212 protein-coding genes, 1 tRNA gene and 1 pseudogene (2 of these 214 only partly in view) are annotated in these 230686 nt (G+C 63.9%); 115 read left to right on the top strand and 99 right to left on the bottom strand.

The window, feature by feature from the left end; all coding sequences use genetic code 11:
• From J2X62_RS06065 to J2X62_RS06010, 14 genes are all read left to right on the top strand, one after another.
• Positions 1-270: the 3' portion of a lipase family protein gene (locus J2X62_RS06065; protein ID WP_310178620.1), read on the top strand. It extends 948 nt beyond the left edge of the window; only the last 270 of its 1218 coding nucleotides appear in the window; its start codon lies off the left edge, out of view; its stop codon occupies positions 268-270.
• A 9-nt stretch (positions 271-279) separates the two neighbouring features.
• Entirely contained in the window at positions 280-1131 is an 852-nt protein-coding gene (locus J2X62_RS06060) for a sialate O-acetylesterase (protein WP_310178617.1), read from the top strand.
• A 288-nt stretch (positions 1132-1419) separates the two neighbouring features.
• Positions 1420-2904: a sugar transferase gene (locus J2X62_RS06055; RefSeq protein ID WP_310179361.1), complete on the top strand. Its 1485-nt coding sequence runs from the start codon at positions 1420-1422 to the stop codon at positions 2902-2904.
• A gap of 55 nt (positions 2905-2959) precedes the next feature.
• On the top strand, positions 2960-3259 hold the full coding sequence (locus J2X62_RS06050) for a hypothetical protein (RefSeq protein WP_032366987.1): 300 nt from the start codon (positions 2960-2962) through the stop codon (positions 3257-3259).
• A 200-nt stretch (positions 3260-3459) separates the two neighbouring features.
• Complete coding sequence (locus tag J2X62_RS06045; protein ID WP_310178613.1) at positions 3460-4779, top strand: UDP-glucose/GDP-mannose dehydrogenase family protein; 1320 nt, start codon at positions 3460-3462, stop codon at positions 4777-4779.
• A 492-nt stretch (positions 4780-5271) separates the two neighbouring features.
• On the top strand, positions 5272-6780 hold the full coding sequence (locus J2X62_RS06040) for a sugar transferase (RefSeq protein ID WP_052066815.1): 1509 nt from the start codon (positions 5272-5274) through the stop codon (positions 6778-6780).
• Positions 6781-7014: 234 nt separating this feature from the next.
• Positions 7015-7935: a polysaccharide pyruvyl transferase family protein gene (locus tag J2X62_RS25425; RefSeq protein ID WP_222057173.1), complete on the top strand. Its 921-nt coding sequence runs from the start codon at positions 7015-7017 to the stop codon at positions 7933-7935.
• Positions 7925-9040: a glycosyltransferase gene (locus J2X62_RS06035; protein ID WP_196248995.1), complete on the top strand. Its 1116-nt coding sequence runs from the start codon at positions 7925-7927 to the stop codon at positions 9038-9040. The genes J2X62_RS25425 and J2X62_RS06035 overlap by 11 nt, the downstream gene beginning before the upstream one ends.
• A gap of 5 nt (positions 9041-9045) precedes the next feature.
• A complete protein-coding gene (locus J2X62_RS06030) occupies positions 9046-9843 on the top strand; it encodes a WecB/TagA/CpsF family glycosyltransferase (RefSeq protein WP_230593094.1) in 798 nt (265 codons plus the stop codon).
• Complete coding sequence (locus J2X62_RS06025; protein WP_080729402.1) at positions 9840-10931, top strand: glycosyltransferase family 4 protein; 1092 nt, start codon at positions 9840-9842, stop codon at positions 10929-10931. The genes J2X62_RS06030 and J2X62_RS06025 overlap by 4 nt, the downstream gene beginning before the upstream one ends.
• Before the next feature lie 385 nt (positions 10932-11316).
• Positions 11317-12489 carry an O-antigen ligase family protein gene (locus J2X62_RS06020; protein WP_310178608.1) on the top strand — a complete coding sequence of 391 codons (1173 nt, stop codon included), beginning with the start codon at positions 11317-11319 and terminating at the stop codon, positions 12487-12489.
• Entirely contained in the window at positions 12486-13481 is a 996-nt protein-coding gene (locus J2X62_RS25420) for a glycosyltransferase (RefSeq protein WP_155288524.1), read from the top strand. Before J2X62_RS06020 ends, J2X62_RS25420 begins: the two co-directional genes overlap by 4 nt.
• Complete coding sequence (locus J2X62_RS06015) at positions 13478-14998, top strand: oligosaccharide flippase family protein (RefSeq protein WP_310178605.1); 1521 nt, start codon at positions 13478-13480, stop codon at positions 14996-14998. The genes J2X62_RS25420 and J2X62_RS06015 overlap by 4 nt, the downstream gene beginning before the upstream one ends.
• A 31-nt stretch (positions 14999-15029) precedes the next feature.
• Complete coding sequence (locus tag J2X62_RS06010) at positions 15030-15476, top strand: hypothetical protein (protein WP_080729403.1); 447 nt, start codon at positions 15030-15032, stop codon at positions 15474-15476.
• A 712-nt stretch (positions 15477-16188) separates the two neighbouring features.
• On the opposite strand, the gene J2X62_RS06005 is transcribed toward J2X62_RS06010, so the two are convergent.
• The 8 genes from J2X62_RS06005 to J2X62_RS05970 form a co-directional block, all read right to left on the bottom strand.
• Positions 16189-16878: an SGNH/GDSL hydrolase family protein gene (locus J2X62_RS06005; RefSeq protein WP_310178599.1), complete on the bottom strand. Its 690-nt coding sequence runs from the start codon at positions 16876-16878 to the stop codon at positions 16189-16191.
• Between the two features lie 22 nt (positions 16879-16900).
• Positions 16901-17995, bottom strand: coding sequence for a glycosyltransferase family 1 protein (locus J2X62_RS06000; protein WP_310178596.1), 1095 nt, complete (start codon positions 17993-17995; stop codon positions 16901-16903).
• On the bottom strand, positions 17992-19224 hold the full coding sequence (locus J2X62_RS05995) for a hypothetical protein (RefSeq protein ID WP_310178594.1): 1233 nt from the start codon (positions 19222-19224) through the stop codon (positions 17992-17994). Before J2X62_RS05995 ends, J2X62_RS06000 begins: the two co-directional genes overlap by 4 nt.
• Entirely contained in the window at positions 19221-20417 is a 1197-nt protein-coding gene (locus J2X62_RS05990; protein ID WP_310178592.1) for a glycosyltransferase family 4 protein, read from the bottom strand. Before J2X62_RS05990 ends, J2X62_RS05995 begins: the two co-directional genes overlap by 4 nt.
• A gap of 65 nt (positions 20418-20482) precedes the next feature.
• Positions 20483-21814 carry an O-antigen ligase family protein gene (locus J2X62_RS05985; protein WP_310178590.1) on the bottom strand — a complete coding sequence of 444 codons (1332 nt, stop codon included), beginning with the start codon at positions 21812-21814 and terminating at the stop codon, positions 20483-20485.
• A 55-nt stretch (positions 21815-21869) separates the two neighbouring features.
• Positions 21870-23270 (bottom strand): polysaccharide biosynthesis tyrosine autokinase, encoded by a 1401-nt coding sequence (locus J2X62_RS05980; RefSeq protein WP_310178587.1) that lies wholly within the window; start codon positions 23268-23270, stop codon positions 21870-21872.
• 56 nt (positions 23271-23326) lie between these two features.
• Positions 23327-24190: a TylF/MycF/NovP-related O-methyltransferase gene (locus tag J2X62_RS05975; RefSeq protein WP_310178584.1), complete on the bottom strand. Its 864-nt coding sequence runs from the start codon at positions 24188-24190 to the stop codon at positions 23327-23329.
• Between the two features lie 66 nt (positions 24191-24256).
• A complete protein-coding gene (locus J2X62_RS05970; protein WP_310178581.1) occupies positions 24257-26398 on the bottom strand; it encodes an acyltransferase family protein in 2142 nt (713 codons plus the stop codon).
• Positions 26399-26674: 276 nt separating this feature from the next.
• On the opposite strand from J2X62_RS05970, the gene J2X62_RS05965 reads away from it, so the two are divergent.
• Complete coding sequence (locus tag J2X62_RS05965; protein ID WP_310178579.1) at positions 26675-27427, top strand: acyltransferase; 753 nt, start codon at positions 26675-26677, stop codon at positions 27425-27427.
• Positions 27424-28404 carry a glycosyltransferase family 2 protein gene (locus tag J2X62_RS05960; protein ID WP_310178576.1) on the top strand — a complete coding sequence of 327 codons (981 nt, stop codon included), beginning with the start codon at positions 27424-27426 and terminating at the stop codon, positions 28402-28404. The genes J2X62_RS05965 and J2X62_RS05960 overlap by 4 nt, the downstream gene beginning before the upstream one ends.
• Here the strand turns inward: J2X62_RS05960 and J2X62_RS05955 are convergent.
• On the bottom strand, positions 28332-29468 hold the full coding sequence (locus J2X62_RS05955; protein WP_167329054.1) for a glycosyltransferase: 1137 nt from the start codon (positions 29466-29468) through the stop codon (positions 28332-28334). The genes J2X62_RS05960 and J2X62_RS05955 overlap by 73 nt on opposite strands.
• 781 nt (positions 29469-30249) lie before the next feature.
• Between J2X62_RS05955 and J2X62_RS05950 the strand changes: the two genes are divergently transcribed.
• Entirely contained in the window at positions 30250-31866 is a 1617-nt protein-coding gene (locus tag J2X62_RS05950; RefSeq protein WP_310178569.1) for a polysaccharide biosynthesis tyrosine autokinase, read from the top strand.
• A 353-nt stretch (positions 31867-32219) separates the two neighbouring features.
• Here the strand turns inward: J2X62_RS05950 and J2X62_RS05945 are convergent, their stop codons facing one another.
• Positions 32220-34016: a DUF4012 domain-containing protein gene (locus J2X62_RS05945; protein ID WP_310178566.1), complete on the bottom strand. Its 1797-nt coding sequence runs from the start codon at positions 34014-34016 to the stop codon at positions 32220-32222.
• Between the two features lie 186 nt (positions 34017-34202).
• On the opposite strand from J2X62_RS05945, the gene J2X62_RS05940 reads away from it, so the two are divergent.
• Both J2X62_RS05940 and J2X62_RS05935 read left to right on the top strand, forming a co-directional pair.
• Positions 34203-44063, top strand: a complete 9861-nt coding sequence (locus tag J2X62_RS05940; RefSeq protein ID WP_310178563.1) for a non-ribosomal peptide synthetase — start codon at positions 34203-34205, stop codon at positions 44061-44063.
• Positions 44063-44938, top strand: coding sequence for a cyclopropane mycolic acid synthase family methyltransferase (locus J2X62_RS05935; RefSeq protein ID WP_057473501.1), 876 nt, complete (start codon positions 44063-44065; stop codon positions 44936-44938). Before J2X62_RS05940 ends, J2X62_RS05935 begins: the two co-directional genes overlap by 1 nt.
• 27 nt (positions 44939-44965) lie before the next feature.
• On the opposite strand, the gene J2X62_RS05930 is transcribed toward J2X62_RS05935, so the two are convergent.
• Positions 44966-45760, bottom strand: a complete 795-nt coding sequence (locus J2X62_RS05930; RefSeq protein ID WP_027495505.1) for an endonuclease/exonuclease/phosphatase family protein — start codon at positions 45758-45760, stop codon at positions 44966-44968.
• A gap of 162 nt (positions 45761-45922) precedes the next feature.
• Between J2X62_RS05930 and J2X62_RS05925 the strand changes: the two genes are divergently transcribed.
• Together J2X62_RS05925 and J2X62_RS05920 are read left to right on the top strand one after the other, a co-directional pair.
• Positions 45923-46111: a hypothetical protein gene (locus tag J2X62_RS05925; protein ID WP_139278405.1), complete on the top strand. Its 189-nt coding sequence runs from the start codon at positions 45923-45925 to the stop codon at positions 46109-46111.
• 682 nt (positions 46112-46793) lie between these two features.
• Entirely contained in the window at positions 46794-47462 is a 669-nt protein-coding gene (locus J2X62_RS05920; protein WP_310178553.1) for a hypothetical protein, read from the top strand.
• A gap of 9 nt (positions 47463-47471) precedes the next feature.
• Here J2X62_RS05920 and J2X62_RS05915 read toward each other — a convergent pair whose 3' ends face one another.
• The 4 genes from J2X62_RS05915 to J2X62_RS05900 all read right to left on the bottom strand — a co-directional run bounded on the left by J2X62_RS05915 (position 47472) and on the right by J2X62_RS05900 (position 53202).
• Positions 47472-47963: a hypothetical protein gene (locus J2X62_RS05915; protein ID WP_179274463.1), complete on the bottom strand. Its 492-nt coding sequence runs from the start codon at positions 47961-47963 to the stop codon at positions 47472-47474.
• A gap of 166 nt (positions 47964-48129) precedes the next feature.
• On the bottom strand, positions 48130-50067 hold the full coding sequence (locus J2X62_RS05910; protein WP_094621435.1) for a primary-amine oxidase: 1938 nt from the start codon (positions 50065-50067) through the stop codon (positions 48130-48132).
• Entirely contained in the window at positions 50064-51524 is a 1461-nt protein-coding gene (locus J2X62_RS05905) for an APC family permease (protein WP_310178547.1), read from the bottom strand. Before J2X62_RS05905 ends, J2X62_RS05910 begins: the two co-directional genes overlap by 4 nt.
• Before the next feature lie 172 nt (positions 51525-51696).
• Positions 51697-53202, bottom strand: a complete 1506-nt coding sequence (locus J2X62_RS05900; protein ID WP_310178545.1) for an aldehyde dehydrogenase family protein — start codon at positions 53200-53202, stop codon at positions 51697-51699.
• A gap of 385 nt (positions 53203-53587) precedes the next feature.
• On the opposite strand from J2X62_RS05900, the gene J2X62_RS05895 reads away from it, so the two are divergent.
• The 4 genes from J2X62_RS05895 to J2X62_RS05880 all read left to right on the top strand — a co-directional run bounded on the left by J2X62_RS05895 (position 53588) and on the right by J2X62_RS05880 (position 58317).
• A complete protein-coding gene (locus J2X62_RS05895; RefSeq protein ID WP_310179355.1) occupies positions 53588-55033 on the top strand; it encodes an APC family permease in 1446 nt (481 codons plus the stop codon).
• On the top strand, positions 55030-55785 hold the full coding sequence (locus J2X62_RS05890) for an IclR family transcriptional regulator C-terminal domain-containing protein (RefSeq protein WP_310178541.1): 756 nt from the start codon (positions 55030-55032) through the stop codon (positions 55783-55785). Before J2X62_RS05895 ends, J2X62_RS05890 begins: the two co-directional genes overlap by 4 nt.
• A 215-nt stretch (positions 55786-56000) precedes the next feature.
• The gene (locus J2X62_RS05885) at positions 56001-56708 is read left to right on the top strand and encodes a GAF domain-containing protein (RefSeq protein WP_032383068.1); all 708 of its coding nucleotides are present in this window, start codon (positions 56001-56003) and stop codon (positions 56706-56708) included.
• Positions 56709-56874: 166 nt separating this feature from the next.
• Positions 56875-58317, top strand: coding sequence for a sugar transferase (locus tag J2X62_RS05880; RefSeq protein ID WP_204846761.1), 1443 nt, complete (start codon positions 56875-56877; stop codon positions 58315-58317).
• 16 nt (positions 58318-58333) lie between these two features.
• Here J2X62_RS05880 and J2X62_RS05875 read toward each other — a convergent pair whose 3' ends face one another.
• From J2X62_RS05875 to J2X62_RS05855, 5 genes are read right to left on the bottom strand one after another with little or no spacing between them, the layout of a single operon-like run.
• Positions 58334-59398, bottom strand: coding sequence for a 2-oxoglutarate and iron-dependent oxygenase domain-containing protein (locus J2X62_RS05875; RefSeq protein WP_310178532.1), 1065 nt, complete (start codon positions 59396-59398; stop codon positions 58334-58336).
• A 50-nt stretch (positions 59399-59448) separates the two neighbouring features.
• Entirely contained in the window at positions 59449-59898 is a 450-nt protein-coding gene (locus tag J2X62_RS05870) for a twin-arginine translocase TatA/TatE family subunit (protein ID WP_310178529.1), read from the bottom strand.
• Positions 59886-60665, bottom strand: a complete 780-nt coding sequence (tatC, locus tag J2X62_RS05865) for a twin-arginine translocase subunit TatC (protein WP_094714671.1) — start codon at positions 60663-60665, stop codon at positions 59886-59888. The genes J2X62_RS05870 and tatC overlap by 13 nt, the downstream gene beginning before the upstream one ends.
• A complete protein-coding gene (gene tatA, locus J2X62_RS05860) occupies positions 60662-60868 on the bottom strand; it encodes a twin-arginine translocase TatA/TatE family subunit (RefSeq protein ID WP_032366957.1) in 207 nt (68 codons plus the stop codon). Before tatA ends, tatC begins: the two co-directional genes overlap by 4 nt.
• A gap of 33 nt (positions 60869-60901) precedes the next feature.
• Positions 60902-61906 (bottom strand): 3,4-dioxygenase subunit beta, encoded by a 1005-nt coding sequence (locus tag J2X62_RS05855; RefSeq protein ID WP_310178523.1) that lies wholly within the window; start codon positions 61904-61906, stop codon positions 60902-60904.
• 170 nt (positions 61907-62076) lie between these two features.
• Here J2X62_RS05855 and J2X62_RS05850 point away from each other — a divergent pair, with 170 nt between their 5' ends.
• Positions 62077-63099 carry an ABC transporter substrate-binding protein gene (locus tag J2X62_RS05850; RefSeq protein WP_310178520.1) on the top strand — a complete coding sequence of 341 codons (1023 nt, stop codon included), beginning with the start codon at positions 62077-62079 and terminating at the stop codon, positions 63097-63099.
• 65 nt (positions 63100-63164) lie between these two features.
• Here the strand turns inward: J2X62_RS05850 and J2X62_RS05845 are convergent, their stop codons facing one another.
• The gene (locus tag J2X62_RS05845) at positions 63165-64139 is read right to left on the bottom strand and encodes a GGDEF domain-containing protein (protein ID WP_310178517.1); all 975 of its coding nucleotides are present in this window, start codon (positions 64137-64139) and stop codon (positions 63165-63167) included.
• A gap of 252 nt (positions 64140-64391) precedes the next feature.
• On the opposite strand from J2X62_RS05845, the gene J2X62_RS05840 reads away from it, so the two are divergent.
• Positions 64392-65315: a GGDEF domain-containing protein gene (locus tag J2X62_RS05840; RefSeq protein WP_052053526.1), complete on the top strand. Its 924-nt coding sequence runs from the start codon at positions 64392-64394 to the stop codon at positions 65313-65315.
• Positions 65316-65325: 10 nt separating this feature from the next.
• On the opposite strand, the gene J2X62_RS05835 is transcribed toward J2X62_RS05840, so the two are convergent.
• The gene (locus J2X62_RS05835; RefSeq protein WP_222059515.1) at positions 65326-66120 is read right to left on the bottom strand and encodes an SDR family NAD(P)-dependent oxidoreductase; all 795 of its coding nucleotides are present in this window, start codon (positions 66118-66120) and stop codon (positions 65326-65328) included.
• Between the two features lie 155 nt (positions 66121-66275).
• Here J2X62_RS05835 and J2X62_RS05830 point away from each other — a divergent pair, with 155 nt between their 5' ends.
• Positions 66276-66599, top strand: coding sequence for a hypothetical protein (locus J2X62_RS05830; protein WP_141215110.1), 324 nt, complete (start codon positions 66276-66278; stop codon positions 66597-66599).
• 163 nt (positions 66600-66762) lie between these two features.
• Positions 66763-67731 (top strand): diiron oxygenase, encoded by a 969-nt coding sequence (locus J2X62_RS05825; RefSeq protein ID WP_032366953.1) that lies wholly within the window; start codon positions 66763-66765, stop codon positions 67729-67731.
• Here J2X62_RS05825 and J2X62_RS05820 read toward each other — a convergent pair.
• The 3 genes from J2X62_RS05820 to J2X62_RS05810 are packed head-to-tail and all read right to left on the bottom strand — an operon-like array spanning position 67704 to position 70087.
• Complete coding sequence (locus tag J2X62_RS05820; RefSeq protein WP_052060415.1) at positions 67704-68441, bottom strand: TetR/AcrR family transcriptional regulator; 738 nt, start codon at positions 68439-68441, stop codon at positions 67704-67706. The two genes, J2X62_RS05825 and J2X62_RS05820, sit on opposite strands and share 28 nt — an antisense overlap.
• Before the next feature lie 53 nt (positions 68442-68494).
• Positions 68495-68851 (bottom strand): metalloregulator ArsR/SmtB family transcription factor, encoded by a 357-nt coding sequence (locus tag J2X62_RS05815; RefSeq protein WP_032366952.1) that lies wholly within the window; start codon positions 68849-68851, stop codon positions 68495-68497.
• A 30-nt stretch (positions 68852-68881) separates the two neighbouring features.
• Positions 68882-70087 carry an MFS transporter gene (locus J2X62_RS05810; RefSeq protein WP_310178495.1) on the bottom strand — a complete coding sequence of 402 codons (1206 nt, stop codon included), beginning with the start codon at positions 70085-70087 and terminating at the stop codon, positions 68882-68884.
• A 135-nt stretch (positions 70088-70222) separates the two neighbouring features.
• On the opposite strand from J2X62_RS05810, the gene J2X62_RS05805 reads away from it, so the two are divergent.
• Positions 70223-71449, top strand: a complete 1227-nt coding sequence (locus J2X62_RS05805) for a PAS domain S-box protein (protein WP_310178492.1) — start codon at positions 70223-70225, stop codon at positions 71447-71449.
• Positions 71450-71455: 6 nt separating this feature from the next.
• Here the strand turns inward: J2X62_RS05805 and J2X62_RS05800 are convergent, their stop codons facing one another.
• The 5 genes from J2X62_RS05800 to J2X62_RS05780 form a co-directional block, all read right to left on the bottom strand.
• On the bottom strand, positions 71456-72439 hold the full coding sequence (locus tag J2X62_RS05800; RefSeq protein WP_310178490.1) for an ornithine cyclodeaminase family protein: 984 nt from the start codon (positions 72437-72439) through the stop codon (positions 71456-71458).
• Between the two features lie 2 nt (positions 72440-72441).
• Positions 72442-73362, bottom strand: a complete 921-nt coding sequence (locus tag J2X62_RS05795; RefSeq protein ID WP_094718317.1) for an ABC transporter substrate-binding protein — start codon at positions 73360-73362, stop codon at positions 72442-72444.
• A gap of 33 nt (positions 73363-73395) precedes the next feature.
• Positions 73396-74871, bottom strand: coding sequence for an MFS transporter (locus J2X62_RS05790; RefSeq protein ID WP_200937312.1), 1476 nt, complete (start codon positions 74869-74871; stop codon positions 73396-73398).
• Positions 74872-75049: 178 nt separating this feature from the next.
• A complete protein-coding gene (locus tag J2X62_RS05785) occupies positions 75050-75676 on the bottom strand; it encodes a GntR family transcriptional regulator (protein ID WP_310178479.1) in 627 nt (208 codons plus the stop codon).
• A gap of 75 nt (positions 75677-75751) precedes the next feature.
• A complete protein-coding gene (locus tag J2X62_RS05780; RefSeq protein ID WP_230073042.1) occupies positions 75752-76045 on the bottom strand; it encodes a hypothetical protein in 294 nt (97 codons plus the stop codon).
• A gap of 76 nt (positions 76046-76121) precedes the next feature.
• On the opposite strand from J2X62_RS05780, the gene J2X62_RS05775 reads away from it, so the two are divergent.
• Positions 76122-76388: a hypothetical protein gene (locus tag J2X62_RS05775; RefSeq protein ID WP_230073041.1), complete on the top strand. Its 267-nt coding sequence runs from the start codon at positions 76122-76124 to the stop codon at positions 76386-76388.
• Positions 76389-76547: 159 nt separating this feature from the next.
• Positions 76548-76961, top strand: coding sequence for a hypothetical protein (locus J2X62_RS05770; RefSeq protein ID WP_310178476.1), 414 nt, complete (start codon positions 76548-76550; stop codon positions 76959-76961).
• Between the two features lie 50 nt (positions 76962-77011).
• On the opposite strand, the gene J2X62_RS05765 is transcribed toward J2X62_RS05770, so the two are convergent.
• Together J2X62_RS05765 and J2X62_RS05760 are read right to left on the bottom strand one after the other, a co-directional pair.
• On the bottom strand, positions 77012-77497 hold the full coding sequence (locus J2X62_RS05765) for a hypothetical protein (RefSeq protein WP_310178475.1): 486 nt from the start codon (positions 77495-77497) through the stop codon (positions 77012-77014).
• A 46-nt stretch (positions 77498-77543) separates the two neighbouring features.
• The gene (locus J2X62_RS05760; RefSeq protein WP_310178474.1) at positions 77544-77876 is read right to left on the bottom strand and encodes a hypothetical protein; all 333 of its coding nucleotides are present in this window, start codon (positions 77874-77876) and stop codon (positions 77544-77546) included.
• Between the two features lie 41 nt (positions 77877-77917).
• Here J2X62_RS05760 and lepB point away from each other — a divergent pair, with 41 nt between their 5' ends.
• The gene (gene lepB / locus J2X62_RS05755) at positions 77918-78658 is read left to right on the top strand and encodes a signal peptidase I (protein WP_310178471.1); all 741 of its coding nucleotides are present in this window, start codon (positions 77918-77920) and stop codon (positions 78656-78658) included.
• 40 nt (positions 78659-78698) lie between these two features.
• Here the strand turns inward: lepB and J2X62_RS05750 are convergent, their stop codons facing one another.
• The 3 genes from J2X62_RS05750 to J2X62_RS05740 form a co-directional block, all read right to left on the bottom strand.
• Entirely contained in the window at positions 78699-79073 is a 375-nt protein-coding gene (locus tag J2X62_RS05750) for a PLD nuclease N-terminal domain-containing protein (RefSeq protein ID WP_027495537.1), read from the bottom strand.
• A gap of 617 nt (positions 79074-79690) precedes the next feature.
• Positions 79691-81019, bottom strand: coding sequence for a glycosyltransferase 87 family protein (locus J2X62_RS05745; RefSeq protein ID WP_310178468.1), 1329 nt, complete (start codon positions 81017-81019; stop codon positions 79691-79693).
• A 65-nt stretch (positions 81020-81084) separates the two neighbouring features.
• Entirely contained in the window at positions 81085-82119 is a 1035-nt protein-coding gene (locus J2X62_RS05740) for a LacI family DNA-binding transcriptional regulator (RefSeq protein WP_045841226.1), read from the bottom strand.
• A gap of 245 nt (positions 82120-82364) precedes the next feature.
• On the opposite strand from J2X62_RS05740, the gene J2X62_RS05735 reads away from it, so the two are divergent.
• The 6 genes from J2X62_RS05735 to J2X62_RS05710 all read left to right on the top strand — a co-directional run bounded on the left by J2X62_RS05735 (position 82365) and on the right by J2X62_RS05710 (position 87149).
• Positions 82365-83306, top strand: coding sequence for a dihydrodipicolinate synthase family protein (locus tag J2X62_RS05735; RefSeq protein ID WP_222096349.1), 942 nt, complete (start codon positions 82365-82367; stop codon positions 83304-83306).
• Between the two features lie 353 nt (positions 83307-83659).
• On the top strand, positions 83660-84838 hold the full coding sequence (locus J2X62_RS05730) for an Nramp family divalent metal transporter (RefSeq protein ID WP_310179353.1): 1179 nt from the start codon (positions 83660-83662) through the stop codon (positions 84836-84838).
• A gap of 200 nt (positions 84839-85038) precedes the next feature.
• Entirely contained in the window at positions 85039-85512 is a 474-nt protein-coding gene (locus tag J2X62_RS05725; protein ID WP_048318093.1) for a DIP1984 family protein, read from the top strand.
• Positions 85513-85770: 258 nt separating this feature from the next.
• Positions 85771-86340 carry a cysteine hydrolase family protein gene (locus J2X62_RS05720; RefSeq protein ID WP_310178453.1) on the top strand — a complete coding sequence of 190 codons (570 nt, stop codon included), beginning with the start codon at positions 85771-85773 and terminating at the stop codon, positions 86338-86340.
• A 26-nt stretch (positions 86341-86366) separates the two neighbouring features.
• Complete coding sequence (locus tag J2X62_RS05715) at positions 86367-86810, top strand: hypothetical protein (RefSeq protein ID WP_310178451.1); 444 nt, start codon at positions 86367-86369, stop codon at positions 86808-86810.
• Positions 86811-86813: 3 nt separating this feature from the next.
• Positions 86814-87149 (top strand): hypothetical protein, encoded by a 336-nt coding sequence (locus J2X62_RS05710; protein WP_310178448.1) that lies wholly within the window; start codon positions 86814-86816, stop codon positions 87147-87149.
• 32 nt (positions 87150-87181) lie between these two features.
• On the opposite strand, the gene J2X62_RS05705 is transcribed toward J2X62_RS05710, so the two are convergent.
• Entirely contained in the window at positions 87182-88309 is a 1128-nt protein-coding gene (locus J2X62_RS05705; protein ID WP_230073034.1) for a citrate/2-methylcitrate synthase, read from the bottom strand.
• A gap of 88 nt (positions 88310-88397) precedes the next feature.
• Between J2X62_RS05705 and J2X62_RS05700 the strand changes: the two genes are divergently transcribed.
• Complete coding sequence (locus J2X62_RS05700; RefSeq protein WP_230073033.1) at positions 88398-89630, top strand: citrate/2-methylcitrate synthase; 1233 nt, start codon at positions 88398-88400, stop codon at positions 89628-89630.
• Here the strand turns inward: J2X62_RS05700 and J2X62_RS05695 are convergent.
• Entirely contained in the window at positions 89617-90237 is a 621-nt protein-coding gene (locus J2X62_RS05695; RefSeq protein ID WP_048317605.1) for a TetR/AcrR family transcriptional regulator, read from the bottom strand. The genes J2X62_RS05700 and J2X62_RS05695 overlap by 14 nt on opposite strands.
• 225 nt (positions 90238-90462) lie before the next feature.
• On the opposite strand from J2X62_RS05695, the gene J2X62_RS05690 reads away from it, so the two are divergent.
• Genes J2X62_RS05690 through J2X62_RS05680 form a run of 3 tightly spaced genes read left to right on the top strand, consistent with a single transcriptional unit; the run spans position 90463 to position 93910 of the window.
• Positions 90463-91587, top strand: coding sequence for a DUF5938 domain-containing protein (locus J2X62_RS05690; RefSeq protein ID WP_027495546.1), 1125 nt, complete (start codon positions 90463-90465; stop codon positions 91585-91587).
• A gap of 11 nt (positions 91588-91598) precedes the next feature.
• Positions 91599-93158 carry an AMP-binding protein gene (locus J2X62_RS05685; RefSeq protein WP_032392224.1) on the top strand — a complete coding sequence of 520 codons (1560 nt, stop codon included), beginning with the start codon at positions 91599-91601 and terminating at the stop codon, positions 93156-93158.
• The gene (locus J2X62_RS05680) at positions 93155-93910 is read left to right on the top strand and encodes an SDR family NAD(P)-dependent oxidoreductase (RefSeq protein WP_310178443.1); all 756 of its coding nucleotides are present in this window, start codon (positions 93155-93157) and stop codon (positions 93908-93910) included. Before J2X62_RS05685 ends, J2X62_RS05680 begins: the two co-directional genes overlap by 4 nt.
• Before the next feature lie 16 nt (positions 93911-93926).
• On the opposite strand, the gene J2X62_RS05675 is transcribed toward J2X62_RS05680, so the two are convergent.
• Both J2X62_RS05675 and J2X62_RS05670 read right to left on the bottom strand, forming a co-directional pair.
• Positions 93927-94859 carry a TIGR01777 family oxidoreductase gene (locus tag J2X62_RS05675; protein ID WP_094650997.1) on the bottom strand — a complete coding sequence of 311 codons (933 nt, stop codon included), beginning with the start codon at positions 94857-94859 and terminating at the stop codon, positions 93927-93929.
• On the bottom strand, positions 94856-95527 hold the full coding sequence (locus tag J2X62_RS05670) for a TetR/AcrR family transcriptional regulator (protein ID WP_027495550.1): 672 nt from the start codon (positions 95525-95527) through the stop codon (positions 94856-94858). The genes J2X62_RS05675 and J2X62_RS05670 overlap by 4 nt, the downstream gene beginning before the upstream one ends.
• A gap of 100 nt (positions 95528-95627) precedes the next feature.
• Between J2X62_RS05670 and J2X62_RS05665 the strand changes: the two genes are divergently transcribed.
• Positions 95628-96302 carry a class I SAM-dependent methyltransferase gene (locus J2X62_RS05665; protein WP_032392228.1) on the top strand — a complete coding sequence of 225 codons (675 nt, stop codon included), beginning with the start codon at positions 95628-95630 and terminating at the stop codon, positions 96300-96302.
• A gap of 66 nt (positions 96303-96368) precedes the next feature.
• On the top strand, positions 96369-96671 hold the full coding sequence (locus tag J2X62_RS05660) for a helix-turn-helix domain-containing protein (protein ID WP_032392229.1): 303 nt from the start codon (positions 96369-96371) through the stop codon (positions 96669-96671).
• On the opposite strand, the gene J2X62_RS05655 is transcribed toward J2X62_RS05660, so the two are convergent.
• A complete protein-coding gene (locus J2X62_RS05655) occupies positions 96629-97258 on the bottom strand; it encodes a ClpP family protease (protein ID WP_032392230.1) in 630 nt (209 codons plus the stop codon). The genes J2X62_RS05660 and J2X62_RS05655 overlap by 43 nt on opposite strands.
• Positions 97255-97863 carry a ClpP family protease gene (locus J2X62_RS05650; RefSeq protein ID WP_032383042.1) on the bottom strand — a complete coding sequence of 203 codons (609 nt, stop codon included), beginning with the start codon at positions 97861-97863 and terminating at the stop codon, positions 97255-97257. Before J2X62_RS05650 ends, J2X62_RS05655 begins: the two co-directional genes overlap by 4 nt.
• A gap of 98 nt (positions 97864-97961) precedes the next feature.
• On the opposite strand from J2X62_RS05650, the gene J2X62_RS05645 reads away from it, so the two are divergent.
• Together J2X62_RS05645 and J2X62_RS05640 are read left to right on the top strand one after the other, a co-directional pair.
• Positions 97962-98429: an SRPBCC family protein gene (locus J2X62_RS05645; protein ID WP_027495554.1), complete on the top strand. Its 468-nt coding sequence runs from the start codon at positions 97962-97964 to the stop codon at positions 98427-98429.
• Between the two features lie 105 nt (positions 98430-98534).
• Positions 98535-98984 carry a YdeI/OmpD-associated family protein gene (locus J2X62_RS05640; protein ID WP_310178431.1) on the top strand — a complete coding sequence of 150 codons (450 nt, stop codon included), beginning with the start codon at positions 98535-98537 and terminating at the stop codon, positions 98982-98984.
• 38 nt (positions 98985-99022) lie between these two features.
• Here J2X62_RS05640 and J2X62_RS05635 read toward each other — a convergent pair whose 3' ends face one another.
• On the bottom strand, positions 99023-100486 hold the full coding sequence (locus tag J2X62_RS05635; RefSeq protein ID WP_310178429.1) for a PLP-dependent aminotransferase family protein: 1464 nt from the start codon (positions 100484-100486) through the stop codon (positions 99023-99025).
• 315 nt (positions 100487-100801) lie between these two features.
• Between J2X62_RS05635 and J2X62_RS05630 the strand changes: the two genes are divergently transcribed.
• The 4 genes from J2X62_RS05630 to J2X62_RS05615 all read left to right on the top strand — a co-directional run bounded on the left by J2X62_RS05630 (position 100802) and on the right by J2X62_RS05615 (position 105645).
• Complete coding sequence (locus J2X62_RS05630; protein ID WP_310178427.1) at positions 100802-101749, top strand: helix-turn-helix domain-containing protein; 948 nt, start codon at positions 100802-100804, stop codon at positions 101747-101749.
• A 130-nt stretch (positions 101750-101879) separates the two neighbouring features.
• Positions 101880-103667, top strand: a complete 1788-nt coding sequence (locus tag J2X62_RS05625) for an FAD-dependent monooxygenase (protein WP_310178425.1) — start codon at positions 101880-101882, stop codon at positions 103665-103667.
• Complete coding sequence (locus tag J2X62_RS05620; RefSeq protein WP_094643395.1) at positions 103664-104740, top strand: maleylacetate reductase; 1077 nt, start codon at positions 103664-103666, stop codon at positions 104738-104740. Before J2X62_RS05625 ends, J2X62_RS05620 begins: the two co-directional genes overlap by 4 nt.
• Before the next feature lie 8 nt (positions 104741-104748).
• A complete protein-coding gene (locus J2X62_RS05615) occupies positions 104749-105645 on the top strand; it encodes a dioxygenase (protein ID WP_094643396.1) in 897 nt (298 codons plus the stop codon).
• 4 nt (positions 105646-105649) lie between these two features.
• On the opposite strand, the gene J2X62_RS05610 is transcribed toward J2X62_RS05615, so the two are convergent.
• From J2X62_RS05610 to J2X62_RS05590, 5 genes are read right to left on the bottom strand one after another with little or no spacing between them, the layout of a single operon-like run.
• Positions 105650-106282, bottom strand: a complete 633-nt coding sequence (locus tag J2X62_RS05610) for a TetR/AcrR family transcriptional regulator (RefSeq protein WP_032367367.1) — start codon at positions 106280-106282, stop codon at positions 105650-105652.
• Between the two features lie 10 nt (positions 106283-106292).
• On the bottom strand, positions 106293-107507 hold the full coding sequence (locus J2X62_RS05605; protein WP_310178417.1) for an FAD-dependent oxidoreductase: 1215 nt from the start codon (positions 107505-107507) through the stop codon (positions 106293-106295).
• Positions 107504-107677, bottom strand: a complete 174-nt coding sequence (locus J2X62_RS05600; RefSeq protein ID WP_027495558.1) for a rubredoxin — start codon at positions 107675-107677, stop codon at positions 107504-107506. The genes J2X62_RS05605 and J2X62_RS05600 overlap by 4 nt, the downstream gene beginning before the upstream one ends.
• Positions 107674-107838 (bottom strand): rubredoxin, encoded by a 165-nt coding sequence (locus J2X62_RS05595; RefSeq protein WP_094621469.1) that lies wholly within the window; start codon positions 107836-107838, stop codon positions 107674-107676. The genes J2X62_RS05600 and J2X62_RS05595 overlap by 4 nt, the downstream gene beginning before the upstream one ends.
• Positions 107838-109061, bottom strand: a complete 1224-nt coding sequence (locus J2X62_RS05590; RefSeq protein ID WP_310178387.1) for an alkane 1-monooxygenase — start codon at positions 109059-109061, stop codon at positions 107838-107840. The genes J2X62_RS05595 and J2X62_RS05590 overlap by 1 nt, the downstream gene beginning before the upstream one ends.
• Before the next feature lie 772 nt (positions 109062-109833).
• Between J2X62_RS05590 and J2X62_RS05585 the strand changes: the two genes are divergently transcribed.
• Together J2X62_RS05585 and J2X62_RS05580 are read left to right on the top strand one after the other, a co-directional pair.
• The gene (locus J2X62_RS05585) at positions 109834-110052 is read left to right on the top strand and encodes a hypothetical protein (protein WP_094621470.1); all 219 of its coding nucleotides are present in this window, start codon (positions 109834-109836) and stop codon (positions 110050-110052) included.
• A gap of 98 nt (positions 110053-110150) precedes the next feature.
• Positions 110151-111260 (top strand): GGDEF domain-containing protein, encoded by a 1110-nt coding sequence (locus J2X62_RS05580; RefSeq protein ID WP_310178384.1) that lies wholly within the window; start codon positions 110151-110153, stop codon positions 111258-111260.
• Between the two features lie 69 nt (positions 111261-111329).
• Here the strand turns inward: J2X62_RS05580 and J2X62_RS05575 are convergent, their stop codons facing one another.
• A complete protein-coding gene (locus J2X62_RS05575) occupies positions 111330-112052 on the bottom strand; it encodes a hypothetical protein (RefSeq protein WP_032371837.1) in 723 nt (240 codons plus the stop codon).
• A gap of 44 nt (positions 112053-112096) precedes the next feature.
• Positions 112097-112606, bottom strand: coding sequence for an alkane oxidation protein activator PraA (praA, locus tag J2X62_RS05570; RefSeq protein ID WP_032366927.1), 510 nt, complete (start codon positions 112604-112606; stop codon positions 112097-112099).
• 423 nt (positions 112607-113029) lie between these two features.
• Between praA and J2X62_RS05565 the strand changes: the two genes are divergently transcribed.
• On the top strand, positions 113030-114259 hold the full coding sequence (locus J2X62_RS05565) for an EAL domain-containing protein (RefSeq protein WP_310178378.1): 1230 nt from the start codon (positions 113030-113032) through the stop codon (positions 114257-114259).
• A gap of 144 nt (positions 114260-114403) precedes the next feature.
• Here the strand turns inward: J2X62_RS05565 and J2X62_RS05560 are convergent, their stop codons facing one another.
• From J2X62_RS05560 to J2X62_RS05540, 5 genes are all read right to left on the bottom strand, one after another.
• Positions 114404-114625, bottom strand: a complete 222-nt coding sequence (locus tag J2X62_RS05560; protein ID WP_230591697.1) for an ANTAR domain-containing protein — start codon at positions 114623-114625, stop codon at positions 114404-114406.
• 119 nt (positions 114626-114744) lie between these two features.
• On the bottom strand, positions 114745-115053 hold the full coding sequence (locus J2X62_RS05555; protein WP_135043299.1) for a WhiB family transcriptional regulator: 309 nt from the start codon (positions 115051-115053) through the stop codon (positions 114745-114747).
• A gap of 130 nt (positions 115054-115183) precedes the next feature.
• On the bottom strand, positions 115184-116311 hold the full coding sequence (locus J2X62_RS05550) for a cation:proton antiporter (RefSeq protein WP_310178368.1): 1128 nt from the start codon (positions 116309-116311) through the stop codon (positions 115184-115186).
• A 15-nt stretch (positions 116312-116326) separates the two neighbouring features.
• Positions 116327-116527 carry a hypothetical protein gene (locus J2X62_RS05545; RefSeq protein WP_027495568.1) on the bottom strand — a complete coding sequence of 67 codons (201 nt, stop codon included), beginning with the start codon at positions 116525-116527 and terminating at the stop codon, positions 116327-116329.
• A gap of 36 nt (positions 116528-116563) precedes the next feature.
• Positions 116564-117160 (bottom strand): hypothetical protein, encoded by a 597-nt coding sequence (locus J2X62_RS05540; RefSeq protein WP_032371841.1) that lies wholly within the window; start codon positions 117158-117160, stop codon positions 116564-116566.
• A 194-nt stretch (positions 117161-117354) separates the two neighbouring features.
• On the opposite strand from J2X62_RS05540, the gene J2X62_RS05535 reads away from it, so the two are divergent.
• Positions 117355-117786 carry a hypothetical protein gene (locus J2X62_RS05535; RefSeq protein ID WP_310178362.1) on the top strand — a complete coding sequence of 144 codons (432 nt, stop codon included), beginning with the start codon at positions 117355-117357 and terminating at the stop codon, positions 117784-117786.
• Positions 117783-118283, top strand: coding sequence for a flavodoxin domain-containing protein (locus J2X62_RS05530; protein ID WP_032371843.1), 501 nt, complete (start codon positions 117783-117785; stop codon positions 118281-118283). The genes J2X62_RS05535 and J2X62_RS05530 overlap by 4 nt, the downstream gene beginning before the upstream one ends.
• Here J2X62_RS05530 and J2X62_RS05525 read toward each other — a convergent pair.
• On the bottom strand, positions 118258-118710 hold the full coding sequence (locus tag J2X62_RS05525) for a DUF1003 domain-containing protein (RefSeq protein ID WP_027495572.1): 453 nt from the start codon (positions 118708-118710) through the stop codon (positions 118258-118260). The two genes, J2X62_RS05530 and J2X62_RS05525, sit on opposite strands and share 26 nt — an antisense overlap.
• A gap of 90 nt (positions 118711-118800) precedes the next feature.
• Between J2X62_RS05525 and J2X62_RS05520 the strand changes: the two genes are divergently transcribed.
• Both J2X62_RS05520 and adhP read left to right on the top strand, forming a co-directional pair.
• The gene (locus J2X62_RS05520; protein WP_155290474.1) at positions 118801-118947 is read left to right on the top strand and encodes a hypothetical protein; all 147 of its coding nucleotides are present in this window, start codon (positions 118801-118803) and stop codon (positions 118945-118947) included.
• Positions 118948-118965: 18 nt separating this feature from the next.
• Positions 118966-119976: an alcohol dehydrogenase AdhP gene (adhP, locus tag J2X62_RS05515; protein ID WP_310178356.1), complete on the top strand. Its 1011-nt coding sequence runs from the start codon at positions 118966-118968 to the stop codon at positions 119974-119976.
• 91 nt (positions 119977-120067) lie between these two features.
• On the opposite strand, the gene J2X62_RS05510 is transcribed toward adhP, so the two are convergent.
• Positions 120068-120514, bottom strand: coding sequence for an ATP-binding cassette domain-containing protein (locus J2X62_RS05510; protein ID WP_310178354.1), 447 nt, complete (start codon positions 120512-120514; stop codon positions 120068-120070).
• Between the two features lie 87 nt (positions 120515-120601).
• The gene (locus J2X62_RS05505; RefSeq protein ID WP_310178351.1) at positions 120602-121513 is read right to left on the bottom strand and encodes a universal stress protein; all 912 of its coding nucleotides are present in this window, start codon (positions 121511-121513) and stop codon (positions 120602-120604) included.
• 195 nt (positions 121514-121708) lie between these two features.
• Here J2X62_RS05505 and J2X62_RS05500 point away from each other — a divergent pair, with 195 nt between their 5' ends.
• The 4 genes from J2X62_RS05500 (at position 121709) to J2X62_RS05485 (ending at position 125922) form a co-directional block, all read left to right on the top strand.
• On the top strand, positions 121709-122380 hold the full coding sequence (locus tag J2X62_RS05500) for a response regulator transcription factor (RefSeq protein ID WP_027495581.1): 672 nt from the start codon (positions 121709-121711) through the stop codon (positions 122378-122380).
• Positions 122373-124079: a GAF domain-containing sensor histidine kinase gene (locus J2X62_RS05495; protein ID WP_310178348.1), complete on the top strand. Its 1707-nt coding sequence runs from the start codon at positions 122373-122375 to the stop codon at positions 124077-124079. Before J2X62_RS05500 ends, J2X62_RS05495 begins: the two co-directional genes overlap by 8 nt.
• A 119-nt stretch (positions 124080-124198) precedes the next feature.
• Positions 124199-125041 carry a universal stress protein gene (locus tag J2X62_RS05490; RefSeq protein ID WP_143544851.1) on the top strand — a complete coding sequence of 281 codons (843 nt, stop codon included), beginning with the start codon at positions 124199-124201 and terminating at the stop codon, positions 125039-125041.
• On the top strand, positions 125038-125922 hold the full coding sequence (locus tag J2X62_RS05485) for a universal stress protein (RefSeq protein WP_310178341.1): 885 nt from the start codon (positions 125038-125040) through the stop codon (positions 125920-125922). Before J2X62_RS05490 ends, J2X62_RS05485 begins: the two co-directional genes overlap by 4 nt.
• Positions 125923-125933: 11 nt before the next feature.
• Here J2X62_RS05485 and J2X62_RS05480 read toward each other — a convergent pair whose 3' ends face one another.
• Both J2X62_RS05480 and J2X62_RS05475 read right to left on the bottom strand, forming a co-directional pair.
• Positions 125934-128324 (bottom strand): phosphoketolase family protein, encoded by a 2391-nt coding sequence (locus J2X62_RS05480; RefSeq protein WP_310178339.1) that lies wholly within the window; start codon positions 128322-128324, stop codon positions 125934-125936.
• Complete coding sequence (locus J2X62_RS05475) at positions 128321-129199, bottom strand: universal stress protein (protein ID WP_310178336.1); 879 nt, start codon at positions 129197-129199, stop codon at positions 128321-128323. The genes J2X62_RS05480 and J2X62_RS05475 overlap by 4 nt, the downstream gene beginning before the upstream one ends.
• A gap of 150 nt (positions 129200-129349) precedes the next feature.
• Between J2X62_RS05475 and J2X62_RS05470 the strand changes: the two genes are divergently transcribed.
• The 3 genes and pseudogenes from J2X62_RS05470 (at position 129350) to J2X62_RS05460 (ending at position 131894) form a co-directional block, all read left to right on the top strand.
• Positions 129350-129745: a DUF6153 family protein gene (locus J2X62_RS05470; RefSeq protein WP_310178334.1), complete on the top strand. Its 396-nt coding sequence runs from the start codon at positions 129350-129352 to the stop codon at positions 129743-129745.
• An 82-nt stretch (positions 129746-129827) separates the two neighbouring features.
• Positions 129828-130445 (top strand): annotated as a pseudogene (locus J2X62_RS05465) (DUF305 domain-containing protein).
• A gap of 141 nt (positions 130446-130586) precedes the next feature.
• The gene (locus J2X62_RS05460; RefSeq protein ID WP_204857612.1) at positions 130587-131894 is read left to right on the top strand and encodes an NAD(P)/FAD-dependent oxidoreductase; all 1308 of its coding nucleotides are present in this window, start codon (positions 130587-130589) and stop codon (positions 131892-131894) included.
• A gap of 93 nt (positions 131895-131987) precedes the next feature.
• Here the strand turns inward: J2X62_RS05460 and J2X62_RS05455 are convergent, their stop codons facing one another.
• On the bottom strand, positions 131988-132386 hold the full coding sequence (locus tag J2X62_RS05455; RefSeq protein ID WP_032400384.1) for a hypothetical protein: 399 nt from the start codon (positions 132384-132386) through the stop codon (positions 131988-131990).
• Between the two features lie 77 nt (positions 132387-132463).
• On the opposite strand from J2X62_RS05455, the gene J2X62_RS05450 reads away from it, so the two are divergent.
• The 3 genes from J2X62_RS05450 (at position 132464) to J2X62_RS05440 (ending at position 135287) form a co-directional block, all read left to right on the top strand.
• Positions 132464-133744 (top strand): hypothetical protein, encoded by a 1281-nt coding sequence (locus J2X62_RS05450; protein WP_310178329.1) that lies wholly within the window; start codon positions 132464-132466, stop codon positions 133742-133744.
• 177 nt (positions 133745-133921) lie between these two features.
• Positions 133922-134887: an alpha/beta hydrolase family protein gene (locus tag J2X62_RS05445; RefSeq protein ID WP_205914390.1), complete on the top strand. Its 966-nt coding sequence runs from the start codon at positions 133922-133924 to the stop codon at positions 134885-134887.
• Between the two features lie 103 nt (positions 134888-134990).
• Positions 134991-135287 carry a hypothetical protein gene (locus J2X62_RS05440; protein WP_027495602.1) on the top strand — a complete coding sequence of 99 codons (297 nt, stop codon included), beginning with the start codon at positions 134991-134993 and terminating at the stop codon, positions 135285-135287.
• Positions 135288-135340: 53 nt separating this feature from the next.
• Here J2X62_RS05440 and J2X62_RS25415 read toward each other — a convergent pair whose 3' ends face one another.
• Together J2X62_RS25415 and J2X62_RS05430 are read right to left on the bottom strand one after the other, a co-directional pair.
• The gene (locus J2X62_RS25415; RefSeq protein WP_063216602.1) at positions 135341-135931 is read right to left on the bottom strand and encodes a CsbD family protein; all 591 of its coding nucleotides are present in this window, start codon (positions 135929-135931) and stop codon (positions 135341-135343) included.
• A 167-nt stretch (positions 135932-136098) separates the two neighbouring features.
• Positions 136099-136260 (bottom strand): hypothetical protein, encoded by a 162-nt coding sequence (locus J2X62_RS05430; RefSeq protein WP_155291285.1) that lies wholly within the window; start codon positions 136258-136260, stop codon positions 136099-136101.
• Between the two features lie 196 nt (positions 136261-136456).
• Between J2X62_RS05430 and J2X62_RS05425 the strand changes: the two genes are divergently transcribed.
• From J2X62_RS05425 to J2X62_RS05415, 3 genes are read left to right on the top strand one after another with little or no spacing between them, the layout of a single operon-like run.
• Positions 136457-138013, top strand: coding sequence for an NAD(P)/FAD-dependent oxidoreductase (locus J2X62_RS05425; RefSeq protein ID WP_310178324.1), 1557 nt, complete (start codon positions 136457-136459; stop codon positions 138011-138013).
• Positions 138010-138831: an alpha/beta fold hydrolase gene (locus J2X62_RS05420; protein ID WP_371832697.1), complete on the top strand. Its 822-nt coding sequence runs from the start codon at positions 138010-138012 to the stop codon at positions 138829-138831. The genes J2X62_RS05425 and J2X62_RS05420 overlap by 4 nt, the downstream gene beginning before the upstream one ends.
• The gene (locus J2X62_RS05415; protein ID WP_310178322.1) at positions 138828-139505 is read left to right on the top strand and encodes a TetR/AcrR family transcriptional regulator; all 678 of its coding nucleotides are present in this window, start codon (positions 138828-138830) and stop codon (positions 139503-139505) included. Before J2X62_RS05420 ends, J2X62_RS05415 begins: the two co-directional genes overlap by 4 nt.
• A 16-nt stretch (positions 139506-139521) precedes the next feature.
• Here the strand turns inward: J2X62_RS05415 and J2X62_RS05410 are convergent, their stop codons facing one another.
• The gene (locus J2X62_RS05410) at positions 139522-140610 is read right to left on the bottom strand and encodes a ferredoxin--NADP reductase (protein WP_310179345.1); all 1089 of its coding nucleotides are present in this window, start codon (positions 140608-140610) and stop codon (positions 139522-139524) included.
• Positions 140611-140722: 112 nt separating this feature from the next.
• Between J2X62_RS05410 and J2X62_RS05405 the strand changes: the two genes are divergently transcribed.
• From J2X62_RS05405 to J2X62_RS05375, 7 genes are all read left to right on the top strand, one after another.
• Positions 140723-141730 carry an alpha/beta hydrolase gene (locus tag J2X62_RS05405; RefSeq protein ID WP_269431367.1) on the top strand — a complete coding sequence of 336 codons (1008 nt, stop codon included), beginning with the start codon at positions 140723-140725 and terminating at the stop codon, positions 141728-141730.
• On the top strand, positions 141727-142605 hold the full coding sequence (locus J2X62_RS05400) for an SDR family NAD(P)-dependent oxidoreductase (protein ID WP_310178319.1): 879 nt from the start codon (positions 141727-141729) through the stop codon (positions 142603-142605). Before J2X62_RS05405 ends, J2X62_RS05400 begins: the two co-directional genes overlap by 4 nt.
• Position 142606: 1 nt before the next feature.
• The gene (locus tag J2X62_RS05395) at positions 142607-143527 is read left to right on the top strand and encodes a hypothetical protein (RefSeq protein WP_032366903.1); all 921 of its coding nucleotides are present in this window, start codon (positions 142607-142609) and stop codon (positions 143525-143527) included.
• Positions 143524-145047, top strand: coding sequence for an NAD(P)/FAD-dependent oxidoreductase (locus J2X62_RS05390; protein ID WP_310178315.1), 1524 nt, complete (start codon positions 143524-143526; stop codon positions 145045-145047). The genes J2X62_RS05395 and J2X62_RS05390 overlap by 4 nt, the downstream gene beginning before the upstream one ends.
• 112 nt (positions 145048-145159) lie before the next feature.
• Positions 145160-145891, top strand: a complete 732-nt coding sequence (locus tag J2X62_RS05385; RefSeq protein WP_027495610.1) for a MerR family transcriptional regulator — start codon at positions 145160-145162, stop codon at positions 145889-145891.
• 79 nt (positions 145892-145970) lie between these two features.
• Complete coding sequence (locus tag J2X62_RS05380; protein WP_027495611.1) at positions 145971-146177, top strand: hypothetical protein; 207 nt, start codon at positions 145971-145973, stop codon at positions 146175-146177.
• Positions 146178-146227: 50 nt separating this feature from the next.
• Complete coding sequence (locus tag J2X62_RS05375) at positions 146228-146803, top strand: YdcF family protein (RefSeq protein WP_310178308.1); 576 nt, start codon at positions 146228-146230, stop codon at positions 146801-146803.
• A gap of 10 nt (positions 146804-146813) precedes the next feature.
• On the opposite strand, the gene J2X62_RS05370 is transcribed toward J2X62_RS05375, so the two are convergent.
• A complete protein-coding gene (locus J2X62_RS05370; RefSeq protein ID WP_032366900.1) occupies positions 146814-147179 on the bottom strand; it encodes a CrcB family protein in 366 nt (121 codons plus the stop codon).
• Positions 147176-147595, bottom strand: coding sequence for a CrcB family protein (locus J2X62_RS05365; protein ID WP_310178305.1), 420 nt, complete (start codon positions 147593-147595; stop codon positions 147176-147178). Before J2X62_RS05365 ends, J2X62_RS05370 begins: the two co-directional genes overlap by 4 nt.
• A gap of 266 nt (positions 147596-147861) precedes the next feature.
• Here J2X62_RS05365 and J2X62_RS05360 point away from each other — a divergent pair, with 266 nt between their 5' ends.
• From J2X62_RS05360 to J2X62_RS05350, 3 genes are read left to right on the top strand one after another with little or no spacing between them, the layout of a single operon-like run.
• A complete protein-coding gene (locus J2X62_RS05360) occupies positions 147862-148197 on the top strand; it encodes an STAS domain-containing protein (RefSeq protein ID WP_027495615.1) in 336 nt (111 codons plus the stop codon).
• Positions 148198-148218: 21 nt separating this feature from the next.
• Entirely contained in the window at positions 148219-148683 is a 465-nt protein-coding gene (locus tag J2X62_RS05355; protein WP_027495616.1) for an ATP-binding protein, read from the top strand.
• A gap of 21 nt (positions 148684-148704) precedes the next feature.
• Positions 148705-150501, top strand: a complete 1797-nt coding sequence (locus tag J2X62_RS05350) for an ABC transporter ATP-binding protein (RefSeq protein ID WP_310178301.1) — start codon at positions 148705-148707, stop codon at positions 150499-150501.
• A gap of 3 nt (positions 150502-150504) precedes the next feature.
• On the opposite strand, the gene J2X62_RS05345 is transcribed toward J2X62_RS05350, so the two are convergent.
• Both J2X62_RS05345 and J2X62_RS05340 read right to left on the bottom strand, forming a co-directional pair.
• A complete protein-coding gene (locus tag J2X62_RS05345; protein WP_048317517.1) occupies positions 150505-150891 on the bottom strand; it encodes a hypothetical protein in 387 nt (128 codons plus the stop codon).
• A 90-nt stretch (positions 150892-150981) separates the two neighbouring features.
• A complete protein-coding gene (locus J2X62_RS05340) occupies positions 150982-151491 on the bottom strand; it encodes a protein-tyrosine-phosphatase (protein WP_032366897.1) in 510 nt (169 codons plus the stop codon).
• A gap of 164 nt (positions 151492-151655) precedes the next feature.
• Here J2X62_RS05340 and J2X62_RS05335 point away from each other — a divergent pair, with 164 nt between their 5' ends.
• Positions 151656-153038 (top strand): Hsp70 family protein, encoded by a 1383-nt coding sequence (locus J2X62_RS05335; protein WP_310178296.1) that lies wholly within the window; start codon positions 151656-151658, stop codon positions 153036-153038.
• Between the two features lie 10 nt (positions 153039-153048).
• Here J2X62_RS05335 and J2X62_RS05330 read toward each other — a convergent pair whose 3' ends face one another.
• Positions 153049-153987 carry an endonuclease/exonuclease/phosphatase family protein gene (locus J2X62_RS05330; RefSeq protein WP_310178294.1) on the bottom strand — a complete coding sequence of 313 codons (939 nt, stop codon included), beginning with the start codon at positions 153985-153987 and terminating at the stop codon, positions 153049-153051.
• Between the two features lie 358 nt (positions 153988-154345).
• On the opposite strand from J2X62_RS05330, the gene J2X62_RS05325 reads away from it, so the two are divergent.
• Both J2X62_RS05325 and J2X62_RS05320 read left to right on the top strand, forming a co-directional pair.
• On the top strand, positions 154346-155350 hold the full coding sequence (locus J2X62_RS05325; RefSeq protein WP_310178292.1) for a DUF1839 family protein: 1005 nt from the start codon (positions 154346-154348) through the stop codon (positions 155348-155350).
• Positions 155347-157764, top strand: coding sequence for a glycosyl hydrolase 2 galactose-binding domain-containing protein (locus J2X62_RS05320; RefSeq protein WP_310178290.1), 2418 nt, complete (start codon positions 155347-155349; stop codon positions 157762-157764). Before J2X62_RS05325 ends, J2X62_RS05320 begins: the two co-directional genes overlap by 4 nt.
• A gap of 28 nt (positions 157765-157792) precedes the next feature.
• On the opposite strand, the gene J2X62_RS05315 is transcribed toward J2X62_RS05320, so the two are convergent.
• The 7 genes from J2X62_RS05315 to J2X62_RS05285 form a co-directional block, all read right to left on the bottom strand.
• A complete protein-coding gene (locus J2X62_RS05315) occupies positions 157793-158755 on the bottom strand; it encodes a glycosyltransferase family 2 protein (RefSeq protein WP_032386498.1) in 963 nt (320 codons plus the stop codon).
• Entirely contained in the window at positions 158752-159609 is an 858-nt protein-coding gene (locus J2X62_RS05310; protein ID WP_310178286.1) for a glycosyltransferase family 2 protein, read from the bottom strand. The genes J2X62_RS05315 and J2X62_RS05310 overlap by 4 nt, the downstream gene beginning before the upstream one ends.
• 232 nt (positions 159610-159841) lie before the next feature.
• Positions 159842-161416 carry a lipopolysaccharide biosynthesis protein gene (locus J2X62_RS05305; protein WP_052053541.1) on the bottom strand — a complete coding sequence of 525 codons (1575 nt, stop codon included), beginning with the start codon at positions 161414-161416 and terminating at the stop codon, positions 159842-159844.
• A complete protein-coding gene (locus J2X62_RS05300) occupies positions 161413-163221 on the bottom strand; it encodes an alpha/beta hydrolase (protein ID WP_052054614.1) in 1809 nt (602 codons plus the stop codon). Before J2X62_RS05300 ends, J2X62_RS05305 begins: the two co-directional genes overlap by 4 nt.
• A gap of 46 nt (positions 163222-163267) precedes the next feature.
• Positions 163268-164206, bottom strand: a complete 939-nt coding sequence (locus J2X62_RS05295; RefSeq protein ID WP_371831968.1) for an amino acid--[acyl-carrier-protein] ligase — start codon at positions 164204-164206, stop codon at positions 163268-163270.
• Entirely contained in the window at positions 164203-165360 is a 1158-nt protein-coding gene (locus tag J2X62_RS05290) for an acyl-CoA dehydrogenase family protein (protein WP_027495628.1), read from the bottom strand. The genes J2X62_RS05295 and J2X62_RS05290 overlap by 4 nt, the downstream gene beginning before the upstream one ends.
• Positions 165361-165365: 5 nt before the next feature.
• Complete coding sequence (locus tag J2X62_RS05285; protein WP_027495629.1) at positions 165366-165623, bottom strand: acyl carrier protein; 258 nt, start codon at positions 165621-165623, stop codon at positions 165366-165368.
• A gap of 276 nt (positions 165624-165899) precedes the next feature.
• Between J2X62_RS05285 and J2X62_RS05280 the strand changes: the two genes are divergently transcribed.
• Both J2X62_RS05280 and J2X62_RS05275 read left to right on the top strand, forming a co-directional pair.
• Positions 165900-167255: a hypothetical protein gene (locus tag J2X62_RS05280; protein WP_310178279.1), complete on the top strand. Its 1356-nt coding sequence runs from the start codon at positions 165900-165902 to the stop codon at positions 167253-167255.
• Positions 167256-167354: 99 nt separating this feature from the next.
• Complete coding sequence (locus tag J2X62_RS05275; protein ID WP_048318066.1) at positions 167355-169232, top strand: Hsp70 family protein; 1878 nt, start codon at positions 167355-167357, stop codon at positions 169230-169232.
• A gap of 6 nt (positions 169233-169238) precedes the next feature.
• On the opposite strand, the gene J2X62_RS05270 is transcribed toward J2X62_RS05275, so the two are convergent.
• On the bottom strand, positions 169239-169763 hold the full coding sequence (locus tag J2X62_RS05270; RefSeq protein WP_027495632.1) for an Lrp/AsnC family transcriptional regulator: 525 nt from the start codon (positions 169761-169763) through the stop codon (positions 169239-169241).
• 112 nt (positions 169764-169875) lie between these two features.
• On the opposite strand from J2X62_RS05270, the gene ald reads away from it, so the two are divergent.
• A complete protein-coding gene (ald, locus tag J2X62_RS05265; protein WP_204846710.1) occupies positions 169876-170958 on the top strand; it encodes an alanine dehydrogenase in 1083 nt (360 codons plus the stop codon).
• A 75-nt stretch (positions 170959-171033) separates the two neighbouring features.
• Here ald and J2X62_RS05260 read toward each other — a convergent pair whose 3' ends face one another.
• Together J2X62_RS05260 and J2X62_RS05255 are read right to left on the bottom strand one after the other, a co-directional pair.
• Complete coding sequence (locus J2X62_RS05260; protein WP_283550937.1) at positions 171034-172323, bottom strand: YibE/F family protein; 1290 nt, start codon at positions 172321-172323, stop codon at positions 171034-171036.
• A gap of 302 nt (positions 172324-172625) precedes the next feature.
• Complete coding sequence (locus J2X62_RS05255; RefSeq protein WP_027495635.1) at positions 172626-173876, bottom strand: pyridoxal phosphate-dependent aminotransferase; 1251 nt, start codon at positions 173874-173876, stop codon at positions 172626-172628.
• Positions 173877-173981: 105 nt separating this feature from the next.
• Between J2X62_RS05255 and J2X62_RS05250 the strand changes: the two genes are divergently transcribed.
• Positions 173982-174686 carry an SOS response-associated peptidase gene (locus J2X62_RS05250; RefSeq protein ID WP_310178270.1) on the top strand — a complete coding sequence of 235 codons (705 nt, stop codon included), beginning with the start codon at positions 173982-173984 and terminating at the stop codon, positions 174684-174686.
• Here the strand turns inward: J2X62_RS05250 and J2X62_RS05245 are convergent.
• Positions 174683-174919, bottom strand: coding sequence for a DUF3263 domain-containing protein (locus J2X62_RS05245; protein ID WP_032392269.1), 237 nt, complete (start codon positions 174917-174919; stop codon positions 174683-174685). The two genes, J2X62_RS05250 and J2X62_RS05245, sit on opposite strands and share 4 nt — an antisense overlap.
• Positions 174920-175019: 100 nt before the next feature.
• Here J2X62_RS05245 and J2X62_RS05240 point away from each other — a divergent pair, with 100 nt between their 5' ends.
• On the top strand, positions 175020-176933 hold the full coding sequence (locus tag J2X62_RS05240; protein WP_222098471.1) for a prolyl oligopeptidase family serine peptidase: 1914 nt from the start codon (positions 175020-175022) through the stop codon (positions 176931-176933).
• On the opposite strand, the gene J2X62_RS05235 is transcribed toward J2X62_RS05240, so the two are convergent.
• Both J2X62_RS05235 and J2X62_RS05230 read right to left on the bottom strand, forming a co-directional pair.
• The gene (locus tag J2X62_RS05235) at positions 176926-177195 is read right to left on the bottom strand and encodes a hypothetical protein (protein WP_027495639.1); all 270 of its coding nucleotides are present in this window, start codon (positions 177193-177195) and stop codon (positions 176926-176928) included. The two genes, J2X62_RS05240 and J2X62_RS05235, sit on opposite strands and share 8 nt — an antisense overlap.
• Before the next feature lie 167 nt (positions 177196-177362).
• Entirely contained in the window at positions 177363-180767 is a 3405-nt protein-coding gene (locus J2X62_RS05230) for a heterodisulfide reductase-related iron-sulfur binding cluster (protein WP_310178258.1), read from the bottom strand.
• A 539-nt stretch (positions 180768-181306) separates the two neighbouring features.
• Here J2X62_RS05230 and J2X62_RS05225 point away from each other — a divergent pair.
• Complete coding sequence (locus J2X62_RS05225) at positions 181307-181984, top strand: ammonium transporter (RefSeq protein ID WP_222082358.1); 678 nt, start codon at positions 181307-181309, stop codon at positions 181982-181984.
• Between the two features lie 61 nt (positions 181985-182045).
• Here J2X62_RS05225 and J2X62_RS05220 read toward each other — a convergent pair whose 3' ends face one another.
• Positions 182046-183389 (bottom strand): hypothetical protein, encoded by a 1344-nt coding sequence (locus J2X62_RS05220; protein ID WP_310178254.1) that lies wholly within the window; start codon positions 183387-183389, stop codon positions 182046-182048.
• Positions 183390-183548: 159 nt separating this feature from the next.
• On the opposite strand from J2X62_RS05220, the gene J2X62_RS05215 reads away from it, so the two are divergent.
• The 5 genes from J2X62_RS05215 to J2X62_RS05195 all read left to right on the top strand — a co-directional run bounded on the left by J2X62_RS05215 (position 183549) and on the right by J2X62_RS05195 (position 189305).
• Positions 183549-184715 carry a glycosyltransferase family 4 protein gene (locus J2X62_RS05215; RefSeq protein ID WP_310178250.1) on the top strand — a complete coding sequence of 389 codons (1167 nt, stop codon included), beginning with the start codon at positions 183549-183551 and terminating at the stop codon, positions 184713-184715.
• A gap of 111 nt (positions 184716-184826) precedes the next feature.
• Positions 184827-185969: a glycosyltransferase gene (locus tag J2X62_RS05210; RefSeq protein ID WP_310178247.1), complete on the top strand. Its 1143-nt coding sequence runs from the start codon at positions 184827-184829 to the stop codon at positions 185967-185969.
• Positions 185966-188191 carry a serine/threonine protein kinase gene (locus tag J2X62_RS05205; protein ID WP_310178243.1) on the top strand — a complete coding sequence of 742 codons (2226 nt, stop codon included), beginning with the start codon at positions 185966-185968 and terminating at the stop codon, positions 188189-188191. Before J2X62_RS05210 ends, J2X62_RS05205 begins: the two co-directional genes overlap by 4 nt.
• Positions 188188-188415 carry a hypothetical protein gene (locus J2X62_RS05200; RefSeq protein ID WP_032371870.1) on the top strand — a complete coding sequence of 76 codons (228 nt, stop codon included), beginning with the start codon at positions 188188-188190 and terminating at the stop codon, positions 188413-188415. Before J2X62_RS05205 ends, J2X62_RS05200 begins: the two co-directional genes overlap by 4 nt.
• On the top strand, positions 188412-189305 hold the full coding sequence (locus J2X62_RS05195; protein WP_310178238.1) for a glycoside hydrolase family 16 protein: 894 nt from the start codon (positions 188412-188414) through the stop codon (positions 189303-189305). The genes J2X62_RS05200 and J2X62_RS05195 overlap by 4 nt, the downstream gene beginning before the upstream one ends.
• Positions 189306-189314: 9 nt before the next feature.
• On the opposite strand, the gene J2X62_RS05190 is transcribed toward J2X62_RS05195, so the two are convergent.
• The 6 genes from J2X62_RS05190 to J2X62_RS05165 all read right to left on the bottom strand — a co-directional run bounded on the left by J2X62_RS05190 (position 189315) and on the right by J2X62_RS05165 (position 199045).
• Positions 189315-190367 (bottom strand): S1 family peptidase, encoded by a 1053-nt coding sequence (locus tag J2X62_RS05190; protein ID WP_310178235.1) that lies wholly within the window; start codon positions 190365-190367, stop codon positions 189315-189317.
• Positions 190368-190506: 139 nt separating this feature from the next.
• The gene (locus J2X62_RS05185; RefSeq protein ID WP_310178232.1) at positions 190507-191805 is read right to left on the bottom strand and encodes a S1 family peptidase; all 1299 of its coding nucleotides are present in this window, start codon (positions 191803-191805) and stop codon (positions 190507-190509) included.
• 75 nt (positions 191806-191880) lie between these two features.
• A complete protein-coding gene (locus tag J2X62_RS05180; protein WP_310178229.1) occupies positions 191881-193536 on the bottom strand; it encodes an Hsp70 family protein in 1656 nt (551 codons plus the stop codon).
• The gene (locus J2X62_RS05175; RefSeq protein WP_310178226.1) at positions 193533-194699 is read right to left on the bottom strand and encodes a hypothetical protein; all 1167 of its coding nucleotides are present in this window, start codon (positions 194697-194699) and stop codon (positions 193533-193535) included. Before J2X62_RS05175 ends, J2X62_RS05180 begins: the two co-directional genes overlap by 4 nt.
• Positions 194700-194820: 121 nt before the next feature.
• On the bottom strand, positions 194821-197292 hold the full coding sequence (locus tag J2X62_RS05170; protein WP_310178225.1) for a helix-turn-helix transcriptional regulator: 2472 nt from the start codon (positions 197290-197292) through the stop codon (positions 194821-194823).
• 7 nt (positions 197293-197299) lie between these two features.
• Positions 197300-199045: an Hsp70 family protein gene (locus J2X62_RS05165; protein ID WP_310178222.1), complete on the bottom strand. Its 1746-nt coding sequence runs from the start codon at positions 199043-199045 to the stop codon at positions 197300-197302.
• 256 nt (positions 199046-199301) lie between these two features.
• Between J2X62_RS05165 and J2X62_RS05160 the strand changes: the two genes are divergently transcribed.
• From J2X62_RS05160 to J2X62_RS05150, 3 genes are all read left to right on the top strand, one after another.
• Positions 199302-201890, top strand: a complete 2589-nt coding sequence (locus J2X62_RS05160) for an IniB N-terminal domain-containing protein (protein ID WP_310178219.1) — start codon at positions 199302-199304, stop codon at positions 201888-201890.
• 152 nt (positions 201891-202042) lie between these two features.
• Positions 202043-203851, top strand: coding sequence for a dynamin family protein (locus J2X62_RS05155; RefSeq protein ID WP_310178216.1), 1809 nt, complete (start codon positions 202043-202045; stop codon positions 203849-203851).
• Positions 203848-205308 (top strand): dynamin family protein, encoded by a 1461-nt coding sequence (locus J2X62_RS05150; protein WP_027495651.1) that lies wholly within the window; start codon positions 203848-203850, stop codon positions 205306-205308. Before J2X62_RS05155 ends, J2X62_RS05150 begins: the two co-directional genes overlap by 4 nt.
• Here J2X62_RS05150 and J2X62_RS05145 read toward each other — a convergent pair.
• Complete coding sequence (locus J2X62_RS05145; RefSeq protein WP_027495652.1) at positions 205297-205860, bottom strand: hypothetical protein; 564 nt, start codon at positions 205858-205860, stop codon at positions 205297-205299. The two genes, J2X62_RS05150 and J2X62_RS05145, sit on opposite strands and share 12 nt — an antisense overlap.
• A 41-nt stretch (positions 205861-205901) precedes the next feature.
• Entirely contained in the window at positions 205902-208082 is a 2181-nt protein-coding gene (gene treS / locus J2X62_RS05140) for a maltose alpha-D-glucosyltransferase (RefSeq protein ID WP_027495653.1), read from the bottom strand.
• 316 nt (positions 208083-208398) lie between these two features.
• Between treS and J2X62_RS05135 the strand changes: the two genes are divergently transcribed.
• The 6 genes from J2X62_RS05135 (at position 208399) to J2X62_RS05110 (ending at position 214355) form a co-directional block, all read left to right on the top strand.
• Positions 208399-208899 (top strand): Pro-kumamolisin, activation domain family protein, encoded by a 501-nt coding sequence (locus J2X62_RS05135; RefSeq protein WP_310178207.1) that lies wholly within the window; start codon positions 208399-208401, stop codon positions 208897-208899.
• A 338-nt stretch (positions 208900-209237) separates the two neighbouring features.
• Positions 209238-211082, top strand: a complete 1845-nt coding sequence (dnaK, locus tag J2X62_RS05130) for a molecular chaperone DnaK (protein WP_027495655.1) — start codon at positions 209238-209240, stop codon at positions 211080-211082.
• Positions 211079-211738 (top strand): nucleotide exchange factor GrpE, encoded by a 660-nt coding sequence (gene grpE / locus J2X62_RS05125; RefSeq protein WP_027495656.1) that lies wholly within the window; start codon positions 211079-211081, stop codon positions 211736-211738. Before dnaK ends, grpE begins: the two co-directional genes overlap by 4 nt.
• Positions 211739-211769: 31 nt before the next feature.
• The gene (dnaJ, locus tag J2X62_RS05120) at positions 211770-212945 is read left to right on the top strand and encodes a molecular chaperone DnaJ (protein WP_027495657.1); all 1176 of its coding nucleotides are present in this window, start codon (positions 211770-211772) and stop codon (positions 212943-212945) included.
• The gene (locus J2X62_RS05115; protein ID WP_045841157.1) at positions 212945-213361 is read left to right on the top strand and encodes a heat shock protein transcriptional repressor HspR; all 417 of its coding nucleotides are present in this window, start codon (positions 212945-212947) and stop codon (positions 213359-213361) included. The genes dnaJ and J2X62_RS05115 overlap by 1 nt, the downstream gene beginning before the upstream one ends.
• 247 nt (positions 213362-213608) lie before the next feature.
• Positions 213609-214355, top strand: a complete 747-nt coding sequence (locus J2X62_RS05110) for an FAD-binding oxidoreductase (RefSeq protein ID WP_310178197.1) — start codon at positions 213609-213611, stop codon at positions 214353-214355.
• Between the two features lie 35 nt (positions 214356-214390).
• Here the strand turns inward: J2X62_RS05110 and J2X62_RS05105 are convergent, their stop codons facing one another.
• Both J2X62_RS05105 and J2X62_RS05100 read right to left on the bottom strand, forming a co-directional pair.
• Complete coding sequence (locus J2X62_RS05105) at positions 214391-214792, bottom strand: MarR family winged helix-turn-helix transcriptional regulator (RefSeq protein ID WP_167328374.1); 402 nt, start codon at positions 214790-214792, stop codon at positions 214391-214393.
• The gene (locus J2X62_RS05100) at positions 214789-216204 is read right to left on the bottom strand and encodes an MFS transporter (RefSeq protein ID WP_310178194.1); all 1416 of its coding nucleotides are present in this window, start codon (positions 216202-216204) and stop codon (positions 214789-214791) included. The genes J2X62_RS05105 and J2X62_RS05100 overlap by 4 nt, the downstream gene beginning before the upstream one ends.
• 157 nt (positions 216205-216361) lie before the next feature.
• Between J2X62_RS05100 and J2X62_RS05095 the strand changes: the two genes are divergently transcribed.
• Complete coding sequence (locus J2X62_RS05095) at positions 216362-216592, top strand: hypothetical protein (protein WP_094651190.1); 231 nt, start codon at positions 216362-216364, stop codon at positions 216590-216592.
• A 1-nt stretch (position 216593) separates the two neighbouring features.
• Here J2X62_RS05095 and rsgA read toward each other — a convergent pair whose 3' ends face one another.
• The 3 genes from rsgA to J2X62_RS05080 all read right to left on the bottom strand — a co-directional run bounded on the left by rsgA (position 216594) and on the right by J2X62_RS05080 (position 219435).
• On the bottom strand, positions 216594-217619 hold the full coding sequence (gene rsgA / locus J2X62_RS05090; protein WP_310178190.1) for a ribosome small subunit-dependent GTPase A: 1026 nt from the start codon (positions 217617-217619) through the stop codon (positions 216594-216596).
• A 141-nt stretch (positions 217620-217760) separates the two neighbouring features.
• A complete protein-coding gene (locus tag J2X62_RS05085) occupies positions 217761-219209 on the bottom strand; it encodes a trehalose-6-phosphate synthase (RefSeq protein WP_027495664.1) in 1449 nt (482 codons plus the stop codon).
• A 52-nt stretch (positions 219210-219261) separates the two neighbouring features.
• Positions 219262-219435, bottom strand: coding sequence for a hypothetical protein (locus J2X62_RS05080; RefSeq protein WP_008710019.1), 174 nt, complete (start codon positions 219433-219435; stop codon positions 219262-219264).
• Between the two features lie 105 nt (positions 219436-219540).
• On the opposite strand from J2X62_RS05080, the gene J2X62_RS05075 reads away from it, so the two are divergent.
• The 4 genes from J2X62_RS05075 (at position 219541) to J2X62_RS05060 (ending at position 224161) form a co-directional block, all read left to right on the top strand.
• Positions 219541-221289: an ABC transporter ATP-binding protein gene (locus tag J2X62_RS05075; RefSeq protein ID WP_222072831.1), complete on the top strand. Its 1749-nt coding sequence runs from the start codon at positions 219541-219543 to the stop codon at positions 221287-221289.
• The gene (locus J2X62_RS05070; RefSeq protein WP_310178173.1) at positions 221286-223034 is read left to right on the top strand and encodes an ABC transporter ATP-binding protein; all 1749 of its coding nucleotides are present in this window, start codon (positions 221286-221288) and stop codon (positions 223032-223034) included. The genes J2X62_RS05075 and J2X62_RS05070 overlap by 4 nt, the downstream gene beginning before the upstream one ends.
• A 69-nt stretch (positions 223035-223103) precedes the next feature.
• Positions 223104-223676 carry a TetR/AcrR family transcriptional regulator gene (locus J2X62_RS05065; protein ID WP_094651188.1) on the top strand — a complete coding sequence of 191 codons (573 nt, stop codon included), beginning with the start codon at positions 223104-223106 and terminating at the stop codon, positions 223674-223676.
• Positions 223673-224161 (top strand): FBP domain-containing protein, encoded by a 489-nt coding sequence (locus J2X62_RS05060; RefSeq protein ID WP_027495668.1) that lies wholly within the window; start codon positions 223673-223675, stop codon positions 224159-224161. Before J2X62_RS05065 ends, J2X62_RS05060 begins: the two co-directional genes overlap by 4 nt.
• Positions 224162-224630: 469 nt before the next feature.
• Here J2X62_RS05060 and J2X62_RS05055 read toward each other — a convergent pair whose 3' ends face one another.
• Entirely contained in the window at positions 224631-225284 is a 654-nt protein-coding gene (locus J2X62_RS05055; RefSeq protein WP_310178163.1) for a hypothetical protein, read from the bottom strand.
• A gap of 31 nt (positions 225285-225315) precedes the next feature.
• Complete coding sequence (locus J2X62_RS05050) at positions 225316-225843, bottom strand: general stress protein CsbD (protein ID WP_310178159.1); 528 nt, start codon at positions 225841-225843, stop codon at positions 225316-225318.
• 92 nt (positions 225844-225935) lie between these two features.
• Between J2X62_RS05050 and J2X62_RS05045 the strand changes: the two genes are divergently transcribed.
• Together J2X62_RS05045 and J2X62_RS05040 are read left to right on the top strand one after the other, a co-directional pair.
• On the top strand, positions 225936-226745 hold the full coding sequence (locus J2X62_RS05045) for an alpha/beta fold hydrolase (RefSeq protein ID WP_032375016.1): 810 nt from the start codon (positions 225936-225938) through the stop codon (positions 226743-226745).
• A gap of 90 nt (positions 226746-226835) precedes the next feature.
• Positions 226836-227096, top strand: a complete 261-nt coding sequence (locus J2X62_RS05040; protein ID WP_027495672.1) for an MbtH family protein — start codon at positions 226836-226838, stop codon at positions 227094-227096.
• A 10-nt stretch (positions 227097-227106) separates the two neighbouring features.
• On the opposite strand, the gene J2X62_RS05035 is transcribed toward J2X62_RS05040, so the two are convergent.
• A complete protein-coding gene (locus J2X62_RS05035; RefSeq protein WP_310178140.1) occupies positions 227107-228570 on the bottom strand; it encodes a threonine/serine exporter family protein in 1464 nt (487 codons plus the stop codon).
• A gap of 89 nt (positions 228571-228659) precedes the next feature.
• On the opposite strand from J2X62_RS05035, the gene J2X62_RS05030 reads away from it, so the two are divergent.
• The 4 genes from J2X62_RS05030 (at position 228660) to J2X62_RS05015 (ending at position 230243) form a co-directional block, all read left to right on the top strand.
• Positions 228660-228731 (top strand) — tRNA-Thr (locus tag J2X62_RS05030).
• Between the two features lie 385 nt (positions 228732-229116).
• Positions 229117-229512 (top strand): hypothetical protein, encoded by a 396-nt coding sequence (locus J2X62_RS05025; RefSeq protein ID WP_310178138.1) that lies wholly within the window; start codon positions 229117-229119, stop codon positions 229510-229512.
• 288 nt (positions 229513-229800) lie between these two features.
• Positions 229801-230019, top strand: a complete 219-nt coding sequence (locus tag J2X62_RS05020; RefSeq protein ID WP_310178135.1) for a nucleotidyl transferase AbiEii/AbiGii toxin family protein — start codon at positions 229801-229803, stop codon at positions 230017-230019.
• A gap of 77 nt (positions 230020-230096) precedes the next feature.
• On the top strand, positions 230097-230243 hold the full coding sequence (locus J2X62_RS05015; protein ID WP_310178131.1) for a hypothetical protein: 147 nt from the start codon (positions 230097-230099) through the stop codon (positions 230241-230243).
• A gap of 352 nt (positions 230244-230595) precedes the next feature.
• On the opposite strand, the gene J2X62_RS05010 is transcribed toward J2X62_RS05015, so the two are convergent.
• Positions 230596-230686: the 3' end of a DUF6924 domain-containing protein gene (locus J2X62_RS05010; RefSeq protein ID WP_310178128.1), read on the bottom strand. It continues 737 nt past the right edge of the window; only the last 91 of its 828 coding nucleotides appear in the window; its start codon lies off the right edge, out of view — the gene reads right to left on this strand; its stop codon occupies positions 230596-230598.

The following is a 230686-nucleotide window of genomic DNA, read 5'->3' as shown; positions in this document are numbered from 1 at the left end:
GCCGCCGCCACGCTGCGGGACGAGCTGGCGTCGATGGCTGTGCCCCAGGGACCGGCGTCGGCACCGATGTTGGTGGCCTATGGAGATTCCGACACCTACATCGACGCGGCGTGGACGGACGACGCACTGGCGCGCGCCTGTGCGTTGGGAGACGTGATCACCATCGACCGGCAGGCGGGGCGGGGACATGGAGATGTGAACGGCGACGCCGTCACTCAGTGGCTCGCCGATCGATTCGCCGGAACGTCGGCACACAACGATTGCGAGTGAGGGGGACTCATGGGGTTACGACAGGACCTGGTGGTTCGCGCGAAGGATGTCGTCAAGAGACGTCTCGGTCGTGGCATCCCGGTGGAGGTGTTCGACGAGCCGTATCTGGTGGTCGCGGTACTGGGGCAGTCCAATGCCCACGGGGCTGGGGTGGGGCTGGATCGCGACGGGCTCGACGCCCCGCATCCGCGGGTGCATCAGTGGGCGGCCTCGGGTAGGTCGAAGAACACCGTCGTCGCGGGAAGTAACCCGCTGTTCCACGAAGTGCCCTCCAAAGCAGTCGGATTCGGGCCAACCTTCGCAGGACATCTCGCCGATGCAACCGGCAGGCCGGTGTTGTTGGTGCCGTACGCGCGTGGTGATTCCGGGTTCGCTCGCATTCACGGTATCTCGTGGGATCCCTCGGACATCGGTGCCCGGGTCAATCTGTTCCGCGATGCGATGACGCGCATCCGGTCCGGTCTGAACATCGTGCCCGGCAACGAGCTGGCCGCGGTGCTGTGGCATCAGGGTGAGAGCGACGTGCCGCTGCTGACGGGGCCGACGTATGCGGAGAAGCTCGATCTGCTGATCGACACGGTACGGGCGCACTTCGGGGAGGTGCCGTTCGTCCTGGGTCAGATGGTGCCCGAGGAGATAGAGAGCGGGCACGCGAACTACCCCGTGATCGACGCGGTGCACGCCGATACCCCGCGGCGTCGGGCCTCGGTGGCCTACGTCCCCGGGCCGAGGAGTCTCTACAACAGTGAGACAGAAAAAATTCACTACAACGCGGCCGGTCAGCGGGAGTTGGGCCGGCGGATGTGGGACGCCTTTGCGGGCATGCGATCGAATGTCCGCCGTTCGACCGACACGGCTTGACACCGGCAACGAACGCCAGCACTAATGGTCCGAGGGGCGGGCTTTCACACCACATCGGGCGGCATCCGCAATGCCGTGGACGCGAGTACTTAATGCGAGGGAAACATGTAACGACCTGCGGATTCCGTTCGATCAACACACAGGATCAACATGGTTGTTACCAAGTGACACAGTAAGTATCCGACGATAGGCTTCTCAACGGGGTGGCACGGTGCAGTGTCGATCACGCAGGGGTTCGACAACGCAGAAGTACCAAGGGGAAGAAACGTGTCGATCAGCGATCTGGGAATGCAGAGTTCCGTCGTGTCGCGCCGTGATGCCAGACGGCTGCGCAAGGTGACGTCGCGTCGCGAGTGGGAAACGCAGTACACCGAAGGCCTTCGGGTTACCGACACTTTGGTTGTGCTCGGCGCGGTGACTGTCGCGCAGATCATTCGGTTCGGTGAGATCGACTTCGGTAGCCCGTGGTCGATCGCCGGCTACATCGGTGTCTCGGGTGTGCTGGCAATTCTGTGGCTGGCGTTTCTCGCCATCTTCCGTACTCGCTCGCCGCGAGTGATCGGCAACGGTTCCGAGGAATACCGTCGTATCGTCTCGGCCGCGTTCCGACTGTTCGGCACAGTCGCGATCCTGTCCTTGCTGTTCCGCTTCGATATCGCACGTCTCTATCTCGCCATCGCGTTCCCCGTCGGCTTGATCGGACTGCTGCTGAGCCGGTGGGCGTGGCGGAAAGTAGTGTCGCGTAGGCGTTCTCGTGGTGGCTATCAGACGTCGGTGCTCATCGTGGGTAGTCGCAGTTCTGCGCTGTCCATGGCGCAGTCGTTCGAGCGTTCACCCGAGTCCGGCTACAGCGTGGTGGGCGTCTGCTTACCCAACTTCGAGCCCGGCAACGACACCTCGTTCACCATCGACGGCGTCGAGATCCCGGTACTGGGCGACGAGCACAGCGTGGTCGAGGCCATCGAGATCTCCGGAGCAGACACCGTGGCGGTGACGGCCACCGAGCACATCGGCCATCACGGGCTGCGAAAGATGGTGTGGGACCTCGAGAAGAAAAAGGTGGACCTCGTCGTCTCGCCCGGTGTGGTCGATGTGGCCGGCCCCCGTCTGGTGATGCGTCCGGTGGCGAATTTCCCGCTGATCCACGTCGAGAAGCCGCAGTACAACGGAGCCAAGCGGTTCAGCAAGACGGCGTTCGACTTCCTGTTCGCCACCTCGGTCCTGCTGCTCATCTCGCCGATCCTGATCACGCTCGCCGTGATCATCAAGTTCACCAGCAAGGGCTCGATCTTCTACAAGTCCGAGCGAATGGGCATGGACGGTAAGCCATTCCAGATGATCAAGTTCCGCAGCATGGTTCAGGACGCAGACCAAAGGGTGCAGGAACTCGCTGCCCTCAACGAGGGTGCGGGCGGGGTGCTGTTCAAGATGCGCGACGACCCCCGCGTCACTCGCGTGGGCAAGGTGATGCGCAAGTTCAGCCTCGACGAGCTCCCGCAATTCGTCAACGTTCTCAGACGCGAGATGAGCGTGGTGGGTCCGCGGCCACCGTTGCGCAGCGAGGTCGAAACGTACGACGGCGAAGTACGGCGACGGCTGCTGGTCAAGCCGGGCATCACAGGACTGTGGCAGGTGAGCGGCCGATCGGACCTCTCGTGGGAAGAGAGCGTGCGTCTGGACCTCTCGTACGTCGAGAATTGGTCCATGACAGGCGATTTGCTCATCATCGCGAAGACGGCGGTGGCTGTGCTGGGCAGCGAAGGGGCGTACTGACCACACAGGCCGTATTCACCCTGCAGTGGGTCGGTTTTGTTCGTATCATTCGGCAATGACCACTGTTTCGGAGAACGGACGTGATGCAGCCATGGCGCAGAATTCATTTCACGATTTTCTGGCCGATCGCATCGACCGAATAGCGCGGGTTCATCTGAACAGGTCGACGTCATTGCATGCAGTGATCTCGGACAGTGTCGATGCCTACACCGCGGCGTTCGCCGAATATCACGGCACCGAGTCGCCGTTGGATCTACTGGACCCGGAGGTTCGCGCCGAGCTCAGCGATTTCATCCACCGCTGCGCCGAGGCCGTCGAGGAGCCGGAGAACCCGCAGTTCCCTGTCCGACGATAGTGCCTTCCCTCCGCTGCTGACGTAGTCTGGCCGGGCCTGGCGAGTCACTCAGTTTGGCTCCCCGACTCCCGGGTAACTCCTCAACGCTCATTTGTCATTCAGCCGGCATTGTCCGGAAGTTGTCTTTGGGCGCTCACAATGTCGACCCGATACTGCGGAACCGTCAGGGTTGCGTTCGAGACCGAGGAGATTGCCGACGTATGCGCATCACAGTGTTCGGAACCGGGTACCTGGGCGCTACCCACGCGGCGTGTATGGCAGAGCTGGGACACGACGTACTCGGAGTCGACGTCGACGAGTCCAAACTCCGCAAGCTGGAATCCGGTGAGGTGCCGTTCTGGGAGCCCGGGTTGACAGAGGTTCTGCAGCGCAACATCGCGGCGGGCCGTCTTCGCTTCACGTCGTCTTACGCGGAAGCTGCCGAGTTCGCCGAGGTGCACTTCCTGGGTGTGGGAACTCCTCAGCGAAGGGGCGAGTACGCCGCCGACATGAAGTACGTCGACTCAGTTATCGAGACGCTCGCACCGTTGCTCACCAAGCCCGCCGTGATCTTCGGCAAGTCCACCGTTCCCGTCGGCACCGCCCAGCGGCTCGGCAGCATGGCCCGCGAACTAGCGCCGGCAGGCGACGGCGTCGAGGTTGCCTGGAACCCCGAGTTCCTTCGCGAAGGCTATGCCGTCAAAGACACGCTCCGCCCTGACCGCCTGGTGCTGGGTGTCGATCGTGAGCGGCCGGGCAGGGCAGAGGAGCTGGCCCGCGAGGTCTACGCGCAGCTGCTCGAGGAGCAGATCCCTTTTCTGGTGACCGACTTGGCCACGGCCGAGCTGGTCAAGGCCTCGGCCAATGCGTTCCTGGCCACCAAGATCTCGTTCATCAACGCCATCGCAGAGGTGTGCGAGGCAGCCGGAGCGGATGTCACCGTCCTCGCCGACGCCATCGGCCACGACGAGCGAATCGGCCGCAAATTCCTGAACGCCGGTATCGGCTTCGGCGGTGGCTGCCTGCCCAAGGACATCCGGGCGTTCATGGCCAGGGCCGGAGAGCTCGGTGCCGATCAGGCGCTGACGTTCCTCCGCGAGGTCGACAACATCAACATGCGACGACGCACCCGCATGGTCGAGTTGGCGCGGGAAGCGTGCGGCTCGCTACTCGGTGCCCGGGTGGCTGTGCTCGGTGCGGCCTTCAAGCCCGACTCCGACGACGTTCGTGATTCACCGGCCCTCAACGTGGCCGGTCAGATCCAGCTCCAGGGTGCAACGGTCAACGTGTACGACCCGAAGGCGATGGAGAACTCCAGGGCGCTGTTCCCCACGCTGACCTACAACAACACCGCTCTCGAGGCCTGCGAGGGTGCAGACGTGGTGCTGGTGCTGACGGAGTGGAAAGAGTTCAAAGCTCTCGTTCCCAGCGACCTGGACGGAGTGGTGCGCAGCAAGAAGCTGATCGATGGCCGCAACTGCTTGGACCCGGAGCAGTGGCGGGCGGCAGGGTGGAACTACCGAGGCCTGGGTCGTCCCTGAGCGCGACCAGGCACATCGATCGCACAATTCATTCAATGGAATGAACTGTCGGCCCGTTGTGCTTGCAGGTATCTGTAATTCGCATTCACGCACACTGACATATGAGGCGAACGCCTCGCTTTGCACTCGTCGACAAGTGCTGATGTTTGTTAAAAGCGGTCGACACCGCGGTTGACGGGTAAATCACCCGATAAACAGCGGTGAACACTGTGAGTGGTCACTAAAGTGCGTCGATCGTGCTCGTGTGTAACGTTTTTGGACCCCGCGGCGGTTACACCTTGGAAGTCCCAGTCACCCGTTTCGCCTAGTCAGCGTATGTGTGGTAAACCGAACGGACGCTGTTATGTGTCTGTGATCTGCGCCGCTCGCGTGGTGCTTCCTATTGCAGCGTGGGACTATTCCAATTCGATACCAGTCGCATTCCGGATTGATTCGGATGTCAGACCAGCGTCCACCGAAGGTGGTCGCGGAAGCGCAGAAGGAGGGGAGCAGGTGGCATCTGTCGGGGCGGCACCACGCTCACTCTGGGGATCCTCGCGGTCCGGGGAGTTGAAGACTCGCAAGCTCACGTCGCGGCACGTGTGGGAGCGCCAGTACATCGCCCGCCTTCGGGTGACCGACGTACTGGCAGTCGTCCTGTCCGTTGCCCTCGCCCAGATCGTTCGCTTCGGAGGGGTCGAAACCACCGGTTTAACAAACTCGGCGATCTATACCGGCGTGTCGGTTGCAGTGGCTAGCGTTTGGATCGCGTTTCTCGCTATCTTCCGAACCCGGTCGACGCGGGTGATCGGCAACGGTGCCGAGGAGTACCGCCGCATCGTGTCGGCCACCTTCCGGCTCTTCGGTGTCATCGCCATCGTCTCCCTGCTTTTCCGTATCGACTTTGCACGGCTGTACCTGGCCATCGCGCTTCCCGTGGGATTGGTGGCGTTACTAGTCAGTCGCTGGCTGTGGCGCAAGGTGGTCACTCGACTCCGCAGCGAAGACAAGTACAAGACGTCGGTGCTGATCGTCGGAAGCCGATCGGCCGCGGTCTCGATGGCGCAGTCGTTCGAGCGTTCGCCCTCCTCAGGCTACGCAGTGGTGGGAATGTGCATGCCTGGCTACGAGGTGCCGAGTGATGGAATCGTTCACGTCGAGGGTGCAGATATTCCGGTACTCGGTAGTGAAAGAGACGTCCTCGCCGCAATCGACGAGTGCGGTGCCGATACGGTCGCGGTGACGGCCACCGAACATCTCGGGCACAAGGGCATTCGCAAGATGATCTGGGACTTGGAGAAGAAGAACGTCGACCTGGTGGTCGCGCCCGGCGTCGTTGATGTTGCCGGCCCTCGTTTGGTGATGCGGCCAGTCGCAGGGTTCCCTCTGATTCACGTCGAAAAGCCGCAGTACAACGGTGCGACGCGATTCAGCAAGGTCGCCTTCGACCTGACGTTCGCCGCGCTGGTGCTGGTGGTGATCTCGCCAATCCTGCTTGCGGTAGCGATTGCAGTCAAAGCTACGAGTCGCGGGCCGGTGTTCTACAAGTCGGAACGGATGGGCATCGACGGCAAACCGTTTTCGATGATCAAGTTCCGCAGCATGACCATCGATGCGGACAAGCAGGTTGCACATCTGCTCGACCGGAACGAGGGTGCCGGCGGGGTGCTGTTCAAGATGCGCGATGACCCGCGGGTAACGCCGGTCGGCAAGATCCTGCGGCGCTTCAGTCTCGATGAGCTCCCGCAGTTCATCAACGTCCTTAGGCGTGAGATGAGCGTCGTGGGGCCGAGACCACCACTGCGCCGCGAGGTAGAGACCTACAACGGTGAGGTTCGTCGGCGATTGTTGGTCAAGCCGGGAGTCACCGGCTTGTGGCAAGTCAGTGGGCGATCGGATCTTTCTTGGGAAGAGACCGTGCGCCTTGATCTTTCCTATGTAGAGAACTGGTCAATGGTGGGGGATCTACTCATTATCGCCAAGACCATGAAGGCAGTAGCTGGGAGCGACGGGGCTTACTAGGGGTGACCGTCCAAATAAGCCGACGACCAGTCATAAAACTGTTAAAGGCCAATCCACTCGGCAGAGAAGACCGCTTCTCTGCAATACATGTGCTGATCGGAGACAACGTTGAGGTCAGCTAATCAAGGCATCACCGACGGAGCATGGTTGGCCGAAATCCGGGCAGAAACGCGCTCACTCTTGACTCGACATATACCGACGGACGAAGTCGCGCTTCTCGACATACCGACGCACATGAACGTCGGAGACACGATGATCTGGGAGGGCGAGCTTCAATATCTTCGTAGCCTTAGAAAAAATGTAGTATACGAAGCAGATCAAGCGCGGTTCGACCCACAGACGCTCGAAGAGAGCGCGGCAGACGCGACGGTGCTGCTTCACGGAGGCGGGAATTTCGGGGATGTATGGGGTGGCTTCCAACAGTTTCGCGAAGAAGTCGTTGGCAAGTTTCCTCATCGTCGGATCGTTCAGCTTCCGCAGACGGTCAAATTCAGCGACGAATCAGGTCTGGTAAGAGCAAATGAGATATTTGGCAAGCACCCCAACTTCATATTGATGGTGCGAGACCTAGGCTCTCTAGACACAGTCAGGCGACACATGCCCGACGTGAACGTTGTTTATTGTCCAGACATGGCACTCGGCATCGAGAACTTCCGCGGTCGACAACGTAGTCGTGCCAAATACCGGTGCTTAGTTATCGCGCGTACTGACCACGAGAAAGCCGCAGACCTTTCTTTGGTGGATGCGCCGAGTGTAGATTGGGGATTGACTGGGCCAGCATACTTACAGTGGAAGCTGGCAAGAATACCCGGTGCTATGGTGCGCCGACTTCGCAGTCGGCGAATAGGCAGAGCTGTATATCCTCTACTCCGTATGGGGTATTCCTCTATGCGTCGACTCAATCTGGACTCTGGCGTATCAATGGTGAGCTCTGCGGATGTAATTGTCACAGACCGACTCCATGTCCACGTGCTATCGGGACTCTTGGGGCGAGAGCACATTGTGCTCGATAATAACTATGGCAAAGTAAAGTCAATATTTGACAATTACACCCATAACTTTCCAACGGCTCACTTCGCCCACGATGCGAGGGCGATTAAGTCGATTTTGGCAAATATTAGGCTTGAAAATGATGGTGATCCAAATGATAGGTAAACTCCTCTACCTCACGACCTACGAGCATGACAGGCAAGATCTCGGCGGAGCTTCGTGGGTGGACGCCAGAGTGCTGGACGAGCTAAGACGAAATTTCGACGTGTCTGTGTTCCCGATTGTGAATACTCTTGACGAGACACCTGTTCCGCTCGAAGTGCGGGGAAGTTTCACGGCGCTTCTTAAGACTGCCTGGCAAATGCTGACGCAACGTCAGTGCTATCAAGAAGCGAAATTTAAGTGGTCACCTGCATGGAACTCAAAGAAAAGTAAGTTAGTTGACGAACTTAATTGGTTCAAACCCGATGTGATAGTAACCAGTCAATGGCCCGCCTTACTTATGGCTGTTGACGCGAAACTACACGGTGTACTACATATAGCGCATAACGTCGACAGTGTACTGTCGGAACTGTACGACCCTACGCCACTCCGCGTTATTGGAAACTTTAGGCGAATGGCCGAACGGGAAAAAGAGCTCCTCCAACATTGCGTTGAGGTCCTTGCGATCTCTGCTACGGATACAGAACGAATACGCGGGTGGGGTCTGAATGCGAACCATCTAATCATCAAACCTCCTTCTGGTATGAGCAGGAGATCCGGTCGCTGGGCAATCGGCTTTATAGGGAAGGCATCTTGGCCGCCGAACAAGGACGCGATCACAAATCTTGTCCGGACTGTCATGCCGGCGGTTCGAGAGAAGATGCCAAGCAGGGCACCTTCACTAGTAATTGCGGGCCGGGGAAGCGAGCACTGGGATGGGAACGAGGGTGTTCGGGTGCTGGGTGCAATCGACGACGTCGAAGATTTCTACTCCCAGATCGACTTGGTTGTTGTCCCACGAACTTCACAGACCACCGGAGTCAGCATAAAGTTACTAGAAGCTGTAGAGCACGGGGTAACAGCTATATCGACGAGGGTAATGGCCGACGACGCGGGCCTCACTGACGGTTTTATCAGTGCGGACACCCTGGATGAGATTGTCCAAAAAGTAGTCGACTTCTATCAGCATGGCGGTGCCGCCATAGCTAAAATGAACGAGGACAATCACGAAAATAGCCACGCGGACTCTGTTTGCATCACCGATATCCTATCTAGAATAGCGCGGTGATCACGATGAGATATGGACAGTTTGTAGGCGAATTTTTCAATAAACACATCACGACTGACCAGGAGTTTCTGAACTTGGCACTCGAGCGAAAGCTCGGTCGTACTCAGACCGTCAATCTGCATCATGTCGCACTTTTGCGAAAAAATGCGGGCTTTCGGGCTGCGTTTTACGCTGCCAATCACCTGACCGCTGATGGCTGGCCGGTGGTACTCACGCTAAAATTGGCCGGAATTCGTGCCCAGAGGGTTACAGGTGCAGACTTCGTGGAGCACCTGGTGCGAAACGCTCGAACGCGGGGGCTGAAGGTCGGACTGCTTGGAGCGTCAGAATCCGCTGGCGACGCATTTACTACGCTCTTAACAAATCACGCATCTGAACTGGCCTTTCGCGAACACGGTCAAAGAAACGATTGGCAGATCGAGACCCTATCGGCGCGAATAGCCGCCCACGAATTGGACGTGTTGCTCATTGCGGTCTCTCCTCCCTGGGGGGATATCCTAGCTTCCGAGATCGCTGAGAGGAATGGTGGCAGTTGTATAGTCGCTGTCGGAGGCGCGATCGATATGGTTGTCGGGAACAAACGCCGAGCCCCAAATTTCATCGCTAAAGTTGGCCTTGAGTGGCTGTTCCGCGCATCACAAGACCCTAGGCATCTATTCCGACGGTACGTGGTCGACTGTGGGGGTACGTTTGCGATATACCTCCTTCCCCTGTGGCTACGGCTGATCGCGTCCCGGACTTTCCGTAGTTTTCCTATCGGGCGCGAAATTCAGTCCAATGCTTCGAAGGAGCAACTGCGATGATCCCGCTTGTTCTGCACACCCCGCCTGGTCACGGGACATCACAGTGGGAAGCCAGGCATTCGGCTGGTGAGGTTCCCGACCGCTGGCTGTACGGACTCGACTCGCTCGACGATGGGGCGCGGTTCCATGTGCAGTCAAGAGAGTTGCGTGAGCTCGGTCATCTCGGCCGGGTGCGGTCTTTTGGAAGATCGTTTGTCCCGAAGAAGTCAACGCGGCTTCCACCACCGAGTGGTCTTCACTTCACGTGGGACGAATTACGAGCAGTGCACATGCTGGACCAAAACCCGGACATAGAAGCGTGTGCATCCGGTGCAATATGGTGCATCGATGAGCAATTGCGGCAGCCGCTTAATCCGAAAAACCTGGTAGTTAGAAACGCCTTGAGGCGTATGTCACTTATTTGGTGTTTGGTTGACGCCCAAATCCCGCTGGTCAAGCAGTGGCTCGGAGAATCAGCAAACGTAAAGGGTTTAACATTCGGAATCGACACTTCTTTCTATAAGGAGGTTCCTTATCCGGACGGACCTTTGAGAGTTCTCTCATTGGGTTCTGATCGCGATAGAGACAGTGAGACTTTGGTCAAGTCAGTAGCCCAGGTCTTGTCCCGAGTACCGGGCGCATCCGCTAAAATCCAATGTCCGCCGGGGACGATTCTACCCACCGGAGCAGCGCGGTTGGAGAGAATGAACCACCGCGATGTGCGGGCCCAGATTGCACAAAGTCATGTAGTAGTCATTCCAACCAGGCCAAACACGCATTTTTCGGGGATGACTGTAGCACTAGAAGCGATGTCAATGGGCCGTCCCGTCATTGCGACCGCAACCTTGGGTGCCGAACAGTACATCACCCACGGTACGGACGGATTTCTTGTGGGCAGCGGCAATAGTGCTGAGTTCGCGAAGAGCATACTGGAAATCCTAAAAAATCCGGGAATGGCGCAAGAAGTCGGCAAGGCGGCTGCAGACGTTGTAAGAGCAAAGTTCGACTCTAAGTTGATGGTAGCCGCAATGAAGGAAAACTTCGGAGCTCTATACGAACCCCGGCCGAGTGCTTCGGTGCATGAATACGCGGAAACGTGTTGTGATTAGGCCGATGTCCATGAAGATAAAGAAGGTCGTACCAATGCGGACTCCTCAGCAAACGAAAAGTCCGCTCCTCGCAATGGGGCTCATGGCTTCCCTGGGGCTAGGCGCTGCAGCAACACATTCAACGATGGTGCTCCCTTTCGTTTTAGGCCTGGCTGTAGTAGTCGTGTTGGCAACGACTGATTCGTACACATCTTTGGCAATCATTGCCTCCGCATTGGTCGTTCTATTGTTGGCGCCGCTGCCATCTAGTGTGCCAACTGCAATATATTTTGCAGGCGGATCCTTGTATTTTGCGGATATAATCAGTGGTCTCGGTATCTTACTAATTTGCATGTTAGGTGCCACGAGCTCAAAACTTAGGGGTGGCATCTACATCTTTTGCTTGATGGCGGCTCTCTTTCTAGTCGTCGGATTGATAAGTGGAGCAACGCCTGGAGCCGCGTTCGCGGACGTCCGGGGGCCGTTGAGACTGGTTGCCGGTGCTGTCGTCGCCTATCAGCTGTTCGTGCTGAATCGCGTAAGGGCTACTCGACTGTTCGTTTGTTTGTCGGCGCTTATAACCGTTTGGACTGCGGTGGTAGTCGCGTCGATCGCTTTCCTCGGCGTTTCAGCGTTCGACATCCGAACGTCGAATGCCGCGGTCTACACCACTAGCAAAAGTATTGTCTATGACACTGCTCGTGTTACTCCCGATTCGGGACTCACTTGCGTGGTTATTGTTGGATGCCTCTTATCAATGCGCTTGATATGGAAGTACACGCCGATCGCCCAGCCGGCAATATGGCTAGTGGTGGTGGGGTCAGGACTGTTCGTGGGGCTGGTGTCGTATACGCGTGGCCATTTTCTTGTCCTCGCGCTAATCCTACTTCTGATGACGGTGGTGTCACGTTCGCGGCTACAGACATTCGTGCGTATTGGGACCGGAGCGTTAATTGTGACGCTATTTGCATGGCTAGCTTATGGTTTTTTGGATGCTGTCGATGCACAATATGCGAGATACTTTCTCCAACCATTGTCTGCCTTTCGGGGAAAAGTGTTGGACGGACTTCTTGTCGAAAATGTACAGGTGGATACTAGCGCCCTTTGGAGGGTACGGGAGAGCCAATTAGCGCTCGAATACTTCAGTAAAAACTGGATCTTCGGAAGTGGCTTCGGTGCGAGATATCGAACCTTTACGCGGGGCGAAATATTTGATGGTGTGCGTGGCTTAACCTACATCCACAATGGGTACCTCTGGATTCTGGTAAAAACCGGATTGATTGGCGCGATTGCTGTCCTACTGGCCGGTGCGCTGGCAATAAGAAGGGTCCTTACAGTTAGTCAATCGAGCGGGCTGCATCGCGCCACGGTTTTGGGGTTAGTTGTTTTAGCCGCTCTGGCAACGCAAATGATCACTTCACCCACGATCATCGAGAACGCGAACTCGTTACTGGTTGGGATCATAGTTGGTTCCGTAGGATATTCTCTTCGTCCGGAGGCGAAGCCCGATGATGCCGAGCCGGTTCGCGACATGAAACGGGTGTTGCCAGGAGCTCGTGTGGTGGAGGAGTCCCGATGAGGGTCGGATTGGTGGGGGGCTTACCCCCTTTCATGGGTGGTGGCGGTTTGGAAGTCCAGATCGACAAGACTGCGGAGGCCCTCCGAACACAGGGGGTCGATGTTTTTGTTTCACATACATCTAACGAGAGTGATAAGCCCCTAGACATCATTCATATGTTCGGGGCCGACCCGTCTAATTGGAACTACTTGCGAAATTGGACTATAAATAGGTGCCCGCTAGTCGTTTCTCCGGTTTTGGTCTTCGATTCCATGAGACAAGCGAGGTTTGAGCGTTATCTCTCCAGGCTGCGCATTGGCCCGACCACAACCAGCGGTATGAGGCGTGGTGTGGTTCTCGCAGCTGATCACGTCGTCGCTTTACACGACGGCGAGCGTGAGCAGGTGATTCGTTGGTACAGCGTTTCTAGTGAGTCGGTCTCCGTAGTGCCGAATGGCTCTTCCGCCATTCCTGCCGACGGGGACCGCGCGGGCCCCTTGTTCTTCGTCTGTGCGGGAACAATCAACGCGAGGAAGGGCCAGCTTGCTCTAATTCGTGATTGGCGTCCGGAATTCCCGGACCTTGTACTGGCCGGGCCACTTAGTTTGCAGGGTTCGGAAGCGCGAGAGTTCGAGGAAATACTTCGGTCTAAGCGAAATATCGTTTGGCGTGGGAGAGTCAGCCACATTGATTTGTGGTCGCTGCAAAGTCGGGCTTGTGCAACCGTATCGTACAGTCAGTCAGAAGGAGAAAGCTTGGTTGTCCTTGACAGCTTAGCTCTGAACACACCGGTGCTTGTACGGCAAAGCGCAGCAACCGAGCATTTGCGTAGACGTTATGGAAACGGCGTTTTACCATTCGACACGGTAGACGATTTCGTCTCGACCGTTAGTTCGTTAGTGGCCGGCTCATCACACACGTCAGAACGCACCTTCCCGATGCCACCGAGATGGTCCGAAGTTGGGAGCCGCCTTGTTAGCATTTACGAGCGTTTAAATGGGTGTTCGCTGTGACGTCGGAGGTTGCAGCAAAGCGGCGAACTGTCTTTGGGGCAGTAACGTCCAGTGCGTCATTGGGTATTTTTTCGCTGCTGGCTGGACTTCTGATGCTACCGCTGATTTTCAGCCGGGTAGGTGTGTCCGAATACGGTGTCTGGATCATTCTGACGACGATGACGACGTATCTCTACCAGTCAGATTTAGGTATGGGTAGCGCCGTCATTCGCTACGCCTCTGTTGCGCGCTCCAGAAATGATCGTGAAGGTCTGTCCAAAGTCTCTTGCTCCAGTCTGATGTGGATGACGATTGTTGGAGTTGTTGTAGCGCCCATAGCCGGGCTGTGTTTCTATTTCGGGTTGGGCTCGGTCTCTAGAGATGCGGGGATAGGACTCGAGGTGTTTGTGGCCGTGTGTGTATTTTCTTCGGTTACAATCTCACTTCTAGGCCTCAGATGTTTTTCTGCACTGATGCAGGGTTTAGGTTTTTGGTCGCTTGAAAAGAAGTTTCAAATGGTTGGGCTCTTAATCCGCGTTGTCGGCACTGTAACAGTCTGCCTATTTTATCCTCACATCTTGGTTCTGGCGCTTGTCGAGACTCTTGCGATTATAATTCCCGTCTTCTTATCGTCATTCTATGTGTTGCACATGAATGTATTCGATTTCGGAAGAGAATTTATTTCCTTTGCTCAAATTAAGCATCTGCTCTCGTACAGCCTCCGAGTGTTCGCAGTAGGTGCAGTAGGTACCGCAATAATACAGGCGGGAGTAATTATAGCCGGAGTAATAGTTTCGCCAGCGGTCGCGGCATATTACAGTGCCGTGCTTAGGCTTTACCTCGCGGTGCGGCAGGCCATTACCTGGGTCGTCGAACCGTTTGTGCCTGCGTTGGCACGACTTCATAGTTTGTGTCAGGATCGCGATCGCAAATTCTCGCTCGCTGTGATTTCTGTTTCCACTCTGGTTGGCGGGATCGGCAGCCTCGCGCTCTTAGTTTCATCGAAGGACATTCTACGACTATGGCTTGGCGAAGGCGTTCCAATCGCGACGTTGGATGTCTGTCTCATGCTGATGATGGCGGGTATGTTTGTAAATAGTCTTCATATTGGTTCCATCAGTGCGTTGAATGCGATGGAAAGGCCGGGTGCATACTTTACTCTACAGCTAGTATGGCTAGTTTCTACGGTTGCGCTATGCGTCGTGCTGGGTAAACAATTGGGAATTGTAGGAATATCTTTGGGTAATATGTTGCCGATAGTGTTCCTTGAGTTTTTCTACGTCAGAAAGTTCCTCCGGTTGCTGAATATTAAGTTCAGGAAGTGGTTTCTTGTGTGCCTTATGCCGCTTATTTTGCTGTGTTCGGTCGGTTTAGCTGTGGGGGCACTGTTTTCGTTAATTTCTCTTGCTCTTACTGACGATTTACCGCGTATGGCCGCCGGTTTCGGCTTTGCATTCGGAGTTGGAGCGATGTTATTTATTTCCAGAAGATCCGAATGGATTCGTTCTGTTCGGGATTCTCTAAGTCTAACTGTTTAGTTTTTTATGTGACCAGTAGAAAGAGGACGGTATGGACCCCGCAGCACTTTGGTTTCTGTCGTGCAAATTGCATCATCGCGGATGGAGGGTCGGTGCAAAGCTAATAAAGATGGTTAACTTCTTAGTTTTTCATGCTGTTCTTCCAGTTGAATGTGAGTTGAAGTCTAAAGTTACCCTCTGGCATCGTGGGTTAGGTACGGTTATTCACCCGAATTCGACAATAGGGTCTGGTGTTGTCATCGGTCATGGGGTGACCTTCGGTGCGTCTTCTAATGTTGCTGGATCTCCGTTGAGGGTTATTATCGAGGATAATGTTACGATCGGCGCGCACGCTTATATTGCAGGTTCGCGTGGCCGCGCGATTGTCATTGGCGAGGGTTCAATCATCGGTGCACACGCAGTCGTGACCGAGGACGTCCAATCGGGGGCCAGGATGGTCGGCCCCAAAGCGGTGGATATTGCTAGTCGACGCGCATAACACAATTGGTGGTCCATTTTCCCCTGGCGCGCAGGCCAACACGGTGTCCGTTAGTGAGCACGTATTACGCGCTGCGTTTTAATTAAGGCGTCAACGGCGGCGGGAGCTGGCGACGGCGTGTGTTCTGTCTATAGGGTTGCTCTACTACGGGTGGAGTCGTCAGCGCCAGGTTCCGCCCTGGTCCTGAAGTTTTCCGTCAGGTTTGTCGTGAAACTGGCATTCGGTTTATAAGCAGGGCGGCTTCTTCGCTGCGCTAGCGTTCCACAGACTTCGCGGCGGCGGAAACGCCCGACCAGCCGGAGCTTCGGTACTGTTCCTTGACGATCGTGCTGAGCGTCGCGGTTCTCCCTCTCGCTACGGACACGGGTCGACTGCTGGTGTACGCTCTTCAGGCCGTGATGGCGCTGTGCGCGGTCGCCCTGTCGGTTTTCGGGCAGAGTCCGCATCAGAGTCGGCGGCTTGTTCGCTATTGCTACGTTTGTCTCGGTCAATCCGTGTCGATTCATATTCCCGTTTGCGCCCGCGCCCGTTCGGGCACTTGGAGTCTTGGCACAGCGCCAGCACAGAACTTGTGCTGGTTCTGACGCTTCTGGCTGTGATTCAAGCTGTCGTTGCCAGCCATTGTTGGGCTGACTAATCCACATCGAGTGGATGCTCTTTTCCCGAGATTGGAACTTGCGCGTCCTACCGGAACAACTGTGCCGAGCAAGTCTCACAGCAACGCACTGACTACTGCGCTAGCGATAATTTGGTGACCCCCGTTGTTCGGATGTAGGCCGTCGGGGTCGATCATGTCGGGATGATCGGCCAGTGTCTCACCGATATCGAGATATCTGGCCTCTGCGCTTGCTGTGGCGGCCTTCACCCCGTCGATCAGGGTCGCGAAGTCCGCCGGCGGTTCGGTCGAATCCCAGATCGGGCTGGTGACTATAAGTTCCGTGTTCGGTGCCGCGGCCTCGATGGCCGAGAACAGTGACGATGCAACGGCACCGGTGACGCTCGCGGTACCGGCCTCGTAATCGTTGCGGCCACCGGACACAACGACGATGTCCGGCTGGGCCGCGGCAACCACATCCAGCTTGATCGCGTAATCGGTCTTCTGCCCGAGATAGGTCGTGGTGTACCCGGAGCCGCCCTCGGCAAGGTTGAGCTCCGACCACCCCATCGCCGCCGACACGAGCGTCGTCCAGCGCTGTCCATTCGAGGACGCACCGATGCCCTTGCTGTACGAGTCGCCCAGGAATGCGACCACGGGCACGGAATCCGGAATGGACACAGGTGTGGGTGTTGCTGCCTGGGGAGCCTCGGACCGTGACCCGATCTGCCATCCCACGATTCCGCTGAACGCCACGACCAACACCGAGACAGCGATCGAGATGAGCACCGTTCTGCGCCCCGTCATGATGCCCCCACTTGCCACCGCGTCACGAGATCGACCGCCGGCAGGACACGCCTTTCGGATGGGTCATCGCGACCCGCATCGTGTGGACCATGTGCTCCCACGACGGAAATTCGAAACCGGACGGCAGTGGGCGCGGACCGCTGGACAGGCTCATTGTCATGGCCTGCGCTACCGCGTCCATGTCGGTGGGATCGCAGTACCGCACCGACTCACCGAGCAATTCTCGAAAGATGGGGCGGTCGCTCACCAGCACCGGTGCCCCGAGGCGTAGCGCCTCGAGTGGAGGCAGACCGTAGCCCTCGTTCAGTGAGAGGTATACGAACAGTGCGGCATTTCTATACAGCCATGCCAGCTGCTCGGTCTCGACGAAACCGGTGTAGCGAATGGAGCCGTCGTCGATAGCAGCGAGTACCTCCTGTTCGAGCTGATCGGCCTTCCCGTTGGCCGGCCCCACGACCACGAACGGGCGGTTGGGTGAGATCGCCCCCGAACGCACTGCTGCGGAGAGTGTTGTTGCCAGATTCTTCCGGGTGTTCAATCGACCGACGGACAACACGAAGGAGCCGGGACGGAGGTCGAGTGCGGGAGGTGGTTGCGGATCGGCGTCGAGCAAGGATTGCGAGATGCCGAAGCCGGTGACCGCCGTGGGCGTCAGCCGAGGGTTGTGCTGAACGATGCGCGCCGCCTCGGTGTTGCTACTGACGAACAGCACGGTCGCGAAACGGGCGGCAATCATGATGGGCGAGAGGTAGATCCGCTCAATGCGGGTGAACCACTCCGGGTTGGATTGGAACAGCGCATCGTGCACGAAGACGGCCGATTTACCCAGCAGCGGAGAATAATTCGATCCCCACGCCATGTCATACGGGCCGAGGCGTACCCGAAGCGACAGCTCCACCATGTTCTTCAGCGGCTGCGTCGGCAGGTATGTGCGGATCCATCGCACCCCTCGCCGATCCAAGTCTGCCGCCTCCGCCGGTGTGGGACTGCGCCGCAGCGCGACGGTCAGCACATCGCCAGGAAACTCACGTCGCCACGCCGCGATCTTCTCGTGTGTGATGACTATGCCGGCGGGCGGACCGTCGAACCAGTAGTACCCGTCGAACAGGACCCTCATGTCGTCTCCGTTCTGTCGCGTCGGGGCAGTACGACGAGCATCGCCACCGACACCGCGATGCGTAGCGCGCTCAGGACTATCAACGTCCACACCAAACCTGCTGCATTGCCAACGAATACGCCGATCGCCTGGCTACCTACGTCGACGAGCACCGAGGCCAGTCGCGCTCGATGTGTGAATACAGGGCCGACGAAGAATCGGGTGGCCATCAGTGCCACCTCGAAGGTCTGCGCAGACAGGATCGCCATACCCACCGGAACCACGTACGGCAGCGCAGCGGCGGGACCGATGTCGGAGAACACCGTCGAAAGCGCCGTGTAACCCACCACCCCACACGCGCCGAGGCCGAGGGCCACCGCGATGTTCCAGCGCACCGAGACCGCGAGTACTGCACGGGTGCCCTGCGCACTGAGTGTGGCGAACTGTTTGAAGATCAACGGCTGGATGCTCTGGATGATCACGAACGCCGGCGCGAACACCAACAAATAGGCGAACCGGATCCCGGCAGTGGCAGTGTCGTCCTGAATCAGATATAGCAGCAGCGTGGCGATCTGGCTTCCGAATCCCAGGTAGACGGCCTCTGCGGTGATCCGCCACGCGATGGAGAAGTGCGAATCGGACTTACTGGTGGAGGTGGCTGTGCCGCAGAAGACGAGCCCGGCCGCGAGCACGATCAGCAGCGTGCAGAACCAGATCGGCAGCAGCGCTGTGTTGTCGACACCGAGTGCGATCGTTCCCGCGGCCAAGAGCGCGCCGACGGCATAGAGCCCCGCCAACAGTGCCGCACGCGAGTAGCTGCCACGGATGATGAGGACCTGACGCGGCAGATCGGAGATCACCATCGTCGCTGCCAGAGCTCCCACCGCGGCGGCATAGCCCCAATCGCCGCCGTGGCGTATCCACGCGAACGAAGCAACACCGACGACGGTCGCGAAGACAAGGGTTCCGCGCCAACTCGACCACCGGTCGATGGAATCCTCGGGGCGGATGCCAATTCGTGCTGCGTCGACGATGGGGGCGTAGATCCCCCACGCTCGTGAGGTCCCGACGGCGATGAAACCCAGTGCGGCACCGACCGACAGCGAAGCGAATTCGCCTACCGTCAGCGACACACCGGCCGTGACGTTGAAGACGAAGAAGCCGAGGGACCACAAGCCTTGGTCGAGAGTGCGGACCAGGATCCCGGCTCGGGTGACGGTCGAGTTCTCCACCGAGCGGCTCGCGGTCATCGTGGCCGACCTACCCGGCCGGGCATCGCTGTGCTGAACGCCAGGCCCTCGGCGTAGAGCTGCGCGGCGAGGTCGACGAACCGCTGCTTGGTCCACTGCGTCGTGCTGATGCGCGGCATGGTGGATGCCCGAACGACGGCCGCCGCCAACATGTCCCGGGTGGTCGTCGGGTCGGCAGCGAGCACGACCCCGGACGTTCCCGAATCCTCGAGCACCGAGCTGGCGCCGGTTCGCTCGAAGCACACCACCGGGAGCCCGCACGAGGCCGCCTCGCCCACCACGCCGCTCGCACCTTCCCGACCCGAGGGATGCATCAGCACATCCGAATGGACCATCATGTCCAATACCGCTGCGCGGTCCAGGGATCCGTGGAAGGTCACTCGATCGTGCACGCCCAGAATCTCTGCCCTTCTGTGCAGGTACGCGCCGTGGCTCGTGCTGTCGAAGCCCACGATGTGCAGGTGGGCGTTCTGCAGCATGGTCGACGCCAACGCCTCGATCGCCAGTTCCTGCCGCTTGCGCGTGATGAGGTGCCCGACGACGAGGATCTCGATTCCGTCGTGGTCGGCCCGAGACGGCCGTGCGGTGGGAAGATCAACCACGACGTTGGGAAACCGCCGGAACTCGGTATCAATTTGTCCGACAGTCGCTTCCATCGCTCCGTTCTGCGCGAGTACGAGATCGCATTGCCGCGCGATGCGCGTCGCCGGAATCGATGCCACACGGTCCCGAACCGTCTGCAGAATCCTCTGTCGACGTGATGCGGGCGAGGTGGGCGAAATGGCGAACACCGCGGCGACGCCGCCCGCCCCGACCGGCCCCCAGACTTTGTAGGTGTTCGGTGACATCCTCGTGATCGGTGTCGACAGTATCTCCGATGCGAACGTCACGTGATGCGCGTAGACCACGGAGTGTCTCCGCTCGATCTCGCGAATGTGTCTGACAGCCAGTCGAACCCATAATTCGTGCTCGAGCCGGGTGAACCGAGGATAGTGCCAACGAAAGAACGGCGGTGCCAGTGGAATCTCGACGGTGACGATCTCGAGGTGCTGCTCGAGCTCGGCAGGAACCCGCCCGGCGCAGGCTTGGGCAGAACGGCGCATCGTCACCAGGACCACCGTTGCATCCACGGTTCGAGCGTGCTCGAGGGTGGCGATCAAGAACTGCCAGCCGATCCCCGGTTCGCTGGGCATGTCCGGGTGAACCGTGAACGAGGACAACACGATTGCATGCGGTCGACCATCGGACGCCGTGAAGGTCATCGCGACCCCGCGAGGCGATGCCGTCTGCGCCGTCGGGGCGATCCGTGGGATGCCGGCGTCCGGGCATGCGTCTCTGCGTTCCGAATCGGTGTGGTCGCCGTCAGTGCGAGGAAGACCCAGGGGAATGCAAACCAGATCACGCTGGTCACGGATGTGCAGATCGCCAATCCCAGAAACAAGGGAAGGGCGTGCGCTTTGTCTCGGGCGGCCAGGAACAGTGCGACGGCGAAGACGGCGAAGAAGGCCGAGCCCACAAAGCCCACGTCGTACAGAAGTGACAGCCACATCGAGCTGAGATACGCGGGGCCGGTATTGGTCGGGTCGACGGGGTTGAACTGCGAGAACGTGTTCAGTCCGGTTCCGAACGACGACGCGCCCCAGCCGCGTGCGGCAATTTGATCGATCGCGTTGTTCCACAGTTGGACGCGGTAGGCACCGGTCCCGCTCTGTGTGTCGATCACGTGGACCACGCGCCACAGAAACGTGTCTTCGTCACCCACGCGGTAATACACGTCCTGCAGGTAGAAGGCGACGAGGGTGAACGCGGCCACCGCCGAGACTACGGCTGTGGGATAACGCTTGACGCAACGGAACAAGACGCAGACGGCGAGGAGCGCAAGGGCAATCCAGGCCGATCTGGTGGACGTCAGTATCAGTGCGATGGTGATCGGGATTGTCATCACCAGAACGTGTTTCGTCACGGCCGGTGTACCGGCGAAGTAGTAGACGATGCCCAGCCATCCGAAGCACAAGCAGCCCATGATGTTGTACTCGAAGGCCAGGCCGTCGATGCGGGTACTCGGATCGAGTACGAAGGCAGCGATGCTCACGACGCAGATGAACCCGAGAATGGTTGTGCCGGAACGGACGATGAACCTCAGGTCGAGGGCCGACGTGACCAGTGGAACCACCGCGACGAGCGCGACTAGCAGCTGGATGGCCATGCGCAGGCTCGCTCCGGGGTCGAGAGCGAAGACCATGCTCGACGCGAGTCCGACTGCGATGAGCCCGGCCCCGCCGAGGACGAGACCCGGACCGAGTGAGTTGCCGACGCTCGCGGACGGGTTCCGCCGTACATGGGCGTGCAGGGCGAGCAGGAACAACGGTGTTGCGAAGTATTCGGGACGAATGCTCAGCCCTGCGACCGTCACCTGAACACCGTTGGAGCACAACGCGAAGAAGAAGACGCACCATGCCCATTCCATGCTTCTCAAGGATCCGACAGCGAGGACAGCAGCAATGGCCGCTGCCAGCGCGATCGAGGCGATCGTAGGAACGGCCAGCGCCAGGTACACGACGACGGAGGCAGCGCAGAGGAGTCCTGTCATTTCTGCAGAGGATGGGCCTGCTCTGCGGCCTACTCGCCCGGTGAGGAACATCGGGTCAGTGCCGGTTGGTGCGCACGGGTGCGGATTGTGTCGGCGGTGTCGGCACTCGACCGGGCTCGAAGTCGTAGCCGTACTGATCTCGTCCGCGTCCCGTTGCCGGGACCATCGACATGACCACACCGAGCAACGAGGCACCCACGTTCTCGAGGTTGGCCGCAGCGCGCGTCAATTCCTCGCGGCGGGTGTATCCGTACCGCGTGACCAGGATGGTGCCATCGCATTGCGTGGCGAGAGTGGCGGCGTCGGTGACCGGCAACAGGGGAGGCGAATCCACCACCACGTAGTCGAAGGCCCGCCCCAGATCGCGCAGAAGTGATTGGGCGGTGGAGCTTCCCAGCAATTCGCTCGGATTGGGCGGGGCCGGGCCCGAACCCAGCGCCCACAGATCGGTGTGGCCGGTTGTCTGCACCACCTCGTCGAGACCGGCGTCGTGTGCGAGCACGGAACTGACACCTACCGAGCCGACGATGCCGAGGTAGTCGGCAATGTGTGGCCGTCGCAGGTCGGCATCGACGAGGACGACCCGGTTGCCGGATTCCGCGAGGGAGAGGGCAAGGTTGACGGCAGTGGTCGATTTACCCTCGCCCGCAATGCAACTGGTGACCAGCAGGATGCGGGGCGGATTGTCGACCGAAAGGAATTTGAGGTTCATCCGCAGTTGACGGAACGCCTCGGCGATGGGCGCGGTGGACGAACCGAAGTCGATGGGAGGGGTGTCACGGATCTTCTTGTCCAACGGGATTGACCCGATGAGCACGCTGTCGGTCAGCGCCTGGAGTTCGTCGGGTTCCTTGACGGTGTTGTCCATCCTGTCGCGAACCAGTGCGCCCGCGATGCCGACCAGAAGTCCGAGGACGAATCCGAGGGAGACGTTGCGGACCTTTTTGGGCGAGACCGGCGTGGTCGATGCCTCCGCGGTCTCGGCCACGGTCACCGCAGCGCTGGCCGTACCCCCGTCGACAGGCTTCTCCAGTTCGCCCACCAGCGTGGGGAACAGCTCGCCGATGGCGTTGGCGATGTCGCGGGCCTGAGCCGGAGACGAATCGACAACGGACGCGTCGAGTAGAACCGAATTGGGTTTGGCCGTGGCGGTGATGCAGTCGGTCAGTTCGTCCGGACTCATGGGCAGCCCGAGCTGGTCGACGACACGACGAGCCAACTCCCGGCCGGTGAGCAACTCGGTGTACGAGACGACTCGCTGCTGCGACGCCAAGTTGTTTTGGTACACGTCGCTGGACGACACCGCCGTCGTCGTGACGAAGAATTGCGTGGTCGATTGATACATCGGTGTGGACACGAGCGAGAACACGACAGCAATGAGGGTGCCGACGATGGTCGTGGCCACGATGACGAGCCACCTCGCGCGCAACGCGGCAGCGTACCGGCGAACTGTCATTCGCATCTCTCCCTCGAACTGCAGACCCTCGAACTTCGGTGTTGTGTGCCGAGCGATCAGGGAACGGTGCGTCGCCAGAATGCGCCGGAACCGTCGATGTCGATGATCTTGTCCTGAATCGAGTGAGCCCGGCGGTAGTCCCGGACAGCTTGTCCGGCCTGAGAGGAATGACTTCCATAGTCGTCCACGATGCAGAACCCGCCCGGTGAGAGCTTGGGGTACAACGACTCCAGAGCTTGAATCGTCGACTCGTACATGTCGCCGTCGAGTCGCATCAGCGCCAGCGCATCGATCGGTGCGGTCGGAAGCGTGTCCTTGAACCACCCCACGAGAAATTGCACTCGCTCGTCCAGAAGGCCGTATCGCTCGAAGTTGTGCTGCACCGTGCGGGGGCCCACCGCGAGGCCGCCGAGTTGATGGTTGCGATCGCCCGCGTCGGCGGGATACCGGGTGGCGTCTGGGGGCGGGAGTCCTTCGAACGAATCCGCAACCCATACGGTCCGACTCCGGTCACCCCAGGCGACCAAGTTCGCCTTCATGAAAATCGATGCGCCGCCCCGCCATACGCCGGTTTCGATCAGATCGCCGGGGACCCCGTCCGAGACGATCGTTGCGACGCACTCCTCGATGTTGGTCATCCGGCGCAGACCGATCATGGACTCCGCCCGGGACGGCCAGTCGAGGCCGGATTCTCGCTCGCGCTCGTTGTACGGTTTCTTGATCGCAATCTCGACACCGAATCGGCCGGCCGCATGGGCGAAGGAGCTCGCCAATCGTTTGGGTAGCGATGGATTTCCCTGCCAACGAACGCCGCCCAGCACCGAATCGTTGTCTTCCGCCAGAGCGCCCGTCAAGGCGCGTTTGACCGTGTTCAGATAAAGACCTCTGACCGAGTCGATATCGGTGACTTCCGTCGTCATTGGCAAACCATAGCAACGCATTACGTGACTCGTCGGGTGCAAGAACGATATTCGTGGCGGGACAATTCAGGTCGGTAGCAACGCTTCTTGCATTCTGGGAATCAGGTATTCGCCGTATTGTCGGGTGATGTGACCGGTATCCCAGCTGATTGCTATGCCGGATACGACCAATGGGCACGTGTTGCGATAGCAGAACCAGGAACGAGTGTCGATCAACGTGGCTCCCGTTTGTTGTGCGGCTGCCTCGTCGGCGCTGCGTTTGGTCAGCCAGTTCTCGGAAATGGTACTGACGCAATTGGATGGAACGGCCAGCCTGCCCGCGCATTCCGTGGCGGCCTTGCCGAGTGGGTTCGGGGTGAGGATCACGACGGCGGCATCGCTGGGCGCGATCCGCTCGATGATCGCGGTGCGCGCGGCTGTCCACGCCTGCGCCGAGCCCTTGTTGTCCACCATGGCCTGGATTCCGTATTCCATATCCACCATCACCACCATGCTGGGCCGGGCGGTATTGATCTGATCGACCATCTCGTCGCGGCTGGAGTTGCATCGATCGGTGGACTGCTCGTCCACGCCGATGGTCACGTCGGAGGCGACGAACGGGCAGTTGTTGAGTCCCATGCCGTGCACCCGAAAGCCGTTGGGAATCAACGCTCCGACGATGGCGGGCAGCCAGGAAGCCGAGAATGAGTCGCCGACGACGATCGCAGAACGAGGCGCGTCGGGAGGTCCGTAATTGCACACATCGAGGCTCAGTTCCGGGGGATCCAAGCACCCGGCCTCCGGGCTCATCTCGACCGGCTTACCGCTCTCGACGTCGTCGAGCGGGGGAGTTGTGACCGGAAAGGACGTGGCACCGAGCGACTCCACGATGGCGGCCTCGAGCGGGTCGCGGTCCTCTTCGACGGATGCTGCGGCGAGAACCGGGGCGGGCCCGCTCGCGGGTAGCACGACGGACGGCTGATTGAACAGGGCGACCAGGAGAAAGACCATGACTGCCCCCATCGCGGCTACGAACACGCGTTGACCGTCGTGGCTGTCGCTCGCAACGGAGCGGTGCCCGGGGCGTCTCGATCGGGGAGCCAGGAAGTCCGAGTCGAGGACGGCTTTCTCCACCAGGTGGTAGGACGCCACGGACAGCAGAACGGTGCACACGATGACGGTGACGTAGTACGTGATGCCCACATTCATGACGGTGAGGAGAAGTACGACGAGCGGCCAGTGCCACAGATACAACGAGTACGAGATGGCACCGATGTACACCACGGGTCGTAGCCGAAGCGGTTTCGTCACCGCCAGGCCGGTGGATCCGATACCCGCTGCGATCACCAGACACGTGGCCACGACGGGGACGACGCCGTAGGGCGCAGGGATGGTGTACGTGACCTCGAAGGTGAACTCGGAATAGAAGATTCCGACTAGGCCGGTGACCGCCATGGCGGACCGCAGCCACACGGGCAGCCGGTGGAAGACCGGCGCAATGGATGCGAGCAACGCCCCGGCTGCGAGTTGCCACACCCGGCTGAAAGTGGAGAAGTAGGCCGCGGTGGGGCTGGCGACGCTCTCGTCCATGGCCCAGAGGAACGACACCGCAATCGCGACCACAGCGAATCCGCCGACGAACGGCCGCAGCGGCAGGTTCTTTCGCCATCTCGTAGCGATGAAGAGCAGGCCGACCATGAGTAGAGGCCACACCACGTAGAACTGTTCCTCGACGGCGAGAGACCAGTAGTGCTGCAACGGAGAGTGCGGCAACGCCGTCTGAAAATAGTCCGTCCCGATCGAGATCAGATGCCAGTTCATCATGAACGCAGCCGACCACCACGTATCGACCACGATCGCCTCGAACCTGCTGGTGACAACCAGTACGTACGACGCGGTGAGAGTTGCGCCCAGGACCAGCAGTGCAAGGGGCAGGATCCGGCGGGCACGTCTGCGATAGAAGTTCGCTATGGACACCCGGCCGTAGCGCATTCCCTCTCGCAGTAGCAGGCTCGTGATGAGGAACCCGGAAATGACGAAGAACATGTCCACGCCGACGTATCCGCCTTCGGGCCAACGAACGACGTGATGCAAAATCGCGAACGTCACGGCGATCATCCGCAAGCCCTGAATGTCGAGCAGAAAACCGAAGTCGTTGGACTTGCCGGGATTACTCGGTGGCGTCGAAACAGCCGGCAGTCGGCCGGCTTTCCTTTCGTGCAGTGACATCTGCAGTCCTCGAGGCATGTGCGTGACTTCCGGAATACCCCGGTCGGTGAAGCGAATACTAGCCGGATTCGGGGCTTTGGTAAGCGAACACGGAAACCGGCAACGATCCGAACGGCGGTTAGAAGGCGGTATGCCTTCAGGGTGGTCCAGCGAATGGCCCGCTAACCTTCATGTTGGTTGTTTCTTACCGCCGACTGATGATGCCCATCTGGTTCATGTTGTGCGACAGAGTAGTTCGCCAAGCGCATAGCGTCCGAACAGGGTGCCGATCCTGGCGTGGACGGTTACCGTGAGCGCACCGAATTGCGTTCTAAGGAGTGCAAGATGCTGCACGCGTTGATCGACACCATCTACTGGAAGCTGCGTCGGAGGCGAATGCCCGACGACATTCCTTCCACGGCCTTGTTGACCTTCGTGGTCGATCGAGTCGGTCAGGCGCTAAGGGGGCAACTGCTGGGCCTGCCCTATCTGAGGGGACCGGCACTGCACTTTCGGGGCCGCGGCGTGAAGGTGCGCCACGCAGCCAAATTGCGCGTGGGCACCGCCGTGGTGTTCGGCGACGGCGTGGCCATCGACGCGCACTCGGCCCATGGAATCACGTTCGGCGACAGGACCACTGTGGGTCGTGGGTCGTCGATCAACGGATCGGGTGTCATCTCGGAACCCGGTGTCGGCGTCGTGATCGGCGAGGGTGTCGCGGTGGGGATGTACAACGTGATCTGGGGTCAGGGCGGGATCACCATCGGGGACAACGCCATGATCGGGCCCCATGTGTCGATCTTCAGTGAGGATCACGGTTTCGCCGACATGTCGGTGCCCATGAACAGGCAGGGCTACCTCCGGAGCCCGACGGTCATCGGAGCGGACACGTGGATCGGGGCGGGCTGCGTGATCACCCGCGGGGTCACTATAGGTGAAGGCGCTATCGTCGGCTCCGGTTCGGTGGTCACGAAAGACGTTGCGCCCTACACGATCGTAGGAGGCGTGCCGGCCCGTTTGATCAAGGCCCGCGAACACACCGCCACATGACTCGACCCGAGGTCTCGGTTCTGATCGTCACCTACAACAGTGCGCACGTAATCTCTGCATGCCTCGACGCGCTCGAAGCGGGGTACGGACGGGACGGCGAGCTGGAAATCATCGTGTACGACAACGCTTCGACGGATGAGACGGTGCCACTGATCAAGCGGAATTGGCCCGCCGTGCGCGTGATCGCGGGCGAGCGCAACCTCGGATTCGCCAAGGGTGTCAACAGAGCTGCGGAAGCAGCCACCGGCCGGAACATCATGCTGCTCAATCCCGATGCCGTCATCGCCGCCGCGGACGTACTGGTTTTGGCGAGGACGGTGCCGTCGACCCACGGCGGGATTGTAGCGCCCGTCATCCATACTGGCGGCGTGCGCGTGATGGCAGCCGGCCGAATGCCCACGATCTGGGCGATGGCCAGTCACTATTTCGGGATCTCCCGGCTCTCGCGGGGCCGGACGTGGTTGCAGGGGCACTATTTGCTGCCCTCGGACGTCGGGGAGGGCGTGGTCTCCACCGACTGGGTGACCGGTGCCTGTCTGATGGTCGATTCCGAAACGTGGTGGCGAGTAGACGGATTGACCGAGCGGTGGTTCATGTACGCCGAGGACATCGAATTCTGCTGGCGCGTAGCCCGCGCAGGGGGTGTGGTGTTGATCCAGCCGCTTGCGCATGCACAACATCTGGTGGGCAGCAGCAATGGTGCGCCGGAGGCAGGCACCAACTCCGCCTGGGTGCTCAATCTTTACGAGTTCTACTGCGCAGACCTTGCCGAGTCGCGCCTGCAGCGAATCGTGTGGGCGCTCGTGGTGGGATGTGGTCTACGGTTCCGGGCCGTCGTCTTCCTGTTGCAGTCTCTGTTGCATCGCTCGGCCGAATTGCATGGCGCAGCCGGAGATTTCACTCGTCACTCCAACGCGGTGTTCCGAGCACTGACGGCGTCCGCCGACGACAGGTGGTCGCGAAGCGCTCGATCGTAATCGGCACAGACTCGTTCCCAGGTGTAGTGGTCGTGAGCACGGCGGATCGATTCTGTGCTCAACTCCTGTTGTAGTTCGCTGTCGTCCAGCACGGTCTCGAGTCCGGCGCTGATGCACCGCGGATCCGGGTCGACGAACACCGCTCCGTCGCCGAGAACCTCACGGTTGTAGACGGTGTCCCGTGCGACTACCGGCGCACCGCAGGCCATGGCTTGAACCAACGCAGGGTTCGTTCCTCCCACGCTGTGCCCGTGGAAGTACGCACCGGCGTTCTCCCATAATGAGAACAGCATGTCGTCGTCACTGATGTGCCCGTACCACCGCACGTTGGTCTCTCGGGCGGCTATGTCGGCCACCCGCTCCTCCAGGGCACCGCCGTACCCTGACGAACCAACGATCACCACTTGCCAACGCTCGCACAGTGTTTCGATGGCGTCCAAGAACGGTCCGATGGTGTTCTCGGGAACAAAGCGAGCCACCATCAGAATGTACTTCCGGCGCGCTAGACCGTCGGGCGGATCGTCTCCGGTTCGAGGATCGCCGCCGTACGGAATGAATACACCAACCCGGCCCGAGAGTTCCTCCCATCGAACACCCAGCGCTCGGGAGTCGTAGATGAGAGTGGTCGCGTACCGCGCTGTCGCACGGCCGCCGATGGCGAAGATCGCCTTGGCTATGCGTCCCCACTTCTCCCGTTCCCACTCGATTCCGTCGACATTGACCAACGTGGGGATTTTGCGAAGCCGAAGCAACGGCAACCAGAAGCCGTTTGCCACGTTCATTACCAGTGCCGCATCGGGTTTCGTCGCCACCGCATGGATCGACGACGTGGCCCCGTACGTGATGGTGCTGGCCGACTTGCTGTCGATGCCAGGGGTCACCACGGAACGCACACGGGGATCCATGTCGATCGGGTTGGTGCTCAACGCCTTTTCACGGCCGTACACAACCACGTTCCAGCCGTGATCGGCCAGGTAGGGGGCCAGATGTCGGACCAAGGTTTCGAAACCGCCGTAGAAACTCGGGTATCCCCGTGTGCCGATGATGGCGACCGTACGAGTCATAGTGCTCCCACTGAGCGTCGACATACCAGTGCGCTCGTCGATTCCCTGACATTCGACATAGCAATTTTAAAGGGATGTTATACACGCGGCAACGCTTTTGTCCGTCCAACGCGTGAAAACGAAACATTGCGTGCACAAACCGATTTCGCGAACTTGGTGTCGGTTTTGAAAGATGCTCTTAACAGAATCGATTCTGTCTAGTGGGCAATTTGGCGAGCCCGGAAGTTTCTTTGTGGTTCTTTCGAGGGACCCGCGGTTTGTTCCAGCGTGCCGGGGTTCCTCGAAGGTGAAGGACGTCCGCCCTAGCTGTTCGCGCAGTAGCGCCGTGGTCTACGGGGCCTGGCGTCATCGCTCTGGCGGTTGCGGAGGCGGCCGCCGTGGCGATGGCAGATCTAGAGGCTTCAGAGAGCAGTCCAGGTGCGGCTCGCCGGGGTCCGGGCTGTCTCGCAGCTCGAACGAGAGGATGCGAGGACTCCAGTGTCGAGAATCACCCTGACTTGGGCCGGGTTTGCGAAGCATTTTATGGTTCCTGCTCTAGCTGGTCGAACGCTACCGGCACTCCACGCCCGTTCGTGAATTTTGAAAACGAAATTGGGGACACGGATTGTCGTGACACGTCACAACAGGGAATTCGCCGAGTAGGTCTTCGTGAATCGAACGAATGAGTGACTGGCTCCAGAGGCAATACTGATCCGGTGCACGGCGATCGAATACTTATGTAACGATTGAGCCACACAGTAGCCCGTTGCGGGGTTGTACGAACGGACGAGGAGCTCGAAGCATGGAGATACAGGATTATCTGAAAATCCTGAAGGCGAGATGGATCATCATTGCCGTAACCGTGGTCGTAGCGATCCTTGGTGCCCTGGGTGCGTCCTTACTGACGACTCCGCTCTACGAAGCCAGCGCCAGGATGTTCGTCTCCACCTCTGGTGGTGCGTCGGTGAGTGAGACCTATCAGGGCAACCTGACCTCGCAGCAGCTCGTGGCTTCGTACTCGGAGTTGGCGACCAGCGAGGCGCTGGCGGCTCGGGTTCTCAATGTCCTTCCGCTCGGAGGGATGAGCGCCTCACAGCTGGCGTCGAAGGTCAAGGCGTCGTCGACACCCGATACAGTTCTGTTCAATCTGACGGTCACTGATCCATCGCCTGAACGGGCTCGCGATATCGCCAATGCGATGGCGACCGAGCTGACCGAGCAAGTCCGAGAACTGGAGACGCCCGCCAATGGCGGTGACCCCGCAGCTGGCGTCAAGACGTTCCAACAGGCTGAGGCGTCGTCAACGCCTGTCAGCCCTAAGACCAAGCGCAATCTCGCCCTGGGTGCGGCTGTCGGCCTTCTGCTCGGAATTGCTCTCGCGGTCCTGCGCGACCGCCTCGACAACACGATCAAGGGTCGTCGCGAGATCGAAGCAATCTCCGGCAAGGCGCTCGTCGGCACGATTCCGTTCGACAAAGAACGTAAGGCGCATCCGGCCGTCGACTTTCAGGACCTCACTCAATCGGCTAGTGCCGAGGCGTTCCGCGAGCTGCGCACCAACTTGCAGTTCCTCGAGGTCGACCATCCACCACGTGTCATCGTCGTCACCAGTGCAATTCCCAGTGAAGGTAAGACGACCACCGCAGTGAATCTCGCTGTGGCCCTTGCCGAAGCAGGTCACCATGTGGCTCTCGTGGAAGGCGATCTGCGTCGTCCGCGGGTCTCGAAATACATGGGTCTCATCGGTTCGGTCGGACTGAGTACCGTTCTCGCCGGCCAAGCAACGGTAGAAGAGGTGCTGCAGCCCACCAAGTACGAGGGTCTGCAGGCCATGGCCTCGGGACCCATCCCGCCGAACCCGTCCGAGCTGTTGGGCTCGGAAGCCTCGCGTGCTCTGTTGGTCGAACTGCGTTCGAGGTTCGACTACGTGATCGTCGACGGTGCCCCGTTGCTGCCCGTCACCGACTCGGCTGTCCTCACCACCCATGCGGATGGTGCTCTGCTCGTCACCCGCTACGGACACACGAAGTCCAACGAACTCGCGCGAGCGATCGGCAATCTCGAAACCATCGGTGCCCGTGTCCTCGGCGTGGTGCTGGCGTTGACCCCGTCGAAGAAGGGGGACATGTACAGCTACTCGTACAACTACACCGCCGATACCAACCTGCCGCGTCAGGTGGTGCCCCCGGTGCCCGCACCGGCACCGCAAGGCCCGATCGAGCCATCTGGCCCGGTCGCTGCACCCACGCCGCCGCCGGCTGCATCGACATCCACCGGCTCGGCGCAGTCGGTGCCCTCGGGACCGACCGAGTCCGCACGCACGGCCGTCAGCGCGGCTCCATACGGACGAGCGCGCCGTCCTGAGGTGCATACCGACCCGTCGACGAACGGCACCGACAACCCCCGTTTCCGTAAATAATCGGTTCCACCGACAGAACTAGCGCGGCCGAGATTACTCACAGCCACAACCCGAAATGCCCCGCCACAATTGCTGTGGCGGGGCATTCTCGACTGTTGGAGGCTAGACGCGACCCTCGAATTCCGCGACCACGAACAGCACGATTAGTGCAAGCGTCAGGACTACCAACGCGATCCAAACAAATGGATGCGCATTTTCTGGTGGCCTGACTCGGTTCCTACGTCGTTTTCCGAACACGGACCGAACTGTAAGTCAGTCGAAGAACAACCGCAGCCCCGTCGCGCCCTCTGTGACGAAGACGCGCGGGGCTGGGGTCATCGGGGTCTCAACGCTGGGCTACCACCGTTGGACAATCAGCACTGCGGAACGTCGATGCTCACGGTTGGCTGATCGACCAACGGCTGCACAGGCACCGTCGCCTCACCCGGAGCCGAGGGCTCCTCGAGCTCCCAGGTGACCGTCTGTGACTTTCCCGGCGGGATGGTCAGATATGCGGCCTGCACGGGGTGGCCCAATTCGGTGCCGGCCTGGATGGAGAATCCGGAAACACCGTTCACCTTCATGGACGTGATTTTCGCGCCCTGAGTGCCGTACAGATAGACGATCGACTCGTTTGTGCCGTAAGGGACGTTAGGCTGGAACGTGCTCGCCACGTACGACGTCAGGCCGTCCGGATCCACATTGTTGGTCAGCGTCGCCGTCACTGTCGACTTACGGGTCCCGGCGGTGCAGGATTCGGCCGAATATTTGATATCCCGCGCGAGGTAGTAATCGAGCTTGTTGCCACCGGCATTGTTGACCACAACATTGGCGTAGGGAGCCGGGCTGTCCGGCAACACGTGACCCACCTTGGTACCGGCCAGAATTGCCTCCTCGGCCGGATCTGCGCTCCACACCGAAATGCGGCCTTCACTGCCGGCGCGGCCCACCGCGTCGAGCAAAGATCTGGTGGGGGCAGCGCCCGTGGTCATCTTCTGTACCACTGCAGACGCGATCTGCTGGAGATACGCCTTACGTGCCAACTGGTCGTCACCGAACCTCGAATAGGCTGTGCTGAGGGTGATTTCGACGACGTTGTCTGCGGTGATCTGCTCGCCGTCGGCCAGCGTGACCGGGCCGGTGGCTCCGAGGATGTAGCTCAACGCAATCGGATCGGTAGCGATGGCACCGTTGAGTACCTCACCGGTCTGCTCCGTCCACATCGACGACCAGATCTGGCCGGCATACGGAAAGTGCGGGCTGGCATTCGAGTTACGGAAGTCGGTCGTGGTGTTGCGCGGTGCCCACAGTGCATTGTACTCGGGGCCCAGGTCGATGGGCTGCTTCGCGAATTCGAGTTCGTTGTTGGCACCCAGAGTGTCGACACGGGCCGTACCGTTCTCGGCGCGAATGATGCCGTAGCCACCGAGCAGACCGCCGGTACCGCGGGCCTCCGCATTGGTCTGGAACGCGAGAAAGTAACTGCGCGGGCCGTTGTCGCCGAGCATCGACGGCAACAGTTGACTGGCGATGCGGGTGTTGGTGAGCAGGCCTGCGAGGTCGTGTGTTTGATCGATCAACGACGTACGTGCATCGCTGACGACGTCGAGGAATGCGGGCTCGTCCACCTGCTGGGCTTGGAGGCTCAATTCCGCGGCTGCGGCGGCGGTCTGCTCCAGTACGGGTTGTGCGTCCCGGAGAGCGGCGGTATCGACCTTGCCGCCACCTTCGACGAGGCTGCTCGGGTTCAGGCTTTCGCCCGCCGTCGATGCGGGAGTGAGGACGTCCACGGCCAAACCGTGCACCACATCGGTGATCTGAGCTACCGATTTCAGCGGACTACCAAGGTAAGGAACGGCTTTCGCTATCGAAAACGGGATGGACGTCGTTGCCGACACCGCGTCGTCCGCCGATTCCGAGGCCCGCGCGGCCGCGGCCTCGGCACCGGCCGCATCACCGTCGAGCAGAGCATCTTTCGCCTGCGTAGCGGAGGCGCGCGTCGCGTTCAGGCTGGACTGCGCGGTGTACGCCTCGTACCCCAGCCACACCAGAAACGCGACCAGGACGACCAGCAGCACCCCTACCGTAAGGAGAATCGGCCGCTTCTTACCGGATCGAGAACCACGAACATCGGTGGAACTGGTCGCCATTGTCGGTGGCCTCTCGGTCATAGGGAGTCGGTCGAGTGCTTAGCCTAAAGGGGAGCGGAGGTTCCGGCGTACCTGTCGTCCGATCCGGGTAGAGCATTCACAATGGGTCGACTAGGTTTGTCACGGGCGATGTAGATCGACGTTGCTGGGCGGCACGTCAGCCGAAAATTCACGCCGTCGGAGCATATGCGTTGAGGAGGTCATCGAGTGTCGCCAGAGGTTGGTGAGCTGTTCGAGGATGGCCGCTTCCCTTTGTCCGCTGCTCAGATGAATATCTATCTCGCCCAGCAGCTGGCACCGGACGTGCCGTTCACCATTGCTCAATACGTCGAAATTCGTGGCGATATCGATCCGGCCGTATTGATCAGAGCCACGGACATCGCCTGCAGGCAACTCGAATCGCCCGCAGTGCGGATCGGACTGCACGACGGTCATCCGTATCAGTGGCGAGACCTCCGGGTGCCGTACGCGATGATCTATCGCGATTTCCGAGACCGCGAGAATCCCGTCAAGGATGCTCAGCGCTACATGGACGAGCAGTACCGTCGCCCCGTCGATCTGGTTCGCGATCAGTTGATCGCCTCCGAGATCATTCAGGTGAATGAGGCGCACTACTACTGGTACAGCCGCGCCCACCACATCGTCATGGACGGACTCGGCGCGATCTCCGTCCAGGAACGCACCGCCGCGGTGTACACCGCGTTGACCAACGGCACCGAAATTCCCAAGACGCGCGCCATCGGCGTCCGCGAAATCTACGACTACGAGGCCGCGTACCCCAACTCCTCTCGCTACGACACCGACCGCCAGTACTGGCTCGGCCGACTCGACGGCCACCTCGACGCACCCCGACTGGCCGGCAACACGTACACGCGCGCGGCACCGAGCGGCGTGACGGTGAGTGTGGGTGCCGTGCTGGACGCAGACCTCACCGAAGCCGTGGCGGCCGTGGCACATCGGTACAACAGCTCCGATGTTCCCGTCGTGCTCGCCACGTTCGCGCTGTATCTCGCGCGCATGACCGACACCGACGACGTGATGCTCAGCCTGCCGGTATCGGGCCGAGCCACCACCAAACTGCGGGAATCCTCCGGAATGATGTCCAACGTCGTGCCCCTGCGCATCGGCGTCGAACAGGGCGTGACCGTCGAAGAACTCCTGCGACGCATCCAGGTGGAACTCACCGGCGCGCTGCGCCACCAGCGTTTCCGCGTCGAGGACATGCAGCGCGAGACCGGCGACGGCACCGGCAGCGCCGCCGCTGGACGCGGAGTGTTCGGCCCCACGGTCAACATCATGATGTACAACAGCACAATTCGGCTCGGCGACGTCATCGGCGAATACCGCGTGCTCTCCAGCGGACCCATCGACGACATGATGGTCAACGTCTACCCCGGCGTCGCAGGCACAAGCACCCGCGTCGACTTCCTCGGCAACCCGGCCCTCTACTCCACCGACGAACTCACAGCCCATCACCGCCGGTTCCTGGCTCTGCTGCGTGCTGTGGTCAATGCCCCTGAGGGCCTTGCGGTATCGGAACTGGATGTGCTCGACGCCCAGGCCGAATCCGCGTTGCTGACAGCACGTCCAGTAGACACGGTCACGCCAGCGCCGCTGTCGTCGCTGCTGCGACGCGGTGCGGTGGTGCGTGCCGCGGGTGTCGACCAGTCCAGTGAGGACTTCACCAGGGTCGCAGAACACATTGCTGCCCAGCTGGTCTCGCTCGGTGCGGGCATCGAGAAGCGCATCGCCGTGGCGATGGAACGCTCCTACGAATCCCTGCTTGCCTCGTGGTCGGTCTCTACGGCCGGGGCGTCGTTCGTTCCGGTCGACCCCACGGAGCCCACCGAGCGGCTGGCTACGGTGTTGGCGGGCGCAGGCATCGAATTCGGTATCACCACCAAGGATGTGCTGGAACAGCTTCCGAGCACCATCGAATGGTTCGACATCGAGGATCTGCTCGACGCGAACGAACGTGACCTCGCGCCGCCGGCGTTGCACGTCGACAATGAGGCCTACGTCATCCACACCTCGGGATCGACCGGAAAGCCCAAGGCCGTCAGCGTCACTCATCGCGGCCTGGCGCAACTCACCGAGAACGTCGTCGATCGGTATGCCGTTACCGCCGACTCACGAATGCTGCACCTGGCCTCGCCGGTGTTCGACGCCTCCATCCAGGAGGTTCTCGCTGCATTCGCGTCGGGTGCCACCCTGGTGATCGCCCCGGCCGATGTCTACGCCGGGCCTGCCCTCGCCGCGTTCCTGGCCAGCGAGAAGATCACGCACCTGATCACCTCTCCGACGGTGCTGGCGACCCTCGATCCGGAGGATCTGCACTCCATCGAAGTCTTCGACGTCGGCGGCGAAGAGTGCCCACCCACGTTGCGCGACCGGTTCGCCACTCCTGAACGAACGATGCTCGACGCCTACGGCCCCACCGAGACAACGGTATTGGCGACACTGTCTGCCCCGATGGTCGCCGGTGAGCGCATCACGATCGGTGCGCCCCTACCGGGTGTTCGTGCGCTAATACTGGATTCGCACCTGCGGCCCACACCCCACGGCGGCGTCGGCGAGCTGTATCTCGGCGGCGACGGACTCGCCCGCGGATACGACGGCCAGCCAGGTACGACTTCGGCGCGGTTCGTCGCAGACCCGGGCGTGGCCGGAGCGCGGCTCTACCGCACGGGTGACATCGTCCGGTGGTCGTTCGACGGGTCCTCGCTCGAATACCTGGGCCGTTCCGACCAGCAGATACAACTGCACGGGCGTCGGCTCGAACTCGGTGAGATCGAAGCCGCAGCAACCTCATTCGCTGGAGTGACCGCGGCCGTGGCCGTCATCCGCGACGACCGGCTGGCCTTGTACGTCACCGGTGCCTCCGGCGGGCTCGACGGTCACCTGCGGAACCGGCTGCCGGCGTGGATGATTCCCCGTCACATCGTGGTTCTGGACGCACTGCCGATGACGGCAGGCGGCAAGGTCGACCGCCGGGCACTACCGGCCCCCACCGCGCCGACGGACACCGAGTACGTGCCGCCGCAGACCGAGACCGAACGCGCTGTCGCCGCAGCCTTCGCTGACGTCCTCGGCGTCGAGGAGGTGGGGCGCGAGCACTCCTTCTTCGAGCTCGGCGGTGATTCGCTCAGCGCCACCCGAGTTCTCGCTCGCCTCGGCTCGGGAGTCTCGCTCACCGCGCTATTCGCCGATCCCACCGTCCGCGCCGTCGCGGCCGCCATCGATTCTTCGGCCGAACGTGCAGTGTCGCTCGACTTGCTCGATACCGTTCTGCCGGAACATGTCCCGCTGTCGTATGCGCAGCAGCGCCTGTGGTTTCTCAACCAGTTCGACCCCACATCGCCCGCCTACAACATGCCCATTGCCATCCGGGTCGCAGCGGGTAGCGATGCGTCACTGGTTCTGACGGCACTGCGCGACGTCGCCGAACGACACGAAGCGCTGCGCACCTACTACCCGGACGACGGCGACGGGCCACGGCAGGTGGTGCGGCCCACCGACACCGTCCTGCTCGACGTACCGGCCCGCACTGTGCCCGAGCATCACCTCGACGACGCCGTCGCGGCTATTGCCGGGCAGGGGTTCGACGTCGCTGCCGACGTGCCCATCCGGGCAGCGCTGCTGAGCGTGGAGGAGTCCGGCGACACGGTGGTCGTCGTGGCAGTGCACCACATCTCGATGGACGGATGGTCCCTCGACCCACTCGTACGCGACTTCGCTTTCGCCCACGCATCACGCACGGCCGGTCATGCACCGACGTGGCCGCGCCTACGCGCGCAGTACGGCCAGTACTCGGTGTGGAACCGCGCGACGGTGGATGCGGTTGCCGACGAACAACTCTCGTTCTGGACCTCGGTGCTGGGGGAGCGCGACACCGCGTTGGCGGAATTGCCATCCGACTTCCCCCGGCCTGCCGTGCAATCGATGACCACCGATGCGGTTCCGTTCGAGATCGGGCCGGACCTGCATGCGGGAATCCGTGAGCTGGCGCGGTCGAACAACGCCACCACCTTCATGGTGGTCCATGCCGCGGTGGCTGCGGCCCTGAGTCGATTCGGCACGTCGAACCGTGTGGTGGTCGGATCGCCGACGGCCGGGCGAGGCCACGAAGCCCTCGACGAGATGGTCGGAATGTTCGTCGGAACACTCCCTCTCGCAGTCACAGTGGACCCGGCCGGCAGTTTCGTCGACCTGCTGGATGCCGTCCGTTCCGCAGACCTCGACGCCTTCTCACACTCGGACGTGCCGTTCGAGCGCATCGTCGACGCCGTGACGACCGACCGATCCCTGGACCGGCACCCGCTGTTCCAGGTGATGCTGGCATTCGACAACGCACCGCACCGATCGGTCGACGACCTGCCGTTCTCGGTGCTGGAGATACCCACTCGTACCTCCGAGTTCGACCTCAATCTCGTGCTGGAGGAATCCTCCGCCGCACAGGCCGAATCGGCCGGTCTCGCCGGACAGATCGAATATGCGGTGGACCTGTATCAGCGGGCCACCGTCGAACAGTTCGCGTCGGCGGTGACGGCACTCCTGCATGCGGCGGTGTCGGACCCCGCGTTCGTCGTCGGCGACCTCGCTCTTGCCGACGCACCGACACAACCGGTCGAGTCCGACACTGGCACGCTCCTGGACGTGTTGATCGGTGGTACAGCAGATTCGGTAGCGATCGATGGCCTGGAATCGCTGACGTACTCCGAACTCGATCGACGATCCAACCGGATCGCGAGACTGTTGATCGCCCACGGCGTCGGACCGGAAACCCTCGTCGCGTTGTCGCTCGAGCGCTCGGCCGAGTACATCGTGGCGCTGTGGTCCGTGGTGAAGGCCGGCGGCGCATTCGTACCGGTGGATCCCCGCTACCCGGCGGCCCGTCGGGAGCAGATGCTGGGGCCCATCGAGATCGGCTTCGGCGGAACGGAACCAGGAGTGGGGTGGGTCGAGGAGAGCGACGCGCAGACGTTCAACGACGCGCCACTGACCGACGACGACCGGCTGGCGACGCTCGACCCTGCGCACCCGGCCTATGTAATCCACACGTCGGGTTCCACCGGTACGCCCAAGCCCGTCATCGTGACGCATCAGGGTGTGTATTCACTGGCACAGCAGGTCGTTTCGCGCTACGGAGTCGAAGCGACATCCAGGGTGCTGCACGGATACTCGGTGAACTTCGATGCCGCAGTGCTCGAGCTCGTGCTTGCGTTCGGGGCCCGAGCGACCATGGTGATCGCGCCACACGGCCTCCTCGGCGGGGAGGAGATGGCCGGGTTCCTCGCCGAGCAGCGAGTGACCCACTACCTGTCCACGCCCGCGGTACTCGCGACGGTGCCGACGGTGGACGGCATCGAGACCGTCGCGGTCGGCGGAGACGTGCTCGGTGCCGGGGTCGTCGACGCGTGGTCGGCCGGGCGCTCGATGCTCAACGCCTACGGACCCAGCGAAGCCACGGTGGTGGCCACCCTGGCCGAATCTCTGCGCGCCGGAGAGCCCGTCACGATCGGTCGACCGTTGGACCACGTCGGAGCCTTTGTGCTCGACGACCGGTTGCAGCCGGTGCCGCTCGGTGGCGTCGGAGAGCTGTATCTCGCGGGGTCCGGTGTGGCTCGCGGCTACCGAGCAGATCCGGCGTCGACTGCCGCGCGCTTCGTCGCAACCGACGGCGGTGCCCGGATGTACCGGACCGGCGATCTTGTTCGACGTGAACTCTCGGGACTGCTCGACTACCGCGGTCGGCGCGACGACCAGGTGCAGATCAACGGTGTGCGCATCGAACTCGGAGACATCGAGAGCGCACTGACGGCGCATCCCGACGTCAGTGCCGCGACAGCACTGGTGGTCGACAACAGAATTCACGCCTGGGTGGTGGGAACCAGCGAGTTCGAGGCGGGCCAGTGGCTCTTGGACCGGCTGCCGTTGGCGATGCAGCCGGCCGTCATCACGTCGATCGATCGTATTCCGTTGACCGGCAACGGAAAGGTGGACAAGGAGGCCTTGTTGCCGGCGATGTTGCCCGACTCCGAACCGGGGGCCGGTCGCACGTTGACGCAGGACGTCATTCTCGGAATCTTCGCCGACACGTTGGGGGTCGACGTGCCGGCCGTCGACAGCAATTTCTTCGTCCTCGGGGGCGACTCCCTCGCGGCCACCCGCGTCGCCACCCGCATCAGCGCGGTGCTCGGCGTTCGGGTTCCGGTGCGGACGGTATTCGAAGCCCCCACCGCGACGCAGCTCGCGTCGGCGATCGAGGTGCTGTCCGACAACTACACCGCGCTCCCCGCGCTGGTGCACCGCGCGGATGCGCGCTCCTACTCCGGCCTCGCGCCGGCCGAGCGACGCATCTGGCTGCAGAATCGATACGACCCGACATCGGCGGCATACAACATTGCCTTCGAGGTGACGCTTCCGGACGGCCTCGACCTCGAGGTGTTGCGCGCGGCGATTGCCGATGTGCTGGAACGGCATACGCCGCTCCGCACGGTGTACCCGTCGACGGGCGGCGGGCCCGTCACCGTTGTCCTCGATCCGCAGATCGTGCTCTCGACACTGGACGACGCCCATGCGGGCATCGGCGGGGTGGCACAGCAGGGCTTCGACCTGACCGTCGAGGCACCGCTACGACTGATGCTCGCGGAACGTCGCGGTGAGCGCGTGCTGACCGTCGTCGCCCACCACATCGCGGTCGACGGCCTGTCGCTACGCCCACTGAGCCGCGACATCGAGACGGCTCTGCTGGCTCGAACGGCCGGAGCTACACCGCCGTTCACTCCACTCGCCGTCGACTATGCGGACTACCGGGTGTGGCAACGCGACGTCCTGGACGCGGTGGCGTCCGAGCAGCTCGACTTCTGGCGTCGCACGCTGGCCGGCCTGCCGGAATTCCTCGACCTGCCCACCGGCACTCCTGACGCCGAGCAGGAGGCGTCGGGAGTCCAGTTTGCCGTCGATGCAGACACTCTCGCGAGTCTGCGGTCGCTCGCGCATCGCTTGGGCGCGACGGTCTTCGTAGTCGTCCATGCGGCGCTGGCGGCCGTACTTGCCGAGGCCAGCGGAACTCGGGACATCGCCATCGGAACCCCGGTGTCGGGTCGAGCAGACCCGGCGCTCGACCACCTCGTCGGCATGTTCGTCGGCACCGTCGTCCTGCGGACCGACGTCGATCCGGCGACGACGTTCGAGGACTTCGTGACCGAGGTACGCAACCGGGATCTCGATGCCTTCGCGAACTCGGACGTGCCGTTCGAGTGGGTAGTGGACGCGGTGCAACCCACCCGCGCCGTCGACACGCACCCACTGTTCCAGGTGCTTCTGGCATTCGGTGACATCATTACGCCCACAATCGAATTGGGTCCGAGCGCCGTCAATCCGCGTCGAGTGGACATCACGGCGACGCAATTCGATCTGGAGTTCGTCGTCGAAGAATCCGATGCCGGGCTGCTGGGCACTCTGGCGTATTCCGCCGACCGGTTCTCCCAGGCGGTCGTCACAGGACTGGCAGAACGTCTGACCACGGTGTTGAACACGGTCGCCGCGGCACCGGACCTTCGGCTCGGCAGTGCAGAATTCGGTCAGGGCGGATCGGCGGTCGTGTCCCGCCGAGACGGCACGGCCGATCAGTCCACACTGGCTCAAGTATTCGTGCGGGCGGCGAGTAGCTGGCCCGACAACATCGCGGTGATCGACGACTCGCGTTCGATGACCTACCGCGAGCTGGACAGGCAATCGAATGCACTGGCCGACAAGCTCATCCGGGCCGACGTCGAGCCGGGATCGTTGGTGGCGATCGCTGTGCCGCGGTCGGTCGAGTACCTCACCGCGATCTGGGCCGTGGCCAAGACCGGTGCCGGCTTCCTGCCGATCGACCCGTCTCAGCCCGCCGCGCGAGTACGGGAGATTCTCGATCGCGCAGCCCCCGTCACGGGAGTCGCTTCCGTGGACTTCCACTCGGCCGGAAACGACTGGCTCACGGCTGATGGTGACGAGCTCGACCAGTTCCAGGTACGCGCAGTCTCCGTCGACAGCACGGCGTACGTCGTCTACACCTCGGGATCCACCGGGGCACCCAAGGGTGTGCGGGTGACGCACCGCGGAATCGCGAATCTCGTTCAGAACCAACGAGACCTGTTCGACGTTCAGCCGGCATCACGGGTGCTGCAGTTCGCGTCACCGAGTTTCGATGCGTCGATCTTCGAGACACTGATGGCCGTCGGGGCCGGAGCGAGCCTGGTGATCGTGCCGCCCGAGGTGCATGGAGGGCGTGAGCTCGAAGCGCTCATCGAGCGGCACCAGGTGACCCACGCCTGCCTCACGCCGACCGTGCTGCAGGTGACCGACTCCGCGGCTCTGGCTTCTCTTCGTGTGGCCGTCATGGCCGGCGAGGCCGCCAATTCTGCACTGCTGCAGCGATGGTCGCAGGATCGCTCGGTGTTCAACGCGTACGGGCCCACCGAGGGAACCGTCATGAGCACCTGCACCACGCATCAGCGAGACTGGGCATCGGCTGCGGTGACCATCGGCGAACCGACCCTCGGATTCGACACGGTGGTTCTCGACGCCCGTCTGCGACCGGTGGGCACCGACGTCGTCGGGGAGCTGTACCTGGGCGGGGCCGGCCTGGCCGACGGGTACGTGGGCGACGCTGCGTTGACGGCGAGCAGCTTCGTCGCCAATCCCTTCGGCGACGGCAGGCTCTATCGCACCGGCGATCTGGTGCGGTGGGTGTCGCGCGAGACCGGACGCGAACTCGAATACCTGGGCCGGGTGGATTCACAGGTGAAGATCCGCGGCCATCGCGTCGAACTCGCCGAGGTCGAGGCGGCATTGCTGCGTCACCCCACTGTGCGTCAAGCCAGCGTGATCGGGCATGCGAACTCCTTAGCTGCCTACGTGGTGGGTGCGGTCGAACCGCGAGAGACTCGCGACTTCCTCGCGCGAACGGTGCCCGCCTACATGGTGCCCAGCACGGTGACCGTCGTGGATGCACTGCCGATGACGTTGTCGGGCAAGGTCGATACGAGCAGGCTGCCCGAACCCACAGTGATGTCGACCGAACGACGCGCGCCGGTCTCGTCCACCGAAGTACTCGTACACACCGTGTTCTCCGACGTGCTGCACATCGCCGGCGAGGACATCGGTATCGACGACAATTTCTTCGACCTCGGTGGGCATTCCCTCTCGGCGGTGCAGGTGATGGACGCCCTCGGCGACAAGCTGAGCCGTCGAATTCCGATCAGTGCACTGCTCGCGCATCCGACGATCACGGCACTGGCCGCGCACCTCGATACCGGCGATGACGACAACGCATCCAGCGGCGCGTTCGACGTGCTGTTGCCCCTGCGGACCGACGGCGTGGGCGCACCCCTGTTCTGTGTGCATCCGGCCATCGGAATTGCCTGGAGCTACTTGTCGTTGCTCGGGGAGACGGACCGCCCGGTGTACGGCCTGCAGGATCCGGGCATCTCGAACCGTGACGCTGCGCCGTCGTCGATCGAGGAGTTCGCTTTCGCTTACCTGCGTGAAATCCGAAAAGTCCAGGCACACGGGCCTTACCACCTGCTGGGGTGGTCGCTCGGCGGTGTGATCGCCCACGCGGTGGCCGTGCAGTTGCAGTCGGAAGGCGAGGACGTCGCGCTGCTGGCCCTCGTCGATGCGCAACTCGCGGCACCCGACGACGCCGAGGAATTCGGCGTCGACGATCTGGCTCGTCAGCTCGGGGTCGAGGCGACGTCCTTCGAGGACATCGTTGCGGAATTACGAAGTACGCGAACCGAACTGGCATTTCTCACCGAGGACGACCTGCGCGCCATGTATCGACCGGTCGTCTCGGCTCCCAGCTGGGCCGCGTCGTACGAGCCGGCGGTGTTCGTGGGCGATGTCCACTACTTCGCTGCCCGCGGCTCGGACGGCGCGAAGCACTGGACGGCTCTGGTCGACGGCCGGATCTCGGTGACAGAGGTCGATGTGGAACACGAAGACATGCTGGGCGAGCAGGGTGCCCGTGCACTAGGCCGAGTGATCGGCACCGATGCTGTGGGGAAGGGTGTGGCGTGATGAACCAACAACTGGAGCCGTTCGTCGATGATGTGCGAGCACATTACGACTTGTCGGACGATTTCTTCGCGCTATTCCTCGATCCGAGCATGACGTACAGCTGTGCCTACTTCGAGCGTGACGACATGACGCTGGAGGAAGCGCAGACGGCCAAGATCGACCTGGCGCTGGGCAAGCTCGATCTGAAGCCAGGCATGACACTGCTCGATATCGGTTGCGGCTGGGGTGCTCTCGTCAAACGGGCGGTGGAGAAGTACGACGTCAACGTCATCGGTCTGACGTTGAGCCGAAACCAGTACGACCGTGGCCGCGCGCTCGTCGCCGACCTCCCGACCGAACGCAACGTCGACATCCGGTTGCAGGGCTGGGAGGAATTCGACGAACCCGTCGATCGGATCGTCAGCATCGGCGCGTTCGAGCACTTCCGACGTCAGCGGTATTCGGCGTTCTTCGCGAAGTGCCGTTCGGTGTTGCAGCCGGGTGGGCGAATGTTGTTGCACACCATCGTCATTACCCCGCCCGACCCAGCCTCCGGGGGTGGACTCACGCGTGAGGATGCGCATTTCTCCCGCTTCATTCTGCGTGACATCTTCCCCGGTGGGCAGTTGACGTTGGTCAAGGTGGTGAAGGCGAAAGCGGCCGAGGCGGGATTCGAGTTGCTCCGCGAGCATGCACTGGGACCGCACTATGCACGGACACTCGACACGTGGGCCGAGAAGTTGATCGCGTCCAAGGACGAGGCCATCGCGCTGTCGTCGGAAGCGACCTACGACAAATACGTGCAATACCTCACCGGGTCGTCGGAGCGATTCAAGAACTCACGCATCAACGTTGTGCAGTTCACCCTCGAAGCCGGGGACACGCCTGCGGAGTGATGTTGAGACCGCGCTCGTACTCCCAGGTCAGATTTCCAGCATCAGTGCGCGGTGATCGGAAACCTCGGGCTCGGCCACGATCTCGAAATTACGCACAGCCGCGGTGGACGAGACCAGAACATAGCTGGCATGACGTACCGGTTTGGTGTAGCTCGATGCCCGGGTATCGGCGTTGCCGACGAGGTCGACCATCCCGTGTTCCCTCAGCACGTGGAACGTCGTGCTCGACGGAAGGAGATTAAGATCACCGCAGAGAACTGCGACATCACTTGTGCCACAGGCTTCTTCAACGATCACCGCTAGTCTGCGGGCCTGCTCGGCGCGGGCGGGGGTGTCCTGTTTACCCGCCGGATCTCGAAGGCCGTGCAGCTGGATTACGGAGACTGTCTTCCCACCGAGACGGTCTCGGACTGTCACTGTGAGTGCTGAGCGAGGTCGGTCCTCGACATCCCAGTCCGTGTAGTCGACGAACTGCGAGTGCACGAATCGGGCGTCGAGCCCGATAACGGGAATGTCGTCTCGAACCCATGTTGCGATGCCGAAGTCCTGTCGCAGCCGAACGCCTTCGTCGTCGGTCACCGGACCTGCGTCGTTAGCAACGAAATATGGGGTGTATCCGGGCAGTGCGGAGGACACGTCATCGAAGAGGTTCAACCGTTGCGGGAGCGTCCTCTCACCGTCTGCGAAGGTAGCCCATCCCGACCTCTGTGGAGTGCGCGTAACTTCTTGCAAGCAGACGATGTCTGCATCGACGGCGCGCAGCCAGGGTAAGAGCTCGTCGTACATCGCTCCACCCCAAGCGTTGACCGACACCACTCTCACAGACCAAAAGTACCCCAGCGGGTGGTCGAAGCGAACCGAAAATTTGCGCAGCAACTCTTGACTGCACTTTTCAACTATGTACTCTGGCTAACGACAATGGTCGTGTGCATCTCGTTTTCGTCGTCCGGTCCGAGTGAATCTGCTTCTGATGTCGGAGGATCCATGCAGACAGTTTTCTGGGCACCGCGTTTTGCGGCTGTGTATTTCCTCGCGGCTCTCGCGTCGCTGGTCCTGTTCACTACCATCGGCGCGAACATGGCGATAGCGGCACCGCTGATCCTGGCCCTCGTAGGGATGGGAATCGCTGTGTTGATTCGTAGTCGCACCGGTTCGTCCGTGACGCGTTCCTGAAGCCGGCTTGCAGAGCCGGGACTCACACCGCTGGATTACGCGGCGTCTTTTTCAGGTGGTGGTTCGTACGTTGTTCGGCCCGGTGACTCGTCGGCGGACTCCTCGACATCCGCTCGACGGATGCCACGACCGATCCACACGGCGGCGAGCGCGCCGATCAGCAACCACACGGCAACGAAGCCGAGAACCCACCACACGAGCCGCATTCGTTGCCGGGCACTGGTTGGATGGGTGCGAGTTTCGGCCGAAGTCGTAGCGCTCGCGGCAACGTTCACCCAAACCGCAGCTGCGCCATTCCGGCGGTCATCGGCTCCGCTGTTGGAATCATGGCGACCGAGGTCGCGACGACTCCATACGGCCAGACAGTGGGCTGAGGGTTTACGCTCGCTGACCCGAAAGAGGAACTAGACAAACGTTATGCGCCCGCAGTGGCACCAGTAAGTTCGAGGATCAATGCGCTGGTCCGGGTGGTCATCGGGCCGCCCCAGCTAGTGGAATGGCCATGACATTCCGGTTGACGGTTGGTGCATAACGCGAGAAATGCTCCTCCTCGTGTGGGCCCGCAGAGATGGGTTGGTCGTGTGCAAGGCTTTCGCAGCGCGCGTGCACGTGTCATCTGTGCCACGATCGAGCCGCGAAGAGGTGCCCCGCCCCAAATGTTCGTCGACGAGGAATGCCCACCATGAAGATTGCTCGACTCGGTGTTGTCAGTGGACTGCTCACCACCCTGGCTCTCGCGTTCACAGCGGCCACCACCGGCACCGCGGCCGCAGCGCCACTTCCCTTGGTTGGCCCCGGTAGTGGGTTCGTCACCACCGGTGGGCTCGACGATCTCACTGTCTGTTCCATCGCGGCCGTCGGGCACGACGACGCGGGCCGGCTGGTCGCCCTCACTGCCGGACACTGCATCCTTCGGCCGGGACTTCCCGTCACGCTCGTCGGCTCGCCCACGGCCCCGGTCGGCACCACCGCCGTCGGGCATTGGGGCCCTGATTACGGCGTCATCGTTCTCGACCCCACCAAAGTCGTACCCGTCAACAGTCTGGGCGGAATCACCGTCACCGACATCGGTACCGGATCGGTGGGGCAGCCCGTCTGCAAGACCGGGCTCGGCAGCGGAGTGACATGCGGCAGCATCGTCGACGCGCGCGGCAGCGACCTGATGTCCGACGCGCTCACTGTCTGGTCCGACTCCGGTGGACCTCTGGTCGTCGGCACCACCCTCGTCGGCATCACGAGCCACGCCTCCGGGGTGCCGCTGCTCAGTCCCACCGCGTACGCGTCGGCGGCGGAATCTGTTCGGCTGCTGAATCAATCAGGTGCGCCGGGGGCCGGCTTCCGTCCGGTGTGAGCCGGTGCGCTAATGCCCCGACGTCGTCCCGTGATGGAGATGGTCGAGCGAGATCTCGAATGCAGCATCCAGGCGCACGTGGTCGTTCGTCAGGAGTAGGTCCAGTTGCAGGCCGCGGATCTGAGCAAGAAACAGCGTTGCCCGCGGGATGGCTTGTTCCTCGGTCCATCCATCTGCTCGAAGTCGGTCGGCGATCAGTTCCACCCAGTTCCCGATCATGAACTCGGACAGGTCGTCGCCGGTCAGGAAGCTTGCGGCGGCGCAGTTGGGCGTGTGGTGGCGAACAGGGCCGCCGTAGCGAACACCACTTCGGTCGCCGCGAGAGCAAAAGCGGCCGTCGAGCCCGGCATAGCCGTAACGGGGTGCGCTGTCGCTAACGCTCCATGATGACCGAGGTGAGATCCCGTCGAGCTCATGTTCTGGTGGAGGGCAATCATTGCGATGTTCATGATCGCTGTCAGGGCCCATCCAGTGGGCGTCGGTCTCTTCCACAGATGCCATGCGCAGTAGATACACCCGAGAGCCATCACGGCAAGAAGTGACGTGTGCACGATGCCGTGGCCAGCTATGCCTCCCGTGTGCACTGCTGCAGAGGCGACGGCCAGGACGGACCCCGCCCGCCCCGCCCATACTCGGGCGGGGCGAACGGGGAGAAGCGTCTCCATGGTCACTCCTCGGAGCAGCAGTGCTTCGCCGTGGACGCCGGCGCATTCAAGGTGGGGTTGCGATCGAAGAATCCCACCGGCTTGAGCTTGAATCCGGCGTAGTCGACCGGCATGACCGGCCAGTCCTCGGGCCGCGGGAAGTGCGTCAGCCCGAAGGTGTGCCAGAGAACCAAGTCTTCACCCTCGACATTGCGATCGTGTACGACATAGGCGGGCAGGCCACTGTTTCCGGGGTGTTGGTTGACGAAATCACCTGCCGGATAACGTTCCTTCTTGTCGTACGGTGTGACCCACAGGTGCTTGGTCGCGAACGCTGCGCGGGAAGCGATGGAGCTGCTGGGATCGGCAAGCAAGACCGGTTGACCTTCGGGATGCAGCGCGTAACCGACGTCCTGGCCGAGTCTGTTCTGCTTCTCCGGATTGGTGATGTGCCAGACCCGGGCTTTTGAATTGTCGGCCAGACGCTGCCCGTCGGCCTCGCTGCGAATCGTGGTCTTCTTGGGACGAAACGCGTTGCCCCACGGATTGTCCGGGCCGATCGGCACCGGCACCGCGTCCACCTCGGTGACCGTGTTGGTCTGCCCGTCGACTTCCATGTCCAATCTGGCCGAGAACAGGTGCTGATGGAATGGTGCGCCCAGACCGGGGGCCATTTCGGTCGAGAAGCCGTCCTCGCCTCGGTAGGCCGAGGTGAACACGATTCCGGTGGCCTTGGCTTCGAGCTCGATGGTGCCGTCGAGGTAGAGGTACCAGTAGAAACCGTAGTCGTAGTTGCCGATGGTCAGGAAGAACGAGATGACCAGTCGGCGTGATCGTCTCGTCTCGGCCATACCGTTGAACAGGTCGGTGTGCTTCCAGAGGATTCCGTAGTCTTCCTCGTGCAGGCAGATCGCGTTCTTCATGACCTTGGGATGCCCGGATTCGTCGGCGACGGTGACGTCGAAGTACTGGATCTCACCGAGGCAGTCACACCCCAGTTCCAGGGCGTTGGTGTAGCGGCCGAACAGGTACTCACCCTGATCGAAATAGTTCTGCCAGTACCGCACGGGCGAGGGGTCGGCGTAGGGGACGACCATCTCGGCTATCGAGGCTCGGTAGATGACGGGTCGCTCGATGCCACCATCGTTGAACGAGAGCTGATGCAGCGTCAGTCCCTCTCGGACATCGAAACCGAACTTGAACTTCCAGTCGGCCCAGGTGATTTCGTTGCCATCGACGGAGAAACTTGCTCCGTCGGGTTGGGTGATCTCGATCGGCTTGAGGTCGGTACGGGTGGTGGAGGCGTGCGGTTCGGCGTTCCACTCGCCGCGTTCGGCCGGAACAGGCAGTACGACGTCGTCGACGACCTTGAGAATTTTGCGTCCGGTGAGGTCGACGTAGGCCACGACGCCGTCGATCGGGTGCGCCCAGGGCAGATCCGCCTCGTCTTCCTGGTAGAAAGCCAGCACTCGAACGATGCGGCGGCCCACCTCGTCCTCGTGCCCGAATACCCCGGCCGAGAGGGGAACTGCGCGCACTTTCGACGGGTCGAGCGAGCGGAGTTTCATGGCAGCAAGCCAGTCTGCACTCTCGAGCATGAACGATTCGATGTCGTCGAATTCGGCATCGAGAATGGGTACGTGCCCGTCGTTCGCGGTATCGATGATGGTCGATGTGACGACTTCCCCTGCGGTCACCGAGACGATGTTGTCGGTTCCGATTCCGGTGGCACCGTCCAGGAGTAGTGCCCGAACCCGTCGGTCGATGTCCAACCCGGGTTCGAAGGCGTGCACCACCGATTTTTCTGGTTCGTCGAGACCGACGTAGACGAACTGCGTCGACGTCGTCACGAGCCCGGCTTCGCTGAGAATTTCTCGTGCAGTGGTGATTTCGTCGGCAGTCAACGTACTCAGCGGGTGCGTGACGGTCCGTTGAGTGATGTCAGAGTCGAGCATTGTCATCGTGCGGGTTCCTTGTTCCGTGTGGAGTCGATGGATGCAGCGTGTGGACGAAGGACGGCGACGACGACGCCTCCGAGGAAAACTCCGACGAGGAGTACGGCGATGAGCGCCGCGAGAGTGGTCGAGCCGCCGACCAGCAGCGGCAGGTTGATGACTGTCATCACCAGTAGCGCGGCCAGTCCAACGAGCCCCAGTAGCGGTGCGACAACAGTGTTCCAAGGGCGCGAGATAACGTCGTTGCGCTGGAAATAGACGAGCACGGCCACCGAGGTGATGGTCATCAAGGCGACGATCCCCACCGAGGACACACCGGCGAACCACGCGAACACCTCGGTAACGGGGTCGAGCCCGGCGACTGCCGAAACCAGCACGAGGACCAACGCGGACACGGTCTGAACGACGGATGCAATGTAGGGGGAAGAGTGCTTGACGTGGGCACGTCCGCATCGAGCGGGCAGAGCGGAACTGTTCGCCAGGGAGAAGATGTAGCGTGCGAGCACGTTGTGAAAGGCGAGCAGAGCCGCGAAGAGACTCGAGATCAGCAGGATCTGAACCAGGTCGCCGGCGACCGCGCCGACGTAGCGGGTCGCGGTCTCGGTAATCATTCCTTCGGGATTGTCCGTGGCGATCGCGACGGCACCGTCATCGCCCCACGCGCTCACCATGGCCCAACTGGAGACAGCGTAGAACACGCCGATGATGATCAGGGCCAGGTAGGTGGCTCGCGGGATCGTACGTGCGGGGTCGCGAGCCTCGTCGCGGAAGACGGCAGTCGCCTCGAATCCGATGTAGCCTGCGATAGCGAAGATCAGCGCAATTCCCGGTGCGCCGGAAAAGAATTCGCCGGGGTTCAGCGCGGCGGTGGACAGTCCGGTCTCTCCGCCACCGTGAGCGATCACGGCGGCGTCGATGACCAGCACGACGCCGACTTCGCAGATCAACAGAACGCCGAGGATCTTGCCGGACAGGTCGATGTGGCGGTAGCCGAGTGTGGCGACCACTGCCATCACGGCGACGGCATATGCGTACCACGGTATTTCGGGCCCACCGTGGGTGGTGACGAAGTCGTTGATCGCGGCACCCATGTATCCGTATACCGCACCTTGCACGGCCGTGTACGACAGCAGTGCAAGGAACGCCGAACCGAGGCCGGCATGGCGGCCCAGACCACGTGTTATGTAAGTGTAGAAGGCACCGGCACCAGGTACGTGCTTGGCCATCGTCGTGAAGCCGACGGCAAAGAGCAGCAGAACGACCGTGCACACGACGTACGACGCGGGGTACGCTGCGCCGTTTCCGACGGCGATGCCCAACGGCACGGTGCCGGCGATGACGGTCAACGGGGCAGCGGCGGCCACGACCATGAAGACGATGGCACCTGGTCCGAGCGTGCCGCTCAACGTCGGCGGGCCCCCGTTCGGGGCGGCGCGACCCGCGGCGGAAGATGTTGTTGTCATGGTGTTCTCGTATCTTTCGAAAGAGTAGGAGGTTCGTGGACACAAGCGTGGTCGGCAGATTGGTCGAAGCAATTGCCGGCGCGTCACAGTTGCTCGACAGCGAACGGGAGCGGTGGGTGACGAATTCTCATTCGCATCGAGGCGGCCGTAACATCACCCACCCCGCACCGTCTCAGAGTGAGATATTCACCGACTTGCCCTGGGTGTATTCGCCGATGGCACCCTCGCCGAGTTCACGACCCCAACCGGACTGCTTGTAGCCCCCGAAGGGCAGGGCGGTGTCGAAAGCGTTGTGGCAGTTGATCCACACCGTCCCGGCCTTGATTTCTGCGGCGACATCGTGCGCCTTGGACACATCGCGCGTCCACACGCTGGCCGCCAACCCGTACGGAGTGTCGTTCGCTGCAGCCCGCACACCTTCGCTGGGTGAGAACGGGACTGCGACGGCAACGGGTCCGAAGATCTCTTCCTGATAGACGCTGAAATCGTTCCGCACGTCGACCAACAAGGTGGGCTCGACGTAGAAGCCATGCTCACCGTGGCGCTTTCCGCCTGCAAGTGCACGAGCGCCGTCGGCAATACCTGCGTCGATGTAACCGGTGACCTTGCCGAGCTGCTCTCCCGAGATGAGTGGGCCGATGTCGTTGGTCGGGTCCATGCCCGGCCCGATTTTCTGTGAACGTGCGAAATCGGCGATACCTTCGGTGAATTCGTCGAAGATTCGATCCTCGATCAACAAACGTGTTCCCGCGGTGCAGGCTTGCCCGTGGTTGAACAGGAAACCGCTGGCAACCCCAGGTATGGCCGATTCCATATCGGCGTCTGCGAAGATCACCTGAGGACTCTTGCCGCCGAGTTCGAGTGAGACCTTCTTCAAATTTCCCGAGGCGGCCTGCACGATCTTCTTGCCGACCTCGGTCGAACCGGTGAAGGCAACCTTGTCCACGTCCTGGTGGGACGACAGCGCGGCCCCGGCATCGCCGAAACCGGTGACGACATTGAAGACACCATCGGGAATACCGACGTCCGCGATGACTTCGGCGAGCAGTAGAGCCGTCAACGGCGTCTGCTCGGCCGGCTTGAGGACCAGGGTGTTGCCGCACGTCAGGCCAGGTGCGACCTTGAACGCGGCCATGACGAGGGGAAAGTTCCACGGAATGATCTGCGCGCACACACCGATCGGTTCGCGCAGTGTGTAGGCGTGGAATCGGCCACCCGGAGCCCACGGCACCGACACCGGAATCGTGCGTCCTTCGATCTTCGTGGCCCACCCGGCGTAGTAGAAGAAGATCTCGGCCGCCCACGTGACATCGACTGCCTGAGCGACAGCCACGGACTTACCGTTGTCGATCGACTCGAGCTGCGCGAACTGCTCGGCCCGAGCGAGGATGCCCTCCCCGATCTTCCACAACAAACGCTGGCGTTCCGCAGGCGTGACCCGCCGCCACTCGCCGGAATCGAACGCCCGGCGAGCCGCCGAGACCGCACGATCTACGTCCTCGGCCCGGCCATGTGGAACGGTGGTAATCGCCTCTCCCGTAGCAGGGTCGACCGTCTCGAACGTTTCTCCAGAGGCGGCGTCGACCCAACATCCGTCGATGAACATCTGTTTGGGCGTGGAGATGAAGTCTCGTACATCGGAACGAAGACCGGTTGGTGAGCTCGTTACTGCAGTCATGGATTTCCTTACAGTCGGATCGAAAGTTACTGAGGCAGAGTGTCGTTGGGCCTGAATAACCTGGCTCGTCAGGCGTCCCGAAACCGACAGTAGAACAATGCGTGCTCCAGGTCACCGCAAATTTCGAGTGAGTATGTGCCCCGAAGTAATTCTCATTCGACTGCAGGAAGCATTCTCATTTCGAGATGCGCACCGCGACCATGTCAGGGGCACTTCCGATGTGCCGACCGGCGGCATTCGCGTCCCGGGTGCGCTCGCATTCTCATTCGAGGCAACCAAGCGTTCACTGCTTTCGCAGATTCGTAACCAACGGACGGGCTATCGTGCAGCATCGACCGCCGCGTCGGATCGTGACCCAGAGAAGAGGTGCCCAGTGAACAAGAAAATGTCGATACGGACTCGTTCACCGGTCGCGGGACTCGGACGGGCACGACTGACGTTCGCGCAGGTGCTCGCTCAATCGGTGTCCGCCGTGGCTCCCTCTGCGGTGATGGTGACCCTCCCGGCGCTCGTGATTCCGGACGCCGGAAGAGCAACGATCGCGGTCTTCGCTGCTGCCGCCCTGTTGGTGACCTTGGTGGGCTACAGCGTCGGGGTGTTCGCCGAGCGCATGGTCTCGGTGAGCGGCCTGTACAGCTATGTTGCCAAGGGGCTCGGCGCAGTTCCCGGTTTCGCAGCCGGGTGGTCGTCGGTCATCGGTTATGCCGCAGCAGCTATGGCGAGCGTGCTCGGTGCAGCCAGTTATTCGACTGTTCTTCTCGGTCGACTGGGGGTGCAGACAGGAACGGCGACGGTGGCCTTCCTGTCGGTTGTCGTGGGCGCGGTGGCCCTGATCTTGATGATTCGAGGCATCCGCTTTTCCACTCGCATCACTCTTGCCGTCGAAGTATTCGCGATCGTGGTCGCGGCCGTAGTGCTGGCAGTCGTGTTCGTTCAGACCGTCGGCGGGGTTCCGGCAGGTCCGGATCCGCCGGCGGGGGAGGGCAGCCCGGCCGGCATCGGATTCGTTGTCCTGCTTGCCATCACGTCCTACGTAGGTTTCGAGAGCGCGGGAACGGTTGCGCGCGAGGCTCGCAACCCGCTCACGTCGGTGCCGCGTGCGATCAGGTGGACGCCGATCGTGCTCGGTGTGCTGTACGTGGGCGCGGCGGGCGCGCAGCTATCAGCTCCCGTGCACCAGAACGAGATGTTGGCCATGGTGTTGACTCTGCCGGATTCGTCCGGCGCAGCGGCCGGCGCGCTGTCGGTCATCATGGAACTCGGGATCACTGCCTCATGGTTCGCATGCGTGCTGGGATCGACGACAGCATTGTCGCGCATTCTGTTCGCGATGGGACGCGAAGGCGTCGCACCGACCGCCATGGGGCGCACACATCGACGGTTCGACACCCCGCATGTCGCTCTCGCCGTGGTGATGCCGGTGATCGTCGCAGTACCGGTGATCTACCAACTGTTCGCTGCATCGACCAGAGAGGTCCTGTTGGGATTGTTGACAGTCTCAGCGCACGGATATGTCGTTGCGTACATCTTGGTGTGTGTCGCTGCACCGAGCTTTCTGCGCAGAATCGGCGAGTTGACGATTGTCCCTTTGCTCGTTTCGGGAGGGGCAGCACTTCTGTTGGCCGCGGTGGTGGTGTGGGCAGCGGTGTCGCCGGCCTACACGTCGGGCGTGGGAACAGCTGTGTACTCGGCACTGATCGCCGCGGGTTTCGGAGTCCTTCTCGTTCGGTGGCGGGCCGAACGCGGGGTGTTGGAACGGGTGGGTGTGTACGACGAGACAATCGCCGACGACGTCGTATCTCGGTACCGTCCGTGGGAGGTGCGCAGTTGAGCGGCGGAGACAGCTCGTTCTCGGGCCGACAACCGAAGGCGGTCCAGAGTGCATTGAGAGTTCTCGAGGCCGTGGCCAGAGGCGGTACCGGTATCACGGCGAAAACCGTTGCTGCCGAGCTGGACCTGCCGTCGGCCACCACGTACCGACTACTGAACATCCTCGCTGGGGAGGGATATCTTGTACGTCTGCCGGACCTGTCCGGATTTGCGCTCGGTCACAAAGTCGGAGTGCTGATCGACGCAGCAGTAGCACCGACGGTGTGCACTGCAGCAAGGGAGCTGCTCGCCGAATTCAGACTCACCGTGCGGTTCGGCGTACATTTGGCCTACTTCACCAACTCGGGCATCCGGATCGCGGACGAAGACCCCGAATACCCACTGCAGCACGACGAATCGTTCCTCAATCGGAACCTGCACGCAGGCGCCCTCGGCAAGATGCTTCTCGCCGAGAAGGACGACCCCCTGTCGCTGCTATCGGCATCCGGATTGGCTGCGATCACGCGCGCGACCATAGTGACGCGTAGCGAACTGGCAGCATCGTTGACCACGGTCCGAGCGGAGGGGTTCTCACAACAGGTCAACGAAATTGCCTTCGGCACTGCATGTATCGCCGTGCCGCTGAGAACCTCATCCGGATCGCTGTTCGCCGGTCTCGCATTGTCCGGTAGTGCCCAGCACGAGCACGCGTTGCGGCGTTGTGTCCCGTCGATGGTCGAGACTGCAACGCGATTGGTGCCACTGCTCGTCTGAGGTTCCCAATCGGCAATGGACTACGAGACCGGCATCAAATGGCGGCCGAAGAAGTCAAGCGGTTCATCATAGGAATTGTCGATCAACGAAGAACCACCCATCCCCATTCGTGCTGAACCGGATCGAAACAAGAACACACGAGCCAGGCTCCAGTGAGCCGGGGTCGCCGTCCGATCGCTGCGCGCAACAGCGCGTAGTGAACTACCGTCCGATAGGTGGACTTGGGAAAAACCGGATTCGGAGATCGAATCAACAGGCTGTTGACGCACCATGCCGACAAGGCCGGCGAGTCCCTCAACACCTACGCACGTCGGGCAATCATCACTCGCCTCGTCACCGAACTCGAACGAGAGTCCTCACCGGAAGTGGCCGCCGTGCTCGCGGACGCCCGCAGCTTCGAGTACGAGAACATCGAGTTGTCCGACCCTGATTCGACGTCGCTTCCGCAGACGTACCTGCAGATCGGCGACGTCGACCGTCTCGCCGCGGTACGAGCTACGGGCATGATCGGCAGTTCTCGTGACGAGCAGTTCGACAAACTGGCCCGGATGACACTGCGAGCCATGGGAGCACAGGGTGCGTCGATCTCGTTCGTCGACGATCACACGCAATTCATCAAAGCCAGCGTCGGAACATCGGGAACGGCAGCGCAACCACAGACCGTAGCGGTGGAACGGTCGGCGTGCCGTGTCGTGGTGGAAACCGGCGAAACGCTGGTAGCGCAGGACATTCGAGAGCATGCGCTATTGAGGGATCATGCGACTGCGGATCTGATCGCCTATATGGCAGCGCCGATCAAGTCCGACGCGGGTTTCACCGTCGGAATGCTGGATGTGTGGGACTACCGGCCACGTAAATGGACGTCGGGCCACGTGAAGACCCTTGAAGACATCGCCTGGCTCATTCAACAGCGAATTCGTTGACAGCAGCGCTGTTTCGACAGTGACAATGCTTGCGTTGCACGCCGGGAGAACGTGAAGGGTGATATGTCTTCGCTGTACGAAATGTCGACTGCCGAACGGCGTCACCGCTCTGAGGACATGAAACGTGGAAGGACCGGATATCGAGTCGAACTCGCGCGGATCGACGATGACGATATCGACACCGCAGTCAGTGAAAGCCCGCTTCGGGAGGAACGTATCGGATCGAATACGGAGCAACTCTGTTCGTACGATCCTCACCGTTCTTTTCGACGCGCTCGCCGCCGCCATCGGCGTAGCCGAAGGCGTCCAGTGGCGCTCCGGTAGCGTCTCTGCATTGGGGTGGTACCCATGGTTGTTCGTGCCCACGGTCTTGGTGCTGCTCGCGTCGAGAAAGCTCTACCGACGTGGGCTTCGACGAAACTTCATCGATGAAATCGGCCCGGTGCAATCCGCCGTCGCTTTCGCGACCCTGATCACGCTCGCCCTGATTCTGGCCATCGAGACTCCCTATCGCCCAGGTGCGGTCATGGTCCGTGTGTGGCTGTGCGCAGCTGTTGCGCTCGCGATCGCGTGCCTGGCACGGGCGTGGGGGCAGCGCTGGCTTCGCGCGAAGCACCATGCGAGTGCACCGACTGTCATCGTCGGTAGTGGTCCCGTCACAGAGCAACTGGCGCGCAGAATGAAGCAGTCCTCCGAATATGGGATGGATCTCGTCGGGACAGTCGACTCCTCGCCCGACGTCGACCCCTCTGTGCATCAGGGGCTTTCGTATCTGGGACCGCTCACCGACCTGACTCGAATACTCCGAGCGCATCGGGTGGAAGAGGTGGTGATCGCGTTCGCGTCGGCTCCGCACGAACAAATAGTGGACGCGATCCGTGCGGCACAGCATGCCGGTGCCCGCGTCTGGCTCGTACCCCGCATGTTCGACACCGTCGGAATGCACGCGCGCATAGAGCATCTGGGCGGGCTGCCCCTGATGGTGTTGCGGCACGTCGACCCGAGGGGGTGGCAGTTCGTCCTCAAGGGCGCGCTGGACCGCGTCACTGCGGGACTGGCTCTGCTGCTGCTGTCGCCGGTGTTCCTTGTGCTCACCGTGCTGGTACGGGCGAGTTCCCCCGGGCCCATCTTTTTCGCGCAAGAACGAATCGGCCGAGACGGAGTTCCGTTCGACTGCTTGAAGTTCCGATCCATGCGGCCACCACGTGACTCCGATGCAGACTTCGTCCGGACCGAGGGAGCGGCACCCGGCGGTGTGGAAGGTGTGGATCGACGCACCCGGATCGGCAAGATCATGCGGCAGACCTCGCTCGACGAGCTGCCGCAGCTCATCAACGTGCTGCGCGGCGACATGAGCCTGGTCGGCCCGCGTCCCGAGCGGCCGGAGTACGTCGATCTGTTCGCAGCGCAGATCAGACGCTACGGCGAGCGGCATCGCGTCAAAGCAGGACTCACCGGATGGGCTCAGGTGAACGGATTGCGCGGTCAGACCCCCATCGCGGATCGTGCGGAATGGGACAACTACTACATCGAGAACTGGTCCCTCCGGCTCGATATCAAGATCGTCTTTCTGACGTGCATCGCCGTGCTCAAAAGGTCGGAAGACTGACCGACGCGTCCGTCTGTCATCGGCCTTCCGCCGCGCGTACGCGTGCAGCCTCGCGGACCGCGCCGACATTCGCCTTGCCCTGCCGCGATCCGGCGAGCTTGGCGGCGATGTGATCGCGTACCGACACCGGCTCGTAGGCCAGGCCGGAATCCGCGTCCAGGTGCGACGGCAAGGTGGAGATCACCGCGTCGACATTGCCGTCGTGGAAGAACGCTGCCGACCGCCGACGCACGATGGTGCCGTCGACGACGGGTGGCTTGACGCGATGCAGAGTGGACAGCCACCGGTCGTTGGTCAATCGCGCAGTGAGATCTCCCAGGTTCACCAACAGAGCGCCGTCGCGAGGAGCGACGTCGTGCCACACGCGGTCTGTACCCAGCACCTGAAGACCGGCCACCTGGTCGGCCCACAACACCGTCACGATCCCGAAATCGGTATGCTCGCCCATCCCGGTGAGGTCACCGTCGAGGGTGACCATGCCCTCGGGCAGGGCGTAGTTGTTCATCCGCAGCACGTCGATCGAGTGGTCGGTGAGCGTGTCGAAGAAGTCGACCGGTAGCTCGAGTGCCGCAGCGAAGATTCCGGTGAGAGTGCGGGCAACCCGAGACGCCTCGGCGAAATACCGTTCGACGTCGCGGCGGAAATCAGGCAGCTCGTCGGGCCACACGTTGATTCCGTAATCCGACTCGTCCAGATCGAGGGCGTCGAAGGATCGCGCTTCGACCCCGACGTTGAACGCCTCGAAAAAGTCGTTCATCCGCGACGCCGACTCGACTCCCACACTGAGACTCAATGATTCGCTCTTGGGCGGGCTGTATCCGCGATTCGCGTCGGGTATCCGGTACGCGTTCTTGGTCGCAAGCGGCAGCGCGAAGAACGAGTCGATGGACCGCGCCAGACCGTCGAGCACATCGTCTCCGATGCCGTGCCCGATGATCTGCATGAATCCGGAACGGGTGCAGGCATCGTCGATCTCGGCCACCACACGAGCTCGGGCTGCCGCATCGGCCGTACTGCCCGAGGCGAAGGGGCCGATGTCTATCGTGGGGATCTCGAACTCGTCTGCACGGTGATCGGACATCGGCGTTCACACTCCTGTAGTCCTGGCTGCTGAGCCGACAATTTACCGCCTCAGCATGCATTCTCGCGCGTCGATGCCTCGGCAGCGATCCGGCGTGGATCGTTCTCGGGCAGTGACTCGATGAGCACGCGACGCGGATGCGATGACGGTCCCGTGATCAGATACTTTTGACCGGGTCGCACTCGGGCGGCCTCTGCGACCAGTTCTGGATCGGTCGGTGTCCCCGCGTCGTTCTCTCGCAGAGCGTCGTTCTCTCGCAGTGCGTCGGCGACGATGCGGCGTGGGTCGTACTGCTTGAGGTCCAACGACTCCCACTCGCTGCGGCGCAGGGGGACGCCCATCTCGGCCTCCGCTGTGCTGCGGGTGCTGTCGACGAAGTGCCGCAGCGTGCGCACCGCACGTCCGAGTCGGTGGGCATAGCCGGGCAGTCGTTGCGGGCCGAGGACTAACCCCGCAATGATCGCGACGAGGAACAATTTCTCGAATGTCAGGCCGAACATGATGAATTCTCCTGTGCAGTAGCACGTCTGGACGATCGTCTGTCGTGTATCTCGGTGATCGCGAGAGCCGCGCCGAACAGCGTGACCATCGGCAGCGCGACGAGGAACATGGAGAGCACGTCTGCCGCGGGGGTGACCAGTGCGCTGAACAGGGCGATCGCCACCACGCTGACACGCCAACTGCTGCGCAGCCTGTCTGCGGAGACGATGCCGAGGCAGTTCAGCATCACCAACACTGCCGGCAGGACGAAGGCGATACCGGTTGCCAACACGATCTTCATGACGAAATCCACGTAGTACGACGCGTTGAGGATGGTGCTGTCCTCGTCGGAGGAGAAGCCCGCGAGCACGCTCACCATACGAGGGAAAATGGTGAACCCGAATGCGCAGCCGGCGACGAACAGTGGGGTAGCAGCCGCGGAGAATCCGAGAACATACTTTTTCTCGCGACGGGTCAATCCTGGAGTGAGATAAGCGAAGATCTCCCGCAACCACACCGGACTCGACACGATGACGCCGGTGAACAGTGCGATCCGCAGCTGGAGATCGAATGCGCCCGTGACGGTCTCGAAGTTGAGGCTGGCCTGGCGGGACAGCGCCAGTTCCTCGACGGGGCCGCGGAGGATGTCGAGAATCCGATCGGAGGTCGCGAAGCCGATCATGACGCCGACGAGCAGCGACACCGCCGCACGGATCGCACGGCGACGTGCCTCGCGCATGTGCCCGGCAAGGGGCATCGCACCCCGCACGGCGGTGGCTGCGGTCATGAGGCGTGTCGGTACGGAACCGGGACCGAGACGTCGTCGGGCGTCGCCGATGTCTTCGCTTTGTCCTCACGCACTTCGTCTTTGAGGATGCGCATCGACTGACCGACACCCTTGGCGAGCGAGGGGAGTTTGGTCGAACCGAACACGAGCAGAACGATGGCGAGAACGACGAGGGCGTGCCATCCAGTGAGGTTGTGCAACATGATGTTTCCTTCGGTGGGTAGTGTCGGGGAGGGTCAGTTGGTGGGAGCGGTTCCGGCAGGTCCGCCGGCCGGGGGTGTGCCGCCCATCGGCGGTTGTCCGCCCCCGCCGCCCGCACCGCCGCCGGAAGGCGCTGCGCTCATGGCGGGTTCGGTGGTGGTGTCGATCGCGACTGCCAGCGAGCCGACGTAGCCGCTCGTGGGGTCGCCGGTGAAGGTGCCCATCTCCAGGTCGTAGCCGTCACCGAATACGTTGTCGTTGTCGAGACTGCCGAGCTGGGCCAGGTTGGTCGAAGAGCCCGGATAGGTGTCGAGCTGGTAGATGTCGTTCAGGATCTCCTGGGGGAAGGCAACCTGCGACGTGGCAATTGCGTTCTCCGCGTTGGTTGCCGACGCTGCGTCGCGGTAGACCTCGAAATGCATGTGCGTCCAGCGGCCGGAGTAGCAGCCGGGCACGATCGTGTCGAAGGTGGCGCTCCCGCTCGCATCGGCCGTCTGCACACCGCGCAGGTACGTCTCGTCCTCGGCACCCTCGGAGTACATCGAGTACTTGCCGTTCGCGTCGCACTGCCACAGGTACACCGCTGCCCCCTCGAAGGGGCGGTTGTCGTTCGCCATGTCGGTGAGGGTGAACGTGAACGACAGTGGGACACCGCTGATCGTGGTGCCGCCGTCGAGGCTCGACGTCACGTCGCGACGAACGATTCCCGATTCTTCGAGAACGTTGACGCCGTTGGTGCCGTCGGCGGGATACGGGCCGTTGGTCTCCTGCGGAATCTCGCTCGTGGCCGAGGCGGTGGTCGCCGTCGTCGATGCAGCTGTGGTGGTGGTACTTCCGGCGTTCGACGTGCTCGAGCACGCCGCGAGGGCGAGTGCTCCGGCACCGGCACCGACGATGCTCAGAACGCGTCGGCGGGTCAACAGGGTGGTGATGTCGAACGCGGCACCCTGATCGACCACCTCCTCGTCGGGACGGTCGAGCAGTCGACCTTCGTACGCGGGTCCGTCGGGGGTGTTCGTGGGTTCGGGAATGCGAGGCATCGCGCTCTGTCTCCTTCGATGTGGCACTGGATGTTTCGGTAGTGCCCATACTCTGCGGAGATCTGGGGAGAACCCTGGGCTCCGGCTGGGAGGTTCCTGCGAGGGCGATTTCGCGGTTCAGGGAAGCTAAGGCTAACCTCTAGTCACTACCCCGACATACAGGACTTTTCATGACTCATCGTGTACTGACCAGCCTCGCTGCCGCGGTGCTCACCTCGCTCGCCCTGGTGAGCTGCAGCTCGTCCGACGCCGACGACGCTTCCGCCCCCGCCGCGTCGTCCACCGACTCGTTTCCGTTGACCGTGCAGCACATGTACGGCGAGACCACACTCGACGCCGTGCCCGAGCGGATTGCCACGTGGGGCTTCGGCACCACCGACGCCGTGCTCGCACTGGGTGTGGTGCCGGTGGCCATGCCGTCGGCCGAATACGGCGGCGGCGACGACCTGATCTATCCGTGGATCTCCGACGCCATCGACGCCAGCGGTGCCCCCGCTCCGACGTTGCTGGACAACGTGACAAACGCATTGACGGTCGAGAAGGTGCTCGCCGCCGACCCCGACGTTCTGCTCGCCCCGCATTCGGGTCTGACCCAGGCCGAGTACGACGCGGTGACCGACGCCGGAATTCCCGTCATCGCCCCGCCCGAAGAGCTGTGGTCTACGCCGTGGCGCGACGTCATCACCACCACGGGCGACGTGCTGGGCGTACCGGACCGGGCTCGCGATCTCGTGGCCGATCTGGACAAGCAGGTCACCGACGCAGGTTCGCAACACCCCGAGTTCGAGGGCCGCACAATCGCTTACGTGTCCGAGGCCGCAGATGTCTACTACCTGCTGCTGCCGTCCGACCCGCGGGTGGAGCTGCTCGAGAATCTCGGCTTCACCTCGGACCCGTCGGTGACGGCCCTGGCGAGCGGTGACTCGACGTTCTCGACCACTGTCTCGGCGGAGAACATCTCGAAAATCGACGCCGATGTGGTGTTCACTCAGGTCGACACCGACGCTGCACTGGCCGAATTCACGGGTTCACCGGTGACGCGGCAGATCCCGGCCGTCGCCGGGGGAGCAGTGGCAGGATTCGTCGGGCAGGAAGCCGGGGCCGCAGTAGGCCCGACGGCACTGTCGATTCCGTACTTCCTGCCGACCCTCGTCGACGGACTCGCTCGGGCTACCGAGGTAGCCGGGAACTGACGCGGCAGCGATGCGGGTAGGGATTTGCTTTGGCGACGTGGGGATTCCCCCATGACACCGACTCCTCAAGGGCGTTCTCGGCGAACATGTTTGACGCCGTACAGATTTTCGTCCGCGCGGGCGAGAATGTCCGAGACAGACTCCTGCGGATCCGTGGACTGAGCTGTTCCGACGCTGGCGTAGGGCAACGACTCGGCGGTGATCCGGGCGAACTCGTCGACCACGTCACGGCTGTGCCCTGTCAGGAGCGCCGCGAACTCGTCACCGCCCAGACGTGCGATCACGGCGTCGGAGGGAGCTGCGCGGGTCCAGGACTGCGCCAGATCGATCAGCAGTTCGTCACCAGCACGATGTCCGCCCGAATCGTTGACGGCCTTGAAATTGTCCACGTCGACGATCACCACCGCTACCGGAAGCTCCGCAGTCCTGTTGCCTGCCACCTCCGCCGCGGCCATCTCCCATCCCGCCCGGTTGAACACTCCGGTCAGAGGATCGGTGCACGACGCCACGATGAGAGCCTTGGTCACCACACCGAACGCCTCGCCTGCGGCAATCACCGCGACGCCGAAGATCAGGTACGAAATCGGATACATCGGAGCAGGAGAAGCCCACACCGCCGACAGCACACTCACCACGAGCACGCCGACCAGCACTCTGCCGGGTTGGTCCCGATGGAACGCACGGATGTACATCGCCAAAAACATCGCCGCGATCAGACACTGGCTCTGTGCCGCCGCGAGCCGATGGAACGCCATCACCGCGGGTGTCGCCACCATAGCCGCGGCCAGGGCAAGCCGAAGCGCCACCGCGGTACCGGGTCGAACCCACAGCAGCACGACGCCGGCCGCTCCCAGACCGACAGCCATGACACCACCGGTGACAACGGAGGTCACCCGGTCGCCGTGAGGCAGCAAGGTCAAGATCACCCCCACGGCATAGAGACCGGTTGTGGCCAGCAGAAAGTACATCAACAGCCGCGTCCGTAGACCCGCCGTACCGTGCACCGAACTCGGATGCGGAACGTGCGGGAACGAGGGCATGGCCAATACCCTGCCAGGGCGCACGGCACCTGTCTCGACCACGACCCCGCCGTTCCGTTGCCTGCGACGAATTTCGCATCGGACGAGCTCATCGGCGGCGGTGAATGCCGCCACAGCGTGCCCGCTTTTTCGGCTGATCGTGTTGCTGGTGCAGGAAAAGTACGGGGCGGTCCGGTAACGCCAGCGAGTAGGCGGCGATGATGAGCTGTGTCCCCACGGCGAAACAGGCAGCCGGCGAGCGCGGGGTCGGTGGTGATCGACTCGCGTCGCCGCGTTCTGTCGTCCCTTCTCGCTGTACAGCTGGTGCTCTATTCGGCCGCGTTCATCGCATCCTGGGCCGACACGAACGGTGCCGGGGCCATGGGTGAGATGTGGGCCGCAGTGGTCGCTGCGGTGGGATTCGTCGCGATCCTGTCTCGTCGACCAGGCCCGGTGCGGCAGGGGATCGCCATTGCGTGTGCGGCACTGGCTCCAGCGCTGACGATGCTGACCCATCAGAATCTCGCTGCCCAGGTGTGGGCGTTGATTCCCGCTATGTTTCTGGCGCTCTACCTGCGCGCGACGTATCCCGTCGTCGTGGCACGGGTCCTGTGCGTGGCGCTGGCTCTGCTGTCGGCCACGGCGCTGCTGCTCGCGCCCGCACCGGCACCGATGCTGTGGGGCGCGCTCTACGTCGTGTGCATTCTCGCTGCCGCCGAGGTGTTCGGCGCTCTCGGCGCCGCCCTGATCGCCGGCGCTCTCCGTGACCCGCTCACCGGGGTGTTCAACCGCGCCGGTGCCGTCGACGCGGCGACGAATCTCGCTGCCCGAGCGGCTCGTCGATCGGAGAACATCGCCGCGATCGTGTTCGATGTCGACCACTTCAAAGCCGTCAACGACAGGGACGGCCACGCTGCGGGCGACCGCATTCTCATCGGGCTCGCCGACACGCTGACCGAGAAAGCACCGGCCGGAAGTGTGATCGCCCGGCTCGGCGGCGACGAGTTCATCGTCCTCGTCGCCGGCCTCGACGCGGTGCAGATCGACGCTCTCGCGCAGGAACTCGTCGACGGGCATGTCGTCTCGGTCACGTACGGCATCGCCGTCGGTTCCCCCGGACCCGACGTACTCGAGGCGCTGACCCAGGTTGCCGACGCCGACATGTACCGCCGAAAGATGCTGCGCCGCAGGCGCTGACAGTGCTCGGTCAGGGCAGGATGGAATCGACGTAACCGCCGTCGACCCGCAGAGCGCCGCCGGTGGTGGCCGACGCCTGATCCGAGCTCAAGTAGACGATCATGTTGCCGACTTCCTCGGGCTCGATCAGTCTGCCTATCAACGAGTTCGGGCGATGGTTCTTCATGAATGTCGCCTGAGCCTCATCCCACGGGAGGTCGTCGCCGACGAGCTCGGCCACGAAATCCTCCACCCCGCCGGTATGGGTGGGGCCGACGATGACGGAATTGACCGTAACTCCGGTCCCGGCAGCAGCTTTGGCGAATCCGCGACTCACGGCCAGCAACGCGGTCTTGGTCATGCCGTAGTGGATCATCTCCTCGGGAATGACCACAGCGGAGTCGCTACAGATGTTCTGCACTCGGCCCCATCCGAATTCCATCATCCCGGGCAGGTAGGTACGGATCAGGCGGACGGCCGAGAGCACGTTGACCTCGAAGTAGCGACGCCATTCGTCGTCGTCGATCTCGAGGGCGGGCTTGGATCCGAAGATGCCGAGGTTGTTGACGAGGATGTCGACCGCGGGGACGCGCGCGGTGAGTTGCTCGACGCCCTCGGCGGTGGCGAGGTCGGCGGCGACGCCGATGACACGCGCGCCCGGAACGGTGTCGAGTATCTGCTGCTCGGCTTTGTCCACGGTGGCCTGCGAGCGCCCGTTGATCACCACGCGGGCACCCGACAGCGCAAGCGCCGTAGCGATCGCCAGCCCGATTCCCTGCGTGGAACCGGACACCAGGGCAGTACGTCCGTCGAGATCTATGTGCATGGAGCCTCCTCGTCATGTTTGTTGTGAGCCTACGCCGTTATAGCGCGTATGCAACTAATTTGGGATTAGCACTCTCGGACGTCGGGTGCCAAAATGGAGAGGCATACTTTCGTGCACCAAACCCCAGCTCAGCGAGCCTGAGGAAGGAGAGAACAGTGACAGTGACATCCCCCGATTTCGACGCTCACGACATGGATGACGTGCCGCCACGGTGGTGGAATCGACATATTCGGACTCGAACGCAGGTGACCGAGATTGCCGTGATGTTCGGCGCTCTGTCGATCGTGTCGTTCTGGGCCGCCGGTCTCGGCATCGCAGCCGGCCTGATCGCCATCGCGTCCGCGCTGTGGGCGGATCGAAGCCCGGATCTCTCCGGAGCGCGCGCCGAACGCAGCGATACCGCGCTCGCCATCGGCACCGGAGCGGTCGGCGTTCTCATCGGTCTCGGCTTCCTGTTGATGGTGCTGCCGCACTGGTGAGGTGAGGGTTCGTGGCGAGAGCCGGTCGACGACGCGTCGGCCGGCTCTCGTCGTCTTCGGCAACATTTCGGTAAGTATCTGCGACGGTCCGTTGCACTAACGGGATTTATATGTGACGCTCTGTAGCGTAAAGATTGTTCGGGACGCAGGCGGAAGGACCACCATGACTGCAGTCGACGACGCACGAACGCACTACCGAGACACCTTGCACTCCTTGTCGACGGCATCGGTGCATCAGCACTTCGACGCTTTCCTCGACATTCCCTGGGATGAGCCCGAATATGCGATCGTTCCCAACGATCCCCGGTGGGTACTCCCGGACGAGGATCCGCTCGGACACACGGACTGGTACAAGTCGCTTCCCCTGGATCGGCAGATCCACATCGGCATGTATCGCCAGGCCAGCATGGTCAAGGTGGGCCTGCAGTTCGAGCAGATACTCATCAGCGGCCTCATGCAGTACGCCCTGACGCTGCCCAACGACTCACCGGAATTCCGGTACTCGACGCACGAGGCCACCGAAGAGTGCCACCACACCCAGATGTTCCAGGAGCTGGTGAACCGCATCGGCATCGACGTGCCGGGTGGACCCGGATGGTTCCGCAAGATCGTGCCGATGCTCACGGTGTTCGCCAGCCGCTCGGCACCGTTCGGATTCTTCGTCGGCGTCCTCGCGGGCGAAGAGCCGATCGACCACATGCAGAAGGGCGTTCTGCGCGGAGGCTCAGTCGGCCACCCGTTGGTCCAGCGCGTTATGCAGATCCACATCGCCGAGGAAGCGCGCCACATCGGCTTCGCGCATCAGTACCTTCGGTACAAGGCACCTCGTCTCGGTCCCTTCGAGAAGGCGTCGATCTCGATCCTGACGCCCGTCATCATGCGGCTGCTGTGCGACGTCATCATGAAGCCGAGCAAGCAGATGCGACGCGAACTCGACATCCCCGACGAGGTGGTGGATGCCGTGTGGTGGAACAGCGAATCGTCACGAAAGGCATTGCGCGACACCTTCGGTGACGTCCGCATGCTCGCCGGCGAACTGGGACTGATGAACCGCGTCTCCAAGCGCGTGTGGCGCGCCCTCGGAATCGACGGACGACCGTCGCGCTACCGCAGTGAGCCCTCGTTCGGCTGAGCTGCCTGGGGGCCGGTGACAGATTCGAGAGGGACTTGGGGAATCGCGATTCCGCGTGATGCCCCAAGTCCTTTGACCTGCAGCCAGATGGTGTCGGCCAGGAACGTTGCGAAATGATCCAGGCCGGTGCGTGATTCGGTTTGCGCGCTCCAGCTGCGCACTGCGCCCATGCAGCCGGAGACCAGGCCCGCGACCCACGGGCGCACCAGCGACCAATCCTCCGGCGACAGATCCGCATTCACCAACGCGAGGAACGCCGCGACGCTGACCTCCAGCTGCTCGGCGAGCAGGGCATTGGTCTCCTCGAGCGGACTGGGCGACTCGGCACTGACATCCTGCTCGACGAAACGCGTCCACGCGGGATGCTCGGCGACCCAGCGGACATAGGTACTCACCACCCGATGCACCACATCGCGTGGAGTGCCGGTCAGCGCGAACGAGGCGACCAGCGCAGCGCTCAACTGCTTGCAGATGGCACGCTGAATCGCGGTGTCGAGATCGGTGCGATCGTTGAAATACCGGTAGAGGCCGGTGCGATGAACGCCCGCCTCGGCCGAGATCTGTGCAGTGGTCAGCCGCTCCCCGGGAGCGATGTCACGGGCCAGTACCGTCATCGCGGCCTCGATGATGTGGCGTCGACGATCGGTGTTGTGCTGTTCCCACCGCCGCTTGCGGCCATCGGCCTTCGGTCGTGCGCCACCGTCACTCATGCTGCATGGTCTCATGTTCGACGGGCTGCTGTGGGCGCGTTGGGGTTCGGAGGTCACTCGTGCGGGGGTTCACCGGTCACCTTGTGGTCGGCAAAATTGAGGCCCTCACGCACGAGCCGAGCGAGGTGCCCGTCGGCGAGGTTGTAGATGACGTTGCGACCGTCGCGGCGAGTCTCGACCAGACCGGTGAACCGGAGCTTGGCCAGATGTTGGCTGACGGCAGTGCGGGACGTGCCGGTGGCCGCGGTGAGCTCGCTGACGTCGGCGGGGCCGCGATCGAGTAGCCAGAGTATGTGCAGCCGAGTGGGATCGGACAGCATCCGGAACGTGTCGGTTGCCGTCGCCAGTCGCGCGGAGTCGGGCTGTGCCTCGTGATGGAGACTGATGCGCTGTTCCTTCTTCGGTGGCATCGAGGTGTCTCCTTTGTGGACGGCGTCTCCTCATGCGGAGGCGGCGACCGGGATTCGGGAGCGACTCCACAGGCGTGCTGCGGACAGTGCCGCAAGTGTAGCCAAGGCAGTGAGCACCGTCGCCGCGGCGAGCAGTCCGAATTGCGCCCCGACCCAACCGGCCAACGGATACGTGAGCAGAAACGCCGCGTGGGACAGGGAGAACTGAGCGGCGAAGATCGAGGTTCGGCTGTGTTCGTCCGACTCTCGGCGCAAGATCCTCGCCGACGGCGTGTTGATCAGCGAGGTGCCGATACCCAGGATCGACCACGTGATCGCCAGAGCGGTCCACGCGGTCGGCCCGCCGCCGAGGGTGGCGACGAGTGCTGCGGCTGCGGTGCCGACGACCGCGACGGCGGCACCGGCGAGCATGAGGCGATGGTCGGAGATCCGCTCGAGGGCTCTCGGAACGAGCAGCGCCGCCGCCATCGACCCCGCACCGAAACAGCCGAGGGCGACGGCCACTTGGGTGCTCGAACCGCCGAACAGATCACGCACGTACACAACGGTATTGACGAGTACGAGAGCCGTGGCTGCGGCGACTACGATGTTCAGCGCCAGCAGACCCTGGAGTTCCCGCTGCCGGACGAACGTCGCTATGCCGTCGAGCGGTTTCTTGTGTTGTGGTGCAACGTATCTGGGAAGGGCTGTGCCGACCACCATTGCTGCGGAGGCGACGAACCCCACCGCCGTCCCGACGAACAGGGTGTGGAAGGTGACGACCGTCAGCAGTGCGGCGGCGATCAGCGGGCTCACCAGGGACTCGAGGTCGTAGGCCAGGCGGGAGAGCGTGAGCGCGCGGGTGTACTGCTGTGCGTCCGGCACGACGGACGGGATGACGGCCTGAAAGGTGGGTGTGAACGTGGCCGACGCTGCCTGCAGCACGAATATCAGGACGTAGACCTGCCACACCTGATCGACGAAGGGGAGCGCCAGCGCGGTGAGCGCTCGGATGGCGTCAGCGATGACGAGGACGAGCTTGCGCGGCACTGTGCCGGTCAGTGACGAAACAACGGGCGCAACAACCACATACGAGATCATCTTGATCGCCAATGCGGTGCCGAGGACGGCTCCGGCGGCGCTGCCGGCGATGTCGTAGGCCAGGAGCCCGAGCGCCACCGTCAACAATCCGGTGCCTACGAGCGCGACCACCTGTGCGGTGAACAGGCGTCGGAAAATGTGATTGTGCCGAAGCATGCGTTCACTGTACATATGCGTGCGCACTTGCGCACTCGTTTGTTTTATTGAAGATGCACCGACGAACGCCCCACGATGGGGCTATTTTCTGTAGCGTTGTCTGTTGTCGGCTCAACGAATATCCAGGGGTGGTCAATGGCCGATCAGCGCACGTATCCAGTGGGGCAACTGGCACGCGCCATCGATCAGCTGCCGTCGATGATCGGCTACTGGGACAGCTCGGAGCGCAACGTCTTCGCCAACAAGGTCTATGCCGACTACTTCGGCATCGAGCCGGCGCGCCTGGTCGGTATGCACATCAGCGAGCTCCTCGGTGAGGGACTGTACGAACTGAACAAGCCCTACATCTCGGGGGCGCTCGCCGGCGAGCAGCAACAGTTCGACCGCACACTCATCGACGTCAACGGTGTCGTACGCGTCACCCAGGCCACCTACGTCCCCGATATCGTCGACGGCGGCGTCGTCGGATTCACGGAAATGGTCGTCGACGTCAGTGCCCGTGCCGAGGCAGAACGCGAACGCGACCGTGCCGTCCGCCTCTTCCAGATCGCCATGGAGTACGCACCCATCGGCAAAGCGCTACTGACGATCGACGGCCGCTGGCTGCAAGTGAACAAAGCACTGTGCGATCTCCTCGGATACACCTCGGAAGAACTGCTGCAGAAAACCTTTCGAGACCTGACGCATCCCGACGACATCGCGATGGCAGACGAACACCTCGCCGAATTGGCCGGCGGCACCCTCACCAGCGTGGCATCGGAAAAGCGATACATCCGCAAGGACGGAGCCACCATTTGGGTCCAGCGGAACGCCACCGTGGTTCGAGACAACGACGGCGACGACATCATCATCGCCCAGATCCAGGACATCACCGCCCGGAAGGGAGCCGAGGCGGCACTCGAGCGCCAACTGTTGATCGACGACCTGACCGGCCTGGCCAATCGCCGACGGTTGATGGCAGAACTTCAGGCCCTCAAGGAAGCCGCCGACGAAACCCCGGTCGGAATCCTGTTCGTCGACGTCGACTCCTTCAAGTCCGTCAACGATCGATACGGCCACGCAGTAGGCGACCGATTGCTCGCCGCCATCGGAGCCCGCATCCGCGCCAACCTCCGCGCCGGAGACATCGCCTGCCGCACCGGAGGCGACGAATTCGTCGCTCTGCTGCGTAGCTCCCGATCGGCCGACGGAGTCGAACGCCTCGCCGCACGAGTGCGGTTGCTACTGGCCGGCCCGTACCTCATCGACGGTGTTCCGGTACCCGCATCGGTCAGCGTCGGATGGAGCTGGGACAAACCCGTCAGCCCCGAAAAATTACTGCACATCGCCGACGAACGCATGTACTCGTCGAAACGACGCTGACCCCCGTCAGGACGACAGATCGACGCGAGTCCCGACTCCGGTCGCGAGAGCGCGTTCGATGACCAGTTCTGCGACCGCGAGATCCTCGAGCCCGATACCCGTGGAGTCGAACAGTGTGATGTCGGAGTCGGCCGTGCGCCCGACCTTGCGTCCGGTGATCACGTCCCCCAACTCGGTCTGGAAGTCGGATTCCTGCGCGGCTCCGTCGGCGATCGCCAGTAGGGCGTCACCCGACTTGGACAGCGCCGTCGCGGTGCTGTCGACCACCACCCGTGAACGCGCGATCGCCGTTCCGTCGACCTCACGCTCGTCGGGGCGCGGCGCTGCACCGACGACGTTCAGATGAGTGCCGTCCACCAGCCAGTCTCCGAACAGCACGGGATCGACCGACGGGGTGAGCGTGCACACGATGTTCGATTGGCGCGCAAGCTGTTCCACGGACACCGCGTGTTCGATCTTCAGGTCCAGGTCACTCAGAGCGTCTCGAAAACGTTCGACGGTATCGGCTGATCGCGACCAGACGAAGACACCATCGATGCCTCGGACGCTGTGGATGGCGCGGACATGTTCGACGGCGAGGTTTCCCGCGCCGACGATTCCCAGTATCGAACTGTCCGTCCGAGCGAGGTGCTGGGTGGCCACCGCACTGGCAGCGGCCGTGCGAATCGCAGTGATTGCACGGCCGTCCAGTACCGCGACACATTCTCCGGTGCGGGTGGACGTCACCAGCATGGTCGAACGCTGCCGAGGCAGAGCGCGGGAACGGTTCCCCGGTAGGTCCGACAACACCTTCACCACCGCGAGTTCGGAGGTGCCGGACTGCGCCACCATCGGAATGACTCGACCGTCCTCGGCAGCGTCCATCGACGACGGTGCCGGATTCTGAGCGATGCCTGCGGACAGGTCGGCCAACGCGCGCTCGACCGCCGCGAACATCGTCGTTCGGTCGAGCAGGGCGCTGATCTCCGAGTGACGCAGTACCAGGGCCATGGTCAGCCGACCGTCGTCAGTTCTGCTGCATCGACGACGCGGGAGGTGACCAGATCTGCGAACGGAGGTGCGGTGTGAACCATGCCCTCCTCCTGGAGGATTCGCATCCAACGATCGCTGGCGTCGGCATCGATACGCACGGTGTCCCACGTCCTGGACTGTTGTATCTTGGTGCACGCAGCAGACAGGGTCGGCAGTGCGATGTTCGGCCAATGCTCGACCAGGAGGGGCTGCAGTTCACTGACGGGTGTCGCCTTGACGGTCGCCATGGCTGCGTCCAGGCCGGATGCGAACTTCACCAGACGCTCTTCGAGTTCCTCGAAACGGTCTGTGCGGCAGTAATACACACTGTTCGGGCCTAGCCCACCCACCTCGGCGTATTCGACCACGATGTGGCCGGTCCCTCGATCCGACATGATCTGCGCAGTGGTGATGTCCAGAATGATCGCGTCGCCGAGCCCGTCCTCGAACAACTCCACGAACATCGGAGTCGACAGATCGCGGAGGAATGTGGTTCGTGAGGAGTCCACGCCGCTCTCCCGCATCATGCCTGCGGTGATTGCGTACGGAGCGCTTCCGCCGATACCGGGGGCGAGCACGGTCTTTCCGGTGAGCGCCGACCAGTCGAACGGGCCCTGAAGCTTCTCGCGCATGACCAGAGCTTTGGGGAACTGGTGGTTCAACTGTGCGAACACGGTGAGCTGACGCGATGTGCCCCAGTACATTCCGGGAACCCACAACCCGCCGAGAGCGATATCGGCTGCGCCGCTGGCAAGGTCGTCGAGCACGCCGGTCCAGGGGTCGCAGGCTTTGGCGTGGACCTCGAGGCCGTTGTCGGCGAAGAGTCCGGCGTGGTCGGCGTAGTACTCGGGAAGGTAGTTCAGGCCGTGTGCGGTGGCGGAGATGGACAGTGAATCGGTCATGATGTGTCTCTTTCTTTCGTATGAGGCTCTGGATTACGCTGCGACGAGTTCTTTTTCGGTCACCGCCTCGAGCGAGCGTCCGAAGGTCTCGGGGCCGAACTTCGCCGCGACGACGAGCAGGGCGTACATGCCGGCGATCATCAGGAACACTCCGGCCACACCGGCGATGTCGAAGAAGAACAGTGCAGCGAACGGCATCACCGCGCCGGCGACATTGCCGATTCCGTTGACGACCGAGGTGCCCATGCCGCGGATCGACGTGGGGAACAGCTCCGGCGTCCACACCGAGAGCATGGTGTTGAGCATCATCGTGAAGAACTGGAAGACAGCGCCGAGGACGAGGATGGTCGCAACGTTGTGGGCCAGCGTGGCGAAAGCGATGGCAGAGATGCATCCGAGCACGGCGGCGGTCATCACGGTCGGTCGGCGACGGACCCGGCCGGCCAAATAGCATGCAGCACAGGCACCGAAGAGACTGCCGATGTTCATGATCATCGTGAACAGGAGTGAATCGGTGAGGGAGTAGCCACGGGAGACCAACAGAATGGGCATGAGGAACAGCAACGTCACCTGAGCGCCGAACGACATCCACGAGGCAGCGCCGATGGCGGCAGTGCGGCGAAGATTCTGGCCTTTGAACACCTCTGCGTACGACGTCTTGCCGGTGGCGGGAAGGACATCCGCTGCGGTGACGAATTGCTTTGTCGGGCCCGGGTTTCGGAGGCCGGAGATCGATCCGCTGGCGAGTCGGGTGAGGCTGCGGTTCGCGTCGTCGATTCGGCCCTTGGACATGAGGAATCGGGGCGACTCCGGGAGATACCGCCGGAAGAACACCACGAGTACCGCAGGCACCGCCAGGATGACGTAGGTCCAGCGCCACGACGTGTCGTCGCCGCCGAGAACTCCACCGAGAGGGCCGAGTACGAGCATGAAGAAGCCGAACGACGCGATATTGCCGATGCCGCCGGACGAGATGTTGAGTGTGGCCAGCAGTGAACCGCGGTGCCTGGTTGCGACGAGTTCGGCGAGAATGGCCAAGCCGACGGTGAATTCGCCACCGAGGCCGATACCGACGATGAAGCGGCTCGCGAGCAACATCTCGTAGCTCACCGCGGCAGCGCTGATGAGACCGCCGAGCGTGTACACGAGTAGGTTGAGGCTCAACGCCATTCGGCGACCCCAGCGGTCTGCGATGTATCCACCGATGAGGCGACCGACCAGTCCGCCGATCACGGTGGCGGTGTTGATGAGGGTCAATTGTGCATTGCCGATTCCGAGTGATTCCTTGATGAGCGGGCCCATCGCTCCGGTCGAGTTCTGCTCGAGGCTGTCGAAGAACAGTCCGGCCATCAGCAGCAGGATCACCGCACCTTGGACTCGAGTGAAACCGATGCGATCGAGCGCATTGGTCAGTCCTGACGCAGGGGCAGGCGGCTGTGTGTCGGTCGGCTGGGAAGTGGTCGGATGAGGGTCGGTCGGATGGACGGATTCCGAGGTAGAGGCAGACATGGTGTGCTCCAGCGGGCTGGCAGGCACCGGCAACGGGTGTTTTCCGGTGAGTCGCCTCCGGTGACACTCTGAAACGACTGCTTAATTTGTATACAAACCATGTGTCGTCACCGTTATCTTCCGCTACGAACGTGTTAAGGACTCCATATATCGCTCGTAATTGTATACAAAGACGGCGCTATGACGGCCCCGGGGTTGCAGCGGACGCATCCTCGTCGCGCCGCAGGTGCTCATCCATCAGAAACCCGGCCTGCACAGGGGAGCCGTTCAGAATGGCTGCCGCGAGAGCAGCATGATCGTGAACGGATGCGCCCGGGTCGTCGCCGAGGCCCCACGCGACCCGGCGATTGACACCCGCCAGCATCTCGCGCAGCTGGTCGTTACCTGCCGCGGTCGCAACGAGATCGTGGAACGACGGCCCGTCGGTGGAGCCGGGAGTGTCCGATCGTGCTCCGTGGCGCGCCCGCTCCACCACCGACGCCAGTTCGGCGGCCACGGAACCGCCCCTGTTCTTGGCTGCCAACTGAGCAGCCAAGACCTCGAGACCATGACGAACCTCGAGAAGTTCCTTGTTCTCCTTGTGCAGGGTTGTGGACACCGTCGCACCCCGATAGCGAACGATGGTGACGAAACCCTCGGCCTGCAGCTGAGCCAGCGCCTCGCGGACCGGCACGCGAGACACGCCGAACGCCTTGGCAATCGACTCCTCGATCAGCCGCTCACCGCCGACGCGTCGACCCGACAGAATGTCGTCACGCAACGTCTGAGCAATCGTGTCGCCGGGTGATTCGTCGTCTGAATTCACGAAGTGGAGTCTAGTGCGGGCGATGTCCAGGAGGCGGGCCGCCGGATTGTGGCCTCACACGCAGGAGTCGGTGGCTCACAGTCGTGTCGGACGTGCTCCCAGTATCGGTGCGGGAGCAGGGTCCTGCTTCTTGCGCGCATCGACCCGATACGCCAGATAGAGATACAGGAATCCGGTGGCGGTGCCGCCGAGACATCCTGCTGCAATATCGAGGGCGGTGGATCCTGAGTTGATCGTGAAGTGGAGCAAGAAGAACCCTATTGCGACGGCCGGGACGAGTGCCAGGGCGTTGATGTAATCGGCGCGAGTTGCGCCGCACTTCTTGCTCAACGCGCCGGTCATGACCCACTCGCGAAATGGCTTCTGCATCTCAGGCTCCTCGTATGGGTCTGATTTGTCCCGTTCGGCCAGGATACCGGAGAGTTGGTTTAGGTAGGTTCGAGTTATGCGCGCCATTGTCTTTCTCGCTGTACTCGCGATCATCTACAAGTGGCCGGTGTTCGGAGACAGCCCCGGCCACTGGTCGGCCCTGAGTCAGGGAATCATGTTCGGCGCGATCATCTGCACCGTCGCTACTCCTGCGGGATGGAAGGCTATCCGCCGCATAGACGGACGGATGCGGTCTTGGGTTGATGCCCGTGGGGCGGCGTCGGGTCGGCGTGGCGGCGCAAACGCGAGCGCATTCGTCAGGTGCGCGCGGATTCGTCTCTGATTTCGACCGCCAGAGAGGGCCATTCGACAAAAGCGCGCGCGTTTGCGGCGGGGTTCAGTCCCGTTTCGTGACTCGGCCGGAGCAATTCGGCGTGGGCACCCGTTGCCTCCCAATCCACCCGATTCGAGGGTGGTGAGGCCATGTGTTTGGGTGAGTCCCATGAACTGGGTCGGCAGAGAGCTGAGCGTGGCCGCCGGGAGTGGGGCAGTCACGTCTGCGGTACTCATCGCACCGGTCATCGATGGCAAGTGGTTGGATCTGACTCTCCCAGCCGTACTCGGTGCAATCGGTGGACTGCTGGTGGGATTCGCGGCGGTGGTCGGCGGCAAGTACGCACTGAAGACTGCGGTGCCGTGGCCACCGAGCGGTCGCACACAATGGCGACACCGATTTGCCCTGTGCACTGCGGCAGTGGTGACACTGTTCGTTGCCGGGCTCTCTGCATGGGCCAGCGCTGCCTCGGGGATGGTCGCGTCGGACAGCGCGGAGCCGCCGATACAGCTGATGGTGACGATTGCGTTGACTGCAATCAGTTACGTGTTCGCGTACTTCCTTGCGCCCGAGGTCAACTGACTTCGGCTGGAGCGGTTCAGTCCGAACCGGTGAACGCGCCGAGGACACGCTCACCGACAGGCGTCAGGGCCGTCGAACGCGCCCACCAAGCGGCAGGCAACATCACGCGGGACTCTCCACTGATTGTCGTATCGCACGAATGACATCGGTCCGACGGGATAACCCTCCATGCTTCGGAAAGTTCCGACACCCATGGCCTCGACCGAATCGGGACCGGTCGAAGCGACGGTTGTGAATTCGATGTGTTGCGGATCCGGCTGAGCGCCCCAGGCGCGTGCGAGCCGCACGTTGTTCTCGGCCGGCCCGTCGAACAATCGAGCTCGATCTTCTTCGCGAATCGAGTAGTCCACGCTCGCTGCGAACAGAGCCGTCAACTGGGCTGCGGTCGGCACATCGTCGGTGATGGGCGGTGGCGGAGAGGCGAATTGCGTCGGGCTGATCGATGCGACCGGCGACTTCGGCACGTCCACTTCGACGGGGGAGCAGGCGCAGGCGAGCAACACCACAGCGACCGCGCTCACTCCAACAAGTTTCACCGGCCCAGTATGAACCGAAACAGCATGGTGGGTAGGTGAATCGGCGTCAGATACCCGACGTCGTCAGGCGCCGGTTGTGTTGGGCGGTGATCACCAATACCGGTATGGCGATCGGCAGGATCAAGGCCGCCGCTGGAAGAACGAGGGCAGCAGGAGCAGTCGTCAGGTTGTAGACCGCTACAGCCACTATCCATGCACCCACGGCCGCGATGGCCTGCGCACTCACTCGGAGGGCCGTCACTGTCCACGGTGAACGAACTGCGAATTTGCCTATGGTCATCGGCAGATAGTGGCCCTCGTTCACCTGTGACAGCTGCAGCGTCGCGACAGTCATCATGGCCGCGCTGATGGCGGCGATCACGAGGCCGAGAAACAACATGCTCAGTACGATACGCAAACTTGTGGCCCTAGGCTGCTGGTATGACTGCCGCTGCGAATTCCGATGCGACCCGTCGTCGGGTGCCGTCCTGGTTAGGAGAGTTGACGGTTCTGGTCGTGGTCGCATTGTTACTGAGTGTGCTGCTGCAAACTTTTGTCGGCCGTGTCTATCTCATCCCGTCGCAGTCCATGGAACCCACGCTGCACGGCTGTCCCGGTTGTACCGGCGATCGAATCGTGGTGGACAAGATGACGTTTCGATTCGGAGATCCGCAGCCGGGTGATGTGGTGGTGTTCAAGGCTCCGACGGAGTCGTGGAACAGGGGATACACGTCGAGCCGATCGAGCAACGCAGGAGTGAAGGCGTTGCAGGACGCGGGATCGTGGGCCGGACTCGTCGCGCCCGACGAGAACGACCTGGTGAAACGGGTGATTGCAACAGGCGGGCAAACCGTCCAGTGTTGCGATGTGCAAGGAAGAGTCGAGGTCGACGGGCAGCCGCTCGACGAGCCCTACATCGCGTTCGACTTCCCCTACGACGCGGACACACTCACCTGCGCAACAGTTCCGCAGTCCGGTCGCTGTTTCGGGCCGGTGACCGTACCGTCCGGCAATCTGTGGATGATGGGCGACAATCGAAGCGGCTCAGCAGATTCGAGGGCACACTCCCGTGACGAACTGGGCGGAACGGTCCCCATCGAGAATGTGATCGGCAAGGCCAGATTCATCGTGCTGCCACCGTCGAGATGGGGTGTCATCGACTCGCCTGCGATACAGCGCTGATCGACTACGCATTCCCACGATCCCGTCGAGTAGCAGCGTCTTAGAACCCAAGATCGCGCTTACGACGCTCGCGTTCGATGCGTCGCTGTTCCTCGGCGCGTTCGCGGCATTGCCGCAGGAATTCGGCGTCCGCATCCGGGTTCTGGGCGGCCTGACGGCCCGGCCGCGTCTCGTACTCGGGGTACGCGGAGTTGCTCGCGCGACCGTAACCGGAGCCGCCGGCACCTCCCCAGATCCCGGCACCGACGGGCCGGCCCGCCACCAGCCAGGCCAGCGACCCAGCGAACGGGAGGAAGACGATGAGCAGAATCCAGACGATCTTGGGCAGATAGCGGATGCCACCCTCGTCTGCGGTGATCGCGTCGATCAGACAGAACACCCACAGCAGCATGACCAGCAAACCGAAATACGGCATTGTGTCCCTCCATGTCCAAGACCGCTCGGTCCGTTGTATCGAAGATCGTAGCGCTGTCCTCGCGATTTCGACAGACGAGTCGGTTTGCAAATCTGGGTGGGGCTCGGGCACGGCCGGATGTCGCGTCAATGTCCTGGGCAGTAGATGTACAGAGATGATCGCTGACCATCCCTGGTGAGCAGGACGGTCACCACCTCTGTCGTGCTCTTCGGTCCGACAGAGGTGGTCAGCATCTCCGACTCACACGTGAAGTTCACCCCCGCCCAGCTTCCCGGGGGCACCGTCTGGCACGCGAAAGGCTGAAGCGGAGGATAAGACGGGTTGGCCGCCGATAGCGTGAGTCCGTCACCGAATTCGTCCGGTGCATCGAATCGAGCCGACCAGGCGGGCTGACCCGAGAACTCCGAATGCGTCGCACCCTGCGCGAACTCGAAGCCATCCGGAACTGTGAACGCTATGCGTTGCAGATTGTGCGTTACTTCATCGCTGTCCATGGACCTGGGCTTGCCGATCTCGCTGGCGCACGAGGCCGTGAGGAGAACAAGAATTGCCGACGCGCAGAGGAGTTTCCACGAATCGGTCATGGACGCAGCAACATCGGGCGGACGCGTGTGCGCCTATTGGCGAGCATCGTCATGGCCCGCAGTGGGCCTGATCCTCAGGCCGACGAAAACCACGACGAGGGTCGCCAGAAACACCGCGGGATAGGTGAATTGGACGGCGAACTCGAAGGCGGGGGAGCCCTCGAACATGAAGATACCGATGGCCTTGATGCCGCGGTAGTCGGTGAAGTACCACGCAATCATCGGCGTGGTCACGGCGATCGGGGCCAGCCAACTCCACCAGGTTCGGTGTCGGTTGGCGTAGTCGAGGGCGAGGACGGTCAGCGGAATGCACCACACCCAGTGATGGCCCCACGCGAAAGGCGAGACCATCGGCGTCGCCATTCCACATATCGTCAGGGCCAGCAACGTCTTTCCGGCTGCCTGTGCGCGTGCCGCCACCCACAGCGCCAGGGCGGCGACGACGAGGGCGAGCACCAGCCACACAGCAAATGGAGGTGTGTTGCCCGGCCACAGTCGAGCCAACACGCCATGAATCGACTGGTTGGCGGGTGAGGCAAGTGCGCCGATTCGTTCCGAGTCGATCATCGTCGACGTCCAGAATCTCCACGAATCTGCGGGAATGACGATCAGTCCTGCAAGCACGGTCACCGTGAACGCGGCGATCGCGGTGACGGCTGCTTGCCACTGTCTCTGTGCCAGTAGATGAAGCACGAAGAATGCGGGCGTCAATTTCAGTCCTGCAGCGATGCCGACCCCCACACCGCGGAGCCGACTGCCCTCGCCGCGGGTGAGATCGAGCAGAACGAAAACCAGTAGAAGCATATTGATCTGGCCGAGCCAGATGGTCATGCGGACGGGCTCGAGCCACGTCAGTGCCACTGCCAATCCGACACTGACGAGATACATTGTTGCGCTTCGATATCCGAGCGCACGCCAGCTCGCGACCACGGCCACGTAGATCAGCAACAGATTGATCGCCTGGACCACCGTCACAGCGCTCGTGACCGAGAGGAGGGCGAGCGGGGCGAAGGCCAACGCCGCGAAGGGCGGGTAGGTGAACGGTAGGCCAATGTCGAACAATGCGAACTCGTAGAGCGGCTCGCCATGCTGAACGACGTACGCACCGTGTCGATAGACGATGGTGTCGATTCCGTTGCCGAACAGACCGAAGGGGGTCGTCCATCCCAAGAAGTAGGCGTGCGCAACGACCGCGACGCACGCGGCGATGGCCGACGCGAGGAACCAGCGCCAACCGAGCCGGCCGACGCCCGTCGCGTGCACTTCCGGCTGCGTCTCCCGGATGGCCGTCTTCTGGGCGTTCCCTGCGCGCACGTCCGAGTCTGACCGCGCGTAGAGCGGCCGGAAACTGGACGTCGTCATGGCCTACACGATAGATCGTTGTATCTGATACAAGGAACTCGACACGGACAGACCGGTACGTTTTGTCAGCGGATTGCTCGGCTCGACGATTGCCTGGGTATCAGGGTGGGGAGCGCTTTGTGTACGGCCGCCGAGTCGTCGGTTCCGTTGATCAACAGATCCATCGCGGTGCCGGCGATCTGATCGAACGCGGTACGCACCGACGTCAACGGCACCGGCAGCAACTGGGCGAGGGGAATGTCGTTGTATCCGACGAGTGACAGGTCCACGCCGACGGCCAGATTGTGGCGGTGAGCTGCGGATAACACGCCGAGGGCCAGATTGTCGTTGGCCGCGAAGACCGCGGTGGGACGTTCTGTGGCGTCGAACAATTCGTGTCCTGCGCGCGCGCCCGCTTCGATTCCGTAACCGGTTTCGACAGTCCACTCCGACCTCGGTGACACGCCGGCCTCGTCGAGAGCACGTCGGGCACCCGCGAGCCGTCCGACGGCGCTGGAGGTGAACAGCGGGCCGGTCAGAACCGCGATGTCGGTGTGGCCCAGATCGATGAGGTGTCGAACTGCCAGGTACCCGCCTGTCTCGTCGTCGCCGATGGACGACGGACTCTTGCCGTCGGTTCGTAGGACGAGAACGTGCGGAATGCCGTTGTCGCGCAGGTGGCTGGGGAGAGGGTCGTCGGTTCGGCTGGTGGCGAGAACGACGCCGTCCACATTGCGTTCGAGCAGGGACTGCGCGGCGTTCCACTCGTCGGTGGGGTCGTCGCCACTGGTCGCGACGATGGCGTGATAGCCGTCCTTGCCCGCGGCCCGATCGACCGCCTCGAACATCAGGGCCATGACGGTGTCGGACAGGCGCGGAACCAGCACTCCGATGGTCGCCGTTGCACCGCGCCTGAGGTTGGACGCGAACGTGTTGCGCCGATAGCCCAGCTGCTCGGCGATCTCTCGCACCCGGACGGCCGTCGCGGTACGGGAGGGGGCGACGCGGTCGTCGAGCACGCGGCTGACCGTCGACACACTGACGCCCGCCGCCTTGGCGACGTCGCGGAGCGTGACGACGTCCGTCCGTTCCGCCGAGAGCCCGGTTCGAGTGGGACGCATCCACACCTCCTTGATCGATCGGCCTGATCGCACGACAGGAACGAACTTACCGATCCCCAGCTGATCGCACATGCAAACGTCCCAGGAACGTTTGCACGAAGTGTTGCATGTGGGTCGGTGGCGTCTGCGAGCCCTGTCACCTCCCGGCCGGAGAAGTGATGGTTGACACATCCGGGGTCGCGGGTTTAGCGTCATGCAAACGTTCCCGACAACGTTCCCAACCGCCTCTCGAAAAGGACGTCACCATGAATTCACTCGATCTCCGCGGACTCAGCCCGGCACCGATCACGCCCTTCACCCGCGACGGCGAGGTCGACTACGACGCGATCGCGCGCCTCGGGTCGTGGCTCGGCAGTGTCGACGGGGTCAAGAGCCTGGTCGTCCTCGGCCATGCAGGCGAGGGCACGTTCCTCACGCAGGCCGAGCAGGCCAAGGTCATCGGTGCGTTCCGCGATTCGGTGGACGGCAAGCTCCCGATCGTCGCCGGCATCACCGGTGAGGGCACAGCCGTATCGGTCGAGGAAGCCAAGCGTGCAGTCGACGCCGGTGCATCCGCCGGTCTGGTCTACCCGTCGCACGGATGGCTGCGTTTCGGATACCAGGACGGTGCGCCGCAGGACCGGTACAAGGCACTGTACGAAGGCTCGGGCTTGCCGCTCATCCTGTTCCAGTACCCCGACGTCACCAAGGCGACGTACAACCTCGACACCCAGCTCGAAATTGCCGCTCAGGAGGGCGTTTTCGCCACCAAGAACGGTGTCCGCAACATGCGTCGTTGGGATCGCGAGATTCCGGTGCTGCGCAAGGAGAACCCCGAACTGCAGATCCTCAGCTGCCACGACGAGTACCTGCTGCACACCATGTTCGACGTCGACGGCCTGCTGGTGGGGTACGGCGGCCTCGCACCCGAGCCGCTCGTCGAACTCATCGCGGCAGGCAAGGCCAAGGACTACCCGGCCGCGCGCGCCATTCACGACCGTCTGCTGCCCGTCACCGCGAACGTCTACCACCGCGGATCCCACATGGAAGGCACCGTCGCCCTCAAGGAAGGCCTCGTGCACCGCGGCATCCTCGAACACGCCACCGTGCGTTCACCACTGCTTCCGCTCGCTGCGGGTGCCCACGAGGAGATCGCAGCGGCACTCGATTCCGCGAACCTCGGCTCGGTAGTACCTGCGCTGGTCTGACCCGGTCGACGGTCACTCCCTACCCTCGGTGCCCTTCCGTAGTAGCCGCTACGGCCCGGAAGGGTACCGAGCACCACTTCTTTCGGCATGCATCACCGCACACGCGGACCGGGTCGAGTCCGTTCGGTTGGACTGCCGAGCTCTGCATCAGATCCACCCCACGTATTCGCCCCTTGCCACATCAGGCCGACAGCAGACGTGCGCCACGTCGCCGGCTCGAAAAGTGCTTCGAGAAAGGGCTCGCAATGAGTCAGCACCACGCAACACCGGTGGTACCGTCCGCAGCCGTGCGAACTTCGCAAACTCCCGCACCCCGCTCCGGCAAATGGAAAGCCTTCCTGAGCACCATCGCGATGGCCGGCCCCGCATTCATCGCCGGTGCATGGCAATTCGGCCCCGGCAACCTCGCCAGCGCCGTCGAAGCCGGCAGCAAGTACAGCTACAGCCTGATCTGGGTCATCGTGCTCTCGACGGTGTTCATGCTGGTGTACGCGGACATGAGTGTCCGGCTCGGCATTCGCACCCCGAAATCGATGATCAGCTCCGTCAAAGACGTCCTCGGCCAGAAGGTCGGTGTCGCTGCGGGATTCGGCGTCTTCATCATCACGCTGTGCTTCTCGGTGGGTAACGCCGTCGGCTCCGGCCTCGGGCTTTCGATGGTATTCGGCGGATCACCGCTGATCTGGTCGGCAGTGTGTACCGCATTCGTCGGCCTGATCCTGTTGTTCCGCAACGTCTATCGCACCGTCGAGCGCGTCCTGTTGGTCATCGTCGGACTCCTCGGTGCCACGTTCATCATCAGTGCCGTCATCTCCAAGCCCGATTGGTACGAAGCGGTCAGCGGTGTCGTCCCCAGCATCCCCCCGGGAGGAGCGCTCCTCGTCGTGGCCTTGGTGGGCACCAACTTCTCGCTCAACGCCGCCTTCTTCACCTCGTACGGCACCCACGAACGCGGCCGCACCCGCGCGCAGTACAAGCAGACGACCATCGCAGACACCATCCCCGGCATCATCGCTCCCGGAATCATGACGTCTCTGGTAATCATCGTCGCCGCGGCCGTGCTCGGTCGACAGAATGCAGAAGCGCAGACACTCGTCGGCCTCGCCAAGATTTTCGAGCCCATCGCCGGACCCGTCGGATCGACCATTTTTGCCCTCGGCCTGTCCGGTGCTGCCTTCTCGGCCATGGTCGCCAACGCAACCGCCGGCGGCACGATGCTCTCGGACGCACTCGGCAAGGGCCCGTCACCCAGCACAATGACCGCCAAACGCACCAGCGCGGCCATCCTTGCCTGGGGACTGGCCATCACGCTGATCTTCACCAAATCGCCTGTGCAGCTGATCATTATCGCGCAAGCATTGACCGTGCTGATCGCGCCGTTCCTCGGCTTCCTGCTCTACGTCATGAGCAACAATCGTGAGCTGATGGGCGATCTTCGAAACACCTGGTGGAAGAACATCATCGGCGGCCTCGGCTTCCTCTCCATCCTCTCGCTCTCCGGACTACTGATCTACGAACTCGCGACGCGATAATTCGACTGAAGTCCCGGGTGGATGCTCGACGAGCATCGACCCGGGGCGTTCCGATTTCCCAACCGGATCTTGAAAGCAGGCCTATCGCCGGCCACAGAACTGTGGTACTTCTTGAGTCATGAACACATTCGACACGTCGAAAGGCGCATGAGCGCCCGTAGCTATCCCACCTCCGGTTCCACTACACCGAGGTGCAGATCATGAAGCTTGCCGAGGCCCTCGCTGAACGAGGGGAACTGATCAAGCGCACCGAACATCTGAAGGTTCGGATTCTGGCGAACGCTCGCCATCAAGACGGTGAATCACCGGCTGAGGATGCAGCGATCTTGTTGTCCGAGTACAACTCTGCGCTCGATCGTCTCGAAGTTCTCATCCGTAGGATCAACCGAACCAACAGTGCTGCCGCGGTGCGGGATGGAACCATCACCGATGCGCTCGCGTCCCGCGACGTGCTGCGTATGCGACACAAGGCGATCTCTGCGGCCGCGGACGCAGCATCGGGACGCAACCAGGAGCACAGATACGGCCCACGTCAACTGAGGTCGGAATTGGTCTACGTCGCAGCTCTTCCGGTTGCCGAATTACGTTCTGCCGCAGATGATGTTGCCAAGCAGATTCGGTTGGTGGATTTGGAGATCCAACGCGTCAATTGGGAGTTCGACCTAGTCGAATAGCATGCCACATGCCGGGTAGTAGGTAGTTTTCGGTCGAGGCGAGCACGTACCGCGGGTCGGCGGTCTTCCGGCCCTTCTCCTGCGTGGTGAGCAGCGTTCCGAGCATTCACTCGGTCACAGTGCAGCTCAGTACAATTCACGCCGAACGGTGCACAGCATACCTTGCACTACCGTGTGCTGATCGAACGGAAACGAGGGTGGGTAAGGGGCCACCCAGCATGATGGTTTGCGCCTGTGTTCGCGACTAGTCTGGTCAGAATGACGGCTCTATCGATGTCCCTCAGCCGACCTGCACTTATCGTCGTCGATGTGCAGGCCGGTTTCGACGATTCGGAATTCTGGGGTCCGCGGGACAACCCGTCGTGCGAGGCCAATATTGCTCAGCTCGTTCAGTTCTGGCAATCCAGGGCTTGGCCGGTGGTATTCGTTCAGCACGATTCCGACAATCCACAGTCGCCGTTGTCGCCGACACAGGACGGGCATCGCTTCAAGGACATGCTCGACGGGACTCCGGATCTGCTCGTTCGCAAACGCGTCAATTCGAGCTTCTACGGAACTCCCGATCTGGACGCATGGCTACGCGGCGAGGACATCGACCAGGTGGTCATCTGCGGAATCACCACCAATCACTGTTGCGAGACCACCGCGAGGATGGCCGGGAATCTCGGCTACGACACCTACTTCGTCATAGACGCGACGCATACCTTCGATCGCGTCGCGCCCGACGGGACAGTCGTACCTGCCGCAACACTGTCTGCCATCACGGCCACCAACCTGCACGGCGAGTTCGCGACGGTGATCGAAACGAAAGACGTAACTTCCCACTGACGTCGCCCAATTTGATACCGTTCGGTATGGCCGATCGGGGAGCAGTAGCAGGGCTCGCGGGACCCATTGTGCTGCTGTATCTGGGGTACTTCCCGTCGGTGCCGACCCTCTCATCGCTGATCCACGGGATCTTCGACCCACGAATAGACTGGGCCGACACGGGTTTCGGTGAAGTGCTGCTGTTCTCGTTCCTGGTCGTGGGCGGTCTCGCTGCATGTGTTGCGGCAGTTCGCGGACTGGCCGACTCTCCGAGGTTCCCAGGAATCGTCGTCTCACCGGGGTCGTCGATCGGGCGGAAAGTCGACGCGGTGGTGGTGACACTCATTGCCTACGCCGTCGTTGTTCTGGTGTTCGTGACCGCTACCGGATCAGCCGGATTCCTGGTGCCGCTCATTGCGGCGTGGGCTTGCTCCAACACGATACGGAATTATCGCGAACTGATGAGTCGACGTCGAGCGTCCGCTACATAGCCCATGAACACAGTGCTGATACTGATGCTCATGCTGTGGTTCGTCGTGTTCGCGTACGCGGCATCCGTCGGATTCCGAGGCAGGGCAACGCATCCCGACTACTACGGTGCACGAGTGTCGGACACGGTGAAATCGACACCCCGACTGCGTGCACGAGCCAATCGATCGGTCGGAATCTGGTGCACGGTCAGTTCCGTGATGGCTGTGGTGCCAATCGTATGGATCGGCTCCGACTTTCATCGTGAAAGAACGACTTGGGAGCTGGCCGGTCTGGCTGCTTACGTCTTCGTCGTCGTGGTGGTCGGCGGTTACCCGTTGGAGAAGATCAAGAAGTCTTGAGTCCCTGCGGGACTCGAGGAAGTATGGCCGAATTACCGTTCCGGAACCTGCTCGGGGGCTGGGCCGTCGTAGCGAGCGATAGGACGGATGATTTTGGAGTCGTGTGACTGCTCAACTATGTTGGCGCACCACCCGACCATGCGACTGCAGGCGAAGGTCGGAGTGAACATCGAGCGCGGAATTCCGCACAGTTCCATGACAACGCCGGCGTAGTACTCGACATTCGCGTACAGCTTTCGATCCGGCTTCAGATCCGCGAGCGCGGCGGCGATGACCTTTTCGACCTGCACAGCCTTGTCGATGAGCTCCCCGCCCATCTCTTGCGCAGTCTCTCGCAGCATTACCGAACGAGGGTCATCGGTTCGATACACCGGATGGCCGAAGCCCATGATGCGTTTGCCTGCAGTTATTTTGGAGCGCGCCCATGCATCGGCGGAGTCGATGTCGGCAATCTCGTCCAACCCGTCGAGGGCGCGGTCGGGTGCGCCTCCGTGCAGTGGTCCGGCGAATGCTCCGATCGCCGCGCAGACGGCGGATGCGATGTCCGAACCTGTCGACGCAACCACCCGGGCTGTGAAGGTAGACGCGTTGAAACCGTGGTCGATCGTGGCCGTCAGGTATCGATCGACGGCACGGGCTCGAACGTCGTCCGGAACTTCCCCCGTGATCATGAACAGCCAATTCTGAGCCGTGGTCAGGTCTTCACGCGGAGGAATCGGTTCCAGTCCTGACCGAATTCGGTACACGGAAGCCAGGACGGTCGGTGTGACGGCGCACAGGCGAAGCGTCGTTCTGCGCTTCTCCGCCTCGGACGATTCGTACAGTGGTACGGCGTCTACCATCCCGGACAGCACAGTCCTCAAGGCCAGCAATGGTTGCGCTGGTCCCGAGCGCGCTACCGTCGCTACGGCCTCCGCGACGTCGTCGGGCAACGTTCGCAGAGGTGCGACAGTGCGCAGGAATTCAGCGCGCTCGGTACCGGTCGGGATTCGGCCCTCGACCATGAGGAACCAGGCGTCCTCGAAAGTCTTCGTCATCGCGAGGTCGATCGCCGAGTACTGGCGGTAGTGGTAGAAGCCTTCGTCTCCTCGAACGTCACCGATCGAGGTAGTGGTGACGACGACGTTGTGCAGCCCTTTAGGCGCTTCGAGAACAGTCATGGCGGACTCCTTTGTGCTGGTGAGTGCCTACGATCCGCGCTAATCTTGATTGTTGTCAATGTTGATCGAATCAATATGAAAGCTGAACATGACGCATGCCGACAGTCGAGGTGTCCTCACCACCGCTCAGGCCTCCGCCCGTCTCGGAGTGAAACCGGAAACGATTTACGCGTACGTCAGCCGAGGACTGCTGACCAGCAGTCGAGTACCCGGGGTGCGAGGAAGTGTGTTCGACATCGAAGAGGTCGAATTGCTGGCCGCACGTGATAATGCTCGACGCACCGATATCGGTGCGGTGGAGCGTATTCGGACGCGGACTACCCTGATCGAGGACGGATGCCTCTATTACCGTGGCCGGGACGCAGTCGAACTCAGTGCACGCCCATTCGAGTCGGTTGCGCACTTCGTGTGGACCGGCGAGTTGCTGGACAACGTTCAATTCGCGACCGATCCCGTTGTGGTGCAACGGTGTCGGGATACGATCGCGTTGATGTCACCGCGGTGCCGAGTAATGGATCAAATTCGTGTCGCCGTCGACATTGCAGCCAGCTATCGCCCGATGCGATTCGACACGGGCACGAAGGCCGTTGTTCGTGAGGCCGGTCAATTGCTTGCGACCGTCGCGGCTGCTCTCGGAGGTGAAGCCGTAACGGGCTCGATAGCCGAATCGGTCTGGTGCGCTACGAAGTCCGCATCGTCGGATCCAGGCGGGCTGAAGGTGCTGAACGCCGCTCTCGGGCTGACAGCCGACCACGGCCTTGCGGCGTCCACTCTCGGGGTACGTGTCGCAGCCAGCACTCGCGCGAATATCTACGCGGCCATCGCGGCAGGGCTCGGATGTATAGACGGGCCACTGCACGGCTCCGCCGCCGATCCCGTCTACAGATTCTTGATCACAGCGATAGATGACCCCATTGCCGCTCTCGCAACCCAATTGAGCTCCGGCGCGCGAGTGCCAGGTTTCGGTCACGTCGTGTACACGCACCGAGATCCCCGTGCGGAGGCGCTTCTGCGGTTGCTACGTGAACCGTCTCGAGGCGCAAATGCAGCTGTGATCGCTGCCGCGGATGTCATTGTCGACGAGGTCAGCGAACGGTTCGATACCTTCCCCAATCTGGATTTTGCGCTGGCTACGTTGGCGCACGCCTACGATCTCGATCCCGGGACGCCGGAGGCGGTATTCGCTCTCGCTCGCATCGTGGGCTGGACCGCCCACGCCTTGGAAGAATACGAAGAAGTACCCCTGCGCTTTCGAGTTCCTGGTATCTACACCGGGATTCGGCCGGGCACCACCGACGCGAGCCGTCCTACAACAGGGTGAACGCGGCCTTCAATTGCGCTCGGGCTGCGTCGACTTCGGATGTGTTGCCCGCCAGATGGTGCAGCAAGGCGCGTTGGAAGATCCCGTCGAGCAGGATGTAGGCGGAGGGGCGGTCGAGGGCGGATTCGGAGCCGCGTAGCTCGCAGTACTTCGTCACCACACGCCAGATCATGTCTTCGCGACGTTCCTCGATGTCCAGGACGTCGCCTCGAAAGGAACCGTCGAACAGGGCTTGGTTGCGGAGGTCGTACCAGAGTCGATGAATTCCGGCGTCCGCCACCAGGGTGGCGAAGTACTTCGTCTCGAAGTCCGCGTACAGGCCGGGGGCGTCGACGGCGTTGGCCACCACCTCGTCGTACCGGGTGACGCAGATGGCCTCGTACTGGCGAACTGCGTGGGTGATGAGGTCGAGCTTGTCGGTGAAGTAGTAGTGCAGAACGCCGTGCGAGTACTCGGAGTTCTGCGCGATCTCCCGCAACGAGGTGCGGGCGTACCCCAGCTCGGCCAGCGTGTGGAGCGTCGCCTCGGCCAGCTCGGTTCGCTTGGACTCGAACTTGTTGCGGGCGCGTTCTTCGATGCGCGCGCGCGGATCTACCGTCTGGGTCATGTTCGGTGTCCTTTCCGCGCGGCGTTTCGCTGATCAGTGTATGCCCGAGCCGTTGAAAACCGGATTTTGGGCAGTCGTCAAGAAAAACCTTGACGTGTGTACAAATTCTAACTTAGTGTGATCCGCAGCACACGTCAGAGGGGTGGATGCACACCTGCCTCCGGTGCTTCACGGCTCGATCAACCTCGGCCCGTCCGACGACGGCCGATCACGAGAGGACTCTTCATGCCAACCGACAAGCGCGTCGTCGTCTACGGGGCATCGGGATACACCGGGCGACTGATCTGCGAATACCTGCGCGAGTACAACATTCCCTTCCTGGCCGCCGGCCGCGACGAAAGCCGAGTCAAGGGCATCGTCGACGCCGTCCCAGGCGTCGAGACGGTCGAATACGATGTCGTCGAGGTCGAGCACACGGCTTCCGCACTGGCAGAAGCGTTTCGAGGAGCCGCGATCGTGCTCAACACGGTCGGTCCGTTCTCGCGGTTCGGACACGAGGTGGCGCAGGCATGCATCGAGATCGGTGCGCACTACACCGACACCACCGGTGAGCAGGACTGGATCATCGATGCCGAGAAGAAGTACGGCGCAGAATTCGCCGCCCGAAACATCGTTCTGACACCGGGTTTGGCGCAGATGTACAGCATCGGCGAGATCGCGGCCAACATCTGCCTCGAGACCCCGGGCCTCGACACCCTCGACATCGAGGTCTTCTGGAAGGGACATCCGACGGTCGCGTCGACCAACACCATCCTGACCAATGCCGCCTTCTCCAAGGCGTACTACCTCGAACAGAACGAGTACGTGGAATGGCCCGACGACGGGGTGTTCCAGGTGGTCGTGCCGGGCCAGCACGATCTGGGCTTGGCGCTGCCGTGGGGCGGTACGTCGCATCCGGTGTGGTTCAAGAACGATCCCCGAGTCGCGAACGCACGCGCCTACGGCGGGGTGATGAACAAGCCGCTCATGCTCGCCGTGCCTCAGATCATCGCCGGCGCAATGGCGCAGATGGAAGGCAAGACCGACGCCGAGAAGTACGACATCATCGATACGGTGTCGGCGTCGGTGCGCAGTGAGACACCGCCGCGGGAGAATCCCCGTATCAACACCTCCCTCGACTCGGTCTACGCATCGGGCCCACTCGGCCGCGTGCACACGGTGATTCACGGCAACTGCAACTACAAGCAGACCGCTCTGCTCAACGCATTCGCAGCGGCACACGTGTTGCAGGGGCCGCCCAAGAAGGTCGGATTCGCCTCGAGCTGCCAGGCGTTCGGACACCGCGAACTGCTCGGCGTGCTCCGCGCCTTCGGTCTGGTGCTCGACCCCGTCGTCACAGCACACAGCTGAGGACCCGGCCGATGCGGCTATCCGACTACCTCGACAAGGGCATGTCCCTGGGCCGAGATGCCCCCTGCCTCACCATGGCTGACACCACGAAGAGCTACGGCGAGGTGTACGACGACACGGTCTCCATCGCCGGAGCGTTGCAACACAACGGTATCGAGACCGGGGATCGTATTGCGGTGCTCTCCGGCAACGACCCTCTCGCCCTGACCTGCGTTTTCGCAATCTCCCGCGCAGGCGCAGTGTGGTGTCCGATCAATCCGCGAAACGAGGCCGACGAGAATCGACAACTGTTCGATCTGTTCGGGTGCCGACTCCTGTTCTTCCAGAAAGCATTCGCGGATCTGGTCGGCCGCATCAGAGACCAGCTGCCGCAACTGGAATGGCTGGTCTGCCTGGACGGCGACGTGCCGGGAGCACTGTCGTACGACCGATGGCTCGTCGAACACCGCTCGGACTCGGTCGTCGACAGGCGACCGGCCGACGGGCTCGCCATGATCGCCGGAACCGGCGGAACGACGGGAAAACCGAAGGGCGTCAGACTCACCGAAGAGAACATGATGACCTCGACGGCGACGGCACTGATGAGCTACCCGTTCGGGGACCGGCCCCGATACCTCGCACTGGCACCGTTGACCCATTCGGCGGGGGTACTGACATTCCCCATCCTGAGCCTGGGTGGCCACGTGGTCGTGATGCCGGCTCCGGACATCGGCCAGTTTCTCTCGCTCATCGAGCACCACCGGATCACGCACGCATTCTTGCCGCCGACGGTCGTCTACGGGGTACTCGACCACCCCGACCTCGACACGCGGGATCTGTTGTCGCTCCGATGCCTCTGGTACGGGGCTGCGCCGATGTCACCGACACGGTTGGAGGAGGCGCTGACCCGAATCGGGCCGGTGCTGGGGCAGCTCTTCGGGCAGACCGAGGCACCGAACATGATCGCGACGCTCGCACCGGCCGATCACTTCCGGAGTGACGGTTCCATCGCGGTCGAACGGTTGACCTCGGCGGGCAAGCCGACGCCACTGACGACGGTGGCGATCATGAACGAGGACGGCCGCCTGCTCGATCGCGAGGAGCGCGGCGAGATCGTGGTTCGAGGACCTCTCGTGATGCAGGGATATCACCAGAATCCCGACGCCACAGCCGAAGTCGGTGCGCATGGCTGGCACCACACCGGAGACATCGGGTATCTGGATCGGGCCGGTTACCTCTACGTCGTCGATCGTGCCAAGGACATGATCATCACCGGAGGATTCAACGTGTACTCGGCCGAGGTGGAACAGGCCCTGCTGTCGCATCCCTCGGTGAAGGAATGCGCAGTCGTCGGCCTTCCCGACGACAAGTGGGGTGAACGAGTCACGGCTGCAGTGCTTCTGCGCCCCGGTCGCGACGCGTCCCCCGAGGATCTGATCGCACACGTCAAGGCACGGATCGGGAGTGTCAAGGCTCCCAAAGAGATTCAGATATGGACCGATCTGCCCCGCTCGAAGGTGGGAAAGATCCTCAAGACCGAAGTACGCAGCACGATGTCTGCACCGTCACCAGCGAAGGGAAGCACAGTATGAGCGAGTTCGAGGGCAAACGAGTCTTCGTCACCGGGTCGGGTGCCGGAATCGGAAAAGCCATCTCCCGGATGTTCATCGAGCGGGGCGCGCGCGTCGTGGTCAGTGACATCGACGAAGGTGTCGCAGCGACGACGGCCCAGGAAATCGGTGCCGAAGGCACCGCCAACTGCGATGTCTCCGACGAGAGCCAGGTACAGGGAGCCGTCGCCGGCGCGGTCGAGATTCTGGGCGGACTGGACATCGTCGTCAACAACGCGGGCATCGAGGTCTCGTCTCCGTTGCTGCAGCAGTCCACCGAGAGTTTCGACAAGATCTACGCCGTCAATGTGCGCGGCACATTCCTGGTGATGAAAGCCGCGATCGGTGCGCTCGTCGAGTCGAAGGGCAACATCGTCAACATCGCATCGCTGGCCGGTGTCGGCGGCACGGCGCTGCTCGGGTCGTACTGCGCCACAAAGGCAGCCGTCATTCAGCTGACACGCGTCGCGGCCATCGAGATGCGTGCCGCAGGAGTACGCGTGAATGCGGTATGCCCCGGGTTCGCCGATACCGCCATGGTCGAACGACTCGTTCCGGACTTCGAAGCGGCAACTCAGATCCCGTTCGGTGATCTGGTCGCCGCCAAGCAGGGACGGCTGGGAACACCTGGGGACATCGCAGAAGTGACGCTGTTCCTGGCCTCGGACCGCGCAACATGGATCACGGGCAGTCACTACATTTTGGACGGCGGCCTCTCGGCGTCCCTGGTGTAGCGCTCGGTGCTCCCCGTCAGCCGAGTGCGACGGGGAGCAGGCCGGGTCGCGTCCGAGATGCGATGTCGGCCAACGCACCCTCCAACGTCGGGTATCGGAAGTCGAACCCGGTGTCGGTCAACACCTGCGGCTCGACCCACCGGCTCTTGAGGACCAGCTCGGGTTCGGTTCGGATCACCCGTGCGCCCAGCTTCAGCAGCCATGCCGGCGTCGCCAGTCCGTGATCGCGACCGAGAGCAGACCGAACCTGGTGCATCAGAACCTCGTTGGTCACCGGGAACGGTGTCGCCACGTTGACAGGTCCGACGATGTTCGAGGTGGCGTACAGATGGTCGAGAGTCCGAGCGACATCATCGACGTGAACCCAGCTGAACATCTGGCCACCATCACCCATGCGGCCACCCAACCCCACTCGAGCCAGATCGATGATCGGATTGATCGCCCCGCCGCCCGCGCCCAGCACGATCGACAACCGCAGTGCCACTCTGCGGATCGACACGTCGGCGTCGAACAGTTCGCGCTCCCACGACCTGGCCACCTCGACCGAGAAGCCCGATCCCAGTTCGCCGTTCCGTTCGCTCATCGACCTGTCGCGGGCATCGCGATAGATGGTTCCGGTGCTCGCGTTGACCCACAGCGCGGGCGGATTCTGTACTTGTGCCAAGGCAAGCCCGAGCTGGGCTGTGGTCTGAATTCGCGACGACATGATCGCGTCGGCGTTGGCCTTGTTGTAGCGACAGCTCACCGAGCGGCCGGCGAGGTTGACCACCAGATCGGACCCGTTCAGGACCTCGACGAGGCCGCGATGGTCGGACCATGGTGCATCGCTGGACGATCCGCGTCCGACCGTCCTGACGCCGATGCCGCGGTCCTCGTAGTAGCTGCGCAGATACCCGCCGATGTAGCCGGAGGCACCGCACAGGACGACGGTCGATGGTGAATCGGTCATTGGCTCAACCCTTCTGGAGAGGTCATTCGTTTCAGGAGACCGGCGACATCGGCTACCAGGCCGCGCGCAACCGGGAGTCGGGCGAGACGAACCGCCTTGGATACGACGGGCACGAGCCCGTCGACCAGAGTGCGGGTGCGAGCCTGGTTGTCGGACGAATCGGTGACCCAGTGCAGCGTGACGCCCATGTAGATCATCCAGAGCAGCAGCGGCAGTGCATCGTTCAGCGAAGCGGGTACCTTCTGCTTCGATGCATCCAACGTCGTGCGCATCAGATCGATGGCCATGGCTCTGGCGTCGGAGGATTCCTCGGAGAACGGACTGGAGCTGGACCTCGTCGGTAGCGCCAGCTGGAGGAACGCGCCGCCGAACGCGTGATACGGCGTCAGGACGTCCAAGCCGGAATGCAGAACCGCGGCCAGGTTCTCCGACAGCGACCCGCCCTGGGTGATGACCTGCTCCGCACGTTCGCGGTGATCGCGCTGGATCACCACGTACAACTCGTTGACCAGTTCGTCCTTGCCCGCGAAGTAGTAGTACGCATTGCCGAGCGACACGCCGGCCTCGTCGGCTATCCGGCGCATGGTGGTGGCCTGGAACCCCTCTTCGCGAAACAGCCGAAGAGCCACTTCGACCAGCTTGTCGCGCGTCTCGGATGTGCGGGCCATGCGGTCACCTCGTTTTCTGAACGTGTTCAAAAATGACGGTAGACCCATTTTTGAACATGTTCAAGCGCAATGGCCGGGGACCGACCTGGATACTCGACGCATGCTCAGACGAATGGGAACCTCGCTGATCGGAGGCAAGGGGGCTCAATGGGTACAAGCGCTGAACGCGCGGCATCCGTGGAGTCACAACGACTACTTCCACAGCTGGATTCTCGCCAACCTGCCGAGCCGACGACGCGAGGCACTCGACGTGGGTTGTGGCCGTGGCGGTCTCGTGCACTCTCTCGCACCGTATTTCGATCACGTCACCGGAGTCGACATCGACTCCGACATGCGCCGCCGCACAGGTCTTGCGTGCTCCGACGTCACCAATGTGGCCGTCACCGAACGCCAACTCGACTCGTGGGCGGACGAATCCGTCGATCTGATCACGATGATCGCCGTTCTCCACCACCTCGACATCGACGACACGCTTCGCCACGTCGAGCGTGTTCTCGCGCCGAACGGCCGGCTGCTCGTCGTGGGTATGGCTGCGCCACGAAGTCCCCGGGATCTGCTGTGGGACGCCGTATCCATCGTGACCAACCCGCTGATCGGCTTCGTCGGCCATCCCTGGCCGAGCCCAGCGGGAAAGCAGCCGGCACCCTTCCCGGTCAAGGACCCGGTGCTCAGTTTCGACGAAGTGAAGCGGTCGGTCGACGCGATACTGCCCGGGGCGACGATGCGACATCGCGTCGGATTCAGGCACACCATCGAATGGACGAAGCCTGGGTGATCGGAAGGTTCTCTGCTCTGAGCAGAATCGCCGACCCTCCATGGCATCGAGGCTTAGGCTCCGATCATGGGCGAGGTCATACGAATCGATGAGCGCCGAGCAGCACGCGCAGTGGAACCGCTGTGGCGTGAGGTGGTCGGCCGCCGGCTGCGCGAGCGCAGACACTCCCGCGGCGACACGCTCGCCGACACGGCGGCGCGCGCAGGGATTGCGCCGCAGTATCTTTCGGAGCTCGAACGCGGCCGCAAGGACCCGTCGAGTGAGATCCTTGCGGCTGTCGTCGGGGCACTCGGCACGTCGATGGCCGAAATTTCAGGTCTGGCGCATTACGACCTGTCCCGCGGCAATGCGACGTTGATGGCTGCCTGACGTCGTCCCTCGAGGACTTGGTCGACGAGGCCGTACTGCAGCGCCGACGGAGCCGTCAACACCAGGTCACGGTCGGTGTCGTGCCGAATCTTCGCGGCATCGCGTCCGGTGTGTTTCGCCAGAATCATCTCCATCTCGGCGCGTACCCGGACTATCTCGTCGGCAGCGAGAATGAGATCAGGAATGGTGCCTCGCCCTTGCCCCGCAGGCTGATGCAACACCACCCGGCTGTGCGTCAACGCCGAACGTCGACCCAGTGCACCTGCGGCGAGCAGCACCGCGCCGGCCGCCACTGCCTGCCCCACACATGTTGTGGCGACAGGGGATCCGATGAACTGCATCGTGTCGTAGATCGCCAACATGGCCGCAGTATCGCCGCCCTCGCAGTTGATGTACATCGAGATTTCCTGATCGGGCGAGTCGGCCTCGAGATGTAACAGCTGCGCGATCATCGCATTCGCAACACCGGCATCCAATGCGGTACCGAGGTACACGATGCGTTCGCTGAGCAGATGCGAATAGACGTCGACGACGCGTTCGCCGCGCGAATCACGGGTGACGACATTGGGAATGGTGTACGTACTCATCGGGCCATCTCCATCCCGAACGACACCCGACGCGCAGGCATGACCTGATCGAACGAACTGACGATGGCGTCGACGAACCCGTAGTCACGGGCGGCGTCTGCGGTGAACCAACGATCATGTAAGGAGTCGTCGAATATTTGCTCTCGTGTCTGCCCGGTGTCGTCGGCGATGAGGCCGAGCACCGTATCGCGGGTATGACGAAGATCGTTGGCCTGCACCTCCACTTCGACAGCAGAACCGCCGATGCCGGACGAGCCCTGGTGCATCAGAATCCGCGAATGCGGTAGCGCGTAGCGCTTTCCGTGTGTTCCCGACGACAGCAGGAATTGACCGGCGCTGCAGGCCAATCCGAGTGCCAACGTCGAGACGTCGCAGGGAATCAAATGCATCACGTCACGGATGGCGAGCATGGCAGGCACCGATCCGCCAGGGGAGTGAATCCACAGGGCGATATCGGCCGACGGATTCTCGGCCGCCATCGTCAACAGATGGGTGGTGAGGACGGTGCCGTTGTCGTCGTCGAGTGGGCCGTCGAGCACGAGGATTCGATGACGTAGGAGTCGGTCGCGCAGTTCGGGTGGGAACATTCGGGGTGTCTCGCTCATGGTTCGAGTGTGAACTCCAATAGCGCTGTGTGCCAACGATTCTGCTGTCGGCAGCGACGCTGCTCAGAGCTGCGCGACGCTCGAGGGACAATGGAGGCATGACCACACTCGAATTCTCCGATTCCGTCGTCGTCGCCGCATCGCCCGAGGATGTCTATGCCGTCGTATCCGACGTCACCCGAACAGGTGAATGGAGCCCGATCTGCCAGGAATGCTGGTGGAACGAACCCGACGGCGGCGGTGTGGGATCGACGTTCACCGGACGCAACGTCACTCCCGACCGCACCTGGGAAACGGTCTCGACCGTCGCAGCGGCCGAGCCCGGACGCGAATTCGCGTGGGTCGTCGGCGACAACTTCGTGCGCTGGGGATACACACTCGAACCGGTGGACGGCGGCACCCGACTGACCGAGAACTGGAACTTCCTGCCCGACGGCATCGCTCTCTTCCACCGCAAATTCGGAGACTCCGCGCAGGAGCAGATCGACACCCGCAGCAAGGCCGCGCTCGACGGCATTCCGCGCACCCTGGCGGCAATCAAGCGCATCATCGAATCGGAGTCCTGACAGGCAGGTGCGCTGGTTGTCCACTTTTCGCGTCGGCGCGCGGGATTCCCCCTGTCGACGCGAATTGTGGACACTCAGCCCTGTAGTCGCGCCTATTCTGTGCCGATGACGTCCACGGTTCTTCAACTGACCACGGTCCTCGAGCCTCGCGGCCCAGCGGCTGCGATCGTGCTGACCGACGCCCAGGTCGCGTCACTCGGCAGCACCAAGACGCCGCCGGTGCGGTTCACGATCGGTGGGCAGACGGTGGCAGGACGTATCGGGCGCATGGGCGGGGAGAACCTGCTGGGCCTGAACAAGAGTGTGCGCGCCGCGCTCGGAGTCGAGGCCGGCGACACCGTCGACGTGACCATCGAACTCGATGCCGAACCGCGCACCGTCGAGCTACCGGCCGAGCTCGCCACTGCCCTCGACGCCGACCCCGCGGTGCGCGCCGCATTCGACGCACTGTCTCCGTCGAAGAGAAAAGAACACGCACGATCGGTCGCCGACGCCAAGCGCGCCGACACCCGTGACCGTCGCATCGCGTCGATCGTCGAGGCTCTTCGGCACTGACGTACTACCCGGCTTGAGGGCGCGGGTGCCCGCGTCGATCAGACCACGGTCGCGGGCCTGTTCGATGCGACGACCTCCGTCGGCCTGCCCGTCGCAGACAGGCGCGCGAGAATATCTACAGCGGACGTGATGTCGGGAAGTGAACGAGTGAAGGGAATTCGTTGACGGTCGTCGAAGGCATATCCCGTCCCGAACCGTAGTCCGGGTGCCAACAGCACGCCGTGCGACTGAGCTTCGGCGACAAGGGCACTGGATCGAAGACCGTCGGGCAGGAAACACCACAATGCGAGCCCGCCGTCCGGAACGCGAAAGTGCCAATCGGGCAATCGATCTCGTATCAGAGCAACGGTGTGATCACGTGCGACTCTCGATATGTCGGCGCGCACTCGGCGTACCTCGTCGTATTTGCCCATCAACTCGACCGCAGCGAGTTGATCGAGAATGGACGTCGAGAGTTGGCGTCGCGCATAGGTGGCGGCAATTCTCGCCAGTAGCCCTGCCTCGGCGCGAACCCACCCGACTCGCAGCCCACCCCACACCGTCTTGCTCGTCGACCCGATCGTCACCGTCGCACTATCCGGCGTTGCTGCCCCGAAGGGTTCGATGTCGGGCGACCCGTCGAGGGACAGGTCCGCTGCTACCTCGTCGACGATGGTCAGTACTGCGTGGCGGTGCATCGTCGCGGACAGCTGTCGGCGGGTGCCGAGGGGGAGTCGAGCTCCCGATGGATTGGAGAAGTCGGGCATGAAATAGGCCAGGGTCGGTGCGCTTTGACGTGCGGCCCGGTCTGCGGCCGGCACGAACGCCTCGGTCTCGTCCGGGTCGATGGGCACCGGGATGCATCGGCCGCCGAGTGAGTGGACGAGTTCGACGACACCCGGATACGTCGGGTGCTCGACCAATACGCGGGCACCCGGCTCGGTGAATGTCGCCAACACCGCATGGATGGCGTCGGTGGCACCGGAGGTGACGAGGATGTTCTCGGCCGTGGTCGACACTCCGCGCCCCCGGTAGTAGGAGGCGATCGATTCGCGGAGCTCGAACAGCCCGAGTGGGGCATAGCCGCCGGACGCGAATCGGCCCTGAATCCTTTCGGCCGCGGTTCTGTACGCATCGGCCAGCAGGGGAGAAGCCGACGGTGACGCGTTGACCAATTCCACTGTCGCACTGTCACGGTCGCCGGCGAGGGAACTCCACGCCGGCATCGACCCCGTCGGGGAAACGTATGTGCCCGAGCCCCGTTGGGCGCTGATCCAGCCACCTTCACGGAGGTGGCGATAGGCCGACGCCACCGTGACCCGACTGACGTCCAGACTGATCGAGAGTGCCCGCTCGGCGGGTAGCCGCGTCTGAGCCGACACCTCGCCGTTCTCGATCAGCCGCCGCAACTCGTCGGCGATCTCGAGATAGAGCGGACCACCGGATCTGTTGCGCAGCGTCGACGGGCCGATACGTGCTGCCAACTCCGGGGCCGAGATCGCGGTGGCGTCGAACGAGTCCATGCAGTCCACTGTCGCACACTGGACTGAACTATTCACGGTAAAACCAGTCCATTGTTGTCGCATGATCGCAATTGGAGCTGTATTGGCCTTGTCTTTGGTCGGCGCGGGATGGACTGTGGTCGCCCTGCGGGAGGGAGGGAGAAGCGCGCCTGCTGGTCCGCCGCGAAGTCGTATCGATGTCGACTGAGCTCACCGCCCACTATTCGACTCCAACCACGGGATTCCGCCTTCGCCTTCGAATTGTGGACACTGAGCGCACCACCCTCGACCGCAAATCGCCGACGCAACCGTCGTACGCGGAGGACAATCGAGCCCATGCCCGTTCCCGTCGAGTTCTCCACCCTCGATCTTCCGCTCGAGGAGCGGATCGAGCGCTGGGAGGGACACAACGCGGACCTACTCATCGGGCTGCGGTGCCGCATGCTGGAGGTCGAGCAACTGGAGGCGACGGGTACCAATCTTCGACTCGATTCGGTCGACCTGGCTCGGGTCATCGGAACTTCGCACGTGGTCGAGCGCGACGCCGAACTGATCAGACAGCAGCCGTCGGATTCGGTGATGATGTACTTCAGCCTCGTCGGCGATGCGTTCTTCTACTCCGCGGACGGCATTCGCTCCGTCGGCCCGGGGCAAGGGCTGGTGTTCGACGCAGACCGGGCGTTCATGCGCGGCTTCTCGCACGGCCTCGAGGAGTTGGTGCTGAAGCTCCCGCGGTCGGTGTTCGCGGATGTAACGGGAGCGGCTGTGCCGTCGGAACCCACGGTGCTCGACTTCTCGCCGAACGGAAACGTGCACGCCGCAGCACTAGCCCGACAGGTAGGGCGGGCCACCAGTCGACGCGACCCGACACCGCCGGACGAGCGCGCGATCCTCGAACTCGTCTCGGTGCTGACCACCGGTGCTCGCGCAGACCTGAACTCGGCCCATCGAGCGGCGGCGCGATCGTTCATCGAACAGCGACTGTCCGACGCGTCGCTGTCCGCCGCGCAGGTGGCACGTGCGGTCGGAATCAGTGCCCGGCACCTGTCCCGGGTGTTCGCCGACGACGGCACCAGCGTGCCCAAGTACATCCTCGAACGTCGGCTCGAGCGGGCCCATGCGCAGCTCACCGGCAAGTTCGACGCATCAATGACGGTCGCCGATATCGCTCTTTCGTGCGGATTCACTTCGGCCACTTACTTTTCGCGGTCGTTCGTCGCGAGATTCGGCCGTCGCGCATCCGATGTCCGACGCGATGCCGTGATCACCAGGGCAGCCGGGTGAGACCCGAAAAAATGGCCATGTCTGTCGATTTGCGCCGACGTCGCCGGCATTCGGGTAATCCCGATACGTGATGCAGGACACTCGGTCGTAGGGCCCGAGACCAGAGTCGGGCACGACGAAGGGTGATCCGATGCCGGTGTTCGACGACGGTCAGAAGGCGACTGCACTGCCCGATTCCTCGGTGGTGGAGACCGACGTGCTCATCGTCGGATCGGGTCCGGCGGGCGGTTCCGCGGCCCTGCTGCTGTCCACTCTCGGCATTCCCAACATCATGATCACCAAGTACCGCTGGACGGCCAACACTCCACGCGCGCACATCACGAACCAACGGACGATGGAGATCTTCCGGGACGTGGGAATCGCCGAGCAGGTGCTCGCCGACGCGACCCCGCACGAACTCGTCGGCGACACGGTGTTCTGCACGTCCATCGCGGGCGAGGAGATCGGCCGAATCCGCACGTGGGGAACGGGTGCCGACCGCGAGGCGGACTACCAGCTCGCATCTCCGTGCTTGACCGTCGACATCCCGCAGACCTACCTCGAGCCGATTCTCGTGAAGAACGCGACGATGCGAGGAACGCAGACCCAGTTCTCGACCGAATACCTCTCCCATGTGCAGGACGACTCGGGAGTGAGTGTGTCCGTGATGGATCGGCTGACCGGCAATCGGTACACGATCCGAGCCAAGTACCTCATCGGTGCGGACGGAGCTCGGTCGAAGGTCGCAGCCGACATCGACCTGCCGTTCGAGGGCGCGATGGACATCGCCGGGTCGATGAACATCACGTTCAAGGCCGACATCGCCGAGTACGTCGGGCATCGACCGTCGGTGCTGTACTGGGTGATTCAGCCCGGATCGAATGTGGGCGGTATCGGTGCCGGCCTGGTGCGGATGGTTCGGCCCTGGAACGAGTGGCTCGTCGTCTGGGGATTCGACATCTCGGTGCCGCCGCCGGTGGTGGACGAGGACGCCGCCATCGCGATCGTCCGGAACCTGCTGGGCATGCCGGAGCTGGACGTCGAGATCACGGGAACCTCGTTGTGGGGCAACAACGAAGCCCACGCCACACATCTGCAGAAGGGGCGGGTGTTCTGTGCCGGTGACGCGATCCACCGACATCCGCCGAGCAACGGTCTGGGGTCCAACACCTCGATCCAGGATTCCTACAACTTGGCGTGGAAGCTCGCCGCGGTACTGAAGGGCCGTGCCGGTGAATCCTTGCTCGATACCTACAGTGCCGAGCGGGCCCCGGTGGCGAAGCGGATCGTCGAGCGGGCCAATCGTTCCAGTCGTGAATTCGCAGGCCTGTTCGACGCGCTGGGCGTCACCGACGCGAAAACCGAGGCCGAGATGATCGAACAGATCGAAGAGCGCAAGGCGAACACGCCTGCCGGCGCTGCCAAGCGAACGGCACTCGCCGCCGCGATGGAGACCAAGAACTACGAATTCAATGCGCACGGAGTGGAATTGGGGCAGTTCTACACGTCGTCGGCCATCGTATCGGAGGGGGCGCTGCCCGAACCTGCACGAGACCGCGACCTGTACTACCAGGTGTCCACCCTGCCCGGATCTCACCTTCCCCACGCCTGGGTGGGCGATCATCTGAACAAGCGCGCAATGCTCGACATTGCGCCTTACGAGCGCTTCACGCTCATCACCGGAGTTGCCGGATCGGCGTGGGAGGCGGCCGCGGCCGCAATCACCCAGGAACTCGGTGTGCCGCTCGAGGCCGTCGTCATCGGACCGGGACGCGAGGTGACCGATCTGTACTTCGACTGGGCTCGGCTTCGCGAGGTGTCCGAGAGCGGCGCGCTGCTCGCGCGTCCCGACAAGCACATCTGTTGGCGTGCAGAAGAACTCGTCGACGACCCCGAAGGTGCACTTCGGAAGGCTCTGACCTCGGTGCTGTCGCGATGATCGGCGACTTCGCCTACGAGGCCAACCCGATGCGAGTGCGATTCGGCTCCGGTTCGCTGGAGCGCCTGGCCGACGAACTCGATCACCTCGGACTCCGCCGGGTGTTGGTGCTGTGCTCTCCGAGCCAGCAGAGCGTCGCAGACCGGGTGGCATCCATCCTCGGGGATCGTTGTGTAGGAATACGTTCGGACGCCGTGATGCACGTCCCGGCCGACCTTGCCGCCCGAGCCAACGCGGAGGCCGTCTCACTCGGGGCCGACGGCTGCGTGACCGTCGGCGGCGGATCGGCAATCGGGCTCGGTAAGGCCATCGCACTCAAACACCGTGTGCCCATCGTCGCCGTGCCCACCACCTACGCCGGGTCGGAGATGACACCGGTGTGGGGCATGACGACCGACGGACGCAAGGAAACCGGCCGCGACACAGCGGTATTGCCGCGCAGCGTCCTCTACGACCCCGACCTGACGGCAGGTCTTCCGGTCGAGTTGTCGGTGACCAGCGGTATCAACGCCGTCGCCCATGCGGTGGAAGCGCTGTACGCACCCGACATCAGCCCGATCATCGCACTGATGGCCGAGGACGGGGTACGAGCACTCGCATCCGCGCTCCCGGTTGTCGTCGCCGATCCGTCCGACCCACAGGGGCGCAGCGACGCCCTCTACGGCGCATGGCTCTGCGGCGCGACGCTCGGCAGCACGACGATGTCGTTGCATCACAAGCTGTGTCATGCACTCGGGGGAACGCTGAATCTGCCGCACGCCCCGACTCATACGGTGGTGCTTCCGCACGTGTTGGCCTTCAACCAGTCGCACGCGCCGAAAGCGGTGGCAGCTCTGTCCCGGGCGCTACCGGGCACCGCAGACCCGGCCCGACGACTGTGGGACCTGTGCCGGACCCTCGGCGCGCCCCGATCACTGGCCGAACTGGGCATGCAGGAGAGCGACATCGACCGGATCGCCGAGGAAGCGACGAGCCGATCGTACGGAAACCCCCGCCCCGTCACCCGCGAGGCCGTCACCACAATTCTTCGAGCAGCATGGGCCGGCGAGCGGCCGATCGAGAGCGAACAGTGAGCGAGAGTATGACCGACGAAACCGTCTCCGAAGCCCAAACCACCGTCGAAGAACGACTGGTGGACAACGTCATCGGCTCGTTCGGTGAGTGCACCGATCCGCGACTGAAACAGGTGATGACGTCGCTGGTGCGGCATCTGCACGGATTCATTCGGGACGTGCGCTTGACCGAAGACGAGTGGAACACCGCTGTTTCGTTCCTGACCGAGGTCGGGCACATCACCGACGATCGTCGTCAGGAGTTCATTCTGCTGTCCGACGTACTCGGTGCGTCGATGCAGACCATCAACGTCAACAATCCTGCCCACGCGGGTGCGACCGAAGCGACGGTGTTCGGCCCATTCTTCGTCGACGACGCACCGCGCATCGAGAACGGTGGTGATGCGTCGGGAGGTGCTGCAGGACAACCGTGCTGGGTAGAAGGAACCGTACGGGACACCGACGGTAACCCGATTCCCGGTGCCCGGCTCGAGGTGTGGGAGGCCGACGAGGACGGCTTCTACGACGTTCAGTACGACGACGCCCGCGTCGGCGGTCGAGCTCATCTCTACAGCGACGACGACGGGCGCTATCGATTCTGGGCGCTGACACCGACTCCGTACCCCATTCCGCACGACGGTCCTGTCGGTCGAATGCTCGCGGCAACCGGCCGCTCGCCGATGCGGGCGTCGCACCTGCACTTCATGGTCACGTCACCGGGGATGCGAACGTTGGTGACGCACATCTTCGTTCGGGGTGACGAACTACTGGACAGCGACACGGTGTTCGGGGTCAAGGATTCGTTGATCAAGGACTTCGTGGAGCAGCCGGCGGGCACCCCGACACCGGACGGTCGAGACGTGGGCGACACGACATGGGCGCGGGCCGATTTCGACATCGTGCTCGTTCCTGCCGACAAATCCTGACGGGTCAGGACTCGGCTGGAGCACCACCGGCGATGGAGTCGATGAACGGCGTCAGCAGCAGGGCGAGATCGTCTGCGGCAGAGGCGACATCGTCGGGCGGCTCGGGAATGTAGCTCAGGGCCAGGCGCACGATGGACTTGCTGATGACGTCGGCTTGTCGTGGACTTGCGCCCACCCATCCACGCTGAAATGTCTCTGCCAGACGCTCGCCCGCACGGTCGATCAGCACCTCGCTGTCAGTGGTGATCAGGCGCAGAAGATCCTCCGGTGCGTCGCCGCTGTGCAGGGACCGGACGAGCGGATCCAGACCGCTGAGCTCGAAGAACGACGAAAAGCCCTGTCTCAGAGCGGCCGACGCATCGTTCTCGTGTTGGTACAGTGCGGTCTCGCACATCGCGACGAACGCGTCCGTCAATCTGATGGCATAACCCTGTGCGACACCGCGTCGCGAACCGAACTCATTGTACAGACTCTGCCTGCTCAACCCCGCGGCCTTGGCGATGTGGCTCATCGTGACGTTGCGCCAGTTGCGCTCGTGCAACAACTCGCGCAGCGCATCGAGCGCCACATCGCGCGCCAGAGTGGACGCGGCTTCACGGTATCGACCGGGAGTCGACGTCTGTTCGGCGGCGGGCATGAACACGACTCTATCGAACGACCGCATGTGGCCTGTCCAGCCAACCTTCTTCGAGACTGTTCCGATCGACGGGGCCCGCGCTCGCGATGAGGGTGCGGACCTGCCGGATGTCCTTGGGATGACCTACCCCGATTGCCCCGACGAGCCTGTCGCCGCGCACCGCGCAGGCCGTGAACCGACGGCTTTCGATGGAGCCGCGCACCACGAAATACTCGTCGTGTGCATCGGTCCACCCCGCGAATTGCAGGTTGACGCCGTGCTGCATGGACCATCCCCACGGAACATCGAGAGCACCGACATCGAGACCGAGGATGGATCGCGCCGCCCGGGTCGCCTGATCGACGGCTCCGTTCCAGTGCTCACTCCGATACGTCCCGCCGAGTACCGAGTTGGGAACTTCGGCGACGTCGCCCGCGGCAAAGACGTTCGGTCTCGACGTGCGCATCCCGGCGTCCACCAGGATTCCCGACGCGGTCTCGAGGCCCATGTCCGCCCCGAGCTCGGTGTTCGCGACCGAGCCGACAGACACCAGCACGGTGCCCGCGGACCATGAACGACCGTCCGCGGAGGTTGCGAGAACGGTGCCGTCGGCCAGCTTCTCCAGGCCGGTCACGGCGACGTCGGTGTGCATCGTGACGCCGTTGTCGGCATGCAGGTCCCGGTACATCTGCGAGATCGCGGCCGGTGCGATCCGGTTCAGCGGAGCCGATGCCGCCTCCACCACCGTGACCTCGGCACCGAGCGATCGTGCCGCTGCAGCCGCCTCGCACCCGATCAGGCCGCCGCCTATCACCAACAGTGATCTCGTTCGGGCGATGTCGGCCTGCAGCGGGGCGACATCGGCTGCGGTGCGAAGGGTGAACACGTGCGCGGCACCCGGTAGGTCGAGTTGCCGTGCACGAGAACCCGTTGCCAGCAGCACGGCGTCGTACGGGACCGGAGCACCCTCGTCCAGGTGCACCTCGGAATCGGTAACGGCGGTAGCCGTGACGCCTGCGCGAACGTCGACCCCGTCGATGGCTGCACCGAGCTGAACCTGATCGACCGATTTCGTACCCAGCAGCAGTTCCTTGGAGACAGCCGGTCGACGGTACGTGGTCTCCGGTTCGCTACCGACGATCGTGATGGATCCGGTGAAACCCTCGGCGCGAAGCTCTTTGGCGGCGGTGTACCCGGCGGCCCCGGTGCCGACGATCACGACGGTGCCGGGTTGGCGAGCGGTCACCCGCGCTCGACCTCGACCATCTCGAAATCGGCCTTGGCTGCACCGCAGTCGGGGCACGACCAGTCGTCGGGAATGTCGTCCCAGCGCGTGCCGGGTTCGATGCCGTCCTCGGGCCAGCCGAGCTCTTCGTCGTACTCGAATCCGCACTGCACACAGCGGTATAGCTTCATTTCTTGCTCCGGAAGTCGATTTTCTCTCGGACGCCGCAGTCGGGGCACGGCCACTCGTCGGGTACCGCGGACCACGGAGTTCCGGCCGGAAAGCCCTCGCGTGGTGCGCCCGTGGTCTCGTCGTAGACGAACTCGCAGACCGGGCACTCGTAGGCAGCCATCACTTCGCTCCGTATGCGGCGAGGATCTTCTCCCGCTTGGACGGCGCGATGTTGACGCGAGTGATGTCGCCGTCGTAGTGATCGAGAACGCGGTGATCCATCACCTTGCGCCACACGGGCGGGAAGTAGGCCAGCGAGATCATGCTTGCGTAACCGCTCGGCAGGTTGGGTGCTCCGTCCATGCTGCGCAGAGTCTGGTAGCGCCGGGTGGGGTTGGCATGGTGATCACTGTGTCGCTGAAGGTGATACAGGAAGATGTTGGTCACGATGTGATCGGAGTTCCAGCTGTGCTCGGGGGTGCATCGCTCGTAGCGGCCGTTGTCCTTCTTCTGGCGCTGCAGGCCGTAGTGCTCGAGGTAGTTGACCGTTTCGAGCAGCGAGAAGCCGTAGATTGCCTGAACTACCAGGAACGGCAGCACGATCGGGCCGAACGCTACGGCAAGGACGGTGTAGAGGACGACGGACATCAGCCACGCGTTGAGCACATCGTTGTGAATACTCCACGTGCTCTTGCCCAGTCGCTCCATGCGGGTCTTCTCGAGTTCCCAGGACGACCGCAGGCTTCCCCACACGCTGCGGGGGAGGAAGGCCCAGAAGCTCTCACCGAACTTCGAGCTCGCCGGATCCTCGGGAGTAGCGACACGTACATGGTGACCGCGGTTGTGTTCGATGTAGAAGTGGCCGTAGAACGTCTGTGCCAGTGTGATTTTCGACAGCCAGCGCTCGAGGTCATCCTTCTTGTGACCGAGCTCGTGCGCGGTGTTGATGCCCACGCCGCCCATGACACCGATGCTGATGGCCAGGCCGATCTTCGAGAGCAGCCCCAGACCGCCGTCGATGCCGAGCCACGAGAGGTTGTCAGCGGACCAGAGGTAGCAGGCGAACACCAGGCTGGCGAGCTGGAACGGAATGTAGGCGTACGTGCAGTAGCGGTAGTACTTGTCTTCCTCGAGCGCCTTCATCACCTCGTCGGGCGGGTTGTCGCCGTCCGGTCCGAAGAACCGATCGAGGATCGGGAGCAACCCGTAGACGAGCAGCGCGCCGATCCACCACCAGACCGGCGCCACGGCGTTCCAGCCGAGCTGGTTGAAAGCCCACACCAGGCCGGTTGCCAGAAACACCGCCGTCGGCGGGATCAGGCCCATGAGCCAGAGGTATCGCTTGCGGTCGTGCCACTCGTCGACGGGCGCCTGTGCCTGATCGTCGACATTCGATGCCGTCATCGTCACTCCTCGTGTAGGGCGGATCACTGTGCTGTGGACAATACGCGCAATTTGTATCCTGTGTGTACAAATCAAGATATTTGTACATCAGGCGGATGGATTGTTGCGGCAGTCACAGCGTCACCGTTTGGACGAATCGGCCTGCTACCTTCCGACTCGTTGTGATCGGTCACGAATGGTCACGGCACTCGCAGGTCCGTCTGTATCCCGTCGGGGGTACTTCACATCAGGAGTAGTTATGGACGCATTCATCGCCAAGATCATCGTCGACGTCATCCTCGGGCTCATCGGCAGCGGAAGTGCCGAGAGCGGCAGTACCGCAGTGAGCGCAATCCTCGGATCCTGACCCGAAACGGCTGCGTCGGCGAGAATGCCGGCGCAGCCCGCGGAGCGTCAGTGGCGAAGCGGTAGGAGTGAACGCGGGGCATCGCCGCACACGCTCGATGGCGAACGGCTAGAAGCGGCCCTCGGCGATGGCGAGTACGACAAGAGCGATCGCCGCGATAATGAGTATTGCTAAGAGTGCCAACTGGATTGGGCTGGTCGAGCCTGGCGGCCGAACGCCGTTCGGACCCCTTTTCTGGAGCATGGCACAGACTGTAGGTCACTTCTCGGGTTTGTGCACAAGTTGGATGGTACAAACCGGCGAATGTGCCGATATGATTCGCACACCTGTTCGATCAGGAGTAGAGTTCGAGTCGGTGGAGCGAGGAGGGAAGCCTTGCTCCACCGCTCCCACATATGACACCCGAGCGAGTGGACGGTGACGGCGATGGACGACGTGTTGCGCAAGGTAGCGGAGCTCAAAGCACTGGTCACCGAGCTCGAGGCGCTCGACCGTCAACGCGTCGGGATGGGTGACCGGCTGGTCGATCTCGAACATTACTTTCGCCGAGCTGGTTGCCCCGAGTTGTCGCAGCAGGCACTCGACGCGTTCGTCGGGACCTATGCCGGCCGAGTGCTCGAATTGGCGGACGGCATGCGCGGCTAGCACCTACCGGCGACATCTGCTGTTCGCGAACCAGCCGGTTTCTTCTGTGGTTCACTGGTTCATCCAAGTCGGGACACGAGGAAAGCCGCTCGAGATACGTGAACAGTTTGCGCGAATGGTGGGCCCTTCCAGTCGACTACGGATGGAATGTCGCCTTCGCGCGCTCGCAGCAGGCGCTCGAGATCACCAAAATACTCATCGGAATCTGGTGCTGGCTCTTCGGCGCGGCCGCGGCGATCGGATTGGTGGTACCAGGCCTCGCCGAGGGCAGTCTGGGTACGGCTGCACTCTGGGTCACCGTAGCCACGACAGTCCCGGTCGGAATTGCCTGGTGGATCGGTGGCTGGCCGAGCTGGCAGATGTCGATCGCGTTCGTCTTCTACGCCGACGTCGTTCTCGCCGCAGTGGTGCTCACCATCGGTGTTCCGACGACTGTTCTGCCGACAGCCGCCCTGTTCACCGTCATCGGTAGCTACGTCGTCGGTTTTCACGGTCCCAAGCTGCTCACTGCCCACTACGGCTTCGCCTTGACCACGACCGCAGTGCTGTACGGTTTCGCCTTCGTAGCCGAACCCGAACTGCGGTTACTGGCCACGGCCTACCTGGTGATCTTGATACTGGTGATGTTCTCGGCACCACTGATCGTGCACACGTTCATGATGATGTTGCGACGCGATGCCACCGGCGCGTTCTACGACCCCCTCACCGGGTTGCAGAACAGGCGGGGATTCGACGCGGCGATCGGCAACCTGCAGCTACGGCCGGGATCAGGAACCGGAGTGACGGCAGTGGTGATAGACATCGACAACTTCAAGGCCGTCAACGACCGATACGGTCACCTGCAAGGGGACGCCGTGATCCGGCTGGCGGCCTCCCGCATCCTCGACGTGTTTCCGACACCCGCCATCACGGTTCGGCTCGGCGGGGAAGAGTTCGCAATCATTGCCGTGGATGACCGCGATTCGGTCGCCGCTCGTGCGGAAATACTACGAATCCGACTGAGCAACGCAGCCGATCGCTCCCCACTGACCGCCTCGATAGGCGTCGCACATGCTGTTGTCGACGCGCGAGAGACGGGTACCGAAGTCGAAGAGTTGCTGGGTCGTGCGGACCGGGCGATGTACCGAGCCAAGGGGCTCGGCGGCGACCGCGTTGCCCTGTCCGAGGGCGAGCCTCGGTCGTCGCGTCCGGCCGGCGAGCCGCACTGACGAGCGACGGCGTCGACCGATCCCACTTCTGGAACCGGTCAACGCCGTCGGCGGAGTCGAAAGGTCTTGCTAGAGAGCAACCTTGGCTGCAATGGCCTGCTGTGTTCCGACGTCGAAGACCGGGTTGGTCAGGTGCACGTCGAGGGTGTTGTTGGGGCCGGCGATGAGACCGTTGAGCAACGAGGTGTACGTGCCGCAGTTCTGGAACTGAGGAATCGTGTACGTGCCCTTCACGTGCGTGTCGGCCTCGTTGTTCTGGATCAGATCGATCGCGTCGAGCGCACCGGTCAGATTGGCGGTGGTCTCGCTGGTGACGCAGTTGCTCCCCGGGGGAATCAGGTCGAGTGCCGCCGACCCGGACGATCCGGTGCCGCCGATGCCGAGGGGCTTGACGGAGTCGATGCGAATCTTGAAGCTCTGCGCGACATTCAGCTCCAGTTGCGGTGCCTCGGCGGGACCGCCGGCTGCAATGGTGCCGGAGACCGGAGTGGCGTCGACGATCGAGATGGTGAAGTTGGCGAGCGTTGCCGGGCCGAGCTTGAGATCGGCCGACGCCTGCGGCAAGGCAAGAGTGCCGGTCACCGTCCCGCCGACGAGGTCGACGTCGGTGGCCAGAGCGGTGGTCGGGAAGACCACCGGCTGGCCGGTCTTGGCGATCAAGGTCGTGGTGTCGGCCTGGAACGTGATGGGAAGGGTGTCGGCAGCGTTGGCCGGGCCGGCGACCAAGGTCGCCAGAGCGACACTCGACGCCAAGGCCGTCGCGGTGACGACGGCTTTGTTACGGATCTTCACGTGCTCTCCTGAATATTGTTGTTGTGCTGGAAAGGAATTGGCGATCAGGACAAGGTGAATGCCGGGTTCGGCTGCACCGACAGGCTGTTCACCGTGCAGTTGCCCGACATCGGCTGGTTGCTCGACGTCAGAGTGTTGGTCATGTTGTCGAACGAACCTGCGAGCGTTGCGGGCCCGCAGTTGTAGCCCAGAAGCGAGAAGCCGACGTTCGAGACCTCACCGGTGGTGGAGCTGGTGGGAGTGAGGGTCCAGGGCAGGTTCTTCAGCTGCGGCAGGCCGCAGAGGCGGTTCGATCCGCTGATCTTCGCGTCTGTGATCGACGCCGACGAGCCGTCCGCGCTGGTGGATCCGGACAGGGTGATCGAGCAGCTGACGGGAACCCCGAACGAGGCCGGTGTGGTGACGACGATCGTGCCGGGTGCGGTGAAGGCGGTATTCGCCGGTGAGATGGTGGCGGCAGCGGCACTTCCGGCACCGAGGGTGGCCCCGGCAATCGCGACTGCAGCAGCGACAGTGGTGAACGTTCGGGTACGGGACGGCAGGTTGAGCGTCATCGATCCTCCAAGTCCGAGCAGCTTCCGGCTCCCAGACGGGCATCCGGTGGCTCCGGTGCTCCGGCAGCCGAAACGAACATTAGGACGACGAAATGGATGTCGGATATGTTCTTTTGCAAGACAGTGACAAGTCACAATCCGGTCGGTATGTTTGTTGTAAGTCTTGGTATTGATTTCGGTCGGCACCTCGGAAGGTATGTGCTTCATGGGTTTTCGGCCCGTTTTTTCTGGGGGAGTCGGCATGATGGGCGCGTCGGACACCCATCTGTGGCGTTATCGAACCGTTATGGTTCGTTACCGAAACGAGACGCGCCGTATTGCTTCGGCGACACCTGAGTCGTTCAAGCTGGCGTCAGCGAGAAAAGACGACCCGAAGAGGTTTGAAACAGATAGCAACCCCTGCGTGACGGGGGTGGCTTTTTCATGTCAAACTGTGGTGTGACGTTCGCGCTGGCCGAAGTAGGTTCAACAGTCGACACGGACACGGGAGAGTTGACGGTGCAGCCGTATTTCGCCCCGGTCTGTCGACTGGACAACGGTGCGCTCGCGGCAATCGAAGTACAACTGCGCGGCCCGAAGGACGGTCCACTCGCCTCCGCCGATGCACTCAAGCGCGCCGCTCGCGCCATGGATGCCAAGCGTGAACTCGATGTTCTCGCGTGGGGAGTCGCCCGGCTCGAAAGCGCCGTTCGGCTACCGATGCTGGTCTCGATGGATGTCGACTCGCTCGCAGCACTCGACGAAGCCACCGAAGAACAGTTGCGTCGCGACATCGTCGTCGTCACCGAGGCGGCACTCGTGGACAGCCCGGCGCGCACTCTGGCCGCGATCGACAAGGCACGTCGCGACGGAAAAGTGGTTGCCGTCGACGACGTCGGTCGCCGACCGCAATCCCTGACGCTGCTGCCGCTCATCGAACCCGATGTCATCATTCTGTCTTCCTCCATGGTCTCCACCCGGCCCGATCTGGCCACCGCCCGTACGGCGCACGCGGTGTCGGCTCAGGTGGAGCGAACCGGTGCCGTGGTCGTGGCCAGCGGAGTCGACACCGCCGTGCACCGCAGCCGGGCACTCGGTCTCGGTGCCACCTACGGAGTGGGCGAGCTGTACCCGGCTGCTCAGACGACCGAAGAGTTGCCGGCCGACGCCGCGGAGATCATGCCGCCGTTCCCCACCTGGAGCACCCCCGCCACCGCGCTCGAGCCGCCGTACGCAATTGCCGCCGTAGGCAAGGTCGCGACGCGGAGCACCAAGCGTCTGTTGGTGGCCATGAGCACGTCTCTGGAGATGCAGGCGTCGGCGTCGGGCCCGGAAACATTGGTACTCGGCACCTTTCAGCGGGCCGAGCATTTCACACCGACCAGCCGTGCGCGGTGGGTGTCGATGGCGGAGCAGATCTCGTACGCCGGCGTCTACGGGGTGGGGATGGGCTACGTGCAAGAAGGCGGCATCGTGCACGCCCCGCTCGACCCGACGGACTCACTCGTCGAGGAGTGGAACGTGGTAGTTCTCGGCCCGCATTTCTGCGGAGTGCTCGCTGCCATCGACCTTCACCGAGGCGAAGCCGACGCGGATCGTGAATTCGACTATGTGATGTCGTACGACCGCGCCACCGTAGTCCGTTGCGCCCGTGCAATTCTCGCGCGCTTCTGAACCGTCGAGCCGGTGGTGTGCGTACTGGATGTTTCGGGCAGCCACGGCAGGGCATACGGCACAACAGGTGATGAAGTAGTCCGGACTGCCACATTGCTCAGACCCCGTACGTTGAAAACACAGCGTGCGGGGTCGACTTGTCGGTCAGGGCAACTCGGACATCTCGTGCACGAACTCCAGAGCGATGTCGTGCACTTTGCGATTGGCACGTTGCGACCTCTCGACCAACAAAGCGAACGCCTCGTCGGCAGTGATGCGGTGCACCGCCATCAGGATTCCCTTTGCCTGTTCGATAGGCGCGCGACGCGCCAACGCGTCCTGGAGATCGAGCGGGCCCTCGATCCTCGTCACGTGCGCTGTGCTCATGCAGACATTGTTGCGCACCTGACGTCCATGCAGGTCAGAGACCGAAAGACACGCGGTGAAAGCGACAGACCGTGCCGTAGCCGTTACCGGTGACGTAGCGTTCCGTAACCGCCTCGTTATCAGGCAGCCGGGTTGGCCAGAGGTCTCCCGATCAGAAGTTCGAGGGTGCGGTAGGCATCCGTTCGCCGACCGTTGCTGGCATTGTCGTGATACGCCGCGCCGGCGACGACCACGCCGACCGGAATTCGACCCGACTCGATATCGCGAGCCGTCTGCTCGGCGCAGTTCCGCAACACCGGGCAGTCGGCGCACAGCCGCCATGCCTTCTCTGCGCGTTTGCGTCCGTGCCGAGGAAGTTGTTGCGAGTCGTATGCATCCATGTCTTCGATGCACGCACCCTTGAGGCGCCAGACCTGGTCATCCGTCATCGTCGTGATCCGTTTCGCGTCGTGCCGATCGTTCCACAACGCTTATTCCCCATCCCTGGAGACTCGAAACAACCAAATGCCTTGCGGCGCCGAACACCCGCCGTTGGGCCCAGCAGTTCTGGCCCACCGCTCAGGCAGGACGACGAGCAGCAGACCGAGATATGACGGCCGCCGCCGCGATGGTCACCAGTGCGCCGAGCACGATGGCGGGGCCTTCACCGGGTGCCAGAACGCTGCTCTGCTCCCCGAGAGTCACGGCCGAAACCGGAACGCCCAGTTGGGCGGCCGCGAGTATCCCAAGCCCGACGGGCTGGCCTGTCGCGCGCATCGCGCCGTGCACCGCGATTGCACCCAGACCCAACACGAGCCCCAGCACGATCATGCTCGGGTGGCCACCCAGTGCACGCAGGTCGAGTGACGCGCCGAGCCAGACGAAGTACAGCGGACCCAGGAAACCTTCGGTGATGGCGAACAGCTGTTTCGCCAGACGTCGCGGTTCTCCGATCGCAGCGATGGCCAGTCCGAAGCCGAAGCCGGCCAGCATCACCGACGCATGAGTGTGGACCGCGAGGGCCGCGAGGCCGAACAGCAGAACCAGGTTGAGTCGCAATTCGAGAGCGAACTTACGCTGGGCAGACACATGGTGGATTCGACGGCGCAGTCCGGTGAGGTCGAAGTGTCGCAGTACGAAAAAGATCGCGGTGGCGGCAGCGATGACCGTGATGGATCCGAACGCGGCCGGAACAGCGCGCGGTGGATCGATCACCAGGGGTAGAGCGACGATACAGACTGCGTCGGCGATCGCGATCTGTGGCAGGAAGGACATCAGCCCGGATGTGGCCGTCTTGCTGGATTCGACTATCGGCATGATGACCGCGGCCGAGGACGATGTCATCAACACCGCGTAGAGACCGGGGTGCGGTGGATCGAACGCAGTGGAGACGGCCCAGCCGAGTGCGGTAGCCAGCAGCCCGACGGCCACAGCCCGCGCAGCGCCCACCCGGAGGCCGACCCGCAGTCGAGGATCGCGAATCGGTACCTGACTGCCCGCCACGAACATCACGAGCGCAAACCCGACCTGCGCCAGAAGACTCAGTGTCTGCTCACTCGGATCGATGACGCCGAAGCCTGTGTGACCGATGACAATTCCAGCGACGAGTTCTCCGATGACGACCGGTATCCGAAGCCCACGCGGAAGCGCCAGAAGTGGGCCGAACAAACCCACCGCGGCACACAGGGCGAGCGTCTCGAAGGTCATACGACCCCGCCGACGTCAGGCAGAGTTCAGCGTCGGGTGCATGTTCGGCGGCAGCGCCGACGCAACGAGATCACGAGGGTGCAGCACGCCTTGCTCGGCCATCATCAGTCTCATCAGCTGCTCGACAACACGCAGCTGCGCCGCCAGAGGGCTGCGCATGAGTTTGCGCTCGTAGTCGATGCGGGCGGACCGATATTCGGTGTCGAGATCGCTCATGTCATTGTCTCCTCGAACGGTGGATGCTCGACGGCTCTACCGCGAGGGGTGGTTTCGCGCCTGCAGGAAGTCTTTCCAGTCGCTGTCCCAACGCCGCATGCGAACTCGATCACCGGCCACGGTGGTGAGATAGACCAGGAATCCGACCAAGACCGCGCCGAGAACCCACACGAACACGGCTGTGGAGGCCCCGTTGATGACGGCACCGACTTCGCTGACGGGCGCACGCGCGAGGGTTCCGTTCGCGTCGCACCAAATCGGAGTGGTCTCACCGATGTGGACGTCCGAGGGAACCTCGGTCGATTCCGAGCGAATCGACCCGTCCGGTGCACTCCATTGCACCGTTGCGACACCGGTGGCGAGCGTGGTGCTGTCGCTGCCGGTACTCGTGGACTGCGCGGTGTCGATCACTCGGGCGTCGACCTGAACGTAGTGTGCCCGTTGCTGACGTGACCGCGTCGACAGGTCGCTGTAGGTCACCGAACCGATCGTCGCGGCGACGGGTATCAGCAACAGAAGGACCGCGACACCGACGACGTAGGCCGTTCGTTCGATCCTGTCGGGCAGTCGCATCAGCGGATTGGAACACCAAGGAGTTCGACGCCACCACCGGTGCGCGAGTTCTGCGAGCATGCGGTCACCTACCCCTCACCGCCGTGTGTTCGGCGTCGATTACGAGTCTCCGACGCCGTGCACTCGTAAGTAAGGGCACAAGGTCCCGATACGGCGGGGGCGGTGGACGGTTCAGTCACGAAGTGGAGAGAAGTCCTCGTGGCGGCGGACCTTGTGCCCTAGCTCCCGGATTGTTCGGCAGCCACGCTGAGCTCATGATGTCGACTACGCGAGCGCTCACCACGAAAGACCGACGATGGCCGTGGCTGGGCGCAGTGTGCGCCGCAATTTCCATCAACGCTTTCGGTGGCGCGATCGGTTTGGCCTCGGGCGCCATCGATCTGAGCACCGAGGCGCACGCACGCCTACCGCTGTCGAATACGGCGCTCGCCGGCCTCGCGTTGGTTCTGGTCGTCGGAGTGCCGATGGGACTGGCGGCGGCGTCGGCTCTGGCGGGTGGCGGCAAGACCGGCCCCATCGCCCACACGGCGGGCGTACTGCTCGCTGCCTGGATAGTGGTCCAACCGCTTGTGATCGGCGAAACGAGTTGGCTGCAGGGCATGTTCGGCGTACTGGGAGTTCTCGTCGCCCTCCGAGGGTGGCGGATCACGGCGTACACGAACCGCCTCGCACGTCGCATCGCATGAGAATCCTGGTCTCGACCGCCGGACGGCACGGAGCGACGAACTCGCTCGGGCAGGAGATGGCCCGTGTGTTCCGGCACGGGGGAGCCGAGGTCGACGTCTGCGCTCCGGATTCCGTCGTCGATATCAGTGGCTACGACGCCCTGGTCATCGGAAGTGCCGTCTATTCCGATCGGTGGGTCCCCACCGCCAAGCGGCTCGTCGAGCGGGTCTCCGGGTCTGCGCACCCACCCGTGTGGCTGTTCTCCTGCGGGCCATTGCATTCGAGCGACCGACCGGTCAACGACACCGCCGACGCCGCACGCGCGGTATCGATGTTGGATGCATCCTCGCATCGAACATTTCCCGGTCGGCTCGACGCGGAACGGCTCTCGGTGGGCGAACGTCAGATCTTCGACAACTCCGGCGCGGTTGCCGGAGACTTCCGGGACTGGGTTCATGTGTGCAATTGGGCCCGAGAGATCCTTGCCTGTCTCACGGCTGGGACACCGGGCTCGTGACCTTCGTGAACGTGCCTGCACCGACACGCCGAGCGGACGGGCAGACGTGCTCGTGAATCTCTGCCGCCAATTGTGCCACCGATTCGGTCAAGACGGTATTCGCTTCGATCATGTCCTGCAGCAGTGCGGTATTCGAAAGTGTATGTACGGCAACCTCACTGCTCACCGAGTCCGCGCGCTTGGCCGAGATCAGCAGAATGGCGCCCTGCAGTCCTGCGATCATCGACAGGAACAGGTTGAGCAGGATGAAAGGGTACGGATCGAACCCGTCGTTCTGGTTGTACGCGGCCCACAGCGCCATCACGCCCAGGAACAGGAATACGAACGGCCAGGAGCCCATTCCGTTTCGGACGTAATCCGCCGCACGCTCACCCGTGGTCAGTGCATCACCGGTTCGAACGCCCGGATGTCTTCTCCACAGGTTCATCGTTCGCAAGTCTTCGAATCGGAGGGTGCAGAAGTGTCCATGGTGCCTAGTGTGGCCCCTGATCGCCAGAGTCACCAGGGACGAAAGTCCATGACTGCTGTGCCTTTTGCCTCCCCACGCGCACCTCGGGAGACGTCCCGACCGGTCGATGACTTCCGGCCCTACGTGCCCGCCGCCGCAGCGCCGATCATCGACGGTGTGCATTGCTCGACGGTCGAGAACGGCACCGGTTTCTGATGTTGGAGGAAGTTCACGATGAAAGCAGCTGTTGTCACCGAGTTCGGCGGGCCCCTAATAGTCAAGGACATCCCGATACCGCAGCCCGCGCCCGAACAGGTGCTGGTGAAGATGGAGACGTGCGGTGTGTGTCACACCGATATCCATGCTGCGCAGGGGGATTGGCCGGCCAAGCCGACCTTGCCCTTCGTCCCCGGGCACGAGGGCATCGGAGTGATCGAGGCGGTCGGGTCGCAGGTGTCGAAGGACAGAATCGGTGAGCGAGTCGCCATCGCGTGGCTCGGTTCGGCATGTGGCGAATGCGATCACTGTGTCTCGGGTTGGGAGACGCTGTGCGAGACGCAACAGAACAGCGGCTACTCGATCGACGGTGCGTACGCCGAATACGCTGTCGCCCATGCGAAGTATGTCGTCCATGTTCCCGACGGGATCTCCTCGTTCGACGCTGCCCCACTGACCTGTGCCGGCGTGACCACGTACAAGGCTGTCAAGGTCGGTGGCGTCACCCCGGCGCAGCGCGTGGCCATCTTCGGTGTCGGCGGGCTCGGTCATATGGCGGTGCAGTACGCCAAGATCGCCGGCGGCTTCGTCACCGCGGTCGATATCGAGGACGAAAAACTCGACCTGGCACAAAAACTCGGCGCAGACCACACCGTCAACTCGGCGACGACCGATCCGGTGGAGGCAATTCAGGCGCTCGGTGGAGCCGATGTCGCAATCGTCCTGGCCGTCATCCCCAGTGTGTTCGATCAGGCCTTCCGGTCACTGCGCCGCGGCGGACGGCTGGTGTGCGTGTCGATGCCTGCGCACGGCGTGTTCCCGATCCCGATCTTCGAGACGGTGGTCGGCGGAATCTCGGTCCTCGGCTCGATTGTCGGCACCAGGAAAGATCTTCGTGAGGTGTTCGCATTGCACGAGGCCGGACGAACGACGGTATCGGCGGTGTCGCGCAAACTCGACGAGGTCAACGACTGCTTCGACGACCTGATGGCCGGACGCGTCACCGCTCGTCAGGTCTTGGAGTTCTGAGGGGCTCTCCGATCTCGATGAGTGTTCCCCTTCGGCTCGATTCGCCGTAGGGTTGCTCGAGGGCAGACACGCGCTGGACCAGCGCGTGTGCTCACAAGGAATCGAGCAGTGATGAATGCAGCGATTCAGGTGCAGAATGCGCGCCGCCACTGACGTCGCGTAGACCGACCAGCTCCAGTACGTCGATGATGCGTGTGACCGGGATACGTTGAGTCTGAGCCAGATACAACAAGTGGTCGTAAGCGGTCCGGCCCGGGTGGACGGCCTCGGAATCCAGCAAGGTGCCGACCGTGAGTAGTGGGCGGTGCAGCTGCGCGTACTCGACGCCCCCGATCAGTGCGGTGCCCGCGCTGGGGCGATCCAATCCGACGATCAATCGCATCGTGGTGGACTCACCCGATCCGTTGGGGCCGAGAAAGCCTGTGACGGTGCCGGGTTCGACGGCGAACGACAGGTCGTCGATAACTAGCTTCCCGCCGTAGCTCTTGCTCAGTGCGCGTACTTCGATCGCGTAGGCGGCGGTGTCCGGTCGGCTCATGAACACAGCGTGCTCGGCTCGGCTCGGCCGTCGTAGGGCATTAGGACCCTCGTAGGTCGACGAACGGCATTGTCCGGTCGGGGACAGTCACATGCTGGGCCGGTGGGTGACAGCGGCGAGGCGACCGGGCGACGGCACGACGGTGACCGGGCAGTGCGCTCGCGTCAGCACCGACCGGCTGGTCGAGCCGAGCATCATCTCCGCGTAGCCGCCGCGTCCGTGACTACCGATCACCACCAGCTGAGCACCTTGGGCGTGATCGAGAAGTGCCTGTACCGGTTTGTCCTTGACCACCACGGACCGCACCGACACCGTCGGATGGAGTCGAGTGTGCGGCTCGAGCAGCCGCGCCAAGTGATCTGCAGCCGCGCGTCGGTTGTCCGGCCACTCCATTCCTCGAATCGGGAAGCCGATCGACAGATCCGTGTCCGACCAGGAGTGCACCGCAGTCAGTGGTGCCGATCGAACATCCGCCTCCTCGAACGCCGACGTCATTGCGGCAGCGCTCGCCTTGGTGCCGTCCACGCCCACGACCACCGGTTGGATCGCGTGGTCGAGACCGCCGTCGGTCCAGCCACGCACCACGGTGACCGGGCAGCGAGCATGAGTGGTGACGGCGAACCCGATCGAGCCGAGTGACCGCTGCTCGGTGCCACCGAGCCCCCGCGTGGCAATGACCACCATGCGGGCCGTCTCGGACAGTTCGAGCAATGTGGACACCGCAGAGGCCTCGGACGAGACTGTATCGACGGTGACCATCGCCGTCCCACGAGTCGCAGTCTCCCGGGCCTCGTCGAGAATGCGGTCGGTTTCCGATCTGGCCTGGTGCACCACGGTATCGGGAAGGACGCCCAACCCGGTCAAGACCTTGGGCAGCGACATCGCCGAGACGACAAGGAGATCGGACAGGTGCAATCGTGCGTCGAGAGCGGCCCAGCGCACCGCGTCCAGAGCCGCCGCCGAACCGTCGACCCCGACGATGGTCGGAAGTGGGCCCATCGATTTCCTCCTCGGTCGTGGTGTCGAACATCCATCAGACGCCGCGCACAGCCTCGGGCGCGGCAGGACAACAACACCTGGACCGAGGACTTTGGTCCTCTGTTTCGGTGACGAAAGGTCGGACCACCGCCGACCGTCCCCCGTAGGCTCACAAGTCGAGGCGTTCGACATGGACGCAGGTAGAGGGGTGTCGACGTGGTCACGGTTTTCTTGGTGGACGATCACGAAATCGTGCGGCGCGGTCTGATCGACCTCATCGACTCCGATCCCGATCTCGAGGTCATCGGCGAGGCAGGCAGTTGCGCGCAGGCGCTGGCCCGAATTCCGGCCCTGCAGCCCGACGTCGCGGTGCTCGACGTGCGGCTACCCGACGGCAACGGCATCGAACTGTGCCGTGAGCTTCTCGATCGACTGCCGAACCTCAAGACCATGATGCTGACCTCGTTCACCGAGGACCAGGCCATGCTCGACGCGATACTCGCGGGCGCGAGCGGCTATGTCGTCAAGGACATCACCGGCATGGAACTGACCCGAGCGATCAAGGACGTCGGTTCCGGCCGGTCGCTGCTCGACAACCGTGCAGCCGCGGCGTTGATGGACAAATTGCGAGCCGGGACGGCGTCATCGGGCCCTATCGATCACCTCACGCCCCAGGAGCGCACCCTGCTGGATCTGCTGGGAGAGGGCCTGACCAACAGACAGATCGCGGCCAGGATGTTCCTGGCGGAGAAGACGGTGAAGAACTACGTGTCTCGGCTGCTCGCCAAGCTCGGGATGGAACGCCGCACCCAAGCTGCGGTGTATGCGTCGAAGCTCGCCGACGGCGATCCGCCTGCCCACCGGAAACCGGGGTCCCGGGATGGATGACCAGCACGGGGAAACCCGGTCTTCGCTACCGCAACTCCGGCTGGGGGAGCTGCTTGCCGAGGTGCAGGATCGTATCGGTCGCATCGCCGATGCGAGGATTCAAGCCGACGGTCTGCTCGACGCGATGCTCGTCATCACCTCGGGACTCGATCTGGAGGTGACGCTGCGTTCGATCGTGGAATCGGCCGTCAAGCTCGTCGACGCCCAGTACGGTGCGCTCGGCGTGCGCGGAGAAGGCCACGGATTGAGTGCGTTCATCAACTACGGCATGGACGAGGACACCCGGGTGGCCATCGGCCCGCTCCCCACCGGACGCGGGGTACTCGGACTGTTGATCGACCAACCGAAAGTGCTACGTCTGGACGATCTGACATCGCACCCGGAATCGGTGGGGTTCCCGCCCAACCATCCCCCGATGAAAACCTTTCTCGGAGTGCCGATTCGGGTTCGCGACGAGATCTTCGGCAATCTCTATCTCACCGAGAAGAAGGGCGGCAAGCAGTTCACCGAGGACGACGAAGTCGTCACCAAGGCGTTGGCGTCCGCCGCCGGCATCGCCATCGACAACTCGAGACTGTACGAGGACTCGCGGGTGCGTCAGGCGTGGATGGAGGCAACGCGGGACATCGGCACCGAGCTCCTTTCCGGGACGGACATCGACGAAGTACTGCAGATGGTGGCGCGTAAGTCGTTGCACCTGACCGGGTCCGATGCGGCGTTCATCGCGGTACCCGAGGACGCAGACCAAGCCTTCGGGGATGTCACGCAACTCGTCGTCACGGTCAGCGACGGGCTCGGGGCCGATCGAATGGTCGGGGCAGTCGTTCCGATCGAGGGCTCGAGCTCGGGAGTAGCCTTTCGGCGTCGAACAGCGTTGCGGAAGGAGCGACTCGACTACGGGGTCAAGGAACTGGGCTCTGCTTTCGGACCCGCAATGATTTCACCCTTCCGCGTGGCAGAGGGCGTCAGTGGAGTCCTGGTGGTTCTGCGCGCCGCGGGGCGGGGACCGTTCGACGAGACCCAACTCGAACTGGTCTCGAACTTCGCCAACCAGGCCGCGCTGGTGATGCAGATCGCGGACGCCAGTCGGCGGATGCATCAACTCGACGTGTTGTCCGACCGGGATCGTATTGCCCGTGACCTGCACGATCACGTGATTCAGAGGATCTTCGCTGCAGGATTGGCGCTGCAGAGCACCCTGCAGCGCACCGAGTCCCCGGACCTACGGCAGCGTCTGTCCAGAACGATCGACGACCTGCAGGACACGGTGCAGGACATCAGGACGACCATTTTCGACCTGCAGAGCACATCCCACTCCGCAACACGGCTGCGGCAACGTATCAACAGCGCGGTACTCGAACTCACCGAGAACGTCGATATCCGTGCCGTCGTGCGGATGTTCGGACCACTGTCGGTCGTCGACACCAAACTCGCCGATCATGCCGTTGCCGTTGTCCGCGAGACTGTCAGCAACGTCGTTCATCACGCCCAGGGCGACACTGTGACCGTTACTCTGTCGGTGGGGAACGAGCTCGAAATCGTGGTGTCCGACAACGGAATCGGTATGCCCGACAACACCACCACCAGTGGGTTGTCCAACCTGGGGGCCCGTGCGGCCGAGTGCGGCGGGACCATGACCGTTTGCCCCGGTGCTTCCGGCAGCGGCACCGATGTGACGTGGGCGGTACCGCTGCCCTGACGGCTCCAGTCGTTGGTCACCTCTTTCGATGACCTCCGGCCGTTACCGCGAGTGGCGATGAGCTCGTAGCGTTTTCGGTGACGGTGCCGATCCTGCGTCGCACCACCGAGAGGAACCCGATGAACATCTCACACACCACCGGACCCGTTCTGGTCGGAATCGACGGATCGACGGCCGCGCTCGATGCAGTGCGCTTCGCTGTGCGTGAGGCGCGAGGCCGAGGAACATCACTGCGACTGGTACATGTGATCGAACCCCAGATGCAGCGTGAAACGGTATACGGGGCACCCGACGTGGACGGTGACTATGCGCGCACCGTCTTGGACCAGGCCGCGATCATAGCGCGGGCGAGCGACCCGACCGTCATCGTGGAAGCTGTTGTTCTACAGGGTGTCCCGGAAACGGTGATGCTGTCCGAAGCAGCGTCTGCGTGCCTGATCGTATTGGGTGCCAAGACCGAGAATTCGATCGCTGCACGGGTTCTCGGATCCATGGTGCGCACGGTGGTCGAATGCTCACCGAACCCCGTGGCCGTTGTGCACACCTTCGATTCCGAGCGCGACGGCGCGGTCGTCGCCGCTCTGGGAGACGTGAAGGTTTCGGCATCGGATCTCGTTGTGGCGCAGGCATTCCACGAAGCGTCGATGCGCGGGGCCACCGTGTTGGCCGTGCACACCCAGACTGTCTCGACCATTCTGGCCAGCGCCATCGGCGGTCCGGTCGACCATCTGCACCCCGAGTCGGCAATGGACGTCCGGTTGGAACCCTTCAGTGCCGACTATCCTTCGGTGCGGGTGGCGTCGGTCTACGCCGAGGCCGATTCGGGATCGGAACTCGTCGCGGTGTCCGACACTGCACAGCTGCTGGTGGTGGGGCACGAGCGCGATCGCGTGCCGGGAAGCACGTTGACGAAAGTCCTGCGGCACGCCGAATGCCCCGTCCTCGTGGTGCCGCACGCATGAGTACCGTGAACGCGAGGGCGATCGTCGTCGGCGTCGACGGATCCGGTTCGTCACTCGACGCGGTCGGCTGGGCCGCACGCGAAGCCGAATTACGCGGAGCACCGTTGAAGCTGGTGTCCGCGTACCAAATCAGGGCCCTCTACACCAGTTTCGTCGCACTCCCGTCGCAACTCGGCTCCGAGGAGAATGCACGTGCGGATTCGATTCTGACGTCGGCATCCCTCGTCGCGCGGCGGGCGGTCGAGAAACCCGACGCGCTGACGATCATGATCGAACCGATTGTCGGACCGACTGTTCAGGCGCTGATCGACGAGTCCGCCACCGCGTCGATGATGGTGGTCGGCTCACGCGGCAACGGCGAGTACTTCGCCGAGCTGCTCGGCTCGGTGAGCACGGCGGTGGCTGTGCAGGCTCGCTGTCCGGTAGTCATCGTGCCGCGCAGCGTGGAGTTGCATTCGGCACGGGGACCGGTCGTGCTCGGAGTCGACGCCTCGGCGCACAACCAGGAGGCCGTCCGGCTGGCCTTCGAGGAGGCCTCGCTTCGGGGCACTGGCCTTGTTGCAGTCCACGTGTCGACGGATCGACTCGTCTCGTCACCCGACGCGTCGACGTCGGACAAGTCCGAGGCAATTGTGTCCAACGGCCGAACCGTGTTGGCCGAAAACCTGTCCGGGTGGAGCGAGCTGTATCCCGACGTGGTGGTGAAGCAGACAGTGCTGCGCGGCGACGTCGTCGAACGCATCCTCGGCGCGGCGGTGCGCGCAGAGGCCGTGGTGGTCGGTTCGAGCGGACGCACCGGTTTCAGTGGCCAGCTGCTCGGATCCACCGTTCGGTCTCTGGCCCACCGCGTCGACTGTCCGCTGATCATCGCTCGCGGTTAGCAACCGATCCGTCACGACCACCGCCATTCGCGAATCTCGGGTAGATCCTCGAAGTGTTTCCGGATGTAGGCGTCGTGCCGGGTCAGTTGGTCCCGGCAGTGCTGCCGCAGTTCCTCGGCACCGGCCGGCGCCGTGTGTGCTCGGTCGAGTGCTTCGATCGCCAGGTGGTAGCGACTGATCTTGTTGAGCACCACCATGTCGAACGGTGTTGTCGTGGTGCCTTGTTCGATGAAGCCGCGGACGTGGAATCTCTGCGCGTTCGGACGGCCGTGCAGCAGCTGGTGCACCGCCCGGGGGTAGCCGTGGAAAGCGAAGACGACATCGACCGAGTCGGTGAACAGATCGGCGAACTGATCCTCCGAGAACCCGTGTGGATGATCGGCGACGGGTAGCAGCGCCATCAGGTCGATGACGTTGACCACGCGCACCTTCAGCTCGGGTGTCCAGTTACGCAACAGGTTCGCTGCAGCGAGAGTCTCCTCGGTCGGAACGTCGCCGGCGCAGGCCAGGACTATCTCGGTGTCGCCTGGTTTGTCGGTGTTCTCGGTACCGGCCCAGTCCCACCGTGAGGCACCGGCTGCTGCGTGTGCGCGAGCCTCGGTGAGCGTCAGATACTGGGGATGGCTCTGTTTGTCGACCACCAGCACGTTGACGTGTCCGCGGCTCCCAAAGCAGTGGTCGGCAACGGCGAGAAGAGTATTGGAGTCCGGTGGCAGCCACACGCGCACCACATCCGGTGCCAGAGGGATCACCGCGTCGATCAGTCCGGGCCCCTGATGACTGAACCCGTTGTGGTCGTTGCGCCAGCACGTGCTGGTGAGCAGCACGTTCAACGAGGCGACGGGTGCTCGCCAGGCCAGAGTGGCCGCATGCTGCAGCCACTTGGTGTGCTGAATCAGCATCGACACGCTCACCATCGCGAAAGCCTCGTAGCTCGCAAACAATCCGTGTCGGCCCGACAACAGGTACGCCTCGAGCCAGCCCTCACACAGATGCTCACTGAGCACCTCCATGACGCGGCCGTCGGCGGCCAGGTTGTCGTCGAACTCGGTGGTCGGCAGCTGCCAGCATCGGTCGGTGGCCTCGAACACGGCCTGCAGACGGTTGCTGGCGGTCTCGTCGGGGCAGAACAGGCGGAACGTGCCACCGCCGTCGGGTCGTGCGTTGTCGAGGTAGATATCCCGCATCATCTCCCCGAGTACGGTGGTCGTCTCGTGTGAGACGCGTCCCGGGGAGTCGATCGTCAGAGCGTAGTTCTCGAGCTCACGAATGACCAAGGGCTGCAACAGCACACCGCCGTTGGCGTGGGGAGTGGCCCCGAGCCTCTTGTCTCCCGTCGGAGTGAGTTCACGGATGTGCGCCGCCGGTACGCCGTTGTCGTCGAAGAGTAATCCGGGATCGTAGGAGAGCAACCACTGCTCGAGCTGCGCCAGATGCGACGGATTCTCGCGGACGCCGGACAGCGGGACCTGGTGGGCCCAGTGCGTTCCCTCGATCAGCTTGCCGTCCACCTCGTGTGGCCCGGTCCAGCCCTTCGGGGTGCGCAAGACGATTGCAGGCCATGCACTTCCGTGGTGCGACTCGCCGCCGCGGGCCGCACGCTGGATTCTCCGAATATCGTCGTGGGCGCGGGTGAGAGCGAACTGCAAGGCCGGGAACACCTCTCGCGGATCGTCGCCCTCGACGAAGATCGGTGCCCAACCCTGACCGCCGAGATAGTCGGCAATCGCTTGATCGGTGCTGCGCCCGAGCACTGTCGGACCGGAGATCTTGGCGTCGTTGAGATGCAGAATGGGCAGCACTGCGCCGTCACGAACCGGATTCAGGAACGCCGGGATCTTCCACGAACCCGACAGCGGACCGGTTTCGGCCTCCCCGTCGCCGACGACACAGGCGACCACCAGATCGGGGTTGTCGAACGCCGCGCCCGCGGCGTGGATCAGGGCATACCCCAGCTCGCCACCCTCGTGGATACTTCCGGGGGTCTGCACGCTCACATGGCTCGGAATGCCGCCGGGAGTGGAGAATTGGCGACACAGACGACGCACACCGTCGCTGTCGAGCGAGATGTCGGGATAGATCTCGCTGTACGTGCCTTCGAGATAGGTGTTCGCGACCAATGCCGGGCCACCATGACCGGGGCCGGTGACATACAGCCAATCCGAGTTGGTTCGGCAGATCAGGCGATTGAGCAGTGTGTAGATCATCGACAGCCCGGGACTGGTGCCCCAGTGCCCGAGTAGCCGGGGCTTGATGTGTTCCACCGTCAGCGGTTGCCGTAGCAATACATTGTCCTGCAGATAGATCTGGGCGACCGTCAGGTAGTTCGCGGCAGCCCAGTAGCGCAGATCGGCGTCGAGTTCATCGGAGCTGTAGGTGGTCTCGGTGGTGGACGCGGTCATCGGTTCGTGGGTACGACAACGACGGGGACATCGACCGAATGCAGCACTGCGCGGGAGGTCGAACCGAGCAGCATCGAGGCGAAGCCGCCCCGGCCGCGGCTACCGACCACGATCAGCTGCGCGCTCTCGGAGGCGCGGACCAGTTCGCGAACGGGTCTGTCCTGAACCACTACCCGGCGGATGGTGACGTCGGGGTAGTCCTCCGACCACCCGGCCAGGCTCTCGGCCAGCGAAGTCTTCTCTGCCAGTTCGGAATCGGCCCACGGACCTTCTTCGTCGCGGGTCAGCACGCTCCCGAGCTCGAGGTCGCTCCACGCATGTACGGCAACGAGGTCGACACCTCGCATCGACGCCTCGCGCAACGCGAATCCGATGGCCGGCTGGCTGTTGGACGTGCAATCCACACCCACGACCACCGGCCCGTCGCTGACCGTGCTCGACTTGATCGCTACCACTGGGCACTTGGCGTGTGACACGACGGCGGTACTGACCGACCCGACCAATCCACCGGTGAACTCACCGAGGCCCCTCGAACCGACGACGATCAAGGCAGGCGCGACGTCGAAGTGCGTCAGATTGCGTGCAGCCGAGCCATGTTCGAGACGAGTGTCGAGAATCAGCGAATTGCCTGCCGCGGTCTTGTGCGCAACGTCGACCGCAGCGGTCAGGACCCGCTTGGCCTCGACGTCCGGATCTGCGAACGCGCCGATCCGGAGGCTGATGGCATCGCCGTAGGTTCCCGGCGCGAACAGTGACGACGTGACCAACTCGAGCGGGGCGTGGCGTCGAACAGCCTCGCGCGTTGCCCAACGGACCGCGTCGAGCGATGTGGCAGATCCGTCGACTCCGACGACGACCCGACTCGATGCATTCATGTTGTATTCCCGTTCGTTGACTGTCGTGTTCAGGTACACCTCGAGCATGGCCGGTTCGCTGGAGAGCAGACAGAGTCGGAAGTCCCTCGGCTCGAGCCGGAATGCCCTCACTGTTACCCCTGGGGGGTATGTCTTGCTATCGTCGGTGACATGCATTCAGTGATCCGACGCCGTCGCCCGGGCTTTGCCTCGGCGAGCGGATTGCTGATCGCGCTGACGATCCTCGGGGTACTGCTGATGCATTCGGTGACACCGACCACGTCGGCACAAAGCGAGCATGCGGCCATGTCGTCGGCGACCCACCACGAGGGCCCGGTTCAGGTGGCAGTCGGTGAGCACGACTGCCCGTCGGCACATCAGATGATGCATCCGTGCGCGGGAACCACCGTGTCGTGGGCTGCGCTGTCGGTCCCGATGACGAACGTCGATGGCATCCACTCGGTCATGTCGGAGGACGGGATCGGTGGGCGCGTCCATTCCATATCGGAGCGCGCGCCGCCGTGGACTCTGTGGGAGTTGGACAGATCGGTGACCTTGCGAGTGTGACAGGGAGCCCGGTGGACGCACGACCACCGGCGGATCGACATACCTAGATCCCTGTATTGCACACTCGTTCAAGGAGATTCACATGCGTACAACACTCGTCGCTTCGCTGGCTGCCGCCACGGTGAGCGCATTCCTCGTCGCCGGCTGCAGCAGTGACACCACGTCGGATTCGTCGACGTCGACTACCTCATCGGCTTCCGTTCAGGATTCGGCATCGGCATCGGCATCGGCGGAGTTCAACGACGCCGACGTCATGTTCGCGCGGATGATGTACCCGCACCACGCGCAGGCCGTCGACATGGCTGACATGGTCCGAGATCGCACCGACAATCCGGACGTCGTGACACTGGCGTCGGCGATCCAAGCCGCGCAGCAACCGGAAATGGACCGGATGACGGCCTGGCTCGTCTAATGGTGTCAGCCCGCACCCCCGTCGGACATGGGCGAGATGAGCGGAATGGACCACAGCTCGGGTATGGGCATGATGTCCCAGCAGGACATGGACGCCCTGACCGGTCTGTCGGGCCCGGAGTTCGACCGTCAGTGGCTGACGATGATGATCGAGCATCACGAGGGCGCGATCGAGATGGCGAACAACGAGATTGCGGACGGCTCGAACCCCGACGCGCAGGAGATGGCCCGCACGATCGTGGCCACGCAGCAGCAGGAAATCGACACGATGCAGCGGATGCTCGGTTGATCCGTTGTCGGTACGTTGCCGGGCCGCACCTCAGACCGGGGTGCGGCCCGGCGGGGGACGGCTGCACGCCGTTGCCCTCGAGTACGCTGTGACGCGCGAGGAATTGTGTTCTGCGGGTCGGATCGAGGGAGAGTATCGACGATGTCACGTCCACGGGTCCTGGTCCTCGGCGGCGGCTTCGGCGGGTTGTATGCAACCCGCCGGCTGCACGGTTCGGATGTCGACATCACCGTTCTCGAACGAGGCACCTCTCACGTCTTTCAGCCGCTGCTCTATCAGTGCGCAACCGGCCTTCTCTCCGAGGGCTCGATCGCCAGCCCGTTGCGTCACCTGTTGCGCAAGCAGAAGAACGTGAAGGTGGCTCTCGGTGAAGCGACCTCGGTGACAACCGTGGGCGATGGCGGAGTGGTGACGGCGAGCCGCTTCGACGGGTCGACGTTCGAGTTGCCGTACGACTATCTCGTGGTTGCCGTCGGAATGCAGCAGGCGTATCACGGCCACGACGAATACGTGCAGTGGGCACCGGGCATGAAGACCCTCGACGACGCCTTGGCGATCAGGCGAAAACTGATCTCGGCATTCGAGATGGCCGAGTCCCTGCCCACCCCCGAAGAGCGTCGCCCCTGGCTCACCTTCGCCGTCGCCGGTGGAGGGCCCACCGGAGTCGAATTGGCCGGGCAGATCAGGGAACTCGCCACCCGGGCGCTGGCGAAGGAATTCGATTCGATCCACCCGTCCGAAGCTAAGGTGCTCCTCTTTCACGGTGGCGACCGCGTACTCGAATCGTTCCCAGACTCCCTGACGAAGAAGGCCCAGCGCACCCTCGACACGGTCGGAGTCGAAACGCATCTCGGCGTTCACGTCACCGACGTTACGGCCACCGACGTCGAGGTGACGGCCAAGGCCGAACCGAAGACCGTCACACGCCACGACACTCGCACCGTGCTGTGGACCGCAGGCGTCGAAGCGGTTCCGTTCGTGAAGAATCTGGCCGACGCCCTGGGCGTCGAGCAGGACAGGTCCGGACGGATCGCCGTGCAACCCGACCTGTCCGTGCCGGGTCACCGCAACGTGTTCGTCGTCGGCGACATCATGGCGTTGAACGGTCTGGCCGGTGTCGCCGAAGTGGCGATGCAGGGTGGACGTGCAGCGGGCGCAGCAATCGCAGCAGATGTATCCGGTTCTGTGCGTGCGGATTTCAAGTATCGAGACCTGGGCACTGCCGCCTACATCGCCCGCGGCCACGCGCTGGTGCAGGCCGGGCCGCTGAAGATGTCGGGATTCCTGGGCTGGGTGTCGTGGGGCGTCATCCACATCGCATTCCTGGCCGGTAAACGCAACCGAGCTGGAACGCTGATCAACTGGGGCGCAACACTTCTCAGTGGAACGCGACGTGAACGGGCAATCACCTACGGCGACCCGGAAACGGCGCGCAAGCCGTACAACTGACCTGAGCGCCCACTATTGTCACCCTCGTACGAAATCCCGCTTACCAGGGCGAATTGTGGACACTCAGATCAGTTGCCGGCGGTGTCGACAGGGTCAGCCGATGCCGGGGATGTAGCCGGGATAGACGAAGTGCCGTGGACCGCCGCCGGGGAGCAAGTGGCCAGTCGAACCCGGGTAGTCCATACTCAGCGGAATGAGCTTGTGCGGGTTGCCGTTCGAGTCGGCCTGCCAGCACTCCAGCAGTACGCCATGGAATCCGGTGCACACGATGCGAGTGCTGTTGCCGTACGGGGACGTCAGTCGATTCTCGCTGACGAAGGGATTCCAGTAGTCCGGGTCCTGAGGGGTGAGGAACACTCCGGTGACGTCCTGCGGAGCAGTCGGGCTCGGGTACGGCGGCGCGACGGGCCATTCGTCGGCGTCGGCGGTACCGACTCCGAGTGCGGCGGCACCTGCGACGACAGCAACCGTGACGGCGATACGACGAAACATGGCGCACTCCTGACGTTGGGTTCGCGTCGAATAGACCACACATGGCCGTCGATTGGGAAGCCCTCTACATTGAACGCGTGATTGCAGCGGATCGCGTATTGCCCGTAGTGGCCACGGCCATCGGCGGATTCGTGGCCGGATATTCGATTCGTGAATCCCTCGGCCAGGATGTGTTCCACATCGAGTCGACGGGGAAGTGGTACGGAGCGTTCGTCACCGCGCAATGGGCTGGTTCTCTCACGGTTCTGATGGCGGTGCTCGTGCTCGTGGCGGTCCATCGCCGCCGGCCCCGGATATCGGCCGCCCTAGCAACAGTTCTCGGCTCGCTGCTGGTTGCGCTGCCGTCCTTCGTGCCGATCGCGGCCAACCAAGCGGTGACGACCAATGCGCTCGGTGCCGGCGCTCTGGTCGGCATCTGCGGATTCATCGCCGGTGGACGCAGGCTCCCGTCGGGCGGCCTTGCAGTAGGACTGCTGGGCTCCATGTTGTTCTACAGCGCGATATCCCGGCTACGCGGACCGCGTGAGGGTCGGTGGATGGACGGGCTGGGGCCGTATCTGGTGGAATCCACGGTCCCGCTACTCCTCCTTCTCGCAACCACTATCGTGCTGCTCGTGGCCGTCCGGCGGGCATCCGTGGGCCGATTCGAAACCTCCGACGCAGTAGCCGCTCTCGTGCTGGGATTCGTCTGTCTGGTGGTCTACATCTATCTGGGCAATACGACGTCGACGGCGAGCACGTGGATTTTCGCCGTCGCGATCGCCGTCTTGGTGGCATACGGTGTTGCGTTCGACCTCGGTGGCCTCGACGGCCGATACGTGATGTCGGGCTTGGCGATAGCGGCATCGGGAGTCAATGCGCTCGGGTGGGGCGACGCGTCGTGGTGGGTACTCGTCGTGGCCGCGGTGTTGTTCGTCGGAGCGGTGGGAGTGGGCCTGCGACGCGATCTCACCACCGCCGCGTGTGCACTGCTGACCGTTGTGACGGCCACCGGTCTTCTGCCCATCGGAGACGACTCGATCAATACCGTTGGGACTGTGTGCTATTGCGTGCTGCATCCCATCGCTGTCGGATTGCTCATCGGATCGGCACGAGTGACGCGCACGGTGGCGTCGACCATCGGTCCGCTCGTACCGTTCGCACTGACGCTGTTCTCGGTGTCGGCACCCGTGCCGCCGCGGGTGTTCGGTTGGGTGGACGGGACATCCGACGTCTATGTGCCGCCCATTGTCTGGTTGAATTCGCCACTTCCCGTCGGCGTTGTCGTGGCGGCGATCGTCATCCTGGTGTGTCTCGTCGTCGGTTCGAGGGTCGAGCGCGACCATCACGATCGCGTCTCGGATTCGTCCGGTCCATAACGCTCGGGACGTTTGCTCGAGGTAACGTCACCTCATCTTCGGCCGATGTAGAAACTCGACCGGTGTAACTCGACGAAAAGGTGAAACAGCGTGCCACGATCTCGACGACACGGCTTCCAGCGATTCGGTTCGGCTGCGGCCGTCGCCCTCGCAGTGGCGATTCTTCCGACCGCGCTGATGACGCCCGTCGCGTCCGCGGACGAACTACCCGCCGCAACGACTCAGTCGAGCAACGGCTCGCGAATCGAATCGGTGAACACCCTCGACGGCCGCCAGGTTCAGCTCCAGGTGTACTCCGCGTCGATGAACCGCACCATTCCGGTGACGGTGCAGCGCCCCGCCGACGAGAGCGTGTCGCGTCCGGTGCTGTACCTGCTCAACGGTGCAGGTGGCGGCGAGGATGCGGCATCGTGGCAGTCGCAGACCGACGCCGAGGCCTTCCTGTCGGACAAGAACGCCTACATCGTGACTCCGCAGAAGGGCAAGTGGTCCTACTACACCGACTGGCTGCAGGACGATCCGAAGCTCGGCAGCAACAAGTGGAGCACCTTCCTCGGTGAAGAACTGCCTCCGCTGATCGATGCGCAGTTCGACACCAACGGTCGCCAGTCTCTGGCAGCGTTGTCCATGACGGGCACGTCGGTTCTCAACATCGCAATCAAGTACCCCGGCAAGTTCACCGGTGTCGCGGCATACAGCGGTTGCGCGCAGACCTCGGACCCGATCGGTCAGCAGTTCGTCAAGCTCGTCGTCGAGACGTACGGCGGCGGAAACGTCGAGAACATGTGGGGCCCGCTCGACGGCCCCGTGTGGCGCGAGAACGATCCGCTGCTCAACGCAGAGAAGCTGCGCGGCACCCAGATCTACATGAGCACCGGCAGCGGACTGCCCGGCATCCCGAACGACACCTTCGCCAACCCGCGCCTGAAGAACGACCCGGCGACGCTCGCCAACCAGGTCATCGTCGGCGGCGGCATCGAGCTGGCCACCAACTTCTGCACGTCCAACCTGGCCAAGCGTCTCGACCAGCTGGGAATCCCGGCAACTGTCGACTTCCGTCCGGTCGGCAACCACTCCTGGGGCTACTGGCAGGACGACCTGCACAAGTCCTGGCCGTTCCTGGCAGGATCGCTCGGCATCTGATTCATCCTGATCGAAGACGGCCACCCACACCTCGTGTGCGGGTGGCCGTTTCTCGTTGCGGGGACAGGTATGACTGCGTCCGAATCGAACGTATGATCGAACGATGGCACGACGCGCTCAACCTCGACCCGCGTCTGCCGTGCGTCCGTTCAAGATGCTCAGACCACCACTCAAGGTGTGGATCGATCTGAACGTCCTCTACCCGCTACCGCCACATCACGCGTCGAAGTTCAATCCGGAAGGCTTCGATGTTCGACGCGTGGTCCCGGGGGATCTGGTCGAATGGTCCATCACCGTCGACGGCGATTGGTTGGGTCGCGTCACCTACGAACTGATGTCGCGAGACCGGAGTGAAACCGTCACACACTGGGTGCCCAGCCGGGCGCTGAAACCGCTGTAGAACGAGCGAAAGCCCCGCCTGAAAACGAGGCGGGGCTTTCCGGGTGATCACCTTCAGAAGCTGTGCTTACGCGCCTTCTTGGCGAGCTTGCGGGTGGTGCGCTTCGACGGAACGAACAAATGTGCAGCGCTGCGGCGACGGTTGCGTCGACGGATCAGCACGAATGCGACGGCACCGGCGGCGGCTGCGATGGCAGCGATGATCGGAGTGCCGACCTTCGCGGCCTCGGCCACATCCTCGCTGTCGATGTTGCGGACCGTGGTCTTCACGTCGTCGGCGACGGCGGAAGCCTTCTCGGCTGCCTTGTCGGCGACCTGGGAGGCCTTCTCCTTCACGTCGTCGACGTCGACGTTCTCGACCTTGTCCTGGACGGCGCTCTTGACGTCTGCGGCGGTGTCGGCTGCCTTGTCGGCAACGTCTGCAGCTGCGTGCTTGGCCTGCTTGGCAGCGCCGGCCGCGGAGTCGGCAACGCTCTCGGCGGCGTCGGAAACCTTGTCGGCAGCCTGCTGAGTGTTGGCCTTGGCCTGGTCGGTGGCCCCTTCGGCGCGAAGGCTGTCGTCACCGGTGGCCTCACCGGCCTTCTCCTTCGCAGTCCCGGCCAGTTCTTCTGCCTTGTGCTGAGCCTTGTCGATGAAGTCGGCCATCGGTATCCCTCTTTCGTGTAGGTCGTCTCCGGAAACCGGAGCGGTGACGTCGCGGACGACGCCGGTAAGTATGAGTCGAACTCGACGGTCCGAAACATACGTCCGACCACGGGTGTTTCGGGTCACTACGACGAGTAGTCGTAATTGTGCTGCTCGGCGTGCTGTGACTACTTCGTCGAACGCGGCCACCACGTTCGACGGCGTGCGCGCGTCGCACGTGCCGAGTAGGCCGTCGACAACGAGCGCCGGTCGAAGTCCAGTCCCGACCCTCTCGACGTGAGCAGGATCAGCGCGATGACTCCCGCAGCCCCGACCGCCACGGGAGTCATCGGCTACTGGTTCCGGTTGCGTTGGGTGTACACCCAACGAAGAGAAAGCGGTCCATGACAGCTCCTGTCTGTGTTGTCACGAAGGCTGCCATTGACACCGCCACCAGTCAATGGCACATTATGTGATGTTAGTCGCGGTGTCGCTGCTGGGTCGGCGTCCGGGCGATGGTGTTCGGTGAGACAGCGAGGCGCGTCGATGAATGCAGATACCTGGCCCGAGGTCGACGGTTCGACCCACGACAACTTCAGGGACGTGCTCATCATCGGTGCGGGAATCTCGGGAGTCGGAGCCGCGTATCGACTGCAGGAGATGGCACCGGAGCTCAGCTACGCGATCCTCGAAGGGCGCGAGCGAGCAGGCGGTACCTGGGACCTGTTCCGGTACCCGGGAATTCGTTCGGACAGCGACATCTTCACGTTCTCGTTTCCGCACACGCCGTGGCAGGGAAACACCCTGCTTGCCCATGGCGAAGACATTCGCAACTACATCGTCGATACCGCTCACACCAACGGCATAGACGAGCACACGCACTTCTCGACCTCCGTCGTTGCGGCGAACTGGGATTCGTCGACCGACCTGTGGACCGTCGACACGCTGTCCGACGGCGTTCCGCGGACGTATCGAAGTCGATTCGTGTTCTTGTGTACCGGCTACTTCGACTACTCGGGTGGGTACACCCCTGACCTTCCCGGGATGGAGAAGTTCACCGGGCAGGTGGTGCACCCCCAGCAGTGGCCGGAAGATCTCGACCACACCGGCAAGCGCGTCGTCGTGATCGGAAGTGGCGCGACCGCAATTACTTTGGTGCCTTCGCTTGCGGTCGATGCTGCGTCGGTGACGATGCTGCAGCGTTCACCCACGTACATTGCGTCCCTGCCGATGACCGATCCGTTCACCACGCTCACTCGGCGTGTACTGCCGGACACCCTCGCGCACACTGCACTGCGGTGGCGCAATGCGCTGTTGATGGTCGGCTCGTATCAGCTGTGTCGACGTGCGCCGAAGACGGCCCGCAGGGTGTTCCGAGCGATGACGAAGGCGCAGCTCCCGCGTGGATACGATGTCGACAAACACTTCAAGCCGACGTATGCCCCGTGGGACCAGCGGCTGTGCGTCGTGCCGGACGGCGATCTCTTCAAGGCCATTCGCTCCGGCCGAGCGACCGTGGTGACCGACCGGATAGCCGAGATCACCGCCGACGGGATCCGGTTGGAATCCGGTGACGAGATCCCCGCCGACATCATCGTCACCGCAACCGGATTGAAGCTCCAGGCGTTCGGGGGTATCGAATTGTCTCTGGACGGTGAGCGGCTCGAAGTGCACGACAAGTTCGTCTACAAGGGTCACATGCTCGAGGACGTACCCAACGTTGCATGGTCCATCGGGTACACGAATGCATCGTGGACGCTCAAGGCCGACATGACGGCGCAGGCAGTAGCAAAACTGTTGGTGTACATGCGGTCTCACGGCTACACCCATGCAATCCCGGACCGGCAGGGCAAGGCCGTCGACTCTCGTCCGGTCGTCGACCTCGCCTCCGGATACGTCACGCGTTCCCTGAACGAGCTACCCAAATCAGGGACCGAACGTCCCTGGTCGGTGCGGCAGAACTACATTCTCGACAGGATCGACGCACGATTCGACGATCTGACGGAATCGATGACATTCGGCCGAGCCGACAACGCACGTGTGGCGGGGGCGGATATCGCGCCCGTATACCGCATCTGGCCGAGAAAGGTCGGCACGCAGTGACTTCCGACATCGACGGTCTGACCCTTGCGCACACGATCCGGGGTGAGGGCCCTACATTGGTGCTCATTCACGGCATCGTGCACCGACAACATGCGTGGGACAGTGTCGTCGAGATATTGGCGCGGCACCGACGAGTGGTGACGGTGGACCTGCCCGGTCACGGCGCCTCACCGGACTTGCCCACCGAGGAATTCGATCTGGGGCCGTGGATCGTGGCCGAGTTGGAGCGATTCCTCGAGCACGTGGCGGTGGACGGCGAGAAGCCGCACGTGGCCGGAAATTCGCTGGGCGGTTACTTTGCGCTCGAACTGGCTGCCCGCGGGTCGGTCGCCTCGGCGACCGCCCTGTCACCGGCCGGATTCTTTCGCGGACACTGGGATCAGACCCGGGCGCTCCTCGTGTTCCGACTGTTGCGAGCGTTGTCTCGAGTGATCAGCCCGATCGCACCTACCGTCATGCGTTCGGTCGTCGGCCGCACGATCGCCAACGGCGTGTTCTACGCCAAGCCGTGGCGAGTTCCCGCAGCGACGGCCACGATCGACGCACTCAGCATCACCACCAACCGTGCGATCGACGCGGCCGGAAACGCAGTGCCGCGCTTCAGCGTTCCGGTCGACGAGTCCGTTCCTGTCACCGTCGCGTGGGGACGCCGGGACCTGGTGTTGCCGGTGTATCAGGCACCGCTGGTGCGTCGAACGTTTCCGCAGGCAGAAGTGACGACGTACCCGGGTCTCGGGCACGTTCCGATGTCGGACGATCCGGAGCTGGTGGCGTCGATTCTGCTGAGGGGATCACGAGCGGTACCGCAGTCGGCATGAGCGCGGTGGTCAAGGTGGACGGGCGGAGCGACCGGTGGCGCGACCACAGAATCACCCGGCGACGTGAACTGCTCGATCGAACACTGGCAGCGATTCGTGAGCATGGACACGACGTGGGTATGGATGCCATCGCCGCAGCGAACGGTGTCTCGAAAACCGTTCTGTACAAACACTTCGCGGACAAAAAGGGTCTCGCCGACGCTGCGATGGCTCGATACGTCGAGACTGCACTGGTGCCGCGGATCCAGGACGCGATGTCCGAGGACCTCGATGAGTATCACCTCACTCGCACAGTGATTTCCGCCTACGTCACGACGGTCGCCACCGATCCCGAGATCTACATCTACGTGCACGCGAACAATGCCGTCGGTGGCAATCAGGACATCGTCACCGCATCGGAAGAACTGATCGCAGAGTTGCTGGCGACCGTCATCGCCGACAGATTTCGAGAGCGGGAGTTCTCGACGGCGGGCTCGACGCCCTTCGCTTTCGCCATGATCGGTGCGGTCCGGTTGGCGTCGCACTGGTGGATGTTCGACCGGACCATGACGGTCGACGAACTCATCGACTACCTCACCATGATGGTCTGGGGCGGTATCGCGGGGATCGCACGAGCCTCCGGCTCCGCCGCGGCGTTCGCCTCGAAGCCGCATTCGTTGACGCTCGAGGGCTGAGCGCCCTCCTCCGGGATCAGCGGTCGAACACCGCACGAACGCTTGTGGAATCGGGCACGGACTGGCAGGCCAGTCGGACGCCGTGCTGCAGTTCGTGTTCGTCGAGCGTCTCGTTGGCGAGCATGTTCACCGTGCCCTCGGTGAGGGTGTAAGCACAACCGCCGCAGGTTCCTTCGCGGCATACGTACGGCGGGTCGAGACCCAACTCGAGAAGTCGGTCGAGCAGCTTGGTGTCTGCATTCCAAGCGAACTCGGTCTCCATTCCGTCGATCTCGACCTGAGCGGTGACGGAGTTCGCGCCCGGTTCGTCGGAAATCGTCGCCTCGCCGGGCCGAAACGGATTCGAGTCGAAGGAGGAGAACACCTCGCGATGGGTTCTGCGCGCCACCGTGCCGGTACGAGCGAGCCACTCCTCGGCGACGTTCATGTACTGCGCTGGGCCGCAGAGGAAGACCTCGCAATCGGCCGGAATGTTCGCACCCAGCGAAGCCAGTCCCGCAGCAGTGGGCAAGCCCGATTCCGAGGTGTACCAATGGTGAATGTTCAGTCGCTCGGGAAAGCGAGACCGCAGTTCGGTCAGTCGCTCTGCGAAGATGACCGAGTCGCGGTTCTGGTTGGCGTAGACGAGAGTGATCCGATTCTCGTGCTGCAACAGGGCGGTCTCGAGGATCGACATCATCGGGGTGATGCCACTGCCGGCGGCCAGCAGGACGAAATGGTCGTCCCAGCTCTCGGGTCCGAACATGCCCGACGGCTTCAATGCCTTGAGCCGCATCCCACGAACAGCGTTGTCGTGCAACCAATGTGATGCCTGACCGTCCCGAATTCGCTTGACAGTCACGGTGGGGACTGGGCTGCGCACCGGAGAGCTCGAGAAGGAGTAACAGCGGGCCACCGAGCCGCCGTCCGTGCAGGGAATCTCGAGGGTGAGGAATTGTCCCGGATCGTACCGAAAGTGCGCTTCTCGATGCTCGGGAACCACAAAGCCGAGGGAGATCGCATCTTCGGTCTCGCGAGTCACCTCGGCGATCTCCAACTCGAAGATCCTGTCCTCGGGACCGATGGCAGACGCATCCAGTTCCGCCGGTGGATTACTCCTGAACATCGTCACGTGTGCTCGCTCCCTTGCGCTTTCGGTGTTGGACGCCACTGTCGCACACTTCGCCACCAAATAATAGGCCATTGACAAATGGCGAATAGCGGGTGAGGGTGATGACGTGACTCCGACCACCGACGACGACTACCTGCCTCGCGGCGCTTTCAGGGCCGGGTCTCGGCGAACCCGTCTGGCTGCCTTGATGACTCGGCTGATTCTGCGTCCGATGACGAACCTGCTGCCGACCTCCCGCGGCGGCATCGAGTTCTCTCGACGCCTCGTCGCCACCTCGATGAACCTGTGCGGTCCGGTCCCGAAAGGAACGGCAGTGGACCTCGTGGCCGACGGCCCGGTTCGCGGTGAGTGGGTGCGAGCACCCGGCCTGTCGCCGGGGCCACGCGTGATCCTCTACATCCACGGCAGTGCATACGTCATCTGCTCGGCGCGGACGCACCGTGGTCTCACCGCACGCTTGTCCAGGGCGACGAGCCTGCCGGTGTTCACGATCGACTACCGGCTCGCCCCGGAACACCCGTTTCCCGCCGCAGCCGACGACCTCGAAGCCGCGTACCGCTGGCTGCTGGACCAGGGGTACGACGCATCGAACATCGTCATCGCCGGGGACTCCGCCGGCGGACACCTGGCCGCCGACCTGATCATCGAGAACGACCGAACCGGGACGCCGCAGCCGGGAGCATTGGTGTTGTTCTCGCCGTTGATCGATCTCGACTTCGAGCTATCGGCGCGCATGGAACGCACGCGCAAGGACCCGATGATTTCGGCGAAGGCAGCGCGAGGACTCGTGGCGCTGTATACCGACGGCCACGATGCGGATCTCCCGCGTCTCCGGCTCGATCTCGGACGTGTGCGAGAGCTGCCACCGACGCTGATCCAGGTGGGCGGAGCCGAGATGCTCAGGGGCGATGCGCGACACCTGCACTCCATGATCGACGCGGCCGGCGGAGAGGCCGAACTCGAGATCTGGCCCGATCAGATGCACGTGTTCCAAGCTCTCCCGAGGTTGATCCCCGAGGCCGACCGAGCACTAGAGCATGCAGCCGCTTTCATTGCTGATGCGCTCGAAAATCAAGCCCTACAACATGATTCGAAGGGACAGGTAAGTCGATGAGAAGCAAGACCGGAAGACCCTCGTACGGGTCGAGAGCGGTAGTGACCGGCGCAGGCAGCGGCATCGGCCGGGCGTTCGCACTGGAACTGGCTCGACGTGGAGGAGCCGTCATGTGCGCCGACATCTCGTTGCCGAGAGCGCAGGAGACCGTCGCGATGGTGAACGCCCTCGGCGGCACCGGATACGCCGTCGAGTGCGATGTGTCGATCCGCGAGAACGTCGAGGAACTGGCCCTGCGTGCCGGCATCGAGTTCGACGGACCCACCACAGTGCTCATCAACAACGCAGGCGTCGGAATCGGCGGAAAGCCCGTCGGCAACATCGGTTTCGAGGACTGGAACTGGGCCTTGGGAATCAACCTCTGGGGCGTGATCCACGGCTGCGAGGTGTTCACGCCTGGGCTTCGGGCTGCGGGTGAGGGCGGGATCATCAACGTCGCGTCCGCCGCCGGCTTTGCCGCTGCGCCGCTGATGGGTCCGTACAACGTCGGCAAGGCCGCAGTGATGAGCCTGTCGGAAACGATGGCGGCGGAATTCTCGGGTACCGGTGTGCGGGTGTCGGTTCTGTGTCCCACGTTCGTCAAGACCAACGTTGCCGTCGACGGCCGGATCACCGCGAGTTCGTCCCGGCTGGCCGAGTTTGCGATGCGCTGGACCGGACGGTCTCCCGACAAGATCGCTGCCCGAACGCTCGATGCATTCGACCGGGGCCGCCTCTACGTCGTACCGCAGTTCGATGCCAAAGCCGTATGGCGATTCAAGAGATTGCTGCCTGCCGTGTACGTGCGCTTTCTCGGATTGCTCAATCGTGTGCTGCCCGCCGAGCAGGAGCCGGCGAAGAACGAAACCCTTACCTCGACAACCACAGGAGCCTGACATGGCAATGGATTTCGAAGACATGCTGACCAAGATCAAGGACCGCCAGTGGGCTCTCGCCGACATCGACTGGGACGGCCCGGGAGCGGAGACCATCAGCCCGGAACTGCACGCCAAGCTCAAGCCGTTCATGTCCGATCTGATGTGGATCGAGAACGTGGGCGCTCGCGGTTTCGCGGCGATGGCGCTCAAGGCACCGAACGAGACTCTCGCGGAGATCTATCGCTACTTCCACGCGGAAGAGCAGAAGCACGCCAACGCCGAGCTCGCTCTCATGCGTCGTTGGGGCATGCTCGACGGTGACCGGATGCCCGAGCCGAACGTCAACGTCAAGCTCGTCATCGACTGGCTCGACAAGCATTCCGACGGGCTGTCTCTGACCGTGCTGGGCACCGTCATACCGATGCTCGAGGTGGCCCTGGACGGCGCGCTGGTGAAGTTCATCATGGACGAGATCGACGATCCGGTGTGTCAGGCCGTGTTCAAGAAGATCAACTCCGACGAATCTCGGCATCTGGCGGTCGATTTCGCGGTCATCGAATTGCTCGGGCATTCCCGGATGCGCAAGCTGGTGGTCGAGACCATCGGTGCTTGGATGAACCCGGCCCTCATCGTCGGATTGCTGCGCTACATCCCACTGCTGAACAAGATGCGCGACAACATCGTCGAGATGGGTGTCGACGAGGAGCGGCTCTACACCGCGATGAAGCGATTCCGCAGTGTCGGTGAGCGTAGCCCCGAGGCGCTCCGCGTGCCGATGTATCGATTCGTGCAGTGGCACAGCAGCATTGTCATCAACCGCAAGCATCCATACCACCGCGTTGCGGATGGCCTGGTGAAGCTCACTCGCCGGTACCCGACCAAGACTCTCAATTCCGAGCCCACCTGGGCCAAGGAACTGACCTACGAGCCCGTCGCATGAGCGATTTCGATGTGCGCGAAGGTGTACTCGACGCCGTGATCGTCGGTGCGGGATTCGCCGGAATCGGTACCGCTATCCGACTGCGCAACAATGGAATCGAGAATGTCGCGATCCTCGAACGCGGCAGCGCCGTCGGTGGAACTTGGCGCGACAACACTTACCCGGGCGCAGCCTGCGACATACCGTCGAGGCTGTATTCGTACAGTTTCGCGCCCAATCCCAACTGGTCGCACACCTATTCCGGTAGTGGTGAGATTCTCGATTACATCCACACAATGGTGCGTGAGTTCGACATCGGATCGCGTATTCGATTCGGACACAACGTAGTCGACATCATCTGGAACGAGGCGGCCGGGCATTGGCACGTGAGCATCGACGGGCACCCCGATGTTCGGGCGCGCACGGTGGTGATGGCGTCGGGGCCGCTCGCCAATGCCAGCCTGCCGAACATTCGAGGCATCGATACCTACGAGGGACACAAGATCCACAGTGCACGGTGGGATCACGACTACGACTTCGAGGGTAAGAAGGTCGCGGTCGTGGGAACCGGGGCGAGCGCGGTACAGATCGTGCCCGAACTGGTGAAGATCGCCGATACGGTCAAGGTGTTCCAACGCACCCCGGGTTGGACGCTGCCCAGGATCAATCGAAAGGTGCAGGCAGGCACCAAGCATCGATACGCCCGGTACCCGCAGACGCAGGCCCTGGCGCGGTCGCTGTGGTTCTGGGGGCACGAGTCCGTTGCCCTCGGTGTCGTGTGGAAGACCCCGTTGACGCGCATCGTCGAACTGGTCGGGCGCGCGCATCTGCGTCAGCAGGTTCGCGATCCGTGGCTGCGGCGACAGCTGACACCCCGATTCCGGGCCGGCTGCAAGCGATTGCTGATGACCAGCGACTACTACCCGGCCCTGCAGAAGTCGAACTGCACGTTGGTGACCTGGCCGATCGCGACGCTCTCACCCAAGGGCATTCGAACCGTGGAAGGCGTCGAGCATCAGTTCGACGCCATCGTCTTCGCGACCGGGTTCGACGTGTCCAACACCGGAACACCCATTCCGATCACCGGACGCGACAGCCGCGTGCTGGCCGACGAATGGAGCGCGGGAGCCAAGGCGTACAAGAGCATTGCAGTATCGGGCTATCCGAACATGTATTTCACCTTCGGGCCGAATTCCGGCCCGGGACACAGTTCGGCATTGGTGTACATGGAGGCGCAGATCGACTACATCGTCGAGGCGATCTCTCTGGTACTCGAAGGAGATCTGCACAGCGCCGATGTGCGCCAGGACGTCCAGGATGCCTACAACGAGGACATGCAGCGCAAACTGGCGAAGACGACCTGGAATTCCGGTTGCAGCAGTTGGTATCTCACCGAGGACGGCTTCAACGCGACCATGTTCCCGGGTTTCGCCACCCAGTACGTCAACCAACTCAGAGGTGTCGAACAGGGCGATTTCACCATGGTTCCGCGCCGCGTCGACCTGCCGCAGGAACCGGCACAGGTCGTCGCCCACTCCTGAATCGCTCGAGAGCACGCTTGTCGTTTCGATGACGGTCGGATTCGGCTCTTCCTTCCGCCGCGTGGTCGACGTATATCCTGAAGGTCGACGCGCGGCGGAGGTAGGGAGCTCGGTGGAGTATCGAATCGACGACTTGGCCCGAGAGGCCAAGACGACCACTCGCAACGTGCGGGCGTACCAGGAACGCGGGCTGCTGCCGCCGCCCACGCTCCGAGGACGAGTAGGTATTTACAACGACGATCACCTGACTCGATTGAAGGTGATCGACTCGCTGCTTCAGCGGGGGTTCACCTCGGCGCACATAGCCGATTTCCTGTCGGGCTGGGAGCAGGGCAAAGACCTGGAAGAAATCCTGGGCCTGCAGGAAATCGTGACTCGCAAGTGGTCGTCGGCCGAGACCACGGTCATTCCCGTCGAACTGATTGCGCAATTTCTCGGTGAGGACAACGACGACATCGTTGCCCGACTGATCGAAGCGAAACTGATCAGAATCGACGGTGACCAGTGCGAGATTCTCGATCCGACCCTCCTCGAGGTGTTCGTCGACCTGAGTCAGTACGGCTTCACATTGGAACGTCTGCTCGACCAGCACGAGCGGACCGCGTCGAAAATGAACGAAATCGCCGAGTCGATGGTCGGGAGCGTGACCGACCATCTGGCCGCGAAACACGGTCCAGGTTGGCTGCCCAAGTCCGGAGAGGTAGCCGAGACCACCGAGATGTTCGAGAAGATGCGCAGCCTTGCCATGAAATCGGCACAGGCAGAACTGGCGCGCGCACTGGACCGGGTACAGGAACGCGCCCTCGACGATTATCTGTCGGAGACTCTGTCGAAGCGCACGTGACGTGGTTTGAAGCCTGCCACAATCGGACATACCTGCCCTTCGACAGCCGAACGGCGGCTGACCGCCTAAGGGGGCACCAATGAGGTTCGTAACGTTGATCGTTCTGGTTTGGCTGATCATCGGCGCATTCGCGTCGTACCAGCGCGGAGACTTCGAGAATGCGCCCGAGAACTGTGCAGGTGCGGGCACCATCGCCCTCACCGTCGTTGCCGGTCCGCTCAACTACTTCGGAATCAACCCCGAGGTCACCGACTGCAACGTCACCGTGCCGCAGCCCAGCGAGTGATATGAGTCGCTGACCGCGCGCTCGCGGAGCGCCTTCCCTAACCTGGTGAGGTGTTCCGCGGACGCTGGTTGCTGTTTCTCGCCCTGGCGATCCCAGTTGTCCTGGTGTCGTCGGTAGGTGTCGGCGGCTACCTCGCGTTTACGAAAGCTCGGGTGGATCCGCTCGTTGCCGCCGACGCAATCGTGGTGCTCGGCGGCGAACACGACGGACGTGAGGCCTACGGCATTTCGCTCGCCCAACAAGGCCTGGCCACGACAGTGGTGCTGTCCGATCCCTACGGATCCAGCGATCCGACGATGAGGAAGGCCTGCGCGGCGTCCACGTCGCAGTTCGAGGTGTTGTGCATTCCGCCGTCGCCCTCGACCACCCGTGGTGAAGCCATGTTCACCGAAACCCTTGCCCGCGAACGCGGCTGGAACCACGTCATCGTCGTCACGTGGCGATACCACCTCCCGCGGGCTCGCTACATCTTCGATCAGTGCTTCGACGGAACCGTCACGATGCGTCCGACGCCTCGCGCGTACGACTTCTCACTCGTCGAATGGGAGTTCACGTACCTGTACCAAATCGCAGGGTTCGTCAAGGCCGGAGTGCAGGGCTCCTGCCAGGATTCGGAAAGCGAATGACCGGATTCGGTCACAGAATCTTGTGATAGAGCGTCACACCGGACTTCCACGCCAGGAACCCGAACATCACCGCGGCAATTCCACCCACCACGTTCGCGCCGAAGAACAGTGCTGCCGAGCGGTACCGACGATCTCGCGCAAGCCCGATCGTCGCCAGCGTTGTCCCCGCCAGCGGAGCCACCGACGCCAGAAACCCGACAGCCACCACGGAGCGAACAGCATTCGGCGGATCGAGTGCGAACACCAACCCCAGCGCGGCACACGCCACCAGATTCAGTGCCGTCGCCCGTCGCCTCGACCGGAGGGCGAACGAGAACACGAACTGGCACAGAGCCGCGAGTCCGCCGCCGGCCGCCACCAGGATCAACGTCGTCACAGCGTCGGGCTCGTTCGTGCCGGTCTCGTGATCGCAGCCCCGACGGCCATCGTGATCAACGCGAACACCGGCGTCGCCACCAGATAGATCACCGAATTCCACGCCCCGCGATGGATGACCGCCTGAAACGCATAGAGACCGAACGTCGTCAGACCGCACGCAAGACCGAACAGCCCGGCCCGAGTCACCGGAGCCCGACGACCGGACAGATACCCCAACGCAGCGCCGACGAGCAGACAGCCGAACACATTCACGCCGAACGTGGACAACAACTGCCACCGCGGCGTCGCCCGCCACGTCCACACCTCGTACCGAAGCGCCGCACCGACCGCGCCGCCCACAACGACCGCGACGTACTCCCCGAGCGAGCGACGACGCAGACCGCGACCGTCCATGGAATGCAGGCCCTCGATCACCTGGACGAGCCTAATGCGATCGATACCCCTCGGCTGAGTGAGCCGACGGCGGCGAACCAACCCGAAGGCCACCCCGAGGGGACCCCCTGGGGACTCAATGTCACGTTCGGTGGACTTTTCGGGGGTCAATGTCACGTTGAGTGGACTTTTCGGGGGTCGATGTCACGTCGAGTGGACTTCGGCGGCGGTGGCGGGGCGGGGGAGCGAGGTAAAGTCTTCGTGTGACTGCGGACGAATCGGGGCTCGGACCCCAGCATTTCGATGTGATTGTTGAATGGCGTGATCAGGATGTTGTTCTGTCGGTGTCGGGTGAGTTGGATTTGGTGACGGCTCCTGATCTGTCCGAGTCCGTGGCTCTGGTGCTCGAGAAGTCGCCGTCGGCTGTGGTCATCGATCTCAGTGATGTGGGTTTCCTCGCATCGGCAGGCATGTCGCTGTTGGCGTCGACGCATCAGCAACTGGGCGGTACTGCCGGGTTTGCCGTGGTGGCGGACGGTCCGGCGACGGGGCGACCATTGACTTTGGTCGGGCTCGACGAGGTGTTCGGCATCTATGCGACGGTCGACGAGGCGCTCGTTGCGATTCATGCGGGTAGATCCTGAAGTTTTGGGTAGACGGGACTCATGATGGCGACTCTCTTCGGAGGTGACGACTCACGTACCGACAGTTCGATCTCGACGGCAGGTGCGCGAATGGAAGAACTGCTGTTCACCGACGAGCCTGCCGATGCGGATCGAGCGTCGGAGCTTCGGCGTGAACTCGGTGACTGGTTGAACGAGTTGGGCGTCGACCCGGATCGCGCGTACGACGTCGTGTTGGCGACGTACGAGGCGATAGCGAACAGTGTCGAACATGCGTATCGCGATCACACCGACCGAGGAACCCTCGACATTCGGGTGTTGTGCGGTGCGCAGGGCCGGATCGATGTGAAGGTGACCGACCGCGGCGATTGGGCGACCCGCAATTCCGATCCCAACCGAGGCCGAGGCGTCCCACTGATGCGGGCTCTGGCCGATACGGCGGCGGTGACGTCGGACCAGAACGGCACCACGGTCCACATGATCTGGGACGCGATCGGTACCAGCTGATCGTTGCTGCACACTGACTACATGGTCGATGTGCAGATCGCGACAGCCGAGAAGAAGAAAATAACGGTACCCAACCTACGGGTGTTGTGGCAGTTCGTGCGGCCTCATCGGCGCACCCTGATTCTGGGCATGATGCTCGGCCTGATCGGCACCGGAACGGCGTTGGCTACGCCGATGGTCGCCAAGGGTGTGCTCGACGGACTCGGCACCGACGCGTCGCTGATCGTTCCCGTCGTCGTTCTGGTGGCCCTGTTGGTCGTCGGCTCGGCCGTTCTGTATCTGCAATGGATCGTGCTCGGGGTGTTGGCCGAGCGGATCGTGCTCGACGCACGCAAGTCGATCGTGCGGAAGTATTTCGGTGCCACGGTCGGCAGCCTGAACACTCGGCCCACCGGTGAGTTGGTCACCCGCGTCACCTCGGACACGGTGCTGCTGCGTGAGGCGACATCGAATGCGCTGGTGGCCATAGTCAACAGCGTCGTGGGTCTGGTGGGCGCGTTGATCCTGATGGCGGTTCTGGATCTGGTGTTGCTGGGCGCGATCGCCGTGGCCATCGTGGCGATCGCAGTGTTGTTCGCCAGGCTGATGCCTCCGATCGCCATCGCGCAGAGGCAATCACAGGAAGCGATCGGACGACTCGGCGGCATTCTCGACGGCACCCTGCGGGCCATCCGAACGGTCAAGTCCAGCAGAGCCGAGACTCGCGAATCCGAACGCGTCATCGCCGAGGCGCGGACCTCCGCTCGGCACAGCGTGCACGCCGTCAAGATCTCGGCACTGGCGTGGACCTTTGCGGGCGGCGGCGTCCAATTGGCCATCATCGGCATTCTCGGCCTCGGGGGCTACCGCGTCAGCACCGGGGATCTGGCGGTATCCAGCTTGATCGCGTTTCTGCTCTACGCATTTCAGGTCATGAGCCCGGTCTCCACCCTCGCCACCAACATCACCGCGCTGCAGGCGGGTATGGCCGCGGCGGCGCGGATACGTCAGATCGACGACCTCGTCGTCGAAGTGGGAGAGGAAGGTACCCCCGCGCCGACCCGATCCGTTGACGACGCTGCTCCGGCGCTCGAATTCCGAAGTGTGACAGCGCGTTACGGTCCGGGACGAGAGCCGGCCGTGCGAGGAATCGACCTGGACGTCCCTGCGCGCGGCCACACAGCGATCGTCGGTCCCTCCGGTGCAGGCAAGACCAGCGTGTTCTCGCTGATCCTGCGGTTCCTGACGCCCGAGAGCGGCGAGATACGGCTCGGCGGAACGCCGTACAGCGAGCTCACGATCGACGAGGTGCGCTCTCGACTGTCCTACGTGGAGCAGGAGACGCCGGTGATCCCCGGTTCTGTGCGGGAGAACCTGTTGTTCAGTCACCCGGACGCCAGTGAGGGTGACATCTGGGCGGCGCTCGAGTCGGTGCACCTGGATTCGACCATCCGCGCTCTGGACGAGGGATTGGACACCGACCTGATCGGCTCGGCGGTGTCCGGTGGGCAGCGGCAACGAATCGCGTTGGCGCGAGCCATCGTTCGACGCCCACAGATCCTGCTGCTCGACGAGGCGACGGCTCAGGTCGACGGACGCACCGAGGCGGCGATCCACGAGGTGATCCGTTCCATCGCCGAGGATGCTGCCGTCGTCACCATCGCGCATCGGTTGTCCACCGTGCTCGACGCCGACACCATCCTGGTGATGGACGATGGGGTGGTACGCGCACGTGGAACGCATGCGGAGCTCATGGCGTCGGACGAGCTGTATCGAGAACTGGTGGCCGCGTTGAGAATCGGAGACAGCGCGCCCGATCTGGCAGCGGGCCGTCCGTGAGATCTACCGGCCCGACTCGGTGGTCGTGGGCTCGTCGGTCGCGGGCTCGTCGGTCGAGTCCTCGTCGGTGGTGGTCGTGGTAGTTCGGTCCGACCGCTTGGTGGTTGTTCGGGGTGTCCGCGTCGTCGTCTGAGGCCGCTCCGGCGTCGTTGTCGGCGGCTTGGCGGTGGTGGGCACCGCGACCTGCCAGGTGGGCGACGGCGGAACCACGACGATTGCGGACGTCGGAGACGCCTGGACCGAACTGAGGGAGTCCGACCTCAGCGCAGGCGGCCTGACGTCCTGGCTCGAATCGTCGAACGCGCCACCGAGGGCACCGATGACCAGACCCACGGTGACGGCGACTCCGGCACTCGCCACTGCTGCCAACGCGATGACCTTGTCGCGCATGAACAGACCCTAACGCCGTGGCCGCACCCGGGTGGTCGGCAATGATGCGAGAACGTTACCGCAGCGTGCGAATTCGTGGTGGGTCGAAGGTTACGGCTGCGCCAGTCGGAGAACATTCGGCAACGATGCTGCGATCAGCTCGCCGGCTTCCTCGTACACGGACGGGTCGCGCCGGTACGGGTCGCCGATATCCAGCGTCTCGACGCTGTGGACGGCCCGCGCGTCGGCGAGGGCAGCAACCGATCGTGCGCCCGACGCCGCGGCCAGGCTCGACGCCTCGAGCAAGGTGAAGGTGCGACGCATGTGCCGCGGCGACAGCGCGAGCACGGCGTCGCGATGCGACGCGGTCATCGTCAGAACGAGTTCGGCGTCGGCGGTGATCGCCGGAGTGAGGCGTCGAGCCACGAAGCCCTCGGGATCGCCGCCGAGTTGCGACAACACCAACGCTGCCGTCGGGTCCATCGCGTGCCCGGTCAGTCCCTGTGTTCCGGCACTGCTGGCGGTCAGCTCGAATCCGCCCTCACGGGCGAAGGCGACCGCAAGGCGCTCGGCAGTCGGAGATCGGCAGATGTTGCCGGTGCAGACGAACAGAACTCGCATGCCGCAACTGTAGTGGTGTGGCTGGGTGCCCCAGGGGGCACCTGAACGCACCACTGCGGCGTAGCCGCACCGACGCGCTACAGTGATCAATTGGGGGGATCGAGACTGGTTCGTGACATGAAGTCTCGGCGTGTGTTGACGGGGAAATCGACAAGAGGCAGGTAATGACCGAAGTTCTCGGTGTGTCGGTGGGGGCCAGCGCGGTGCGCATGGCTCGACCCGACCTGCGCCCTCAGGATTCGGGACGCCTCGACTTCCACCACGACACCGTCGACGCCTACTGGGACCGGGCCGAGGAACTGGCCGCGGAGTCCATCGGTGTGGTGCTCTCGCAACCGGGCAACGGTGGCCCAGTGCAGGCAACCGGCGTGGCGTATCGCGACCAGCAGCAGTTCGGTGAGATCCAGCAGGCCATGGCCGGTCAGCGGCTGTACAACTATCGACTCGTTCCCGAGGCTCGGGCTGCGCTGCAGTACCTCGAAGCGTCGGGCGAGCTGGGGCATTTCGGCACCATCGCGTTGTACGACCTGGGCAGTTCGGGTCTGACGATCAGCGTGATCGACCGCGGTACAGGCCAAGTTCTGCTGGCAGAACGCACCATCGACATCAGCGGCGACGACTTCGATCGCCTGATCGCCGACAACCAGTTGGCCAAGCAGGGCGTCGACATTGCCGACAACCAAGAACTGAGCGCGTTCACCGCGCGGTGCCGGGTCGCCAAGGAACAATTGTCGACCAGCGGCGCTGTATGTCTTCCGGGCGACGGCGGTGTCATCCTGATCTCCCGCGAGGCATTCGAGTCACTGGTGACCGTCCCGATCGAGTACTCCGCTCGCCTGGTTCGAGACGTCATCGGGCGTTCTCCCAAACATGTCGACGCGCTGTTCCTGATCGGCGGCGGCGCCCGAATACCGCTGGTCGGAGCCATACTCGATGCTTGGGTCGGGTTACCCGTCGTCACTCCGGCAGACCCCGAATCGGTTGCGGCCCGTGGAGCGGCACTGCTCGCCACACCGGTCGCCGAAGCTCCGCGTCAGCCGGTTCCCCAACCGAATGCGCAGTCGAATCCGCAGTCGGGCGGGCGACAGCCCGCAGCCGACCCGGCGTCGCTGACCGGTGCACCCGATTGGTTGACTCCGGAACCCCACTCCGACAAGCCTGCGGATTCGAAGCGCAAGGTGCGCGGTGCCGTGCTGGTCGCGGGTGGTCTTGTCGCGGTCGCCGCCCTCGGCCTGTCTCTCGGATACGGGGGTGGGTCGCCGGCCCCGACCAGTGCACCGGCAGATTCACCGGTGCCGATCACCGCAGGTCCCACGACGACCCGGGTCACCCCGACGCCGACGACGCCACCGCCGACCACGACGCCGCCGCCCACGTCCGAGCCCGTTCAGGCTCCGGCTCAGACGTATTCCGAGCCCGAGTACGTGCCGCCCGCGGCACCGGCTCCTGCGCCTGCCCCGGCACCGCTGATTCCCGGTCTGCCGCAGATCCAGCTCCCACAGATTCAGCTGCCGCCGCCTCCGGTCATTCAGCTTCCGCGCTTCTAGCCGGGGATCGTCACGGCAACTGCACCGTTGCGAGTACCGCCAGATGATCGCTCTCCGGGATCGGTAACGGCTGCACCGACCGCGCGCGGATGCTGTCACTGGTCACGACATGGTCCAACCGCGCCAACGGACGTTCGGACGGGAAGGTGCGGAACAGTCCTGCCCCCGCAGCGTCGGCCGCATCGGAGAACGGAGCCGATGCCAACATGCGGAATTGCCGGTGATCGTTGGTGGCATTGAAGTCGCCGGCGACGATGGCAGTGTTGTCGTAGGTATCCATGATGGCCCGCATCCTCGCCAGGTCTGCGTCCCACTGGGTGGTGTGGCGCGGCGTCGCGGGAGACATCGAATGGAACGAGACGAGGGTCAGCGTCGTGCCGTCGACGACGGTGTTCGCCTGCACCGGTACGAAGCCGAAGTCGTTCAGCCGGGTGCCGTCGGTCAAGGGTGTTCGGCTCCACAATCCTGTGCCGTCGGCCACGGGCAGTGCGGCGGTGAAGGAGAACGGCAGCAGGTCGTCCAGACCGGCGCCCCGCAGGTCGATCACTTCCTCGGGCGTTAGTTCCTGGACGGCGAGTCCGTCGACGTCGTGGTCACGGACCGCGTCGACGATTGCCCCGGCATCGGCGTCACCGTGCGCCACGTTGACCGTCAACACGGACAGATCCGGTCCGGAGTTGTCCGGTCCGTCGGCCAGGAGCATCGGCACCTGGACGCCCACGACGGCGACGGTGACGACGGCTGCGACCGCCGATCCGATACGTGAGCGGGCGGCGGCGAAGAGCAGGAGCGCCGCGACGGTGGCGACTCCGAGGTACGGAGTTCCGACCACCAAAGCAACGAAAGTGATCTCGGTCACGCCGACCTGTCGGACGGCAAACATTCCGAGAGCTACGGCGACGAGACACCACCCCACGACCAGCGCTGCGCTGCGAACGAAACGGCGCATCGCGCTCGTGCCTCCTCGTGTCCGCCCGAGATGGGCATGAATGTTGCAGGTGTTGTCTACACTCGGCATGTGCCCAGCTCAGAGCGGATATGCAAGTGTCGACACGAACAAGCTGCGCATCAGCATTACCGCCGCGGAACCAACTGTTCGTTGTGTGATTGCCCGCGTTTTCGGGTTCCTGTCGTGCAGACGCTCAAACGGTGGATCAGTAAATAGCAGTTGCGTCGAAAACAATCCTACCGCCGGATCGGAAGCGTAGAACAAACCGATTCGCTACGATGAGTGGCCTGGATGCAGGCAATATGGACAAATGCGGCTCGGGGACCGTCCGACATTGTTCCGGTAGGAGAGGCGCGTCATGTCGAACGATGCAGTGCTGGAGAGGCTCGGTACCGGCCTCCGGGTTCTCGAACTCGACCCCATCAGCTACCGGCCTCATCCCATCCACAACCACGACCGCATCTGGACCGAGACCAACTGCTACGTCGATCTGTGGATCGAGGTACTGCACTCGCTCGGTGCCGATCCCACCCCGGCGCTCGCATTCGTGCTCAGCGCCGGCTGTGACGGACGGCAGTGGGACTTCGTGAAAATTCTGCCCGAGGATCTGCGCGCGCTCTACGGCATCGGCGTGGCCGAGATGAACGTATGGCGACCCGTTCTCGAGCACGTCGTCGAAGGGCTGCTCGACGGCACTCACGTCACGGTGGAGGTCGACGGTTTCTGGCTTCCCGACACCGCAGGCACCAGCTACCGGAATCAGCACACCAAGACCACCATCGTGCCGAATCTCGTCAACCGAGACGACAAGGTGATGGGCTACTTCCACAACCGGGGTTACTTCGAGCTGACCGGGGCGGACTTCGACGGGGTGTTCAATCTCGCGCCCGAGCCTCACGCCGAGGTGTTGCTGCCGTACGTCGAACAGGTTCGAGTCGACGCGGGAGTGCTCGACGCGGGGGTCGGTGACCGCGACCTCGACGTCGCCCGGGCACATCTGTCCAGAAGGGCACCGGGCAATCCCGTCGATGCCCTCGCTCGGCGCATCGTGGCCGACATCCCGCTCGTCCAGACGTCCGGGCCCGACGCCTTTCATCTGTGGTCGTTCGGATTGCTCCGGCAATTCGGTGCCACCGCGGAGCTTGCCGCCAACTACGTGCAGTACCTCGAGAGCCGCGGGATACGTGGAGCCGGCGACGCGGCGCAGCATTTCCTCGACGCTGCGTCCGGCGCGAAGGCCGTGCAGTTCCGGATGGCGCGGGCAGCGCGTGGCCGCGCCGTGGTGCTCGACGAACCGCTGAACGACATGAGCAAGAACTGGGCGACAGCGATGGATATCGTCGTGGGTGCATTGAGCGCGTGATCGATCTGCTCGACGGCGTGCCGTGGCGGCTGGCCCGAACCGACGCCGGATCCATCCTCGACCCTGCTGACCTGCCTGCCGACCTCGAGTGGCTCGACGCCGTCGTGCCCGGCACGGTGGCGAGCGCGCTCGGTGACACCGATTGTGCTCCGGACGACCACGATTGGTGGTACGCGACCACCGTCCCGACCGGCGATCACCCCGAGGTGCGGCTGACCTTCGGCGGAATCGCGACTCGGGCCCAGATCTGGGTGGACGGTGTACATCGGCGAACGGTCACGTCCATGTTCGTGCCCGAGACTCTCGATCTGACCGGTTGCGGGCCGACCGTCACCATTGCAGTTCATATCGAATCTCTTGCCGTACATCTGAAGACCCGACGGCCACGTGGTCGGTGGCGATCCTCGATGATCGCTGCGCAGGGTCTGCGGCACGAGCGTACGACGATGCTGGGCCGGGCACCGGTGTACGGGCCTGTGCCTGTTCCGGTGGGTCCGTGGCGGCCGGTGTCGATGACGCCGATGTCGAGCCCTCGTGGCGTCGGTCTGTCGACGACGGTCCGCGGCACCGACGGTATCGTCACGGTCCACGCCGAGCTGGATTCCGCGTCGGCGACGCGAATCCTGATCGGGGGCAGCGTGTTCGAGATCGGAACGGTCGATCGTATCGATACGACTCTGACGCTGCCGGACGTCGAGCTGTGGTGGCCGCACACGCACGGACGGCCCAGGACCTACCGCGTGGCGTTGGACGTGAACGGGGTGGAATACCCGTTGGGCGACATCGGTTTTCGCGCCGTCGTACTCGATCGCTCCGGCGGCGGCGCGCAGTTGGTGGTCAACGGTAGCCCGATCTTCTGTCGCGGTGGTACGTGGACTCCACTCGATCCGGTGCGACTGTGGTCGTCGGAGCAGGACCTGCGTGCAGCGTTGGTGCAGCTGCAGTCGGCGGGCGTGAACATGGTGCGCGTGGTCGGCACGCTGGTGTACGAGCAGGCCGAATTCTGGTCTCTGTGTGCGGAACTCGGCATCATGGTGTGGCAGGACGTCATGTTGGGAACCGTCGACCCGCCCACCGACGAGGTGTACACGGCGGCGGTCACCGGAGAGCTGCACGCGTTCGCGGACATCGTCTGCGCCAATCCGGCGCTGATGGTCGTCAGCGGCGGAAGCGAAACGCAGCAGCAACCGACGATGCTGGGTCTCGCGGCCGAGGATCAGCGAATGGATATGCTGGACACCATCGTTCCTGCTTTTCTCGCCGATCGTCTGCCGGACGTCGCATACGTGACGTCGTCTCCGTCCAGCTCGTCCGGCGAATTGCACACCCACGTGGGCGACGGTATCGCCCATTACTTCGGGGTGGGTGGTTACCTGCGGCCACTGTCCGATATTCGTACCGCGGGTGTGCGATTCGCTGCGGAATGCCTGGCCTTCTCCGTTCCTCCCGAACGTGCGCAGGTCGACAGGTTCTTCGGATCTGCTGCGGTGGCAGGGCACCACCCCGAGTGGAAATCCGCGGTCCCCCGCGATCGCGGTTCGTCGTGGGATTTCGAGGACGTCCGCGATCACTACGTACGCACTGTCTTCGGTGTCGACCCGCACCTGATTCGGCGGGACGACGCCGAGCTCTACCTGGACTACGGCAGGGCGGTGCTCGTCGAGGCTTTCGAGGAAGCGTTCGGTCGGTGGCGTCGGGCGTCTTCCGGATGTGCGGGCGCGCTCGTGTTGACGTTACGAGACACCGTGCCCGGTGCCGGGTGGGGTATCACCGACGCCACCGGTGCACCGAAGGCACCGTTCTACGCGCTCGCGAGGGCCAGCTCACCGACCGCAGTGCTGTTGTGCGACAACGGTCTCGACGGTTATTCGGTGGAGCTCGTCAACGACGGCCCGGCCCGATCGGGCACACTGCGCGTGGCACTGCACACCGCGCGGGGCGTGCAGCAGTTCGAGCGGGCGGTATCGGTCGACTCGAACGGCTCGACCGAATTGACGGTGGACTCCATCGTGGGGTCGTTCACCGATGCCAATCACGCCTACCGTTTCGGGAGTCGGACGTACTCGGCGATCACAGTGGTGTTCGCGGGTGACGACGGAGTCGAGATAGCCCGGAACACCGCGCTCGTCGGGGCGCAGAGTCGGCAGAACACCGTGGGCCTGAGCGCGAGTGTCGTCATTACCGGAGCCGGGACGTGGGAGCTCACAGTGTCTTCGGAGTGGGCAGCGCAGTACGTCTGCGTCGATGTCGACGGCTTCGACGCGTCCGATTCGTGGTTCCATCTCGCGCCGAACGAACCGCGCACCATCGCACTCGTCAACCGAGGCACCGGTAAACCCAGGGGACACGTTCGGGCCCTGAATTCCGTGGAACGGGCGTCGGTGGCACCGAGGGTCGTGAGTGGAAGTTCGTAGCGGGCTACGAAGTTCCGTGCACGTGCCGCTAGCGGCTCACGCTGAATTTGCCTCGGACATAACCGACTCCCGCGGCCCCGACGCTGGCCACCACAGCCATCGCGCCCCACGCCCGCGCCGGGTTGCCGCGAGCAGCCGCGCTCGTCTCACGGCCGACAGCACGCGGCAGAACCTTGGCCGTGTACGCACGCTCGGACGAGAGTGCGTCGCCCGCACCGATCAGTCGGGCGATCGCTGCCTTGGACACGCCCTCGGCGTAGCTGCGGGTGATGAGGTAGCGGGGTCGCGTCCGATCGGCACTGACGGTGTGATCGACGACGATCGAGGGATCGAACACGATCTGCGCGTCGGGATGCGTCTGGCGCAGGCGAATACACAGTTCCGTCTCCTCGCACCCGAGCGGAACGCGTCCGATCCGGCCGATTCCGGAGACGAAGCCGCCGAGTTCGACGACCGGCGCGCGGCGGAAAGACATGTTCGCGCCCATGAGATTACGGACCTGAGCGGTTTCCGTCGGCTGCCCGCGGTAGGTGCACCCGACGACCCAATCGAGTTCGCCGGGTTCACCCACTACCTCGGCCGGTAAGAAGGCCGGACGCTTGTCCGGCCATACCGGGTATGCAGAGCCCCCAACGGCGTACACGGCATCATCCGAGTAATGGGACAGAATGGCGTCGAGCCATTCGGTCGTGCGTGGGGACGCGTCGTCGTCCAAGAAGACGACGATGTCACCCGTGGCGAGGTCGAGGGAGGTGTTCCGTGCCCCCGACAGTCCTCGTGGGTGGCTGTTCTCGACCACGTTCACGGTCTCGCTCAGCGGCAGGAATTCCGCTCGAGCGCGCTCGGCCAGCTGCTGATTGTGGTCGACGACGAGAATCAGCTCGTCGGCAGCGACGCTCTGATCGAGAACTGCACGCACGGCAGTGCACAGTTCGGACCATCGAGCCAACGTGTACGCGCAAATGACGACCGAGGAAGTCGGCAGACTCACGCCGTTCTCTCGCGGAGCTCGATGACCTCGCCGAACGACTCCATGACCTCGAACTCGAGGTCCATGTCGGTGCGGGCATCGATCGACTCACGCGACGGACGAGCGATGTGCTTGCGGGAGATTCTGCGGGCGCGCATGCGCTCGGTCATCAAGGTGCGCAGCACCCGGAAGCCGTCGGAGAAGGTGCGTAGGTTGCTCTGGCCGTAGATGCGCGCCAGCTCGACACTCGGCACTTCTTCGATCCGTAAGGACGCCTCGGCGAAGCGGCAGTTGATGATGGTCTCGATCTCGAATCCGTCACCCCACAGCATCATTCCCTCGCTGCCCGGCTGATCGACCACGGGCAGATCCAGGACCGGCACCAGGTCTCGCCAGAAGGCGTTGTAGCCGTAGCACAGATCCGAGAAACGGGTGCCGAAGAGCGTGTTGGCCACCAGGTGCAGACCACCGTTGCCGGCGCGGCGCAGCGGCGTGATGTCGTGGCTGCCGCCGCCCTCGCAGAACCGGCTGCCCTTGGCGAAGTCGGCACCGGCGATCAGGGCATCGACGAACCGGGGGATCTCGGCCGCGTCGGCAGAGCCGTCCGCGTCGAACATGACGATGATGTCGCCGGTGGCAGCTTCGAAGCCGCAAGCGAGCGCGTTGCCCTTACCCTTGCGGGTCTGTTGAATGACGCGGATGTCGCTGCGAATCTCGCGTGCGGCTTCGATGGTTCCGTCGGTGGATCCGCCGTCGACCAGTACGAGCTCGAATTCGTGGGACAGCAAGGGGAGGACATGGCGAAGGTTCGCGGCCTCGTTGAGAGTCGGGATGACGACACTGACGCGGGGATTCTGACGATTCAACATATCCATTCCAGATGTTCGAGTTCGGTGGGCACTAGCTGATCGAGCTACTGCAGCTGTATCTGACCGATGCGACACGACCCCCGCCGAGTTCGCACGTAGGTTTCGGCGGGATTGATCTACCCGTCGAACCCACTGTCTTTTCCTGACTAGAAGCTTAAAAGAAGCCATGAGATTGTCAAGCTGCGTATAAACGTACTCGAAGAATGTTTGCGGTGCCAGCTAACGAGAGTGATGTCGGTTACGCTCGTACGCTGTGCTCACGACCCGTCGCCTGCGACGTGGATTCGTCGCGCGGATCGAGAGCCGGCGCGGCATGCTCGGCACCAGCGCCGCCGGACAGGTCCCCGATCCACCTGATGAGGGGCACCAACAGAACCACGGCACCGAAGGCTTCGGCCGCCAGATAAGACCAGCCGATGCCCGCGATGCCCAAGCTCGGTGACAACGTCAGCGACCCGGTGACGATGATGATGGTGGCCGCGATCTGGACGAGCACCGCAAGCCGCATACGACGACGGACCCTGGCCAGACCGTCGTACAGGGCCCCGATGACGGACAGCGGGATGGTGACGGCAGCGAGATGGACGATGATGGTCCCGTTCTCGCGGTAGTCGGGGCCGACGATACCGAGTCCGAACGGTGCGACGACCGCCAGAAAGAACGATCCGCCCACGGCGACGATGCACAGCAGGCCGATGAAGCGTTTGGCGAGCTTGGAGAACTGTTCGGGATGTGCAGCCGCCTCCGCCACGAAGGGGCCGACCAGTACCCCGATCAACACGTAGATGGCGCTCACGATGGACCAGGTGAGCGAGAAGTAGGCATTCTGCTCGGCACCGAGCGTGCTCACCACGATGATCGGGATCATCAGGGGTGCCAAGGTTCCCAGGGCAGTGATGCCGTACGCCGACCCGAAGTACGACCACAGCTCTTTACGGGGCGGCAGGTTCGGTGTGAGCTGGTAGCGCGGATCGGTGCCGAGCTTCTTCCCGAACGCGCGAAACAGCACTATCGCCGCGATGGCCGCCGGTACCGCCCACGCCGCGATGATGGTGAAACTACGGCCGGTCTCGTACGTGACGGCCAGGACCGCCAACTTCACGACCGCGTGGAAGACGTTCTTGGCCGCCGCCCACCGCGCGAAGCCCAGCCCGGACGACGTCTGATCCTGCAGCGCGAACACGGCCAGTACGCCGACGAAAATCGGGAACGTCGCGATCTCGGTCGTGGTGGTGAACAACTCGTCCACCGGTGCCACGACCAAGAACGCGCATCCCAGGACCAGCGCCAGCGACAGCACGGCAGCGTAGCCGCGAAGCACATAGGACTTGGCCTTCACGCCCGCGGTCGGCAGGAACCGCTCGTACATCGAGCCGAGACTCAGGTTGGACAGCGTCGCGATCATCACCGCCGACGCGATCACCGCCGATGCACTGCCGACTTCTTCGACGGGGAACAGCCGGCCCGCCACGGCCCAGAAGGCCAGACCGAGCGCGCCGGTGGCAATGGTGGAGAACATCATCGCGAACGAGTTCAGTGCGAGATTGCGGCCGGCGGGCTTGGAGCCTGCAACCGCCGTGCCCGACGCCTCGGCCGCGGTGAACATCGGGTCCCCGTCGGGGATCGAATCGGCCGCAGACAGCTGTCCGGCGGGTTGCGATGCCGCGACCGCGAACTCGGGCGGCACCGCGTGAAAAGGCACGGTGCGGCTGTTGAAGCCCATGTCCCATCGGACCTGCTCGACAGGGTAGTAGGTGATCTTGTCGAGTCGGCCGTGATCGGGCGGGGGTACCCGGCGAGCGCGATGTTTCACAACGGCGTCCAGTTCACCTTCACAGGTGGGTCCTGCGGTTCGATGTGGACTCCGAGCGCAGCACCGATCGTCTGCAGCATCTCGGCCCTGACCGTGTCGCGAACATCGCGTCCGAAGAGGGTGTGATCTCCGTCCGTGAACGCCTTCACCACGGGTGGGTGCTCGGGCTCGGCCCGGCGGCGCAACCGATGCAGGCTCTCGGGGCCGCGGTTGTCGAGGAACCACTGCTTGTCGTCCGGGACGAGCAGCACGGACGCGTCGACTCCCTTGCGCTGCAGTTCTCCCAACGAGATTTCGGGAACCTGGATCCAGCCACGACGGCCGAGCGCGAGCCACAGTCGGTACGGCATCCGGGGTTGCGACCAGTTCTTGAAGCGAACGGCGGCCGTGTGTGCGCGGTCGAGTGCGATCGCGGTCAATCCCTGCTTCTGGGCGATCGTGGATCTCTTGGTGAAATCGACACGCCGCGTTGTCCATTCGCGCATATTGATCAGGATTGCGGTGTTCAGGCCCTCCCGGTGGGCGGCGTAACCGGCATACCACGCACCCGAGCACAGACCTGCCGAGACGATCTTGTCGGGCGCTGTTCCCACGGATCGAACGGCGCACAGTGCGTCGTCGTCGCCGAGTTCGCTGTAGAGCGTGGGTGCGTCGTCGGCACCGACGTCTCCACTCTCTCCCGTACCGCGACGGTCGAAACGGACCGAGGTGATGCCCGCCGTCGCGAGGGTGCGGGCCAACTCGACCCACAGCCGTACCGGTCCGACCCGGTGCTCGTACGCGGTGCCGTACATGACCACAGCAGGACCGCCGGCCGTCGTGGCCACCGCGGTGGTGCGGATGGAGAACAGCTCGTCGTCACCGAGCCGCTCGATGGTTTCGACGACGTCGCCCCGGGGAGTCGAGACCACGGCGGAACGTCGGATCGGAACGGTGACCGGCGTGGTCGTCGACGCGAACGTGGCCTGTACCCAGCGCGCGATCACGTCGATGTCCGGACGCGGAATGACCACGTCCCAGGCAGGTGGCTCGAGGAATGCGTCGTGATCGCGGAGTGTGTGCTCGTCCGCCTGCTGCGCGGACACGAGTCTGCGGACGGGCGTGGCGTCGGCGCGTTCGCTGCGGGTGGCAACCAGTACCGGGCAGTCGAGCCGTTCCAGCTTCGAGGAATCCAGGGTCGAGAATTCGGCGGCCACTCCGGCATGCAGGACTGCGCCGACGATGGACACTCGCGGGTCCGACTCGTCGTCTCGCGCGACGGTCATCGAATACAGGGCGCGCTGTTCCCGAAGATACGAGCGGCCACTGACGACCGGGTCCCAGAACACCATTCCCGCCAGAGGACCGCACCGATCCGCCACGGATGCGGCGAGCAGCGAGCCGGCTCGCAGACCCACGACCGCAACATCGCGAACACCGCACTGACGAACGAAATCGACCGCCGTGACGACGCTGCGTTGCCACTGCTCGACGATGCCGTCGTCGTCCTGTGCACCGGACGAGTCGCCCGTTCCCGGGTAGTCGAAGCGCAGTACGAGCAAGCCTCGAGCGCAGAGGCGCTGGGCCAGGAGGACCAGACCGCGGTACGAGTCGACCTGCTCCTTGCCGAGCGGCGGTGCCAGTACGACGGCACCGCGGGCAACCGATCCCTCGGGTACGTGCACGGCACCGAGCAGCGGCGATGTTGCCGACCCGAACCAGGTGGACTGTCTGCCCGGTACGCCTGCCTCGGTGATCAGTAGCTGTTCCAGCTCGTCGGTACGGTTGTCGGCGGACTCGGATGTCGCCGTATTCGTGGTGTTCACAGCGCGCTCCGATCGCTGGTAGGGATATCGACGTCGGCTACCGACGTCACGAACGAAGCGACCTCGGCCACTTGTTGCGGTCGATACCGTGGGTCCGCAACAGCGCCAGCGCAATACGCTCCATGCCGAAGCCGACGCACGCACTGTGTGCAGGTTCGCCGTCGGCGGTGCTGATGTCGAAGGTGTGGCCGAAGTGATCGCGATGGCAGTTGCACGAGACCACGGCCGTGCCGTCGTCCAGGTCTCCGTACAGCCGCACGACCAGCTCGGTCTTGAGGTTCTCGTTGCGTTGATTGGCCGCGAGCATGCGACCTGCCCGACCGAAGAACGGGTCGTTGGCGATCACCGCTTCTGCCTCGAGTCCCAGTTCGGCCAGCACCTCCAGGCCGCGCTGCACCCACCTCTCCCGGTGGGCGACGGCGTCGTCCGGAGTGCCGACCCGCACGATTTCGTGCATGCGGAAGGCCTGCATGCGAGCAGGGTCGACGGCAGGCTCGTGCCGAAAGCAGTACCCGTAGATGTCGTACGTCGTCCCGCCGGACGGGAGTACGGACGGCAACATCGAGTACGACGGGTGACATGCCGCGGACACCAGCATCGTCCCGGCCGACTCGAGGTGGTGATCCCAGTCCTTGCCCTCGGACCGATCGGCGAGCAACGCGGCATGGGCCTTGTTGTCGCCGTCGAACGTGTTGATGGCACCGGTGAGATTGGGGAACGACGCGATGTAGTCGGTCTTCTCGAATGCTTCCCGCGGGAAGACCGGCGGGAATCGGAACCTGGGCACAGCCGTTCCGTGTTCCGACGCGCTCGCGGCCACGACCCGACGGTCGATCGATTCGATGATGTCCTCGAACTCGCCGGACCGGCCGTACAGACCGAGTACCGACGACGGGATCAGCAAGCCGGCGTCGACGAGCTCTTGCCTGAATTCGCTTCGCGCCGAATCCAGTTCGGAGGTCTTGTCCTGTGTCTGGGTCATCATTTGCCTTTGTAGAGAAGCGCGAGTTGAGAGTTGTGCGCGAGGATGCGTTCGTTGCTGACCATGATCGCCGAGCCGTGCGCGTCGCGGAGGTGCCGTCCGATGCTGAAGTCGCCGTCTTCTCGATACCCGGAGATGCCGCAGATCTGCATCGCCTTGCCGACGATGTCGATGACGAGAGTCGACGCCGTCACCTTGACGTTGTTGATCTTGACGGCGAAACCGATGGAACCGAGCTCCTCGGGGGAATCTGCGATGGCCTCGAACTTCGCCGCTGCGCCGAACACGGTGTCGACGAGTTGTTCGTGGGCCACGAACAATTCGGCCAGCCGCAGGGCGGAGGGAGGAGTGACGCCGGGGCTCTTGCTCGCCGCCTTGCGGACGAACTTGCGGGACTTGGACACGGCTGCGTCGGCGATACCGAGCCAGGCCGAGGCCCACAGCACATGGGCGACCGGAAGCATTGTCTGCGAGGAGATCTCGCCGTAGTTGTCGCGCAGAATGCTCGAGCGGTCGGCAACGGCGTCGAGCTGGAAGCCCGGGCTGCAGGTGCCACGAAACCCGAGAGTGTCCCAGTTGCTGGTGCGTTCGAGGGTGACGTCGGGCTTCTGGCACACCACCAGAACCTGATCGCTCGGCGGGCTGTCCACCGTGCGCCGCGCCGTCGCGAGAACGATCTCGGCGTATTCGCCGTACGAGATCACCGGTGCGGTCTTGGCCAGGTGGATGCGGTCTCCGTCGTACTCGACCGCGCAGCTGCTCGAACGCACGTCGCCGCCGATGTTGATCTCCGTCGTCGCCGACGCGACGAGCGGTTGGTCGGCTGCGATCCGGCGCAGCAACGCGTCGGATGTGGGGGTGCCGCCGTGCCTGACGATGCTCAGGATCTGAGACTGGTGCATGACGAAAATCATTGCCGTCGAGGCACATTCGGCACCGAGATCGCGTGCGACCCGCGCGAGCTCGGTGAGGGACAGGCCACCGCCGCCGAGCGCCGTCGGTATCGCGGCGGCGAACAGATTTGCCGAGCGCAGAGCGTCGACGGACTCGGCGGGAAACCTGCCCTCGCGGTCGACCTCGGCCGCGAACGTGCGGAGGGTCTTGAGGACGTCGGTGAGGGGCAGTTGCGCGGGGCGACTGTCGGACGAGACCGTCATGGTCGTCAGCCTGCGAGTTGTGCGACAGCAGCTGCGATCGCGTCGATGCTCGCGAACGTGGACTTCTGCAGCATCGAGTCCGGGAATTCGATGTCGAATTCGTCCTCGAGGCCGATCATGACGTTGACACTCGCGTGCGAGGTCAACCCACTGTCGTAGAGGTCGGAAGCAGAGTCGATGTCCGACGCGGCGACCGGCATCTTGCCGAGCTTGTCCAGCACGTCCCGAATGCGTGCGTCGAACTGCGTACTGAGTGTTTCCATCGTGACGGACCTCCACCGATCGCTTGGGTGCGAGACCGGGCGGCCTCGCAAGTCGTACGGGCCGACGGAAAATATTTCGACCCGCAGTCTCCCCAGACCCGGGTAAACAATATCTCAGATTGTTTGAAGCCGATACCGCATACCGAGTGCAAGTTTCGTGACCTACGTCCCGCATGTCGGTTTTCGGCCCGTTTGCTCGTTTCGGCCACACCGAGCGTGCGTACGATAGGTTCCGATCGTCTGTTCATACGGCAAGCAATCGAAGGACAACACTCGATGGGACCAGTCTGCGGCGTGGCCGTGGAGTCGGACGCCCTGCGCATCGCCTACACCGATGGTGACCGCCGCGTCGTCGAGTCCGTCGATCTCGAGCTCACCGATCCGGACCGCGCGATGCACGACCTGTCCGACCGAATCGGAGCGCGCGGCCCCTTCGACTCCGTCGTCATCACCGGGCGCGAGGCTCGCACCCTGCGCTACACGGATTTCTCGACGTCGGCAGGCCTGGCTGCATCCGTCGAGACGGTCGACGAGCACTACGCGCTGCTCGCGTTCGTGCGTTCGCTCGACACCCTCGCCGACGCGACGACCGTGCTGGTGCTCGACCTGGGGAGACGCGGAACGTCGGCCTTGGTTCTGAATACCGCCGAAGAAACCGTCGAATGGCACGACCGAACGGAGTCGTTCGGCGGCGAACGCCTCGACGACGTGGTGCAGGGCCTGGTGATGACCAAGGGGATCCTGCCGGAACCGGAAGGGCCCGAGGGTGTCGCGTCCTATCGCACGTTCTTCCGAGAGCTTCGGGAGCTACTGACCACGTCGGCCGGTGTGCGCGCACCCAATAACGGCCCGATGATCCTCGAACGCGACGAGTTCGAGGCGGTCGCCACCCCACTGATCGACGACATGATCGAGTGGGTCGGTCCCCAGACCCCCGACGCGATCGTGTTGCTGGGAGGAGTTGCCAACAGCCCCCTCGTCCAGCGGCGAGTTCGCGCCACCTGGCCGGTGCCGCTCACCGTCCACGACTCGGTGTCGCCGGTTGCCGAGGGCGCGCTGATCAGGGCTGAAATCGGCTCGAAGCAGGCCCCCGATCCGGTAGTGGAACCATCGCCTGTAGCGGAGGTAGTGGAATCGGAGTCGCCGTCCGAGGTCGAGTCGACGACGCAACCCGAAGCGGAACCGGAGCTCGCTCGGGAAGACCCATCGCCACACAAAGCCCGTGGTGTCGGTCGCCGCGGGGTCGCTGCGATTCCTATGTCGTACCTGTCGACTCTCTCGGGCAGGCAGTGGACTCGGCAGGCGGTACTCAAGATCGGCGCCGTGGCGGTGTCGGTCGGAGTCGTGGTTGTCGCGCTGATGTTCGCGCTCTTCGCCGATTTCGACAATGCGCCCAGATCCGTGATCAATACCGACCCCGGTTTCGAGGCGACTCTCGCCGAGATCGCACCCCCGGTCACCGACACGCCTCCACCGGACCAACCGGCTGCGGCGGGACCGACCACTCTGACGTACGAGCAGCTCTACGTCGAGCAATATTCGTACACCGGTGAGATGTACCAGCCTCCCGGCGAGGCGTCCGACATCGGTTTCGGCTTCACCGATACCGAAGCCGAACAAGCAGGCCCGTAGGCACCCTTTCGTGCAGCTCGCCGCGAGACGGTACCGTGTGCGGGTGGACTCCCGATGGGGCGTTCACCGAAACCGCCGAACGAAGTGAGGCCGACGATCGTGACTGTGCTGCTTGGGGTGTCCATGGGGACCCGAGCCGTGCGCACGGCGCAGCCCAGAGCAGACCAGTTCGGAGCCTCCGGCGACACCTCGTCCGCCCTGGTCACCGACGTCGAGCGGCCACTGTTCTTCCGCAACGAACTGATCGACAGTGCCACCGGGGACCTCCCGCACCTGGCCGCCGAATCGATCGGTGCCGCTGCCGAGGTCGAACCCGAACTGTCCACCGGCATCGCCTACCGGGATCCGCGTCAGGCCGATGCGCTGCGCGCCGCCTTCGCTGGTGCTCACCTGAACAACTACCACCTGGTCCCCGAGGTCGAGGCCGTCATCGAATACCTCGCCGTCACCGGTGAGGCGCGAGGTGCCGGCTCTGTCGCCCTGTTCGACCTCGGTAGTTCCGGATTGACGGTCAGCGTCGTCGACCTGATAGCGCGCACGGTGACGGCATCCCAGCGCTCCGGCTCCTACAGCGGTGATCTGATCGACGCCTACGTGCGCAACAATCAGCTCCAGCGCCTCGGTAAGCCGGCGACCGACCCCGACATTGCGCTGTTCGAGAAGCGCTGCCGCATCGCCAAGGAACGCCTGTCCACCCAGGACGCCGTGTGCCTGCCCGACGCGAGCGGGATGATCCTGCTGTCTCGGGAGAATTTCGAACTGCTGATCACAGACCTGCTCGACGAGGCGATCGAGTTCGCCCGCGAGGTCATGATCGGTGCCAACGTGCCGATCGACGCGGTCGTGTTGATCGGTGGTGGTGCCCGCATGCCCATCGTCCAGCAGCGCGTGGGCCCACTGCTCGAACTGCCCTCGATTGTCCCGACCGAGCCCGAGACGGTGGCCGCACGCGGAGCAGCATTGGCCGCGCGGCCGAATTCGCGCACCAGAACCGCTCCCGACCGTACTGCGCGCGACGCGCAGGCAAGCGTGCCGAGACGTCGACACACGGACAGCGCCGCTGTTGTCCCGCCGGCTCCGGTGGCACCGCCTGTGCCTGTGGTGCCACCTGCGCCCGAGCCGATGATGCCCGCGCGTTCGGAGTCGCAGCATGCCGCACCGCCGGTGGCGACGCCGAGCTCGACTCGTCCCGTGCCCGCACGTCCGTGGATCGCTGCCGCATCGATTACCGAATCTGCTTCTGCAGCAACCGGTTTCGAATCCTCGAAATTCGCCGACGCGCCCGCCGATATTCCCGAGCCGTCGACCGTGGAGGCTCAGCCTTCGTCGGAATCGACTGCGGTTCACGAGTTTTCCGAGAACGGCGTGGGTGAAGTCTCTGCTCTCGCCGTGGAAGCGCCTGCAGTACAGCCGGTGTTGCATGCATCCGCCACCGATGCTGCCACTGATGCCGCCGCGGACACCGTCGAGGACGGTAAGCCCGTTCCGTTCCAGCTGAAGAACATCTACTGGCTCGACGCCGATTACGACGACGACGACGGTGAAGACGATCGCACTCGCGCACGGCGCAGGCTGCGGACCGGCGGAGTGCTCGCGTTCTGCGCGGCAGCGGTGGTCGCCGTGTCCGGCTTCATGTTCACCCACCAGAACTCTCCGCAGGTAGTGGACACCTCGGTCAGTCGCGACCAAACCGATACTCCGGTGGTCACGACGGTGCCGACGACGACGCCTGCTCCCGTTCTGTTGCCGCCACCGCCTGCGCCGGAACCGACCACCACTGTGGAGCCGACGACCGAGCAGCCGGAAACCACGTGGGAACAGCCGGTCACGACCACCGAGACCACGACGGTCGAGCCGCCGCCGGCACCGGTCGAGTCCGTTCCGCCCGTTACGACGCAGCAGCCGCCGCCGCTGATTCCGGGCTTCCCGGACTTCACGTTGCCGGGCTTCCCCCCGATCGTGCCGCCGGCACCCTGATCGGTTCTATTTGTCCGCGTTCGTGTTTCGCGGCCTGATGTGCTCGAAGATCAAGATGGTCTCGGTCGCTGCGACGGCAGGGTCGGCACTGAGATTCTCGACGACGAAATCGCGCAGGGTGGCCGTGTCGACCGTCGCCACATGCACCAGGAAGTCGTCGGCCCCGGCAATGAAGTAGATGTTCAGCGTCTCCTTGCGGGACGCGATCTTCGAACCGAATTCGCTGATCCGCCGTCGAGCATCCGCTTGCAGCCGAACCGAGATCATGGCCTGAATGCCCTGCCCGAGGGCCTCGGGGTCGATGTCGGCGTGGAAGCCGCGGATGACGCCGCGTTCGACGAGCGCCCGAACTCGGGTGAGGGCAGTGGACGGCGCGATCCCTGCTGCGGCCGCCAGCGCATTGTTCGGTGTGCGTGCGTCTCGACGCAGTTCGTCGAGCAGAATGTGGTCGATTCGGTCCAGGGCGACGGACCGAACATCATTCGATCGAGCCCCCTCATCGACCGGCTGAAATGAACTATCTGCATCCATGGCCCGACGATACAGAATTTTGTTCACATCCATTGCAGCAATTCCGCACATAATTCATAGTTGGCGTACCCACGGAGCGTCGCTTCGGTCACCGCCACTGCAGGAGGACGTCATGAAAATCGGAATTCCACGCGAGATCAAGAACCACGAATACCGGGTGGCCATCTCCCCGGCAGGCGTGCACGAACTTGTCTCGCGAGGACACGAAGTGATCATCGAAACCGAAGCCGGCGCCGGTTCGTCGTTCACCGATACCGATTACAAAGCCGCAGGCGCGCAAATTTTCACCGACGCGGTTGCCGTCTGGGACGCGGCCGATCTCTTGCTCAAGGTCAAAGAACCCATCGCCGAGGAGTATTCACGCCTGCGCAAGGGTCAGGTGCTGTTCACCTACCTGCATCTTGCGGCGTCAAAGGCCTGCACCGACGCGTTGCTGGCGTCGGGCACCACGTCCATTGCCTACGAAACCGTCACGGCCGCAGACGGATCGCTGCCCCTGCTCGCGCCGATGAGCGAAGTTGCCGGCCGTTTGGCACCGCAGGCCGGTGCCTACCACCTGATGTCGAGTGAAGGTGGCCGCGGCGTACTGATGGGTGGCGTACCGGGAGTGCGTCCCGCCAACGTCGTCGTGATCGGAGCCGGCGTCTCCGGAAAGAACGCCACCGCAATCGCTTTCGGTATGCACGCCGACGTCACCGTACTGGATCTCGATGTCCGAGCGCTGCGCGCGATCGACGATCAGTACCGCGGTGCCGTCAAGACAGTGGTGTCGAACGCTTACGAACTCGAACAGGCCGTGCTGGCCGCCGATCTGGTCATCGGAGCCGTACTCGTCCCCGGAGCGAAAGCGCCGAAGCTGGTGTCGAACAGCCTGGTTCAGCGCATGAAGCCGGGATCGGTTCTGGTCGACATCGCCATCGATCAGGGCGGCTGCTTCGAGGACTCGGTGGCCACCACCCACGCCGATCCCACCTACAAGGTGCACGAATCCGTTTTCTACTGCGTGGCCAACATGCCCGGAGCCGTGCCCCGTACCTCGACGTACGCGCTCACCAACGCCACCCTGCCCTACGTGGTTGCCCTGGCCGACAAGGGTTGGGAAGCCGCCTGCGCCGCGGACCCCGGTCTGAAAGCGGGCCTGAGCACCCATGAGGGTGAGCTGCTGTCCGCGACCGTTGCGGCTGCGTTCGCCTGACCGAGCGGCTTCGCCGCACGTGCACGAAAGATCGGTGCCTGCTACGAGTTTCCACTCACGTGCGGCGAAGCCGCTCTACGCGCTGTGGCGGCCCGAGCCCCGCGATCGTGTGGGCTTGGCCTGCCGCGGCGAAGAGGGAGTCCGCGACGAGGTGAGCGGCCGAGCCAGCAGGACGGCAATGGCAGTGGTGAGCGGTACCGACAGGGCCAGCGCGACGCCACCGACGGACGACCGCACGATTTCGATCGCCACCGCGTCGCCGGTCAACACGTCTTGGATCGACCGGTCGGCGACGCTGAAGAGCAGGAGCAGCGGCAGCGCACCACCGGCGTACGCGAGTACCAGGGTGTAGACGGTACTGGCGATGTGATCGCGCCCCACCCGCATCGCGGCGGTGAAGATCTCGCGCCGCGACGCCGTCTCGTCCACCGATGCCAACTCGAAGGCCGCCGAGGCCTGGGTGATCGTCACGTCGTTGAGCACACCGAGCGAGCCGATGATGAAGCCGGCCAACAGCAGACCGGTGACGCTGACATTGCCGATGTACGTCTGCACCGCAGTGTTCTGTTCCTCCGACAACCCGGTGAGGTGCGTCATCCGAATCGCGACGTAGGACAGGACTGCGGCAACGCCCATCGAGGTCAGTGTGCCCAGTAGCGCCGAGCTGGTGCGCAGATTCACGCCGTGCGCCAGATACAGCACGGCGTAGAGAATGATCGCGCCGGCGACCAGCGCGACCGGAATGGCCGGAGCGCCGTCGAGCAGCGCGGGCAGCATGAACACCACGAGGACGGCGAACGCGATGAGCAGGCCCACCAGCGCGCGGAAGCCCCGCCAGCGGGCCACGACGCAGATGACCACGGCGAACACGCCGACGATCAACCCGAGCGGAAGCCCGCGGGAATAGTCGTTGAAGGAGTATCGGACTCCACCGGAGGGGTCTGTCTGCAGAACCAGCCGGATGTCCTCACCGGCGCTCAGAGTCGGTTGGCCGGGACCCGGCGCGATCTCGAGTACCGTCCTTTTGCCTGCGTCCTCACCGGTGGTGATGTCGACGATGCTGCGCTGACATTCGTACGAGTCGTTGACCGCAGGGGTCGGGTTGCCGGTGAATGCTCGACCTGCGTCGGGACTCCCGCAGGGCCCGATGCTCTGCGAGGTGATGGTGCCCGCCTCGGTGGACACTGCACCGCCACCCGAGGTCTGGAACGGCAGCGGGATGTCGATGCTCTGTTTGCTGGGCCAGAGCGCGAAGGCCCCGGCGATGACGGCTATGGCAATAGCGATCAGCAATCCGACGACGACCTTGGCTGCCACCGGTCCCAACGGCACGGGGGCATCGCTGTGCCCGTGACCGTGACCCACATGAGAAGTGGATCCCGGCGAGATGCCGTCCGAGGGTTGCGTGCCGTGTGGTTCCACGGTGCAAGGCTAGTACGGGGCCGGATCGGTACCGGCCGGGTACTCGGCCGAGGCGAGGAGCTCGGTGGCGGGGAGCAGGGGGGGCGTCCCCCGCCACCACCTGATCGACCCGGGGGGGATGGGTACGAACAGGGCTCGCGGGCACCGAAGTGCCGTCCGCCAATGTACAGATGAATCGCGGCGGAGGCGGGATCACCCCGGTGTTTTGTCCATCACTTTCAACTACTTGTCGGTAACTTCGAGCCTCACTGTTTGTACGAGGACAGGAAGTTGCCGAACCTCTCGATCGCAACGGCCAGATCGCGCGCCCACGGCAGCGTCACGATCCGCACGTGATCATGACCGGGCCAGTTGAATCCGGTGCCCTGCACAACCAGGATCTTCTCCTGCAGCAGCAGGTCCTGTACGAGCTTCTCGTCGTCGTAGATCTCGTGCACCTCGGGATCGAGTCGCGGGAATGCGTACAGCGCACCGCGCGGCTTGACGCACGAGACCCCGTGAATGGCGTTGAGCTTCTCCCACGCGACATCTCGCTGCTCGAGCAGCCGCCCGCCGGGCAGGATCAGATCCTCGATGCTCTGATACCCACCCAGAGCAACCTGAATGGCGTGTTGGGCAGGCACATTGGGACACAGACGCGTCGACGCGAGCAGGTCGATACCCTCGATGAACCCCGCGGCGTGCTTCTTCGGGCCGGTGATCGCGAGCCATCCGGCACGGTAGCCGGCCACGCGATACGCCTTGGACAGACCGTTGTACGTCAGGCACAGCAGATCCGGAGCCAGGCTCGCCAGCGAGGTGTGCTCGGCGTCGTCGTAGAGAATCCGGTCGTAGATCTCGTCGGCGAGCAACAGCAGCTGATGCTTGCGCGCCAGATCGACGATGCCCTGCAGGACCTCCTTGGAGTACACCGCACCCGTCGGATTGTTGGGATTGATCACCAGCAGCGCGACGGTCTTCGGAGTGATCTTCGACTCGATGTCGGCGAGATCGGGATTCCACCCGTTCTCCTCGTCGCACATGTAGTGCACCGCCTTGCCGCCGGACAGCGTCGTCATCGCCGTCCACAACGGGTAGTCCGGGGCCGGGATCAAGACCTCGTCGCCGTCGTCCAGCAGCGCCTGCATCGTCATCGTGATGAGCTCGGAGACGCCGTTACCGAGGTAGATGTCGTCGACGTCCAGATCGGGGAAGCCCGGTTCGAGTTCGTAGCGCGTCACGATGGCACGGCGAGCCGACAGGATGCCCTTCGACTCCGAGTAGCCCTGGGCCACCGGTAGCGCCGCGATCATGTCTCGCACGATCACGTCCGGAGCCTCGAAGCCGAACGGGGCCGGATTACCGATGTTCAGCTTCAGGATGCGATGGCCCTCGGCCTCGAGCCGGGCAGCATGCGCGTGTACCGGTCCGCGGATCTCGTACAGCACGTTCTGCAGCTTGGTCGACTGCTGCAACGTGCGATAACGCGGCTGTGGGTGGATCTGCGGAGTGCTCACCCGTCACATCGTGCCAGGTGAGTGCCGTGGGAATCCACGAGGTTGTCGTTCGGGCACCGCCGTTTCGCTGGGCCGTGTCGGTGGCAGGTGGAACAATCTCGTTCCATGTGCGGACGGTATGCCAGTACCCGGAGTGACAGCGACCTGCAGGCGGTCTTCGACATCGCCGAGACAGTGGGCGACGAGGTGCCGCCGTCGTACAACGTCGCCCCGACCCAGACCATCAGGACGGTGCTCGAACGCGCGCCCAAGGACGAACCCGAGTCCGACGCCGTGCGCCAATTGCGTTCGGTGCGATGGGGATTGATTCCGTCGTGGGCGAAGGACGCGAAGATCGGGTCCCGGCTCATCAACGCCAGGTCCGAGACGATCACCGAGAAGCCGTCGTTCAAGAAGGCCGCAAGTCGTCGGCGCTGCATCATTCCGGCCGACGGGTACTACGAGTGGGAGAAGCGCGACGGTGCGAAAGTGCCGTACTTCCTGCACGAGCAGGGCGTGCTGGCGATGGCGGGTCTGTACGAACTGTGGCGAGACCCCACCAAGGCCGACGACGACGAGGACCGCTGGGTCTGGTCGGCCACCGTGCTCACCTCGCCTGCTGCGGACGCCCTCGGGCACATCCACGATCGCTCACCGGTTGTGCTGCCCCCAGAGCTGCGGGCGAGTTGGCTGGATCCGACTCTGACGAACCTGAACGAGGTGTCCGAGCTGCTGGCCGCGATACCGGAGCCACGGCTCGAGCCCTACGAGGTGAGTACCGCGGTGAACAGTGTGAAGAACAACAGCCCCGAGCTGTTGACTCCGGTCTAGCCCTGACCGTCGGTGCGGTGCCGGCAGATGTCGATCATCGCGGCTCGTTCGCTCGCAGTCAGGTCGTCGGCCACCGGGGAATCGAGGATGCGCTCGAGTCGCCGGAAGTAGGTGGACGCATCGACCCCGAACGCCACGTAGATGTCCTCGGCACTGCCGCCGCCGTACCCGTGCCAGGTACGACCGAACGTCAGAATCTCGTGGTCGACGGAGTGGGTGGTGGTCCGGCGCATGATCTCTCCCTCGTGCTGCGTCCCACCATCATCTGTGTCGCGGTTGAAGGTGCGATGAACAGCGCGTTACGTGCGTGTGGAGTTCACTAGGGTGGAGCAGGTGACCGCTCTCGCGTACGGATCCTGGCCCTCGCCCATCACCGCAGCCGACCTGTCGTCGGCCGGCCACCCCGTCGAAGGTGGACGATTCGTCGGACACGAAATCTGGTGGTCCGAGGTGCGGCCCACCGAACAGGGCCGAACCGCGATCTGCCGCCACGTCGACGGACAGGTCGAGGCGATCCTGCCGGCACCGTTCAATGCCCGCACCCGCGTTCACGAATACGGCGGCGGCGCATGGACGGCAACGCCGAACGGCGATCTGGTGTTCGCGGAATTCTCCGATCAACGCATCTACCGACTCACCCCCGGCGACGCACCACTACCGCTCACCCCGGCCCCGGCTGTGGCGTCGAGCATTCGGTACGGGGAGTTGTCGGTCGTCGGTACCGACGTGATCGCCGTCCGCGAGACCCACGACGCCGGAGCTGTCACCCGAGACATCGTCGCGATCGACCTCGGCGGTGGCGGAGTGCGCTCACTGGTCTCGGGATCGAATTTCCTTGCCTACCCCAGGCTTTCGCCCGACGGCAGCCGCATCGCGTGGATCGCCTGGAACCATCCGCAGATGCCCTGGGACGGAACAGAACTGCGGGTCGCATCGCTGGCGGATCCGTCGTCGTGGACTGTATTGGCGGGTTCGACCGAGGAATCGGTATTGCAGCCGGAATGGATCGACGACGAGTCGCTGTACGTCATCAGCGACCGAAGTGGTTGGTGGAACCTGTATTCGGTCACGCTGGACGGCGCAGCGACGCCGGTGTCGACCCTCGATGCAGACTTCGGTGCCCCGCTCTGGCAACTCGGAGCCCGCTGGTACGACGTTCTCGACGACGGCACGTTGCTGACCGTTCGCACCGTCGGCACGGATACGCTCGCCGTTCTCGACCCCGCCACCGGCACCCTCGACGACATCGAACTCGACGGAGTGACATCGGTGGGGCTCGGGGGACGGCTCGGATCGACGGTTCTGCTCCGGGGCGGCGGTGCGCAGGTGCCGTCGGGACTGTTCGCAGTCGACCTGGCCACCCACGAACTACACAGTGTGCGTTCGAGTTTCGAGTCGATACCGGATGTCGAATACCTGCCCGCGGGGCGTCAGGTCACTTTCCAGGGACCGGATCGCGAAGTGCATGCCATCGCGTACGCACCACGTAACCCGTCCTACGAGGGGTTGGACGGCGAACTACCGCCGTACGTCGCATTCGTGCACGGCGGTCCGACGGCACACGTGGCGCCGGCGTTGAACCCGGTGTTCGCGTACTTCACCAGCCGCGGCATCGGCGTCGTCGATGTGAACTACGGCGGATCCAGTGGGTACGGGCGCGAATACCGTAACCGGTTGCGTGGACAGTGGGGCGTGGTCGACGTCGAAGACACCATCGCCGCAGTTCGTGGCTTGGCCGACGCCGGCCTCGCCGACCCGAACCGGCTGGCCATCGAAGGTGGTTCGGCAGGTGGCTGGACGGTATTGGCCGCGCTCACATCGTCCGACGTATTCGCCTGCGGCGCTTCGTACTTCGGCGTCGCCGAACTGGAGATGTTCGTCGCCGAGACGCACGATTTCGAGTCCCGCTACATCGACGGGCTCATCGGGCCGCTACCCGAGGCCCTCGATCTGTATCGCACCCGCGCGCCGGTGAACAACGTCGACGGACTCTCGTGCCCGGTACTGCTGCTGCAGGGTCTCGACGATCCCATCGTGCCGCCCTCGCAGGCCGAACGATTCCGAGATGCCATGGTGGAGAAGGGAATACCGCACGCCTACCTCACGTACGCCGGTGAGTCGCACGGATTCCGCAAACTCGAAACACAGGTGAACGCCCGAGAATCGGAGCTGTCGTTCTACGGGCAGGTCATGGGATTCACCCCACCCGGAATCCCCGAACTGGAGCTGTGGCGACCGTCTAGCTGAGTGGTGGGTGTGCGCGCTTCGCCTCGAGAAATTCGAGCAGCGCGCTGGGGATCGCGCAGTACTTGCTGTTGCCGACGGACAGTTTGCTGCCCGCCTCGAACGCCGCCTTCGACGGGCCGTTGTGCTCGATCACCAATGCACAGAGGCGCTCGTCGGTGCGGCCGGACTCGCAGCACTTCTCGACATGCGCTCGATCGTCGGGCGAGAGCGCCGTCCACCACTCGTCGTAGCGGCGAAAGAGCTTGTCCGCGTCGTCGGTCATGCCTGCTCCTACTTCTTCGGGTATGCAGTTCGGTTCCGACCATACTCACGATGTCCGATTCGTCCACCGCCGCGGGGGTCCAGCAGGGACTTCACACCCCTACCGACGACTGCGCGCCCCTGCTCTGAAGTGAGCAGGGGCGCGCAGTCGGTAACAAGGGTGGGAGGTTACTTCCGGCGACCCGGAACCTTTGCACCCGGAGCGAATCCGAGTCCACCGGCCTTCGGCTTGGGCGGAGTGCGATCATCCGAACCGTTGGATGTGGTCTCGGCCGCAGTGTCCGACGCTTCTGCCTTCGGAGCCTCTGCTTCCGGTACCTCGGCCTCTGGGGCTTCGGTGATCGGTGCTTCCGTGACCGGTGCCTCTGCTTCCGGTGTCGGCTCGGCCTTTTCGGGCTCTGCTGCAGCCGGCTCTGCTGCAGCCGGCTCGGCTGGTGTCGCCGCAGGTGCAGCGGCAGCCGCACCCGGTGTCCGCGCGCCCGGCTTCTTGAATCCGGACTTCACGGCCAGACCCTTGGGCTGGACGGTCGGCTTGGACTCTGCTGCTACGGATTCGGTTGCAGCAGGCTCCGTTGCAGCAGCCTCGGTGGCGGATGCCTCGGACGCCGTGGCCTCGGTAGCCGGTGCCTCAGCAGTAGGAGCCTCGGACGCAGGGGCTTCGGTAGCAGGCTTGCCCGGTGCCTTGGCTCCCGGCTTCTTGAATCCGGACTTGACGGCCAGACCCTTGGGCTGGACGGTCGGCTTGGATTCTGTGGCTACGGATTCAGTTGCAGCAGAAGGTGATTCCGCTGCATCATCGGCCGCTTCCGGGGCGGGTGTCGACGCCGCAGGAGCAGCGTCGGCGGGCTTGCCGGGTGCCTTCGCGCCGGGCTTCTTGAATCCGGACTTGACGGCCAGACCCTTGGGTTTGACGGTTGGAGTCGACTCGGAGGCCTCTGCGGGAGCAGGTGCTTCGGTTGCCGCAGGAGCGTCGGCAGGTGCCGGGGCAGCCGCCTTCGCGCCGGGTGCCTTGCCCTTCATCTGCAGACCCTTGCCACCGGGTGCCTTGCCACCGGCCAAACCGAGGCCCTTGGGCTTCGATGCGTCCGCGGCAGTATCGGCCGAGTGCCCCGACGTCTTGTCGGCTTCGGCGTTGGCGGGCGCAGAACCGGGTGCTTTGGCTCCGGGAGCTTTCGCAAGTCCCTTCATCTTCAGGCCACCAGCAGCCTTGGCCGGCTGCGCCTTCTTCGTCTCGGCTTCGGGATCGCCGCCTTCGGCTGCGACCTCGATCTCCTCGACGCGCCCCTTCTCCTCGACGGCTGCGACCTTTTCGGTGGCCAGCTTCTCTTCGGGAGTCTGCTCGCGGGGGATGACCTTGATGTTCTCGGCCAATACCGAGGACTCGACGCGGGTGATCGATTCGAGCATCAACTGCGCGACGTCGACGACCTCGACGCCCTCGTGTGCGCCGCCTTCCTGCCGTGCGGTGACACCGTCGGTGAGCATGACGCGGCAGAACGGGCAGCCCGTGGCGATCTTCTTCGGGTTGGTCGCAAGCGCTTCGTCGACCCGGTCGATGTTGATGCGCTTGCCGATGTTCTCTTCCATCCACATACGAGCGCCACCGGCACCACAGCACATGGACCGCTCACCGTGACGCGGCATCTCCTTGAGGTTGGAGCCCGACGCGGCCATCAGCTCACGCGGGGCGTCGTACACCTTGTTGTGCCGGCCGAGGTAGCACGGATCGTGGTAGGTGATGTCCTGGCTGACCGAGGCCACCGGGATCAGCTTCTTCTGCCGCACGAGACGGTTGAGCAGCTGCGTGTGGTGGACCACCTCGTAGTCACCGCCGACCTGCGGGTACTCGTTGCCGAGTGCGTTGAAGCAGTGGGCGCAGGTGACGACGATCTTGCGCTTGCTCTGCTCGACGCCGTCGAACACGTTGTTCAGTGTCTCGATGTTCTGCATGGCGAGCTGCTGGAACAGGAACTCGTTGCCTGCGCGGCGAGCGGAGTCGCCGGTGCAGGTCTCGTCGGCACCGAGCACCATGAACTTCACGCCTGCGGTGGCGAGCAGCTCGGCGACGGCCTTCGTGGTCTTCTTGGCGCGGTCCTCGTAGGCTCCGGCGCAGCCGACCCAGAAGAGGTACTCGTAGTCCTGGAACGAATCGGCGTCCTGGCCGAAGACCGGGATGTCGAAGTCCATCTCGTTGATCCAGTTGAGGCGGTCCTTGGAGTTCTGGCCCCACGGGTTGCCCTTGTTCTCCAGGTTCTTGAACAAGCCGGCGAGCTCGGACGGGAACTCGGACTCGATCAGCACCTGGTAGCGACGCATGTCGATGATGTGGTCGACGTGTTCGATGTCCACCGGGCACTGCTCGACGCACGCACCGCAGGTGGTGCAGCTCCACAGCACCTCGGGGTCGATGATGCCGCCCTCGATGGCGTCGGCGACGAGCTTGCGATCGGCTTCGTCGCGAGCATTCTGCGGAATGGCGTCGAGCGCCTTCTGGTCGACGTTGCCCTCGGCATCGACGAGTCCGACCTCGTCGCCCGCCATGTCCTTCTTGCCGCCGGCCAGCAGGTACGGGGCCTTGGCGTGGCTGTGATCGCGCAGCGACATGATCAGCAGCTTGGGGGAGAGGGGCTTGCCGGTGTTCCAGGCGGGGCACTGCGACTGGCAGCGGCCGCACTCGGTGCAGGTGGTGAAGTCGAGCCAGCCCTTCCAGCTGAAGTCTTCAATTTTGCCTGCGCCGAACGCGTCGACGTCGGGATCGGCCTCTTCCATCTCGAGGACCTTGCCGCCGGACATCATCGGCTTGGCGGCACCGAGGGCGACGGTGCCGTCGTCCATACGCTTGAAGTAGATGTTGGGGAAGGCCGTGAAGCGGTGCCACGCGACGCCCCAGTTGATGCGGGTGCCCACGATGTAGAGCCAGATCATGCCGGACATCAGCTTGATCAGAGCAAAGATCGACACCATGTTGGAGTTGGCCGGCAACAGCTCGGCGAGGCGCATCGTGAAGAAGTCGGTGTAGGGGTTCGCGTGTCCGTAGGTGGCGATCTTGCCCGCCTTGACGAACACCATGCCCAGGCCCTCGATGAGGACAACGGCCTCGACGAAGTAGGCGGCCTTGAACCCGGAGCCGGCGAAGCGTGACTGACGCTCGGGCTTACGCGGGTGGTTGAGCTGGCGAATGATGATCAGCGTGGTGATGCCGATGACGGTGCCGAGCCCGAGAATCTCGTCCATCAGGTGGTAGACGGCGGTGTCGCCGACGATGGGCCAGTGGAACTCGGGGTTGAACGTCTGTCCGTAGGCCTCGAACCAGAACACGGACCCGACCATGAAGCCGATCATCACCAGCCAGTGCGCCCAGCCGACGGTGCGGAACTTGACCATCTTGGTGTGCGCGGCGAACTCGATGATCATCTGCTTGAAGCGGGGGACGATCGGTCGCCAACGGTCGGGTGCCGGCTGACCCAGCCTCACGATGTTGAACATGCGCAGGGCGCCACGAATGAAGGCGTACCAACACACGAGGCTGAGCAGAGCACCGACTGTGCCCAACGTGATCGTCAGGGCGTTCATGTCGCGGCCTTTCGTTCAGTGGCAGCTGGAGCAGCTACCGCGGGTCCAGCCCGTCGAGAGGAATACAGCGATGTTACCTGCCAGTAGATCGCGAAATCTACCGACGGGTAACTTAGGTCAGAATCGCATGGAGCGACGCTGGTGGTTGTGCGCACGAGACCGTCCGACGGGTGGGCTGAACTCGTCAGTAGGTTGTCGCCCGCATCACGTTAGGCGTACGGGCTTGTGACTCCTGCGAGAAGGCAGACCTAACCCGGCCGAATCGGCCCGATGTCCGAGGTTTGCCGCCGGCTGCGCCGTGGAAGACAAGTCCCGCGAAACCGAACGAAAGTGCGGTCTTTCTGTCCGATTTGGGCGTTGTGATTGTTCATAACTTTTCGGACACGGTAAAGGGTCGGTAGCACAACGACCGGTCTGATTGATGGTTTACACTGCCTGTGGACCAGAGGTGCGAGGACGTCATTCGGGGTGATGTCGCGTTCGACGGTTTGCCGCCAAAAGCACTGCAGCACATGCACAGAAACGGAACACAACACCACATGAAACTCAGCAAACTGGTCGTCACCTCGGCTCTCGTAGCAGTTGCTACGGGTCTGGCCAGCGGAACCGCCTACGCGCAGCCCGACACCAGCGCCACGACCCCCGACACGAACTACTCCGTCGAGCTCGAAGACCGCACCATCGTCACCACCATCGATGCGGGCGTCTTCAAGGTTGCCGACGACGGCAAGACCGTCGACGTGCTCGACGCCGCCGACAACACACTCGTCACCCTCCCGCTGTCGTTCAACCTCGGCGGACTGAACTTCCCGTACGAGCAGAACGTCGACGACAACGGCAAGACCCTGCGTCTGGTGCCGCAGCTCGACTTGACGAAGGCCTCGGCCAACTCGCGCAGCATCGGCGCGACGACTGTCGCCTCGCCCGAGGAGAACATGGCGGCTCAGGAGAACTTCCAGTCGCAGCTCGCTCTCGCGACCGCGATCGGTGGGTTTACCGGAACGGCAGTCGGTGCGGTAATCGGAGGAATAACGGGCGGGGCTTTGGCTTGCGCCACGACTGCTTGCATTCTCGCCATCCCGACAATCGCGACGTTCGCCGGGGCTGGAGCGGTAATTGGCACCGTTGTCGCCGGCGGCCCGACCCTCGTGGTCGCGGGCATCGACTTGCTCAACACGCTGAATGCGGCACCCGGCACCTCGGTGTACGCCAAGTAGTCACAGCGCATTCTTCGAAAGAACCCACGATCTCGTCGAGGTCGTGGGTTCTTTTGTGTTGTCAGGCCGCAGGATTGGTGGCGACGGCTGCGGTCGATGCGTCGGCTTCGAGGAATGCGATGGGCGTCGAGCAGGCGGCGCGCAGTGCCCGTCGGATGGTGTCGGCATCGACGACGTGCGAGTGGAACGATGCGGCGACGCGAATGGAGTCGCGTAGCCGTGCGGTCGTCAGGGTGATGTGTCCGTGGCTCGCGGGTGCCACCATGACTCGATACGAGCCCTGTGTCTCGCCGACGAAGGCGATGTCGTTCAATCGGGCATGCCGGCCCATGTCGGACAAGGCCAGACGGATGGTGTCGGGTGCGGTGGGCGGCAGGGTGTCGGTCGCGCGGCCGGAGCGCAACCTGGCCAGTTTCGAGCGAAGTGCGACCAGCATCAGGTTTGCGATCGGGTGCCCGCAGTCGATGATTCGTCGCCATTGGCGGGACAGGAGAACGGTGTCGGTCGTGTCGGGGAGGTAGACGTCGATACCGGCCGACAGGTTCGCAAGGGTGGTCAGCTCGGGTGGTAGGTACCGGCGAACGTCGAACAGCACTTTGGCGACATCGTCGACGGCCAGTCCTTCGGCGCGCAGTGCGGCATCGAGGGCGGCGAAGAACAGGATCGAGATCGACTGGCCGGGTCGGTGTTCGTCTCGCCACCTCGCCAGTTCTCGGGTGCACTCGATCGTGGCGGCCGCGGCCACCACCTCGACGGGTGAGCCTCCTGCGGTCGGTGCCGCCTGTGTAGATGCCGTCTGTGCCGACCCGTGACCGGCCGACCCGCCGCCTGCATGCTTGCGCCCGCACACGCTGATACCCGGGAGAACGCGCGAGCGCAGTAGCTGCGCAACTCGCTCGGGATCGGTTCCGAAACAGCGCATCGCTGCTACGGCGAGCGGGTGACGCGTCTGCGCTGATGTCGCCCAGCGAGGCACGATGCCGTTGCGAGCGTCGGCATCAGCGAGTGTGTGGGAGAGGTTGATGATCATCTGACCGTCGCCGAGCCCGTGATCCATGTAGAACACCACGTGGTCGCCGCGCACCGTGATGGACAGTGGCTCGGCGGGGTCGTGCGTGGCCAGTAGCTGCGACATCGCGGTGTCGTAGTCGTCCTCGGTGATCGCGGAGTCTTCCCGGACGGCGTTCAGCGGGGCGTCGGGATCGTATCGCCAGCGACGGGTGCCGGAATCTGGACGTAGGCCCACTCGCGCGGCCGGGCCGATGCTCATCGTCGTGCGTAGCGCCCGGCGGATGCCGTCGACGCCACCATGATCGACAGGACCGAAAGCCACCACGGTCCAGTTACCCGCAAGCGCGACATCGGTCTCGTGAACCGTGACGTGCGAGGGAAAGACCACGTTCATCGCGTAGGTCCCTTCCGATAGACGGCTTTACTTCTTGTTTATGAAAGCCTCAGAAGCAGTATGAACTCAAATGGGTATTCCAGCCAACTCTGAGTACGATGTAATGGAGTCAAACAAACTATTGGACAGGAAACCGGAGTCTTGGACGGAGTCAGCGAAGTGCAAGTACTCGCGGTCTCGCTGTCGACGTCGGTTGGCGGAACCGATCACAGTCTGCGAAACGTGGCGCTGGCATTGCGGCCCCTGGGCGTGACCGTCACTCTGGGTGCGCCCGGTGGCAGCGACACCGAACAGTGGTGGCGAGCAGCCGGCCTGCCGTTCTTGCCGCTGGACCTGCCGCAACGCATCGGAATCCATCGTCAGGGCGTGAAGTCTCTGCATCCCATCGGCGGGCTCGCGGCACAGGTGCCGAAGAGCGCACGCACGGTGTCGATACTTCGGCGAGCTGCCCGCGACTTCGACGTCGTACATTCCAACCATCTGCTGCTGCATCCCGACGCGGTGCTCGCGTCCCGACTCGCACGCACCCCGGTCGTCGTCGAATTTCACGACATCGTCCCCGCCGGACCGGGGCGCACACTGCTCGCCGCGATCGCGACGACGGCAACCCACACGGTGGCCGTCAGCGCAGCTGCAGCACAGCAACTCCCGACGCGTGCGCGTGGACGGGTGAGCGTGGTGCACCAGGGAATCGACACCACGGCCTTCGCGCCGGGTGCCGGTGACCCGGCTCTGCGGGCCGACATGACCGCCGACCCCGATGCTCCACTGATCGCAGCCGTCGGCCGGATCGATCGCGAGAAGAAGCTCGACGTACTGATCGACGCCGTGGCGCGGGTGCGTCGGTCCGGAGTCGACGCGCATCTGGCGATCGTCGGCGCGCCCAGCGAGGACGACGGTGGCTACCTCGTCGAGTTGCAGCAGGCCGCGGAACGGTTGCTGCCCGGTGCGCATCGTTTCCTCGGCCGCACAGACGCGGTGGCGTCGACATTGCGTGCCGTGGATGTGTTGGCCTGCCCGTCACAGGACGAGCCCTTCGGGCTCATCGCCCTCGAGGCACAGGCCTGTGCGGTGCCGGTCGTGGTGAGCGACACCGGGGGCCTGGTCGACTTCGTCTCGCACGAGCGCACCGGCCTCGTTGCCCGAACCGGCGACGTCGACTCGCTGGCCACGCAGTTGTGCAGGATGCTGACCGATCGCGGCCTGGCCGCCACCCTCGCCGAGGCCGCGCGAGGGCAAGCAGTCGCGCGATTCGATTCCCAACATCGCGCGAAGCATTTCGCCGACATCTACAGTTCAGCAATCGGGAAGAAGCGCATCACATGACGTGACGCATCGGCTCTGCAGCGGAGCCGACGACGCAACCCAGCCGTGCGGATGTCGGGGCATCCGCACGCACACGCTCGTACCGAATCGGAGTTCTTGATGCTCGACCACATGGCCCCCGGCGTCCCGCGCCGCCGCACCCCGCAGCGGGTCGGCGTTGCCGTTCTTGCCGCGACTGCGACCGCGACCCTGGCCGGGGCCGGCTGGGTCCTCGCACCCAGACGGTCGCCGGAACCCCTGCGCGCGGCAGAGCCGTTCGTCGACGGCGACCTCATCACCGTCGTCGTGGGAACCGTGGGCAGGCCGTCGCTGTCGGGCACGGTCGAGGCCGTGCTCGCGCAGTCCTATCCGGCCGTGGAGATCGTGGTGGTGGACAACGCACCCACGTCGGGACGGGTGGACGACGCGTTGAGGTCGATCGACGATCCCCGCTGCATCGTCGTGCGTGAGCCGCGCCGCGGGGTCTCGCGAGCCAGAAACACCGGTGCCCGGCACGCGTCGGGCCGCGTGATCGCTTTCACCGACGACGACGCCGAACCGGATTCGCAGTGGCTCGCCGCCGTGGCGCAGGTGTACGCGGCAGACCGAGACGGTGTCGTGGCCGGGGTGACCGGACGGGTCGTCGGACTGGCGGTCGAGACCGATCAGCAGCGGTGGTTCGAGGAATCGGGGCTGTTCGAGAAGGGATCGACGCGCACGGTCTGGACCCTCGCGCCGACCGGATCGATCGACGAAGAACTGGGTGCACGCGGCACCGCAGCACTGTTCCCCTACACGGCCGGGGAGATGGGCAGCGGCAACAACATGTCGTTCCGAAAGACTGCCTTCGACTCGCTCGCGGGATTCGACGAGAGGATCGGACCGGGCACGCCCACCAAAGGCGGTGAGGACCTCGAGCTCTTCCGACGAGCGGTACTGCGCGGGGGAACGATCGTCTACGACCCGACAGCCGTCGTCGGCCATCATCATCGAGCCGATCACGAAGCGTTGCGCGAGCAGATGTTCGGGTACGGAAGCGGAATGGCCGCCATCGTCACCAAACTCTTCCTCGACGGCGGAGCTCCGGCCCGCGCACTGCTCGGCCGGCTCCCGACCGCATTCCGCATGCTTCTCGCGCCCGAGGAGAACCGCTTCGCGGACGGGGCTCCGCCGATGCCTCGCGACCTCAAGCTCACCGAGCTCTACGGCTACCTGTGCGGGCCGTTCCTGTACGTCAAGGCCATCACGGTTCGCGGCACCGGGATCAATTCGTGACGATCACCGACACCGCCGACGCACCCGAGGACGCGGTAGGTCGAGCCGATCCGACGCGTCCCGACTCGAGCTACCGCGGGGCGCAGGCGCTGCTGTTCGCTGCCGCAGCGGTCGCCATCGCGTCGACGCTGCTGGCCATCCTCGCCGGATCCGATCACGCGGGTGCGGTACCCAACGGGCTGCGGGTCGCCGTGGTCGTCGCCGCCGTGACGTTGTTGCCCGGGGCACCCATCGCGGTGCTGCTGCGCCTCCGACAGCCGGCACTGGTCGGTTCGGTGACGGTCTCGATCTCGTTCGCGACGATGCTGATCATCGCGCAGGCCGAGGTCGTCACCGGGAATCTGCGTCCGGTGACGGTGCAGCTCTACATCTGTGCGGTGTCCGCCGCGCTCATTCTGTGGGCGTCGCGAACGTTGGTGCCTGCGGTGCCCCGACCGCGCCCGGACCGGACTGCGGTGGTGACCCGGTACGTCCTGCTCGGCGCGGTGGCCGTCGCCGTCGTGCTGTTCGCTCACGCCACGAAGGTGCTCAGGCCGCAGGCGTCCGGGGCGTTGGGCGTCATCACCCACATCGGCTTCAGCTACCTCGTCGCGCTGGCCATCGTGGCGGCCGTGATCGCCGTGGCGCTCTCGCGGGCCCGACTCGACCCGGTGGTACTCGGCGCGGCCGGTCTCGCTCTGATCATGTTCACCACGATGTACGTGTCGTTGGCCGACGGCGTCACGTCGATCCCGACGGCGTACACCCATCGCGGGCTGATCGACATCATCGCGTCATTGCAGGGTCTGCCACCGCCGTCGGACGCGCGATTCAGTTGGGCCGGATTCTTCTCTGCCGGAGCACATATGTCGGGTGCCGGCGCGCTGTCGGACCTGTCTCCGATGCTGCTGTGGGCTCCGCTCTTCTACGGCGGCGTGACCATGTTGCCGCTGTACTCGATCGCGCTGTCGCTGACCGGGCGCAGGCGCGTGGCGTGGATCGCGGTGATCCTCTACCTGTCGTTCAACTGGTACCAGCAGGACTACTTCGCGCCGCAGCCGACGGCGACCATGCTGTACCTGACCATCTGCGCCTTGCTGCTGTGGCAGTTGCGCAGTGCGCCCCTGCCGCCGGCCCCTCGGTCGTGGCGTCGGTGGATCGTCACGGTGCCGCGGCGAACTCTGGGCACGGTTCCCGGTGTCGGTGCCGGCCGCACCCTCGCGATCGAGGCGCTGATGATCGTCATGATCGCGGCGATCGTCATCACTCACCAGCTCACGCCCATCGTGTTGATCGCGGCGCTGTTCCTGTTCTCGCTCACCGGAACCACGCGGTACCGACTGCTGTGGCTGTTCGCGGTCGCGCTGTTCGTGGCCTGGTTCAGTTACGGAGCCGTCGACTACTGGAAGGGCCACCTCGCGTACGTGCTCGGCGATGTGGGACAGGTGTCGGGCGCGGTGCAGGGCGGCGTCAGCGACCGGATCGGTGCCGATCCGCTGTATCAGAAGATGCAGTATCTGCGGTTGGCGGCGTCGGGCGCGCTGTTGATGTTCGCGTTCGCCGGTTGGCTGACCTACCGCCGACGCAAGACGTGGCTCATCGGCGGCTTGCTCTGCATGGTGCCCTTCGGTTTGGTGCTGGTGCAGAGCTACGGCGGTGAGGTGGTGATCCGGTGCTTCGTGCTGGCGTCGCCGTTCATCGCGCCCTACGCCGCGGACGCGTTGGTGCGCACCTTCGCGATCATTCGACGGTTCACGGGTCGATCGGCCCAGCCTCGGCACTGGTCGCGCACCGTCGCCGCGACCGCGGCAATCCTCGGAATTGCCTTGATACTGACGGCAACTCGCGGGTTGAACACCTCGTTCGAGCACACCGACGAGGATCAGATCCGATACGGAGACGCATTGATGCGGTCGGTTCCGCAGGGCTCGGAAATCATGGTCATCGGAACGGCGGCCGGGCTGGTGTCCGCACGCTACTTCGACGACGTCAGAGTGGCGACCATGGAATCGTTCGAGTGCCTCGACGATCTCAGCGGGTGCGTCCGAAAGGAGAACCCCGACTTCGTGTTCACCACTCGACAATCGTCGGCGCAGATCTACCTGCAGTACGGATATTCGCAATCGGTCGTCGACCAACAGCTGGGCATGCTGGTCGGATCCGACGAGTATCGCGTGGTTGTCGAAACCGCCGACCTGACCATTCTGCAGAATGCGTCCACCCCACCGGTGGTGCTCAAATGACAGATCTGTGGCTCGGCTTCCTCGCATTCGGTGCCCTGTTCGCGGCGCTGATCGTCTCGTCGGTACTGCGCGAACGCGAGGTGCCCTCCGACGGAGCGATCGGGCGCGGCGGCAACGGACGCATCAACCGCGCAGTGGTGCTCTCCGCGACACTGATCGTGTTGTTGCTCCTGGCCGCAGTGGTCGTGATCGTGCGGTTCCAACAGATCGCGATCTGGGAGTGAGAATCGGACGCGGCCTGTCGGTGGCCCTACTGGTCGTGGCGACGACGGTGTCCAGTGCGCAGTCGAGCGGACCCGGACCCGCGTTGGTCAGCAGCGAACGGTGCGACCCCATGGCGGACGACGTCATGTCGGGTGAAGCCGTGCCCCGGGAGGACCTGCCGGGGTGGCGGCAAACCTTTGTCGACGATTTCGACCGGTGCGATCTCGGTGACGACTGGGGTGCGTACTACGGCCAACCCGGAGGCGACCCGGCCAGCTGGTGGGAGTACGAACAGGCCTCGGTCACCGGTGGCGCACTCCGGCTGCGCGCCGAGCAGAAGGACGGCCGCTGGGTGACCGGCGGCGTCTCGAATTCGCCTGTGTCACAGAGGTATGGCAAGTGGGACGTGCGGCTGCGTGCGGACCGATCCGACGAGATCAGCTACCACATTCTGCTGTGGCCCGCCGACGAGGTGTGGCCGCCGGAGATCGACATCGCCGAGAGCGCCGACGGGACCAGACAGACGATGTCGTCGTTCCTGCACTGGAGCGGTGCAGAAGGAGACCGTCACTTCTCACAGGCGAATCTGCAGTTGGACACCAACGACTGGCAGACCGTCGGAGTGGAATGGGACCCCGAGCAGATCAGGTATCTGGTCAACGGAAAAGTCTGGGCGCGAACACCACTGGGAGCATCCATCCCGGACAAGCCGATGTGGTTGGGCATCCAGGCCCAGGCGGGCGCGTGCACCAAGCTCGAATCCTGGGGTGTCGGAGAATGCGGCCTGGCGGGAACACCCGACGTCGCGAACGTGGATGTGGACTGGGTGTCGGTGTACGAATCGGACGGGACACCGTCCGTCGTGGAGGACACGCCGTCGGGATCGGTTCTGCTGGAACAACAGAACTGACCCGCCGGCCTACGACGTACGGACCGTCAGGCCCGGGTTCTCGGCGAGAATGTCGTTGATCGGCGTCGCGAACAGTTCCGGGCGCTGACCCTGCAGCATGCTGACGACGGTCGCGATCTCGCACGAGGGTTGATCGCCCACGTTCGACGCGTTCGCGATGCCCACGGCGAGCGTGCCACTGACGATGGGGCCACCGCTGTCGCCGCGCAGCGCGCAGATCGACGTGGAGAAGCTGCGGTCCAGGACATTGCCGCCCATGGTGACGTGCTGGCCCGTCGACAGGATTGTGCCGCAACTGAATCCGGTGGTGGCTCCGGATTTGCAGACCGGCGCGCCGACGACCGGATCCACCGTGCCGGTGATCAGCAGTGGGCCGGACCCGGGAACTCGCATCGCGTTGCTCTCGAATTCCCCGATGTTGCCGTCGTCGATGTCGATGAGCGCATAGTCGTTGTGCGCCCGGCTGGTTCGATAGAACGAGCCGAACTTGGAGCCGACGAGGCTGCCGTACATGGGGTACGCACCCGTCGTGACGGCGGACCCTGTGCTCGACTCGCCCGGATCACAGTGTCCTGCAGTGATGTTGACGGCACCACGCGTCGGGTCGATTGCGTTGAAGCCCAACGAGCAACGCAGACCGGCCCCGGCCGGGGTGCCGGCGAGAAAGCTGTCGCCGCCGAGATACGAACTGGCACGAATGGGCCCTGCGGTGAGCGAGGGATCGAACGGCACCCGGTCGAGGAGCGGACCGAAGGCATCGAGGACGGGGGCCGGGATGTCGAATACAGCCCGGTCGATCACGAATCCGGCGGCCGTCGCCGCGTCGACCACATCCGCGTGGGACGGTCCGTCGGCGACCGCGACGACCGGCAGCCCGGCCGCGTCGAGATGGCCACGGACCGCCGGGCCGACGGCGGCGGTGAACTCGGCCAACTGGCGCGCTGTGTCGGCGCGGTCGAGAAACTGCTGAGGGCTGAGCCCGAGATCGCGTGCCACAGCGTCGGCCAGTGACGCCGGTTCGGGCGGTGCCGCAACGGCAGTGGGAGTGGATACCACCGTCATGAAGAGCAACGAGACAGCAGTGACCGATAGTGCACACGCACGGCGACGCATAACGACCTTCCCCCCGGGCATCGAACGATGTGATGCCGTTCACTTCGCACACGAACTATAGGGGGTCGGAGGCCTCGTGCGTACCGCTTTACCCGGTTCGGACAGTAGCTCCGGTCGCGCTCGTGACCTGATCGATGGGAATGCCCAGGCTGGCGGTGCCGCCGAACTGCGCCAGCGCGAGGTTCGCCTCGGTGCAGTCGGGTGCTCCACCGCTGTTGGATCCGCTGGTGATGCCGAGTGCCAGCGTGCCGGTGACGATGGCCCCGCCGCTGTCACCGGCCAATGTGCATGCGGTGCTGGCGAAGCCGCGCACGGTGCGCGACGTGCCGTCCTCCATGAAGAGCTGCGTCTCGACGCGATCGGCGGCCACCACTCCGCACGTGAACGACGACGACTGCCCGGATTTGCAGACGGGTGCGCCGATGACGGGGGATGCCGTTCCGGTGACGGTGACGGTGCTGCCGTTGGCCCCGCGAACGGTGGGACGGTCCAGCCCGGCCTTCTGTCCGGCGGCGTCGAGGCCGATGACCGACCAGTCGAGGCCGTCCGGCGCTCCCAGGCTGGAGCGATCGAACGAGCCGATCTGGGAGCTGCGCGCGATGTCGGCCGGATCGGGCAGGTACACCGGTGCTCCGCCGGCGCCCGTGGCCTTGTTCGGATTGCAGTGTCCCGCAGTCAGATTGACGGCGCTGCCGTCGGCGTCGACGGCATTGAAGCCGAACGAGCAGATGCTGATCTCGGTCGGCGGTGCGTCGGCAATCGGCCCGGCGGTGGTGACATACGTGTCGCCGCCCATCGGTGCCGGGTCGGCCGGCTTGTTGCCACCGGGGGAGAGCATCACCTTGATGTTGGCCAGCAGGGTCGGCAGGTTCAGGGCCTTGCCGATCGGACTGTTCGCCACATTCAGCACGATCTGGTTGTCGATGAAGTCGATGGCTGTGCCGTTGATCTGCTCCGAGATCTCACGCGGGAGGCCGGCGATCCACGTGTTCAGATCTGCCAGCGACTTCTCCAGCCCGTCCGCGGACACCGGCGACTGCGCGGTGGCATAGCCGTCCTTGGCGACGGCCTGCGCGGCTGCGGGAGAGGTGACGGCGACGACGGCATTACCGTCGGGCCCGATCCAGGCACCGGCGAAATCGGCGGGTCGGCTCGCACGGAAGTCCGACGCGTAGGCCGACAGCTCCTGCGCACGCGCCGCACGATCGAGGTATTCATGCGGGGAGATCTTCAGATCTCGCTGCACGGCTTCGACGAGCTCTCGCGGAAGCTGATCGGCGGGCGACTGAACCACAGGTTCGGCTGCCGCTGTTCCGGAGAACGAAGCAAGAAGTACGAAAGCCGTCGAGCACAGCACTGCAGTACGCAGAGCCCCGGAGTTACGCATGAAATCCCTTCATCGGGTGCTTGGCATCAGCGCCCCACCCTAGGGCATGCGTCACCGAACCAGTGTTCGCCCTGGTCAGGGAACTTCAGCGGTCGTTGTGGTGGTCGTCGTGGTCGTTGTCGTGGCGGAAGTCGTCGTTTCCGCCGGCGTCGTGGTTTCCGGAGGGGTGGTCACCGCAAGGGGCGGTGTCGTGACCACCGGTGCCGGAGCCGGAGCAGGGGCCGGTACCGGAGCGGGCGGCGGCGCAGGCAGGGGCGCGGGCTGAGGCGGGGTGTACTCCTCGGCCGTCGGCTCCTGCACCACCTCGGGAGCAGCCGCGGGCACCGTCGTCGTGGTCGGTGCGGTAGACGGCACCCGCGCGGAGGTGGTGACCGGTGATCCGGCGTCGGTGACGGTGGGCGGTGTCGTGGCGGGTCCGCTGCTGAACACCCCACTCAGGGCTGCGATGACGAGAACGATGACCACGCCCGCACCGGCACCGGCGATGATCGTGGTGACGGTGCGCGAGCGCTCGCTGCGTTCCTTCTTGTTCTCGGTCGCCTCACCGGCGAACGCGGTTGCGGCGTGCTGCTGGGTCGCGGTGTCGGAACCGTCGGGATCTCCGGCCGGAACGATGGGCTCCGAGCGCAGCTGGGACGGGCCGAACACCGGTGCCACCGCCGGTATCGCCTCGGAGAACGCGAGGGGCGGCGGCGGAGCGACCACCGGGATCGCGTCGGTGTCGAGCGAGTCCGTGCCGTCGTTGCGAGTGACCACCGGCGCTGCGCCGGTCACCAACGAGTTGCCGTCGACGTCCTCGATCTCGGCGATGTTCAGTGCGCCGCGAGCCGCAGCGAGCGGCTCGACGAGCAGCGCGCCTGCGGTGCGCTCGCCGATGTCCGCGACCACCGAAGGTAGGGCAGCACTGCCGCCGGTGAGCACGACCGTGCCGGTCGACGGTACGTCGAGCAGGCCCAACGTCGGCGCGATCAGGTCTGCGAACTCGGCGCGGGTGACCGTCGTCGTATCCGAGACGCCGGGCAGCTCCACCGCGATCGTGGCGACGTCCGCGGTGCTCAACGTGTGTTTCGCCTGCTCGCAGGACGCGACGACACCGGTGAGAGAAGCCAGAACTGCGGCGTCGGACAGGTCGAGGTGTTCGCGATCGGTCACGACGTGATCGAACAGGGCATCGGTGAACACGTCGCCGCCGACAGCGGTGGTGCGCTCGGTGCCGCCGCCCGGATACGTCGAGATGTCGGTGCCGGTGGCACCGATGTCGATCACCGTGACGGCTGCCCCCGGGCTCGGTTGCGCGAACGCGCTCGCGGCCTTGGCCTCGGGAACCAGTGCGACGTCGGTGAGACCGGTGTGATCGAGGGCGTCGCGCAGCAGAGCGATGTTCTCGCGGGGCCATCGCGTCGGATACGTCATCGTCGTGACGAGCGTGGACGCCGATTCGGACGTCTCGGAGAACATGCTCACGAGGCAGTTCGCGGCGTTGGCCATCAGATCCTCGGCGCGATACGCGTCGGCGTCGGGTTCGAGATCTTCTTGCTTGCCGACCAGATCGACGAAGCGAGTGAACGGCGCAGTGTCGACGGACTCTCCGAGATGGGCGCGGCCGTCGTCGTCGAACCTCAGTGTCGTCGGCAGCACGACGACGGTGGGTTCGAACGCGGTCGAGTCGCGATACACCGCAACGGACCTGGTGTTGCCGATCGTGATTCCGAGATGCCCGGCACCGGTCATGGAGTGCCGCCCGTCGTGGCTCCGGCCGGAGCTCGATCCTGGGGAGCGAGACGTCCGGCCTGGGTGTCGTCGGCGTTCTCGTCGGGGGTGGGCTTCGTCGCGGTGTCGTCGGCGGGTTCGTCGCCGGGCAGCTCGGGACCGACCGGTTCGTCGTCGGTCGGCGGTGTCGTGGTGGGGTCCTCGGTCTCGGTGTCTTCCGGAACGTCGACGGCGGGTCGCGTGTCGACCTCGGCGGCGTCGCGTTCGGAGCGTCGGTTTCCGGTCGGGTCGATCGCCGTGGTCGTGGTCTCCGGCGTGGTGACCGGCACCTGTGGGACGGCGGGGACGAGTTCGACCGCCGGTTCGACGACGGCGGTGGGGAAGTCGATCGGCCCACCCGGCCGGAACCCCGACGTCGTCGTCGGGGGCGCCACCTGAGCGTTCTCGATGGTGGGCACCGGAGTCTCGGAGGATGTGCCGAGCTGCAATGCGATCACACCGGCACCGACCGTCAGCGCCGCCGCGAACGCCGCGGCGGCGAAAAGTGGGGCGGTGAACAGGGGGCGACGGTCGGCGCGGGTCGGTGCGCCGACGACGGCGAGGCGTTCGGTGACAGCGTCGACCGGGTACCGGGCAGCCAGAATCGCTGCACCACGAGCCGCGGCGACGGCGGTGTCCTTCTTCTCCATGGTTGCTCGCATCGACGAGTTCCAGGCGGCCAGCGCCTCCTCTTCCGATACGAGCGCAACGTGCGCCAACCCGTGCCCGTTCATGGCCGCACGCAGGGCGGACACCTGCTCGGCGGTCCAGCGGGCCGGGTAGGTGGCGGCCGCAGCGAGATCGCCGGGGCGCAGATCGATCGACGACGCCACCTCGGTGAGCAGGCAGAGCAGCGCCATCGACGTCAGCTGTTCGGCGGGGAAGACGGTGCCCCGGCTCCCGGTGACGCCGTCGCCGAGCGCGTCGAGGAAGTGCGTGTACGCCTCGGAGTCGTTGTCGGTGGCGTCACCGAGTGAGACGGTGCCGTCGGGGTGAGTGTTGAGCACGGTCGAGTGCAGAGACGCCAGATGCAGGGAGGGGCCGGGCGCGATGGGGTGCGACACGGCCGCAACGGCCTGGTCGTCGTCCAGATAGAGGCCGACGTCCGGTGCGCCGATACTCGCCCCGCCGGGCTGCTCGGTCATGCGGGCTGCTCGGTCATGGGGATATCTACCTGTCCTGGGCTCGGAGTCGATGTTCGGTCGTTATGTCGCTTCGGATCCTCACACAGTTACACCCGCAGTAGGGGGCATCAGCGTGCCGAGGTCAGGTGGTCGATGTTCCGTAGCCCATCGCCCGCAGCATCGAGATCAGTTCCGAGCGCGACCCGGCTCCGAGCCTGCGGCGAATGCGAGCCACATGATGTTCGACGGTTTTCGGGGAGATGTAGAGCCGGCTGCCCACCTCGCGGTACGTGACGCCGAGAACCAGTAGTTCGGCCACCTCGGCCTCGCGTTCGCTCAGAGATCCCGACGGCTGCGGCGTCGTCCCGTCGGTCTCCCGTTGATGCGAGCTGGGCTGACGCAACGACCGGGCGATGTGCAGTAACGAGGTGGCCGTGGCGGTGTCGGCGACGGTCAGCGCGGCCTCGCTCGCCAACCGGGCACCGTCCCACGGCAGGCCGAACGCGGAGAGGGTGCGCGCCGAGAGTTCGACCTCGGCGGCGTCGGGCCTGCCCTGTAGAACACCGAGCCACGCCCGCCCCGCCGCGGCGAGTGCGGAGCTGTACGGGTGCGTCGGAGCGGCGGACGCGAGGGCCTTCGCGTGCGGCACCAGGGCTTCGGGCGTCTGCGCCACGATGGCGGCCTGCACCTGATACCAATGCAGCGCCGAGGCCCAGACCGGCGGATCGCCCAACGCGGCGAGCAGCGTCGTGGCCTGCGACACGAGGTGCTCGACGCGATCGAACTGGCCCACTCGTGTTGCGGCCAGCACCAATTCGCCGAGGGGCAAGAGCGAGAACAGGTCGATCGAGTACGCGGCGACGACGTTCTGCGCCTGGGTCCACGCCGTGACGAGAGATCCGGCGTCCCCGGACCTGCGGGCCAACCCCACTCGAATGCCGTGCAGGAACAGGTGATTGCGCACGTGCGAGTCGGGGATCTCGAGGGGGTCGACCAGGTGGCAGGCCTGCGCGGCGTCTCCTCGCAGCATGGCCGCCCAGCTGCCGATGAGAACGAGCCGCGTGTGGGCCTCGGATCCCGGCCGCAGTTCGGGTAGGGCACGAGCGATGACGGAGTCGACGCGGGCGAGATCACCGCAGTGCACCGCATGCAGAGCGGCCACCGCGGCTGCCGAATCCGGAGCGCACCAACGATCGGACGGCGCGGCCGTCAACGTGACCGCGCGCATCAGCGCGTTCGTCGCCGCACTCGACGCCGCAGCGCTGCGTGAGTCGATCGAACCGAGGACCCCGTCGACGAGCAACGCACCCGACGCCGTACTCGACGTCGGTGCCAGCGACGCCACGACACTCAGTGCGCGGTCGGCAGCAGAGCGGTCGCCTGCGGCAGCGGCCGACAAGGCAGCCCACACCGCATCGGTCCCGAGTCGATCCGTCCCGAGCCAGGCGAACAATTGCGCACTGCGCGAGACCATTCCGCGCTGCGCGGCGACCGACGCCGAGACCCTGACTGCCGTGCGTAGATCGACCTGCGTGTGATCGGTGGCCGCGTCGAGGATCTCGTCGGCGCGACGGCCTGCCTCGTCGAGGTGTCCGGTCGCGGCGGCCACCTCCGCCCGGCGGGCCGCGAGCGCCGACGGGTCGAATCCCGCCGCTGCTGCCGCGTCGTACAGCTGGCCAGCGGACTCTAGGGAAGTCGAATCACCCTGTCCAGCAAGGAAATCGGCAAGGTCTGCGCGTACGACCCCGTGCGCCGCCAACACTCGCGCGGACGAGGCGTCGAGCAGACCGGATTCCGCCGCAACCTCGGTGATGCGGTCGAGCAGCACCCGGCATCGACGCTCCCCGATCATCTCGGTCAGGGGACCTTCGGCGGACGGAATCAACGCGCCCGTGGCGTCGAGAAGACCGGAGCTGCAGGCGATATCGACGACCGTCTCCGCGTCGGCCGGCCGCGTCACGAGCTGCGCCGCCGTGACCGGGTCCGGGACGACGCCGAAGCGAGCCGCGAGCAGCACGGCGCGGGTGTCGTCGGTGGTATCGACGAGCAGTCGGCGATGCTGCTCGGCAACGGATTCGGTGACCGCACGCAGCGGAGTCGGATCGGACCGTTCGCCCCCGAGTGCGGCCAGTGCCGCGTCGACGGCGACGAGAAGCCCTCCGGTGGACTTCGCGATCGCGCTCGCCAGCGACGCGGAGATCGGCCGAGCGACGGCGGCTGCCCGCGTTGCGATCGAGGTCTTGTCCAACGGCACCAGCGTGAGACGGGCGGCACCGGCGGACGCAACGAGCTTCTCGATCCGGGAATCGTATCGGCGCGGGGCCGTGGCGAGAACCAGCGTGATGTCCGAACGGGTTGCCGCAGCGGCGATCTCGTCCACGCGGTGATCCGGCAACAGATGGGCGTCGTCGACCAGAACCGTCGCACCCGATGGCGCATCGGTGACAGTGCCTGCATGCACCGTCGTCGCGGCGGCCGCGACCGCACCGAGCACCGCGGAGCGACCGGAGCCGTTCACCCCGACGACAACATGCACACCGGTACTCGACGACGCGTCACGAACGAATCGATCGGCGCGCTCGACGCCGACGAGAGCGGATGGGCTGTTGGCCACGGTCGGTCTATCGACCGGTCAGGCCGCCGACGACCCCGCCGAGTCCGTCACCCAGGCCCTGACCCACACCTCCGACAACACCGCCGAGGCCCTGCCCGACGCCCTGCCCGACGTCGCCGAGGGTCGGGCCCTGGTACGTCGGTAGCGGTTGTGGCGTGAACTGCGGTGCTTGCGGGACCTGCACGGCCGGAGGCTGGTAGTTGGGCACCGTCGGTGCGGCGATCGACGGGATGGTCGGCACGGTGGCGGCCCCGTTCTGGCCGGGGACAGCGGCCGGCGCTCCGGCGACGGGTGCCCCGGCAACAGGAGCCCCGGTGGCCGGATCGATCTGGGTGACACTGCCGTCGGCGTTGATCACCGTGGTGGGTGCACCCGTGGACCCGACTGCTGCAGAACCGGTCGGCCCGGTCGTGGACCCGACTTCTGCCACCGCGGCCGTGCTGCCGGGAGTCTCGGTGCTCGAGATCTCGGCGTTGGATTCGGCCGGAGTGGTGTTGTCCGAGGTGAGGGCCGTTCCGACCGACAGTCCGCCGCCCGCGAGAAGGGCCAGCACGACGACGGATCCGGCGACCAGGCCGGCCTTCTTCCGTCCGGACATTCCCGATTCCGACGCCACTGCCGTCGGGGTCGGGGCGGGACGCGGGGTAGGACGGGGCATCGGCGCGGCAACGGCGGTCGCGGCGGGAACCGCAGCCAATGCTGCTGCGTCGTCCGCGGCGGTGGCGTCGGCGATGTCGCTGCCGAGGATTGCGGCTCCGATCGCGACGGTCAGTTCGGGGCGCGGCCCGGCCACGACCGGTACTCGCAGTTCGGTCGAGACGAGCTCGGCGACGAGCGGGATGGCCGAGCTGCCGCCGGTCAGCACCACCTGATCGATGTCGGTGACCTCGAGGCCTGCGGCCGCGACCGCGTCACGCACGACGCCGATGGAGGCCAGCAGCGATGCGCGAACGAGGTCTTCGATCTCCGAGCGCACCAGTCGTACTTCGGTGTGCAGCCCCGGTAGGTCCACCGTCAGCGACGTGGAGGTGTCGTAGGACAACTGTTCCTTGGCCTCGCCGCAGCGGGCGCGCAATTCGACCAATGCACCGACGGTGTCGGGATCGAAGGGATCGAACTCGAACGACTGACTGCCCGAGACGGTGTCGAGCACGTACTGCATGATCTCGTGGTCGAACTGAGCGCCGCCGAACTCCTGCGAATGAACGCCGGTTCCGACGACGCCTGCGTCGGACCCGGTCCGCATCAGCGTGACGTCGAGAGCCGTCGCGCCGAGGTCGTAGACGACCGCGAGACCGTCGGACTGGGTTCCACGGGTGACTTCGAGCCAGCGCATCGTGGCGACCGACTCGGGAACGAGCGTGACGTCGGTCAGGCCTGCGCGATCGAGCGCCTCGCCGAGCACCTCGACGGTGTAGGCGGTCCAGCGTGTGGGGTGGGTGACCACCACGGAGGGGGAGGAGTCGACACCGGCGGAGACGTCGGCGACGAGGGCACGAGTGGCGGTGGCGTACAGGTCCTCGGCGCGGTGACTGCGGCCGTCGTCGTCGATCAGTTCGACGGGGTCACCGACGCGATCGGCGAACCCACTGATGAGATGGCGCGTCGAGCGGTCCCACAGGTCGGCGAGACTGGGGGCCGCACCGGGACGAAGATCGAGGGCCGAACGCTTGACCACCGAGGTCACCGGGTCGGTGTCCAGGGCGGCAACAGCCGTCACAGTTCCGATCCGTATGCCGAGCCCTGCGTTCATCTGCCGCCACCTTCTTGTCGCACTGCCCTGGTTCCCACCGCCGTTACCCGCACTGTCGGCTCGGTGCCCCGATTCGTTACGTCTCACAGCAGGTTAGAGCGTGCAACGAGGTAAATCCCCTAAAGCGCTCAGATCCCCTAATGCAAGTCCCCTGGCGACCCCCGGGGGAGTAGGGGGATCGTCCCCGTTGGGCGGGGGCTCTTCGGACCATAGCTTTGTGATCAACCACGAAGCATCACTCGTCAAGGAGACTCACATGGCTACCAACGCCGTACTCGATTTCATTCTCGGCCTGCTGCGCGACGACAACGCCGCTGCTGCCTACTGCGCCAACCCCGAGACGACGTTGGCCGCTGCCGGCCTCGGCGGCGTCACCCACGCGGACATCGTCGCGGTGGCCCCCTTGGTTGCCGAGTCGGGACTGTTCGCCGGTGCGGGCAGCCAGCTCTCCGCCATCCTGGGTGCAGGCGGATCCGCAGGCCTCGACGGCGCACTCGCCGGAGGCGCGAGCCTCGGCGGCGGACTGTCGGCCGGACTCGGCATTGCCGCAGGAGCGGTAGCCGCCGGCGGGCTCGCCGCAGGTGGCGCGCTGACCGGTGGAATCGACGTGGCGGGCGAGATCGAAGCGTCGCTCCAGGCAGCTCTCGCTGCAGCTCTGGCCGTCGGTGGCCAGATCGGCCTCGAACTCGGCACCGCATTCGGTGGCGCTCTCGACGCACTCATCGGTGCCGGTGCGGGCATCGGCGGCGGACTCGGTGGCGGAATCGATCTGGACCTCGACGGCCTTCTCGGCGGCACGGTCGGACTCGGCGCTGCGCTCACCGGACTCATCGGAGCAGGCGCAGGCATCGGCGGCGAGATCAGCGCCGACCTGGCAGCGCAGCTGCAGGCAGCCCTCGACGCCGCGATCGGTGCCACCGGCGCAGTCGACCTCGCCGCGCTGGCCGACATCCAGGGCGGACTGTCCGGCGCACTCGGTGCCCTCTTCGCAGTCGGCGGAACCGTCGGAGCCGAACTGGGCGCTGCCGTCGGTGGCGTCTTCGAATCCGTGCTCGACGCCGGAGCCGGACTGGACATCGTCGGCGGCCTCGGCACCGCGCTGACCGCAGGCATCGGCGGCGCTCTCGCCGGGCTCGGAACGGTCGGTGCGGACCTCACCGCAGACATCGCAGCAGCCCTGAGCGGATCCGCCGAAGCCGGAGCCGCGCTCGTCGGCGACATCGCCGGTGGCATCGGTGGCAGCCTCGGCGGACTCTTCGCCGTCGACGGTGCCATCGCAGGATCCATCGGAACCGCACTCGGTGCAGTACTCGACGCCGGTGCCCTCGCTGACATCGACGTGGACGCACTCCTCGCAGCCGGCGGCAACATCGGCACGGTCGTCAGCGGTGCCCTGGGCGGCGTCCTCGATCTCGACGCCGGAGTCGTCGGAAACCTGGCCACGGCCATCGACACCGCCATCGAGGGAACCCTCGGCGCCGGTCTGGGCATCGGTGGCAGCATCACCGGCGAACTGGCGGGTGAGCTGACGGGTGAGCTGACCGGCGGAATCACCGGCGCGCTGACCGGCGGAGTCACGGGCAGCCTCGAAGGAATTCTCGGAACCGCGTTCGGTGTGGGCGGCGCTGCCGGTGCACAGCTCGGCACGGCCGTCGAAGCAATCGTCGACGCCGGAGCCACACTCGACCTCGGAGCCGCACTCGGCGCGAGTGCAGATCTCAGCGCTCAGCTGGCCGGTGCGGTCGACACGGCCGTGTCCGCAGGTGCCGATCTCACCGGCACCGTGGAAGGCACCCTCTCCGGACTCGGTGGCCTCGGCGGCGGCCTGACCGGCGGCCTCGCCGGACTCGGCAACGTCGGCGGAGACCTCACCGGCGGCCTGGCCGGACTCGGTGGCCTCGGCGGCGGCCTGACGGGCGGCCTCGCCGGAGTCGGCAGCGTCGGCGCAGGTATCACCGGTGGCCTCGCGGCCGTCGGCAGCGCAGGAGCAGATGTGACCGGCGGCCTCGCGGCGGTCGGCAACGTCGGCGGCGACGTGGCCGGTGGACTGAACGGGCTCGTCGACGCGGGCACGAGCCTGACCGGCGGACTGGCCGGACTCGGCAGCCTCGGCGGCGGAATCGCAGGCGGTGTTGCAGGTGGAGTCGAGGGCGGTGTCTCGACCGGTATCGACGCGGCAGCGCAGGCCGGTGCAGGACTGGAAGGCACCCTCACCGGTGCCGTCGACGGCGGAATCGACGCGGCCGCGCAGGTCGGTGCCGGACTGGAAGGCACTCTGACCGGCGCTGTGAACGGCGGAATCGACGCCGGTACCCAGGTCGGTGCAGGACTCGAATCGGCAGGTGACCTCGCCGGTTCCGCCGCGGGTGACCTGGCCGGAAACGTCACCGGAGGACTCGAGGGCACCGTGGGCGGCGTCGTCGACGCGGGAACCTCGGTGGGCGGCGAGATCGCGTCGAACATCGGCGGCGGACTGGATGCCGGCGGCTCGATCGGCGGCGGACTGGCCTCCACTGTGAGCGGGGGTTTGGATGCTGGTGCGGACGCTGCGGGTTCCGTGGCCGGCGGGTTTGACTCCGCCGCGCAGCTCGGTGGCCAGGTCACCGGTGCAGTGCAGTCCGGAGCCGAGGGATCTTTCGAGTCTGCGAGCTCCTTCGATTCCAGCGCGAACGCATCGGGCACGGGCTGGTCGAGCGTCGACTCCGATGTCTTCGGACAGAGCGAGAGCAGCACGGACCTGTTCGGCGAGACCGGCGGCAACCTGCACGGATCGGTCGATTCGGCAGCAGATTCGCTGGGCCACTCGCTGACCGTCGACCACGACATCGACCCGCTGAACCCCTGATCGCGTTGCCTGTGATCAGGTGACGAAGTGACGAGTCGGCCCCGAGTGTTCAACGACACTCGGGGCCGAGTCGTCGCTAGAGTTTGGGAATGCGGCCTGCGGGACGAGTTGGGTTCGCGGGAGTCGACGAGATGGGTTGTGGAGACACAGGTATGGACGGGCAATCTACGGAACTGGCCGAGCTGCTCGATCGCACCGCGGAGGTAGCGACATCGGCGGGACGATCCGATCTGGTCGATCGAGTCGAGGCAGCGAAGTCGCGTGTGCTCGACCCTCGCCGTCGTATCATCGTGGTCGGACCCCTCAAACAGGGCAAGAGCCAGTTCGTGAATTCGCTGCTGAATCTGACGGTGTGCTCGGTGGGCGACGACGAGACCACCGCGATTCCGACGGTGGTGTCCAACGCGGACAGCTTCTCCGCGCAGCTCGTGCTCGCGAATCCCGGTGACGAACCGATTCGGGTCGACGTACCGCTCGAAGAGATCACCACGGTGACTCCGGCGAGTCCCCGGGCTCAGGGCCGGGAGGTGCTGCGGCTGGACATCGCGGTACCGAGCCCACTGCTCGCCGACGGCCTGGTGCTGGTCGACACGCCGGGAGTCGGTGGCCACGGAAACCCTCATGCGGCAGGGACATTGGGTCTGATTCCGTCGGCCGATGCCGTGCTCGTCGTGTCCGATGCCTCTCGTGAATTCACCGAGCCGGAATTGGCGTTCCTGCGGCAGGTGCAGGGTCTGTGCCCGGCTGTGGCGGTGCTGATCACCAAGATCGATCTGTATCCCCATTGGCGGCAGATCGTCGAGGCCAACCGTGCGCACCTGGACCGTGCAGGCATCACCGTGCAGATGCTGCCGGTGTCGTCGTTGTTGCGTTCGCACGCAGTGCGTTTGAATGACGAGGAACTCAATGCCGAATCCGGCTTCCAGCAGCTGTACGCATTTCTGCGCGACGACGTGGTGGCACGAGCCGACGTGCTGGCTCGCGCATCGGTATCCCTCGATGTCCGCTCGGTGACCGAGCACCTGACACTGTCGTTCGGCAGTGAGCTTGCGGCGCTGAAGGATCCGGAGCGCGCGGCCGCCGCAGTCGCCGGGCTCCAGCGCGCCAAGTCCGCCGCCGAGGAACTGCACAAGAGGTCCTCGCAGTGGCAACAGACGCTCGGTGACGGAATCGCCGATCTCGCGTCGGACATCGATCACGACCTGCGCGACCGACTGCGACGCGTCACTCGGGAGGCCGAGGAAACCGTCGACGAGGGGGATCCGGGGAAGGACTGGCCGCAACTGGGCGAATGGCTCGAAGAGCAGATTGCCGCGTCGGTGGGCGACAATTTCGTGTGGGCGCACGAGCGGGCGCTGTGGTTGTCGGAGTTGGTGGCCGAGCACTTCGCGTCGTCCGGCGCGGCGGCCCTGCCCGATCTCGATCTCGGCGATCTCGACAATGTGCTCGAGCCCGTGACGTCCCTGGCCGATCTGGAGTCGGGACGGGTGGGTATCACGCAGAAGGTTCTGGTCGGAATGCGTGGATCCTACGGCGGCGTACTGATGTTCGGTCTGATCACTACGTTCGTCGGGCTGAGTCTGCTCAATCCGATCTCGATCGGAGCAGGCGTACTGCTCGGCACCAAGGCGTACAAGGAAGACAAGGAGAATCGCGTCAAGGCTCGTCGTTCCGAGGCCAAGATGGCGATTCGCCGCTTCACCGACGACGTCAGCTTCCAGGTGGGCAAGGAGTCGAAGGATCGGCTGCGTCAGATTCAGCGGGTGCTGCGAGATCACTTCACCTCGATCGCCGAGCAGACCTTGCGTTCGCTCAACGAGTCGTTGCGCTCGGCGCAGGAAGCCGCTGCCGCCGACAACACCGATCGCACCGCCCGGATCGCGAAGCTGGAGAACGACATGCGACTTGTCTCGGAATTGAATGCTCGCGCAACGCGTCTGGTGAAGGACGTCGCAGTATGAGCGTGACGGCACTGGCCCGAGCGCGCGATCTGATCTCGGCAGCGCGGTCGACGTACGCCGGCGACGCCGAGGCGTCCTGGATGCTCGACGAATGTCTCTACCGTTTGGACGAGCCGCTCCGGGTCGCGCTCGCGGGATCGCTCAAGGCAGGCAAGTCCACTCTGCTCAATTCGCTTGTCGGGCAGGATATTGCGCCGACCGACGCCACCGAATGCACCAAGGTCGTCACGTGGTATCGCAATGGCGTCTCACCCAGTGTGACGGCCTGGTACGACGGCGATCGGGCGGCGAACGTTCCGGTGCAACGACGCGACGGGCGGCTGACGTTCGATCTCGGTGCGTTGACGGCGGCGCAGGTCGATCGCCTCGACGTCGAATGGCCGGCAAGTACTTTGGCGCAGACGACGATCATCGACACACCCGGCACCTCGTCGCTCTCTCGCGATGTCTCGGCGCGCACGTTGGCGATGCTGACCCCCGAGAATTCGTCGTCGGGGGCCGACGCGGTGGTCTACCTGCTGCGCACCCTCAATGCCACGGACGTCTCGTTTCTCGGGCAGATCGGGGCACACGTCGGAGGTGATTCCGGGCCACTGGGGGTAATCGGGGTGGTCTCCCGGGCGGACGAGGTCGGCTCGGGCCGCATGGACGCGATGATGTCGGCCAAGGAGGTCGCGGCCCGGTTCGCGTCCGAGCTCGAAGCCACCGGACTGTGCCAGGCCGTCGTCCCGGTGGCAGGGCTGTTGGCGTTGGGAGCAGAGACGTTGCGGCAGAGCGAGTTCGCCGCATTCCAGATGCTCGCGACGGTACCGACCGAGGATCTGCAGCTGGCGATGCTTTCGGCCGATCGGTTCGTGCGGGCGGAGAGCACTCTGCCCGTCGATGCCGCCCTGCGCGCCAGCATTGTCGACCGCTTCGGCTTGTTCGGGATTCGGATGGCCGTGACGCTGATTCGGCTCGGTGTGCGTGATTCGCCGACACTGGCGGCCGACCTGGTCGAGCGCAGTGGACTGTCCGAACTTCGATCGGTGATCGACGTGCAATTCGGCCAGCGTGCGGATCAGCTGAAGCTGCACTCGGCTCTGGTTGCGCTACAACGAATTCTGGAGTTCCGGCCGGAGTCGCATGCGCTGCGTACCGAAGCCGGCAGGATGCTCGCCGACGTGCACGGGTTTGCCGAACTACGGTTGCTCGGCCGATTGCGTTCGGTCACACCGACATTGCCCGACGGAGGACTGCTCGATCTGCAGCGAATCATCGGCGGCTTCGGTATCGCCGCCACCGAGCGTCTCGATCTGCCGCCCGATGCGGGGCACACTCAGCAGCGCGACACGGCACTGGCTGCGGTGCGTAAGTGGCGATCCCTCTCGGAGCATCCGCTTCTGGACCGGTTCACGTCGAATTCGTGTGCCCTCGCCGCACGTAGTGCCGAAGGGATTCTCGCCTCACTGACGTGAGGGGCGTCGAGGTAGCAGCGCGACGACCGTGGCGGCTGCGGCAGCGCCTGCCACGACGAACGGACCCCATTGCAGCACGCCGCCGAGCAGGGCCGAGGCGTCGGAGACGAAGGTCGAGAACGTGACGGCCGCCCCGATGGTCAGAATTCCTACCGCGCCCATCAAGACTTTGGACGACGTGGCTGCGCCGCGGAGCAGGTTCAACGAGACGAACCCGAGTAGTACCAGCACGGCGGCGGCAGCACCGCTCGAGATGAGGGTGGCCGACGCCGTGTTCCGGACGTCTGCGGCGCTTGCCGTCGAATCCTGCTGAGCCACGGCGGTTTCGACGCCCGAAAGAACGACGTTCCAGTTCAGCGCGATGACGGCGGCCAGCGCCAGGATCAATGCGGCGGTCACCGCCCACAGTCCGGTCGCGATCTTCGGCAGACGGGAGTCTGCGGTGGATTCCTGTCGTGGCCGAAGAGGATCGACGGACAGCTCCGGCCGCGGTGGTTGCGGGCGGGCAGGCCGAGGCCGGCCTGCTGTCGGATCGTTCGGTTCTACGGCCACGGTGCAGGAGTCTATCCGTCAGCGGTGCTGCGTCGTCTCTCTCACCGCAGCACCACCGCGACGCCCTCGTACGGACCGAGGTTCATCGGGAAACTGTGCAGTTCGTCGACCGTCGCGATCTCGTTGTCGTCGAACACATCGATGGCGCAGGTGCCGGGCACCAGGTGCTTGGACTGAATGGTTGCGCTGATCTCGTCGGACGAGAAGTTCAGCACCGTGGCCTGGATGGTGCCCTGGCCGAGTTCGTGCACCATCACCAGCAGGCTCTTGTGCGAGACCGTCGGAATGTCGATCTGCTGCGCCGTGGCAATTCCGTACTTGTTGCGCAGCTCGATGATTCGAGCCAGCTGCCGAGCGAACGACTGCGGGTCGGCCAACTGCTCCGGTAGCGACCCATACAGGCTGCGTCCACGGGGAATGCCCGATTCCGAGCGCACGGCGTCGGGGAAATACCCCATCAGGTCGTGTGCGCCGCGGTTGAGCCAGCGAGTGTCGCCCTCTTTGATGAGATCCTCGACCTCGTCGGCGGCGATCGGAAGGATGCCCAGCAAGTCCCAGCCGGACAGTGCGAACACGCCGGGCTGGAGTGCGTTGTACATGGCGAGCAGCAGGTGCGCTCGTTTGACGGTCTCGATGTCCTGCTCGTCCATCCGATCGAGATCGCGGATGCCGAGCGACGCGGTGATCACACTGGCTGTGGTGCAGGCGATTCCGTTGGTGGTGAACGTTCGGTTGTACGGTGCCCAGCGGCCGGTGAGGCGATCGGTGAGTTCACCGCGGATGCGATCGCCCAGGTCGCAGCCCTTGACCGACTCGCCGCCGTAGGCGAACTCGTCTTCTGCGTGCAGTGTCGCGAAGTGGATGAGCTCGAACGTCATCTCGTCGTGGTTCTGCAGCGCGTGCACCAGCGACGCGGTGTCCACACCGTGATCGCGAGCCAAAGTCATGGTGAGCCTGAGGAATTCGGTGTTCCCCATGACCAACGCATGCTGGTAGGCCGGGCGGTTGATGAAGTCGTACGACAGGTCGGCACCGTTGGTACCCATCGCCTTGATGTCGTCGATCGTCAGGTTCAACTCCTGGAAGGTGAACCCGCCCATCTTGCGCACCACACTGGCGATCAGGTGATTCGCGGCCTCCGAGAGTGGGTGCCCCTCGGACCAACCCGGACCCTCTGCACGACGTTCGACGCCGAGGAAACCGTTGGCGTCCAGGCGCAGGGCACCGGCACCGAGATCGGCGATGGAATGGCAGGCGTCGCCGATGACGAGGCGCATGCCCGCGAACGATGGGTCGAGCCAGTTGATGGACGGCTGACCGGCCTTGAAGTAGTGCAGGTACACCCAACGCCGCTCGACGCCGTCGATGCCGACGACGGGAGGTGTTGCGCTCCAGTTGGTTTCCTTGACGCCGAGCTCATAGAAGATCACTCGCTGCAGCTGACCGATGATGTAGCCGGCGCGAGCGAGATTGGCCTCGGCCTCGGCGTCGATGTTCTGCGAGTCGGCACCGGCGCGCACACGGGGGAGCAGGTGCCAGTCCTGCGGCTCGATCTCGACCATGTGGTAGATGCCGGGGTAGTCGGCGACGGCCATCTCGGCCAGCCGGAAGTCCGCACCCTTACCGGTGTGGCCGGGAACGATGTCGTCGATGACGATGCCGTCGTACGCGGAGGCCACGACGCACAGGCGTCGGAACTCTTCTTCCGAGCCGAAGGCGGGGTCGATCTGCATACCGATGCGGTCGAAGTGGCCGTCGACGGACGGGGTGGGACGCCACCCGTGGATGCCGCCCGCCACTTTCACCGGTCCGGTATGCACGGCGGTGACGCCGATCTCGGAGAACGCCTGCCACAACTTCTCGTCACCGAGGGTGCTCAGGAAGCTGGTCTGCGGAGCGTTGATCACCGAGATGGGGTAGGCGGTGAACCAGACGGGTGCTCGCTCGACGGCAGCACGCGGATCGGGATCGGCATACGGGTTCTGCCACATGCTGCCCTTGCCCGACAGCTGTTCGGCAATGAGCTTGGCATCTCGCAGCATCGACTGTTCGGTGAGCCAGTCCACGTACTCGGGATTGGACGCGACCGGCTCGCTGTCCGGTGTGGGACCACTACTTCGGTTCGCACGACGCACGGACGGACGAAGCGGTTTCGGCCGAGCCGGGTAGAACTTTTCGTCGTAGGTGATCTCGCTCGGTTCGTGCTGCACTTCGGGATCCATGTGCCTCCGTAGCCTCGCTTTTCCTCAACCCTACGTAGGGCGCGGCCGATCCGCAGGGTTGTGGTTCCCCTCTTCTTCGACCAGCGAAACCTAGCGAGTGGGCGCGCCGGGCCCGGCCCGTCGATCGGTGAGCGTCGGCCGAATCACACGAATGTCATTCGGCCCGACCGGTTTTGTTCGATATGCGAACGTCATCGAATCGAGATCGCCTGGTGTGGAATGTCTGAATCGGATAGGTCATAGTGAGGAAGTACCAACTGTCCCTTCAGTCACATCAGACTCACGGGTCACATCCCCTCAGCCACAGGAGTTGTCCATGCGACGTCTTGCCCGCACTTCGATCCTGGCCTCGACGGCCGCCCTGGCCGCCGGCATCGGTGCGGTCGTCCTCGTACCCATGGCCTCGGCCGAGCCCGAGACCGAGCCCGCGATGCCACTCGGCTCCGCAGTTCTCGAAAGCCCCGACCTGGTGGTCTCGATGGCCACTGTCTGCGACACCGCAGTCGAGAAGGCCCCCGAGGGCGGCGTCGTCGCACTGCAGGTCAAGGTCGAGAACAAGGGTGCCGACGACGCGTCGAACGTCAACGTCAACTACGGCGCACTGCCGGGTCTGCAGGGTCAGCACACCGAGAAGACCATCAAGGCAGGCGAGGCAATGACGTACACCGTGCCGTCGGCCGATCGCGAATGGGTCGCTCGCCCTGCCGGCGCAGCTGCCTTCGCCAGCGCACTCGATGCCGACTTCATGAACAACATCACCGGTGGACTGCTCAGCTACAGCTGCATCCCCGCACCCGCCACCGAGCCTGCCGAGTAAATTTTCGTTCCGTACTTTCTCTCCCGCTGCGCCGCGACGATCCCCGCCGATCGTCGCGGCGTACTGCTGTGGAGGGGCTTCGCCCCATGTGCGTGGAACTTCGTAGCAGGGGTCGAGTTTTCACTCACCTGGGTCGTTCCGCAGGCTCCACTCCTACTCACATGCGGCGCAGCCGCTCCCTCGGGAACAAATTCGCCACACCCTCCGTTGTGCAGGTCAGCAGCCTTGAGTGGATGAGGCTCAAGTTGGAAGTTGACGCGATAGATCGCGTTGTGCAAACTTGAGCGGAGTTCGCTCACCCAGGGACTGGAACCCACGCAACAACAGGAGGAAACATTATGGCTCGTGCGGTCGGTATCGACCTCGGGACCACCAACTCGGTCGTGTCCGTCCTCGAGGGCGGCGAACCGGTTGTCGTCGCCAACTCCGAGGGATCACGCACCACCCCGTCGATCGTCGCTTTCGCCAAGAACGGTGAAGTGCTGGTCGGCCAGCCCGCGAAGAACCAGGCGGTCACCAACGTCGACCGCACGATTCGTTCCGTGAAGCGCCACGTCGGCACGGACTGGACCGTGGAGATCGACGGTAAGAAGTACACCCCTCAGGAAATCTCCGCGCGCACGCTGCAGAAGCTCAAGCGCGACGCCGAGGCCTACCTGGGTGAGGAAATCACCGACGCGGTCATCACCGTTCCCGCGTACTTCGAGGACGCACAGCGTCAGGCCACGAAGGAAGCCGGCCAGATCGCCGGCCTCAACGTCCTGCGCATCGTCAACGAGCCCACCGCGGCAGCTCTCGCATACGGCCTGGACAAGGGCGACAGCGAGCAGACCATTCTCGTGTTCGACCTCGGTGGCGGCACGTTCGACGTCTCGCTGCTCGAAATCGGCGACGGCGTCGTCGAGGTCCGCGCGACGTCCGGCGACAACCACCTCGGTGGCGACGACTGGGACGAGCGCATCGTGACCTGGCTCGTCGACAAGTTCAAGGCTCAGAACGGCATCGATCTGACCAAGGACAAGATGGCCCTGCAGCGTCTGCGTGAGGCTGCCGAGAAGGCGAAGATCGAACTGTCCTCCGGGCAGAGCACCTCGATCAACCTTCCGTACATCACGGTCGACGCGGACAAGAACCCGCTCTTCCTCGACGAGCAGCTCAGCCGCTCGGAGTTCCAGAAGATCACCTCCGACCTGCTCGACCGCACCCGTGCGCCGTTCCAGGCAGTGGTCAAGGACTCCGGCATCGCCGTCAAGGACATCGACCACGTCGTGCTCGTCGGTGGTTCGACGCGTATGCCCGCAGTCTCCGAGCTGGTCAAGGAACTCTCCGGTGGACGCGAGCCCAACAAGGGCGTCAACCCGGACGAGGTCGTGGCCGTCGGTGCTGCACTGCAGGCCGGTGTGCTCAAGGGTGAGGTCAAGGACGTTCTGCTCCTCGACGTCACGCCGCTGTCCCTCGGTATCGAGACCAAGGGTGGCGTCATGACCAAGCTCATCGAGCGCAACACCACCATCCCGACGAAGCGATCCGAGACCTTCACCACCGCTGACGACAATCAGCCCTCGGTGCAGATCCAGGTCTTCCAGGGTGAGCGCGAGATCGCCTCGCACAACAAGCTCCTCGGCTCGTTCGAGTTGACGGATCTGCCCCCGGCTCCGCGCGGCGTCCCCCAGATCGAGGTCACCTTCGACATCGACGCCAACGGCATCGTGCACGTCACGGCCAAGGACAAGGGCACCGGCAAGGAGAACACGATCAAGATCCAGGACGGCTCCGGTCTGTCCAAGGAAGAGATCGACCGCATGGTCGCCGACGCCGAAGCTCACGCAGACGAGGACAAGGCTCGTCGCGAAGAGGCCGAGGTCCGCAACCAGGCCGAGTCCCTCGTCCACCAGACGGAGAAGTTCGTCAAGGACAATGAGGACAAGGTCGACGCCGAGCTCAAGGGCCGCGTCGAAACCGCCATCGCCGACGCCAAGACGGCACTCGCGGGCAGCGACATCTCGGCAGTGAAGACCGCCGTGGAGAAGCTGTCGAGCGAGTCGCAGGCTCTCGGCACCGCCATCTACGAGGCTCAGGCCAAGGAGCAGGGCGGCGCAGAGGGTGGCGCGCAGGCCGCTGACGACGGTGTAGTCGACGCAGAGGTTGTCGACGAGCCCGCCGACGACACGGACAAGAAGTGACGTCGGGTAACTCCGAGCAAGAACCGGTCACTTTCGTGGACAAGCGGAAGATCGATCCCGAGACCGGTGAAGTACGGGAAGGTGACGCAGTTCCGGAGCCCCTCGCGGGCACCGGTACTGCGCCCCAGCCCGGCTCGGTGGACGAAGGGACAGGCGAGATCGTGGTCGAGGCGGAGGACACAGAAGATCCGCGCGACACTCAGGTCGCCGAACTCACTGCCGATCTGCAGCGCGTGTCGGCCGAGTACGCCAACTACCGTCGCCGCACGGATCGGGAGAAGCAGACGGGAGCGGAGAACGCGAAAGCGTCCGTCGTGTCCCAGCTCCTCCCCGTCCTCGACGATCTGGAGCGAGCTCGCCAGCACGGCGATCTCGAAACCGGACCGCTCAAGTCCGTGGCGGACAAGTTGGCGGGGGTGTTCTCGAACATCGGTTTGAGCACCTTCGGGGCCGAGGGCGACGCCTTCGACCCGGCCATCCACGAGGCCGTCTCCCATGAGGGCGACGGCAGCAATCCGGTCGTCGGCACGCTGATGCGTCCGGGCTACAAGCTCGGCGAGCGCGTGCTGCGTACCGCGATGGTCGGTGTGGTCGACAGTGCTTCCGAGGGCACGGCAACAGAAGAATCGGACGCACCCGCGTCCGACGAGCAGTAAAAAGAAATAGCGCGAGAGGAGGAAACGCCCGGTGAGCCAGCGGGAGTGGATCGAGAAGGACTTCTACAAGGAGCTGGGCGTTTCCTCCAGCGCTACTGCAGAAGAGATCAAGAAGGCGTACCGAAAGTTGGCGCGGGACAACCATCCCGACGCCAATCCCGGTAACGCCGCGGCCGAGAACAAGTTCAAGGCGGTCAGTGAGGCGCATGCCGTTCTCGCCGACCCGGCCAAACGCAAGGAATACGACGAGGCCAGGAGGCTGTTCGCGTCCGGTGGCTTCGGTAGCCGCGGTGGAGGCGGATTCTCGCCCGGTGCAGGCGGATTCGGTGGCGGTGGCCAGACCTTCGACGTGGGCGACATCTTCGGTCAAGGCGGTGGCGGCGACGGCGGCATCGGCGATCTGTTCGGAGGTCTGTTCAATCGCGGCGCAGCCCAGCGCCCGCAGAGCAACCGTCCCCGACGCGGCAGCGATGTCGAGACCGAGACCTCGCTGCAATTCCGTGAAGCAGCGCAGGGTGTGACGGTCCCGTTGCGGTTGACCAGTCCGTCGTCGTGCACCACGTGTCACGGCAGCGGCGCGAAGCCCGGAACGAGCCCGCGGGTGTGCCCCAAGTGCAACGGCCAAGGTGTCGTCAACCGAAACCAAGGCGCGTTCGGCTTCAGCGAGCCCTGTGACGACTGCCGCGGGACCGGATCCATCATCGACGACCCGTGCGTCGATTGCCGCGGCACCGGTGTGCAGAACCGCACCCGCACCATCACCGTGCGAGTACCGGCCGGCATCAGCGACGGCCAGAAAGTTCGACTCGCAGGCCAAGGCGAGGCCGGGCTTCGCGGAGCACCGTCCGGCGACCTGTTCGTCACCGTTCGAGTCAAGCCCGACAAGGTCTTCGGCCGCACCGGCGACGACCTCACGGTGACCGTGCCGGTCAGCTACGGCGAACTGGTCCTCGGCACCACACTGTCGGTGCCCACCCTCGAAGGACGCGTGGGCGTCAAGGTGCCACCGGGCACCGTCGACGGCCGAGTGCTACGGGTGCGTGGACGCGGCATCCCGAAGAAGTCCGGCGCAGGCGACCTGATGGTGACCGTCAAAGTTGCCGTCCCGCAGAAACTCGACGATGCTGCTACCGACGCTCTGAAGACCTATCTGGAAGCCGAGAAGGCCAGCGGATTCGACCCGCGGGCCGGGTGGGCAGGTGTGTGATGTCGGTCCCTCCCGAGGGCGGTTCCGCGAAAGCCGGTGGGGCACAAGGTGATCCGGACGCGCAGATCTTCGTGATCTCCGTCGCGGCTCAGCTGGCCGGCATGCATGCGCAGACGCTGCGTACCTACGACCGACTGGGCCTGGTCATCCCGCACCGCACCACCGGCGGGGGTCGACGCTACACACCGCGGGACGTCGCACTGCTCCGCGAGGTGCAGCGACTCTCGCAGGACGAGGGCGTCAACCTCGCCGGCATCAAGCGCATCATCGAGCTCACCAACCAGGTCGAGGCCCTGCAGGCCCGGGTCTCGGAACTGGCGCAGGAGGTAGCGAACGTGCACGCGAGCTATCGCCGTGACCTGGTGCCGATCCAACGCAACGCCCTGGTGGTCTGGAAGCCGAAACACCAGCGCTGAGTTCGCCGCCTTCCCGCAAACGCGCGCGCATTTGTCAGGTGCGCGCAGATTTGCTAGTGATTCGGTCACTATTCCGCGCGCCTTCCCCGCAAACGCGCGCGCGTTTGTCAGGTGCGCGCAGATTCGCCAGTGATTCGGTGACTATTCCGCGCGCGTTCAGCAAACGCGCGCGCGTTTGCGGCATCGGCAGCGGCGAACCCCGCGCGCGTTTGCGAGACACCCGGCATCGACCCCTATCCTGGTGCGCATGCAGGCGTGGAATTCGACAGTCGTTCAGTACCATCGCCTTCGGAACGACCTCGCGGTGATCAGGCTCGAGGGCGACGCGATCCCGTTCAGGGCCGGGCAGTCGGTGTCCGTGACAGTTCCTCAGAACACTGCTCTGACGCGGCGATATTCGCCCGCCCTGCCGCCGTCGGTGGACGGCAAGCTCGAATTCCATGTGCGCGCGGTACCCGCGGGGTGGGTGAGCGGGTCGATCGTCAACGAGACGCGGCCCGGTCATGTCTGGCAGATCAGTGATCCGCAGGGCGGTCTGCACGTCGACGATTCCGGGCGTGACGTCGTCATGATCGCGGGCGGTACCGGTCTCGCTCCGTTGCGCGCGATTCTGCTCGATCTCACGCGCTGGGAGCGGCCGCCGAATGTGACGCTGTTCTTCGGCGGCAAGTCGCCGCGCGATCTCTATGCAAGCGACATGCTGTGGTTGATGGCGGCCGAGTTGCCGTGGCTGACCGTTGTTCCCGTCGTCGATCAGCTGCACGAGCCGTGGGCTTCGGACCGCTGGAACGATCGTATTCACGAGGAAATTGGTTCCAGCACATCATTTTTCGAGCCGGAGCACTGTTGGGAGGGTGCTATCGCCGACGTCGTCGCGGTGCAGGGGCCGTTCCCCGACCGTCAGATCCTGGTGTGTGGTTCACCCGGCATGGAGGCCGCCACCGTGCGCGCCCTCGTCGAGATCGGAACCCCGCTCGCAGACATTCGCCGCTGAAGCCGAAGCAGAAGCCGAAGCGCCGCCCCACCACATCAGGGCAGTCGCAGTATTCGACGCAGATGCGCCAGGTCCTCCGGCGGTAGTGCCGTGAATTCCGGCGGAGGGGCGTCGGCGATCGTGCGGGCTTTCTCGGCGAGGCGGCGTCCGGTGTCGGTGAGTCCGATGATGCGTCGTCGACGATCGTGGGGGTCCTCGGTGCGCAACACCAGTTCTCGCTGTTCGAGTTCGCGCACGTTCAGAGATACGTAGGGCACGTCGGAGGCGAGCAGATCGGCGAGTTCGGTGACCGACCGATCGCCGCCCAACAGCTTGATCAGCAGTTTCGCCCGCAGGAAGCTCATCCCGGTGGCCTCCGCGACGGCCCGTCGAGTGTCGTGTACCTCGAGCATCAGCGCTCGCATCTCGCGCCAGACCTGCGCTGCTTCGCTCGTCATACGAGCACCGGCTGGTCGATACGTTCGGCGGTCGATCGTGCCCATCGGCCGGTGGTGACCAGCGCGAGCACGGTGACGACCACGCCTGCACCGGCGATGACGAACCAGGCGGGCACGGCGGCGGCAGTGAAGCCGTCGGAGATTTCTCCGACGATGCTCGCGGTGACGATCGATCCCATGACGGCCACACCGAGCGACTGACCCACCTGCCTGCTGGTCGACGCGATGGCCGAGGCCACGCCGGCTTGGCTCCGTGGCATCCCGGACACTGCGGTGTTGGTGATCGGGGCGTTGACCATGCCGACGGAGATTCCGAAGATCACGTATGCCGTCGCCAACCAGGTGAAGGATGTCGTCGGCGTCGTTCTGGTGAGCATCAGCGCCGAGATCACGAAGCCGAGGCCGGCCACGAGCAGGGGGATGCGAGCCCCGAGGCTGCCGACGATGCGTCCCGATATCGGCGCGAAAATCAGCGTCATCAGTGCCATCGGCAGAGTGTAGAGACCAGCGTGCAGTGGTGAGTAGCCGCGAACGTCCTGCAGGTACAGCGTGTTGAGGAACAGGAACCCGCCGAGGGACGCGAACGCACACACGGCGATCACCGTAGCGCCACTGAACGGTGCACTGCGGAAGAACTTCAGCTGGATCAGCGGTTCCTCGATTCGCGATTCGACCACCAGCAGCCCGACGAGAGAGCCGATCGCGACGGCACCCGTGAACACGATCAGCGGTGATCCCCAACCCTTCGCGGGACCTTCGATGATGGTGAAGACCAGGGACGCGAGGAACGCGAAGATGAGGAACTGACCTAGCGGATCGAACTTCCTCGCGTGCTCGGCCTTGGATTCCGGGACGAACTTCAGTGTCATCGCCAGAGCGAAGATCCCGACGGGGACGTTGATCCAGAAGATGGACTGCCAGCCGGCGCTGGTGACGAGCACACCGCCGAGTGCCGGTCCCGCGGACATCGAGATTCCGACGACGGCACCCCACATGCCGATCGCGCCGGCGCGCTCTTTGGGGTCGGTGAAGGTGTTGGTGATGATCGACATCGCGACGGGATTCATCATCGAGCCGCCGACGGCCTGCAGCATCCGGAAGGCGATGAGCCAGCCCAGCGACGGTGCGACGCTGCACAGCAGCGAGCCGAGCACGAACGTTCCGGTGCCGATCAGGAAGAAGCGTTTGCGGCCGTACTTGTCGGCCATCGACCCACCGAGCATCAGCAGAGATGCCACGACCAGCGTGTATGCATCGATGATCCATTGCAGACCCGATACCGATGCATTCAGATCTGCGCGCATCGACGGCAGCGCTACGTTGACGATCGTGTTGTCGGTGCTGACGAGAAACAGGCTGAGGCAGCAGATCCCGAGCACGAGATATCGGTGTCGTCGAGTCAGCTCGGCCACGTGCACCTCCGCATATTTGCTTGTACATCTACAACTATTACATTAGTACTCCTAACTTGTTCGACGAGCAAGTGGCGTCGGGCCGGTCGGCGCCCGATAGGGTATGTGTCACAGGCTTGCTCGACCCCCGATACCTGCTCGGTGAATGGAGAAAACAGTGGCTTCCGAGATCGCACCAGGCGACCTGGTTCAGGCGTCCGGGCATGCAGGCCCGTGGAAGGTGCTCGAGATTCGTCAGGGGTTGGCGTTGCTCGAGCATCACGACGGGCATCGGCTGTCGGTCCGTACGACGACGGTCGAGGTAGTGCGTAAGGCATCGCCGCGCGAGGGCTCGGCTCCCCGAGAAGAGGCGGAGTCCGAGAGCCCCTCGCTGTTCGACGAGAGCTGACCTAGCGCCGCCGACCGTCGGCTGCGTACTTCTGCCGTAGCGACTTGGTCATCTGCTTGTATTCCCTCAACTTCTCGCTGCGCGCCCGCGCATCGTGGCGCGACGTTGTCCAGGCGTTCTCCCGCAACAGCTTTCGGTAGTTACCCAGCCGGCGTTCGGATAAGTCGCCTGTCTCGACGGCGGCAAGAACGGCGCAACCGGGCTCGTGTGCGTGCGCGCAGTCGCCGAAACGGCACAGTGCGGCCAGCTCGTCGATATCCGAAAAGGCGCTCGCCACTGCGTCTTCCGATCCTTGTACACCCACCGATCTCAATCCGGGAGTATCGAGCAGGGTCAGTCCCAGTCGTGGTACCGGAATCAATTCCCGACGCACCGTCGTGTGTCTGCCCTTGGCGTCCGCCTCGCGAGTGGTGCCGGTGGCGAACGCGGTGCTCCCGATCAGAGCGTTGCCGAGAGTCGATTTACCCGATCCCGACGGCCCGATGAGCGCGACCGTGCCGTGCAGATGCGCTGTCAGCGAGTCGATTCCATCGGCCGACACCGCGCTGGTGCTGCAGACGGTGACACCCGGCGCGGCGGCCAGTACCGACTCTTCGGTGACGCGTCCGCTGTCGGTCTTGGTGATCGCGACGACGGGTACGCCGCCGCTGCCCCACGCCAACGTGAGGTAGCGCTCGACGCGACCGAGATCGAGGGCAGTGTCCGACGCGACAGTGACCACGACAGTATCGACGTTGGCACCGAGAACCTGTGCGGCCGAGGTCGATCCGGCACTGGCTCGAACTATGGCCGTTCGGCGGGGGAGGACGGCAACGAGCCCGTGGTTCCGGCCGGTGAGTGGCCGGAGTGCGACCCAGTCGCCGGTGCAGGTAGCGGTACCGGTGCCGCGTACTATTCCGTGCTCGGTGACGGCGTCGAATTCACCGCGGTCGACGCGAACCACGCGGGCGAGAACTGCGCTGTGAGAATGCTGTTCGAACTCGTCACGCCAGTGTTGGTCGAGTCCGTATTCGAGTAGAGAAGACATGCGAGAAGTCCTTCGTGGAGGAGGTGTGAGGGCTCGGGTGTGTTCTCGTCCAGGTGGCCACGATGCCCACCTCCTCACTTCTCGCATGCACAAAACCGTCGACGGCAAACTAACAGCCGTCGACGGTGGGGGTAAAGCGATTTATCTGACGAGGTTGGTGCCCTCGGCCGGTTGTGCCAGAGCGGACAGGAACGAGCGAGCCCAGCGGTCGACGTCATGGGCCAGAACCTGCCGGCGCATGGCTCGCATGTGACGCTTACCTGCCTCGGGTTCCTGTTCGAGCGCTCCGGTGATGGCGTCCTTCACACTGTCCAGATCATGGGGGTTGCACAGATACGCCTGGCGCAATTCTGCAGCAGCACCGGTGAATTCGCTGAGAACCAGCGCGCCACCGAGGTCGCTGCGGCAGGCCACGTACTCCTTGGCGACGAGGTTCATGCCGTCGCGTAGGGGAGTGACCAGCATGACGTCGGCAGCGACGAAGTAGGCGAGCAGGTCCTCGCGGGGAATGGGACGGTGCAGGTAGTGGACCACCGGGTGGCCCACCTGGCCGTACTCGCCGTTGATGCGTCCCACCTGCTGTTCGATCTCACCGCGCATGGCGACATAGCTCTCGACGCGTTCACGGCTGGGCGTCGCCAATTGCACGATGACGTTCTCGGCCGGATCGACTCGGCCTTCTTCGAGCAACTCTCGAAATGCGTTGAGCCGAACGTCGATTCCCTTGGTGTAATCCAGTCGGTCGACGCCGAGCATGATCCGTTTCGGATTGCCCAGGTCTTTGCGCAACTGCTTGGCGCGGTCCCGGACGGCCTTCGTGCGCGACTTGGTGTCGAGGTCACCGGAGTCGATGGAGATCGGGAACGCTCCGACGCGTACGGTCCGGAACCCCACCTGGACGACACCGAGCTTGGATCGCACACCGACGGTTCCGCGTGAGGTGGTTCCCCCGGCGAGGCGTCGGGCAAGGTAGAGGAAGTTCTGCGCGCCGCCGGACAGATGGAAACCGATCAGGTCGGCACCGAGCAGTCCTTCGACGATCTCGGTGCGCCACGGCATCTGCATGAACAGCTCGATCGGTGGGAACGGGATGTGCAGAAAGAAGCCGATGGTGAGATCGGGCCGCAGCATCCGCAGCATCTTGGGCACCAGCTGGAGCTGATAGTCCTGAATCCACACCGTCGCACCCTGCGCGGCTGCCTCGGACGTCTTCTCCGCGAAGCGGCGGTTGACTTCGACGTAGGCGTTCCACCAGTCGCGGTCGTACTCGGGCTTGACGATGACGTCGTGGTAGAGCGGCCACAGCGTGGCGTTGGAGAAGCCCTCGTAGTACTGGGTGTATTCCTTCTCGCTGATCGGCACCGGACGCAGGTGCAGGTCGTCCTCGACGAACGGCTCCACGTCGACGTCGGATACGCCGACCCATCCCACCCAGGCACCCTTGTTGGCGCGCAGGATGGGCTCGAGCGCGGTGACCAGCCCGCCGGGGCTGCGCTTCCATCGCGTGCTTCCGTCGGGAAGTGTCTCCAGATCGACCGGCAACCTGTTGGCTACGACGACGAAATCCGAACCCTGCGAGGCGTCAGCCACAACTGTCCAATCCGCTTGTTGATCCCTGGGTAATCAGCCCTGCGAAAACCTGTCAGTCGGTCTTCGCTACGGGGTCTATACCCAGCATCGACAACAACATGCGGCACTCGTCTGCATCGGTCGCATACGCGGCGACGACGCGCTGGGCCTGACTGGCGGTCTCGTACTCGAGTGGGACGATGTCTTCGTCGGCGATGTCGTTATCGGTCGATGTCTTGGCAGGCATGGTGATCTCCGTACTCTCTGCTGGACTTACTCGGTGTTCGCTGGAGCCAACTCTATGTAAATGTGACACCCCATCGCCACTTCCCGATGCCATAGGCTGCAGCGAATGACCGATTCTGTCTCGCTTCACCATGCTCGAAACGTGGTGGAGGCACCTTTCCCGGCCACCGGTGGCGCGATTCTGCGCCGCACCGTACGACGTCGTCGCACCCGCTTGATCGTCTCGTCCCTGCTCTTCGGGGTGCATCAACTGTGCGAAACGATGGTTCCGGTCGCGATCGGTCTGATCGTGTCGCGGGCGATCGACACCGGCGACGTGACGGCGATGATCGTCTCGTTGGTCGGTCTCGCGGCTCTGTTCGTCACACTGTCCTACGCCTGGCGCATCGGTGCCCGCATCATCGTCGTCGCCATCGAGCGTGAGGCCCACGATGTGCGGGTGGAGGTCGCCGGCCGCGTTCTCGACCCACGCGGACTGCGCACCGATCTGTCGGCCGGGGAATTGCTGACGGTCTCGACGTCCGATGCCGAGAAGGAATCGTGGATTCTCGACCTGATCGCGCGAGTCTTCGCGTCCGCAGTGGCGGTGGTCGCGTCCGCGGTGGCATTGCTGATCATCGACATTCCTCTCGGCCTGGCCGTCGTGATCGGCACTCCGGTGATTTTGATCGCGCTCCAGCGTCTCGCCCCGTTGCTCACCCGCGCGGCCACCGCACAGCAGGCCGAGATCGCCGGGGTCTCGGGAATGGCCACCGATCTGGTCAGTGGAGTGCGTCCGCTGCGCGGAATCGGAGCCGAGGACGCCGCGACCCAGCGGTTCGTGACGTCGAGCCGAACGGCACTGGCGGCCACGCTGAGGTTGGCCCGCGCCAACAACGTCTATCAGGGCCTGGCGGCGGCGGTCAACGCGTTGCTCGCCGTCGGAATCGCCGGTACCGCAGGCTGGTTCGCGTTGCAGGGTCGCATCTCGGTCGGCGAGCTGATCACCGTCATCGGGCTCTCGCAATTCGTCATCGAACCGCTGACCGGGTTGTCCAAGGTCCCCGGCGTGGTGGCGATGGTGCGTGGCTCTGCCGATCGGCTCGCACTCGTACTCGGTGCCGACCACGTTCTGCCGAAATCGGATTCCGCTGTGCCCTCGGGTACCGAACTCGCCGTCGACGAGGTCGGGTTCCGTTCGCTCGACGGCCTCACCTTCTCGGCCGCACCCGGCGAGATGCTCGGAATCGTCGCCTACCGGCCGCAGGACGGGGAGGCACTCGCCCAGGTGCTCTCCGGTCAGATCTCCGAGTCCGACTACACCGGAACGGTACGGATCGGCGGCATCGCAACAGGGGACATCGATCTCCGACGCGCCCGCGAGACCGTGCTCGTCGAGCCGCACATCACCGATCTGTTCGCCGGTACCGTCCGCAGCAACGTCACCGCAGGTCGCGCGCAGCCCGACGCCGAACTCGACCGCGTGCTCGAGGCCTCCGCGGCCACCGACGTCGTCGAACTGCACGAAGCCGGACTCGACCACGCCGTCACCGACCGCGGTGCCAGCCTCTCCGGCGGCCAACGTCAACGGGTCGCGTTGGCGCGGGCCCTGTCGGTCGACGCCCCGGTGCTGGTGCTGCACGACCCCACCACCGCGGTCGACGCCGTCACCGAGCACACGATCGCGCGCGGTATCGCCGAGCTGCGACACACCGGCAGCGCCGCGCAGACCACGATCCTGATCACCACCAGCCCTGCGCTGCTGTCGGTGACGCATCGCGTGCTCGTCGTCGACGACGGCCGCGTCGTCGCCGAAGGAACCCACCACGATCTCGCGTCCTCGGACGCGCAGTACAAGGAGACGGTGCTGCGATGACCGCCCCCGAACTTCTTCCCATCGCCACCGGTGCCCGGTCGGGCCGATGGCTGTTGGAACAGCTGCGCCTGCGCAAACTCCGTACCGCGGTGACGCTGCTCCTCGGCGCAGTGGCCGCGGCGATGTCACTTGTGCCGGTCTATGTGCTCGGCGTCCTGGTCGACCGCGTCCGCGACGGGGCCGACTCGTCGACCATCGTGGGGGTCGTCGTCGTGATCGCGGTGGCAGCGGTCATCGGCGGTGTCGTCACCGGTTTCAGCGGCTACCTGATCAGTACCCTCGGCGAGGGCATCCTGGCGTCGCTGCGTGAGGCCGTCGTGCGACGCGCTCTCCGCCTGCCGGTGGCCACGCTGGAGCGAGTGGGCAAGGGCGACTTGCTCTCCCGCGTCGGCGACGACGTCGCAGTGATGGCCAAGTCGATCGGCGAAGTGATTCCCCAGCTCGTCGGAGCATTCCTGCTGGTGTGCCTGAGCATGATCACGATGCTCGGAATCGACTGGCGTCTGGGGCTTGCCGGTCTGGTGGCATTGCCGATGTACGTGCTCGCGCTGCGCTGGTATCTGCCCCGATCGGCTCCGCTGTACGCGGCCGAACGAGTCGCTATGGGCGAGCGGGCGCAATCCTTCGTCAGCAGCATGCAGGGCGCAAAGACGGTGCGCGCCTACGGACTCGAAGCGGAGCATCTCGGTGAGGTGGATCGAGCGTCGGCGAAAGCCCGCGACATCGGCGTCGACGTCTTCCGGCTGTTCACCCGTTTCGGCTCACGCAGTAACCGCGCCGAATGTGTCGGCCTGTCGGTGATCCTGCTGGCCGGATTCCTGCTGGTACGAGGCGATTACGTGACCGTCGGCGGGACCACGGCCGCGGCGCTGCTGTTCCATCGCCTGTTCAATCCGATCGGCACCCTGCTCTTCACGTTCGACGACATCCAGTCTGCCGGAGCTTCTCTGGCCCGACTGGTCGGTGTCGTCGACATTGCCGACGAGCGGCCGGTGGGCGACGGTTCCGTGCCTGCCGACGCCACCCTCGATGTCGTCGACCTGCGCCACTCGTACGACGGGGGTCACGAAGTACTGCACGGGGTCGACCTGCGTGTCGACGCAGGTGAGACGGTCGCGCTCGTGGGATCCACCGGTGCCGGGAAGTCGACGATCGCGGCCATTGCGGCCGGGTCGATGGCGTCGACGTCGGGCACGGTTCGTGTCGGCGGCGCGTCGCTGGACTCGTTGGGCCACCAGGGTTTACGCCGGCATGTCGCGATCGTCAGCCAGGAAGTGCACGTCTTCGCCGGCCCTCTGATCGACGACGTGTTGCTCGCGGCACCGGACGCCGGCCGCGACGACGTGGAAGACGCACTGCGGACCGTCGGTGCCTGGGGATGGGTCGAGGCGCTCGAGAACGGCCTCGACACCGCCGTCGGCGAGGGCGGTCACCAGTTGACCGCGGCGCAATCGCAGCAATTGGCTCTGGCGCGGCTGGTTCTCGCCGATCCGGCTGTCGCGGTGTTGGACGAGGCCACCGCCGAGGCCGGCAGCTCCGGTGCCCGTGAGCTCGAACTGGCTGCGGAGGCGGCGACGAGAGGCCGCAGCACATTGGTCGTGGCGCATCGCCTCACCCAGGCCGCTGCCGCCGACCGCGTCGTGGTGCTCGAGCACGGAAAAATCGTGGAGCAAGGTCCGCACGACGAGTTGGTCGCTGCCGGTGGGCGTTACGCAGAACTGTGGGAGGCGTGGCAGGGACGCTGATTGCTATAGCAATTTGCCTATAGCTATTAGTTTTGGCTACGGTGTCCTCGGAAGATGGAGGAGGCCGACATGGCACGCGCAGGATTGACCGCGCAGCGCATCGTGGCAGCAGGAGCGGATCTGGCCGACGAGGTCGGCTTCGATCGCGTGACTGCCAGTGAGTTGGCGCGACGCTTCGACGTCAAAGTGGCGAGTCTGTATTCGCATCTGAAGAGCGCGCATCAGCTCAATGTCGGCATCGCTCTGCTGGCGTTGGAGGAATTGGCCGACCGGGTGGCAGAAGCGTTGGCGGGCAGGGCAGGCAAGGACGCGTTGGTAGCAGTGGCCGACGCGTACCTGGTCTATTCGCGCGAACATCCCGGCCGGTACGCGGCCACTCAATTTCCTCTCGACCACGAGACGGCGATCAACAGTGCCGGGGTGCGGCACTCGGCGATGATGAAGGCAATTCTTCGTGGGTATCACCTGAACGAGGCCGATCAGGTGCACGCTGTTCGATTGTTGGGCAGTGTCTTTCACGGTTTCGCCAGCCTCGAAGCGGCCGGCTCGTTCGCTCACAGTGCACCCGACTCACAAGAGTCGTGGGCCCGAATCCTCGACGGAATCGACACACTCCTACGGCAATGGAGGCAGGAACCATGAAGCCGATCTCCGAACGCGACATCAGATCGTCGTTCGTCAACTCGTCCAAGGGTGACGCCACTCGGCTTTCCCTCCCCGATATGTTCGACGAAGTGCCGTGGGAGGATCTCGATTTCCTCGGCTGGGGCGACCCGAAGCTGGCGGGACGAAGCTACATCGTCGTACCGCAGGAAGATCGACTCCGTGGAATTGCGTTGCGATACAAAGCGGGTGGACCGCGGACTGCGCAGATGTGCAGCATCTGTCTCACCACCCACGCCAACGGCGGTGTGTCGCTGATGGCCGCTGCGAAGGCAGGGGAGTCCGGGCGACGCGGCAACACCGTCGGTACCTACATCTGCTCGGATCTCGCATGTTCTCTGTACGCACGCAAGAAGAAAACACCGGCCCTGGGACGACAGTTCAAGGAGGACTTCGACGTCGACACCCGCACGGCGACGGTGAAAGACAATATCGACGCATTCCTCGCTCGCATCGTCAGCTGATCGTCGCTCCGCTCCCGTCGTGCGCGTTGTGCGCCCTCAGAGGTACGCACAACGCGCACGACCTAGCTCTTTTGGCTGGACCGCTGCGGGCGCAATGCTGTGAAAAGCCAGGCCGCTGCCGCGACAATTGCAAGTCCCCAGCCCGCAATGCCGGCCCCGGGGAAGTCCAGTCTTGGGACGGCTAGAACCCCGAAGATCACCAGAGTGGCGAACAGCGGCGAGAGTCTGTGCCGGGCGCGGTTGAGTGGACTGGACTCGGGTCCCGTTTGTCGCATGCGCATCTACCCGCCTCGTCGATGTGTTCGGCGAACCTACAGTAAACCGGGCAGTCGGGCTTCGCTGGTGCGCCCCGGTCGATGCTCTCAGAGTGTGGCACCCAACGGTTGCAGCGCGCACCAGCCCCGCACCGAGAACACGGTGCGGGGCTGGAAGGGGTTGTAGCTGAGCTCGATTCGAGAGAATCGGGCTGTCAGTCCTTGTTCTTCTCCGCGATGAACAGCTTCTCGATGCGCTCTGCCTCGTCCTTCTTGGCGTCGGCTTCCTCGGATCGCTTTGCGGCCTCGGCCAATTCGGCCTCGGACGGTGCTGCAGCCAACTTCTCCTGCTTGTCGACCTGAGCCTGCTGAGTCTTCTTGCGGTCCTCGGCTGCCTTGGCCGCCGCGGCAGCTTGCTCGTCGGCCTTCTTCTTCTTTGCAGCCGCTTCGCGTTCGGCTTCCTTAGCGGCCTCGCGCTTGCGCTGCTCGGCTTCCTGTCGCGCGTCGCGGGCCGCTTCCTGGGCTGCGGCGTCGGCGGCCCGCCGGTCCTGCTCGGCGGTCTCACGAGCCGTCTTCAGGTCGGCGTCCGCGGCAGTCTTCTTCGCACGTGCCTCGGCGTCCAGGCGTGCTGCTTCGGCGCGGTTCTCGGTGCTGTCGACCAGAGTCTCACCGCGATCGGCAAGACTCCTGTCTCCCAACAGGTTTCCGACAGCACGATCGAGGGATCCGAGCGTGTGCTCGTAGGCGAGCCGCGCCGGTGATTCCGCATCCATCTTCACGACGACGTTGGTCTCGATGAGCTGCAACGGAATTCGTGCGATCTTGTACTGAAGTCTCAGGATGGTCAGTGGTAGGGCCAAAACACTCATGTAGTCGAACTCCTAGATCAGCAGTGGTGGGTCAAGCCTGGTTGCGAAGCTCTTCGGCTTTCTTGCGGTCGGCTTCGGCCTGCAGCAACGCTTCCTGGTGCTTTTGCGCAGCCACCATTTCGTCCGCATCTGCCGCGGCCTGCTCGGCTTCGCGCTCCTCGGTCGCTTCGATCTGTTCGGCCGTTGCGTCGACCTCGGCCGCCGCTCGTTCCTGCGCCACGGTCTCACGCTTGTTCTGCTCGGCCGCGGCCACCTGGGTCTCTCGAACGCGGTCTGCGTTCGCCTCGGCAACTGCCGCGTTCTCTTCCGCGGCCTCGCGTCGACTGTCTGCCGCAGTCCGCACGTCGGCCAGCTCCTCCGCGGCCTCGGTGGCCTGCGCATCGGCGACGCGTTCGGTGGCCTGCGCCTCCTTGCGTTCGCGAGCCTGAGCGGCCTGCAACTGGCCCTCGGCCGTCAACGAGTCGTTGCCGGTGACAGCGCCGACGACCTCTTTGGCTTTGCCCTTGATCCCGTCGAGCATTCCTTTGCGTGCTTCGCCCGCTACGTTCTCGTCAGTCATGTAACTGCAGGTACCCACTGGCTGTTCGAGTAACCCCACGTCGACGTCGGACGATACGATCGCCGACGAAAGCATCATCAGTGAGGAGACGTATGCCTATCGCGAAGATCAACGGCATCGACGTGAACTACCAGGTCAAGGGCAGTGGAGACCTGGTAGTTCTGATAATGGGCACCGGCAGTCCCGGCCGAGTGTGGGAACTGCATCAGGTACCGGCCCTCCTGGCGGCCGGCTACCGGGTGTGCACCTTCGACAACCGCGGTATCGCGCCGTCGTCGGAAAGTGCGACCGGTATCACCATCGACGCCATGGTCGCCGACACCGAGGGCTTGATCGAACTGATCCGCGACGGTGCCGAGAAGGCCTTCGTCGTGGGAACGTCGATGGGTTCTCGCGTCGCACAGGAGTTGGCTCTGAAGCGTCCCGATCTGGTTCGCAAGGCGGCATTCCTGGCCGGGCACGCGCGGGTCGACGAGTTCCAGAAGACGCTCGCCCAGGGTGAGCGGGCGCTGTACGACAAGCGCGTCGAGCTGCCGGGGACGTACTCGGCCGCGGTGACGGCGGTGATGAACCTGTCGCCCGCCACGTTGCGTGATGCGCGAACGGCTCGCGATTGGCTCGACCTGTTCGAGTTCTCGGCATCCTCACCCTCCGCCGGGGTGCGCGCGCAGCTGGGCATGGACGACGATTTCGATCGCACCAACGCCTACCGGGCAGTGTCGGTGCCGTGTCTGTCGGTCGGGTTCGCTGACGATCGGATGATCCCCGCCTACCTGGGCAAGGAGCTCGCCGACGCGATTCCGGGGGCTCGATACGTGGAGATCGCGGACGCCGGGCACTACGGATATCTCGAGCGGCCCGAGGCCGTCAATGCGCACTTGCTCGACTTCTTCAAGGCCTGACGCCACCTGAGCACGACCTGCGTTGCTAGGGTCGTGTGGCACCTCACGGTGCAGACTTACCAATCAAACGTTCGCGACGAGTGAGGCGAGATGAGTACCAACCCGTTCGATGACGAAGACGGACGCTTCTTCGTGCTGGTCAACGACGAAGATCAGCATTCGCTGTGGCCGACGTTCTCCGAGGTCCCTCAGGGGTGGCGTGTCGTCTTCGGTGAAGACACCCGCGCTGCGTGCCTGGAGTACGTCGAGAAGAACTGGACCGACATGCGTCCGCGCAGCCTGCGTGAGGCCATGGAGGCCGACGCAGCTGCCCGCGCAGGTGCTGAGGGAACCCCCAGCACCGAGGCTTGAGTTCCGCCTTCTACGAAGGTCTCGTACCGCGCCGCCGACGAACCGTCGGTCGGCGCGGTTCTTCTCTGCGGCGAAGCGTCGGGCGCAGTAGTTCCTCGGTGCGTGCCAGGATCCGGGGTCGACGCAGTGTCCGCGCACCCCACTCGCCCAATGTGACGCCCGCAGCCAGACCACAGCCGATGCCGAACGCCGCGAAGAGCGAGCTGATACCGAGCAGCAACTGGTCGTTGAGAATCGCGTACAGACCTCGGTAGAGCGAGAGACCGGGCAGCAACGGAGTGATACCGGCGACGGCAACGATGAGCGGCGGAATGAGCGCTCGACGTGCAAGGAGACCACCGGCGAATCCGACGACCGTGGCCGCGATGGCAGACGCGATGATCGGACCCACAGCCAACGTCTGCGACATCAAGTAGACGAGCGCACCCGCGAAGCCGCCCATGAACGCTGCCGTCAGTGCGCGCCGCTCGGCGTAGCAGGCGAGCGCGTAGAACAGTGACGCGGCAGCGCCGGCCAGGACCTTGGTGGGCACCTGTGTGATGTCCGGGGGAGGCAAGTTGCTGATCTGCGGCAGATCGCTCCCGATCAGGGCCGCCAGCCGCAGCGATGTGGCGACGCCGGCAATGATGCCGCCCGTCATCATCAACACTTCGAAGAATCTGGCCGACGCGGTGATCGGTGCCCCGGTGATCGCGTCCTGTACCGAGCCGACGAGCGAAAGCCCCGACAGCAGCACCGTCACCCCGGCACCGATGATCACCGACGGGGAGATGTCGATATTGAGCTGATCCTGAAAGTTGTACAGAGTGATCGCCGGGGTGGCAGCGACGAATCCGCCGACCACCTGCTGAAAGAAGAAGGGCAGTCCGGCGCGGTTGAGGATGCGGCCGATTCGGTCGATCACCATCGTCGTCAGGAAGCTGACGACCGCGACCAACGCGCCGCCGCCGAGCAACACACCGATTGCCGCCGCCATGCCGGCCCACGCGAAGGTCGCGATCCACCGGTTGTACGGGTGCGGGGCCGAGGTGATCTCGTCGAGGCGATCACGCGCGATGCTCGCCGGGACCACCTTGACGCGCACCGAGCGAATGAGGCGGTCGACCGCGGCCAGCCGTGTGAAGTCCATCGAGCGGTAGTGAACGATGCGCATCGTCGACGCAGGCGGCCGCGTCGGACCGCGATGTGCGCTCAGCGTGATCGAGTTGTACGTGACGTCGACATCGCATCGTGCGAGGCCGTACGTCGCGGCGATGAACTGCACCTGCGTCGCCGTATCCACCGCAGACGTGCCCGACGCCAACAACACCTCGCCGACACGAACCGCCAGCTCGAGGACCTCGGCGACCGTCGCGTCGTCCGTCAGATCGATAGGGCGAAGAGGTGACGGCGCGGCGGTCGGTGTATCGATGGTGGCCCGACGCTCACCGGTGAGACGGCTCAGCGAAGCCGTCAGGTCTTGCAGGAAAGTCATGACCGTCTTTACGTTGCTGGGGTGATCCACCGACAAGGTACCTGTTGTCGCTGAGCGTCCGATGAACGGTATGCTTGGCTCGCTTCACTGCCTCCTTAGCTCAGCGGTAGAGCACTCGCCTTGTAAGCGAGCGGTCAACGGTTCAATCCCGTTAGGAGGCTCGTTCGGACGGCTCTGACCAGCGAAAATGGTTGGGGCCGTCTCTTTTTGGCCTGTTGTGGCCGCTCGTTTCGCGAGTGAGCCCGGTTCGTCCACCTGGGTTTGCGTGTCACTTATGACCTGGGGATTTGCCGGTTCGTCGGCTCGATTCGGCGTTCGGTGTCACAGAATGTCACAACTCGTTGCTAACTCCTCGGTGAGCGTTCGTGTGGATGTAGGTGGATACGCTCGGACTATGCGGGAGGTTGTCGGACCGAATTGCGGTGTCAGTTCTGTAGGCCTGGCCCTACGTATCCGACACTCGACGGAGGTGACTGCGGCGAGAAGCGATGTTCGACGCCGTCATACCGGTTACCTCCCGAGTTCGCTCGCCGTTCGATGCGGATGGTGCGGGCCTCGACGGCGGCCGAGATCTACGCGCAACCGCGGGCCGAGCTTGCGCGGCTGACGGACTTGGGTCTGCTGCACCGAGTGGCGACGGGCTTCTACGTGGCGGTGCCAGACGACCTGTTCGGGACCGGGTGGATGCCTGGATTGGAAGCAGCGGCGGCCGGTATCGCGGGTTCGGCTTACAGCGCCGACGGTGCCGTCGTGATGGGGGTCAGTGCGGCGCGTATGCACGGTGCGATTCCGCGGGCGTTGGCGACGGCGGTGGTGGCTGTGCCGACACGGCACGATCCGATTCGGTTGGCGGATCGTCAGGCGCTGGTTCGGTTCGTCGTGCGCGACACGGCGCGTCTGGATGCGGGGCGGATCGACGTGGAGTGGGTGCGGTGCTGGTGACTACGGCGGACCAGACGGTATTGGATCTCGTGAGGCGCCCGGGGCTGGGTGACGCCGAGGATGAGATGTGGCCGGCGGTGGAGCAGTTGTATCGACGGTGCGATCCAGATGTGTTGGCCGAGCTCGCTGGGGCTCAGAAGATGCGAACGACGTTGACGCGGCTGCAAGATCGGTTGGGGAGCGAGGGTGAACCCCGGCGAGTTGGCTTCGGTGGCTGAGTGTTTCGGTGTCGCGCGCACCCAGGTCGAGCGGGATCATCTCATTTAGCACAGGCGCGTCTATCTGAGTGTGCATTTCGCGGACCGGGTTTTATTCGTTGGCGGAACAGCTTTCGCTCGAACGCATCTGGTCGATGGTCGTCTCAGTGAGGACATCGATCTAATCGCGGTCGGTTCCAGATCTGAGGTCGCTCGTGATCTCGACCGCGCACTCCCGCGCGCAGTCATGCGCAGTCATGCGCAGCCACGGGCGACTGGTGTGGGAATCGGCGATCAGCGAGGTGCCTGAGCATCTCGGTGCAGTGTTGAGGTCGCAGTCTGGACGGCGGTCAAGGTGCAGTTGCTGTCGGCGGAAGGTCGCCCAGCATGGCCTCTGAGAACTGGCAGCTCGAGCAGCGGTACGAGGATGCACTCGGAGCTGAGTTGACGGTGCCCAACCTGCCCGCGTTCGTTGTGGGTAAGACGGCCAGCTGGTGTGATTGGCGAGCGTCGCGTGATCTGTGGGACTTGTAGGAACTGAGTCGGATTGGGGCATTCGGGCCGGACGTGGCCGACTTGTATCAGAGGTTCGGACCCACGAACAAGCTGCCAGGTGAATGGCAATTCTCGGATGCTCCGACCGAATCGGATTGGGAAAGCCAACTATCGGGACAGACGCGGTTGACCGTCACAGCGCGAGAGGCTGCAGCCGAGGTTACGGAGGTATGGGTCGGACTACATCGGATGTGACCCTTGAGTTGCTGCCGCTTCACTGGTCCAGGCGCACTTCGATGGCCCGGAAAGGATGGGCGATGCCGGGGCTGGTGTTGCTCACGTAGTCGACCTGGACTTGCTGCCCGACGCGTAGCTCGAAGTTGCTCGTCCCTTAGACGTCGACGATGGAGCGGGACGTCATCCAGCATCCGCCCGCGATGTCGGGCGATTCGAGGACACCGAATCTGCCCTCACGATTCCAC

Origin of the sequence: Rhodococcus sp. 3258 (assembly GCF_031456475.1) — a bacterium.
In the GTDB taxonomy this organism is placed as follows: domain Bacteria; phylum Actinomycetota; class Actinomycetes; order Mycobacteriales; family Mycobacteriaceae; genus Rhodococcoides; species Rhodococcoides fascians.
Note: the sequence above shows the minus strand (reverse complement) of the source record. Positions and strands in the feature narration are given on the sequence as shown.

Coding starts and splice junctions, on each gene's coding strand:
- J2X62_RS05150 (WP_027495651.1), top strand. CDS start 203,848: ATGAGCGTGACGGCACTGGCCCGAGCGCGCGATCTGATCTCGGCAGCG.
- J2X62_RS05990 (WP_310178592.1), bottom strand. CDS start 20,417: ATGCCCAGCGAACCGGGGATCGGCTGGCAGTTCTTGATCGCCACCCTC.
- J2X62_RS05055 (WP_310178163.1), bottom strand. CDS start 225,284: ATGAGTGTTTTGGCCCTACCACTGACCATCCTGAGACTTCAGTACAAG.
- J2X62_RS05430 (WP_155291285.1), bottom strand. CDS start 136,260: ATGACTCCCGTGGCGGTCGGGGCTGCGGGAGTCATCGCGCTGATCCTG.
- J2X62_RS05795 (WP_094718317.1), bottom strand. CDS start 73,362: ATGACCGATTCACTGTCCATCTCCGCCACCGCACACGGCCTGAACTAC.
- J2X62_RS05110 (WP_310178197.1), top strand. CDS start 213,609: ATGCAGGCGTGGAATTCGACAGTCGTTCAGTACCATCGCCTTCGGAAC.
- J2X62_RS05665 (WP_032392228.1), top strand. CDS start 95,628: ATGCTCAGACGAATGGGAACCTCGCTGATCGGAGGCAAGGGGGCTCAA.
- J2X62_RS05445 (WP_205914390.1), top strand. CDS start 133,922: ATGACGCCCGTCGCGTCCGCGGACGAACTACCCGCCGCAACGACTCAG.
- J2X62_RS06025 (WP_080729402.1), top strand. CDS start 9,840: ATGATCCCGCTTGTTCTGCACACCCCGCCTGGTCACGGGACATCACAG.
- J2X62_RS05480 (WP_310178339.1), bottom strand. CDS start 128,324: ATGACCGCGTCCACCACCGAGACCACCTACAGCTCCGATGAACTCGAC.
- J2X62_RS05390 (WP_310178315.1), top strand. CDS start 143,524: ATGAGCGATTTCGATGTGCGCGAAGGTGTACTCGACGCCGTGATCGTC.
- J2X62_RS05550 (WP_310178368.1), bottom strand. CDS start 116,311: ATGACCTTCGAGACGCTCGCCCTGTGTGCCGCGGTGGGTTTGTTCGGC.
- J2X62_RS05810 (WP_310178495.1), bottom strand. CDS start 70,087: ATGCTTCGGCACAATCACATTTTCCGACGCCTGTTCACCGCACAGGTG.
- J2X62_RS05770 (WP_310178476.1), top strand. CDS start 76,548: ATGAACTGGGTCGGCAGAGAGCTGAGCGTGGCCGCCGGGAGTGGGGCA.
- praA (WP_032366927.1), bottom strand. CDS start 112,606: ATGACGCTCAACCTGCCGTCCCGTACCCGAACGTTCACCACTGTCGCT.
- J2X62_RS06020 (WP_310178608.1), top strand. CDS start 11,317: ATGGCGGCTCTCTTTCTAGTCGTCGGATTGATAAGTGGAGCAACGCCT.
- J2X62_RS05660 (WP_032392229.1), top strand. CDS start 96,369: ATGGGCGAGGTCATACGAATCGATGAGCGCCGAGCAGCACGCGCAGTG.
- J2X62_RS05775 (WP_230073041.1), top strand. CDS start 76,122: ATGCGCGCCATTGTCTTTCTCGCTGTACTCGCGATCATCTACAAGTGG.
- J2X62_RS05270 (WP_027495632.1), bottom strand. CDS start 169,763: ATGGATGCAGATAGTTCATTTCAGCCGGTCGATGAGGGGGCTCGATCG.
- J2X62_RS05700 (WP_230073033.1), top strand. CDS start 88,398: ATGACGCATGCCGACAGTCGAGGTGTCCTCACCACCGCTCAGGCCTCC.
- J2X62_RS05345 (WP_048317517.1), bottom strand. CDS start 150,891: ATGCGCGACAAGGTCATCGCGTTGGCAGCAGTGGCGAGTGCCGGAGTC.
- J2X62_RS05800 (WP_310178490.1), bottom strand. CDS start 72,439: ATGGCCCTGGTACTGCGTCACTCGGAGATCAGCGCCCTGCTCGACCGA.
- J2X62_RS05845 (WP_310178517.1), bottom strand. CDS start 64,139: ATGCCCTCGTTCCCGCACGTTCCGCATCCGAGTTCGGTGCACGGTACG.
- J2X62_RS05910 (WP_094621435.1), bottom strand. CDS start 50,067: ATGACAATGCTCGACTCTGACATCACTCAACGGACCGTCACGCACCCG.
- J2X62_RS05015 (WP_310178131.1), top strand. CDS start 230,097: ATGGCCTCTGAGAACTGGCAGCTCGAGCAGCGGTACGAGGATGCACTC.
- J2X62_RS05180 (WP_310178229.1), bottom strand. CDS start 193,536: ATGACCGGTGCCGGGCATCTCGGAATCACGATCGGCAACACCAGGTCC.
- J2X62_RS05540 (WP_032371841.1), bottom strand. CDS start 117,160: ATGCTCGCAGAACTCGCGCACCGGTGGTGGCGTCGAACTCCTTGGTGT.
- J2X62_RS05060 (WP_027495668.1), top strand. CDS start 223,673: ATGAAGCCGATCTCCGAACGCGACATCAGATCGTCGTTCGTCAACTCG.
- J2X62_RS05950 (WP_310178569.1), top strand. CDS start 30,250: ATGGAGATACAGGATTATCTGAAAATCCTGAAGGCGAGATGGATCATC.
- J2X62_RS05050 (WP_310178159.1), bottom strand. CDS start 225,843: ATGACTGACGAGAACGTAGCGGGCGAAGCACGCAAAGGAATGCTCGAC.
- J2X62_RS05290 (WP_027495628.1), bottom strand. CDS start 165,360: ATGACGGTCTCGTCCGACAGTCGCCCCGCGCAACTGCCCCTCACCGAC.
- J2X62_RS05670 (WP_027495550.1), bottom strand. CDS start 95,527: ATGGCCCGCACATCCGAGACGCGCGACAAGCTGGTCGAAGTGGCTCTT.
- J2X62_RS05650 (WP_032383042.1), bottom strand. CDS start 97,863: ATGAGCGAGACACCCCGAATGTTCCCACCCGAACTGCGCGACCGACTC.
- J2X62_RS05155 (WP_310178216.1), top strand. CDS start 202,043: ATGGACGGGCAATCTACGGAACTGGCCGAGCTGCTCGATCGCACCGCG.
- J2X62_RS05115 (WP_045841157.1), top strand. CDS start 212,945: ATGTCGGTCCCTCCCGAGGGCGGTTCCGCGAAAGCCGGTGGGGCACAA.
- J2X62_RS25425 (WP_222057173.1), top strand. CDS start 7,015: ATGAACGTCGGAGACACGATGATCTGGGAGGGCGAGCTTCAATATCTT.
- J2X62_RS05340 (WP_032366897.1), bottom strand. CDS start 151,491: ATGCGAGTTCTGTTCGTCTGCACCGGCAACATCTGCCGATCTCCGACT.
- J2X62_RS05460 (WP_204857612.1), top strand. CDS start 130,587: ATGTCACGTCCACGGGTCCTGGTCCTCGGCGGCGGCTTCGGCGGGTTG.
- J2X62_RS05955 (WP_167329054.1), bottom strand. CDS start 29,468: ATGACTCGTACGGTCGCCATCATCGGCACACGGGGATACCCGAGTTTC.
- J2X62_RS05585 (WP_094621470.1), top strand. CDS start 109,834: ATGGACGACGTGTTGCGCAAGGTAGCGGAGCTCAAAGCACTGGTCACC.
- J2X62_RS05750 (WP_027495537.1), bottom strand. CDS start 79,073: ATGCCGTATTTCGGTTTGCTGGTCATGCTGCTGTGGGTGTTCTGTCTG.
- J2X62_RS05455 (WP_032400384.1), bottom strand. CDS start 132,386: ATGTTTCGTCGTATCGCCGTCACGGTTGCTGTCGTCGCAGGTGCCGCC.
- J2X62_RS05190 (WP_310178235.1), bottom strand. CDS start 190,367: ATGACGGTGGTATCCACTCCCACTGCCGTTGCGGCACCGCCCGAACCG.
- J2X62_RS05560 (WP_230591697.1), bottom strand. CDS start 114,625: ATGAGCACAGCGCACGTGACGAGGATCGAGGGCCCGCTCGATCTCCAG.
- J2X62_RS05135 (WP_310178207.1), top strand. CDS start 208,399: ATGCGACGTCTTGCCCGCACTTCGATCCTGGCCTCGACGGCCGCCCTG.
- J2X62_RS05530 (WP_032371843.1), top strand. CDS start 117,783: ATGAGAATCCTGGTCTCGACCGCCGGACGGCACGGAGCGACGAACTCG.
- J2X62_RS05045 (WP_032375016.1), top strand. CDS start 225,936: ATGCCTATCGCGAAGATCAACGGCATCGACGTGAACTACCAGGTCAAG.
- J2X62_RS05745 (WP_310178468.1), bottom strand. CDS start 81,019: ATGACGACGTCCAGTTTCCGGCCGCTCTACGCGCGGTCAGACTCGGAC.
- J2X62_RS05510 (WP_310178354.1), bottom strand. CDS start 120,514: ATGAGCCGACCGGACACCGCCGCCTACGCGATCGAAGTACGCGCACTG.
- J2X62_RS05760 (WP_310178474.1), bottom strand. CDS start 77,876: ATGTTGTTTCTCGGCCTCGTGATCGCCGCCATCAGCGCGGCCATGATG.
- J2X62_RS06010 (WP_080729403.1), top strand. CDS start 15,030: ATGGACCCCGCAGCACTTTGGTTTCTGTCGTGCAAATTGCATCATCGC.
- J2X62_RS05975 (WP_310178584.1), bottom strand. CDS start 24,190: ATGACGACGGAAGTCACCGATATCGACTCGGTCAGAGGTCTTTATCTG.
- J2X62_RS05080 (WP_008710019.1), bottom strand. CDS start 219,435: ATGCCTGCCAAGACATCGACCGATAACGACATCGCCGACGAAGACATC.
- J2X62_RS05210 (WP_310178247.1), top strand. CDS start 184,827: ATGGCCCCCGGCGTCCCGCGCCGCCGCACCCCGCAGCGGGTCGGCGTT.
- J2X62_RS05395 (WP_032366903.1), top strand. CDS start 142,607: ATGGCAATGGATTTCGAAGACATGCTGACCAAGATCAAGGACCGCCAG.
- J2X62_RS05535 (WP_310178362.1), top strand. CDS start 117,355: ATGATGTCGACTACGCGAGCGCTCACCACGAAAGACCGACGATGGCCG.
- J2X62_RS05380 (WP_027495611.1), top strand. CDS start 145,971: ATGAGGTTCGTAACGTTGATCGTTCTGGTTTGGCTGATCATCGGCGCA.
- J2X62_RS05805 (WP_310178492.1), top strand. CDS start 70,223: ATGGCCGATCAGCGCACGTATCCAGTGGGGCAACTGGCACGCGCCATC.
- J2X62_RS25415 (WP_063216602.1), bottom strand. CDS start 135,931: ATGGCCGACTTCATCGACAAGGCTCAGCACAAGGCAGAAGAACTGGCC.
- J2X62_RS05485 (WP_310178341.1), top strand. CDS start 125,038: ATGAGTACCGTGAACGCGAGGGCGATCGTCGTCGGCGTCGACGGATCC.
- J2X62_RS06050 (WP_032366987.1), top strand. CDS start 2,960: ATGACCACTGTTTCGGAGAACGGACGTGATGCAGCCATGGCGCAGAAT.
- J2X62_RS05600 (WP_027495558.1), bottom strand. CDS start 107,677: ATGAAGCTATACCGCTGTGTGCAGTGCGGATTCGAGTACGACGAAGAG.
- J2X62_RS05330 (WP_310178294.1), bottom strand. CDS start 153,987: ATGCGCCGTTTCGTTCGCAGCGCAGCGCTGGTCGTGGGGTGGTGTCTC.
- J2X62_RS05235 (WP_027495639.1), bottom strand. CDS start 177,195: ATGACCGACGACGCGGACAAGCTCTTTCGCCGCTACGACGAGTGGTGG.
- J2X62_RS05970 (WP_310178581.1), bottom strand. CDS start 26,398: ATGTCACTGCACGAAAGGAAAGCCGGCCGACTGCCGGCTGTTTCGACG.
- J2X62_RS06005 (WP_310178599.1), bottom strand. CDS start 16,878: ATGACGGGGCGCAGAACGGTGCTCATCTCGATCGCTGTCTCGGTGTTG.
- J2X62_RS05565 (WP_310178378.1), top strand. CDS start 113,030: ATGTCAAACTGTGGTGTGACGTTCGCGCTGGCCGAAGTAGGTTCAACA.
- J2X62_RS05690 (WP_027495546.1), top strand. CDS start 90,463: ATGCCAACCGACAAGCGCGTCGTCGTCTACGGGGCATCGGGATACACC.
- J2X62_RS05325 (WP_310178292.1), top strand. CDS start 154,346: ATGTCGAACGATGCAGTGCTGGAGAGGCTCGGTACCGGCCTCCGGGTT.
- J2X62_RS05105 (WP_167328374.1), bottom strand. CDS start 214,792: ATGACGAGCGAAGCAGCGCAGGTCTGGCGCGAGATGCGAGCGCTGATG.
- J2X62_RS05915 (WP_179274463.1), bottom strand. CDS start 47,963: ATGGCATCTGTGGAAGAGACCGACGCCCACTGGATGGGCCCTGACAGC.
- J2X62_RS05685 (WP_032392224.1), top strand. CDS start 91,599: ATGCGGCTATCCGACTACCTCGACAAGGGCATGTCCCTGGGCCGAGAT.
- lepB (WP_310178471.1), top strand. CDS start 77,918: ATGACTGCCGCTGCGAATTCCGATGCGACCCGTCGTCGGGTGCCGTCC.
- J2X62_RS05555 (WP_135043299.1), bottom strand. CDS start 115,053: ATGACGGATGACCAGGTCTGGCGCCTCAAGGGTGCGTGCATCGAAGAC.
- J2X62_RS05680 (WP_310178443.1), top strand. CDS start 93,155: ATGAGCGAGTTCGAGGGCAAACGAGTCTTCGTCACCGGGTCGGGTGCC.
- J2X62_RS05175 (WP_310178226.1), bottom strand. CDS start 194,699: ATGACCGAGCAGCCCGGCGGGGCGAGTATCGGCGCACCGGACGTCGGC.
- J2X62_RS05870 (WP_310178529.1), bottom strand. CDS start 59,898: ATGTTCGGCCTGACATTCGAGAAATTGTTCCTCGTCGCGATCATTGCG.
- J2X62_RS05490 (WP_143544851.1), top strand. CDS start 124,199: ATGAACATCTCACACACCACCGGACCCGTTCTGGTCGGAATCGACGGA.
- J2X62_RS05620 (WP_094643395.1), top strand. CDS start 103,664: ATGATCGGCGACTTCGCCTACGAGGCCAACCCGATGCGAGTGCGATTC.
- J2X62_RS05790 (WP_200937312.1), bottom strand. CDS start 74,871: ATGTCTGCCTCTACCTCGGAATCCGTCCATCCGACCGACCCTCATCCG.
- J2X62_RS05280 (WP_310178279.1), top strand. CDS start 165,900: ATGGGACCAGTCTGCGGCGTGGCCGTGGAGTCGGACGCCCTGCGCATC.
- J2X62_RS05905 (WP_310178547.1), bottom strand. CDS start 51,524: ATGACAACAACATCTTCCGCCGCGGGTCGCGCCGCCCCGAACGGGGGC.
- J2X62_RS05350 (WP_310178301.1), top strand. CDS start 148,705: ATGGTCGATGTGCAGATCGCGACAGCCGAGAAGAAGAAAATAACGGTA.
- J2X62_RS05160 (WP_310178219.1), top strand. CDS start 199,302: ATGGCTACCAACGCCGTACTCGATTTCATTCTCGGCCTGCTGCGCGAC.
- J2X62_RS05425 (WP_310178324.1), top strand. CDS start 136,457: ATGAATGCAGATACCTGGCCCGAGGTCGACGGTTCGACCCACGACAAC.
- J2X62_RS05705 (WP_230073034.1), bottom strand. CDS start 88,309: ATGACTGTTCTCGAAGCGCCTAAAGGGCTGCACAACGTCGTCGTCACC.
- J2X62_RS05595 (WP_094621469.1), bottom strand. CDS start 107,838: ATGGCTGCCTACGAGTGCCCGGTCTGCGAGTTCGTCTACGACGAGACC.
- J2X62_RS05185 (WP_310178232.1), bottom strand. CDS start 191,805: ATGCGTAACTCCGGGGCTCTGCGTACTGCAGTGCTGTGCTCGACGGCT.
- J2X62_RS05065 (WP_094651188.1), top strand. CDS start 223,104: ATGGCACGCGCAGGATTGACCGCGCAGCGCATCGTGGCAGCAGGAGCG.
- J2X62_RS05780 (WP_230073042.1), bottom strand. CDS start 76,045: ATGCAGAAGCCATTTCGCGAGTGGGTCATGACCGGCGCGTTGAGCAAG.
- J2X62_RS05640 (WP_310178431.1), top strand. CDS start 98,535: ATGACGTCCACGGTTCTTCAACTGACCACGGTCCTCGAGCCTCGCGGC.
- J2X62_RS05945 (WP_310178566.1), bottom strand. CDS start 34,016: ATGACCGAGAGGCCACCGACAATGGCGACCAGTTCCACCGATGTTCGT.
- J2X62_RS05625 (WP_310178425.1), top strand. CDS start 101,880: ATGCCGGTGTTCGACGACGGTCAGAAGGCGACTGCACTGCCCGATTCC.
- ald (WP_204846710.1), top strand. CDS start 169,876: ATGAAAATCGGAATTCCACGCGAGATCAAGAACCACGAATACCGGGTG.
- J2X62_RS05220 (WP_310178254.1), bottom strand. CDS start 183,389: ATGAACGTGGTCTTTCCCTCGCACGTCACGGTTCACGAGACCGATGTC.
- J2X62_RS05495 (WP_310178348.1), top strand. CDS start 122,373: ATGGATGACCAGCACGGGGAAACCCGGTCTTCGCTACCGCAACTCCGG.
- J2X62_RS05225 (WP_222082358.1), top strand. CDS start 181,307: ATGAAACTCAGCAAACTGGTCGTCACCTCGGCTCTCGTAGCAGTTGCT.
- J2X62_RS05040 (WP_027495672.1), top strand. CDS start 226,836: ATGAGTACCAACCCGTTCGATGACGAAGACGGACGCTTCTTCGTGCTG.
- J2X62_RS05645 (WP_027495554.1), top strand. CDS start 97,962: ATGACCACACTCGAATTCTCCGATTCCGTCGTCGTCGCCGCATCGCCC.
- tatA (WP_032366957.1), bottom strand. CDS start 60,868: ATGTTGCACAACCTCACTGGATGGCACGCCCTCGTCGTTCTCGCCATC.
- J2X62_RS05835 (WP_222059515.1), bottom strand. CDS start 66,120: ATGCACATAGATCTCGACGGACGTACTGCCCTGGTGTCCGGTTCCACG.
- J2X62_RS05230 (WP_310178258.1), bottom strand. CDS start 180,767: ATGAACGCCCTGACGATCACGTTGGGCACAGTCGGTGCTCTGCTCAGC.
- adhP (WP_310178356.1), top strand. CDS start 118,966: ATGAAAGCAGCTGTTGTCACCGAGTTCGGCGGGCCCCTAATAGTCAAG.
- J2X62_RS05075 (WP_222072831.1), top strand. CDS start 219,541: ATGACCGATTCTGTCTCGCTTCACCATGCTCGAAACGTGGTGGAGGCA.
- treS (WP_027495653.1), bottom strand. CDS start 208,082: ATGGATCCCGAAGTGCAGCACGAACCGAGCGAGATCACCTACGACGAA.
- J2X62_RS06030 (WP_230593094.1), top strand. CDS start 9,046: ATGAGATATGGACAGTTTGTAGGCGAATTTTTCAATAAACACATCACG.
- J2X62_RS05505 (WP_310178351.1), bottom strand. CDS start 121,513: ATGGGCCCACTTCCGACCATCGTCGGGGTCGACGGTTCGGCGGCGGCT.
- J2X62_RS05880 (WP_204846761.1), top strand. CDS start 56,875: ATGACGATATCGACACCGCAGTCAGTGAAAGCCCGCTTCGGGAGGAAC.
- J2X62_RS05410 (WP_310179345.1), bottom strand. CDS start 140,610: ATGTTCAGGAGTAATCCACCGGCGGAACTGGATGCGTCTGCCATCGGT.
- J2X62_RS05655 (WP_032392230.1), bottom strand. CDS start 97,258: ATGAGTACGTACACCATTCCCAATGTCGTCACCCGTGATTCGCGCGGC.
- J2X62_RS05295 (WP_371831968.1), bottom strand. CDS start 164,206: ATGATGACCCAGACACAGGACAAGACCTCCGAACTGGATTCGGCGCGA.
- J2X62_RS05710 (WP_310178448.1), top strand. CDS start 86,814: ATGAACACAGTGCTGATACTGATGCTCATGCTGTGGTTCGTCGTGTTC.
- J2X62_RS05850 (WP_310178520.1), top strand. CDS start 62,077: ATGACTCATCGTGTACTGACCAGCCTCGCTGCCGCGGTGCTCACCTCG.
- J2X62_RS05720 (WP_310178453.1), top strand. CDS start 85,771: ATGACGGCTCTATCGATGTCCCTCAGCCGACCTGCACTTATCGTCGTC.
- J2X62_RS05335 (WP_310178296.1), top strand. CDS start 151,656: ATGACCGAAGTTCTCGGTGTGTCGGTGGGGGCCAGCGCGGTGCGCATG.
- J2X62_RS05525 (WP_027495572.1), bottom strand. CDS start 118,710: ATGAACCTGTGGAGAAGACATCCGGGCGTTCGAACCGGTGATGCACTG.
- J2X62_RS05925 (WP_139278405.1), top strand. CDS start 45,923: ATGCAGACAGTTTTCTGGGCACCGCGTTTTGCGGCTGTGTATTTCCTC.
- J2X62_RS05900 (WP_310178545.1), bottom strand. CDS start 53,202: ATGACTGCAGTAACGAGCTCACCAACCGGTCTTCGTTCCGATGTACGA.
- J2X62_RS05725 (WP_048318093.1), top strand. CDS start 85,039: ATGAAGCTTGCCGAGGCCCTCGCTGAACGAGGGGAACTGATCAAGCGC.
- J2X62_RS05070 (WP_310178173.1), top strand. CDS start 221,286: ATGACCGCCCCCGAACTTCTTCCCATCGCCACCGGTGCCCGGTCGGGC.
- rsgA (WP_310178190.1), bottom strand. CDS start 217,619: ATGTCTTCTCTACTCGAATACGGACTCGACCAACACTGGCGTGACGAG.
- J2X62_RS05285 (WP_027495629.1), bottom strand. CDS start 165,623: ATGGAAACACTCAGTACGCAGTTCGACGCACGCATTCGGGACGTGCTG.
- J2X62_RS05630 (WP_310178427.1), top strand. CDS start 100,802: ATGCCCGTTCCCGTCGAGTTCTCCACCCTCGATCTTCCGCTCGAGGAG.
- J2X62_RS05610 (WP_032367367.1), bottom strand. CDS start 106,282: ATGCCCGCCGCCGAACAGACGTCGACTCCCGGTCGATACCGTGAAGCC.
- J2X62_RS05590 (WP_310178387.1), bottom strand. CDS start 109,061: ATGACGGCATCGAATGTCGACGATCAGGCACAGGCGCCCGTCGACGAG.
- J2X62_RS05730 (WP_310179353.1), top strand. CDS start 83,660: ATGGCCGGCCCCGCATTCATCGCCGGTGCATGGCAATTCGGCCCCGGC.
- J2X62_RS05415 (WP_310178322.1), top strand. CDS start 138,828: ATGAGCGCGGTGGTCAAGGTGGACGGGCGGAGCGACCGGTGGCGCGAC.
- J2X62_RS05400 (WP_310178319.1), top strand. CDS start 141,727: ATGAGAAGCAAGACCGGAAGACCCTCGTACGGGTCGAGAGCGGTAGTG.
- J2X62_RS05895 (WP_310179355.1), top strand. CDS start 53,588: ATGTCGATACGGACTCGTTCACCGGTCGCGGGACTCGGACGGGCACGA.
- J2X62_RS05855 (WP_310178523.1), bottom strand. CDS start 61,906: ATGCCTCGCATTCCCGAACCCACGAACACCCCCGACGGACCCGCGTAC.
- J2X62_RS05475 (WP_310178336.1), bottom strand. CDS start 129,199: ATGAATGCATCGAGTCGGGTCGTCGTCGGAGTCGACGGATCTGCCACA.
- J2X62_RS05035 (WP_310178140.1), bottom strand. CDS start 228,570: ATGACTTTCCTGCAAGACCTGACGGCTTCGCTGAGCCGTCTCACCGGT.
- J2X62_RS05615 (WP_094643396.1), top strand. CDS start 104,749: ATGACCGACGAAACCGTCTCCGAAGCCCAAACCACCGTCGAAGAACGA.
- J2X62_RS05250 (WP_310178270.1), top strand. CDS start 173,982: ATGTGCGGACGGTATGCCAGTACCCGGAGTGACAGCGACCTGCAGGCG.
- J2X62_RS06055 (WP_310179361.1), top strand. CDS start 1,420: ATGCAGAGTTCCGTCGTGTCGCGCCGTGATGCCAGACGGCTGCGCAAG.
- J2X62_RS05920 (WP_310178553.1), top strand. CDS start 46,794: ATGAAGATTGCTCGACTCGGTGTTGTCAGTGGACTGCTCACCACCCTG.
- J2X62_RS05995 (WP_310178594.1), bottom strand. CDS start 19,224: ATGACCGCGAGCCGCTCGGTGGAGAACTCGACCGTCACCCGAGCCGGG.
- J2X62_RS05635 (WP_310178429.1), bottom strand. CDS start 100,486: ATGGACTCGTTCGACGCCACCGCGATCTCGGCCCCGGAGTTGGCAGCA.
- J2X62_RS05200 (WP_032371870.1), top strand. CDS start 188,188: ATGACAGATCTGTGGCTCGGCTTCCTCGCATTCGGTGCCCTGTTCGCG.
- J2X62_RS05820 (WP_052060415.1), bottom strand. CDS start 68,441: ATGAGTGACGGTGGCGCACGACCGAAGGCCGATGGCCGCAAGCGGCGG.
- J2X62_RS05715 (WP_310178451.1), top strand. CDS start 86,367: ATGGCCGATCGGGGAGCAGTAGCAGGGCTCGCGGGACCCATTGTGCTG.
- J2X62_RS05520 (WP_155290474.1), top strand. CDS start 118,801: ATGACTGCTGTGCCTTTTGCCTCCCCACGCGCACCTCGGGAGACGTCC.
- J2X62_RS05245 (WP_032392269.1), bottom strand. CDS start 174,919: ATGCGCCGGACCACCACCCACTCCGTCGACCACGAGATTCTGACGTTC.
- J2X62_RS05825 (WP_032366953.1), top strand. CDS start 66,763: ATGACTGCAGTCGACGACGCACGAACGCACTACCGAGACACCTTGCAC.
- J2X62_RS05695 (WP_048317605.1), bottom strand. CDS start 90,237: ATGACCCAGACGGTAGATCCGCGCGCGCGCATCGAAGAACGCGCCCGC.
- J2X62_RS05735 (WP_222096349.1), top strand. CDS start 82,365: ATGAATTCACTCGATCTCCGCGGACTCAGCCCGGCACCGATCACGCCC.
- J2X62_RS25420 (WP_155288524.1), top strand. CDS start 12,486: ATGAGGGTCGGATTGGTGGGGGGCTTACCCCCTTTCATGGGTGGTGGC.
- J2X62_RS06035 (WP_196248995.1), top strand. CDS start 7,925: ATGATAGGTAAACTCCTCTACCTCACGACCTACGAGCATGACAGGCAA.
- dnaK (WP_027495655.1), top strand. CDS start 209,238: ATGGCTCGTGCGGTCGGTATCGACCTCGGGACCACCAACTCGGTCGTG.
- J2X62_RS06045 (WP_310178613.1), top strand. CDS start 3,460: ATGCGCATCACAGTGTTCGGAACCGGGTACCTGGGCGCTACCCACGCG.
- J2X62_RS05985 (WP_310178590.1), bottom strand. CDS start 21,814: ATGACAGGACTCCTCTGCGCTGCCTCCGTCGTCGTGTACCTGGCGCTG.
- J2X62_RS05935 (WP_057473501.1), top strand. CDS start 44,063: ATGAACCAACAACTGGAGCCGTTCGTCGATGATGTGCGAGCACATTAC.
- J2X62_RS05440 (WP_027495602.1), top strand. CDS start 134,991: ATGGCACGACGCGCTCAACCTCGACCCGCGTCTGCCGTGCGTCCGTTC.
- J2X62_RS05815 (WP_032366952.1), bottom strand. CDS start 68,851: ATGCCACCGAAGAAGGAACAGCGCATCAGTCTCCATCACGAGGCACAG.
- tatC (WP_094714671.1), bottom strand. CDS start 60,665: ATGACCGCAGCCACCGCCGTGCGGGGTGCGATGCCCCTTGCCGGGCAC.
- J2X62_RS05960 (WP_310178576.1), top strand. CDS start 27,424: ATGACTCGACCCGAGGTCTCGGTTCTGATCGTCACCTACAACAGTGCG.
- J2X62_RS06000 (WP_310178596.1), bottom strand. CDS start 17,995: ATGAGGGTCCTGTTCGACGGGTACTACTGGTTCGACGGTCCGCCCGCC.
- J2X62_RS05740 (WP_045841226.1), bottom strand. CDS start 82,119: ATGCGTCCCACTCGAACCGGGCTCTCGGCGGAACGGACGGACGTCGTC.
- J2X62_RS05675 (WP_094650997.1), bottom strand. CDS start 94,859: ATGACCGATTCACCATCGACCGTCGTCCTGTGCGGTGCCTCCGGCTAC.
- J2X62_RS05470 (WP_310178334.1), top strand. CDS start 129,350: ATGCATTCAGTGATCCGACGCCGTCGCCCGGGCTTTGCCTCGGCGAGC.
- J2X62_RS05310 (WP_310178286.1), bottom strand. CDS start 159,609: ATGGATATGTTGAATCGTCAGAATCCCCGCGTCAGTGTCGTCATCCCG.
- J2X62_RS06060 (WP_310178617.1), top strand. CDS start 280: ATGGGGTTACGACAGGACCTGGTGGTTCGCGCGAAGGATGTCGTCAAG.
- J2X62_RS05980 (WP_310178587.1), bottom strand. CDS start 23,270: ATGACAGTTCGCCGGTACGCTGCCGCGTTGCGCGCGAGGTGGCTCGTC.
- J2X62_RS05875 (WP_310178532.1), bottom strand. CDS start 59,398: ATGTCCGATCACCGTGCAGACGAGTTCGAGATCCCCACGATAGACATC.
- J2X62_RS05355 (WP_027495616.1), top strand. CDS start 148,219: ATGATGGCGACTCTCTTCGGAGGTGACGACTCACGTACCGACAGTTCG.
- J2X62_RS05545 (WP_027495568.1), bottom strand. CDS start 116,527: ATGAGCGATCTCGACACCGAATATCGGTCCGCCCGCATCGACTACGAG.
- J2X62_RS05165 (WP_310178222.1), bottom strand. CDS start 199,045: ATGAACGCAGGGCTCGGCATACGGATCGGAACTGTGACGGCTGTTGCC.